Origin of the sequence: Streptomyces sp. NPDC093018 (genome assembly GCF_040684035.1) — a bacterium.
Lineage (GTDB): Bacteria > Actinomycetota > Actinomycetes > Streptomycetales > Streptomycetaceae > Streptomyces > Streptomyces murinus.
Genome location: NZ_JBFBFF010000002.1, coordinates 125,982 through 351,208, shown reverse-complemented (window position 1 = coordinate 351,208; position 225,227 = coordinate 125,982). Strand labels below are relative to the sequence as shown.

At 71.3% G+C, this 225,227-nt stretch carries 206 protein-coding genes, 3 tRNA genes, 3 pseudogenes and 1 riboswitch (1 of these 213 only partly in view); of the genes and pseudogenes, 95 read left to right on the top strand and 117 right to left on the bottom strand.

The features are described 5' to 3' along the window. The 6 genes from scy to AB0N90_RS05475 form a co-directional block, all read left to right on the top strand. On the top strand, positions 1–2,519 hold the 3' portion of the coding sequence (gene scy, locus AB0N90_RS05500; protein ID WP_365193166.1) for a polarized growth protein Scy. The gene continues 1,465 nt to the left of window position 1, outside the view; only the last 2,519 of its 3,984 coding nucleotides appear in the window; its start codon lies off the left edge, out of view; the stop codon is at positions 2,517–2,519. Between the two features lie 183 nt (positions 2,520–2,702). Beyond that, on the top strand, positions 2,703–3,638 hold the full coding sequence (locus tag AB0N90_RS05495) for a cellulose-binding protein (protein ID WP_085566600.1): 936 nt from the start codon (positions 2,703–2,705) through the stop codon (positions 3,636–3,638). Positions 3,639–3,706: 68 nt separating this feature from the next. Further along, positions 3,707–4,660, top strand: a complete 954-nt coding sequence (locus tag AB0N90_RS05490) for an ATP-binding cassette domain-containing protein (RefSeq protein WP_365193164.1) — start codon at positions 3,707–3,709, stop codon at positions 4,658–4,660. Then, a complete protein-coding gene (locus AB0N90_RS05485; RefSeq protein WP_361674563.1) occupies positions 4,657–5,436 on the top strand; it encodes an ABC transporter permease in 780 nt (259 codons plus the stop codon). The genes AB0N90_RS05490 and AB0N90_RS05485 overlap by 4 nt, the downstream gene beginning before the upstream one ends. A gap of 130 nt (positions 5,437–5,566) precedes the next feature. Continuing rightward, positions 5,567–6,898: an ABC transporter ATP-binding protein gene (locus AB0N90_RS05480; protein WP_365193163.1), complete on the top strand. Its 1,332-nt coding sequence runs from the start codon at positions 5,567–5,569 to the stop codon at positions 6,896–6,898. Further along, positions 6,895–7,776: an ABC transporter permease gene (locus AB0N90_RS05475; RefSeq protein WP_361674567.1), complete on the top strand. Its 882-nt coding sequence runs from the start codon at positions 6,895–6,897 to the stop codon at positions 7,774–7,776. The genes AB0N90_RS05480 and AB0N90_RS05475 overlap by 4 nt, the downstream gene beginning before the upstream one ends. Before the next feature lie 12 nt (positions 7,777–7,788). On the opposite strand, the gene AB0N90_RS05470 is transcribed toward AB0N90_RS05475, so the two are convergent. Next, on the bottom strand, positions 7,789–8,121 hold the full coding sequence (locus tag AB0N90_RS05470; RefSeq protein ID WP_085566595.1) for an ATP/GTP-binding protein: 333 nt from the start codon (positions 8,119–8,121) through the stop codon (positions 7,789–7,791). A 220-nt stretch (positions 8,122–8,341) separates the two neighbouring features. On the opposite strand from AB0N90_RS05470, the gene AB0N90_RS05465 reads away from it, so the two are divergent. Continuing rightward, positions 8,342–9,370 (top strand): LLM class flavin-dependent oxidoreductase, encoded by a 1,029-nt coding sequence (locus tag AB0N90_RS05465; RefSeq protein ID WP_365193161.1) that lies wholly within the window; start codon positions 8,342–8,344, stop codon positions 9,368–9,370. A gap of 161 nt (positions 9,371–9,531) precedes the next feature. Here the strand turns inward: AB0N90_RS05465 and AB0N90_RS05460 are convergent, their stop codons facing one another. Next, positions 9,532–9,924, bottom strand: coding sequence for an SCO5389 family protein (locus AB0N90_RS05460; protein WP_085566593.1), 393 nt, complete (start codon positions 9,922–9,924; stop codon positions 9,532–9,534). A 289-nt stretch (positions 9,925–10,213) separates the two neighbouring features. On the opposite strand from AB0N90_RS05460, the gene nucS reads away from it, so the two are divergent. Continuing rightward, entirely contained in the window at positions 10,214–10,885 is a 672-nt protein-coding gene (gene nucS, locus AB0N90_RS05455) for an endonuclease NucS (protein ID WP_361674571.1), read from the top strand. A 114-nt stretch (positions 10,886–10,999) separates the two neighbouring features. Here the strand turns inward: nucS and AB0N90_RS05450 are convergent, their stop codons facing one another. From AB0N90_RS05450 to AB0N90_RS05435, 4 genes are all read right to left on the bottom strand, one after another. Beyond that, a complete protein-coding gene (locus AB0N90_RS05450) occupies positions 11,000–13,459 on the bottom strand; it encodes an ATP-binding protein (RefSeq protein WP_365193158.1) in 2,460 nt (819 codons plus the stop codon). Between the two features lie 276 nt (positions 13,460–13,735). Continuing rightward, positions 13,736–14,059, bottom strand: coding sequence for an STAS domain-containing protein (locus AB0N90_RS05445; RefSeq protein WP_037656479.1), 324 nt, complete (start codon positions 14,057–14,059; stop codon positions 13,736–13,738). Between the two features lie 170 nt (positions 14,060–14,229). Next, positions 14,230–15,078, bottom strand: a complete 849-nt coding sequence (locus tag AB0N90_RS05440; protein ID WP_085566591.1) for a 3-hydroxyacyl-CoA dehydrogenase family protein — start codon at positions 15,076–15,078, stop codon at positions 14,230–14,232. A gap of 240 nt (positions 15,079–15,318) precedes the next feature. Beyond that, complete coding sequence (locus tag AB0N90_RS05435; protein ID WP_365193157.1) at positions 15,319–15,954, bottom strand: helix-turn-helix domain-containing protein; 636 nt, start codon at positions 15,952–15,954, stop codon at positions 15,319–15,321. An 80-nt stretch (positions 15,955–16,034) separates the two neighbouring features. Here AB0N90_RS05435 and AB0N90_RS05430 point away from each other — a divergent pair, with 80 nt between their 5' ends. From AB0N90_RS05430 to AB0N90_RS05420, 3 genes are read left to right on the top strand one after another with little or no spacing between them, the layout of a single operon-like run. Beyond that, the gene (locus AB0N90_RS05430) at positions 16,035–16,820 is read left to right on the top strand and encodes an ATP-binding cassette domain-containing protein (protein WP_365193155.1); all 786 of its coding nucleotides are present in this window, start codon (positions 16,035–16,037) and stop codon (positions 16,818–16,820) included. Between the two features lie 19 nt (positions 16,821–16,839). Then, positions 16,840–17,589: an ABC transporter permease gene (locus AB0N90_RS05425; RefSeq protein WP_365193153.1), complete on the top strand. Its 750-nt coding sequence runs from the start codon at positions 16,840–16,842 to the stop codon at positions 17,587–17,589. Positions 17,590–17,602: 13 nt separating this feature from the next. After that, positions 17,603–18,175 carry a cob(I)yrinic acid a,c-diamide adenosyltransferase gene (locus tag AB0N90_RS05420; protein ID WP_365193151.1) on the top strand — a complete coding sequence of 191 codons (573 nt, stop codon included), beginning with the start codon at positions 17,603–17,605 and terminating at the stop codon, positions 18,173–18,175. Here AB0N90_RS05420 and AB0N90_RS05415 read toward each other — a convergent pair. Then, on the bottom strand, positions 18,172–18,711 hold the full coding sequence (locus tag AB0N90_RS05415; RefSeq protein WP_365193149.1) for a hypothetical protein: 540 nt from the start codon (positions 18,709–18,711) through the stop codon (positions 18,172–18,174). The two genes, AB0N90_RS05420 and AB0N90_RS05415, sit on opposite strands and share 4 nt — an antisense overlap. A 157-nt stretch (positions 18,712–18,868) precedes the next feature. Here AB0N90_RS05415 and AB0N90_RS05410 point away from each other — a divergent pair, with 157 nt between their 5' ends. Beyond that, the gene (locus tag AB0N90_RS05410; RefSeq protein WP_365193148.1) at positions 18,869–20,101 is read left to right on the top strand and encodes a histidine kinase; all 1,233 of its coding nucleotides are present in this window, start codon (positions 18,869–18,871) and stop codon (positions 20,099–20,101) included. Beyond that, positions 20,098–20,745, top strand: coding sequence for a response regulator transcription factor (locus AB0N90_RS05405; RefSeq protein ID WP_365193146.1), 648 nt, complete (start codon positions 20,098–20,100; stop codon positions 20,743–20,745). The genes AB0N90_RS05410 and AB0N90_RS05405 overlap by 4 nt, the downstream gene beginning before the upstream one ends. A 64-nt stretch (positions 20,746–20,809) precedes the next feature. On the opposite strand, the gene AB0N90_RS05400 is transcribed toward AB0N90_RS05405, so the two are convergent. Beyond that, positions 20,810–21,538, bottom strand: coding sequence for a DUF4097 family beta strand repeat-containing protein (locus AB0N90_RS05400; RefSeq protein ID WP_365193144.1), 729 nt, complete (start codon positions 21,536–21,538; stop codon positions 20,810–20,812). Between the two features lie 231 nt (positions 21,539–21,769). Between AB0N90_RS05400 and AB0N90_RS05395 the strand changes: the two genes are divergently transcribed. Next, positions 21,770–23,608 (top strand): glycoside hydrolase family 18 chitinase, encoded by a 1,839-nt coding sequence (locus AB0N90_RS05395; protein WP_365193143.1) that lies wholly within the window; start codon positions 21,770–21,772, stop codon positions 23,606–23,608. Positions 23,609–23,648: 40 nt separating this feature from the next. Here AB0N90_RS05395 and AB0N90_RS05390 read toward each other — a convergent pair whose 3' ends face one another. The 25 genes from AB0N90_RS05390 to AB0N90_RS05270 all read right to left on the bottom strand — a co-directional run bounded on the left by AB0N90_RS05390 (position 23,649) and on the right by AB0N90_RS05270 (position 49,820). Beyond that, positions 23,649–24,095: a DUF2550 domain-containing protein gene (locus AB0N90_RS05390; protein ID WP_361674593.1), complete on the bottom strand. Its 447-nt coding sequence runs from the start codon at positions 24,093–24,095 to the stop codon at positions 23,649–23,651. Positions 24,096–24,249: 154 nt separating this feature from the next. After that, positions 24,250–24,624 carry a F0F1 ATP synthase subunit epsilon gene (locus AB0N90_RS05385; RefSeq protein WP_037656493.1) on the bottom strand — a complete coding sequence of 125 codons (375 nt, stop codon included), beginning with the start codon at positions 24,622–24,624 and terminating at the stop codon, positions 24,250–24,252. Between the two features lie 109 nt (positions 24,625–24,733). Then, on the bottom strand, positions 24,734–26,170 hold the full coding sequence (atpD, locus tag AB0N90_RS05380) for a F0F1 ATP synthase subunit beta (RefSeq protein ID WP_361674595.1): 1,437 nt from the start codon (positions 26,168–26,170) through the stop codon (positions 24,734–24,736). Continuing rightward, positions 26,170–27,087, bottom strand: coding sequence for a F0F1 ATP synthase subunit gamma (locus AB0N90_RS05375; protein WP_365193142.1), 918 nt, complete (start codon positions 27,085–27,087; stop codon positions 26,170–26,172). The genes atpD and AB0N90_RS05375 overlap by 1 nt, the downstream gene beginning before the upstream one ends. Positions 27,088–27,108: 21 nt before the next feature. Further along, positions 27,109–28,701, bottom strand: a complete 1,593-nt coding sequence (gene atpA, locus AB0N90_RS05370) for a F0F1 ATP synthase subunit alpha (RefSeq protein ID WP_361674599.1) — start codon at positions 28,699–28,701, stop codon at positions 27,109–27,111. A 160-nt stretch (positions 28,702–28,861) separates the two neighbouring features. Next, entirely contained in the window at positions 28,862–29,677 is an 816-nt protein-coding gene (locus tag AB0N90_RS05365; RefSeq protein WP_361674601.1) for a F0F1 ATP synthase subunit delta, read from the bottom strand. Then, positions 29,674–30,219 (bottom strand): F0F1 ATP synthase subunit B, encoded by a 546-nt coding sequence (locus AB0N90_RS05360; RefSeq protein ID WP_037656500.1) that lies wholly within the window; start codon positions 30,217–30,219, stop codon positions 29,674–29,676. The genes AB0N90_RS05365 and AB0N90_RS05360 overlap by 4 nt, the downstream gene beginning before the upstream one ends. Positions 30,220–30,260: 41 nt before the next feature. Beyond that, positions 30,261–30,485: an ATP synthase F0 subunit C gene (gene atpE / locus AB0N90_RS05355; RefSeq protein ID WP_125209298.1), complete on the bottom strand. Its 225-nt coding sequence runs from the start codon at positions 30,483–30,485 to the stop codon at positions 30,261–30,263. Positions 30,486–30,560: 75 nt separating this feature from the next. Beyond that, positions 30,561–31,400, bottom strand: coding sequence for a F0F1 ATP synthase subunit A (gene atpB, locus AB0N90_RS05350; protein ID WP_361674605.1), 840 nt, complete (start codon positions 31,398–31,400; stop codon positions 30,561–30,563). A 210-nt stretch (positions 31,401–31,610) separates the two neighbouring features. Then, positions 31,611–32,051, bottom strand: coding sequence for a hypothetical protein (locus AB0N90_RS05345; RefSeq protein WP_361674607.1), 441 nt, complete (start codon positions 32,049–32,051; stop codon positions 31,611–31,613). A 302-nt stretch (positions 32,052–32,353) separates the two neighbouring features. Next, positions 32,354–33,682 (bottom strand): MraY family glycosyltransferase, encoded by a 1,329-nt coding sequence (locus tag AB0N90_RS05340; protein ID WP_361674609.1) that lies wholly within the window; start codon positions 33,680–33,682, stop codon positions 32,354–32,356. A 129-nt stretch (positions 33,683–33,811) separates the two neighbouring features. Further along, positions 33,812–35,050, bottom strand: a complete 1,239-nt coding sequence (gene glyA / locus AB0N90_RS05335; RefSeq protein WP_365193141.1) for a serine hydroxymethyltransferase — start codon at positions 35,048–35,050, stop codon at positions 33,812–33,814. Positions 35,051–35,163: 113 nt separating this feature from the next. Then, complete coding sequence (locus AB0N90_RS05330) at positions 35,164–35,841, bottom strand: protein-tyrosine-phosphatase (RefSeq protein ID WP_361674613.1); 678 nt, start codon at positions 35,839–35,841, stop codon at positions 35,164–35,166. Then, complete coding sequence (locus tag AB0N90_RS05325) at positions 35,838–36,485, bottom strand: L-threonylcarbamoyladenylate synthase (RefSeq protein WP_037656508.1); 648 nt, start codon at positions 36,483–36,485, stop codon at positions 35,838–35,840. The genes AB0N90_RS05330 and AB0N90_RS05325 overlap by 4 nt, the downstream gene beginning before the upstream one ends. A gap of 50 nt (positions 36,486–36,535) precedes the next feature. Continuing rightward, the gene (gene prmC, locus AB0N90_RS05320; RefSeq protein WP_361674615.1) at positions 36,536–37,381 is read right to left on the bottom strand and encodes a peptide chain release factor N(5)-glutamine methyltransferase; all 846 of its coding nucleotides are present in this window, start codon (positions 37,379–37,381) and stop codon (positions 36,536–36,538) included. A gap of 50 nt (positions 37,382–37,431) precedes the next feature. Beyond that, positions 37,432–38,499, bottom strand: coding sequence for a peptide chain release factor 1 (gene prfA, locus AB0N90_RS05315; protein ID WP_037656513.1), 1,068 nt, complete (start codon positions 38,497–38,499; stop codon positions 37,432–37,434). 109 nt (positions 38,500–38,608) lie between these two features. Then, positions 38,609–38,833, bottom strand: coding sequence for a 50S ribosomal protein L31 (rpmE, locus tag AB0N90_RS05310; RefSeq protein WP_018571447.1), 225 nt, complete (start codon positions 38,831–38,833; stop codon positions 38,609–38,611). 175 nt (positions 38,834–39,008) lie between these two features. Continuing rightward, a complete protein-coding gene (locus tag AB0N90_RS05305; RefSeq protein ID WP_365193138.1) occupies positions 39,009–40,136 on the bottom strand; it encodes an LCP family protein in 1,128 nt (375 codons plus the stop codon). Between the two features lie 326 nt (positions 40,137–40,462). Continuing rightward, the gene (gene rho, locus AB0N90_RS05300) at positions 40,463–42,481 is read right to left on the bottom strand and encodes a transcription termination factor Rho (protein ID WP_365193136.1); all 2,019 of its coding nucleotides are present in this window, start codon (positions 42,479–42,481) and stop codon (positions 40,463–40,465) included. Between the two features lie 404 nt (positions 42,482–42,885). After that, positions 42,886–43,803, bottom strand: coding sequence for a homoserine kinase (gene thrB, locus AB0N90_RS05295; protein WP_361674621.1), 918 nt, complete (start codon positions 43,801–43,803; stop codon positions 42,886–42,888). A gap of 295 nt (positions 43,804–44,098) precedes the next feature. Beyond that, positions 44,099–45,157, bottom strand: a complete 1,059-nt coding sequence (gene thrC, locus AB0N90_RS05290) for a threonine synthase (RefSeq protein WP_365193134.1) — start codon at positions 45,155–45,157, stop codon at positions 44,099–44,101. Between the two features lie 6 nt (positions 45,158–45,163). Beyond that, positions 45,164–46,456 carry a homoserine dehydrogenase gene (locus AB0N90_RS05285; protein WP_365193132.1) on the bottom strand — a complete coding sequence of 431 codons (1,293 nt, stop codon included), beginning with the start codon at positions 46,454–46,456 and terminating at the stop codon, positions 45,164–45,166. A gap of 170 nt (positions 46,457–46,626) precedes the next feature. Then, positions 46,627–48,018: a diaminopimelate decarboxylase gene (gene lysA / locus AB0N90_RS05280; RefSeq protein ID WP_365193130.1), complete on the bottom strand. Its 1,392-nt coding sequence runs from the start codon at positions 48,016–48,018 to the stop codon at positions 46,627–46,629. Positions 48,019–48,075: 57 nt separating this feature from the next. Continuing rightward, on the bottom strand, positions 48,076–49,197 hold the full coding sequence (gene nrtL / locus AB0N90_RS05275; protein WP_365193129.1) for an ArgS-related anticodon-binding protein NrtL: 1,122 nt from the start codon (positions 49,195–49,197) through the stop codon (positions 48,076–48,078). Between the two features lie 128 nt (positions 49,198–49,325). Then, a complete protein-coding gene (locus AB0N90_RS05270) occupies positions 49,326–49,820 on the bottom strand; it encodes a response regulator (protein WP_361674629.1) in 495 nt (164 codons plus the stop codon). Positions 49,821–49,976: 156 nt separating this feature from the next. Here AB0N90_RS05270 and AB0N90_RS05265 point away from each other — a divergent pair. Both AB0N90_RS05265 and AB0N90_RS05260 read left to right on the top strand, forming a co-directional pair. Next, a tRNA-Arg gene (locus AB0N90_RS05265) sits at positions 49,977–50,048 on the top strand. Between the two features lie 689 nt (positions 50,049–50,737). Then, entirely contained in the window at positions 50,738–51,076 is a 339-nt protein-coding gene (locus AB0N90_RS05260; RefSeq protein WP_365193127.1) for a type II toxin-antitoxin system PemK/MazF family toxin, read from the top strand. Between the two features lie 66 nt (positions 51,077–51,142). Here the strand turns inward: AB0N90_RS05260 and AB0N90_RS05255 are convergent, their stop codons facing one another. From AB0N90_RS05255 to AB0N90_RS05225, 7 genes are all read right to left on the bottom strand, one after another. Next, the gene (locus AB0N90_RS05255) at positions 51,143–51,703 is read right to left on the bottom strand and encodes a hypothetical protein (protein ID WP_365193601.1); all 561 of its coding nucleotides are present in this window, start codon (positions 51,701–51,703) and stop codon (positions 51,143–51,145) included. Next, the gene (locus tag AB0N90_RS05250; RefSeq protein WP_365193125.1) at positions 51,690–52,604 is read right to left on the bottom strand and encodes a hypothetical protein; all 915 of its coding nucleotides are present in this window, start codon (positions 52,602–52,604) and stop codon (positions 51,690–51,692) included. Before AB0N90_RS05250 ends, AB0N90_RS05255 begins: the two co-directional genes overlap by 14 nt. Next, entirely contained in the window at positions 52,601–52,795 is a 195-nt protein-coding gene (locus AB0N90_RS05245; protein ID WP_157169818.1) for a helix-turn-helix domain-containing protein, read from the bottom strand. The genes AB0N90_RS05250 and AB0N90_RS05245 overlap by 4 nt, the downstream gene beginning before the upstream one ends. Then, positions 52,792–53,184, bottom strand: coding sequence for an HNH endonuclease (locus AB0N90_RS05240; protein WP_365193123.1), 393 nt, complete (start codon positions 53,182–53,184; stop codon positions 52,792–52,794). The genes AB0N90_RS05245 and AB0N90_RS05240 overlap by 4 nt, the downstream gene beginning before the upstream one ends. A 2-nt stretch (positions 53,185–53,186) precedes the next feature. Further along, on the bottom strand, positions 53,187–53,885 hold the full coding sequence (locus AB0N90_RS05235; RefSeq protein ID WP_365193121.1) for a hypothetical protein: 699 nt from the start codon (positions 53,883–53,885) through the stop codon (positions 53,187–53,189). Positions 53,886–54,025: 140 nt separating this feature from the next. Further along, on the bottom strand, positions 54,026–54,523 hold the full coding sequence (locus AB0N90_RS05230) for a hypothetical protein (RefSeq protein ID WP_365193119.1): 498 nt from the start codon (positions 54,521–54,523) through the stop codon (positions 54,026–54,028). Then, positions 54,520–54,747 carry a hypothetical protein gene (locus tag AB0N90_RS05225; RefSeq protein WP_365193118.1) on the bottom strand — a complete coding sequence of 76 codons (228 nt, stop codon included), beginning with the start codon at positions 54,745–54,747 and terminating at the stop codon, positions 54,520–54,522. The genes AB0N90_RS05230 and AB0N90_RS05225 overlap by 4 nt, the downstream gene beginning before the upstream one ends. A gap of 324 nt (positions 54,748–55,071) precedes the next feature. On the opposite strand from AB0N90_RS05225, the gene AB0N90_RS05220 reads away from it, so the two are divergent. Together AB0N90_RS05220 and AB0N90_RS05215 are read left to right on the top strand one after the other, a co-directional pair. Further along, positions 55,072–55,845: a GntR family transcriptional regulator gene (locus tag AB0N90_RS05220; protein WP_365193116.1), complete on the top strand. Its 774-nt coding sequence runs from the start codon at positions 55,072–55,074 to the stop codon at positions 55,843–55,845. Then, positions 55,842–56,390, top strand: a complete 549-nt coding sequence (locus AB0N90_RS05215; protein WP_365193115.1) for a GNAT family N-acetyltransferase — start codon at positions 55,842–55,844, stop codon at positions 56,388–56,390. The genes AB0N90_RS05220 and AB0N90_RS05215 overlap by 4 nt, the downstream gene beginning before the upstream one ends. Positions 56,391–58,855: 2,465 nt before the next feature. On the opposite strand, the gene AB0N90_RS05210 is transcribed toward AB0N90_RS05215, so the two are convergent. After that, positions 58,856–59,077 (bottom strand): hypothetical protein, encoded by a 222-nt coding sequence (locus AB0N90_RS05210; RefSeq protein WP_365193113.1) that lies wholly within the window; start codon positions 59,075–59,077, stop codon positions 58,856–58,858. Between the two features lie 59 nt (positions 59,078–59,136). Beyond that, a complete protein-coding gene (locus AB0N90_RS05205) occupies positions 59,137–61,170 on the bottom strand; it encodes a TerD family protein (protein WP_365193111.1) in 2,034 nt (677 codons plus the stop codon). 626 nt (positions 61,171–61,796) lie between these two features. On the opposite strand from AB0N90_RS05205, the pseudogene AB0N90_RS05200 reads away from it, so the two are divergent. Beyond that, a pseudogene (locus tag AB0N90_RS05200) lies at positions 61,797–62,132 on the top strand (LuxR C-terminal-related transcriptional regulator); the annotation flags it as partial. Between the two features lie 96 nt (positions 62,133–62,228). Here AB0N90_RS05200 and AB0N90_RS05195 read toward each other — a convergent pair. The 3 genes from AB0N90_RS05195 to AB0N90_RS05185 all read right to left on the bottom strand — a co-directional run bounded on the left by AB0N90_RS05195 (position 62,229) and on the right by AB0N90_RS05185 (position 65,577). Then, complete coding sequence (locus AB0N90_RS05195; RefSeq protein ID WP_365193109.1) at positions 62,229–62,711, bottom strand: SAM-dependent methyltransferase; 483 nt, start codon at positions 62,709–62,711, stop codon at positions 62,229–62,231. A gap of 629 nt (positions 62,712–63,340) precedes the next feature. Next, on the bottom strand, positions 63,341–63,712 hold the full coding sequence (locus AB0N90_RS05190) for a DUF6083 domain-containing protein (protein WP_361674641.1): 372 nt from the start codon (positions 63,710–63,712) through the stop codon (positions 63,341–63,343). A gap of 767 nt (positions 63,713–64,479) precedes the next feature. Then, complete coding sequence (locus AB0N90_RS05185; protein WP_365193107.1) at positions 64,480–65,577, bottom strand: substrate-binding domain-containing protein; 1,098 nt, start codon at positions 65,575–65,577, stop codon at positions 64,480–64,482. Between the two features lie 352 nt (positions 65,578–65,929). Between AB0N90_RS05185 and AB0N90_RS05180 the strand changes: the two genes are divergently transcribed. The 6 genes from AB0N90_RS05180 (at position 65,930) to AB0N90_RS05155 (ending at position 75,018) form a co-directional block, all read left to right on the top strand. Continuing rightward, the gene (locus tag AB0N90_RS05180) at positions 65,930–66,922 is read left to right on the top strand and encodes an ABC transporter permease subunit (protein ID WP_365193105.1); all 993 of its coding nucleotides are present in this window, start codon (positions 65,930–65,932) and stop codon (positions 66,920–66,922) included. Beyond that, on the top strand, positions 66,919–67,902 hold the full coding sequence (locus AB0N90_RS05175) for a carbohydrate ABC transporter permease (RefSeq protein WP_365193103.1): 984 nt from the start codon (positions 66,919–66,921) through the stop codon (positions 67,900–67,902). Before AB0N90_RS05180 ends, AB0N90_RS05175 begins: the two co-directional genes overlap by 4 nt. A 62-nt stretch (positions 67,903–67,964) precedes the next feature. After that, a complete protein-coding gene (locus AB0N90_RS05170) occupies positions 67,965–69,617 on the top strand; it encodes a hypothetical protein (RefSeq protein WP_365193101.1) in 1,653 nt (550 codons plus the stop codon). Positions 69,618–69,848: 231 nt separating this feature from the next. Then, entirely contained in the window at positions 69,849–70,829 is a 981-nt protein-coding gene (locus AB0N90_RS05165; RefSeq protein ID WP_365193599.1) for a hydroxyacid dehydrogenase, read from the top strand. A gap of 68 nt (positions 70,830–70,897) precedes the next feature. Then, entirely contained in the window at positions 70,898–72,718 is a 1,821-nt protein-coding gene (locus AB0N90_RS05160) for a DUF2264 domain-containing protein (protein ID WP_365193099.1), read from the top strand. Beyond that, positions 72,715–75,018, top strand: coding sequence for a glycoside hydrolase family 95 protein (locus tag AB0N90_RS05155; RefSeq protein WP_365193097.1), 2,304 nt, complete (start codon positions 72,715–72,717; stop codon positions 75,016–75,018). Before AB0N90_RS05160 ends, AB0N90_RS05155 begins: the two co-directional genes overlap by 4 nt. Positions 75,019–75,103: 85 nt before the next feature. Here AB0N90_RS05155 and AB0N90_RS05150 read toward each other — a convergent pair whose 3' ends face one another. Then, the gene (locus AB0N90_RS05150) at positions 75,104–76,267 is read right to left on the bottom strand and encodes an NEW3 domain-containing protein (protein WP_365193096.1); all 1,164 of its coding nucleotides are present in this window, start codon (positions 76,265–76,267) and stop codon (positions 75,104–75,106) included. A 324-nt stretch (positions 76,268–76,591) separates the two neighbouring features. Between AB0N90_RS05150 and AB0N90_RS05145 the strand changes: the two genes are divergently transcribed. The 3 genes and pseudogenes from AB0N90_RS05145 (at position 76,592) to AB0N90_RS05135 (ending at position 78,234) form a co-directional block, all read left to right on the top strand. Beyond that, positions 76,592–77,884 (top strand): alpha-L-fucosidase, encoded by a 1,293-nt coding sequence (locus AB0N90_RS05145; protein ID WP_365193094.1) that lies wholly within the window; start codon positions 76,592–76,594, stop codon positions 77,882–77,884. A 68-nt stretch (positions 77,885–77,952) separates the two neighbouring features. After that, positions 77,953–78,069, top strand: a pseudogene (locus AB0N90_RS05140) (CopG family transcriptional regulator); the annotation flags it as partial. Next, a complete protein-coding gene (locus AB0N90_RS05135; protein ID WP_365193596.1) occupies positions 78,043–78,234 on the top strand; it encodes a hypothetical protein in 192 nt (63 codons plus the stop codon). The pseudogene AB0N90_RS05140 and the gene AB0N90_RS05135, both read left to right, overlap by 27 nt. A gap of 31 nt (positions 78,235–78,265) precedes the next feature. Here AB0N90_RS05135 and AB0N90_RS05130 read toward each other — a convergent pair whose 3' ends face one another. After that, on the bottom strand, positions 78,266–79,321 hold the full coding sequence (locus tag AB0N90_RS05130) for a Ku protein (RefSeq protein WP_365193092.1): 1,056 nt from the start codon (positions 79,319–79,321) through the stop codon (positions 78,266–78,268). 53 nt (positions 79,322–79,374) lie between these two features. Between AB0N90_RS05130 and ligD the strand changes: the two genes are divergently transcribed. From ligD to AB0N90_RS05110, 4 genes are all read left to right on the top strand, one after another. Then, on the top strand, positions 79,375–80,271 hold the full coding sequence (ligD, locus tag AB0N90_RS05125; protein ID WP_365193090.1) for a non-homologous end-joining DNA ligase: 897 nt from the start codon (positions 79,375–79,377) through the stop codon (positions 80,269–80,271). A gap of 166 nt (positions 80,272–80,437) precedes the next feature. Next, entirely contained in the window at positions 80,438–82,630 is a 2,193-nt protein-coding gene (locus AB0N90_RS05120) for an MMPL family transporter (RefSeq protein ID WP_365193089.1), read from the top strand. Between the two features lie 101 nt (positions 82,631–82,731). Further along, on the top strand, positions 82,732–83,970 hold the full coding sequence (locus AB0N90_RS05115) for a sensor histidine kinase (protein ID WP_365193088.1): 1,239 nt from the start codon (positions 82,732–82,734) through the stop codon (positions 83,968–83,970). Further along, a complete protein-coding gene (locus AB0N90_RS05110) occupies positions 83,967–84,647 on the top strand; it encodes a response regulator transcription factor (RefSeq protein ID WP_365193086.1) in 681 nt (226 codons plus the stop codon). Before AB0N90_RS05115 ends, AB0N90_RS05110 begins: the two co-directional genes overlap by 4 nt. 210 nt (positions 84,648–84,857) lie before the next feature. Here the strand turns inward: AB0N90_RS05110 and AB0N90_RS05105 are convergent, their stop codons facing one another. Further along, positions 84,858–85,661 carry a nuclease-related domain-containing protein gene (locus tag AB0N90_RS05105; protein ID WP_365193084.1) on the bottom strand — a complete coding sequence of 268 codons (804 nt, stop codon included), beginning with the start codon at positions 85,659–85,661 and terminating at the stop codon, positions 84,858–84,860. Positions 85,662–85,760: 99 nt separating this feature from the next. Between AB0N90_RS05105 and AB0N90_RS05100 the strand changes: the two genes are divergently transcribed. The 6 genes from AB0N90_RS05100 (at position 85,761) to AB0N90_RS05075 (ending at position 91,918) form a co-directional block, all read left to right on the top strand. After that, positions 85,761–86,267, top strand: coding sequence for a protein phosphatase (locus tag AB0N90_RS05100; protein ID WP_365193083.1), 507 nt, complete (start codon positions 85,761–85,763; stop codon positions 86,265–86,267). A 119-nt stretch (positions 86,268–86,386) separates the two neighbouring features. Then, entirely contained in the window at positions 86,387–87,133 is a 747-nt protein-coding gene (locus AB0N90_RS05095; protein ID WP_365193082.1) for a hypothetical protein, read from the top strand. Further along, entirely contained in the window at positions 87,130–88,383 is a 1,254-nt protein-coding gene (locus tag AB0N90_RS05090) for a HAMP domain-containing sensor histidine kinase (RefSeq protein ID WP_365193080.1), read from the top strand. Before AB0N90_RS05095 ends, AB0N90_RS05090 begins: the two co-directional genes overlap by 4 nt. 147 nt (positions 88,384–88,530) lie before the next feature. After that, positions 88,531–89,892: an FtsW/RodA/SpoVE family cell cycle protein gene (locus AB0N90_RS05085; protein WP_361674677.1), complete on the top strand. Its 1,362-nt coding sequence runs from the start codon at positions 88,531–88,533 to the stop codon at positions 89,890–89,892. Between the two features lie 38 nt (positions 89,893–89,930). After that, complete coding sequence (locus AB0N90_RS05080; protein WP_365193594.1) at positions 89,931–91,388, top strand: penicillin-binding transpeptidase domain-containing protein; 1,458 nt, start codon at positions 89,931–89,933, stop codon at positions 91,386–91,388. Positions 91,389–91,432: 44 nt separating this feature from the next. Continuing rightward, positions 91,433–91,918, top strand: a complete 486-nt coding sequence (locus AB0N90_RS05075) for a DUF3291 domain-containing protein (RefSeq protein ID WP_136104453.1) — start codon at positions 91,433–91,435, stop codon at positions 91,916–91,918. On the opposite strand, the gene AB0N90_RS05070 is transcribed toward AB0N90_RS05075, so the two are convergent. Both AB0N90_RS05070 and AB0N90_RS05065 read right to left on the bottom strand, forming a co-directional pair. Then, on the bottom strand, positions 91,902–92,783 hold the full coding sequence (locus AB0N90_RS05070; protein ID WP_365193591.1) for a hypothetical protein: 882 nt from the start codon (positions 92,781–92,783) through the stop codon (positions 91,902–91,904). The two genes, AB0N90_RS05075 and AB0N90_RS05070, sit on opposite strands and share 17 nt — an antisense overlap. Before the next feature lie 91 nt (positions 92,784–92,874). Beyond that, on the bottom strand, positions 92,875–93,984 hold the full coding sequence (locus AB0N90_RS05065) for a ferritin-like domain-containing protein (protein ID WP_365193077.1): 1,110 nt from the start codon (positions 93,982–93,984) through the stop codon (positions 92,875–92,877). 123 nt (positions 93,985–94,107) lie between these two features. Here AB0N90_RS05065 and AB0N90_RS05060 point away from each other — a divergent pair, with 123 nt between their 5' ends. Next, positions 94,108–95,046 carry a diiron oxygenase gene (locus tag AB0N90_RS05060; protein WP_365193075.1) on the top strand — a complete coding sequence of 313 codons (939 nt, stop codon included), beginning with the start codon at positions 94,108–94,110 and terminating at the stop codon, positions 95,044–95,046. A gap of 74 nt (positions 95,047–95,120) precedes the next feature. Here AB0N90_RS05060 and AB0N90_RS05055 read toward each other — a convergent pair whose 3' ends face one another. Together AB0N90_RS05055 and AB0N90_RS05050 are read right to left on the bottom strand one after the other, a co-directional pair. Then, on the bottom strand, positions 95,121–95,717 hold the full coding sequence (locus AB0N90_RS05055) for a hypothetical protein (protein ID WP_365193073.1): 597 nt from the start codon (positions 95,715–95,717) through the stop codon (positions 95,121–95,123). Between the two features lie 113 nt (positions 95,718–95,830). Next, positions 95,831–96,409: a HutD family protein gene (locus AB0N90_RS05050; protein WP_365193071.1), complete on the bottom strand. Its 579-nt coding sequence runs from the start codon at positions 96,407–96,409 to the stop codon at positions 95,831–95,833. Between the two features lie 119 nt (positions 96,410–96,528). On the opposite strand from AB0N90_RS05050, the gene AB0N90_RS05045 reads away from it, so the two are divergent. The 3 genes from AB0N90_RS05045 (at position 96,529) to AB0N90_RS05035 (ending at position 98,621) form a co-directional block, all read left to right on the top strand. Next, positions 96,529–97,188: a TetR/AcrR family transcriptional regulator gene (locus AB0N90_RS05045; protein WP_365193069.1), complete on the top strand. Its 660-nt coding sequence runs from the start codon at positions 96,529–96,531 to the stop codon at positions 97,186–97,188. Further along, positions 97,175–97,483, top strand: coding sequence for a hypothetical protein (locus AB0N90_RS05040; RefSeq protein WP_365193068.1), 309 nt, complete (start codon positions 97,175–97,177; stop codon positions 97,481–97,483). Before AB0N90_RS05045 ends, AB0N90_RS05040 begins: the two co-directional genes overlap by 14 nt. 115 nt (positions 97,484–97,598) lie before the next feature. Beyond that, a complete protein-coding gene (locus tag AB0N90_RS05035; RefSeq protein WP_365193066.1) occupies positions 97,599–98,621 on the top strand; it encodes an NlpC/P60 family protein in 1,023 nt (340 codons plus the stop codon). An 80-nt stretch (positions 98,622–98,701) separates the two neighbouring features. On the opposite strand, the gene AB0N90_RS05030 is transcribed toward AB0N90_RS05035, so the two are convergent. Genes AB0N90_RS05030 through AB0N90_RS05010 form a run of 5 tightly spaced genes read right to left on the bottom strand, consistent with a single transcriptional unit; the run spans position 98,702 to position 104,438 of the window. Then, on the bottom strand, positions 98,702–99,955 hold the full coding sequence (locus AB0N90_RS05030; RefSeq protein ID WP_361674691.1) for a styrene monooxygenase/indole monooxygenase family protein: 1,254 nt from the start codon (positions 99,953–99,955) through the stop codon (positions 98,702–98,704). Between the two features lie 23 nt (positions 99,956–99,978). After that, positions 99,979–100,638, bottom strand: coding sequence for an ATP/GTP-binding protein (locus tag AB0N90_RS05025; protein ID WP_361674693.1), 660 nt, complete (start codon positions 100,636–100,638; stop codon positions 99,979–99,981). Further along, positions 100,619–101,032: a DUF742 domain-containing protein gene (locus AB0N90_RS05020; protein ID WP_037660266.1), complete on the bottom strand. Its 414-nt coding sequence runs from the start codon at positions 101,030–101,032 to the stop codon at positions 100,619–100,621. Before AB0N90_RS05020 ends, AB0N90_RS05025 begins: the two co-directional genes overlap by 20 nt. Beyond that, positions 101,029–101,520 (bottom strand): roadblock/LC7 domain-containing protein, encoded by a 492-nt coding sequence (locus AB0N90_RS05015; RefSeq protein WP_037660264.1) that lies wholly within the window; start codon positions 101,518–101,520, stop codon positions 101,029–101,031. Before AB0N90_RS05015 ends, AB0N90_RS05020 begins: the two co-directional genes overlap by 4 nt. Then, on the bottom strand, positions 101,517–104,438 hold the full coding sequence (locus AB0N90_RS05010) for a nitrate- and nitrite sensing domain-containing protein (protein WP_365193063.1): 2,922 nt from the start codon (positions 104,436–104,438) through the stop codon (positions 101,517–101,519). Before AB0N90_RS05010 ends, AB0N90_RS05015 begins: the two co-directional genes overlap by 4 nt. Positions 104,439–104,822: 384 nt before the next feature. On the opposite strand from AB0N90_RS05010, the gene AB0N90_RS05005 reads away from it, so the two are divergent. Continuing rightward, entirely contained in the window at positions 104,823–105,611 is a 789-nt protein-coding gene (locus tag AB0N90_RS05005) for a hypothetical protein (RefSeq protein WP_365193061.1), read from the top strand. Positions 105,612–105,629: 18 nt separating this feature from the next. Here AB0N90_RS05005 and AB0N90_RS05000 read toward each other — a convergent pair whose 3' ends face one another. Beyond that, a complete protein-coding gene (locus AB0N90_RS05000) occupies positions 105,630–106,121 on the bottom strand; it encodes a MarR family transcriptional regulator (RefSeq protein ID WP_361674699.1) in 492 nt (163 codons plus the stop codon). A 250-nt stretch (positions 106,122–106,371) separates the two neighbouring features. Between AB0N90_RS05000 and AB0N90_RS04995 the strand changes: the two genes are divergently transcribed. Next, a complete protein-coding gene (locus AB0N90_RS04995) occupies positions 106,372–107,196 on the top strand; it encodes a lysozyme (protein WP_365193060.1) in 825 nt (274 codons plus the stop codon). Between the two features lie 131 nt (positions 107,197–107,327). Here AB0N90_RS04995 and lon read toward each other — a convergent pair whose 3' ends face one another. After that, positions 107,328–109,748 (bottom strand): endopeptidase La, encoded by a 2,421-nt coding sequence (gene lon, locus AB0N90_RS04990; RefSeq protein WP_365193058.1) that lies wholly within the window; start codon positions 109,746–109,748, stop codon positions 107,328–107,330. A gap of 119 nt (positions 109,749–109,867) precedes the next feature. Next, positions 109,868–110,596: a rhomboid-like protein gene (locus AB0N90_RS04985; protein ID WP_365193056.1), complete on the bottom strand. Its 729-nt coding sequence runs from the start codon at positions 110,594–110,596 to the stop codon at positions 109,868–109,870. A gap of 178 nt (positions 110,597–110,774) precedes the next feature. On the opposite strand from AB0N90_RS04985, the gene AB0N90_RS04980 reads away from it, so the two are divergent. The 4 genes from AB0N90_RS04980 (at position 110,775) to AB0N90_RS04965 (ending at position 117,536) form a co-directional block, all read left to right on the top strand. Then, positions 110,775–111,452, top strand: a complete 678-nt coding sequence (locus tag AB0N90_RS04980; protein WP_365193054.1) for a spermidine synthase — start codon at positions 110,775–110,777, stop codon at positions 111,450–111,452. Positions 111,453–111,563: 111 nt separating this feature from the next. Continuing rightward, a complete protein-coding gene (locus tag AB0N90_RS04975; protein WP_085566514.1) occupies positions 111,564–112,310 on the top strand; it encodes a response regulator transcription factor in 747 nt (248 codons plus the stop codon). Then, a complete protein-coding gene (locus tag AB0N90_RS04970; RefSeq protein ID WP_086806304.1) occupies positions 112,307–113,431 on the top strand; it encodes an ATP-binding protein in 1,125 nt (374 codons plus the stop codon). Before AB0N90_RS04975 ends, AB0N90_RS04970 begins: the two co-directional genes overlap by 4 nt. 301 nt (positions 113,432–113,732) lie before the next feature. Then, entirely contained in the window at positions 113,733–117,536 is a 3,804-nt protein-coding gene (locus tag AB0N90_RS04965; RefSeq protein WP_365193052.1) for a multifunctional oxoglutarate decarboxylase/oxoglutarate dehydrogenase thiamine pyrophosphate-binding subunit/dihydrolipoyllysine-residue succinyltransferase subunit, read from the top strand. A gap of 87 nt (positions 117,537–117,623) precedes the next feature. Here AB0N90_RS04965 and AB0N90_RS04960 read toward each other — a convergent pair whose 3' ends face one another. Then, a complete protein-coding gene (locus AB0N90_RS04960) occupies positions 117,624–117,806 on the bottom strand; it encodes a DUF6104 family protein (protein ID WP_003961784.1) in 183 nt (60 codons plus the stop codon). Positions 117,807–117,997: 191 nt separating this feature from the next. Between AB0N90_RS04960 and AB0N90_RS04955 the strand changes: the two genes are divergently transcribed. Together AB0N90_RS04955 and AB0N90_RS04950 are read left to right on the top strand one after the other, a co-directional pair. Further along, complete coding sequence (locus AB0N90_RS04955) at positions 117,998–118,885, top strand: DUF4097 family beta strand repeat-containing protein (protein ID WP_365193049.1); 888 nt, start codon at positions 117,998–118,000, stop codon at positions 118,883–118,885. A 1-nt stretch (position 118,886) separates the two neighbouring features. Beyond that, positions 118,887–119,870, top strand: a complete 984-nt coding sequence (locus AB0N90_RS04950) for a PadR family transcriptional regulator (protein WP_365193047.1) — start codon at positions 118,887–118,889, stop codon at positions 119,868–119,870. A 113-nt stretch (positions 119,871–119,983) separates the two neighbouring features. On the opposite strand, the gene AB0N90_RS04945 is transcribed toward AB0N90_RS04950, so the two are convergent. Beyond that, complete coding sequence (locus AB0N90_RS04945; protein ID WP_365193045.1) at positions 119,984–120,949, bottom strand: zinc-binding dehydrogenase; 966 nt, start codon at positions 120,947–120,949, stop codon at positions 119,984–119,986. 192 nt (positions 120,950–121,141) lie between these two features. Continuing rightward, entirely contained in the window at positions 121,142–122,365 is a 1,224-nt protein-coding gene (locus AB0N90_RS04940) for an NADP-dependent malic enzyme (RefSeq protein WP_085566508.1), read from the bottom strand. Between the two features lie 620 nt (positions 122,366–122,985). On the opposite strand from AB0N90_RS04940, the gene AB0N90_RS04935 reads away from it, so the two are divergent. Genes AB0N90_RS04935 through AB0N90_RS04925 form a run of 3 tightly spaced genes read left to right on the top strand, consistent with a single transcriptional unit; the run spans position 122,986 to position 125,715 of the window. Next, a complete protein-coding gene (locus AB0N90_RS04935) occupies positions 122,986–123,942 on the top strand; it encodes an ABC transporter substrate-binding protein (RefSeq protein ID WP_365193043.1) in 957 nt (318 codons plus the stop codon). 40 nt (positions 123,943–123,982) lie between these two features. Then, positions 123,983–124,915, top strand: a complete 933-nt coding sequence (locus AB0N90_RS04930; RefSeq protein WP_361674719.1) for an amino acid ABC transporter permease — start codon at positions 123,983–123,985, stop codon at positions 124,913–124,915. Next, positions 124,912–125,715 (top strand): amino acid ABC transporter ATP-binding protein, encoded by an 804-nt coding sequence (locus AB0N90_RS04925; RefSeq protein WP_361674721.1) that lies wholly within the window; start codon positions 124,912–124,914, stop codon positions 125,713–125,715. Before AB0N90_RS04930 ends, AB0N90_RS04925 begins: the two co-directional genes overlap by 4 nt. Positions 125,716–125,791: 76 nt before the next feature. Here AB0N90_RS04925 and AB0N90_RS04920 read toward each other — a convergent pair whose 3' ends face one another. Then, positions 125,792–126,550, bottom strand: a complete 759-nt coding sequence (locus AB0N90_RS04920) for a class I SAM-dependent methyltransferase (protein WP_365193041.1) — start codon at positions 126,548–126,550, stop codon at positions 125,792–125,794. Between the two features lie 100 nt (positions 126,551–126,650). Here AB0N90_RS04920 and AB0N90_RS04915 point away from each other — a divergent pair, with 100 nt between their 5' ends. Further along, the gene (locus AB0N90_RS04915) at positions 126,651–127,280 is read left to right on the top strand and encodes a CGNR zinc finger domain-containing protein (protein ID WP_361674725.1); all 630 of its coding nucleotides are present in this window, start codon (positions 126,651–126,653) and stop codon (positions 127,278–127,280) included. Here the strand turns inward: AB0N90_RS04915 and sodX are convergent. After that, a complete protein-coding gene (sodX, locus tag AB0N90_RS04910; RefSeq protein WP_365193589.1) occupies positions 127,184–127,618 on the bottom strand; it encodes a nickel-type superoxide dismutase maturation protease in 435 nt (144 codons plus the stop codon). The two genes, AB0N90_RS04915 and sodX, sit on opposite strands and share 97 nt — an antisense overlap. Positions 127,619–127,763: 145 nt before the next feature. Between sodX and sodN the strand changes: the two genes are divergently transcribed. After that, a complete protein-coding gene (gene sodN, locus AB0N90_RS04905; protein ID WP_037660225.1) occupies positions 127,764–128,159 on the top strand; it encodes a superoxide dismutase, Ni in 396 nt (131 codons plus the stop codon). A gap of 140 nt (positions 128,160–128,299) precedes the next feature. Then, positions 128,300–128,659, top strand: a complete 360-nt coding sequence (locus AB0N90_RS04900) for an ASCH domain-containing protein (protein WP_361674753.1) — start codon at positions 128,300–128,302, stop codon at positions 128,657–128,659. Between the two features lie 43 nt (positions 128,660–128,702). Here AB0N90_RS04900 and AB0N90_RS04895 read toward each other — a convergent pair whose 3' ends face one another. Further along, the gene (locus AB0N90_RS04895) at positions 128,703–129,320 is read right to left on the bottom strand and encodes a TetR/AcrR family transcriptional regulator (protein ID WP_365193040.1); all 618 of its coding nucleotides are present in this window, start codon (positions 129,318–129,320) and stop codon (positions 128,703–128,705) included. A gap of 84 nt (positions 129,321–129,404) precedes the next feature. Between AB0N90_RS04895 and AB0N90_RS04890 the strand changes: the two genes are divergently transcribed. Both AB0N90_RS04890 and AB0N90_RS04885 read left to right on the top strand, forming a co-directional pair. Continuing rightward, complete coding sequence (locus AB0N90_RS04890) at positions 129,405–129,776, top strand: saccharopine dehydrogenase NADP-binding domain-containing protein (RefSeq protein WP_365193038.1); 372 nt, start codon at positions 129,405–129,407, stop codon at positions 129,774–129,776. Further along, on the top strand, positions 129,776–130,510 hold the full coding sequence (locus AB0N90_RS04885) for a hypothetical protein (RefSeq protein WP_365193036.1): 735 nt from the start codon (positions 129,776–129,778) through the stop codon (positions 130,508–130,510). The genes AB0N90_RS04890 and AB0N90_RS04885 overlap by 1 nt, the downstream gene beginning before the upstream one ends. A 27-nt stretch (positions 130,511–130,537) precedes the next feature. Here the strand turns inward: AB0N90_RS04885 and AB0N90_RS04880 are convergent, their stop codons facing one another. Next, a complete protein-coding gene (locus AB0N90_RS04880) occupies positions 130,538–132,715 on the bottom strand; it encodes an FUSC family protein (protein ID WP_365193034.1) in 2,178 nt (725 codons plus the stop codon). 141 nt (positions 132,716–132,856) lie between these two features. On the opposite strand from AB0N90_RS04880, the gene AB0N90_RS04875 reads away from it, so the two are divergent. Then, positions 132,857–133,345: a MarR family transcriptional regulator gene (locus tag AB0N90_RS04875; RefSeq protein WP_365193033.1), complete on the top strand. Its 489-nt coding sequence runs from the start codon at positions 132,857–132,859 to the stop codon at positions 133,343–133,345. Here the strand turns inward: AB0N90_RS04875 and AB0N90_RS04870 are convergent. Beyond that, positions 133,324–133,629 (bottom strand): annotated as a pseudogene (locus tag AB0N90_RS04870) (LysR family transcriptional regulator); the annotation flags it as partial. The gene AB0N90_RS04875 and the pseudogene AB0N90_RS04870 overlap by 22 nt on opposite strands. Before the next feature lie 92 nt (positions 133,630–133,721). After that, entirely contained in the window at positions 133,722–134,207 is a 486-nt protein-coding gene (locus AB0N90_RS04865; protein ID WP_365193032.1) for a MarR family transcriptional regulator, read from the bottom strand. Between the two features lie 143 nt (positions 134,208–134,350). On the opposite strand from AB0N90_RS04865, the gene AB0N90_RS04860 reads away from it, so the two are divergent. The 3 genes from AB0N90_RS04860 to AB0N90_RS04850 all read left to right on the top strand — a co-directional run bounded on the left by AB0N90_RS04860 (position 134,351) and on the right by AB0N90_RS04850 (position 136,786). Next, the gene (locus AB0N90_RS04860; RefSeq protein ID WP_365193030.1) at positions 134,351–135,595 is read left to right on the top strand and encodes a cytochrome P450; all 1,245 of its coding nucleotides are present in this window, start codon (positions 134,351–134,353) and stop codon (positions 135,593–135,595) included. Between the two features lie 158 nt (positions 135,596–135,753). After that, the gene (locus AB0N90_RS04855; RefSeq protein ID WP_361675112.1) at positions 135,754–136,164 is read left to right on the top strand and encodes a MarR family transcriptional regulator; all 411 of its coding nucleotides are present in this window, start codon (positions 135,754–135,756) and stop codon (positions 136,162–136,164) included. Positions 136,165–136,186: 22 nt separating this feature from the next. After that, the gene (locus tag AB0N90_RS04850; RefSeq protein WP_086810776.1) at positions 136,187–136,786 is read left to right on the top strand and encodes an isochorismatase family cysteine hydrolase; all 600 of its coding nucleotides are present in this window, start codon (positions 136,187–136,189) and stop codon (positions 136,784–136,786) included. 46 nt (positions 136,787–136,832) lie between these two features. On the opposite strand, the gene AB0N90_RS04845 is transcribed toward AB0N90_RS04850, so the two are convergent. From AB0N90_RS04845 to AB0N90_RS04830, 4 genes are read right to left on the bottom strand one after another with little or no spacing between them, the layout of a single operon-like run. After that, positions 136,833–137,798: an alpha/beta hydrolase gene (locus AB0N90_RS04845; RefSeq protein WP_365193028.1), complete on the bottom strand. Its 966-nt coding sequence runs from the start codon at positions 137,796–137,798 to the stop codon at positions 136,833–136,835. Beyond that, the gene (locus tag AB0N90_RS04840; protein ID WP_365193026.1) at positions 137,795–138,403 is read right to left on the bottom strand and encodes a helix-turn-helix domain-containing protein; all 609 of its coding nucleotides are present in this window, start codon (positions 138,401–138,403) and stop codon (positions 137,795–137,797) included. The genes AB0N90_RS04845 and AB0N90_RS04840 overlap by 4 nt, the downstream gene beginning before the upstream one ends. Before the next feature lie 50 nt (positions 138,404–138,453). After that, the gene (locus tag AB0N90_RS04835; RefSeq protein WP_361674772.1) at positions 138,454–138,681 is read right to left on the bottom strand and encodes a hypothetical protein; all 228 of its coding nucleotides are present in this window, start codon (positions 138,679–138,681) and stop codon (positions 138,454–138,456) included. Between the two features lie 16 nt (positions 138,682–138,697). Next, positions 138,698–139,852, bottom strand: coding sequence for an inorganic phosphate transporter (locus AB0N90_RS04830; protein WP_365193023.1), 1,155 nt, complete (start codon positions 139,850–139,852; stop codon positions 138,698–138,700). Between the two features lie 140 nt (positions 139,853–139,992). On the opposite strand from AB0N90_RS04830, the gene AB0N90_RS04825 reads away from it, so the two are divergent. Next, a complete protein-coding gene (locus AB0N90_RS04825) occupies positions 139,993–140,391 on the top strand; it encodes a helix-turn-helix transcriptional regulator (protein WP_365193586.1) in 399 nt (132 codons plus the stop codon). 62 nt (positions 140,392–140,453) lie between these two features. Next, positions 140,454–140,870: a VOC family protein gene (locus AB0N90_RS04820; RefSeq protein WP_365193021.1), complete on the top strand. Its 417-nt coding sequence runs from the start codon at positions 140,454–140,456 to the stop codon at positions 140,868–140,870. Positions 140,871–140,893: 23 nt separating this feature from the next. Here the strand turns inward: AB0N90_RS04820 and AB0N90_RS04815 are convergent, their stop codons facing one another. The 3 genes from AB0N90_RS04815 to AB0N90_RS04805 all read right to left on the bottom strand — a co-directional run bounded on the left by AB0N90_RS04815 (position 140,894) and on the right by AB0N90_RS04805 (position 144,040). After that, entirely contained in the window at positions 140,894–141,226 is a 333-nt protein-coding gene (locus tag AB0N90_RS04815; protein ID WP_365193019.1) for a DUF952 domain-containing protein, read from the bottom strand. A gap of 158 nt (positions 141,227–141,384) precedes the next feature. Continuing rightward, a complete protein-coding gene (locus AB0N90_RS04810; RefSeq protein WP_361674777.1) occupies positions 141,385–142,521 on the bottom strand; it encodes a family 2 encapsulin nanocompartment cargo protein polyprenyl transferase in 1,137 nt (378 codons plus the stop codon). A 112-nt stretch (positions 142,522–142,633) separates the two neighbouring features. Further along, positions 142,634–144,040, bottom strand: coding sequence for a family 2B encapsulin nanocompartment shell protein (locus AB0N90_RS04805; RefSeq protein ID WP_365193017.1), 1,407 nt, complete (start codon positions 144,038–144,040; stop codon positions 142,634–142,636). 192 nt (positions 144,041–144,232) lie between these two features. Between AB0N90_RS04805 and AB0N90_RS04800 the strand changes: the two genes are divergently transcribed. Then, on the top strand, positions 144,233–145,132 hold the full coding sequence (locus AB0N90_RS04800) for a pyridoxal-phosphate dependent enzyme (RefSeq protein WP_365193015.1): 900 nt from the start codon (positions 144,233–144,235) through the stop codon (positions 145,130–145,132). Between the two features lie 53 nt (positions 145,133–145,185). On the opposite strand, the gene AB0N90_RS04795 is transcribed toward AB0N90_RS04800, so the two are convergent. Continuing rightward, on the bottom strand, positions 145,186–146,781 hold the full coding sequence (locus tag AB0N90_RS04795; RefSeq protein WP_365193013.1) for a Na+/H+ antiporter: 1,596 nt from the start codon (positions 146,779–146,781) through the stop codon (positions 145,186–145,188). A 61-nt stretch (positions 146,782–146,842) separates the two neighbouring features. Here AB0N90_RS04795 and AB0N90_RS04790 point away from each other — a divergent pair, with 61 nt between their 5' ends. The 3 genes from AB0N90_RS04790 to AB0N90_RS04780 all read left to right on the top strand — a co-directional run bounded on the left by AB0N90_RS04790 (position 146,843) and on the right by AB0N90_RS04780 (position 148,965). Then, positions 146,843–147,103: a UBP-type zinc finger domain-containing protein gene (locus tag AB0N90_RS04790; RefSeq protein ID WP_128791622.1), complete on the top strand. Its 261-nt coding sequence runs from the start codon at positions 146,843–146,845 to the stop codon at positions 147,101–147,103. A gap of 321 nt (positions 147,104–147,424) precedes the next feature. Further along, positions 147,425–147,841, top strand: a complete 417-nt coding sequence (locus AB0N90_RS04785) for an anti-sigma regulatory factor (RefSeq protein ID WP_009190566.1) — start codon at positions 147,425–147,427, stop codon at positions 147,839–147,841. A gap of 20 nt (positions 147,842–147,861) precedes the next feature. Further along, complete coding sequence (locus tag AB0N90_RS04780) at positions 147,862–148,965, top strand: RNA polymerase sigma factor SigF (protein WP_210730411.1); 1,104 nt, start codon at positions 147,862–147,864, stop codon at positions 148,963–148,965. Positions 148,966–148,975: 10 nt separating this feature from the next. On the opposite strand, the gene AB0N90_RS04775 is transcribed toward AB0N90_RS04780, so the two are convergent. Beyond that, entirely contained in the window at positions 148,976–149,419 is a 444-nt protein-coding gene (locus AB0N90_RS04775; protein ID WP_361674783.1) for a hypothetical protein, read from the bottom strand. Between the two features lie 147 nt (positions 149,420–149,566). Here AB0N90_RS04775 and AB0N90_RS04770 point away from each other — a divergent pair, with 147 nt between their 5' ends. Both AB0N90_RS04770 and AB0N90_RS04765 read left to right on the top strand, forming a co-directional pair. Further along, the gene (locus AB0N90_RS04770; RefSeq protein ID WP_361674785.1) at positions 149,567–150,535 is read left to right on the top strand and encodes a diacylglycerol kinase family protein; all 969 of its coding nucleotides are present in this window, start codon (positions 149,567–149,569) and stop codon (positions 150,533–150,535) included. Between the two features lie 320 nt (positions 150,536–150,855). Then, complete coding sequence (locus AB0N90_RS04765) at positions 150,856–151,113, top strand: WhiB family transcriptional regulator (RefSeq protein ID WP_003992873.1); 258 nt, start codon at positions 150,856–150,858, stop codon at positions 151,111–151,113. A gap of 249 nt (positions 151,114–151,362) precedes the next feature. Here AB0N90_RS04765 and AB0N90_RS04760 read toward each other — a convergent pair whose 3' ends face one another. Then, positions 151,363–152,829: a PAS domain-containing sensor histidine kinase gene (locus AB0N90_RS04760; RefSeq protein WP_361675121.1), complete on the bottom strand. Its 1,467-nt coding sequence runs from the start codon at positions 152,827–152,829 to the stop codon at positions 151,363–151,365. 508 nt (positions 152,830–153,337) lie between these two features. Between AB0N90_RS04760 and nagB the strand changes: the two genes are divergently transcribed. From nagB to AB0N90_RS04730, 6 genes are all read left to right on the top strand, one after another. Further along, entirely contained in the window at positions 153,338–154,123 is a 786-nt protein-coding gene (nagB, locus tag AB0N90_RS04755) for a glucosamine-6-phosphate deaminase (protein ID WP_365193011.1), read from the top strand. A gap of 183 nt (positions 154,124–154,306) precedes the next feature. Then, on the top strand, positions 154,307–155,071 hold the full coding sequence (locus tag AB0N90_RS04750) for a GntR family transcriptional regulator (RefSeq protein ID WP_085566480.1): 765 nt from the start codon (positions 154,307–154,309) through the stop codon (positions 155,069–155,071). A gap of 135 nt (positions 155,072–155,206) precedes the next feature. Further along, positions 155,207–155,470, top strand: coding sequence for a DUF3311 domain-containing protein (locus tag AB0N90_RS04745; protein ID WP_172427629.1), 264 nt, complete (start codon positions 155,207–155,209; stop codon positions 155,468–155,470). Then, positions 155,467–157,095: a monocarboxylate uptake permease MctP gene (gene mctP / locus AB0N90_RS04740; protein ID WP_365193008.1), complete on the top strand. Its 1,629-nt coding sequence runs from the start codon at positions 155,467–155,469 to the stop codon at positions 157,093–157,095. Before AB0N90_RS04745 ends, mctP begins: the two co-directional genes overlap by 4 nt. Positions 157,096–157,220: 125 nt before the next feature. Next, a riboswitch (cobalamin riboswitch) is annotated at positions 157,221–157,356 on the top strand. Positions 157,357–157,478: 122 nt separating this feature from the next. Next, positions 157,479–159,836: a ribonucleoside-diphosphate reductase subunit alpha gene (locus tag AB0N90_RS04735; RefSeq protein WP_365193006.1), complete on the top strand. Its 2,358-nt coding sequence runs from the start codon at positions 157,479–157,481 to the stop codon at positions 159,834–159,836. Next, positions 159,836–160,849 (top strand): ribonucleotide-diphosphate reductase subunit beta, encoded by a 1,014-nt coding sequence (locus AB0N90_RS04730; RefSeq protein ID WP_086806860.1) that lies wholly within the window; start codon positions 159,836–159,838, stop codon positions 160,847–160,849. The genes AB0N90_RS04735 and AB0N90_RS04730 overlap by 1 nt, the downstream gene beginning before the upstream one ends. On the opposite strand, the gene AB0N90_RS04725 is transcribed toward AB0N90_RS04730, so the two are convergent. Beyond that, entirely contained in the window at positions 160,762–161,004 is a 243-nt protein-coding gene (locus AB0N90_RS04725) for a hypothetical protein (protein WP_078967568.1), read from the bottom strand. The two genes, AB0N90_RS04730 and AB0N90_RS04725, sit on opposite strands and share 88 nt — an antisense overlap. 92 nt (positions 161,005–161,096) lie before the next feature. Here AB0N90_RS04725 and AB0N90_RS04720 point away from each other — a divergent pair, with 92 nt between their 5' ends. Next, the gene (locus AB0N90_RS04720; protein ID WP_365193004.1) at positions 161,097–162,059 is read left to right on the top strand and encodes a helix-turn-helix domain-containing protein; all 963 of its coding nucleotides are present in this window, start codon (positions 161,097–161,099) and stop codon (positions 162,057–162,059) included. A gap of 47 nt (positions 162,060–162,106) precedes the next feature. Here AB0N90_RS04720 and AB0N90_RS04715 read toward each other — a convergent pair whose 3' ends face one another. The 8 genes from AB0N90_RS04715 to AB0N90_RS04680 all read right to left on the bottom strand — a co-directional run bounded on the left by AB0N90_RS04715 (position 162,107) and on the right by AB0N90_RS04680 (position 169,476). After that, complete coding sequence (locus AB0N90_RS04715) at positions 162,107–163,480, bottom strand: cytochrome P450 (protein ID WP_365193002.1); 1,374 nt, start codon at positions 163,478–163,480, stop codon at positions 162,107–162,109. Then, positions 163,477–164,517, bottom strand: a complete 1,041-nt coding sequence (gene cyc1, locus AB0N90_RS04710; protein WP_365193583.1) for an epi-isozizaene synthase — start codon at positions 164,515–164,517, stop codon at positions 163,477–163,479. Before cyc1 ends, AB0N90_RS04715 begins: the two co-directional genes overlap by 4 nt. Positions 164,518–164,851: 334 nt before the next feature. Then, positions 164,852–165,502, bottom strand: coding sequence for a peptide deformylase (def, locus tag AB0N90_RS04705; protein WP_361674800.1), 651 nt, complete (start codon positions 165,500–165,502; stop codon positions 164,852–164,854). A gap of 72 nt (positions 165,503–165,574) precedes the next feature. Then, complete coding sequence (locus AB0N90_RS04700) at positions 165,575–166,555, bottom strand: tetratricopeptide repeat domain-containing protein (protein ID WP_046418611.1); 981 nt, start codon at positions 166,553–166,555, stop codon at positions 165,575–165,577. Positions 166,556–166,773: 218 nt separating this feature from the next. Further along, complete coding sequence (rsrA, locus tag AB0N90_RS04695; protein WP_037660188.1) at positions 166,774–167,076, bottom strand: mycothiol system anti-sigma-R factor; 303 nt, start codon at positions 167,074–167,076, stop codon at positions 166,774–166,776. Then, a complete protein-coding gene (gene sigR / locus AB0N90_RS04690; protein ID WP_346077214.1) occupies positions 167,073–167,768 on the bottom strand; it encodes an RNA polymerase sigma factor SigR in 696 nt (231 codons plus the stop codon). Before sigR ends, rsrA begins: the two co-directional genes overlap by 4 nt. Before the next feature lie 256 nt (positions 167,769–168,024). Next, entirely contained in the window at positions 168,025–168,651 is a 627-nt protein-coding gene (locus tag AB0N90_RS04685) for an alpha/beta family hydrolase (RefSeq protein ID WP_365192999.1), read from the bottom strand. A 9-nt stretch (positions 168,652–168,660) separates the two neighbouring features. Continuing rightward, on the bottom strand, positions 168,661–169,476 hold the full coding sequence (locus AB0N90_RS04680; protein WP_365192998.1) for an SOS response-associated peptidase: 816 nt from the start codon (positions 169,474–169,476) through the stop codon (positions 168,661–168,663). 50 nt (positions 169,477–169,526) lie between these two features. Between AB0N90_RS04680 and AB0N90_RS04675 the strand changes: the two genes are divergently transcribed. The 5 genes from AB0N90_RS04675 (at position 169,527) to AB0N90_RS04655 (ending at position 173,677) form a co-directional block, all read left to right on the top strand. After that, entirely contained in the window at positions 169,527–170,249 is a 723-nt protein-coding gene (locus tag AB0N90_RS04675; RefSeq protein ID WP_365192996.1) for a M50 family metallopeptidase, read from the top strand. Positions 170,250–170,344: 95 nt separating this feature from the next. Next, on the top strand, positions 170,345–171,661 hold the full coding sequence (gene aroA / locus AB0N90_RS04670) for a 3-phosphoshikimate 1-carboxyvinyltransferase (protein ID WP_365192995.1): 1,317 nt from the start codon (positions 170,345–170,347) through the stop codon (positions 171,659–171,661). 9 nt (positions 171,662–171,670) lie between these two features. Further along, positions 171,671–172,681: a ribosome small subunit-dependent GTPase A gene (gene rsgA / locus AB0N90_RS04665; protein ID WP_365192993.1), complete on the top strand. Its 1,011-nt coding sequence runs from the start codon at positions 171,671–171,673 to the stop codon at positions 172,679–172,681. Positions 172,682–172,765: 84 nt separating this feature from the next. Further along, entirely contained in the window at positions 172,766–173,089 is a 324-nt protein-coding gene (locus tag AB0N90_RS04660; RefSeq protein ID WP_037660172.1) for a multidrug efflux SMR transporter, read from the top strand. 9 nt (positions 173,090–173,098) lie between these two features. Further along, on the top strand, positions 173,099–173,677 hold the full coding sequence (locus AB0N90_RS04655; RefSeq protein ID WP_365192991.1) for a hypothetical protein: 579 nt from the start codon (positions 173,099–173,101) through the stop codon (positions 173,675–173,677). A gap of 31 nt (positions 173,678–173,708) precedes the next feature. On the opposite strand, the gene AB0N90_RS04650 is transcribed toward AB0N90_RS04655, so the two are convergent. Beyond that, positions 173,709–174,302: a TetR/AcrR family transcriptional regulator gene (locus tag AB0N90_RS04650; protein WP_365192989.1), complete on the bottom strand. Its 594-nt coding sequence runs from the start codon at positions 174,300–174,302 to the stop codon at positions 173,709–173,711. A gap of 209 nt (positions 174,303–174,511) precedes the next feature. Here AB0N90_RS04650 and hisN point away from each other — a divergent pair, with 209 nt between their 5' ends. Both hisN and AB0N90_RS04640 read left to right on the top strand, forming a co-directional pair. Then, positions 174,512–175,312, top strand: a complete 801-nt coding sequence (gene hisN, locus AB0N90_RS04645; RefSeq protein WP_365192988.1) for a histidinol-phosphatase — start codon at positions 174,512–174,514, stop codon at positions 175,310–175,312. 148 nt (positions 175,313–175,460) lie between these two features. After that, complete coding sequence (locus tag AB0N90_RS04640) at positions 175,461–175,868, top strand: CBS domain-containing protein (protein ID WP_085566462.1); 408 nt, start codon at positions 175,461–175,463, stop codon at positions 175,866–175,868. 99 nt (positions 175,869–175,967) lie between these two features. On the opposite strand, the gene AB0N90_RS04635 is transcribed toward AB0N90_RS04640, so the two are convergent. Next, entirely contained in the window at positions 175,968–177,422 is a 1,455-nt protein-coding gene (locus AB0N90_RS04635; protein ID WP_365192986.1) for a catalase, read from the bottom strand. A gap of 145 nt (positions 177,423–177,567) precedes the next feature. On the opposite strand from AB0N90_RS04635, the gene AB0N90_RS04630 reads away from it, so the two are divergent. Then, a complete protein-coding gene (locus AB0N90_RS04630; protein ID WP_361674821.1) occupies positions 177,568–177,984 on the top strand; it encodes a Fur family transcriptional regulator in 417 nt (138 codons plus the stop codon). A gap of 139 nt (positions 177,985–178,123) precedes the next feature. On the opposite strand, the gene AB0N90_RS04625 is transcribed toward AB0N90_RS04630, so the two are convergent. From AB0N90_RS04625 to AB0N90_RS04610, 4 genes are all read right to left on the bottom strand, one after another. Further along, positions 178,124–178,197: transfer RNA gene (locus AB0N90_RS04625), tRNA-Met, on the bottom strand. Between the two features lie 98 nt (positions 178,198–178,295). Beyond that, positions 178,296–180,107: a sel1 repeat family protein gene (locus AB0N90_RS04620; RefSeq protein ID WP_365192984.1), complete on the bottom strand. Its 1,812-nt coding sequence runs from the start codon at positions 180,105–180,107 to the stop codon at positions 178,296–178,298. Positions 180,108–180,348: 241 nt separating this feature from the next. After that, a tRNA-Met gene (locus AB0N90_RS04615) sits at positions 180,349–180,422 on the bottom strand. A gap of 41 nt (positions 180,423–180,463) precedes the next feature. Next, a complete protein-coding gene (locus AB0N90_RS04610; RefSeq protein WP_365193581.1) occupies positions 180,464–183,352 on the bottom strand; it encodes a UPF0182 family protein in 2,889 nt (962 codons plus the stop codon). Between the two features lie 164 nt (positions 183,353–183,516). On the opposite strand from AB0N90_RS04610, the gene AB0N90_RS04605 reads away from it, so the two are divergent. After that, positions 183,517–184,059, top strand: a complete 543-nt coding sequence (locus AB0N90_RS04605; RefSeq protein ID WP_361674825.1) for a PPA1309 family protein — start codon at positions 183,517–183,519, stop codon at positions 184,057–184,059. An 85-nt stretch (positions 184,060–184,144) separates the two neighbouring features. On the opposite strand, the gene AB0N90_RS04600 is transcribed toward AB0N90_RS04605, so the two are convergent. The 4 genes from AB0N90_RS04600 to AB0N90_RS04585 all read right to left on the bottom strand — a co-directional run bounded on the left by AB0N90_RS04600 (position 184,145) and on the right by AB0N90_RS04585 (position 187,382). Next, positions 184,145–185,242, bottom strand: a complete 1,098-nt coding sequence (locus AB0N90_RS04600) for a PDZ domain-containing protein (RefSeq protein ID WP_361674827.1) — start codon at positions 185,240–185,242, stop codon at positions 184,145–184,147. A gap of 49 nt (positions 185,243–185,291) precedes the next feature. Further along, a complete protein-coding gene (locus AB0N90_RS04595) occupies positions 185,292–185,465 on the bottom strand; it encodes a hypothetical protein (RefSeq protein WP_167408655.1) in 174 nt (57 codons plus the stop codon). 191 nt (positions 185,466–185,656) lie between these two features. Continuing rightward, positions 185,657–186,118, bottom strand: a complete 462-nt coding sequence (locus tag AB0N90_RS04590) for a molybdenum cofactor biosynthesis protein MoaE (protein WP_136104518.1) — start codon at positions 186,116–186,118, stop codon at positions 185,657–185,659. Between the two features lie 139 nt (positions 186,119–186,257). Further along, positions 186,258–187,382: an SDR family oxidoreductase gene (locus tag AB0N90_RS04585; protein ID WP_361674830.1), complete on the bottom strand. Its 1,125-nt coding sequence runs from the start codon at positions 187,380–187,382 to the stop codon at positions 186,258–186,260. Between the two features lie 191 nt (positions 187,383–187,573). Here AB0N90_RS04585 and AB0N90_RS04580 point away from each other — a divergent pair, with 191 nt between their 5' ends. Further along, entirely contained in the window at positions 187,574–189,013 is a 1,440-nt protein-coding gene (locus AB0N90_RS04580) for a zinc-dependent metalloprotease (RefSeq protein WP_365192982.1), read from the top strand. Further along, positions 189,010–189,531, top strand: a complete 522-nt coding sequence (locus AB0N90_RS04575; RefSeq protein WP_365192980.1) for an NUDIX hydrolase — start codon at positions 189,010–189,012, stop codon at positions 189,529–189,531. Before AB0N90_RS04580 ends, AB0N90_RS04575 begins: the two co-directional genes overlap by 4 nt. Before the next feature lie 88 nt (positions 189,532–189,619). Here AB0N90_RS04575 and AB0N90_RS04570 read toward each other — a convergent pair whose 3' ends face one another. The 4 genes from AB0N90_RS04570 to AB0N90_RS04555 all read right to left on the bottom strand — a co-directional run bounded on the left by AB0N90_RS04570 (position 189,620) and on the right by AB0N90_RS04555 (position 193,612). After that, positions 189,620–190,375 carry an AIM24 family protein gene (locus tag AB0N90_RS04570; protein WP_365192978.1) on the bottom strand — a complete coding sequence of 252 codons (756 nt, stop codon included), beginning with the start codon at positions 190,373–190,375 and terminating at the stop codon, positions 189,620–189,622. Positions 190,376–190,392: 17 nt separating this feature from the next. Further along, positions 190,393–191,073 (bottom strand): AIM24 family protein, encoded by a 681-nt coding sequence (locus tag AB0N90_RS04565; RefSeq protein WP_128791596.1) that lies wholly within the window; start codon positions 191,071–191,073, stop codon positions 190,393–190,395. Between the two features lie 11 nt (positions 191,074–191,084). Further along, positions 191,085–192,893: a TerD family protein gene (locus tag AB0N90_RS04560; protein ID WP_365192976.1), complete on the bottom strand. Its 1,809-nt coding sequence runs from the start codon at positions 192,891–192,893 to the stop codon at positions 191,085–191,087. 146 nt (positions 192,894–193,039) lie between these two features. Continuing rightward, positions 193,040–193,612 (bottom strand): M48 family metallopeptidase, encoded by a 573-nt coding sequence (locus tag AB0N90_RS04555; RefSeq protein WP_365192974.1) that lies wholly within the window; start codon positions 193,610–193,612, stop codon positions 193,040–193,042. A gap of 209 nt (positions 193,613–193,821) precedes the next feature. On the opposite strand from AB0N90_RS04555, the gene AB0N90_RS04550 reads away from it, so the two are divergent. Genes AB0N90_RS04550 through AB0N90_RS04540 form a run of 3 tightly spaced genes read left to right on the top strand, consistent with a single transcriptional unit; the run spans position 193,822 to position 196,982 of the window. Continuing rightward, a complete protein-coding gene (locus AB0N90_RS04550) occupies positions 193,822–195,051 on the top strand; it encodes a TOMM precursor leader peptide-binding protein (protein WP_365192972.1) in 1,230 nt (409 codons plus the stop codon). Beyond that, on the top strand, positions 195,044–196,489 hold the full coding sequence (locus AB0N90_RS04545; RefSeq protein ID WP_365192970.1) for an AarF/ABC1/UbiB kinase family protein: 1,446 nt from the start codon (positions 195,044–195,046) through the stop codon (positions 196,487–196,489). The genes AB0N90_RS04550 and AB0N90_RS04545 overlap by 8 nt, the downstream gene beginning before the upstream one ends. A gap of 49 nt (positions 196,490–196,538) precedes the next feature. Next, on the top strand, positions 196,539–196,982 hold the full coding sequence (locus AB0N90_RS04540) for a hypothetical protein (RefSeq protein ID WP_365192969.1): 444 nt from the start codon (positions 196,539–196,541) through the stop codon (positions 196,980–196,982). Positions 196,983–197,271: 289 nt separating this feature from the next. On the opposite strand, the gene AB0N90_RS04535 is transcribed toward AB0N90_RS04540, so the two are convergent. The 4 genes from AB0N90_RS04535 to AB0N90_RS04520 all read right to left on the bottom strand — a co-directional run bounded on the left by AB0N90_RS04535 (position 197,272) and on the right by AB0N90_RS04520 (position 200,825). Continuing rightward, positions 197,272–197,595 (bottom strand): hypothetical protein, encoded by a 324-nt coding sequence (locus AB0N90_RS04535; protein ID WP_085566447.1) that lies wholly within the window; start codon positions 197,593–197,595, stop codon positions 197,272–197,274. After that, on the bottom strand, positions 197,592–197,960 hold the full coding sequence (locus tag AB0N90_RS04530; protein WP_037660091.1) for a WhiB family transcriptional regulator: 369 nt from the start codon (positions 197,958–197,960) through the stop codon (positions 197,592–197,594). The genes AB0N90_RS04535 and AB0N90_RS04530 overlap by 4 nt, the downstream gene beginning before the upstream one ends. Positions 197,961–198,130: 170 nt before the next feature. Beyond that, on the bottom strand, positions 198,131–198,454 hold the full coding sequence (locus AB0N90_RS04525; RefSeq protein WP_078967565.1) for a hypothetical protein: 324 nt from the start codon (positions 198,452–198,454) through the stop codon (positions 198,131–198,133). Positions 198,455–198,617: 163 nt separating this feature from the next. Then, positions 198,618–200,825, bottom strand: coding sequence for an ATP-dependent DNA helicase UvrD2 (locus tag AB0N90_RS04520; protein WP_365192967.1), 2,208 nt, complete (start codon positions 200,823–200,825; stop codon positions 198,618–198,620). A gap of 174 nt (positions 200,826–200,999) precedes the next feature. Here AB0N90_RS04520 and AB0N90_RS04515 point away from each other — a divergent pair, with 174 nt between their 5' ends. Next, entirely contained in the window at positions 201,000–201,242 is a 243-nt protein-coding gene (locus AB0N90_RS04515) for a mycoredoxin (protein ID WP_037660088.1), read from the top strand. Positions 201,243–201,318: 76 nt separating this feature from the next. Here AB0N90_RS04515 and nudC read toward each other — a convergent pair whose 3' ends face one another. From nudC to AB0N90_RS04490, 5 genes are all read right to left on the bottom strand, one after another. Further along, positions 201,319–202,263, bottom strand: a complete 945-nt coding sequence (gene nudC, locus AB0N90_RS04510) for an NAD(+) diphosphatase (RefSeq protein ID WP_086810752.1) — start codon at positions 202,261–202,263, stop codon at positions 201,319–201,321. A gap of 155 nt (positions 202,264–202,418) precedes the next feature. Next, positions 202,419–203,822: a dipeptidase gene (locus AB0N90_RS04505; protein ID WP_365192965.1), complete on the bottom strand. Its 1,404-nt coding sequence runs from the start codon at positions 203,820–203,822 to the stop codon at positions 202,419–202,421. A 47-nt stretch (positions 203,823–203,869) separates the two neighbouring features. Next, positions 203,870–207,376: a UvrD-helicase domain-containing protein gene (locus AB0N90_RS04500; RefSeq protein WP_365192963.1), complete on the bottom strand. Its 3,507-nt coding sequence runs from the start codon at positions 207,374–207,376 to the stop codon at positions 203,870–203,872. Positions 207,377–207,482: 106 nt separating this feature from the next. Beyond that, positions 207,483–211,109 (bottom strand): UvrD-helicase domain-containing protein, encoded by a 3,627-nt coding sequence (locus AB0N90_RS04495; RefSeq protein ID WP_365192961.1) that lies wholly within the window; start codon positions 211,107–211,109, stop codon positions 207,483–207,485. 206 nt (positions 211,110–211,315) lie between these two features. After that, entirely contained in the window at positions 211,316–211,699 is a 384-nt protein-coding gene (locus AB0N90_RS04490) for an MGMT family protein (RefSeq protein ID WP_361674853.1), read from the bottom strand. A gap of 186 nt (positions 211,700–211,885) precedes the next feature. Between AB0N90_RS04490 and AB0N90_RS04485 the strand changes: the two genes are divergently transcribed. Both AB0N90_RS04485 and AB0N90_RS04480 read left to right on the top strand, forming a co-directional pair. Then, the gene (locus tag AB0N90_RS04485) at positions 211,886–214,855 is read left to right on the top strand and encodes a lysylphosphatidylglycerol synthase domain-containing protein (RefSeq protein ID WP_365192959.1); all 2,970 of its coding nucleotides are present in this window, start codon (positions 211,886–211,888) and stop codon (positions 214,853–214,855) included. 260 nt (positions 214,856–215,115) lie between these two features. Further along, complete coding sequence (locus AB0N90_RS04480; protein ID WP_365192957.1) at positions 215,116–216,705, top strand: alpha/beta hydrolase; 1,590 nt, start codon at positions 215,116–215,118, stop codon at positions 216,703–216,705. Between the two features lie 69 nt (positions 216,706–216,774). Here AB0N90_RS04480 and AB0N90_RS04475 read toward each other — a convergent pair whose 3' ends face one another. Beyond that, positions 216,775–217,749, bottom strand: a complete 975-nt coding sequence (locus tag AB0N90_RS04475) for an alpha/beta hydrolase (protein WP_365192955.1) — start codon at positions 217,747–217,749, stop codon at positions 216,775–216,777. A 178-nt stretch (positions 217,750–217,927) separates the two neighbouring features. On the opposite strand from AB0N90_RS04475, the gene AB0N90_RS04470 reads away from it, so the two are divergent. Continuing rightward, the gene (locus tag AB0N90_RS04470; RefSeq protein WP_365192953.1) at positions 217,928–218,395 is read left to right on the top strand and encodes a MarR family transcriptional regulator; all 468 of its coding nucleotides are present in this window, start codon (positions 217,928–217,930) and stop codon (positions 218,393–218,395) included. A gap of 89 nt (positions 218,396–218,484) precedes the next feature. Here the strand turns inward: AB0N90_RS04470 and moeZ are convergent, their stop codons facing one another. The 5 genes from moeZ to AB0N90_RS04445 all read right to left on the bottom strand — a co-directional run bounded on the left by moeZ (position 218,485) and on the right by AB0N90_RS04445 (position 225,080). Then, a complete protein-coding gene (gene moeZ, locus AB0N90_RS04465; RefSeq protein ID WP_365192951.1) occupies positions 218,485–219,663 on the bottom strand; it encodes an adenylyltransferase/sulfurtransferase MoeZ in 1,179 nt (392 codons plus the stop codon). Positions 219,664–219,726: 63 nt separating this feature from the next. Beyond that, a complete protein-coding gene (locus tag AB0N90_RS04460) occupies positions 219,727–220,494 on the bottom strand; it encodes a spherulation-specific family 4 protein (RefSeq protein WP_365193579.1) in 768 nt (255 codons plus the stop codon). 260 nt (positions 220,495–220,754) lie between these two features. Then, positions 220,755–221,714, bottom strand: a complete 960-nt coding sequence (locus tag AB0N90_RS04455) for an NAD-dependent epimerase/dehydratase family protein (protein ID WP_361674867.1) — start codon at positions 221,712–221,714, stop codon at positions 220,755–220,757. 112 nt (positions 221,715–221,826) lie between these two features. Further along, entirely contained in the window at positions 221,827–222,963 is a 1,137-nt protein-coding gene (locus AB0N90_RS04450; RefSeq protein ID WP_365193577.1) for a hypothetical protein, read from the bottom strand. Between the two features lie 446 nt (positions 222,964–223,409). After that, a complete protein-coding gene (locus AB0N90_RS04445) occupies positions 223,410–225,080 on the bottom strand; it encodes a DUF3492 domain-containing protein (protein WP_365192950.1) in 1,671 nt (556 codons plus the stop codon). Positions 225,081–225,227: the final 147 nt, after the last annotated feature.

Below are 225,227 nucleotides of genomic sequence, written 5' to 3'. Positions count from 1 at the left end.
CCAAGGCCAAGGCGGACGCCGACGAGCTGCGGCAGAAGGCGGCCGCCGACAGCGAGAAGGTGCGCACCGAGGCCATCGAGCGGGCCACGGCGCTGCGCCGGCAGGCCGAGGAGACCCTGGAGCGCGCCCGCGCGGAGGCCGAGCGGCTGCGCACCGAGGCCGACGAGCAGGCCGAGTCCGTCAGGGCGGACGCCGAGAAGGCGGCCCTGGAGCTGCGCGAGGAGACCGACAAGGCGGTCGAGGCGCGGCGCGCGGAGGCCGCCGAGGAGCTGACCCGGCTGGGGACCGAGGCGCAGGAGCGGCTCACCTCGGCCGAGCAGGCGCTCACCGAGGCCCGCGAGGAGGCCGCGCGGAGCCGCAAGGAGGCCGCCGAGGAGGCCGAGCGGCTGCGGGCCGAGGCCGCCGAGCGGATCCGGGTGCTCCAGGAGCAGGCCGAGACCGAGGCCGAGCGGCTGCGCGACGAGGCGGCGGCCGACGCGTCCGCGTCCCGCGCCGAGGGCGAGGCCGTCGCCGTACGGCTGCGTGGCGAGGCCGCGGCCGAGGCGGAGCGGCTGAAGACGGAGGCGCAGGAGAGCGCCGACCGGATGCGCGCGGAGGCGCAGTCCGCCGCCGAGCGGCTGGCCGCCGAGGCGTCCGAGACGCTGGCCGCCGCGCAGGAGGAGGCCGCCCGGCGCCGCCGCGAGGCCGAGGAACTGCTGGGCGGGGCGCGCGAGGAGGCCGAGGAGGAGCGCCGGCGGGCCCGCGAGCAGAGCGAGGAGCTGCTGGCCTCGGCGCGCAAGCGGGTCGAGGACGCGCAGGCCGAGGCGGTCCGGCTGGTCGAGGAGGCCGAGCGGCGGGCCGGTGAGATGGTGTCCGCCGCCGAGCAGCACGCGCAGCAGGTGCGGGACTCCGTCGCCGGGCTGCACGAGCAGGCGCAGGAGGAGATCACCGGGCTGCGCTCGGCCGCCGAGCACGCGGCGGAGCGTACGAAGCGGGAGGCCGAGGAGGAGGCCGAGCGGCTACGGGCCGACGCGCACGCCGAGCGGGAGCGGGCGGGCGAGGACGCCGGGCGGCTGCGGCAGGAGGCGCGGGAGGAGTCCGAGGCGGCCCGGGAGCTGGCCGAGCGCACCCTCGCGGAGGCGACGACGGAGGCCGAGCGGCTGCGTTCGGACGCGGGCGAGTACGCGCAGCGGGTGCGTACCGAGGCGTCCGACGCGCTGGCGGAGGCCGACCAGGCGGCGGCGCGGACCCGGGCGGACGCCCGCGAGGACGCCAACCGCATCCGTTCGGACGCGGCGACGCAGGCCGACACGCTCATCACGGAGGCCCGCAAGGAGGCCGAGCTCCTCCAGACGGAGACGGTCGCTGAGGCGGAGCGGCTCCAGACGGAGACCGCCGCCGAGGCCGAGCGCACGCGCTCGGAGTCCGTGGCGGAGGCCGAGCGGGTCCGCACGGAGTCGGTGACCGAGGCGGAGCGGGTGCGCACGGAGTCCGTCGCCGAGGCCGAGCGGGTACGGGCCGAGGCGCGGGCCGCCGCGGACCAGCTGGTCGGCGAGGCCACCACGGAGGCGGAGCGGCTGCGGGCCGAGGCCGCCGAGACGGTGGGTTCCGCGCAGGCGCACGCCGAGCGGACCCGGGCCGAGGCCGAGCGGGTCAAGGCGGACGCGGCGGCGGAGGCCGAGCGGCTTCTCGGTACGGCGCGCGAGGAGGCCGAGCGGACGCTGGACGAGGCCCGCAAGGACGCCAACAAGCGGCGTTCGGAGGCGGCCGAGCAGGTCGACAAGCTCATCGGCGAGACCACGGCCGAGGCGGACAAGCTGCTCACCGAGGCGCAGCAGCAGGCGCTGAAGACCACGGCGGACGCCGAGGCGCAGGCCGACACCATGGTGGGCGCGGCCCGCAGCGAGGCCGAGCGGATCGTCTCCGAGTCGACCATCGAGGGCAACTCCCTGGTGGAGAAGGCCCGGACGGACGCGGACGAGCTGCTGGTGGGCGCGCGCCGGGACGCGACCGCGATCCGGGAGCGGGCGGAGGAGCTGCGCGAGCGGGTCACCGCCGAGGTCGAGGAGCTGCACAGCCGGGCCCGCCGCGAGGCCGCCGAGACCATGAAGTCCACCGGCGACCGCTGCGACGCGCTCATCAAGGCCGCCGAGGAGCAGCTGGAGAAGGCCCAGGCGAAGGCGAAGGAGATGCTCTCGGACGCCGATTCCGAGGCGGGCAAGGTGCGCATCGCGGCCGTCAAGAAGGCGGAGGGCCTGCTGAAGGAGGCCGAGCAGAAGAAGGCGCGGCTGGTCAAGGAGGCCGAGGAGATCAAGGCGGAGGCGATCCAGGAGGCGCGGCGCTCGGTCGAGGAGGGCAAGCGCGAGCTGGAGGTCCTGGTGCGCAGGCGCTCGGACATCAACGCCGAGATCTCCCGTGTCCAGGATGTGCTGGACGCGCTGGAGGCCTTCGAGACACCGGGTGCGGGCAAGGACGGTTCGGTCAAGGCGAGCGCGACGGTCGGCGCACCCCGTTCGGGTGGCAAGTCGTCAGACAGCTAGCATCCGAGGGGTGTTTCGGTGTCGACTGAGGGCTTTGCCCTGCTCATTGGCAAGTCCTCTGACGGTCAGCCACTCAAAAGAGGTGTCATTCTCCAGATCAAACACGTATCCGCTCGATGACACACCGCTTCGGCGCCTAGGATTCCCCCTATCACCTCACCGGTCTCATTTGACAGGAACCCCATGAGCGACACTTCCCCCTACGGCTTCGAGCTTGTGCGGCGTGGGTACGACCGCGCTCAGGTGGACGAACGTATCTCCAACCTCGTCTCCCAACGTGACCAGGCCAACGCCCGTATCACCGCCCTGGAAAAGCGCATCGAGGAGCTGCACCTCGAGACGCAGAACGCCCAGACCCAGGTCAGCGACGCCGAGCCGTCGTACGCGGGTCTCGGTGCTCGGGTCGAGAAGATCCTGCGCCTGGCCGAGGAAGAGGCCAAGGAGCTGCGTGAGGAGGCCCGCCGCGCCGCCGAACAGCACCGCGAGCTGGCCGAGTCGGCCGCACAGCAGGTTCGCAACGACGCCGAGTCCTACGCCACCGAGCGCAAGGCGAAGGCGGAGGACGAGGGCTCCCGGATCGTCGAGAAGGCCAAGGGCGAGGCCTCTCAGCTGCGGGCCGACGCGCAGAAGGACGCGCAGTCCAAGCGTGAAGAGGCGGACGCCCTCTTCGAGGAGACCCGCGCCAAGGCCGCGCAGGCCGCCGCCGACTTCGAGACGAACCTGGCCAAGCGCCGCGAGCAGTCCGAGCGCGACCTGGCCTCGCGTCAGCAGAAGGCGGAGAAGCGGCTCGCGGAGATCGAGCACCGCGCCGAGCAGCTGCGCCTGGAGGCGGAGAAGCTGCGCACCGACGCGGAGCGCCGCGCCCGCCAGACGGTGGAGACCGCGCAGCGCCAGGCCGAGGACATCGTGGCCGACGCCAACGCCAAGGCGGACCGCATCCGTTCCGAGTCCGAGCGCGAGCTGGCGGCCCTCACCAACCGCCGCGACAGCATCAACGCCCAGCTGACGAACGTGCGCGAGATGCTGGCGACGCTGACCGGCGCGGCGGTGGCTGCCGCCGGCACGACGGGCGAGGACGAGCCGGTTTCTCGTGGGGTTCCGGCGCAGCAGACCCGATAGGGTTCCGCGCCTTCGAAAGCCCCCTGCTTCAAGTGGCAGGGGGCTTTGTCCCGTTCTAGCGTGGCGGCATGATCGAGCTGGACGGGCTGACCAAGCGGTATGGCGAGAAGGTGGCCGTCGACGGTCTGACGTGTACCGTGCGGCCCGGCATCGTGACCGGGTTCCTCGGGCCCAATGGCGCCGGGAAGTCCACGACCATGCGGATGATCCTCGGGCTCGACCGTCCCACCGCCGGTGATGTGCGGATCGACGGCAGCCGGTACGACGAGCTGACGGATCCCCTCACCTGTATCGGCGCGCTGCTGGACGCCAAGGCGATGCACGGCGGGCGCAGCGCCTACAACCATCTGCTGTGCCTCGCGCAGAGCAACGGCATCCCGCGCGCCCGGGTGGGCGAGGTGCTGGAGACGGTCGGGCTGATGGCCGTCGCACGGCAGAAGGCCAAGGGGTTCTCGTACGGCATGTCGCAGCGGCTGGGGATCGCGGCCGCGCTGCTCGGGGACCCCCGGATCCTGATGTTCGACGAGCCGGTGAACGGGCTCGACCCCGAGGGCATCCACTGGATCCGCAATCTGATGACATCACTGGCCGCGCAGGGGCGGACGGTCTTCGTGTCCTCCCATCTGATGAGCGAGATGGCGCAGACCGCCGACCACCTCATCGTGATCGGGCAGGGCCGGCTGCTCGCGGACACCTCCATGGCGGACTTCATCCGGCGGCACGCCCGCAGTTACGTCCGCGTCCGCTCGCCCCAGCGCGAACGGCTCCTGGACGCGCTGCACGAGGCCGGGGTCACCGCGGTGGAGGCGGCGGACGGGGCGCTGGAGGCGGAGGGCGACAAGGCCGAGCGGATCGGGGAGCTGGCCGCGGGGCACGGGATCGTGCTGCACGAGCTGAGCCCCCGGCAGGCTTCCCTGGAGGAGGCGTTCATGCGGCTGACGGCGGGTTCGGTGGAGTATCACGCGCAGTCGGAGGCCGCCCCGGGGAACTGGGGCGCCGGCCGGCAAGGGGGTACGGCATGACGAGCGCCCAGGTCACGCAGACACTGCGGTCCGAGTGGACGAAGATCCGGTCGGTGTCGTCCACCCGCTGGACCCTCTCGGTCGCCGTCGTGGTCACCATCGGCATCGGCATGCTCATCTCCGCGCTCACCCGGAACGAGTACGACTCGATGGCGATCCAGGAGCGGCTGACCTTCGACCCGACCTTCATCAGCTTCGCCGGGATGACCCTCGGCCAGCTCGCCATGATCGTGTTCGGCGTGCTGGTCGTCACCAACGAGTACAGCACCGGCATGATCCGGGTCTCGCTGGCCGCCGTACCGCGCCGCGGCATCTTCCTGTCCGGCAAGATCGCGGTGGCGGGCGCGCTCGCCCTGCTCGTCGGGATGGTCACGAGCTTCGCCACGTTCTTCCTCGGCCAGGCCATGCTCGGCCCCTACCGCGCCGGGCTCGGCGATCCCGGGGTGCTGCGCGCGGTGGTGGGCGGCGGGCTGTATCTGACCCTGATCGCGGTGTTCTCCATGGGCGTCGCCACCATGCTGCGCTCACCACTGCTGTCGCTCGGCATCCTGATGCCGTTCTTCTTCCTGATCTCCACCATCCTGGCCGCCGTCGACGCCACCAAGAAGATCGGCCAGTACCTGCCCGACCAGGCCGGCAGCCGGATCATGCAGGCGGTGCCGCGCCCCGACGACACCCCGTACGGGCCCTGGGGCGGGCTCGGCATCATGGTGCTGTGGGTGATCGCCGCGCTCGCGGGAGGATATGCGCTGCTCAGGCACCGGGACGCCCAGTAGAGGTCACGTTCACGCAGCGTATTACTTCAGCTTTACTTTTCTTTGGGCGGAACCGTCAGCGCCCAGCTATCCTCCTAACCCTTACGGGGGCGGTTCCCCGCTGTCCTGAACCTTCCGATGGGTGCGGAGCATGATCGAGGCTGTAGGCCTGACGAAGCGGTACGGCGACAAGACGGCCGTGTACAACCTTTCCTTCCAGGTGCGACCGGGATCCGTGACCGGCTTCCTCGGGCCCAACGGCTCGGGCAAGTCCACCACGATGCGGATGATCCTCGGCCTGGACAACCCCACGTCCGGCCAGGTGACCATCGGCGGTCACCCGTACCGCAGGCTGCCCAACGCGCCCCGCCAGGTCGGCGCGCTGCTCGACGCCAAGGCCGTGCACGGCGGCCGCTCCGCCCGCAACCATCTGCTGAGCCTCGCCCAGCTGTCCGGTATCCCGGCCCGCCGCGTGGACGAGGTGCTCGGCGTGGTCGGCCTCCAGGACGTCGCCAGGAAGCGCTCCAAGGGCTTCTCGCTCGGCATGGGCCAGCGCCTCGGCATCGCCGCCGCGCTGCTCGGCGACCCCCAGGTGCTGCTCTTCGACGAGCCGGTCAACGGCCTCGACCCCGAGGGCATCCTCTGGGTGCGCAACCTGATGAAGGCGCTGGCCGCGGAGGGCCGGACGGTCTTCGTCTCCTCCCATCTGATGAGCGAGATGGCGCTGACCGCCGACCACCTCATCGTGATCGGACGCGGCCAGCTGCTCGCCGACATGAGCGTGACGGACTTCATCTCCGCCAACTCCGCCGACTTCGCGCGGGTGCGCACCCCCGACACCGAGCCGCAGCTGCGCGAGAAGCTCGGCGCCGCGCTCACCGGGGCGGGCGGCCATGTGCTGCCGGAGCAGGACGGCGCGCTGCGCGTGATGGGGCTGCCGCTGCCCCGCATCAGCGACCTCGCGCACGAGGCGGGCGTACGGCTGTGGGAGCTGTCGCCGCACCAGGCCTCGCTCGAAGAGGCGTACATGCGGATGACCCAGGGTGCCGTGGACTACCGCTCCACCATCGACCAGAAGGCGGGCCTCCAGCAGCCGCTGCCGCCCGGCGCCGAGCCGCCCATGCCGGTGCCGGGGCAGGGCCAGCCCGGCTGGTACGCCCCGCCGCCGCCCCAGCAGGGCGGGCAGCCCTTCGCGATGCCGGTGGGCGGCCCCGGCGCGCCCACGGGACCGTACGGAGGCGCCCCGGCGGGCGCGTACGGCGCTCCGGGCGCCCCGGCGGGCCAGGGAGCCCCGGGCGCGAACCCGTACGCCCAGCCGTCGCCCCAGGCCCCGCAGGCTCCGGCCCCGCAGGCTCCGGCCCCGCAGGCGCAGGCCCCGGCCGCTCCCCCGGCCCCGGCCGCCGCTCCCCTCGCCACGCCTGACGCCTCCTCCCCCGCTTCCTCCCCCGCCGCCGACACGAACCAGCCCGAGGACGCCCGATGAGCACCCACCAGCCCCCGATGCCGCAGGCTCCCGGCGCGCCCGACTGGCAGGCGGCGCCCGGCGGGTCGTACCCCGGCTACACCTCGCCGATCCCCGTCGTGCGCACCCACCTCGGGCACGCGGTGGCCTCGGAGTGGACGAAGATCAGGTCGGTCCGCTCGACGATCTGGACGCTCAGCGTCTTCGTGTTCCTGGTCGTGGGCATCGGCCTGCTGGTCGGCGCGCTGGTGTCGGCGCACGCCAGCGACTCCTCGCTGAACGGCACCAACCCGCTCTCCTTCGGCTTCTTCGGCCTGCTCGTCGGCAACATGTGCATCATCACGCTCGGCGTGCTGACCACGGCCTCGGAGTACGGCACCGGCATGATCCGTACGACGATGACGGCGTGCCCGAGCCGCGGCCGGGTGCTGGCCGCCAAGGCGATCGTGTTCTTCGTGGTCGCCTTCGTGGTGTCCCTGGTCTCGGTCACCTTCGTGGCGATGGTGCAGTCGTCCATGCTGTCCGGCTCCGGCACGGAGTCGCCCTCCGGCGGGGCCTGGCTCAAGGCCACCGTCGGCGTGAGCCTCTACATGGCGCTGCTCGGCCTGCTCGCGCTGTTCGTCGGCTCGATCATCCGGCACTCCGCGGGCGGCATCACCATCATGATCGGCCTGGTGCTCGCCCCGCTGGTGCTGGCCCTGTTCATGGCCACGGAGTCGCTGCACTCGGTGCGCGACTTCCTGTTCGAGTACAGCTTCCCGAGCCAGCTCGGCGTCTTCTACGACAGCACGCTCAGCGGCTCCGGGCCCCGGGGCTGGGAACCGCTGTGGATCATGCTGGGGCTCGCCGCGGTGGCCGGTGCGGGGGCGTACGCGCTGCTGCGCAACCGGGACGTGTGACCGGCCGGTCCCTCAGAACTTCGGCGCGTTACGAGACCGCTGCACCCGTGTGGTGCGGCGGTCTCGCGCGTTCCAGCAGGACTTGTGCCAGTGCCGGCGGTCGTCCACGCCCGCGTGCTCCGGCCAGGCCACCACATGCGGCACCGCGGAGGGGATCATCTGGTCGCAGCCGGGGCAGCGATAGGTCTTGCCCTCGGAGCTCGCGCCCGCGACATGGCGCACGCTCCACTCCTCGCCCTGCCAGTCCTCCGCGGACTGGAAGCCGCCGTACCGTCCGGTGCGGTCGTCCTCGGCGCTGCGGCCGGACGGGTCGGCGGCCTTCGGTCGGTTGCGGCGGGGGGACACGGGACACCTCTCGGGGCTCGGCGGCAAGCAAGGGCTGCGTCCAGCGTACGCGCCGCCGGGCGGGGTACGCGAAGGCCGCCAACCGGCGCAAGTCCCCCTCCACAACGGCCGATTCTGAAGACAATCCGCAAATTACCCTGCCAGGCCGTGTCCTTGGCACGTGTCAGACGGTTATGCCGGTGGGGGAGCTCGGGTCGGAGCCGAGGAAGCGGGAAAAGTGATGTATGTAGGAAGCTTTGTGCTGGGCGCCCAGTTCCCGGGCCAGGGCCAGGGGGAGGCCCTGCACCGGGCGGTCCGCTCGGCGGAGGTCGCCGAGGAGGCCGGGCTGGACTCGGTGTGGCTGGCCGAGCACCACTTCGTGCCGTACGGCACCTGTCCGTCCGCCGTCACCCTGGCCGCGCTGCTGCTCGGCCGCACCCGCCGGATCCGGGTGGGCACCGCGGTCAGCGTACTGCCCACCGTGCACCCGGTCGCCCTGGGCGAGCAGGCCGCGCTGCTGCATCTGACGAGCGGCGGACGGTTCACCCTCGGGGTGGGCCGCGGCGGCCCCTGGGTTGACCTGGAGGTGTTCGGCAGCGGCCTGGACGCGTACGAAAACGGGTTCCCCGAGTCACTCGATCTGCTGCTGCGCTGGCTGCGCGAGCCCGCGGTGGGAGCCTCCGGTGAGCGCTTCGCGTTCCGCGAGGTGCCCGTCGTACCGCGTCCCTCGCAGGCCCTGACGGACACCCCGGGCCCGGAGGTCGTCGTCGCGTGCACCTCGCCGAAGGGCGTACGGCTGGCCGCGGAGCGCGGGCTTCCGATGCTGCTCGGGATGCACGCGGGCGACGAGGAGAAGGCCGAGATGGTCGCCCTGTGGCGGCGCAGCGCCCGTGCGGCGGGGCGGACGCCCGAGGAGATCGCGGGCGCGGCGCATGTCGCGGCCGGGGTCTGCCAGCTCGCCGACCGCCGCGAGGAAGCGGCGGAGACCCTGCTCAAGGCGATGCCGGGTTGGCTGAAACAGGGACTCGACGCGCATGTGACGGTCGACGGACGCAAGCGCGCGATGCGCGACCCGGTCGCCTACACCGAACTGCTCTGCGGGCTGCATCCGGTGGGCACCCCGCGGCTCGCCGGCGACCGGCTCGCGGCCACCGCTGAGCGCACGGGCATCTCCCGCTTCGCCCTGCTGGTCGAGGGCTCGGGCGATCTCGCGGCGACGGAGGACACCCTGCGGCGCCTGGGCGCCGAGGTGCTCCCGCAGCTGCGCTGACGCACCCGGACGAACAGATCCAGAGCAGGTACGGAGCAGATCCAGAGCAGGTACACCTGGCAAGCCACCTGGGGGGCTTGCCGCCCCAGCACCGATTGCACCTCCCACGGGTGGAGCGGCAAGCAGGCGACGCACCGCCCCGGACCTGCCGGGGCCGCGGGTCAGCAGTCCCGAAGCTCCGGCGACTGGTTCAGCAGCTGGGCCCGCACCGAGGTGAAGCGGGTCAGCGTCTCGTCCACCGAGGCGTCCAGCGGGAACACCGCGACCCGGTGGCAGTTCTGGAAGGCCAGCCGCACGCCGAAGTGCCGTTGCAGCGCGCCGCGGATGGCGTCGCTCGCGAGGGCGCGCAGCAGCTGGCCACGGGCCTGCTCATTGGGCGGGGGCGTCTGGTTGTCGGCGAAGGGGCCGCCGTCCACCTTCAGCTGGGCCACCAGGGAGCTGATCATCTCCCATGCGTAGGGCAGGGAGGTCCGGACGCAGTCGACGAATTCCGCTTCGTCGACCTCGCCTCGCTCGGCCGCGTCGAGTAGGGCCGGTGAGACGTCGAGCGACATGGGTTCTCCTCTCGCACCCCCGATGAACAGGGGTTGCCGGACGGATAAAGGGAGTTCGGCGCCGAAAAACACGCTGAGTACATGGACCGCGACCTCCCGTTCTCTACGGTAGGCAACGGTCGGTGACCACACCACCAGAATGCGTATATGGAACGGTCGGGTTGCACCCACAATCGGCCAAGGATGAACAAGAGTTTCCAGGGACAAAGCAGTGACAACTGGGACGATCCACAGGGAGCGGCGCGGGCGAATCGCGTACGGCGGCGGGTGTCGAGTAGCGTTGCCGACCATGCGTCTCGTCATTGCCCGGTGCTCGGTCGACTACGCCGGCCGGCTCACCGCCCACCTGCCCTCGGCGCCCCGCCTGATCCTGGTCAAGGCGGACGGCAGCGTCTCCATCCACGCCGATGACCGGGCCTACAAGCCCCTCAACTGGATGTCGCCGCCCTGCTCGCTGAAGGAGGGCGCGGGCGAGGACGAAGGCGTGTGGACCGTCGTCAACAAGGCGGGCGAGAAACTGATCATCACAATGGAGGAGATCCTCCATGACTCCTCGCACGAACTGGGTGTGGACCCGGGTCTGATCAAGGACGGCGTGGAAGCGCACCTCCAGGAGCTGCTCGCCGACCGCATCGAGACCCTCGGCGACGGCTACACGCTCATCCGGCGCGAGTACATGACCGCCATCGGCCCGGTGGACATCCTGTGCCGGGACGGCGCGGGCCGGACGGTCGCGATCGAGATCAAGCGCCGCGGTGAGATCGACGGCGTGGAGCAGCTGACCCGCTACCTCGAACTCCTCAACCGCGACCCCCATCTCGCGCCGGTGCGCGGCATCTTCGCCGCCCAGGAGATCAAGCCCCAGGCCCGCGTCCTCGCGACCGACCGGGGCATCGACTGCCACATCATGGACTACGACGCCCTGCGCGGCATCGAGGACGACAAGCTGCGGCTGTTCTGAGGGTCGGCGGCAGCGCGCACACCCACTTCCCCCGCCGTGACGGCGGCGCTCGGCCCGTACAGCGGTGAACGGCGGTACCGCCCCGGCCTCATACCGGGTCGGCACCGCCGTTTCTCACATCTGCCCCTGCTCCGCCGGGTCCGAGTCCGCTTGGTCCGAGCCCACCGGGTCCGAGTCCGCCGGGGAGGCCGCCTCGGAGGCCGACTTGGTGAACGGCGTCATGTCGCTCGCGGAGTCCGAGGGCGAGCCCGTCGGGTCCGGCGGGGTGGTCGAGCCGGTCGGTGCGGTCGGGGGCGTGGTCGGCGGCGTCGGCTTGGTCGGGGGCGGGGACGTCGGCCTGGTCTTCGTCGGCGACGGGGACGTACTCCCGCTGCTGCTCCCCCCGCCGGGACCGCTGCCCGTGCCCGAACCCGTCGGGCCCGTCGGGTCCGCCGTGGGGCTCGTCGACGGCCGCACCGGAGGGTTCGTCCCGGCGTACGTGCCCGCCGGGGCCGGGGTCGTACGGTGGCCCGTGGCCGGCGCCGAGGCCGTGCCCGGTGCCTGCGCCGGGGCCTGACCGGTGGCCGGGTCGTCCGCGTCCTGGCTGGTGGAGGGGTTGAGGTCGGCCCGTCCCGCCGGGTTCTTGTCGTCGCTGTCGTGGGACGTCATGCCGAGCGTCACCACCGTGCCCAGCACCGCCGCGAGCAGCGCGCCGGAGCCGGCCGCCACCAGATTGCGGCGCGCCAGACGCCGTATGCCGAGCCCCTTCGCCGGGGCCGCGGCCACGATCCGCGGGGTGACCAGGGTGTCCGGCACGGAGGGCACCGAGGGCATGGACGGCAGCGCGGGCACCGGCTCCGTCACGGGCTCTCCCGCGACCACCGGCACCGGCAGACCCGGCAGCTCCCCCGCCCGGTCCGCGACCAGCGCCAGCGCCCTGCGCCCCGCGACCGCGCCCCGCTTGTCGGCGAGCGCGCCGCGCAGCCCGATCGACGCCTCCAGCTCAGCGCGAGCCCGGTCCAGCCGCCCCCCGCACAGCGCGAGGATTCCCAACTCATGGTGGAAATAGGCTTGTTCGGGCACCTCGCCGGAGTGCAGCGCGGCCTGCGCACCGCTGCGCAGCGCCCGCTCCCAGGCGCTCCAGCGCAGCGCGGCGGCGAACGCGGGCGCCGCGGTGCGCGCGAGCTGGACCGCACCCGCGTCGTCGCCGCCACAGGCCGGTGGCACCACGGCCGCCAGCGCCGCGAGCACCGCGTCGGCCTCCGCGCTCACCCGCTCCGGGGTGACCGAGGGATGCCCGGCCCACCAGGCGTAGTGCTGGGCGGCGGTGCGGGCCCGCTCCGGCGCGTCGTCGCCGTACCCCGCGGCCTCCAGCTGGGTGCGCACCCCCGCCGCGAGCCGGTACCGGGAGCCCGCCGGGGAGACCAGTCCGCAGCTCGCCAGTTCGCCGAGCGCCGCGTCGGCATGGGTGTCGCCGACCATCGCGGGCAGATGCGCCTGGTGCGGGACCTCGCCGCCGAGGGCGACCGCGAAGCGCAGGGTGGCGCGGGCGGATGCGCTGAGCCGGGAGGCGAGCAGCGGCGCGGGCGCGGCGGCCTCGCCGAGCGAGGGCAGCGGACCACTCTCGTCGGTGAACTCCTGCACCGGGTTGACGACGGGCCGTACGTCCTCGAAGACGCCGTACTCGTCCACCGCCCCGGACTCGGCCCGGAGTTGGTCCCGCTGCCGCAGCAACGCGCCCGCCTGGACGAACCGCAGCGGCAGCCCCTCGGACTCGAACCACAGGTCGCCCGCCCAGTTGGCCTCCTCCTCGGTGAGCACCCGTCCGGCCGTGCGCTCCAGGATGTCCACCCCGCCGGCCCGGTCGAGCCCGCCGAGGAAGACCTCCTCGACATCGGCCTCGGCGGTCGGCGCGGGCACGTCCGGGGTGGCGGAGACCAGGAAGGCGCACTCGGGCGTCGCCTCCAGCAGCTCGTCCAGCTCGGCGCCGCCGAACTCGATGTCGTCCACCACGACGACCGCGCCGATCTCCGCGAGCGGCGCCCGCAGTTCGAGGCGTTCGGGACGGTGCTCCGGAGCGTCGTAGACGGTGTGGAAGAGGTCGTGCAGCAGGTCCTCGGCGGTGCGGTGGATGCCGCACAGGCGCACCACACCGTCGGGCGCGAGGTCCTCGCAGTCCTCGGCGACCAGGTCGAGCAGGGCGGTGCGGCCGGAGCCGCCGGGGCCGGTGAGCCGTACGGTACGGCCGCGCGCGAGCAGTCGTACCAGCCGCTCCCGTACTTCCTGACGCTCCAGCAAGGGCAGCGGGTGCTGGGCGGGTCCCGGGGGCACCGGGGGCCGGGCCGCGCGTTCGGCCTCGGCACGCTCGGCGGCGCCGCGCTTGCGGGGGCTGCCCGGGCGGCGGGCCGGCGGGCAGGGCTCGATCTCGCTGCCGTCCACGGGGTTGACGGTCAGCAGCAGATCGCCGGTGACGAGATGCGCCGTACGGGCGGGCGCGGGCGTGCTCGGGCCGAAGTCGGCGGTGAGGGGGTCCCGGGGCGGGCGTCGGGCGCCCGTGTGTCCGTACTCCTCAGGCCCAGGGCTGATCGGGTCCATGGGTTCAAGCCCCCCATAAGCGTCGTGTGCTCGTGTTACGGCCCCTCCCGGCCTGCCGCACGTCGCACTGTCGCTCCGGTCCGGGCCCGCTCGGTCGAGGGTTGCGAGTCGGGCGGGCGACCGAACACTAAACCTTTGCTCAGTATCCACGACAGGGCGGGGTGCCCCACGGTCCGAGACGTCACGGTCCGGCGCGGATTGACCGTCCGGTGTGCTTGCGCCCCTTGAGCTGCGCTTGCGCCCCATGGGCTGCGCTTGCGCCCCATGGGCACCGGCTCACACCCGGGGCAGCGACTCCACTCCGATACCGCCCTCGATCGCGAGGATGCGATGCAGCCGGGTGGCCACCAACAGGCGCTGCATCTGCGGCGGTACACCGCGCAGCACCAGGCGGCGCCCGCAGCGGCCGGCCCGCCGGTGGGCACCCATGATCACACCGAGCCCGGTGGCGTCCCAGGAGTCCAGTTCGGACAGGTCGAGCACCAGGTCGCCGGCGCCGTCGTCGACGGCCGAGTGCAGGGCCGTACGGGCGTCCGCCGCGCTACGGACGTCGAGGCGCCCCCCGACGACCAGCTCGGCGTGGTCGCCCCTGATGTACATATGCGCTCCCCGTCGAGTGCGGTTGTGGCCAACTCCGTATCAATGGTGTGCACCGTCTGACTGAATGCGTGGCGGTGCGGTTGCTGCTTGTAAGCGAACCGATACCGAATTCACCCCTGAGGGTGATGCTCCGGGAGTGAACTCGGTGGCGGAACGCGTCAGTACGCCGATCAGTACGTGTAGAAGCCCTGCCCGCTCTTGCGGCCGATGTCACCGGCATCCACCATCCGGCGCATCAGCTCCGGCGGGGCGAACTTCTCGTCCTGGGACTCGGTGTAGATGTTCCCGGTGGCGTGCAGCAGGATGTCCACGCCGGTCAGGTCGGTGGTGGCGAGCGGGCCCATGGCGTGCCCGAAGCCCAGCTTGCAGGCGAGGTCGATGTCCTCGGCGGTCGCCACGCCCGACTCGTAGAGCTTGACGGCCTCCACGACGAGCGCGGAGATGAGGCGGGTGGTGACGAACCCGGCGACATCGCGGTTGACGACGATGCAGGTCTTGCCGACGGACTCGGCGAACTCCCGCGCGGTGGCGAGCGCTTCGTCGCTCGTCTTGTAGCCGCGCACCAGCTCGACCAGCTTCATCATCGGCACCGGCGAGAAGAAGTGGACGCCGACGACCCGCTCGGGGTGCTCGGTGGCCGCCGCGATCTTGGTGATCGGGATGGCGGAGGTGTTGGAGGCGAGCACGGCGTCCGGGCGCACGATCTTGTCGAGCGCGCGGAAGATCTCGTGCTTGACCTCCAGCTTCTCGAAGACGGCCTCCACGACGATGTCCGCGTCCGCGGCGGCGTCCAGGTCGGTGGTCGGGGTGATGCGGCCCAGCGCGGCCTCGGCGTCGGCCGCGTCCAGCTTGCCCTTGCTCACGAACTTGTCGTACGACGCCTTGATGCCGTCGGTGCCGCGCGCCAGCGCCTCGTCGGTGACATCGCGAAGGACGACCTCCCAGCCCGCCTGCGCGGCGACCTGAGCGATACCGGACCCCATGAGACCGGCCCCGATGACGGCGAGCTTCCCTGCCACGTCCGACTCCCTCTTCCCGCTGTTACCCGCTATGGACATGTGTGCCTTCGGCGGACGATAGCGCTCCGAAGCGGCCGTGTGACCAGTAAGTAACGCGCGTCACGTCTCATTTGACGGACGTCACATCAAGGCGACTTCCCCCGGGATCGCAGCGGCGCCCGAACGGCGGTCGACACGGTGCGTGTTCGAGGCACTACGTTCCAGCCACGTGAAAAAGCCCCCGGTATCGCCCTGTTGGCCCTACCCGCGCACCGCGTACCCGAGCACCCGCTCGCTCAGCAGTTCCTCGATGTCGTCCAGCAGCGCCAGCACCTCGCGGGAGACCTCGCCCGGCTCGCGGCGCTTGAGCATCTCGCGCCCGATGACCCTGATGACCGTGCCGTGGATCCAGCTGATCTGACCGGCCATCAGGCTCGGCAGCTCCTCGCCCTCGGCCGCCCCGGTCTCCTCGCGCAGCACCTGCTCCAGGTTGGCCTCCACCTCCTGGGCGAGCGCCCAGAGCCGGGAGCGCAGGGCCGGCGCCTCCTGGATCACCCGCATGAAGTCGGCGTAGCCCGCGAGCAGGCCGACCCGGGGGGACACCGCGCGGACCTCGTCCCGCAGCTCGCGCAGCACCGCCTCCGCCGCGGACTCGCCCTCGGCGCGGCCCCGCACCCAGCGGGCGAGCCGGTCGACCATGCCCGCGGAGCGGTCGAGGAACAGGTCCTCCTTGGCCGGGAAGTAGTTGTAGACGGTGTTCACGGAGACGTTCGCCGCGTCGGCGATCTCCGCGACCGTCACCGCGTCGAAGCCGCGCTCGATGAACAGCCCGGTGGCGACATCGGAGATGTACTGCCGGGTCTGCCGCTTCTTCCGCTCCCTGAGCCCCTCAGCCATGCCCGCATCCTAACTTCGCTGCACTCCATGAAAACTTGGAGTCATTGCAATTTTTCAGGGACTCTGTTTTTCTGGGGAGCATGGCAGCAGTCATCAGCGCGGCGAACCTCGCCCGCACCTTCCAGACGAAAGCCGGCCCGGTCGACGCCGTACGCGGTGTCGACCTCACCGTCCACGAGGGCGAGATCCTCGGGTTCCTGGGCCCCAACGGCGCCGGCAAGACGACCACCCTGCGCATGCTCACCACCCTGCTGAAGCCGACCGGCGGCACCGCCACCGTCGCCGGACACGACCTGGTCACCGACCCGGCCGGAGTCCGCCGGGTCTCCGGGTACGTGGCCCAGTCCGGCGGCGTCGACCCCCAGATCAGCGTCCGGGAGGAGCTGGTCACCCAGGCGCGCTTCTACCGGCTGTCCAGGGCCGACGCCGCCGCCCGCGCCGAGGACCTCGCCCGCGAACTCGGCCTGACCGGCCTCCTCGACCGCAGAACCGGGGCCCTCTCCGGCGGTCAGCGCCGCCGCCTGGACATCGCGATGGCCCTGACCCACCGCCCCCAGGTGCTGTTCCTCGACGAGCCCACGACCGGGCTCGACCCCGGCAGCCGCGCCGATCTGTGGGACCTGGTCCGACGGCTGCGCGACGAGCACGGCACGACCGTCTTCCTGACCACCCACTACCTGGACGAGGCCGACGCCCTCGCCGACCGCCTGGTGATCGTGGACGGCGGGGCGGTCGCCGCCGAGGGCACACCGGGCGCGCTCAAGCTGCGGTACGGCGGCTCCCTGGACGCCACCCTCCAGGACACCTTCCTGGCCGTCACCGGCCGCGCCCCCGCCCCCACCGACGACGCGCCCGTCGCCGTATAGCCCCCAGGAGCCCACCGGCATGCTGCTGCACGACACGGCCCTCGTCTACGGCCGCTACCTCCGCCAGTCCCTCCGCTCCCGCTTCGCCATGCTCTTCGGCACCCTCACCCCGCTGCTCTACCTGCTCTTCTTCGGCCCCCTGCTGACCGGCCTGCCACTGGGCCGGACGGGCAGCTCCTGGCAAATCCTGGTGCCGGGGCTGCTGCTCCAACTCGGCCTCTTCGGCGCCCTGTTCGCCGGATTCACGATCATCATGGAGAACGCCCAGGGGGTGCTGGAGCGGATGCGGGTCACCCCGGTCAGCCGGCTCGCCCTGCTGCTCGGCCGGGTGCTGCGCGACGCCACGGTGTTCGTGTTCCAGGCCGTCCTGCTGGTGCTGGCCGCCCTGGTGATGGGGCTGCGCGCACCCCTGGCGGGGATCCTCATCGGCTTCGGGTTCGTCGCCCTGCTCACCCTCTCCCTGGCCTCCCTGTCGTACGCGATGGGCATGAAGGTCCGCACCCCGCAGGAGTTCGGGCCGCTGATCAACGCGGTGTCGATGCCCTCGATGCTGCTGTCCGGCCTGATGCTCCCGATGTCCCTGGCACCCACCTGGCTGAACGTGCTCTCGCACTTCGTGCCGTTCCGCTATCTGGTGGACGCGATCCGCGACGCCTACGTGGGCCACTACACGAGCGCGCACATGCTCTACGGCGTGCTCGTGGCCGTCGGCTTCGCCGCGGTGTCCGTGACGACGGGCACACGGGTGTTCCGGACGGCCGGGGCGTAATTACGCTGGGCCCATGGTCAATCTGACGCGTATCTACACCCGCACCGGCGACAAGGGCACCACGCACCTCGGTGACATGAGCCGGGTGCCCAAGACGGACCTCAGGATCTCCGCGTACGCGGACTCCAATGAGGCCAACGCGGTCATCGGCACCGCGATCGCCCTGGGCGGCCTGGACGCGGAGGTCGTCACGGTCCTCACCCGCGTGCAGAACGACCTGTTCGACGTGGGCGCGGACCTGTCGACCCCGGTGGCGGAGAACCCGGAGTACCCCCCGCTGCGGGTCGAGCAGTTCTACATCGACCGGCTGGAGGCGGACTGCGACCGCTTCAACGAGCAGCTGGAGAAGCTGCGCTCCTTCATCCTCCCCGGCGGCACCCCGGGCGCGGCCCTGCTGCACCAGGCCTGCACGGTCGTCCGCCGCGCCGAACGCTCCACCTGGGCGGCCATGGAGGTGCACGGCGACCTCATGAACCCCCTCACCGCCACCTACCTCAACCGCCTCTCCGATCTGCTGTTCATCCTGGCCCGCATCGCCAACAAGGCCACCGGCGACGTGCTGTGGGTACCGGGCGGCGAGCGCTAGCGGGCCCGCTCCCGCTTCGGGAACAGCGTGTAGCTCCCGGCGATGACCACATTGATGCCGATCAGCCACACCATCGTCAGCTGCCACGACCGCAGCGAACCGGTGTCGCCGTCGGCGCCGACGTACCAGATCGCCGCCTGGAGCAGCGCGAGGGCGACGACACAGGCCAGCGTCCAGCGGGCCGCCACCCGCCATTCGTGGACGGCGCGGGCCCGGCCGTGGCGGGGCGGGCGCACCGGGGGCGGCCCACCGGCGAAGCGGTGGGCGACCCGGGCGTCGGCCCAGCCGATCGTGGCGTGGCCGAGGCCGACCGTGAAGCCGATGTAGACGGCGGCGAGTCCATGCCGCCAGTCCGCCCGGCCGCCGTGCTTCAGATCGATCGTGGTGACCACGAGCAGGACCACCTCCAGCAGCGGCTCGCACAGCAGCAGGGCCAGTCCGGTGCGCGGCATCCGCAGCCCGTACCGGACACCCAGCCCCGCCGCCAGCAGCACCCAGAACGCCACCTCGCAGCCGACGATCAACGTGATGATCACACCGCACTCCCTCTTCTCCGTTCCCCGCCTCCCAGGCTCGCGCGGCGGGGGCGGCGGATCGTCGTCTCCCGGGGCGAGTCCAGGTAAGCGAAAGTGGCAGTCCGGGACCGTCCCCAGGGACCATCCGCGACGGTCCCGGGGCGTGTTGGATGGGGGCATGGCCGTACGACTCCCCCGACCGCACCGGTTCGACGTGTTCCTCGCGGCCGGCGGTCTCGCGGGCGGAATCGTGGTGTGGGCGCTCGGGCTGCACACCTCGGGCAGCGGGGTGCTCGGCGCCGGCTGGGGACTGATCCCGCTGACGGTCACCGCGGGCCTGGAGCTACTCCGCCGCACCCGGCCCCAACTCGCGCTGATCTTGGGCACCTTCGCCCTCACCTTCGACATGTTCACCCCGGGCAATGTGGCGACGATCCTGATGTTCACGGACCTCGCCTACACCGCCGTGCTCTACGGCTCACCGGCCGCCGCCCGCCGTATCCCGGTCACCACCGGGCTGGTCAGCCTCGGGGTGACGCTCGGCTTCCTCCTCTGGTGGCGCGAGCCGCAGGCCATCCTGGTCGGCCTCGGCTGCGCCGTCGTCTCCTTCGGCCCCGCCGCCACCGGGGCCCTGGTGCGCAATCATCACGAGGCCGCCGAGACCGCCCGGCTGCGGGCCGAACAGACCGCGCTGCTCGCGGAGATGGACCGCACCCAGGCGGTGACCGCCGAACGGGCGCGGATGGCACGGGAGTTGCACGACATGGTCGCGGGCCATCTGTCGGCCATCGCGATCCACTCCACGGCCGCGCTCTCCCTCGACGACCCGGACACCTCCCGGGCATCCCTCACCGTCATCCGGGAGAACAGCGTGGCCGGACTGACCGAGATGCGACGGCTGATCGGCATCCTGCGGGACAGCGGCGGCGAGAGTGGGCCGATGCCGACACCGACGCTCGACGGACTCGGCACGCTGGTCGCCGGCGCCCGCGCCAACGGGCTGGACGTCACCCTCGACGCCGGACAGGGCAGCGTCCCGGCCCCGGTCGAGCTGGCCGCCTACCGGATCGTCCAGGAGTCGCTGACCAACGCCCTCAAGCACGCGGCCCCGGGACCCGTCCTGGTCCTGCTGCGCCGGGCTGGCGACGCCCTGCGGATCGAGGTGAGCAGCCCCTACCGGCCCGGCGACGGACCCCGGGTGCCCGGCTCGGGTGCCGGGCTCCCCGGGATGCGGGAGCGGGCCGCGCTGCTCGGGGGGTCCCTGACCGCCGGCCCGGGCGGTGACCGCTGGACCGTACATGCCCTTCTTCCGCTGGCGGAGCACACCATCGCCGCACCCACCCTCACCGAGGGCACCCCCACCAAGGGCACCGCCCTCGCCGAAGTCTCCGGCGAAGAGGTCCGCGCATGATCCGCGTCCTGGTCGCCGAGGACCAGTCGGCCGTCCGCGCGGGACTGGTCCTGATCCTGCGCAGCGCGCCCGGCATCGAGGTGGTCGGCGAGGCCGCGAACGGCGAGCGGGCGGTGGAACTCGCCCGGGAACTGCGGCCCGATGTCGTCCTGATGGATGTGCAGATGCCACGCCTGGACGGGGTGTCGGCGACCCGGCTCATCGCGGCGGAAGGACTCGCGGATGTCCTGGTACTGACCACCTTCGATCTGGACGAGTACGTCTTCGGGGCACTGCGGGCCGGAGCCGCCGGGTTCCTGCTGAAGAGCGCGGAGGCGAAGGACCTGATCGACGCGGTGCGGACGGTGGCGCGCGGGGAGGGGGTCGTGGCACCGGCCGTGACCCGGCGCCTGATCGCCGAGTTCGCCGCCGGGCCGGGCGGCGGCCGGGGCACCCGGCCGGATCCGGCCGTCCTGGACGGACTGACCCCCCGCGAGCGCGAGGTGCTCTCCCTGCTCGGCGAGGGGCTGTCCAACGCGCAGATCGGCGCCCGGCTGGAGATGGCGGAGGGCACGGCCAAGTCGCACGTCAGCCGACTGCTGGGCAAGCTGGACCTGCGTAGCCGGGTGCAAGCGGCCGTACTGGCACGGGAGTTGGGCGCCTAGCCGAGCCGCCAGGCCATGGCCCCGGTCACGGTCACGGCCCCGGTCACGGCCTCGGTCACGTCCGCTAGCGCGCCGACCGCACCGTGAGGTCGCCGTTGGTCGTCGACAGGTCCAGGCGGTAGCGGCCCGCGGGGTCGTCCTTGAACGCGACCTTCTTGTCGCCGTTGGTGTTGTTCGCCGATATCCGGTAGCCGGCGGGCGGCATCGTGACCGTGAGGTCTCCGCTGGAGGTGTGTGCCTTGACGTCCTGCGGGGTGGCCGCCTGGATCGTCACTCCGCCGTTCGACGTCTGCGCGTCGACGCCGCCCTTGGCGTTCTTCACGGTGACCTCTCCGTTGGAGGTGCGCAGCTTCACCGCGCCCGTCGCTCCGGTCACCGCGATCTCGCCGTTGCTGGTGTGTACGTCGACCGCGCCGACGCCGTTCAGCCTGAGGTCGCCGTTGGAGGTGCCGCCCGTCACCGGGAGGGCGGCGGGCACCGTCACGTCGTAGTCGACGCCGCAGCTGTGGCCGCAGCCGGCGAGGGTCAGGACGCCCTGGTCGACATGGAAGCTGGTGCCGGTCGGCTTGTCGCCGGAGTAGTTGACCTTGCGGTGCACGGAGATCGTGGCGGCGTCCGCCGATGTCCGCACCTTCACCCCGCCGTCCCCGCTGTCGAGGTGGATCGAGGTCACCTTCTGGGACACCGTGGCGTCGTCCTGGAAGGTCTTGTGGTCGAGGACCTGGCACGCGGACAGCCCGCCGACGGTGAGTGCGGCCAGGGCCACGGCAGCAAGGAAACGCGCGGGTCGCATGAAGAATCCCCCGTATACAGCACATCGGATCGTTGATCGGTCACAGCGATCGTACGCAGCCCGCCGCCTGCACTTCGCTGGGGAAAACCCCCCAATGCACCGGGGGTTTACAGGACTTGGAATGGTCCAGACCTATTGACCCGTGGTCCAGACCTTTCTACCCTCGCAGCACCGTGGGCATGAAGGCTCAGTCATGCCCCCTGTCACCCCCACTACCGAGGGAGGCGCTCGATGCGCTTCAGACACAAGGTCGCGGCAGGGCTCGCGACCCTGATACTCCCCATGGCCGGACTGGTCGGGCTCGCGAGCCCCGCCCCGGCCGCGAGTCCCCAGGCCGCGGGCAACGTCACGGCGAGCTTCACCAAGTCCAGCGACTGGGGCACCGGCTTCGGCGGCCAGTGGACCATCAAGAACGCGGGCTCCGCGAGCATCAGTTCCTGGACCGTCGAGTGGGACTTCCCCTCCGGCACGTCCGTCAGCTCCGCCTGGGACGCCGACGTCACCAACTCCGGCAACCACTGGACGGCGAAGAACAAGTCCTACAACGGCACCCTCGCCGCCGGGGCCTCCATCAGCTTCGGCTTCAACGGCGCCGGTTCCGGCAATCCGAGCAACTGCACGCTCAACGGCAGCAGTTGCGACGGCACGACGGCCCCCGGCGACTCCGCCCCGAGCGCCCCCGGCACCCCGACCGCCTCCGGCGTCTCCGACACCTCGGTGAAGCTCTCCTGGAGCGCGGCCACCGATGACAAGGGCATCAAGAACTACGACGTGCTGCGCGACGGCAAGGTCGTGGCCACCGTGACCACCACGTCGTACACCGACACCGGGCTCACCGCGGGCAGCGACTACTCCTACTCCGTGCAGGCCCGCGACACCGCCGACCAGACCGGTCCGGCCAGCGCCGCGGTCGCCGTGCACACCACCGGCGGCGGCTCCACCACTCCCCCGCCCGCCGGCGGCAAGGTCAAGCTCGGCTACTTCACCGACTGGGGCATCTACGCCCGCAACTACAACGTGAAGAACCTGGTGACCTCCGGCTCCGCCGCCAAGATCACCCACATCAACTACGCCTTCGGCAACATCACCGGCGGCAAGTGCGCCATCGGCGACTCCTACGCCGACTACGACAAGGCGTTCACCGCCGACCAGGCCGTCAACGGCACCGCCGACACCTGGGACCAGCCGCTGCGCGGCAACTTCAACCAGCTGCGCGAGCTGAAGGCCAAGTACCCGAATCTCAAGGTCATCTGGTCCTTCGGCGGCTGGACCTGGTCCGGCGGCTTCGCCGACGCGGCCAAGGACCCGGCCGGCTTCGCCCAGTCCTGCTACGACCTCGTCAACGACCCGCGCTGGGCCGATGTGTTCGACGGCATCGACATCGACTGGGAGTACCCCAACAACTGCGGTCTGACCTGTGACACCAGCGGGCCCGAGGCGTTCAAGAACGTGATGGCCGCGCTGCGCGCCAAGTTCGGCAGCAGCAAGCTGGTCACGGCCGCGGTCTCCGCCGACGGCTCGGACGGCGGCAAGATCGACTCCGCCGACTACTCCGGCGCCTCCCAGTACGTCGACTGGTACAACGTGATGACGTACGACTTCTTCGGCGCCTGGGACGCGCAGGGCCCCACCGCCCCGCACTCCCCGCTCACCTCGTACAGCGGCATCCCGAAGGCGGGCTTCACCACCGCCGACGCGATCGCCAAGTACAAGGCGGCCGGTGTCCCCGCGTCCAAGCTGCTCATCGGCATCGGCTTCTACGGCCGCGGCTGGACCGGCGTCACCCAGGACGCCCCGGGCGGCACCGCCACGGGACCGGCGGCCGGCACCTATGAGCAGGGCATCGAGGACTACAAGGTCCTCAAGTCGTCCTGCCCGGTCACCGGCACCGTCGCGGGCACCGCGTACGCCCACTGCGGCAGCAACTGGTGGTCGTACGACACCCCGTCGACCATCGCCGGGAAGATGAGCTGGGCCAAGACCCAGGGCCTGGGCGGCGCGTTCTTCTGGGAGTTCAGCGGCGACACCAGCGACGGCGAACTGGTGAACGCCATCAGCAGCAACCTGTAAGAAGCCCAGTAAGAAGCATCGGCCCAGCGGGTGGACGTGGTTACGCCACGTTCACCCGCTGTCCGGGTGGGGCCGCTTCCAGCCACGCCAGAAACCCGGTCAGCGCGTCTTCGCTCATGGCGAGTTCGAGGCGTGTGCCCCGGTGGACGCAGGCGAGGACCACCGCGTCGGACAGCAGCGCCAGTTCCTCCTCGCCCTCGGGCAGCCGGCGGCCGGCCACCTCGATCTGGGCGCGTTCCAGGACCCGGCGGGGTCGGACGGCGTAGGAGAAGACCCGGTACCACTCGATGCGGTCGCCGTTGTAGCGGGCGACGCCGTAGCTCCAGCCCTTGCCGCCGGTGTCCGGATTCTCGGTCACGTCCCAGCGCAGGGAGCAGTCGAAGGTCCCGCCCGAGCGCTGGATCAGCCGGCGCCGCAGGCCGAACAGAAACAGCCCGACCACCACGAGCGCGACCACGATCCCGCACACAGTCAGAGCGAGGACCATCGGCACCGACCTCCTCGTCTCCTAGGTAGGGAAACTGCTTCTACTACTGAGTAATGAAACGGAAAAAACACCTACATCTGCCTCAGCCGCGACCGGCACCGGATTGCTCCGGGCCGGCCGCGGCTGAGTGATGTCAACGTACCGCGCGGCTGGTTCAGCGTGCGGTCGCCGCACGAAGTCGGACGTCCGCGCGGCGCTCGGCGGCGGCGTCGCCCTCCGCCTTCGCGCGCTCGAGTTCCCGCTCCGTGCGCTGGACATCGATCTCGTCCGACAGCTCGGCGATCTCGGCCAGCAGGGACAGCTTGTTGTCCGCGAACGAGACGAAACCGCCGTGCACCGCGGCGACGACCGTTCCACCATCACTCGTACGGATGGTCACCGGGCCCGACTCCAGCACACCGAGCAGCGGCTGGTGACCGGGCATGACGCCGATGTCGCCGGAGGTGGTGCGCGCGACGACCAGGGTGGCCTCGCCGGACCAGACCTGGCGGTCCGCGGCGACCAGCTCGACGTGCAGCTCAGCAGCCAAGAGTGGCTCCTCGGGTCACCACCCGGCAGGGGTGCCGGGTGTTGGGGTCAATTCTAGTGGGCGTTGCGGAGGGGGCGGGACGCGCCCGCCCCCTCCAAGAGCACGAGGCTCAGGAGACGCCCAGCTCCTTGGCGTTGGCCTTGAGGTCCTCAAGGCCACCGCACATGAAGAACGCCTGCTCCGGGAAGTGGTCGTACTCGCCGTCGCAGATCGCGTTGAACGCGGCGATCGACTCGTCCAGCGGCACGTCCGAACCGTCCACGCCGGTGAACTGCTTGGCGACGTGGGTGTTCTGGGACAGGAAGCGCTCCACGCGACGGGCACGCCAGACGACGAGCTTGTCCTCCTCGCCGAGCTCGTCGATACCGAGGATCGCGATGATGTCCTGCAGGTCCTTGTACTTCTGCAGGATGTTCTTCACGCGCATGGCCGCGTTGTAGTGGTCCGCGGCGATGTACCGCGGGTCCAGGATCCGGGACGTCGAGTCCAGCGGGTCCACGGCCGGGTAGATGCCCTTCTCCGAGATCGGACGGGAGAGAACCGTCGTCGCGTCGAGGTGGGCGAAGGTGGTGGCCGGGGCCGGGTCGGTCAGGTCGTCCGCGGGGACGTAGATCGCCTGCATCGAGGTGATCGAGTGACCGCGGGTCGACGTGATGCGCTCCTGGAGGAGACCCATCTCGTCGGCCAGGTTCGGCTGGTAACCCACCGCGGACGGCATACGGCCGAGCAGCGTGGAGACCTCGGAACCGGCCTGCGTGAAGCGGAAGATGTTGTCGATGAAGAACAGCACGTCCTGCTTCTGGACGTCACGGAAGTACTCGGCCATGGTGAGGCCGGCCAGCGCGACGCGCAGACGGGTGCCCGGGGGCTCGTCCATCTGACCGAAGACCAGGGCGGTCTTGTCGATGACGCCCGAGTCGGTCATCTCCTCGATGAGGTCGTTGCCCTCACGGGTGCGCTCACCGACACCGGCGAACACGGAGACACCGTCGTGGTTGTTGGCGACACGGTAGATCATCTCCTGGATGAGCACCGTCTTGCCGACGCCGGCGCCGCCGAACAGGCCGATCTTGCCGCCCTTGACGTACGGGGTGAGCAGGTCGATGACCTTGACGCCCGTCTCGAACATCTCGGTCTTCGACTCAAGCTCGTCGAAGTTCGGCGCCTTGCGGTGGATCGGCCAGCGCTCGCCCTCGTACTGCTCGTCGACGTTCAGCACCTCACCGAGGGTGTTGAACACCTTGCCCTTGGTGAAGTCGCCGACCGGCACCGAGATCGGCGCGCCGGTGTCGGTGACCGGGGCCTGGCGGACCAGGCCGTCGGTGGGCTGCATGGAGATGGTGCGGACCAGGCCGTCACCCAGGTGCTGGGCGACCTCCAGGGTCAGCGTCTTCTTCTCGCCGGCGTTGGCCGGGTCGGCCACCTCGACGTGCAGCGCCTGGTAGATGTCCGGCATCGCGTCGACGGGGAACTCCACGTCGACGACCGGGCCGATGACCCGGGCGACGCGGCCCGTAGCCGTCGCGGTCTCAACAGTGGTGGTCATTATCGGTCACTCCCCGCGGTCGCGTCGGCCAGGGCGCTCGCGCCACCGACGATCTCGCTGATTTCCTGGGTGATTTCGGCCTGGCGGGCCGCGTTGGCAAGACGGGAGAGCGTGTTGATCAGCTCGCCCGCGTTGTCGGTGGCCGACTTCATCGCGCGCCGCGTGGCGGCGTGCTTGGAAGCGGCCGACTGGAGCAGCGCGTTGTAGATACGGCTCTCCACGTAGCGGGGCAGCAGGGCGTCGAGGACGTCCTCCGCGGAGGGTTCGAAGTCGTAGAGCGGAAGGATCTCGCCCTCGGACTTCGTCTCCTCGGCGACCTCGTCGAGGCGCAGCGGAAGCAGCCGTGCGTCGAGCGCGGTCTGCGTCATCATCGAGACGAACTCGGTGTAGACGATGTGGAGTTCATCCACGCCGCCCTCGGCCGTGTCCTTCTCGATGGCCTCGATCAGGGGTGCCGCGACCTTCTTCGCGTCGGCGTACGACGGCTCGTCGGTGAAGCCCGTCCACGACTCCGCGACCTTGCGCTCGCGGAAGTTGTAGTGGGCGACACCGCGCCGGCCGACGATGTACGCGTCGACCTGCTTGCCCTCGCGCTCCAGGCGCGCGGTCAGCTGCTCCGCCGCCTTGATGGCGTTGGAGTTGAAGGCGCCGGCCAGACCGCGGTCGCTCGTGAGGAGCAGGATCGCGGCACGGGTCGGGTTCTCCGCCTCCGTGGTGAGCGGGTGCTTGGTGTTCGACCCCGTACCGACCGCCGTGACCGCGCGCGTCAGCTCGGTCGCGTACGGCGTGGAGGCCGCCACCTTGCGCTGCGCCTTGACGACGCGCGAGGCGGCGATCATCTCCATCGCCTTGGTGATCTTCTTGGTCGCGCTGACGGATCGGATGCGACGCTTGTAGACCCGGAGCTGGGCTCCCATGAGTCAGGTCCCTTCCTTACGTCACTTGGCGGCAGCGGCAGGAGTGTCCTCGCCGAGCAGCTTGCCGTCCGAGGTCTCGAACTGCTTCTTGAACTCGGCCACCGCGTCGTCGATCGCCTGGATCGTGTCGTTCGACATCTTGGCGCCCTCCTTGATGGAGGTCATCAGGCCCTGGTGCTTGCGGTGCAGGAAGTCCAGCAGCTCCCGCTCGAAGCGACGGACGTCCACGACCGGGACATCGTCCATACGACCGTTGGTGCCGGCCCACACGGAGACGACCTGGTCCTCGGTGGCCATCGGCTGGTACTGGTCCTGCTTCAGCAGCTCGACCATGCGCTGACCGCGCTCCAGCTGGGCCTTGGAGGCCGCGTCCAGGTCGGAACCGAAGGCGGCGAACGCCTCCAGCTCACGGAACTGGGCGAGGTCCACACGGAGGCGGCCGGAGACCTGGCGCATCGCCTTGTGCTGGGCGGAGCCACCGACTCGGGAGACCGAGATACCGACGTTCAGCGCGGGACGCTGACCGGCGTTGAACAGGTCCGACTCCAGGAAGCACTGGCCGTCGGTGATGGAGATGACGTTGGTCGGGATGAACGCCGAGACGTCGTTGGCCTTCGTCTCGACGATCGGCAGACCGGTCATCGAACCGGCGCCCATGTCGTCGGAGAGCTTGGCGCAGCGCTCCAGCAGACGCGAGTGCAGGTAGAAGACGTCACCCGGGTAGGCCTCACGGCCCGGCGGGCGGCGCAGCAGCAGGGACACGGCGCGGTAGGCGTCGGCCTGCTTCGAGAGGTCGTCGAAGATGATGAGGACGTGCTTGCCCTCGTACATCCACTGCTGGCCGATGGCCGAACCGGTGTACGGCGCAAGGTACTTGAAGCCGGCCGGGTCGGACGCCGGGGCGGCGACGATGGTCGTGTACTCCAGCGCGCCGTTCTCCTCCAGCGAGCGGCGAACGCCCGCGATGGTGGAGCCCTTCTGGCCGATGGCGACGTAGATGCAGCGGACCTGCTTCTTCGGGTCGCCGGTGCGCCAGTTGTCGCGCTGGTTGATGATGGTGTCGACGGCCAGGGCGGTCTTGCCGGTCTGGCGGTCACCGATGATCAGCTGACGCTGACCACGGCCGATCGGGGTCATCGCGTCGACGGCCTTGTAGCCGGTCTCCATCGGCTCGTGCACCGACTTGCGCTGCATGACCGTGGGGGCCTGCAGCTCAAGGGCGCGGCGGCCGGACGTCTCGATCTCGCCGAGGCCGTCGATCGGGTTGCCGAGCGGGTCGACAACACGGCCGAGGTAACCCTCGCCGACCGCGACGGAGAGCACCTCGCCGGTACGCGTGACCGGCTGGCCCTCCTCGACGCCACTGAACTCGCCGAGGACGACGGCACCGATCTCGCGCTCCTCGAGGTTGAGGGCGAGGCCGAGGGTGCCGTCCTCGAACTTCAGCAGTTCGTTGGCCATGGCCGAGGGAAGACCCTCGATCTTCGCGATGCCGTCGCCGGCGACGGTGACCGTACCGACCTCCTCGCGCGAGGCCGCGTCCGGCTTGTACGACTGGACGAAGTTCTCCAGCGCGTCCCGGATCTCCTCCGGCCGGATCGTGAGCTCCGCCATCTGGGTTCCCTGCTCTCCTTGTTGGGCCCGAAGTTTCACTTTGGGGGGATGGGGACTCCCCCCAACAGGAGGTGAATCCTCTGCACGGCCCAACCAGGGCCGTATGTACGTACTGCTATTACTCGGTATGTCGAGGTGCTGCGTCGCTGTCGCGTCGCCGTTAGCTCGCCATGCGGCGGGCGGCCTCGTCCAGTCGGTCCGCGAGCGAACCGTTGATGACCTCGTCACCGACCTGGACCCGCATACCGCCGACGACGTCGGGGTCCACGTCCAGGTTGAGGTGGATCCGGCGGCCGTAGAGCTTGCCGAGAGCGGCGCCGAGGCGCTGCTTCTGGGTGTCGCTCAGCGGCACCGCCGAGGTGACGACGGCGACCAGACGGTCCCGGCGCTCCGCGGCCAGCTTGGACAGGGACTCCAGTCCCGCTTCCAGGCTACGACCACGCGGCGCGGCCACGAGGCGCACGACCAGACGCTCGGTGGCGGGCTTGGCCCGTCCGCCCAGCAGCCGGTTCAGCAGCTCGGTCTTGGCCCCGGCGCCCGCGGTGCGGTCGGTCAGGGCGGCGCGCAGCTCGGTGTTGGAGGCGACGATCCGGCCGAACCGGAACAGCTCGTCCTCCACCTCGTCGAGGTTGCCACGCTTCTCCGCGGCGGTGAGGTCGGCGATGTCCGCCAGCTGCTCCGTCGCGTCCACCAGGTCGCGGGGCTGCGACCAGCGGGCGCGGGCCATCCCGGCCACCAGGTCGACGGCCACGCCGCTGACCTGGGTACCGAGCAGGCGCTGGACCAGCTCGGCCTTGGCCTCTCCGGACTGCGCCGGGTCGGTGAGAACCCGGCGCAGGCCGGCCTCGCGGTCGAGCAGCGCGGTGACGGCCGCCAGCTCGTCGGCGAGCGCGGCCGCGTCCACGGACGTGGAGTCCGTCAGCGCGTCGAGACGCTCCCGTGCGGCTGCCAGGGCCTCGCGGCTCGCTCCGTTCATCGCGCGGCCTCGGCCTTCTCCTCGAGCTCGTCGAGGAAGCGGTCGATCACACGGCTCTGCCGGGCGTGGTCCTCAAGGGACTCGCCGACGAGCTTGCCGGCCAGGTCGGTGGCGAGCTTGCCGACGTCCTGACGCAGCGTGGACGCGGCGGCCTTGCGGTCGGCCTCGATCTGGGTGTGACCGGCGGCGACGATCTCCTCGCGCTGCCGCTGGCCCTCGGCCCGCATCTCGGCGATGAGCGTGGCACCCTGCTCCTGCGCCTCCTGGCGCAGTCGCGCGGCCTCGTGCCGTGCCTCGGCCAGCTGGGCCTTGTACTGCTCAAGGACGCTCTGGGCCTCGGTCTGCGCGGCCTCGGCCTTTTCGATACCGCCCTCGATGGCCTCGCGACGCTCTTCCAGAACCTTGTTGATGTTCGGGAGGAGCTTCTTGGCGAGGAAGCCGAAGACGATGACGAAGGCGATCAGGCCGATGACGAGCTCCGGCCACGGCGGAATGAGAGGGTTCTCCTTCTCCGCCGCAAACTGAACCCATGAGTGGGTCATCTCAGTGCCTTTCGTCGAATGGGCTGTCGCTGTCGCTCGTCTTAGTAGACGAACGGCATGACGAGGCCGATGAGGGCCAGCGCCTCACAGAACGCGAAGCCGAGGATCTGGTTGGAGCGGATCAGGCCCGCAGCCTCGGGCTGACGCGCGAGGGCCTGCGTGCCGTTACCGAAGATGATGCCGACGCCGACGCCGGGGCCGATGGCCGAAAGGCCGTAACCGACGGAGCTGAGCGAACCAGTGACAGCGGCAAGGGTCTGGGACATGCCAGTTCTTCCTTTTCTTTACGGACCGGTGGGGGGTTGGCCACCGGACGACCAGGGGTTTCGGGGCGGAGTGGCTCAGTGGTGCTCGGCGAGCGCGCCCTGGATGTAGGAGCAGGTCAGCAGGACGAAGACGTATGCCTGGACGGCCTGGATGAACAGCTCGAAGGCGGTCATGACGATCGTCATCACGAACGAGACGCCGGCGAAGGCGATACCGATGCCGTTCAGCATGTACCAGCTGGCGATCGTGAAGAGCACGATCAGCGTGTGACCGGCGAACATGTTCGCGAACAGTCGGACGGCGTGGGTGAAGGGGCGGACCAGCAGGTTCGAGAAGAACTCGATGACCATGGCCAGCGGCAGCACCGCGCCGAGCGACTTGTCGTAACCCGTGAAGTTCTTGAACGCGCCGACGAAACCGTGCCGCTTGAAGGTCAGCGAGACCCACAGCACGTAGACGATCGCGGCCAGCGCTGCCGGGTAGGCGATGATCGACGTCACCGGGAACTGGGCGACCGGGATGATCGACCAGATGTTCATCATCCAGACGAAGAAGAAGAGAGAGACGACCAGCGGTACGTACTTCTCTCCTTCCTTCTTGCCGATGGTCTCGTAGACGACACCCCGGCGCACGAAGTCGTAGCCGGCCTCGCCGACCATCTGGAGCTTGCCCGGGATGACCTTGGCCTTGCCGAAGGCGGCCCAGAAGAAGCCCACGACGATGATGGAACCGAGCAGGGCGAGGAGCATCGGCTTGTTGAAGTACAGGCCGTTCGTGTTCCCCCAGATCGGCTCGAAGAGGAACGAATGCAGGCCCGGAGCGACGGTGTCGAAGCCGCACCCGCTGAACAGGTGGCAGCTCGAGTCGAAAGCGAGCGTCTGCGTCGGATCAGCACTCACCGCGGGCTCCTTCATCGTGGCGCATAGGTACGGCAACCTCGTTGTGTCGGCGCGGCGTGCGGCCGCGGGTCGGCACGGGACTGGTGTGACGGATGTGGGGGCGGCTGGGGGGCATCTCGCCTCGCGATCGAACAGGCGTCAGCTCAGATGCCCGCGCCCGCGATGCCGCAGTTGGCACCGGACGATAGCAGCATGCGTGCTGCGCCTTTATCCCGGCCCTACCTCTCACGACGAACGCCCTGTCTTTTCGGGCTTGTCACCCGAAGACGAGGCGTCCGGTTCGACGTAGAGGGTCTTGGCCTTCATGTGCGCACGCGTCTGCGCGGCGATCCACACGAGGGTGGCGACCACAAGCGTGATGGCGAAGGCACGCGGGTTGAAGAGCGTGGTGTTCTTGAACAGTGCGACGAAGATGACCATCAGCAGCAGCTGAGCCGCGTAGAGCATCAGGCCCATCATCTGGAACAGCTGCGGAAATGACTTGGCGGTGCGCTGGAGCACATAGAGACCGAGCCCCATGAACAGGACCACGACCACGGTCGCGACGACGGCCCCGATCGCTCCCTTGCCGCCCGCGACCACACCACTGACGACGGCGGCAAGCGCGCCGACGACAGCCGTGGGTACGGCGGCCTGGGCCAGGATCCGGGCGTCAGAAGACGGCATGGCGGCAACTCCGCTTTCACAGGGGGGCAGGTGTCGTCATGGACGAGCGTAGTCCCGGGCTGAGTGAACGAGACCTCACACCAAAGGGCCGTCGCACTACGGTCCGTCGGTTCTATCCCGGGTTCTCGTGAACAGTATCACAAACTATTTGATGAGGTCTTTACCTGGTAGGTGTGCTTGCTGTCACACATGAGAGTGACTCTGCACGTCTGATCAGAAACCGAGCCGCTTTGTCTGGTATTAGGGATCTTTGCTCCCCCACGACTTGGCAATGCTCTAGTCAGATTCTTACCTTGCCCGTCTCAGGAACGGTCAGGAAAACGCCCACGAGTGCCGATTGCGGTCGCCCCGTTGACGCCGGACACACCGGCCGTGACGGGCGCGCGGTCCTCGGTCTCCGGCTCGTCGGGAGCGTCCTGCGCGGCCGCCTCCATGGCGAGTTCCGCCTCCGCCGCCGCGGCCCGGCGGCGCCGGTAGCGCGGCGGCACGAAGCGCTGGGCCCACACCGGCACCCGCGGCGTGAAGCGCGGCAGGAGCAGCAGGACGAGGCCCACGGCGCTGAGGAAGACGACGCCGAGCACGATCCACATCGACGCCGAGTTGACCGAGTAGGCCAGCGCGCCGAAGGCGATCAGCGCCGACCAGAAGTACATGATCAGCACCGCGCGGCTGTGCGAGTGGCCGATCTCCAGCAGCCGGTGGTGCAGATGCCCGCGGTCCGCGGCGAACGGCGACTGACCGCGCCAGGTGCGCCGCACGATGGCCAGCACCAGGTCGGCGGCCGGGATCGCGATGATCGTCAGCGGCATCAGCAGCGGGATGTAGACGGGCACCATCTGGTGCACGGTGGCGCGCTCGGAACCGGAGAACAGGTTCATCACGTCCGGGTCCACCTGACCCGTGATCGAGATGGCGCCCGCGGCCAGCACCAGGCCGATCAGCATGGAGCCGGAGTCGCCCATGAAGATGCGCGCCGGGTGCATGTTGTGCGGCAGGAAGCCCAGGCACATGCCCATCAGGATCGACGCGAACAGGGTGGCGGGGGCGGCGGCCTCGATGCCGTACGACACCCAGACGCGATACGCGTACAGGAAGAACGCCACCGTCGCGATGCACACCATGCCGGCCGCGAGACCGTCGAGGCCGTCCACGAAGTTCACGGCGTTGATCGTGATGACGACGAGCGCCACGGTCAGCAGCGTGCCCTGCCACTGGGTCAGCGCCACATTGCCGACGCCGGGGATGGGCAGCCACAGGATCGTCAGACCCTGCATCACCATGACGCCCGCGGCGATCATCTGGCCGCCGAGCTTGATCAGGGCGTCGATCTCGAACTTGTCGTCCAGGACGCCGATCAGCCAGATCAGGGCGGCGCCGGAGAGCAGGGCCCGCGGTTCGTTGGACTTCTCGAACACCCAGTTCAGGCTGGACAGATGGTCGGCGACCAGCAGGCCCGCGCACAGTCCGAAGAACATCGCGATCCCGCCGAGGCGCGGAGTGGGTTCCCGGTGCACGTCCCGGGCCCGGATCTCCGGCATCGCCCCCGCCACGATCGCGAACTTCCGCACCGGCCCCGTCAGCAGGTACGTCACCGCGGCCGTGATGCAGAGCGTCAGCAGGTATTCACGCACGGGCTTCCCCACAGGTCTCGCTGGCCATCACAGCCCCACAGCCTAGCGGCGGGCGTATACGTCTGAGGACTTACGGGTAGCCAGGATGGTTGCAGACCATGCTGTGAGGCGCCCCGCGCCCGGTTCCGGTCAGCCCGGATACGGCGGGAACGCGCCGGTCAGCTCCTGCACCTCGGCCCGCGCCCCGGCCGGTTCCGGGTGCCCGCGCACCACCGCGGCGAGCAGTTTCGCGATCCGCTCCATCTCCGGCTCGCCCATGCCCTGGGTGGTCACCGCGGCCGTACCCAGGCGCAGGCCCCTCCCGTCGCCGTGCGGCAGCGCGCAGCAGTCCAGGACGATCCCGGCGGCGGCGAGCCGGCCGCGGGCGGTGCGGCCGTCCACGCCGAGCGGTGCCGCGTCGGCGGTGATCAGATGGGTGTCCGTGCCGCCGGTGGTGACGGTGAGCCCCTCCTCGGCGAGATGGGCGGCCAGGGTGCGGGCGTTGGCGACCACCTGGTGGGCGTACGTGGCGAACTCCGGGGTCGCCGCCTCGCCGAACGCGACGGCCTTCGCGGCGATGGTGTGCATCTGCGCCCCGCCCTGGGTGAACGGGAACACCGCACGGTCCACCCGCTCGGCCAGCTCGGCGCCGCACAGGATCATGCCGCCGCGAGGTCCGCGCAGCACCTTGTGCGTGGTCGCGCAGACGATGTCGGCGTACGGCACCGGGTTCGGGGCGGCGCCGCCCGCGACGAGGCCGATGGGGTGGGCGGCGTCCGCGATCAGATAGGCGCCGACCTCGTCGGCGACCTCGCGGAAGAAGGCGTAGTCGATGTGCCGCGGGTAGGCGATGGAGCCGCACACGATCGCCTTGGGACGGTGGTTGCGGGCCAGGTGGCGCACCTGGTCGTGGTCGATCAGCCCGGTCTCCGCGTCGACGCCGTAGCCGACGAAGTCGAACCAGCGGCCGGAGAAGTTGGCCGGGGAGCCATGGGTGAGGTGTCCGCCGTACGGCAGGCCGAGGGCGAGGACGGTGTCGCCGGGGCGCAGCAGGGCGGCGTACGCGGCGAGGACGGCGGAGGAGCCGGAGTGGGCCTGTACGTTCGCGTGCCGGGCCCCGAACAGCGCGCAGGCCCGCCGCACCGCCAGCCGCTCTGCCATGTCCACGATCTCGCAGCCGCCGTGGTGGCGGGCGCCGGGATAGCCCTCGGCGTACTTGTTCGCCAGCGGGGAGCCGAGGGCGGCGAGCACGGCGCGGGAGGTGAAGTTCTCCGCCGCGATCAGCTGGAGCGACGTCGACTGCCGGCGCAGTTCCGCCAGCAGGATCTCGGCCACCTCGGGATCCTGCTGCCGCAGGACATCGGCCTCGTGCAGGGTGATGACCGACATGACGGACTCCGGGCGGTCGACGGTGACGTACCCCTAATGTAGGCCGGGCTTCGTCGGGGGGCGCGGTGTCGACGGTCGTGGACGGCCCGGACGGGCGCGCACCGCGCCCGGCACTACATCCGTGCCGGGACTCCGGTGAGCGCCGTGACGACCGGGTCCAGCGCGTCCCGTATCTCGTCGCCGATGGAGCGGAAGAACGGCAGGGGCGCGCCGTAGGGGTCGTACACCTCGTCCGCCTCGGCCGTGGGGGCCAGCAGCCAGCCGCGCAGGGCGGCGGCGGCGCGGACCAGGGCGCGGGCGCGCATGACGAGACCTTCGTCCAGCGGCGGCAGCGTCGCGGGGTCGATCGCGCGGACCAGGCGCGTGAACTCCTTGAGGGTGAAGGTGCGCAGGCCCGCCGAATGGCCCATGGAGATGACCTGGGCGCGGTGGTCGCGGGTCGCGGTCAGCACCAGGTCGGCCCGGATGACGTGCTCGTCGAGCAGTTCCCGGCCCATGAAGCCGGAGGCGTCCGCGCCGAACTCGGCCAGCACGGTCTCCGCGTTGGCCTCCATGGGCGCGCCCTCATGGCCCCAGGTGCCCGCGCTCTCCACGATCAGCCCGCCGCCGAGCACCCCGAGGCGCTCGGCGACGAAATGCCGGGTCAGCCGCTCGGTGATGGGCGAGCGGCACACATTGCCGGTACTGACGTGGAGGATGCGGAAGGTGTCGCGCGGAAACCCGAACGTCGTCGTCTCCTCCGCGAGGCGCTCCCCGATGCCTATGCCACGCCCCGCTGCAGGGGCCGTCAATTCGCCACCTCAAGGTCGGGTACGACCTTGCGCAGCTCGTCCGCCGAGATGGCGCCCTCGCGCAGCAGCACCGGCACATCGCGGGAGACGTCCACGATGGACGAGGGCACGATGCCCGGGGTCGGGCCGCCGTCGAGGTAGACGGAGACGGAGTCGCCGAGCATGTCCTGCGCGGCGTCGCAGGTCTCCGGCGACGGGTGTCCGGTGAGGTTGGCGGAGGACACGGCCATCGGGCCGACCTCGGTGAGCAGCTCGATGGCGACCGGGTGCAGCGGCATGCGCACGGCGACCGTGCCCCGGGTGTCGCCGAGGTCCCACTGGAGGGACGGCTGGTGCTTGGCGACCAGCGTCAGGGCGCCCGGCCAGAACGCGTCGACCAGTTCCCAGGCCATCTCGGAGAAGTTCGTGACCAGGCCGTGCAGGGTGTTCGGGGAGCCGATGAGCACGGGGGTGGGCATGTTGCGGCCCCGGCCCTTGGCGGCGAGCAGATCGGCGACGGCCTCGGAGGAGAACGCGTCGGCGCCGATGCCGTAGACCGTGTCGGTCGGCAGCACCACCAGCTCGCCCCGGCGGACGGCGGACGCGGCTTCGCGCAGACCCGTCGCGCGGTCGGTCGCGTCGTTGGTGTCGTATCGCCGTGCCATTTAACGGGCCTCCTCGTACACAAACTGCGGGGTTGAAGTCTCGGTGCTGCTCACGGCAGCGCCTTGCGGGCGGTGGCGAACCGCGGCCGGTTGTTGAGGTCGGGGTGATCGGCCGCGTCGGCCCAGCCCCGCTCCTCGGTGAAGATCCACGGCACCTGTCCGCCCTGGGTGTCGGCGTGCTCGATGACGACGACCCCGCCGGGCCGCAGCAGCCGGTGCGCGGTGCGCTCGATGCCGCGGATCAGGTCGAGCCCGTCCTCTCCCGAGAACAACGCGAGTTCGGGATCGTAGTCGCGGGCTTCGGGGGCGACGTACTCCCATTCGGTGAGCGGGATGTACGGCGGGTTGGAGATGACCAGGTCGACCTGGCCGTCCAGATCGGGGAACGCGGTCAGGGCGTCGCCCTGGCGCAGCTCGACCCTGGACCCCTCGACGTTCTTGCGGGTCCAGCGCAGCGCGTCCTCCGACAGCTCCACGGCGTGCACCCGGGAGCGCGGCACCTCCTGGGCGAGGGCGAGCGCGATGGCCCCGGAGCCGGTGCACAGATCGACGATGCACGGCTCGACCACGTCCATGGCGCGCACCGCGTCTATGGCCCAGCCGACCACCGACTCGGTCTCCGGCCGGGGCACGAACACGCCGGGCCCGACCTGGAGTTCCAGATAGCGGAAGTAGGCCCGCCCGGTGATGTGCTGGAGCGGCTCGCGCTGCTCACGCCGGGCGATGACCTCCCAGTACCGGGCGTCGAAGTCCGCGTCCTTCACGGAGTGCAGTTCGCCGCGCTTGACGCCGTGCACGAACGCGGCGAGCTCCTCCGCGTCGGTGCGCGGCGAGGGCACGCCGGCGTCGGCCAGCCGCTGGGTGGCCTGGGCCACCTCCGCGAGCAGCAGGTTCACGCAAGTCCTCCGGAAGTCAGCACTCGTATTTGCCGTAAGGCGGCGTCGCCCTACGCGGCCGCGAGCTTCGCCGCGGAGTCGGCGTCGACGCAGGCCTGGATGACCGCGTCGAGTTCACCGTCCAGGACCTGGTCCAGGTTGTACGCCTTGAAGCCGACACGGTGGTCGGAGATGCGGTTCTCCGGGAAGTTGTACGTACGGATCTTCTCGGAGCGGTCGACGGTGCGGACCTGGCTGCGGCGGGCGTCCGCGGCCTCCCGCTCCGCCTCCTCCTGGGCCGCGGCGAGCAGCCTGGAGCGCAGGATACGCAGGGCCTGCTCCTTGTTCTGGAGCTGGCTCTTCTCGTTCTGGCAGGAGGCGACGACACCGGTGGGCAGGTGGGTGATGCGCACCGCGGAGTCCGTGGTGTTGACGGACTGGCCGCCGGGACCGGAGGAGCGGTAGACGTCGATGCGGAGGTCGTTCGGGTTGATCTCCACGTCCACCTCCTCGGCCTCGGGGGTGACGAGGACACCGGCGGCGGAGGTGTGGATACGGCCCTGGGACTCGGTGGCCGGCACCCGCTGCACGCGGTGCACGCCGCCCTCGTACTTCAGCCGCGCCCACACGCCCTGGCCGGGCTCGGTCTGCCCGCGGGTCTTCACCGCGACCTGGACGTCCTTGTAGCCGCCCAGCTCGGACTCGGTGGCGTCGATGATCTCGGTCTTCCAGCCGACGCGCTCCGCGTAGCGCAGGTACATGCGCAGCAGGTCGCCGGCGAACAGCGCCGACTCGTCGCCGCCCGCGCCCGCCTTGATCTCCAGAATGACGTCCTTCTCGTCACTGGGGTCACGCGGGACGAGCAGCAGGCGCAGCTTCTCGGTCAGCTCCTCGCGCTGCTGCTCCAGCTCCTTGACCTCGGCGACGAAGTCCGGGTCGTCGGCGGCCAGCTCGCGCGCGGTCTCGATGTCGTCGCCGGCCTGCTTCCAGGAGCCGTACGTGCCGACGATCGGGGTCAGCTCGGCATAGCGCTTGTTCAGCTTGCGCGCGTTCGCCTGGTCGGCGTGGACCGACGGGTCGGCGAGCTTCGTCTCGAGGTCGGCGTGCTCGGCGACGAGGTCCTCGACTGCCTCGAACATCTTTCGGCTCCTGTACTGCGGTGAAGGGAAGGGGCGGGCGACCAAAAACGCCGGTCCCGGACGCACGCCCTCGCGGACGTACGGCCGTGGACCGGCGAATGGGGGCTCGCTACTTCTTGGAGCCGGCGGCAGCCTTGCCGAAGCGGGCCTCGAAGCGGGCCACACGGCCACCGGTGTCGAGGATCTTCTGCTTGCCCGTGTAGAACGGGTGGCACTCGGAGCAGACCTCGGCACGGATGGTGCCGGAGTCGATGGTGCTCCGGGTGGTGAACGACGCGCCACAGGTGCAGCTGACCTGCGTCTCGACGTACTCGGGGTGGATGTCGCGCTTCAAGGTTTCTCCTAGGTTTCGGGAGGGCTCCGGGTCGCCGCCGCGGGCTGCGGGGACGTGAACCGGGGCCGACGTACCAGTCTGCCAGGACTGGGGCCATCCCCCCAAACCGGGGGTGTGGTTGTTCTATTCCCGGGGGCGGTCCCGCGGCTTCCCCGGGCGGTCCCGCGGCCGTCCGTCAGCCGCTCACCACACCGCCGGCCTCGCCCGTGGCGGTGCCCTTGGCCGCCTTGGGGATCGGGCGGTCGTTCTTCAGCGCGTCCCACACCAGCCGGGCCTTCGACTTCTCCAGCAGCACGCGGTTGGGGTTGGCCGGGTCGTACTGGACGGGCATGGTGACCATCGTCATGTGCCGGGCGTCGATGCCCTTGAGGCCGTCGGCGAAGTCGATGAGGGAGTTGACCGAGCCGAGGTCGGAGTCGGTGGTGACGGCCTTGGTGGCGGTGTCGGCGAGGTCGTACAGCTTCTTGGGGTCGCTGAAGACGCCGACGTTCTTGACCTGGCCGAGCAGCGCCTTGACGAAGGCCTGCTGGAGCTGGATGCGGCCGAGGTCGGAGCCGTCGCCGACGCCGTGCCGGGTGCGGACCAGGCCGAGGGCCTGCTGTCCGTCGAGGGTGTGCGTGCCGGCCTTGAGGTCCAGGTGGCTCTGCGGGTCGGCGATGGCCCTGGTCGTGGTGACCGGGACGCCGCCGAGGTCGTCGATGAGCTTCTGGAAGCCCGCGAAGTCGACCTCCAGATAGTGGTCCATGCGGATGCCGGTGAGGGCCTCGACGGACTTCACGGCGCAGGCCGCGCCGCCGGTGGAGTACGCCTCGTTGAACATCACCGAGCTCGCGGCCGGGTGCGTGGTGCCCTTGGTGTCGGTGCACGCGGGGCGGTCCACCAGGGTGTCCCGGGGTATGGAGACCACACTGGCCTTCTTGTGGCCCTCGTAGACGTGCACGATCATCGCGGTGTCGGAGCGGGCGCTGCCGTCGTCCGTGCCGCCGCCGAGCTTCTTGTTGGTGCCGGCGCGGGTGTCGGAGCCGAGGACCAGGATGTTCTCGGAGCCGTTGTCGATCTTCGTGGGCCGGTCCTTGCCGAGGACCTGGTTGATGTCGACGCTGTGCAGGTTGCCGTTGAGCTTGAAGTACAGGTATCCGGCTCCGGCGCCGCCGAGCACCAGCACGCCCGCGGCCGTCCAGGCCGTCGCGAGCAGGGCCTTGCGGCCGGTGCTGCGGGGCTTGCGGCGCCGTCCCCGGCCTCCTCGGCCGGGCTCCTGGGCGCCGGTCTGAGGTATCGGTTCCGGCATGCTCTCGGCGGACACGGCACTCCTAGGTCTCGTCGATCGGTTACCCCCTGCGGTCAGGGTCAGGCGCGGTCATCACCGCTCCATCGTCCCTCCGGGCGGTAGGACGGAGAAACTCGGGACAGCGTTGCACAACGCAGAGTGCCCATCGCGTGGGGCGATGGGCACTGTGTGTAGTGGGCCGGATCGGAAGTACGGCGCTCACCTGCGGCTTTGGCGCCGGTTGTCGTATGTTTCCGACCGGATGCGGAACGTGAGCCTTGTGGCAAAGGTCTCGCTTCGGACACGACGGAGGCCGCCCCCGCGGGGACGGCCTCTGTCAGCTGGTTCCGGTTTCCGGAGACTCAGTCGCCGTTGCCGGGGGTCGGCGTCGTCTTCTGGATCTGCATCAGGAACTCGATGTTCGACTTGGTCTGCTTCATCTTGTCCAGCAGCAGCTCGATCGCCTGCTGCTGGTCCAGGGCGTGCAGCACCCGGCGCAGCTTCCAGACGACGCCCAGCTCCTCGGCGCCCAGCAGGATCTCTTCCTTACGGGTGCCGGACGCGTCCACGTCCACCGCCGGGAAGATGCGCTTGTCGGCGAGCTTGCGGTCGAGCTTGAGCTCCATGTTGCCGGTGCCCTTGAACTCCTCGAAGATCACCTCGTCCATGCGGGAGCCGGTGTCCACGAGCGCCGTCGCCAGGATGGTGAGCGAGCCGCCGTCCTCGATGTTGCGCGCGGCACCGAAGAAGCGCTTCGGCGGGTACAGCGCGGTCGAGTCGACACCACCGGACAGGATGCGGCCGGAGGCCGGCGCCGCGAGGTTGTAGGCGCGGCCCAGACGCGTGATGGAGTCCAGCAGCACGACCACGTCGTGGCCCAGCTCCACGAGGCGCTTGGCGCGCTCGATGGCCAGCTCGGCGACCGTGGTGTGGTCCTCGGCCGGGCGGTCGAAGGTCGAGGAGATGACCTCGCCCTTGACCGACCGCTGCATGTCGGTGACCTCTTCCGGACGCTCGTCGACCAGGACGACCATCAGGTGGCACTCGGGGTTGTTGTGCGTGATCGCGTTGGCGATCGCCTGCATGATCATGGTCTTGCCGGTCTTCGGCGGGGCCACGATCAGACCGCGCTGGCCCTTGCCGATCGGCGACACGAGGTCGATGATCCGGGTCGTCAGCACGCCCGGGTCCGTCTCCAGGCGGAGGCGGTCCTGCGGGTACAGCGGCGTCAGCTTGTTGAACTCCGGGCGGCCGCGGCCGTGTTCGGGCGCCATGCCGTTGACGGAGTCGAGGCGGACGAGCGCGTTGAACTTCTCGCGGCGCTCCCCGTCCTTCGGCTGACGGACCGCGCCGGTGAGGTGGTCACCCTTGCGCAGACCGTTCTTGCGGACCTGGGCGAGGGAGACGTACACGTCGTTCGGGCCCGGCAGGTAGCCGGAGGTCCGGATGAAGGCGTAGTTGTCGAGGATGTCCAGGATGCCCGCGACGGGGATCAGGACGTCGTCCTCGGTGACCTGCGGCTCGGCGATCTCGTCGCGGCCACGACGGCCACGGCGGTCGCGGTAGCGGCCGCGGCGGCCGCGCCGGCCGCCCTCGAAGTCGTCGTCGTCCTGCTGCTGCCGGTCCTGGCGGCCGCCCTGCTGGCCCTGCTGCTGACGCTGGCCGCCCTGCTGGTCGTCGCCCTTGTTCCGGCGGTCGCCACGGTCGCCGCGCTCACTGCGGTCACCACGCTCGCCGCGCTCACGGCCGCGCTCACGGCGGTCGCGGCGGCCGCGGCCCTCGCCGTCACCGGCGTCGCCCTTCGCGGACTCGCCCTGCTGCTGCGGCTGCTGAGCGGACGCGTCGGCCTTGGACTCGCTCTTGGCGTCCGTACGGGCCTCGGTCTTGGCCTCGGCGGCGGCCGTCTCGGCGCCGCCCGCGGCGGGGCTGCCGGCCTCGGCGGTGGCACGACGACGACGGCGCTCGGTCGGCGCGTCATCGCTGGCGGGCTGACCGGGAATCTCGATCTGCTGCTGCGCCTTCTCGGCGGGCGCCTCGGACTTGGCCGCCTTCTGCGCGCCGTCCGCGCTCTCGCCGGTGCGGGCCTTGGAGGTGGCCCGGCGCTTCGGCTTGGTCTCGGTGGCGGCCTCGGCCTTGGGGGCACTGCCCTGGGCCTGCGCCTCCTTGATGACCTCGATCAGCTGGCTCTTGCGCATCCGCGCGGTGCCCCTGATACCGAGGCCCGAGGCGACCTGCTGCAGCTCGGCCAGCACCATGCCCTCAAGGCCGGTACCCCGGCGCCGCCGGGAGCCGGCACCGGTGGCAGGCGCGGAGGCGTCCGTGGCGGGCGCGGCAGCGGTCTCCTCGACACGTGCGCCCATCAGATCGGTGGTGTCGCTCACGAAGGGTCCTTCCCTGGAGCGGACGTCGGCCTGTCTGGCTCGGCGACCGGTTGTGCTGTCCGACTACGGTCCTGTCTTCGTGAACCGTGCCGGGGCGGTGGTCCGCCAACGCGGCGGAAGAGAAATGTGCGGTGACGGCGCTTCCGCGAGCCGTGACACCCGGTGTCACGTGGCGTGGTAGCACCTGTTCCGGAGCATGCCCTGCGGCCGGCTCAGTGCTCGCATACGACGTACTGCCCAGGTACGGCGCGCGGAACACGGAGTGGCGTGGGGGGCTCCCGGAAGAATGTCTGTCCCGGACGGGGACACGTGGCACCTCGCCATGGTGGGGTCGGGTGCAGACTTGAGATTAACACTACCGGATCCAACAAACATTCCCCCTCTCCAAATCCGGCAACCGTGTGTCAGGGCGCAAGCGGAAGCACGCTCGCTCCCCGCATATCCAGGTCCAGCCGGTTGGCGGCCCAGCCGTCACCTGCGAGGTGGGAGACCTTGTCGGCGGTGCCGGCGTCGGTCAGGGCCATGACGGTGGGTCCGGCGCCGGAGATGACGGCCGGGATCCCGTCCGCCCGCAGCCGCTCCACCAGCGCCGCGCTCTCCGGCATGGCCGGGGCGCGGTACTCCTGGTGGAGGCGGTCCTCGGTGGCGGGCAGCAGCAGTTCGGGGCGCCGGGTGAGGGCCTCGACGAGCAGCGCGGCACGGCCCGCGTTGGCGGCGGCGTCGACATGCGGCACGGTGCGCGGCAGCAGTCCGCGGGCGGTTTCCGTCAGGACCGGCTTTCCGGGTACGAAAACCACCGGAACGATGGAATCGTCGGGGTCCATTCTGATCGCGCGGGCCGCGCCGGATTCCATCCAGGACAAGGTGAATCCGCCGAGCAGACAGGCGGCCACATTGTCGGGGTGGCCCTCGATCTCGGTGGCCAGCGCCAGCAGGGCCGCGTCGTCCAGACGGGCCTCGCCGCCTATGGTCACGGCGCGGGCGGCCACGATGCCGGCGCAGATGGCGGCGGAGGAGGAGCCGAGCCCCCGCCCGTGCGGGATGCGGTTGGCGCAGACGATCTCCAGGCCCCGGGGCTGGCCGCCCAGCAGGTCGAAGGCGGTGCGCAGGGAGCGGACGAGAAGGTGGCGCTCGTCGCGCGGCAGGTTCTCGCTGCCCTCACCCGCGATGTCGATGTGCAGCCCGGAGTCGGCCACCCGGACGACGACGTCGTCGTAGAGCCCCAGCGCGAGGCCCAGGGCGTCGAAGCCCGGACCGAGATTGGCGCTGGTGGCGGGGGTGCGCACCCGGACGGCGGCGGCTCGGAAGGCTGGACCGGCCATCGCTCGAAGACTCTCCTTGAGCTGCGTGACTGTCAAAGACATTCGATACGTACGTGGAGACCCTCGGCCGCGCAGACGGCGCGGCGTTGCCCCTATGCGCAGTGCATATGCAACGAGCGGGTTCGGTACAGCGTATCGAAGGAAGGTTCAGTAGCGACATAGGGCGCACAGGAGGCGCACGATGCGTGTCGTAAGCCCCTTGTGCACCCTGACAGGGCCTGACAGGGCCTGACAGGGCCCGACAGGGATCCGGAAGACCCCCCTCAGGCCCTGTCGCTGTCGCTGTCGCTGTGCCTCAGGCGAGGCCGAGGCGCTCGGCCGCGGTGGCCGCGTCGACCGGGACGGTGACCGGCTGCGGCGCGCCGGCGACGGCCCAGTCGGGGTCCTTCAGGCCATTGCCGGTGACGGTGCAGACGATCCGCTGGCCCGGGTCGACCTTGCCCTGCTCGGCGGCCTTGAGCAGACCGGCGACCGAGGCGGCGGAGGCGGGCTCCACGAAGACACCCTCCTGCGCGGCCAACAGCCGGTAGGCGCGCAGGATTTCACGGTCCGTCACCTCGTCGATGGCGCCGCCGGACTCGTCCCGGGCCGCCAGGGCGTACTGCCAGGAGGCCGGGTTGCCGATCCGGATGGCGGTGGCGATGGTCGACGGGTCCTTGACGACCTCGCCGCGCACGATCGGGGCGCTGCCCGCGGCCTGGAACCCCCACATGCGGGGCGCCCGGGTGGAGATCTCGTCGGCGGCGTACTCCTGGTAGCCCTTCCAGTACGCCGTGATGTTGCCCGCGTTGCCGACCGGCAGGACATGGATGTCGGGCGCGTCGCCGAGCATGTCCACGATCTCGAAGGCGGCCGTCTTCTGGCCCTCGATGCGCACCGGGTTGACCGAATTGACCAGCGCCACCGGGTAGTTCTCGCTCAGCGAGCGGGCGAGCGTGAGGCAGTCGTCGAAGTTGCCGTCGACCTGGAGGATCTTCGCGCCGTGCACCAGGGCCTGGCCCATCTTGCCGAGCGCGATCTTGCCCTGCGGCACGAGCACGGCCGAGACCATGCCGGCCCGTACGGCGTACGCCGCGGCGGAGGCGGAGGTGTTGCCGGTGGACGCGCAGATGACGGCCTTGGCCCCCTCCTCCTTCGCCTTGGAGATGGCCATCGTCATGCCGCGGTCCTTGAAGGACCCGGTCGGGTTCGCGCCCTCCACCTTGAGGTGGACCTCGCAGCCGGTGCGCTCGGAGAGCACCTGCGCGGGCACGAGGGGCGTGCCGCCCTCACGGAGCGTCACGACCGGCGTGGTGTCGGAAACCGGCAGCCGGTCCCGGTACTCCTCGATGATTCCGCGCCACTGGTGGGTCATTGCTCGTTACTCTCCTTCAACCCGCATGATGCTGGCGACACCCCGCACGGTGTCGAGCTTGCGCAGCGCCTCGACGGTGCCGGTCAGGGCGGCGTCGAAGGCTCGGTGGGTGACGACGACGAGGGAGGCCTCGCCGTCCTTGCCCGACTGCCGAACGGTGTCGATGGACACCCCGTGCTCGGCGAAGACCGTGGCGACCTGGGCGAGGACACCCGGTTTGTCGGCCACGTCCAGGCTGATGTGGTACCGCGTGACGACATCGCCCATCGGGGAGACCGGCAACGCGGCGTACGCCGACTCGCCAGGTCCCGTGGTGCCGTTGAGCTTGTTGCGGCAGACGGCGACGAGGTCGCCGAGCACGGCGGAGGCGGTCGGGGAACCGCCGGCGCCGGGGCCGTAGAACATCAGCTGGCCGGCCGCGTCGCTCTCCACGAAGACGGCGTTGTACGCGCCGCGCACGGAGGCGAGGGGGTGGCTCAGCGGAATCATGGCGGGGTGCACGCGCGCCGTGACGGACGCCCCGTCCTGCGCCCGCTCGCAGATGGCGAGCAGCTTGATGGTGCAGCCCATCTCCTTGGCCGAGTGGAAGTCGGCGGCGGTGACCTCGGTCATCCCCTCGCGGTGGACGTCGTCCAGGCGCACCCGCGTGTGGAAGGCGATGCCGGCGAGGATGGCGGCCTTGGCGGCGGCGTCGAAGCCCTCGACATCGGCGGTCGGGTCGGCCTCGGCGTACCCGAGCGCGGTGGCCTCGTCCAGGGCCTCCTGGTAGCCGGCACCCGTGGAGTCCATCTTGTCGAGGATGAAGTTGGTGGTGCCGTTGACGATGCCGAGCACCCGGTTGACCTTGTCACCGGCCAGCGACTCGCGCAGCGGGCGGATCAGCGGGATGGCACCGGCGACGGCGGCCTCGTAGTAGAGGTCGCGGCCGTGCTCCTCGGCGGCGGCGTGCAGGGCGGCCCCGTCCTGGGCGAGCAGGGCCTTGTTCGCGGAGACGACGGAGGCGCCGTGCTCGAACGCGGTGGTGATGAGGGACCGGGCGGGCTCGATCCCCCCGATCACCTCGACGACGACGTCGATGTCCCCGCGTTTGACGAGCGCGGTGGCGTCCGTGGTGACCAGGGCCGGGTCGATGCCCTCGCGGACCTTGCTCGGGCGCCGTACGGCGACCCCGGCGAGCTCCACCGGGGCGCCGATCCTCTGGGCGAGGTCGTCGGCGTGCGTCGTCATGATGCGCGCCACCTCTGAGCCGACAACCCCACAGCCCAGCAGCGCCACCTTCAGCGGACGCGTACGCATCATCCGACCTCGTTTCCTCTCACCGTCTACGGTTGGACCAGTCTCACTCACCGGACGGGAGTTTCTACCCTTCGTCCGGATCCTGAGACGTTTATTTCATTTTCGCGGGGTGTGGAGACCGCAGATCTTCCACCCCACGTTTCGCGGACTCGTCCGACGACTCGTCCGACGACTCATCCGACGTCCAGCCGCAGAAGATCCTCCTCCGTCTCCCGCCGGACGATCACCCGGGCCTCGCCGTCCTTCACCGCGACGACGGGCGGCCGGAGCACATGGTTGTAGTTGCTGGCCATCGACCGGCAGTACGCCCCCGTGGCCGGTACGGCGATGAGGTCGCCCGGCGCGAGATCGGCGGGCAGGAACGCGTCCTTGACCACGATGTCCCCGCTCTCGCAGTGCTTGCCGACGACCCGGACGAGCATCGGCTCGGCGTCGCTGGCCCGCGAGACGAGGGCGACGCTGTACTCGGCGTCGTACAGCGCGGTGCGGATGTTGTCGGACATGCCGCCGTCGACGGAGACGTACGTGCGCAGCCCCTCCAGCGGCTTCACGGTGCCGACCTCGTAGAGCGTGAACGCCGTCGGGCCGACGACGGCGCGGCCGGGCTCGACCGAGATCCGGGGCGTGCGCAGCCGCGCGGCCTCGCACTCGCGGCTGACGATCTCGCCGAGCGCCTTGGCGATCTCGTGCGGCTCGCGCGGGTCGTCGTCGCTGGTGTAGGCGATGCCGAGGCCGCCGCCGAGGTCGATCTCGGGCAGTTCGACGCCGTGCTCGTCGCGGATGTCCCTGAGCAGTCCGACGACCCGGTGGGCGGCGACCTCGAACCCGGACATGTCGAAGATCTGCGAGCCGATGTGGGAGTGGATCCCGATCAGTTCGAGCCCGTCCAGGTGCAGCGCCCGCCGCACGGCCTCCGCGGCCTGCCCGCCGGCGAGCGGGATGCCGAACTTCTGGTCCTCGTGGGCGGTGGCGATGAACTCGTGGGTGTGGGCCTCGACGCCGACGGTGATCCGGATCTGGACCTTCTGCCGCCTGCCCAGGGACTGGGCGATGTGCGCGACCCGCACGATCTCCTGGAAGGAGTCGAGCACGATCCGCCCGACGCCGGCCTCCACGGCGCGGGTGATCTCCGCGACGGACTTGTTGTTCCCGTGGAAGGCGATGCGCTCGGGAGCCATCCCGGCGGAGAGCGCCGTTACGAGCTCGCCCCCGGAACAAACATCGAGATTCAGCCCTTCTTCCTCCAGCCACCGCACGACGGCACGCGAGAGGAACGCCTTCCCCGCGTAGAACACATCGGCGTCGGCCCCGAAGGCGGTGCGCCAGGCGCGCGCCCGCGCCCGGAAGTCGGCCTCGTCCATGATGTACGCGGGCGTGCCGAACTCCTCGGCGAGCCGGGTCACGGGGACCCCGCCGACGGTGACGACCCCGTCCTCGCCGCGGCCGACGGTCTGCGCCCAGACCTTGTGGTCGAGCACATTGAGGTCGGTGGGCGGCGCGGAGTAGTGCCCCTCGGGCAGGACATCGGCGTGACGGGGCCCGGCGGGATGGGCGGAACGGCTCATGACGGTGGCTCTCAGACTCTCTGTCTCTCTCCGGGGGACATCTGTTCCTCGGTCCCCTCAGAGATGTTCGGGTGCGTCGATGCCGAGCAGGGACAGGCCGCCGGCCAGCACCGTCCCGGCCGCTTCGGCAAGCGCGAGCCGGGCCCGGTGGGCGGCCGAGGGTTTCTCCTCGCCGATCGGAAGCACACAGGTCAGAAAGGGCAGCACGGCATCCGCGACGGTGACGAGATGCCGGGCCAGCCGGTCCGGGGCGCGATGGGTGGCGGCCGCGGTGAGGATGCGGGGGTAGTCGGACAGGGGGGTGTGGAGGGCGGGGGCGTGGGGGGCGGGAGCGTGCGGGGCCGGTGCTTGGGGGGCGGTGGTGACCGCGGTGTCGGCCCTGGCGCCGTTCAGGGGGCCCGGCTCGGCGGCGAAGCCCAGGCGGGCGGCGCCCCGGCCGAGGGACCGGACGCGGGCGTGGGCGTACCGCACCCGGAACAGCGGATTGCCCTCCCGCTGGACGAGATGGTCGGCGGTGATGCGGGGCCGGTCGTGCGGTGCGGGGTGCAGCAGCGCCCACCGGGCGGCGTCGGGCCCGAGCGGCGCGGGGTCCTCGGGGGCGGGTACGGGCCGCAGATCGACGAACTCGCCGTGTTCTGCGGCGGCCCGCCCGCCGTGGTGCTGCACGGTGGCCCGCCCGCCGTGATGCTGCACGGTGGCCCGTCCGCCCTGGTGCTCGACGGTGGCCCGTCCGCCCTGGCTGGCGACGATCCGTACGACGGCGTCGGCGACGACCTCGGCCCGCACCTCGTACGGCACCCGCAGCGCGAGCACCTGCCCGGCGAGAGCGTCCCCATGGCCGTACCGCAGCCCCCGCCCGCGGATCTCCCGGACGAGGTCCTGGAGCGGATCGGCCTCGTGACCGAGCCGGAAGTTGAGGAACCCCGGGCCGGTGACGACGACGTCCTCGATGCCGTCCGTCGCGATGAGCCGGGGCCGCAGGATCTCGGCGACGGTGCGCGGCGGCTTCCCGGCAGCGCGGGCGAGCTGGAGCGCGACATTGGTCGCGTACTCCCCGCATCCGCCGGCCCCCGGCTCACTCACCACGACCCGCTCCGGCACGGCCACGCTGAGCTGCCCCTCGTCAACGGCACAACGCACCGCGTGCAGCACGGTGCGGGAGAGCTCGACGGGGGTCACGGGACAAGGGTAGGGGAGGAGGGGGGTGGGAAGGCGAGCCGGTTTCCCTGGTGAGACGGGAAAGGCCACGCCCTTCGCCGCCGCCGAACCGGGAACCCCAGGAACCGGCCCTGTCGGCTCGGCTCGGCTCAGCCGATGGAAACCCCGCCGGCCACCCCGTCCGCGAGCCCGTCGTCGTCATCGTCACCACTGCCGTCCCCGCCGCCTCCTCCCCCTCCGTCTCCGCCGCCCACTCCCCCGCGCCCGGCGCGGCCCTGGATCAGCTGCTTGACGAGGCGCACGAGCTCGGCGGGTTCGAAGGGCTTGGAGAGGAAGGCGTCGACCCCGACATCGAGGCCGGTCTCGACCTCGTACTGGGTGCAGGCGCTGATGATGGCGAGGGGCAGATGGTTCGTACGGGGGTCGGCACGGAGCCGGGCGGCGGTACGCAGCCCGTCCAGCCGCGGCATGACGACGTCGAGCGTCACGAGATCGGGCCGCACTTGGTGCACCACGTCCAGACACTCGGCACCATCGGCCGCGGTCACGACCTCAAGCCCTTCCAGCTCGAGATTGACCCTGATCAGCTGCCGGATGACCTTGTTGTCGTCGACAACAAGCACCCGGCCCGACGCGCCCGGCACAACTCGAGAGTAGGACCGCCCGGGCCACCGCGTCCGGGTTTTCCCCACTTCCACCCCCTACAGGGGACCCCTCCCCGCAAACGGGTTCCTGATCACCCCACCGGACCTGCTAATGTTCTGTCCGTCGCCGCGAGCACAACGCTCCGCAACCGACACGCCCCCGTAGCTCAGGGGATAGAGCAACGGCCTCCGGAGCCGTGTGCGCAGGTTCGAATCCTGCCGGGGGCACTCGCCAAGGATCAGCAAGAATCAAGCGCTGACCAGGGCGGATGCCGAGAGAAGAGGGCGGGAGTCAGTCTCACTGACTCCCGCCCTCTCTCGTTGCCTCTCAGTGTTCACGCACCATCTGCGATACACGCGACACACCGCCTCCCACAACCCCGAAGTCTGCGCCTCAGCGACGTCGGCCGCCCGATCGCGCTCCCTTGACCAGCAGGGTCGCACCCCTGACACTTGGTGTATGACATCTGTACTACCGAGCTAGGGAAAGGAGGAACGATGACCCCTGAAACCCGAGGCAAGAAAGCTAATCCAGCCGAACAGCGAACGAAGCGAGGCCAAGCCAGCGTTACGCGCGGCAGGACCACCACGAGATCCGCAATCAGCAAGACCACGAATAACGCGAAGTCTGAGCAGTTTCGTGGCCTAATCCAAGGCAGCTATTCCCGTTCTACTGAAGTGGCTCAAGTCAGGCTGAGGCCTGACGAAATGGCCGACCTGCGACTGGTAATGCAGTCTCTCAATCTACCGTCGGTCTCTGATGCACTTCGAGAAGGACTCCGCTTGCTCTCACGCGAGGCAGCAGAGGTGGCCGCCTCTGAGGAGATTCGATCCTTCTACAAAGGGGCTCACGCTCCGGATCCCGCAGGTGTACTACCTGCCACAGCAGAGGAGTTGGCGGCAGGGGACGAAATCGAATGGTGAATCCTGGTAATGCATTGCGCGGCGAGGTCTGGGGATGTGTACTGCCGAATCCTATTGGCGCACATCCTGTTGTCATCCTCACGGTCAATCGCATTGCCGAGCCGCTATCAGCGGTGACGGTTGCTGTGGTCACAGGAACGTCTGGACCTACCGCCACACACATTCCCATCGGCCCTGAATGCGGCGTCACCAAGTACGACGAGTCCTACATTAACTGCACGGATCTGCACACAGTTCACAAATCCAGGCTACGTAAGCGCCTCGGATTGCTAGATCCGGCCGAGATGAAACAGGTCGAGGACCGCGTCCGCGTGATCCTAGGACTGTCCTAGAGCAAGCCTCAATCCTGGAAGGGCAGTCCGAGTCTTCGGACTGCCCTTCCAGGATTTGCAGCGCCCCTACACTGAGTCGCCCTCCTCTTCCAGGGCCTTTGCAATCCTCGCGTTGGCAGCCTCTTCGTGGCCATCAATGCAGCCGAGGTAACGACGATGGATCACCTCTGGCGAGTTGCCAACCCGCCGCGCAACCTCAGCGATCGGCACCCCCGCGTTGAGCCATCGCGTGATGCACGCGTGCCGTAGGTCGTACGGGCGTCCGGCCAGCGGCGAGGCGACACGCTCAGGCGGTAGCGCGTACTCCCGCGCTTCCTCCCACACCCGCCAGTAGGTAGACGAGCCGACCACTCCACCGCGCTCGTTGCCGAACACACGCCCTTCCTTGGCCGTGCCAAACGTGTCCAGGTGCGCCCGCAGGATCGCCACCAGGACAGGCGGGATGGGCACCGGTCGGTCGCTCTTGGCCTCCCGCGCCTTCAGCCCGCGCCGGTCGTGACGCTCGCCGGAATCGGTCCACTGCTTTCCTGAGACGGGGCGTGTCTCCCGGAGCGTCAACGTGCCCCACCCGGCATCCGGGAGATCGCAGTCAGACTGCCTCAACCCCACCGCCTCAGCCGGACGCAGCCCCGCGTAGTACAGGACCGCATAGAAGGCCGCCAGACGCCTCCCACGGCACCGATCCCACGACCCGACGTAGGAAAACTCCCGCGAGCAACTGACGGGCCTGTAGGGCGTTCACGAGGACGCGCCGATCCACCACCTCGCTGGAACCGACGTGCTTCTGGCGGGCACGCTGAAGCGGGTTGTCCGGGAGCTCCCCCACGACCACCGCGTGTTCGAGGACGGTGTTCAAGGCCCGTCGGCGACGCCTGTACGTGTCGCCCGCCGCCGGGGTGCCGTCCAGCTTGTACCCAATGCGGTACAGCACATCTTCGAACACTTCGGCGTCCGCCGCATCGACGACCGGACGATCCGCCGTCGTGAGCCAGTCGTATGCGGCCTTGAGTTCGGCCGGCGGATCCTCCCCCGCGTTCGCGGGCACGATCCCCCACCGAAACGCCAACCGGAGTTGCTCATCCGACGGAACGCCGTCCCCTCGCTTGACCATGGCGAGGCTCACGGCCGCAAGACCGTCTGCCATGCCCTCACGGGTCTTGGCCGCGCTTGTACGCCACCGCCCGGCCACGTACTTCCGGCAGAACTCGAACCACCTCAGCGTCTCTTCAGCGGCAGCCGCTTCAGCCGCTTCAGCCGCCGCGCGCACCTCGGACTCAGGCTGTCCGCTGGAGATCTCGAAAGCCTCACCCCTGCGCATCGCCTGCCGTAGTTCCGAACGTCGACTTTCGGCGAGTGCCGACGTGGCGAACGTCGCGCTACTCACCTTCCCGCCCACGACCCACCGGAGTTGGTACGGGCGCGCCTTACGGTCGACCTTCGTGACCTTCCACAGCCGGACGTCGAGAGAGAACCCCGGCCGCGCCTCCCCGTGCGGGCGACGGACCGGAGTGTCGCCAGTCGTGCTCACGCAGCGTCCTCCCGCTCCGTAAGCCAACGCTCGTACTCGGACCGTCGGATCCGCACGTCGCCGTTCGGGAGCTTGATCGAGCGGGGCCCCTTTCCGAGTTGACGCCACCGGTAGAAGGTCGAGGGAGCGACCTTCAGATCGGCAATGACCTCCTTGACGGTCATCTTGTCGTCCACCGTGCGGGCACTCATGCTGCCGTCCTCTCCGGGATCGGGTCGTTCGGGGTCGATTCGGGCAGGTGGGGGGTAGATCCATGGGCGTGCGCGAGTCGGGCCAGCAGCGGCAGCACGGCCGGGCGAATGACGGGGCGAGTCGGGTCGACCGACCGCAGCAACAGCAGGGCGATCGAGAGGGGGAACCGGTCGCTCTTGCGGTGGTTGCAGTCCCAGCACGCGAGCATGAGCGCGCTGTAAGTACCCGTCGGATACAGGCAGTTGGGCACGATGTGATCGAGGGTGGCATCCCGCAGATCGGCGAACTTGGTGCGGCAGTAGCCACAGCGCGGCCCGTAGCGGCGGGCGAGCTGCCGCTTACGCAGGCGCCGGGTCTCGGTCTTGATGCGGCGGGTGGTCGCGGTCACGGCTACCACTCCGCCCGCAGCGTGCGCGTCCACGTACCGTCCGGTCCGGCCGGCGGGGTCGCCCCGACGGCGTACGTCCCGCCGTCCAGCCGCACCACGAGGGGTGAGGGCTGGCGGGTGTCGGCGCGCATCAGGTCGAAGCAGAACCGGCGCCGGTGGTAGTCCGGCAGTGCCTGCCGGTACAGCCAGCCCCCGCCCGTGACGCCCGGCCGTGACGCGGCCGTGACGCCACTCGTCACACAGGTCAGGACCGGTGAGGTGAACTCCCGGACCATGGCCTCTCCGAGTCGCATGAGCGTCTCGGTGGGGACCAGGGCGGCGCCCTGGCGGATCGCGCGGGAGACCAGCAGCGGGGCCCGCCGCACGGTGACCGCGTCCACCTGGTGGTGGCGGTAGGCATCCGACAGGTACAGCGCCACGGCCGCTTCCCCGGCCGTCATGGGGCGGGAGCGGGCACCGTCGTACCAGAACGACAGGGCCAGCCGGTAGGCGAACCGGCGGCAGGCGCCCACCTCGGGGAACTCCTCTGCGTCCAACTCGGTGAAGATGCCGACGACTTCGGCGATTCCGGCCGGACCGAGCGTGCGCACGGCGCCGTTGAGGGCGTCGTACAGGGTGTCGGTGTGGGTGTCCGTGTCGGGTGCCGGAAGGGCGAGTTCGTCCGCGCCCGTCTCGAACAGAGCGGCGGCGACTTCGCCCACGCTCAGCTCCAATCCCCGGATGGGAATGGCGGGGAAGCCTTCAGGGGCCCGGTGCCGCTCCCGCCGCACCAAAGGCACGGCGGGAGCGGCCGGGGCCGTCACGTGGGCGTACAGCGAGTTGAGCGGTCCCGGCGTGGTCATCAGCGGACCGCCAGGGCGGCGCGGCGGTACGCGTCGATCTCGGCCCGGCGGTGGACCGGGCACAGGATCTCGTGCCACGCGCCCGCGTCATCATCCCAGGCAGCGATCCCACCCGTGCCCTCACACGGGCAGTCGCCGTCCAGGTCGACCAGGCCGTTGCGCGCCAGCGCCGTCTTGGTCGTGCCGTCGGTGGAGACGGTGAGCGCCCCGCCCTGGTCGGACCGGATCAGGCGGTAGCGCTGGGGGAAGCGCTGCTCGTGACGGGCCTGGATCTGCGCGGTCAGCAGACCGTGCATGTCCAGCAGTCGCCACCCACGGAAGTACAGCGCCCGGCGCCGCATCTCCTCCACACCCAGCCGCTCCGCACCCTGCATGATCCAGGCGGTGAACTGCTCCTTCGTATAGTGGCGGCGCCCGTTCGGCATGTCCGACGCGTACAGCGCCACGGCCCGCTCCGCACCCGTCAGATCACGGACGTCCACGATGGTCGACGTCATGCCGTCACCCCGAAGGTCCGGGAGACGGCGGCACCCAGCCGGGCCACGAAGTCGGCCAGCACACTCGGGGTACGACCGGTCAGGACGTCCAGCGCCATCCCGGCCCACGCCTCCCGCTCCCAGTCCTGCGAGTCGGCCAGCGCGATGACGGCGGACTCCCGCAGGACCGCCGGGTTGTCCACGTCGTCACCCAGTAACAGCAGGGACGGGCTGTAGGTCAGCATCCCCAGCAGCTCAGCGAAGGTCGGGAGAGCGCCCTCCGCTTCGGCACAACGTTCCGCGATGGTTCCAGGCATCATGGAGATACCCCTTCGAGGGTCGGGGAGCGGCAATCTGCTTGGCGGTAGGGAGCCGCTCCCTGATGGGGCCCCGGCGTGCTGCCGGGGCTTTCTTCATGGGCACAAGTGGTCACGCCAGGGGCGTTGAACCACCTGCTCAACTTGTTGGTACAAGCTGATGTAGTGATGCTGCACCGACGGAGCGTGAGGCGTCAAGAGGGTTGGCACGGCATGTACCAACAAGTTGACCGAGTGCGTCATGATGGACCCATGAGTAAGCAGCCGAAGTACCACCAGGTGGCCGATGTCCTGCGTCGCGACATCGCGGGCGGCACGTATCCGCCGGGGGCCCGCCTCCCCTCGGAGAGTGACCTTCAGGCGCGCTTCGACGCGTCAAGGAACACTGTGCGGGCGGGGCTGAAACTGCTGGCCAGCGAAGGTCTGATCTCGTCGAGCCAGGGACTTGGCTACGAGGTGCGAAAGCACGAGGTGTTCGAGCTGAATGCCTCTCGCTTCGAGAACCTGAACTTCCCGCAGAACGGTGACGCCTACAGCACGGACGTCACGAACGCGGGGCGCCGGCCGCATCAGACTTTCCGGGTCGAGATGACGCCCGCGCCGGACTACATCGCGGCCAGGCTGAAGGTGGAGAAGGGATCCACCGCTGTACTCCGCTTTTGCCATCGCTTCGTCGATGACGTGCCCTGGTCGACGCAGGCAACGCACTACCCAGAGTGGCTCATCTCGGAGGCGCCACGACTCACGGAACCTGGCGATATCGCCGAAGGGACGACCCGATACATGGCTGGTCTCGGGATCGAACAAGTGGGCTTCTACGACGAGATTGCTACGCGTATGCCAACGCCGGATGAAGCCCGTTTGCTGGAGATTGGGGCAGGGGTACCGGTGCTGCTGTGGACGCGGACGGGCTACTCGGAGGAGCGGCCCATTCGATGCACGGTCACCACCTTCAGGGGTGACCTGAACCGGATGAACTACGAAATCGGCGACCTGTCCGCCAGAAGTGAGAACGAGCCTCAGTGAAGATCACTCTTGCCCTGCCGGATGACTTGCCCAAGTTGCTCGCCTTCCGGCAGGAGGCCGCTGGTTGGCTCCGTGAACTGGGGTCTGACCAGTGGAGCCGTCCGTATCCGGCTGATCGCCTCTTGTCGACGATCGAATCCGGCACCGTGTTCATGGTGCGAGACGGAGACGTGACGGCGGCCACCATCACCCTCACTACCGATGCGGAAGAGGGTCTGTGGAGTGAGCAGGAGTTGAGCGAACCATCGCTCTTCATCAACAAGCTGACGGTTGCTCGAACACACGCTGGTCAGAACATGGGCGGACGACTGATCGATTGGGCGGGCGACAGGGCTTTCCGAGCCTCATTGAAGTGGCTCAGGCTTGATGCTTGGACGACGAACGAGGCACTACAGCGCTACTACCTGGGTCAGGGCTTTGAGCACGTGCGCACCGTGCGGGAGGGCAACGCCGTGAACGGCGGGCCACGTGTCTCGGGTTGGCTTGCTCAGCGCGCCACCTACCCGGCCAACCATGAATTCGTGGACGAGACGCCCACTCCGTAGCGGTAGGAGCGCCCCCCGGCTTCACACTGGTTGATGATCCTGGCCGCCTTCTCCAGGGGCCGCTACATCCGCTACCGCCGCTACCGTGCAGGTCAGAGGCATGGTCGAGGTAGCGGGATGGGGTAGCGGTAGCGGCTACCACCCCGGCGTGAGTTCGCTCCACAATGCTGAAAACCGCGACTCATCGCGACTCAAGCGTCTCACCGCAGGTCAGAAGGGGTGCCCTTGAGCGCGCCTGAGCCCGCATCGCGACTCAGGACCACGAAGACACCACCCCTGCCGGGCGCCGGGGTGGTGTCCTGCCTTCACCTCCATTGGGTTCGTCGGGACCCCGCACCTGTCCGAGGTCCGGAATTCTGCGTCACCGCGTCACCTGCGACACCCAACCCTTCTGACCTGCACTTTTCGCGTGACGCAGGGTCTCAGGGATGCGTCACCGGTGACGCAGGCGTCCGTCACCAGTGACGCAGGTGACGCAGCGATGACGCAGAATCCGCCGTCTGCGTCACCCCTGTATGCGCAGGTCAAAGGATGTTTTTCATGATCCGGTGACGCGGTGACGCAGAGCTTCTCTACTTAGGAAAAAAAGAGGGGGTGTCTGTAGTAGTGCAGCCCCGCTCAGAACGTGAAGAAGGAGCCGCTACGCGGCACGACCTCGGGGCGGCGCACGCGCCGAACAGCAAGAGGAGCACGCCCGGCCGGTGGTGCTCCTCTTGCTTGCACGGCCGTTCCAGCCGCAGACGTGCAGACGGCTGTTACCCCCGGGGCCCCGCAAGGTAAAAGCCGCTCTTCAGAGGGGGTGAGGGAGGGCGCCGGCCAGACCGCCCCCTCCTGAAGAGCTGTCGTTACCAGGACGGCGCAGGGGTTGAGTCAAGGCCTGAGTCGCGATGCGGGCTCAGGCGTACTCAGTGGCACCACCTCTGACCTGCGGTGAGACGCCTGAGTCGCGATGAGTCGCGGTTTTCAGCATTGTGGAGCGAACTCACGCCGGGGTGGTAGCCGCTACCGCTACCCCATCCCGCTACCTCGACCATGCCTCTGACCTGCACGGTAGCGGCGGTAGCGGATGTAGCGGCCTCTGGAGGAGGGGCCCGCAGACGCGCGCCCGGCGGGAGCTCCCACATTCCGAGGCGTCCGATGGTCGCCCGGCCGCAGGCCGGTCCCTCCTGCTTTTACCTGGGGGCGTGGCGGACGTGGCGGATCCTCAGGAAGGGAGCACTCCAACCCCCTCTACCGCCCTTACCTCGCAGGTCAGAGGGCGCTACCCGCCCCACTACCGAGGTAAAGGCCCCTCTCTACCCAGGGGCGGTCCGGACGACAGCTCAAGGCCGGGACGGGCGGCCCGCCTCTGACGGTCCAGGTAGAGCCCCCCTCTACCGGCAGGCGTAAGCGGAATGCCGGTGATTGGGCTTCAGGGAGGCAGACACACCCTCTGCCGGGAGACCGCTGGAGGGGGTTTCACGGGGGTTGACCTGCACGCCTCCCCGCATCCCTGGTCGTTTATCTGTGCAGCTCAGATACAGGGAGGCAGGCCGGGGAGGCACTCAGGGAGAACTCCCCGCCTCCCCGGCGCCTCCCTGGGGGCCTCCCCGCGTAAACGGAACCCCGAAAGCCTGCCGCAGTCGCCGTCTGGCGCGAACTCCCGGAGCGCTGAGGCGCCTGAGAGCCGGCCGCCCGGCAGGGCAGTCCTCACTGCTCTTCACCACAGCGACCCAAGAACGGCCGGGGGCCGGCCCGCTAGCGGCTGCGGTGAGAGCCTCCAACGGCTCCAGCGAGCCGGTTGCGGCATCATCGCGGATCGGTTGCTAGTCGCTAGCACGCTGGTCACTGCCTGTTTGGGTCGCTAGCGAGGTTGCTAGCGCTAGCGACCCTTGTTGCTAGCGCTAGCAACCCAGCGCGCCCCGTGCTGCACTCTTCTGCGCACTATCTGCGATACAGGAAGGCATCGGGACCGCCCGCGATCAATAAACCCGCTGGTCAGGACCCATTCACAAGCCCAACACTGCATGTGCTCCGGAGCCGTGTGCGCAGGTTCGAATCCTGCCGGGGGCACCTTGGATTGGTGCCTGAAAACCCCGTCATCAGCGGAGACGCTGAGGTCGGGGTTTTCGCGTTTGTGCGGGCTTGTGCCGCTCGTAGCGGCGCGGCGGCGGTGAGATGTCGAGGCTGCGTCGCCAGTACCGGGCAACCGAGCGAAACGCCTTGGGGGACTCCAACGCGTGCAGGAGCGTGACGACAGAGTGCAGCAAGCTCGGCGTGATCTCCATGCCCGTGTGAACACCACGGCTCGGGATGCTGTTCGAGCCGCCGAGCGCGGTGAAAACGTAGAAACGGCCGCCCTCGAAACCGCCAAAGAAGCATGGGCGAATGAGTATTCTCAAGCACAGATGGCACTGCCGAAAGGCATCCCGGAGATAGCCTCAGCTCTCGACAGAGCACGGGAGAACCTTGAACATCAACTCGGCTCAGACCGGCAACGAGCCGTTCGCTCCGCATAAGAGGAGCCGAAACACCAAGCCCCCTGGGCAAAGATCCTCGATACGCCGGTTGGCGACGTACCGCTGCCCGTCTTCGACATCGGTGACGTGGGCGTCTTCCACGGCCTGGACGTCGGCAAAACTGTTCCCGTGCTGTTTCCACAAGTTGATGAATGCACTTCGTCGCGACTGACTCAGCTTTTCGATCATTGCGAGGCTGCCCCTAAGGGGCTTTCGTCCGACTTGGGGAGACTCATGGTCGGTAAGTATCAGGCCCTCGTTGAGCCCGGCTTGGACAATGAGCGGTGAGGTGTCGTCGGGTCCAAGTGGACCGCCACCGTGGTGTAGAAGCGGTGGATGGCGTCGTTGACGCTGCGGATGAAGCCGGATTCGGCGTTGCCGCGGGTGCTGCCCATGTTTTTGAAGAGGGAGAGGCGGAAGGCCTGGATCTGGGTGGTGTTGGATTTGGGGAGCATGTCGGCCGGTTCGGGGCGGAGGCGTTCGAGGGTTCCGCGGGGGCCGGCTGTCTGTCCTTCGAGGAGGGTCTCGATGTGGAGGTCCGCCGGGGCGTCGGCCAGGCGGCGGACGAGACGTTTCGCCCAGGACAGGGGGTATCCCTGTTCGGGTGCGGGGATCTCTATGGAGGTGCGCAGCCTGCCTGTGCGCAGGTCGGCGCTGATCGCCAGGACGCCCGGTGTTCCCTCGATGCGCAGCTCGGCCTGGAGCCTGCCGTCGAGGCAGAGCTGATCGGCGAGGCGGTCCCGTCGTGCCTTCGGGTCGATTCCACGTCTCGCGCGCTGGACGGGCAGTACCTTCTGGCCCAGTTCGCCGCCCAGCCGGAGGCAGACCTGGCGGATGAGCCGCTCCCAGCTCTCCACCACCTCCAGTGCGCGCGGGTCTCCCTGGCAGAGGGTCTCGTCGTCGATTCCGTTGCGTACCGGGACCCAGGCCGGGCCCATGTTCTGGAAGCCGTGGCAGCCGGAGTTCTCGTGCTGCAAGTAGTGCAGCAGTTCCTGGAGGAGCCAGGCGTGTGCCGCGTTGCCGACGCCCTCATGCCGGATCAGTACCTGGGCCTGATGGGCCACTTCCGCCCATGAGAGGTGCCAGAGAGCCACCTTGTGCTTGCGCCGTCCGTCGATCTTCACCTCGACAAGCGGGCTGCCCTCCAGGGCGACGTCGTTCGACAGCGTGATCACGGCTTCGTAGCCGCGGCGCGCGGCGATGTCCATGTAGGCCTGCACCTGATCGGCCTTGAGCGCGTTGCCGTTGGTCTTCGTCTCGACCAGCGCCGTCCACAGCTTGCCGGCCCGCTCGACACGGATCACTCCGTCGGGGCGGCGCGGGCTGTCGCCGTGGGGAAGGGTGACCTCGGTGAAGGTCTCCATCCGGCCGGCCGGCGCTCCGAACGCCGCGGTGAGGCTCCTGCCGAACTCCGGCACCTGTGCCATGACCGACAGCAGCACCGAGGTCGCGCGCGTCTCACGGTCCCGGTCACTCTTGAGTGCCGACACCGGGAAGAGCCTGGCCTCCCGCCACGACTCGTTCTCCGCCAGCGTCTTCTTCGCCGCCTTGGGCAGGGTGACCCTCTTCTTGGCGGTACGAGGTCGTCCGGTCGGCTGCCTCGGCTCGGCCTCGTCGCCGGATCGACGAGGAGCGGGGACGGCAGCCAGGGTTGCTTGTGACGTCGGCAGGTCGGTCGGTGCCGCTGCCGCCGTGTTCGGCCGGTCGTCGATGCCGACGTCGTCCTGTGGTTCCGCTGCCGCCGCGTCGTCCTCGATGTCCACGCCGAAGTCCGTGGCCAGACCGGCGAGGCCCGTGTCGTAGCCCTGGCCGACGGCGCGGAACTTCCACTCGCCCCCGCGCCGGTACAGCTCGCCGAAGATGATCGCACTCATGGAGTCGCCGTCGTCGATGGCGAAGCGGAGGAGTTCCTCACCGGTCCCGTCCGCCAACGACAGCCGTACGCCTTCCAGTTCTCCGAAGCGAGCGCCCTCGTACCGGCTGGCGGCCACGATCATGCGGACGACCTCGGACGGGACCGCGGTCAGGTCGAAGCTGATCCGGTCCTCGCTTCCGTCCGCCGTCGGGGCCTTGCCCAGGAGCTGCACACTTCCGTCGGCGGCGACCGGGTTGTTGTAGAAGTAGAAGTCCGTGTCACTGCGGACCTTGCCGTTCCCGTCCAGCAGGAGAACCGACACATCGGCGTCCCCTTCGCCGGTCGGGCTTTCCCAGCCCAGACGGACGATCACCGAATCGGCGTGCTCGCTCAGGGCCGCGAGAGACACATTCGAGCCCATGACCATTTCGCGCACAAATCCCCCAAAGCGATGCGACCTGAGCACGAGAGCGCCCACACCTCAGCTGCCAGGTGACTGTAGTGCCCACCAGAGTGTTCTTGCAGGAGTCGTGCGGAACTTGTGCAGTATTCATGGAGGTGTCGGCATGCCTGCTCGCGCACCGGTCGGGACTCCTTCTCGTCCTCGTCTCATCCGCTGTCGCCCTGCCTGGTGGGCGGGTTGAGGGGACGGAAGGGCGTTCGGAAGGGGGTGGGGGTGGAACGAGGGCTGTTCGGGGGGTGGTTCCGGCGGAGGAGTGGTCTGGGGATGGGGAGACAGTGATGACGAGGAGCAGGGGCGTGGGCCGGTCGGTGGCCGGGGTGGAGCCCGGGGATACCCATTGGGGTGCCGTCCACGACAGCGCTCCCGAATCCTTGGGTGACAGCAGCAGCTGACGCATCGCCCCCGCGCCCTTCCGACACCACCATCGTCAGGAGTTTCCCTCCCATGCCCTCCCTCCCTCGCGCTCTCGGTGAACTCGGCGGTTCCCGCTGGAACCGGGCGCGCTAAGGCAGTTGGGCTCGGCTCTGCTTCACCGCCGCGGGTGGCCGAGGCGATCGAACGCATCAACAAGATCTACGGGGAAGGAGCCGATGAGCACTGAGACGGTCACGCTCGAACGCCCGGGAGCGGGAGCGGGAGCGGAAGCGGTTCCGAGGGGCGACGGTCAGGGGGCGAGAACGGCGATCTGTGGGGTGCGGCCGCTGGTGCTGATGGGTCTCACGCATCTGCTGACCACGCAGTCGCCCTGCGAGGTCGTCTTCGCCTCGGCCGACGGCTTCCCCGAGCGGTGTGGCGTGGGAGCGTGCCGGACGTCGGCCGGGCTGTCGCCGCGCGAGGAGCAGGTGCTCCGGTTCATCGCGTCGGGGATGACCCATGGCCAGGTGGCCCGGCGCATCGGCATCAGCCGGCACGCCGTGGACACGTACGTGAAGCGGGTGCGATCCGAGTTCGGCATCGGCAACAAGGCGGAACTCACCCGCGTCGCGCTCGGTCTCCAGCCGTTGCAGGAGGCCGTCGTACGGTCAGTAGTAGTCGCGCATGATGGTGGTGGCCCAGTCGGGCTGGGTGGTGTCGCCCTGGGGGCCGAACTCGCTCATGTAGGGCTTGATGTCGAGGACGGGGGTGCCGTCGACGGCGTCCAGGCCCTGGATGTGGAGGTCGAGGCCGTCGGTCTTGATCAGGCGACAGCGGGAGACGCCGATCCGGTTGGGGCGGTTCTTGCCGCGCTGGGCGAAGATGCCGACGCGCGGCCAGTCGGTGTTGCCGCGCGGGTGCCGGGCCCCGGTCTCGATCTTCTCCACGGGCACGCGGTCGAAGTGGTAGACGACCTCAAGGTGGGAGAAGGAGTCCAGGCCGGCCACGGCCTCGGGGCCGTACTGGTCGGCGTCCAGGCGGATGACCGCCGTCTCGCCGCCCCAGTCGTCGTCACGGACCTCCGCGCGCCCGCCGACCACCCGGCCCACCGGAATCGAAATCACCTCGGTGGGAGTGCTGTTCTCGGGCATGAGGAGCGCCTTTCGTTCAAAGGGTCGATACGTCAAAGGGGTGATACGTCAAAAGATCGATGCGTCAAAAGGGCGACGCGTCAAAGGGGCGACGCGTCGGTCGAGTTGTCCACCGTATCGATCGGCCGTGGCGCGCCGGTACGTGGTAGGTCCGGATCGTGCCAGAACCGGTCGAGTCGCGCGGTGAGTTGGCCGATCCGCGCCCTCAACTCGGTGTGATCGGCGGCCGATTCGTAGACCGTTCCGACTGGCGCCGAGCGTGCCCCGGCGCCGGTCGGTGTGCCAGTCGGCGGGCGGGGAGACGTCGGCCGGGTCGACGCCGGGCAGCTCCCCGAGGCCGTCGAGGAGCGCGGGCGGGCCGGGACGCAGTGGGCCGGTGGGCGGGACCAGCAGGTACTGGAAGGTCACTCGGTTCCCGTGCAGCCGGGCCGGGTCCGGGTCGGTGACGGGCAGGCCCAGGGCCAGGCGCAGGGCGGCGGCCACCATGTCGTAGCCGGTGCGGCGTTGCACGATCTCCGCGATGAAGCCGCCGAGCCGTCCGTTGACGGGACGCGTGTGCGCGCGCGGGCCGGCCGTGGGGGACGGCGGCGCCGCTGAAGGAACAGGACAGGGGGCTGCTCTCGCGTTCGTCAACCGGCGTCCGGCCACTCCTCGGGCGGCGGTTCCGGCTCGGGCGCGGTCCGCCCTTCTGTCTGCCGGGCGTTCTCGTCCCGCAGGTCGGTCAGCCACGGCCACAGGTCCGGCAAGCGCTGGGCCGGGCAAGCGAGGCGGTGTTCGACGCGGCACCGCTGGGATTGATCCGGTGGGCAGACGCCGTAGACGGTCACCCGTCCGTCGGACAGCTCGATCCACCGGTGCCCCGGCGGCACCTCGTGGGCCAGTGGCCTCAGGTCCGGTTCCAGCATGACCCACTCGTGTCCGAGCGTCGCCACCCGGTCCTGCGGCAGGCCGCAGCGCGGGCAGCGCGATCGCCCGCCGCCGAGCCGACGCGGAGTCCCCATAGGACGAGGGTCGGCACCCTGACGTCCTCGGCGCAGGGCACTCGTCGGACGGAACGCGTGGGGCGGGCGTGTCCCGAGGAGTCGAGGGGCGGCCCGGGTGCCACGTCCGGCAACCGCCGCCCGGGGAACCACGGCCGAGACCCGCCCCCGAGGGCCCCCGCCGGGAGGGAGGAGGCGCGCCGAGGCCGCCCCTGGTTCAGCAACCCGCGCACGGACGGCTCCATCCGAACGCGGCCGTGGACGGACGGCTTCAGTCCAGCAACCCGCGGACGGACGGCTCCAGTCCGGTAACTCGCGCGCGGCCGGGCTCTGTCCAGCGTTTCCTGTGCGGCGGGTGCCTGCCCGGCAACCGGTCGCGGGCAGTGCCTGCCCAGAACCCCCTCCGCGGCTGGATCCTGCCCAGCAACTCGTGCGCGACCGGACCCTCTTCGGCAATCCCGGCGCGACCGGTCCCCGCGCAGCAACCCGTGCGCGGTCGGCCCCTGTCCAGTAACCCCGTGCACGACCGGTTCCTACCCAGCGCGCCCGTGCCCGACCGAGCATCGCCCAACCCCCTGCACAACCGGCCCTCCCATCCAGCACCCCCGTGCGCAACCAGTCCCTGCCCAGCAACCCCATGCGCAGCCGCCCCCTGCCCAGCAACCCCGTGCACGACCGGTTCCTACCCAGCGCGCCCGTGCCCGACCGACCCTCGCCCAGCACCCCCGCCTAAGCACCCCCCGCACAACCGGTCCCCGCCCAGCACCCCCGCCCAACCGCCCCCCGATTCAGTGCCCCCTGCGTCCCCGGCCCCCCGTGCCCCGTCCGCACGATGCTCGTACCGCCAGTGCCGGTTGCAGGGTCAGGTGGTGGACCGGGAGGGGGTGGGGGGAGCGGAGGCGGGAGGTGAGGAGTTCGATGCCCTTGCGGCCCAGGGCGCGTTTCGGTGGGGCGACGGCGGTCAGGGGGACGCTGGCCAGGGCGGCGACCTCGTCGTCGTAGGAGATGATCGCCAGGTCCTGGGGGACGCGGATGCCGCGCTGCGCGGCCAGTTGCAGCAGGACGATGGCCTCCGCGTCGCCGTGGGCGAGGACGGCGGTGGCGCCCTGGGCGCGCAGGTCGTCGAGGACCTCGTCGATGCGCTGCTCGGTGTGCGGGGAGGTCTCGCGCTGCGGGACCAGGTGGACCGGGGTGTCCTGGTCGAGGCCCAGGGCACGCAGGGCGTGGGTGTGGCCGAGCCGGACGGCGGGGGCCGTGGGGCCCAGGTCCTTGACCATGAGGGCTATCCGGCGGTGTCCGAGGCGGGCCAGGTGTTCCACGGCCAGCCGGGCGCCGGCCTGGTGGTCGGTGACCACGTGGTCCAGGCGGTCGACCAGGGTGGTGGAGCGCAGTTCGCGTTCCACCAGGACCACCGGGATCTTCAGCTCGCGCAGGCGTTCCTCGAAGCGGGTGTGGCGGGAGTTCTCCAGGGTCGGCGGGGCCAGCAGAAGGCCGTCGACGCCGTCGTCCAGATGGCGGCGGATGGCCACCAGGTCCTGTTCGGGCTGGTAGTCGGAGAAGGCGAGGGTCAGTTCGGCGTTCAGTTCCGACGCCGCCTCGCGGGCCCCCTCCAGCACCTCACGGAAATAGGGCCCGTTGGGCAGCAGCAGGCCCAACCGCAGTGCGTCCGGGGCGCGTTCGGGCTCCTGCCCGGCGGTCGCGGCCCTGCGGTCCAGGGCGACGCCGCCGTGGAAGCGCCGTACCAGACTCTCGCGTTCCAGGGCCTCGACATCGCGTCGCACCGTGACGTCGGAGACCCCCAGCAGGCCCACGAGGTCGCTGATCCGTGCCGAGCCGTGCTCCCGCAGATGGGCGAGGAGCAGGTCGTGCCGGTCCGGAGAGAGCATCACGCGTCACATTTCCCTTGGCGCTGGCATGGAAAGGGTTCCGAACTGTTGGGAACGGAAGAAACCTAGCGCGCCAAAGGGGAGTTGGGCAGCCCCTGGTGACCCGGCGCAGGCAGGAGGACGGCCGGGGTGGCGGGCGATCGAAAGGAGGAATAGGGGGTGAGTGGGGAGGGAGTGGGATACCGAATGGTTTTGGGTGCTTCCGAGTACTTCCAAGTGCGCACAACCTCATTGACGGGTTACGGACCTGACCGGATGCTGAAGCCGCATCGGACGGCGGAGGTCCCTGCGGCATCCCGTCGTGTTCGGCGGCGCCCTCGATGCCCCACCTCGCCCCTGGAAGGAGGCCCCTGTGTCTTTGGTCGGCCAGCGGCCCGGCAGTACACCGGCCGAGCGACCCGACGCACCCCCCGAAGCACCCACCGCACCGACCCGGCACACGGTGTCCCGGTGGCAGCGGGTGCGGCGGGACCGGGTGCTGCTGCTCATGATGGTGCCGGGCGTGCTGTACTTCGTGATCTTCCAGTACGGCGCCCTCGCCATGAACGTGATCGCCTTCCAGCACTACATCCCGTTCCTCGGGATGCGCCACAGCCCCTGGGCCGGGATCTCCAACTTCCAGACGCTGTTCGGTGATCCGGGGTTCTGGCGGGCCGTGTGGCACACGGTGAGCCTCGCCCTGTTCCAGCTGGTGTTCTTCGTCCCGGTGCCGCTCGCGGTGGCGCTGCTGCTGCACAGCGTGCTGAGCGGGCCGGTGCGCAAGTTCGTGCAGTCGGTGGTGTTCCTGCCGCACTTCGTCTCCTGGGTCGTGGCCATCGCCCTGATCCAGCAGATGGTGGGCCCCACCGGTGTGCTGACCAATCTGCTGTCCGGCGGCGGCGACCATGTGGTGAACCTGTTCACCGACCCCTCGCTGTTCCAGCCGATGATGGTCGCCGAGCTGATCTGGAAGGACTGCGGCTGGGCCACGGTGATCTTCACCGCCGCCCTCTTCCAGGTGGACGAGCAGCTCTACGAGTCGGCGGCCATGGACGGCGCCGGGCCCTGGCGCCGCTTCTGGCACGTCACCCTGCCCGGCGTACGACCGGTCGTGGTGCTCGTGCTGATCATGCGGCTCGGTTCCGTCTTCAGCGTCGGGTTCGACCAAGTGCTGCTCCAGCGCGACTCGTTCGGGCAGCGGGTCTCCGAAGTGATCGACACGTACGTCTACTACCACGCCACCGTCAACGGCGACTGGTCCGTCGCCGCGGCCGCGGGACTGTTCAAGGGCGTCGTCGCCCTGGTCCTGGTGGTCGCCGCGAACAAGGTCGCCCACCGGCTCGGCGAGCAGGGGGTCTACCGATGAGCCCGGCCACCGGGGCGGCGACCCGCCGTGCCAAGGACAGCGGCACGCAGGACGGTTTCACGAAGGGCGGGCGTATGCCGGGCGGTCGTACGAAGGCCCGGCGGCCGGCCTGGCAGGAGAAGCCGAGGGCCCTCACCACGGCCGGCAAGGTGCTGGCGATGACGCTGATCACGGTGGCCGTGGTGGCGCCCTTCTGGGTGGTGCTGGCCACCAGCCTCAGCTCCAGCCGCCAGGTCACCGCGGACGGCGGCTACTCGCTGTGGCCGCGCGAGTTCTCCCTGCACGCCTTCCACCAGATCCTCACCGGCTCCACCGCGGGCCGCGCCCTGGTGGTGTCGCTGCTGCTGGTGGTGGTCGGTACGGCGGTGTCGCTGACCGCGACCGTCCTGCTGGCGTACGCCCTGGCCCGGCCCGGGGTGATCGGGGGCGGCTGGGTGCTGAAGATGACGCTGATCGCCTTCCTGTTCCCGCCCGGGATCATCCCCGCCTATCTGGTCGTCAACAACCTCGGGCTGATCGACAGCTACTCCTCGCTGGTGCTGCCCGTCGTCATCGACGTGTTCAACCTGGTGGTGCTGCGCGGCTTCTTCCAGGGGCTGCCCGGCGAGCTGTTCGAGGCGGCCCGGCTGGACGGGGCCGGCGAGTTCACCGTCCTGTGGCGGATCGTGCTGCCGCTGTCCAAGTCGGTGATCGCGGTGGTCGGGTTCTTCTACGGCGTCACCTACTGGAACGACTTCTTCCGGGCCCTGTTCTACCTCAACGACCCCGGCCGCTGGCCGCTCAGCACCCTGCTGCGGCTGCTGGTCACCCAGGGGGTCACCGCGGACGCGAACGGCACCACCGCGAGCGCCCTCCAGGACACCTCCCAGACCACGCTGATGGCCACCATCGTCGTCGCGGTCGTCCCCGTCCTGGTCGTCTACCCCTTCGTCCAGCGGTTCTTCACCAAGGGCGTGCTCACCGGCGCGGTCAAGTCCTGACCCCCGCCGGCCGGTTCCGCTCTGCCCCGCCCCCTGAACAAACGCGTCCGCTTGGAGCCCTCATGTCCCTGAACATGTCCCGCCGCTCGGTGCTCAGAGCAGCCGGTGCCGGTGCCGCCGTCCTCGCCGCCGGTCCCGCGCTCGCCGCCTGCGACAACGGCGGCGGCCCGGTGTCCGTCTCCAACGAGGGCACCGAGCAGGCCGCCTGGCCCGCGTACGTGCCCGCCGAGGTCCACTACGACCTGCCCGCGCTGCCCGACAATGGCGCCCCGGCCGTCCTCAACTACCCTTCGCTGCCGCTGCCTTCGTCGCTGAAGAGCAAGCCGGGCGACGGCTCGACGGTCTCCTGCATGGCGCTGAGCTACGGCGCCGCCGTCAAGCTCGACTCCTCCAACCGGATGGTCAAGGCCGTCGGCGACGCGATGGGCGTCACGCTCAAGCCCCGGTTCGTCATCGACACCGGCACCAGCTACACCACCGCGCTGGCCACCATGATGGCGGGCGGCGACCAGCCGGACATCCTGATGATCCCGGCCACCGGCGCGCCCAACATCAGCGAGTTCATCCGCTCCAAGTGCGCCGACCTCAGTGCGTACCTGTCCGGCGACGCGATCAAGGAGTACCCGAACCTCGCCGCCCTGCCCACCCGGGGCTGGCAGCTGATGGGCCGGATCGGCGGCGGGATATACGGGGTGCCGACCTACCGCTACAACGCCCCGCAGGTCGGTCTGTTCGCCAACCGCGACAAGCTGGAGAAGGCGGGGGTCTGGGGCAAGGGCGTCGGCGTTCAGGAGTTCACCGACGCCATGGCCAAGCTGAGTGTGAACGGCCGCTACGGCATCGGCAGTTCGAGCGCGGCCGCGTTCGGCTGGACCTACCACGCCGGTGCGGCCGGCGCCCCCAACTGGTGGGGCGAGTCCGGCGGGAGCTTCCGCTTCACCGCCGACACACCGGAGTTCGAGCAGGCGGTGGAGAACATGCGCCGCTTCTACACGCGCCGCATCTACAACCCGGACGCGCTGACGCTGGGCGCCGGTGACGCCCAGCCGAAATTCGTCAACGGCACCTGGCTCACGTGGCCCAACGGCACCGGCGCCGCCGCCCAGATCTTCTCCCAGGTGCGGGGCTTCACCCCCGACCTCGCCTTCCCCTACGGCGACCGGCCCAACACCCCGGGCGGGGACTCGGTGTTCGGGTTCACGGTCATCAAGAAGTCCTCCCCGGCACGGATCAAGATGCTGCTGCGCATCCTCGACTTCTTCGCGGCGCCGTTCGGCACCAAGGAGTTCGAGCTGGCCCGGTACGGCGTCGAGGGCGTGCACTTCACCCGCGACAAGGACGGCGCCCCGGCGAACGCGACCAGGCTCGGGCAGACGGAGAACAGCACCAACCTGCCGTTCCAGTACTTCAACATGGCGCCCCAGCCGCTGTTCTTCCCCGGCCTCGCCGACCTCACCAAGCGGCTCTACACCGCGCAGCAGACACTGGTGCCGATCTGCGCGCCGGACGCCTCGGCCGCCTACCGCTTCTCCTCGGCCACCTTCAGCGCCAAGTGGGCCGGGGTCTCCCCCGCGCTCAACTCCGCGGTGATGGACGCCGTGTCCGGCAAGACGAAGGCGTCCGACTGGAAGGGCACCGTCGCCCGGATCAAGCAGCAGAACGGCATCGACCGGATGGCCGAGGAGTTCGCCGAGGCCAAGGCGGCCACCCGATGACCCCCGCCGCCCCGCGGTGAGGCCGGGCGAGGCCGACCGCGTGGTGAACCAGGCCGCGCGATGACCCCGGCCGCCACCCGCTGACGTACCGCATCTCCCGCGTGGGGCGCCGCCTTCCACCGGGCGCCCCACGCCCCTGACCCGAGGAGTCCTGTGTCCGACCTGCCCCCCGCGGCCCGCCGCCCCCGGGTCCTTGCCCCGGCGCCCCACCGCCCCCGGGTCCTGCTCGCCATGCAGCGCGATCTGCTGCCCCTGCTGCTCGACCCGGCGCGGACGGACCGGCTCACCGGCCTCGCCGACCTGGACCCCACGCTGGTCGCCGATGACTTCTCCGCACCCGGCATCGCCGCCGAACTCGCCCGCGCCGATGTGCTGTTCACCTTCTGGGGCTGCCCTCCCCTCACCCCCGAGGTGCTCGCCGGGGCGCCCCGGCTGCGGGCGGTGGTGCATGCCGCGGGCTCGGTGAAGAACTTCGTCACCGACGCCTGCTGGGAGCGGGGCATCGCCCTCTCCTCGGCCGCCGACGCCAACGCGCTGCCGGTGGCGGAGTACGCGCTGGCGATGATCCTGCTCGCCAACAAGCGGGCGCTGACCACCCGCGACCGGTACCGGGCCGTGCGCGCTCAGCTGTCCTGGCAGCACGAGTACCGCGACGCGGGCAACTACCGGCGCAGCGTCGGCATCGTCGGCGCCTCCCGCACCGGGCGCCGGGTCATCGCGCTGCTCGCCCCCTACGACATGGAACTCCTGGTGCACGACCCGTACCTGGACGCGGCGCAGGCCCGCGCGCTCGGTGTGGAGCCGGTCGGCATGGACGAGCTGTGCGCCCGCTGCGACGTGGTCTCGCTGCACGCGCCCGCGCTGCCCGAGACCCGGCACCTGATCGACGAGCGCCGGCTGAAGCTGATGCCGGACGGCGCCACGCTGGTCAACACCGCGCGCGGGGCGCTGGTGGACACCGACGCGCTGACCCGCGAGCTGACCAGCGGCCGGCTGAACGCCGTACTGGATGTGACCGAACCGGAGGTCCTGCCGCCCGACTCCCCGCTGTACGACCTGGACAACGTGGTGCTCACCCCGCACATCGCCGGTTCGCTCGGTGGTGAGCTGCACCGGATGGCGGACTCGGCCCTTGACGAGCTGGAACGCCTCGCGCTCGGGCGGCCGTTCGCGCATCCGGTCGTCCGCGAGCAGTTCGAGCGCTCGGCCTGAGACGGGCCCGCGGGGGAAGACTGGCCCGGCCGTCACCGCGTCCACCGGCCCGACCCGAACGAGGAGCCATGACCCGCAACCGCCCGCACCCGTTCTCCGGCAACCCCCTGCACAGCCGCGCCGACTGGCAGCGCGCGCTGCTCGACCTGTGCGCCCCGCTCACCGACGCCTACCCCGACGACACGGCCCTGGCCGCCCCCGGCACCGCGTACGAACCCCGGGTCGCCCGGCTGGAGGCGACCGTACGACCGCTGTGGGGACTGGCCCCGTTCGCCGCGGGCGGCGGCCGCTACGACGGCTGGGAGCGGATCCGCCGGGCCGTCGCCGCCGGGACCGATCCGGAGCACCCGGGGTACTGGGGCGAGCCCGGCGCGATGGACCAGCGCCTGGTCGAGGCGTCCGTGCTCGGCTGCACGCTGGCCCTGGCCCCCGGGGAGCTGTGGGAGCCGCTCGCCGCGAAGGAGCGGACGCGGCTCGCCGACTGGCTGCGCCGGGCCGCGCGGGCCGAACGCGTCCCCGACAACAACTGGCATCTGTTCCCGGTGATGGTGGAGCTGGGCCTGAAGGCGGTCGGCGAGCGGCCCGAACCCGGGCTCACCGAGCGGGCGTTGGCACGGGTCGAGGACTTCTACCGGGGCCGCGGCTGGTACTCGGACGGCCCGGACGGCAAACCCCTTGACTACTACGGCCCGTGGGCTCTGCATCTGTACCCGCTGCTGTACACGACGCTCGCGCCGGACGCCGATCCGGCGGTCGTGGCACGGGTGCGGGAGCGGGCCGCGCTGTTCGCCGGGGAGTTTTGGCACTGGTTCGCGGCCGACGGCGCGGCGCTGCCCTTCGGCCGCAGTCTGACGTACCGGTTCGCGCAGTGCGCGTTCTGGGGCGCGCTCGCCCACGCGGGTGTCGAGGCGCTGCCCTGGGGGGTGCTGCGCGGGCTGTGGGCCCGGAATCTGCGCTGGTGGGCGCGGCAGCCGATGTTCGCCGCCGACGGCACGCTGTCGGTCGGCTACGCCTATCCGAATCTGTTCATGAGCGAGCAGTACAACGCGGCGGGCTCCCCGTACTGGGCGTTCAAGGCGTTCCTGCCGCTCGCCCTGCCCGCCGGGCATCCGTTCTGGACCGCCGAGGAGGAGCCGCTGCCCGCCCGGGACGCGGTGCGCCCTCAGCCGGAGGCGGGGCTGCTCGTGCAGCACGGCGGCGGGCACACCACGGCGCTGGCGGCCTGCGACGCGGACACCTGGGTGCGCAACGCGCCCGGGAAGTACGGCAAGTTCGCGTACTCCACGGCCTTCGGCTGCGCCGTCTCCACCGGGCCGCTCGGCGCGGCGGCCGCCGCCCCCGACAGTGCCCTGCTGCTCAGCGAGGACGGTCTGTACTGGCGCTCCCGGATCGCCTGCGCGTCCCGTTCCGTGACCGCCGACCGGGTGCGGGCCCGCTGGCACCCCTGGCCCGATGTCACCGTCGACACCTGGCTGCTGCCCGCCGGACCCGGCCGGCACGTCCGTGTGCACCGCCTGGTCACGCCCCGCCCGCTGCACACGGTCGAGGGCGGCTTCGCGGTCCCCCTGGAGGGAGCCGTCACCCGGGCCGAGGGCCCCGGGGCGCGGGCCGACTCCGGCGACCTCGCGAGCGCCGTGCGGGACCTCACCGGGTCCCGTGCGGGCGAGGTCATGTTCCCCGATCCCAACAGTCATCTCCTGTGGCCCCGTACGGCGTTGCCCGTGCTGCAAGGTCAACTGCCGCCCGGCGAGCACTGGCTGGCCGCCGAAGTCCACGCCACCGCCGACGGCGGCACGACCCGGGCGGAGCCGCTCGACCGGCGCGCCCTGCCCGGTCTCCCCCGCGCCCTGCGCGACACGCTTCCCGGCCCGGAAGGACCCACTCCATGAGCCACCCCGTCCTGCGGTACGACCGGCCCGCCGCCGACTGGGAGCGCGAGGCGCTGCCGCTCGGCAACGGCCGGATCGGCGCGATGGTCTTCGGCACCGTCGCGCGCGAGCGGCTGCAGTTCACCGAGCAGACCCTGTGGACCGGCGGTCCGGGCAGCACCGAGGGGTACGCGTTCGGCAACTGGGCGGAGCCCCGGCCCGGGGTGCTGGCGAGGGTCCAGGAGGACATCGACCGCCTCGGCGCCCTCGACCCGGACCCGGTGGCCGGGCTGCTCGGCCAGGGCAAGCGCGGTTTCGGCGCCTACCAGAACTTCGGGGACGTGCTGATCGAGCTGCCGGGCCACCCCGAGGACCCGGAGGGGTACGGGCGTCAGCTGGATCTGGCGGACGCGGTGGCCCGGGTGTCGTACGGGCATCGCGGGGTACGGCACACCCGCGCCTATTTCACCAGCCATCCCGCCGGGGTGCTGGTCGGCAGGCTGGCCGCGGACCGGCCCGGACAGGTGAGCGCCGTCGTACGGCTCGCCCCGGCCCCCGAGGGGGCGACCCTGATGACGCGGGGGCCGGTGACCGAGGTCTCCGGGCGGCTCGCCGGCAACGGGCTCGCCTACGCGGCCCGGCTCCGGGTCGTACCCGAGGGCGGTACTCTGCGCGCCGAGGGCGACACGATCGTGGTGGAGCACGCGGACAGCGTCACCCTCGTCCTCGCGGCCGGGACCGACTACGCGCCGCAGTACCCGCACTACCGGGGCGCCGCGCCCGGCCCCCGGGTGCGGGCGGCCGTCGAGGCGGCGGCGCGGCGGCCGTACGACGAGCTGCTCGCCGAGCACCGCGCCGACCACCGGGCGCTGTTCGACCGTATGGCGCTCGACCTGGGCGGGACCCTGCCCGCGGACGTCCCCACCGACCGGCTGCTCGCCGCCTATCCGTCGGGCGACACCTCCCGCGACCGGGCGCTGGAGGCGCTGTACCTCGCCCATGGCCGCTATCTGCTGATCGCCTCTTCGCGGCCCGGCGGACTGCCCGCCAATCTCCAGGGCGTGTGGAACGACTCGGACGCCCCGCCGTGGTCGGCGGACTTCCACGCGAACATCAATCTCCAGATGAACTACTGGCTCGCGCATCCCACCGGGCTCGGTGAACTCGCCGCCCCCTTCGACGACTTCACGGACGGGCTGCGGGCGCCGGGCCGGGTCACCGCGCGGTCCGTGTTCGATCTGCCGGGCTGGACCATGGGCGGCGCCTCCACGCCGTTCGGGCACACCGGGTTCGGCGACTGGCCGACCGCCTTCTGGTTCCCGGAGGCGGCCGCCTGGCTCGCCCTCCAGGTGTACGACCACCACCGGTTCACCGGGGACCGCGAGGTGCTGCGCGAGCGGGTCCACCCGATGCTGCGGGAGGCGGCCGAGTTCTGGCTGGGCTTCCTGCGCACCGATCCGCGGGACGGCTCCCTGGTCGCCACGCCCTCCTTCTCGCCGGAGCACGGCACCTACACCGCCGGCTGCTCGATGTCCCAGCAGATCGTGCACGCGCTGTTCACCACCGTGCTGGAGACGGGTGAACTCCTGGGCGTGGACGGGGAGTTCCGTGCCGAGGTCGGGGCGGCGCTGGAGCGGCTCGACCCCGGGCTGCGGATCGGGTCCTGGGGTCAGCTCCAGGAGTGGAAGGAGGATCTGGACGACCCGGGGAACGAGCACCGGCACATCTCCCACCTGTTCGCGCTGCATCCCGGCTGGGCCCTCGACCCCGCCGCCGCACCGGAGCTGGCCCGCGCCGCCGCCGTCTCGCTGGCCGCGCGCGGGGACGGCGCGACCGGCTGGAGCAAGGGCTGGAAGATCAATATGTGGGCGCGGCTGCGGGACGGCGACCATGCGTGGGCGGTACTGCGGGAGCAGCTCGTCCACAACACCCTGCCGAACCTGTTCGACACCCATCCGCCGTTCCAGATCGACGGCAACTTCGGCGCCACGGCCGGGGCCGCCGAGATGCTGCTCCAGAGCCAGCACGGCGTGGTGGACGTCCTGCCCGCCCTGCCCGGGGCCTGGCCGGACGGCTCGGTGCGGGGCCTGTGCGCCCGCGGGGGCATCGGGGTGGACGTGGCCTGGCGGGGCGGGAAGCCCGTGGAACTGACCCTGCGCGCGGGGCAGGACGGGCCGGTCGCCGTGCGCTGCTCCCTGCTGGAACGGGCGCCGCTGACCGAGGCGGACGGCGGGGCGCCGGTGGCCGTGGAGCGGGACGGCGATCGCCGGGTGTTCCACGCGCGGGCCGGGCACACCTATACGGCGGCGCTCGGCAACTGAACGCGGGGCAGGGCCCCGGGCGCGCCGCCCGGGGCTCTTCTCGCCGTACGGGTCTCGCCGTACGGGTCTCGCCGTGTGGGGCCGGTCAGTGGGCGACCATCGCGAACCGGGTGTCGCCGAGGCCGGTCGCCTGGTGGAGCAGCGCGGTGTTGTCCGGGCCCGCGGCCGGGGCGGTCACCGCGAAGGAGGTGGTCCAGGCGGCGCCGGGGGCGAGGGCCGGTACGGAGGTGTCCGACCAGGTGACGGACCAGCCGGTCGGCAGCCCGGTGGGCGCGTGCACGGTGGTGGCCCCGGTCGCCGCGGACGAGGTGTTGGTGAAGGTCACCGGCACCGTGGTGGTGGCGCCCGCCGGGACGGTGCAGTCACCGGCGGGCGTGCCGGCCTTCGCGGTGAGCGGGCCGTGGCTCGCGGTGTTCGTGAGCGTCCCCATGTTCGCGGAGAACGCGTTGAACCAGCCGCACGCCGCCGGGCCCTCGGCGTCCGGCTCCCACACCACCACGCCCTGCGCCTTGGCCTTGAGGGTGGAGAAGATCGTGTCGATCTGGGTGCCGTCGAGGTATCCGGTGCCGGTGTTGCCGGAGAACGAGGGGCTGATGTACGGGACGACGGGCTGGCCGGGCGCGATGGCCTGGTCGTTGGCCAGGGCGCCGTCGAGGTTGCTGTTCCAGCCGGTCATGCCGGGGGTCTTGTCGAAGTAGGCGCGGGGCGCGAAGAAGTCCAGCAGGCCGGGCGCGTGCAGCTTCTCGACCAGGTCGATGTTGGTGGTCTTCCAGTCGTAGCCGTACGCCCCGACCGGCGCCTTCGGCATGGCCTCGTGGGTCCAGCGGATCAGCTGCTTCCACAGCGCGAAGGCGTTGGTGGCGGCCTGTCCGGAGACCTCGGTGAGGGCGATCGGCTCGAAGTCCAGGACGACGGGGTCGGTGGGGCCGCCGTGGAACTGCTGGACGTAGTCGAGGATCTTGGCCTTGTAGGCGTCCACGGTGGGCAGCGCGCCGCCGTCGCTGTAGCAGCCGGCCGCGTCACAGGTGAGATGGAAGTAGTCGTAGGCGACCGTGGACCGGACCGCGCCGAAGTTCTCCAGTCCCGGCGTCGGCACATTGCGTTCATTGGTATAGACCGTGAAGCCGGAGCGGAGGGCGCGGGCCTGGTCGGCGTGGGCCGCGGGGGCGAGGGCGAGCGCCGGGACGACCGCGGCGGCCAGCGCGGCGGCGACCGAAGCGGTACGGCGCAGGGCGGACAGCACATGCATGGGGATGCCTCCTGGGGCGGGGGGAGAGGGGGTGGCCGTGAAGCGGCTCCAGATTCGGGGCGCTCGACCCGCCGGTCAACGACGAATGCGCCAACCGCGCACAAGCGGAAGCACTCGGAGGAGTCCAGGCGGTGAAATGCCCCGAATGCGGCTCCTCCTTCACCTGCCGGACAGCCGTCGACCGAGCGGACGACCACGCCATGGCCACCATCCGGCCCCCAACTCACCTCCCTCACCTTCTATTTGATTCCGAACACCTCGGAACCCAACCGATTCCCGCCCGATCCTTGACGATCGAACAGCGCGCCCGTTTTCCTGCTCGCCATGAACTCCTCTCCCCCGGTCCCGTCCGTGCTTCCCACCGACGGCCAACTCGCCTGGCAGAAGACCGGGTTCGGGGTCTTCGCACACTTCGGCATCAACACCTTCGCCGGGCGGGAGTGGAGCGACGGCACCCTCGACCCGGGCGGCTTCGCGCCGACGGAGCTGGACGCCGACGAGTGGGCCGAGACCGCGCGGGACGCCGGGGCCGCGCACCTCATCGTGACCGCCAAGCACCACGACGGCTTCTGCCTGTGGCAGACGGACACCACGGACTACGGGGTGGGTTCGGCGCCCTGGCGCTCCGGGCGCGGCGATGTGGTCGCCGAACTCGCCGCGGCCTGCGAGCGCGCCGGCATCGGCCTCGGCGTCTACCTCTCCCCCTGGGACCGCAACGCCCCCTGCTATGCCGACCCGGCGGCCTACGACCGGTTCTACCGACGGCAGTTGACCGAGCTGTGCACCCGGTACGGGCCGCTGGCCGAGGTCTGGTTCGACGGGGCGGGATCGGCGGGCCGTACGTACGACTGGCCGGGCGTCGCCGCCGTCCTGGAGCGGCATCAGCCACAGGCCATGGTGTTCAACCTCGGCCGCCCCACGATCCGCTGGGTCGGCAATGAGGACGGGCTCGCCGCCGACCCCTGCTGGTACACCGTCGAGCGCACCGAGGTGAGCCTGTACGACAGCGACGCGGCGGCCCTGCCGCGCCCGATGTATCTGCCGCCGGAGTGCGATGTGTCCATCCGCCGGCACTGGTTCTGGCACCCCGGCGACGAGGCGTCGCTCAAGAGCCGGGAGCATCTGCTGGCCGTCTGGTACCGCTCGGTCGGCCTCGGTGCCGGGCTGCTGCTGAACGTGCCGCCGGACCGGCGCGGGCGGATCGACGCGGCGGACCGGTCCCGGCTGCTGGAGTTCACCGGCGAGGTCCGCCGCCGGTTCGCCGATCCGCTGACGGCGGTGGTCGAGCGGGCGCCGGGGAAGGTGCGGCTGCGGTTCGCGGAGCCGGTCGCCGTGGACCATGTGGAGCTGGCGGAGGAGCTGAGCGGCGGCCAGCGGGTCACCGGGCACCGGATCACCGCCGACGGGCGCGAGGTCGCGGCCGGGGGGACGGTCGGGGTGCGCCGGGTGCACGCCTTCCCCGAGGCGCGGGCCCGGGTGATCGAGGCCGAACTGACCGGCGCGGCACCGGAGACGGCCCTGCGCGCCTTTCACACCGGGCACGGGGGCCTGCCCGCCCTGGAGGAACAGCCGGCGGTCGACGAGGGACGCGCGGACACGCCACCCCTCGCACGCTGACCCGACGCTCCGGCTCCGGCTCCGGCTCCGGACCCTGAAGTGAACCTCTCCCCCTGCGCACGCCACTCCGTCTGATCGAGCGCGACAACCTCAATGAGCTCATCCAGGTCGTCGAGGCGGCGGAACACGGTCCCGTCTCCGAGGAGGAGGTGCAGGCGCTGCGCGATCGGCTGCACGAGGCACGCACCCTCGTCCTCGACAGCGAGAGCCTGGCCAAGGCCGTGCTGCGCGATCGCACAATCACCGCCTGGCTCGCCCTCGCCGCTCCCGGCCCCGTCACAGTCCTCGGCTCGGACAGCGAGGACCTGACCGCCCTGTGCGGGGAACGGGTCACCGTCATCAAGGTGTGAACGAGTCGGACGGCAGGCCCGCGGAAGCCGGTCAGGCCGAGCGTTTCCGTGCGGTCGTCTTCTTCGCCGCCGTCTTCTTCCCCACGCCCGCCTTCGCCGTGCTCGCCTTCGCCGTGCCCGCCTTCGCCGTGCTCGATCGCGCGGTGCTGGTGCTCTTCTTCGCCGGCTCGGTCGACTTCGAGGTGGACTTTCTGGCCGGGGCCTTCTTGGCGGTGGTCTTCCGTGCCGTGGAGGTGGACTTCTTGGTGCCCGTCTCCTTGGGGGTGGAGCGGCGGTCCGGCAGGGATCTGACCTCGGCCTCGCCGGTGGGTTCGCGGGATTCGCGGGCGGCACGGACGCTGTTCTCCAGGGCGGCCATCAGGTCGAGGACCTTGCCGCCCTCCGCCGGTTCGGGGGCCTGCGGGGGTGTCTCGCCCGCGGCCTTGGCGGCGATGACCTCCTCCAGGGCCTCCCGGTACTCATCGTGCAGATCCGCCATCTCCACCTCGCCGAGGGTGTCCATCAGGGCGTCCGCGAGATCGAGTTCCTTGTCCCGGATCGTGACGTCCACGTCCGGGGCGACGCCCTCGGGTGCCCGTACCTCGTCCGGCCAGAGCAGGGCGTGCATGGCGATCGCATCGCCGACCACCCGCAGCATCCCGAGCCGCTCCCGGCCGCGCAGCGCGAACTTGGCGATGGCGACCTTGTTGCTGCGCTTGAGGGCCTCGCGAAGAAGGGTGTACGGCTTGGCGGCGGGGGCGCCGCTCGCGGCGAGGTAGTACGCCGCGCCCATCTGGAGCGGGTCGATCTTGTCGGCCGGCACGAAGGCGACGATCTCGATGGTCCGGGCCGTCGGGATCGGCAGATGGGACAGGTCCTCGTCGGTTATCGGCACGATGGTGCCGTCCGCGTCCTCGTACGCCTTGCCGATCTCGGACTGGCTGACCTCGCGGTCCTCCACCTCGCACACCTTGCGGTAGCGGATGCGGCCGTTGTCCTCGGTGTGGATCTGACGGAAGGAGATCGCATGGCTCTCGGTCGCGTTGACCAGCTTGATCGGGATGCTGACCAGCCCGAAGGAGATGGCGCCGTTCCATATCGATCGCACGTGCCGCACCCGTCCTTTCCCATGGGGACCGGTTTGTCTGGGATTGTCATCCTATGACGCCCATCACGGAGGTGGCGGGGCGGCGGGTCCCGCTGACCAACCTGGAGAAGGTGCTGTATCCGGCGACCGGCTTCACCAAGGCGGAGCTGGTGCACTACTACGCGACCACCGCCGACGCGCTGCTCCCGCATCTGCGCGACCGCGCGGTGTCCTTCCTGCGCTACCCCGACGGCCCCGAGGGCCAGGTGTTCTTCACCAAGAACGTGCCGCCGGGTACGCCCGAGTGGGTCACGACCGCCGAGGTGCCGAGGTCCTCGGCGCAGGGCCCGGCCCGGATGGTCGTCGTACAGGATCTGCCGAGCCTGGTGTGGGCGGCGAACCTGGTCGCCGAGTTCCACACCCACCAGTGGCTGGTGGGCTCGCCGGAGGAGGCCGACCGGCTGGTGTTCGACCTCGATCCCGGGGCGCCGGCGACCGTCGTGCAGTGCTGCGAGGTCGCCCGGTGGCTGCGCGAGCGGCTCGCGGCGGACGGGATCGAGGCGTACCCGAAGACGGCCGGGTCCAAGGGGCTGCATCTGCTGGCGGCGGTCTGCGGCGCCTCCCCGGAGCGGACCAGCGAGTACGCCAAGGCGCTCGCGGTGGAGGCGGAGCGTGCGCTGCCCCGGCTGGTGGTGCACCGGATGACCAAGAGCCTGCGGCCCGGGAAGGTGTTCGTGGACTGGAGCCAGAACGCGGCCCGCAAGACCACCGCCACCCCCTACACCCTGCGCGCCCGCCGCACCCCCCTGGTCTCCGCGCCCGTGACCTGGGACGAGATCGCCGACTGCCGCTCACCGGGGCGGCTGGAGTTCCAGGCCGAGGACATCGCACCCCGCCTGCGGCAACACGGCGACCTGATGGCCCCCCTGCTGGACCGGCACCGGGCAGCCCCCCTCCCGGAAGCTCCCTAGGCGCGCTGTTCTCACGCGGGCGTATCCGTACATCCGGCCGACGGACCCGCCCCGTCTACTGCGTTTTCAGTACGCCGGACTGTCGGCAGCCGCACGACGACAGGCTGCCCTTCGCGCAGACACGCTAGGCAGACGTTCGAATCATCAGATATGGAGATCTTCTGCCGTGGCAACATTTCTCTGTCGCGTGGGCCGGCTGGCCTTCAGGCGGCGCTGGTACGTCGTCCTGGTCTGGGCGGCGGTTCTGGTCGCCACGGGGCTGGGAGCCCTGAAGGCTCCCGCGGCCGTCGATGACGGGCTCTCGATGCCGGGCATCGAGTCCCAGAAGGCTTTCGACCTCCTGGAGGAGCGCTTCCCCGGCGAGACGGCCGACACCGCGTCCGCGACGATCGTCTTCATCGCCCCGGCCGGAGAGAAGATCACCGCGGCCGGGAACGAGCAGACCGTCAAGAGGGCTGTCGCCGAGTTCGGCCGGGGCGCGAACGTCGCGAGCGTCGACAACCCCTTTGAGACGGGAGGGGTCAGCGCCAACGGCACGACCGCGTTCACCACCGTCGCCTTCAAGATCGCCGCCGGCGACCTGGCCGATGCCGATCGGGCACCGGTGAAGCGGACCATCGCCGAGGCCAGGCACTCCGGGCTGACCGTGGAAACCAGTGGTTCGGCACTCTCCGAAGGCGGCGGGCCGGGCGGCACGGCCGAACTGGTCGGCATATCGGTCGCCGCCCTCGTGCTCCTCCTCACGTTCGGCTCCCTCGCGGCCGCCGGGCTCCCTCTGCTGACAGCCGTCGTCGGCGTCGGCGTGAGCATGGCCGCGATCCTCGTCCTGTCCAGCCCGCTGGGCCTCTCCGACACCACCGGCACCCTGGCCATGATGCTGGGCCTCGCGGTCGGCATCGACTACGCGCTGTTCATCGTCTCCCGCTACCGGGAGGAACGTGCCGGGGGGCGCACGGCCCGGGAGGCGAGCGAGGCGGCCGTCGCCACGGCCGGTTCCTCCGTCGTGTTCGCGGGCCTGACCGTCGTGATCGCCCTGGCCGGTCTCTCCGTCGTCGGTGTGCCGATGCTCACCGAGATGGGACTGGCTGCCGCCGGAGCCGTCGCCCTCGCGGTCATGATCGCGCTGACCCTCGTCCCGGCCCTGCTCGGCTTCTGGCCGGACGCGGTACTGGCCCGCGGGATCCGCAGGAGCACCGGCGGCCGGCAGAATTCCGTCGCCACCCGCTGGGCCAGGTTCGTGCAGCGCCGGCCCGTTCCCGTGCTGCTCCTGGGAATCACCGGTCTCGGTGCCCTCGCCCTGCCGGTGGCAGACCTGCGGCTGGGGATGCCCGGGGACGAGTCCCTGCCCCGCACCACCACCGAACGCCGGGCCTACGACGCGCTGGCCGAGGGCTTCGGGCCGGGCTTCAACGGCCCGCTGACCATCGTCGTGGACGCCAGAAACGCCGCGAAGCCCCGCGCCGCCGTCGGCACCGTCGTCCGGGAGATACACGGCACGAAGGGCGTCGTCTCCGTGTCCGAGCCCCATTTCAACCGGGCCGGGGACACCGCCGTCTTCTCCGCCGTACCGTCCACCGCGCCCACCGACGAGAAGACCGTCGATCTGGTGACGGTCATCCGGCACGAGCGCCCCGGGGTCGAGTCCGCCACCGGTGCCGGTTACGAAGTCACCGGCACCACCGCGCTGAACATCGACATGGCCCAGAAGGTCCAGGCATCGCTCGCCCCCTACCTGATCGTCGTGGTCGGTCTGGCGATCTTGCTGTTGATGATGGTCTTCCGGTCCTTGCTCATCCCGCTCAAGGCGGCCCTCGGCTTCCTGCTGTCCGTACTGGCCTCTCTGGGCGCGGTCGTCATGGTCTTCCAGCAGGGCCACGGCGCGCAGCTGTTCGACGTGCAGCAGACCGGTCCGATCATGAGCCTGATGCCGGTCTTCCTGGTGGGCATCGTCTTCGGCCTCGCAATGGACTACGAGGTGTTCCTGGTCTCCCGGATGCGGGAGGCGTACGTCCGCGGCGAGAGGGCCGACCGGGCCGTCAGGTCCGGCTTCACCCGCAGTGCCCAGGTTGTCATGGCAGCCGCTCTCATCATGATCGCGGTGTTCGCCGGGTTCATCACGGAGAGCGACTCCATGATCAAGATGATCGGTTTTGGACTTGCCGCCGCTGTCCTCTTCGACGCCTTCGTCGTCCGGATGGCCCTGGTGCCCGCGGTGCTCGCCCTGCTCGGCGACAGGGCCTGGTGGCTGCCGAGGCGGCTGGGCCGGGTGCTCCCCCGGATCGATGTGGAAGGCGAGGCCCTCAGCCGGCCGAGGACGGAGTCCGGCCGGGAGGCCGTCCCCGAGTCCGCGCGCACCTGACCCGGCACCGTCCGCAGGCCGTCCGTCCGGGGAGACGGACGGCCTCCGGGGCCGACCGGGACGACCATAATGAAACAGGCGCCCACTGACCGGAGAACCAGATGAGAACGGCAACCGAGCGGCCCAGCGCGAACCGTCTGGAGAAGATCGGCGAACGACGCCCCTTTGCCGTCGACCTCGCGGCAGCCCTGGCACTGTCGGCCTGCGCGGCCTTCGGCATCTGGCTCAATCTGCCCGGCCAGAAACCACCGGACTACGACAAAGCCGCCGTCGCCCTCATGGGGGCGTCCGGCCTCGTCCTGCTCGGGCGACGTGCCCGTCCGCGCCTCGCCGTCACCGTCTCCGCCGTGTGCACAGCGGGTACCGCCGCCCTGGGCTATCTGCTCACACCCCTGCTGTTGGCTCCGCTCATGGGCGCCCTCTACTGGCTCGCCACCCGCACCGGCCCGAAGACCACCCGCCGATACGGCATTGCCACCGTGCTCGCCGTGACCCTCACGGCCGTGCTCACCGACCTCAAGGACCCCGTTACCCTGCCCCTGCAGATGTTCGGCCCGGCCTGCTGGCTGGCCCTTCCCCTCTTCGCCGGCAACATGGCACGGCTGCGGTGGGCCTACCTCCAAGCCGCACAGCACCGGGCCGAGCGCGCCGAGCGCACCCGGGAGGAGGAGGCCCGGTTGCGGGTCGCCGAGGAACGCGTCCGCATCGCCCGCGAGCTCCACGACGTGGTCGCCCACCACATGGCGCTGGCCAACGCACAGGCCGGCACCGCCGCACACCTCGCCCTCAGCAACCCCGAGCAGACCCGGAAGATACTCGTGGGCCTGACGGACACGACCTCCTCCGCGCTGCGCGAACTGAAGACCACCCTCGGCCTGCTCCGGCAGAACGACGACCCTTCGGGCGACTCCTCGCTCAGCCCGCTCCCCGGCCTGGCGCAGCTGCCGGACCTCGTCGAGGCGTGCGCGTCGGCAGGTCTGGAGGCGACGGTGACGACCGAAGGAGAACCCCGGCCACTGCCACCGGGCGTCGACCTGACCGCCTACCGGATCGTGCAGGAGGCGCTGACCAACGTCGCCAAGCACGCCACCACCAGGACCGCCCGTGTGCACCTCGCGCACACGGGATCCCACCTGGCGATCTCGGTGATCAACGACGGGGCGCCCCGGCTCCGCACCCCGCGGGACGGTGGATTCGGCCTGCTGGGAATGCGGGAGCGTGCCCGCTCCGTGGGCGGCGACCTGACCGCGGGGCCTCGCCCCCACGACGGCTACGCGGTCACCGCGACACTGCCGCTGTCGCCGCCCGTGCGGGAACTCCGGGGACAGACGGCCGCATGAGCATCAAAGTACTGCTCGCCGACGACCAGGCACTGCTGCGGGCCACCTTCCGCATCCTCATCGACTCCTGCCCGGACATGGAGGTGATCGCCGAGGCATGCGACGGCGCGGAGGCCGTCGCCCTAGCGCGCACCCACCGCCCCGACATCGTCCTCATGGACATCCGCATGCCGGGCACCGACGGCCTCGCCGCCACCTCCGCGCTGTGCGCCGACCCGGAGCTTTCGGCCACCCGCGTCCTCATCCTGACCACGTTCGAGACGGAGGACTACGTCGCCCAGGCCCTGCGCGCGGGCGCCAGCGGTTTCCTGGGCAAGGACGTCACCGCCGAGGACCTTCTGGACGGCCTGCGCACCGTGGCCTCCGGCGAGTCACTCCTGTCAGCGGCCGCGACCCGCTCCCTCATCACGCGCTTCCTCATGTCGGCCGACCCCGGCGCCCGCCTCGCAGCCCCCGAACGCCTCGCCGACCTCACGGCACGCGAACGCGAGGTCATGGCGCTGGCCGCGGAAGGTCTCTCGAACTCGGAGATCGCCGAGACCCTCACCGTGAGCCCGCTCACCGCCCGGACGCACATCCACCGGGCCATGACCAAGCTCGGCGCCCGCGACCGGGCCCAGCTCGTCGTCATCGCCTACCAGACAGGACTCGTACGAGCGACGCCCCCTCACCCATGACGACCGGCTGGAGCAGGAGGAACGGAGAGCCGCGGCAATCCGCCGCGGCGCCGCTCCTGCGGGCCGTCCGGGCGGATGCCGGCCCATGTCCTTCCTGCCGTGCATCGCAAGGCGAAGGAGGGCGACATGGCGGAGCCATGGCAACCGACGACAACGCCGCGAGGCGCGGTGCCAGGGCCCGCGAGCCCGGCATGATCCAAACGAGAGGCCCTAGACCTTCTCCCAGGTGCGGCGGTCCCGCGCCAGCGCGTGCAGCGCCGCCACGTCCGCCGGTTTCAGTACGCCGCCCAGCCGGGCCAGTCCCGGCAGGCCCCCTGCGGCCAGGACCCGTATCCCGCGGGGCGCGGCGGTCAGGGTCACCCCGGAGGGGTCGGTCAGGGCGAGCACCGGGCGGACCTCGGCGGTCAGGGCGTAGGCGGCCCGGTCGGCCTGGGCGCGCAGCCGGCGCAGCAGGGGCTCGGCCGCGCGCCGGCCCACGGTGACCATCGGATCGGCGACCCGCACCCGCGCCCTGCGGGCGTACAGCGCATGCACGGCGAACAGGCCGCCGGGGCCGATCAGCAGATGGTGGACCCGGTCGCCGCCGGGCAGCGGCAGCGAGTGCAGGGCGAGCCAGCCCGCGCCCTCCAGGCCGTCGAGCACATCGCCCACGGTCTGCTCGGCCAGCAGGGCGCGCCGGCGCGGGTCGGGGCGCAGCCGGTGTCCGGCGCCGGGGTCGCGGTCGAGGGCGATCAGCAGCGCCTCGCCGGGCCGGTTGGGCGCGAGGTCGTCATCGGGGTGCAGGGTGAGCCGGGCGAGTTCGGCGGCGGTGGGGACCGGGGGCGGGCCCACGGCCACCGGGCCGGTGAGGAAGGGCTTCAGGGCTTCGAGGACCCGGTCCCGCTCGTCCTCGGCGAGCAGGTCGACCCGGCCGGCGGCACGGTCGTACCAGGCGATCCGGCTGCCGTCCGGGCGGCAGACGTACAGCCGGTCCCGGTCCCCGCGGCGGCCCGGCACCACGCGCAGTCCGCTCATGCGCATCACCCCTCGACCATGGGAACAGGCCGGGTGCTTCCCGGGCAAGACCGGCTACCGTGGAGAGCGGCCCTGCGCAGGGGAGTTGGGGAGGCGCCGGTGCGAACCCGCGGAACGCAGCCCGACGTGCCGGCTCCACGGAGCCCGTGGAGCGAGATCGTGCCCGGCCTGTGGATGGGCGGGCACGAGTACCGGGGGCGTACGGGCCGGCTGGAGACGGCCGTCGTACGGGACGAGTTCGATGTGGTGCAGTCGCTGCTGCGGCTGCCGGGCCACGGCCCGGACGCGGGCGTCGAGCACCATGTGTGGCCGATACCGGACGGACCGCTGGACGGCACGCAGCTGGCCGGGGTGATCCGGCTGGCGCGGGCGGCGAACGAGGCGCTGGACGCGGGCCGCCGGGTGCTGGTGCGCTGCTGTCACGGGTACAACCGCTCGGGCCTGGTCGTGGCGCACGCGCTGGTGCAGCGGGGCGGCGCGCCGGACGAGGCCGTCCGGCTGATCCGGGCCCGCCGCTCGGCGTGGGCGCTGCACAACGAGCTGTTCGTGGCGTACCTGCGCACCGGACTGCATACCGTACGGCTCCTTGAGGAACTGGCCGAGTAGCCTCTCTGTCCCGGCACCGGCGCACGGCTCAGGTGCACAGAGCGGACAAAAAGGGGCTTCCTTGGAATCTATGTGCATACTGGCCTACTGACCTGCAAAACCATCGCCTCTGGAGCACCGTGCCCCTCCGTCGCCCTGTGCGCACCGCCTTCGCCGCGGCCGCCGTCGCCCTGTTGTCGGCGACGGCGGCGGCCTGCGGGGACGCCGGCCAGTTGCAGAGCGCCGGGCCGACCCAGACCGCGGACAGCCCCGCCAAGCTCTGGCCCGATCTGCGCCCGGCGTCCAGCCCGGCGTACCCGTACGACGTGGCGACGCGGGAGACCGTCAAGGGCCTGACCGTGCCCGGCGGCGACATACGCAAGATCGATCCGGTGGACATCGTCGAGGCGGAGCTGAAGGCGCACCCGGCCGACTACGGGTCCAAGGGGGCGTTCCACGGGACCGTGGACCGGGTGAAGGACTGCCGTGCGGGCGGCGACCGGGCGCTGTGCCCGCTGCTCAAGCCGTACTACCGGGACCTGACCGGCGACGGCCGGCCCGATCTCACGCTCGGCTTCCGGCTCTACCCGACCAACCAGACGGCGGTCCGGGTCTACACCGTCGAGGGCCGCCATCTGGTGCAGGTGCTGGCCGACAACGACGCGATCCTCGGTGTGGAGCTGGCCGGGCGCGCGCTGATCGAGCGCAATCCGGCGGACATCTCCGGCTACGAGTACCGCACCACCTGGGAGTGGGACCCCGGCCAGCGCGCCATGGTGTTCTCCCGCGACGAGTATCTGCACACCGGCACGGGCCGCCGGATCCACAAGGCGCGCCCCTCCGCGCGCCCGTCCGCCTCTCCCGCCGCCTCCCCGAGCGCGTCATGAGGCTGCTGCTGGCCCGCTGGGCGGGGCCGCTCGCCGTGAAGGCGGCCGTGTTCATCACCGTGATGTGCTGCGCGCTGGCCGCGCTGCTCGGTGTGCTCGTGCATGTCTCGGTGACCGACCAGACCGTCGGCCAGGCCCGCGACCTCGCCCTGTCCCGGCTCTCGGACGCCACCCGCGCCTACGAGGCCGGGGACACCCTGCTGCCCAACGCCGGGGTCGACCCCGAGGGGCTGCCTCACTCGCTGCGGACGCTCGCGATGTCCGGGCGGCGCGGCACCATGGTGTCCACGCACCGGGGGCGGCCGACGATGTGGGCGGCGGGCCCCGTCCAGGGGCACCGGGCGCTCGCCGTGGAGATCGACTACTCGCAGCAGTCCGGCACCATCGCCGGGCTCGACACCTCGATCCTGTGGTCCTCCGCGCTCGCCATCGGCGCGACCGTGCTGGTCGGCGTGTTCGCCGTGTCCCGGGTGACCCGGCGGCTGCACACGACCGCCCGGGTGGCCCGCCGGATCAGCGCGGGCGACCTGGACGCACGGGTCGACGACCCCCGTACGAAGGATCCGGTCCGGCCCCAGGACGAGGTGGCCGCGGTGGCCGCAGCGCTGGACTCGATGGCCGCCTCGCTCCAGGGCAAGCTGCTCAGCGAGCAGCGGTTCACCGCGGATGTGGCGCACGAGCTGCGGACCCCGCTCACCGGGCTGCACGCGGCGGCGGAACTGCTGCCGCCCGGACGGCCGACGGAACTGGTGCGGGACCGGGTGGCCGCGCTGCGCACGCTCACCGAGGACCTGCTGGAGATCTCCCGCCTGGACAGCGGCCGGGAGCGGCTGGAGGCCGACGCCGAGGGGCTGGGGGCGCTCGCCGAGCGGGTGGTGCGGGCGTCGGGGACGGAGACCGAGGTACGGGTCGTACGGGACGCCCTGGTGGAGACGGACCGGCGGCGCCTTGAGCGGGTGCTGGGCAATCTGGTGGCCAACGCGCACAAGCACGGGGCGGCGCCGGTGCTGCTGACCGTGCACGGGCCGGTGGTGACGGTGCGGGACCACGGGGGCGGGTATCCCGAGTACCTGGTCGCGCACGGGCCGCAGCGGTTCCGCACCGAGGGCGGCGCGAAGGGGCACGGGCTCGGGCTGACCATCGCGGTGGGGCAGGCGGAGGTGCTGGGCGCGCGGCTGTCGTTCCGGAACGCGGTGGACGGGGGCGCGGTGGCGACGCTCGTCCTGCCGGTGGCTTGGCGGTCGCAGTAGGGCTCGGGGAGGGCGGTTCGCCGGCGGGTGCGGGCCGTGAGGGTTGATCGCGCCCACGCGGCGGAGCCGTATGTCGGACACAGCCCCGCGCCCCTTTGGGGCGCGTTGTAGTGCGGCGAATTAATCCGGTTTGGGTAAGTTCGCGGCATGACCGACGCCGGAACCGCCGCGGTGACGGCCCCGGCCGCCGTGCCCGTCGTACGGCTGCCCCGGCGCCGCGGTATCGAGCTCGCGCTGATCGTGCTGGCCGTCACGCTGTCGGTGTACGGCTACTGCGCGGTGGGCCTGGCGCGGGCCGGGCGGGTGCCGCCGGGGGCGCTGGCGTACGGGGCCGGGCTCGGGGTGCTCGCGCTGCTCGCCCATCTCGCCGTGCGGCTGCGGGCGCCGTACGCCGATCCGCTGCCGCTGCCCATCGGGGTGCTGCTCAACGGGCTCGGGCTGGTGCTGATCTACCGGCTGGACCTGGAGACACCGGGCGACCGGGCCGCCCCCGCCCAGCTGGTGTGGTCCGCGCTCGGGGTGGCCCTGTTCATCGTCGTCGTCCTGCTGCTGCGCGACCACCGGCTGCTCCAGCGGTACTCCTATGTGTGCGTGGTCGCCGCGCTCGTGCTGCTCCTGCTGCCGATCCTGTTCCCGGCGGTCAACGGCGCCCGGATCTGGATCCGGTTCGCCGGATTCTCCATCCAGCCGGGCGAGTTCGCGAAGGTGCTGCTCGCGGTGTTCTTCGCCGCGTACCTCGCCGCCAACCGCAACGCGCTGGCGTACACCGGCCGCCGGATCTGGCGGCTGCAGTTCCCGACCGGCCGGGTGCTCGGGCCGATCGTGACGATCTGGCTGCTCAGCGTCGGGGTGCTGGTCCTGGAGCGGGACCTCGGCACCTCGCTGCTGTTCTTCGGGCTGTTCGTGGTGCTGCTGTACGTCGCCACCGGGCGCACCGGCTGGATCGCGGTGGGGCTGGTGCTCGCCGTGCTGGGCGCGGTGGCCGTCGGCCGGGTGGAGCCGCATGTGGGCGGCCGGATCGCGGACTGGCTGCACCCGTTCGCCACCATCGAGGCCGGGCGGGGTCCCAACCAGCTGTCCCAGTCGCTGTTCGCGTTCGCGGCGGGCGGCCTGCTCGGCACCGGGCTCGGGCTCGGGCACTCGGTGCTCATCGGCTTCGCCACCAAGTCGGACTTCATCCTGGCCACGGCCGGCGAGGAACTGGGCCTCGCGGGGCTCGCGGCGATCATCCTGCTGTACGCGCTGCTGGTGGAGCGCGGCTACCGGGCGGGCCTCGCGCTGCGCGAGCCGTTCGGGCGGCTGCTCGCGGTGGGGCTCGCCTCGATCCTGGCGCTCCAGGTGTTCGTGATCGCGGGCGGGGTCACCGGACTGATCCCGCTGACCGGCATGGCGATGCCCTTCCTCGCCCAGGGCGGCTCCTCGGTGGTCACCAACTGGACGATCGTGGCCCTGCTGATCCGGGTGAGCGACTCGGCGCGCAGCCAGTACGACGGCAGGGAGGCGCCATGAGCGACTACACCGGGATGGGCGGCGAGGGCGGGCGGCCGATGGCCCGGTACATCCGGCACGCCTGCGCGTTCTGCACCCTGCTGCTCGCGGCGCTGCTGGTGAACGCGGCCCGGGTGCAGCTCGTCCAGGCCGGCGACTACACCGGCAATCCGGCCAACCGCCGTGCGGCCATCGCCCGTTACCAGCAGCCGCGCGGCGACATCCTGGTCGACGGCAAACCGGTCACCGGCTCCGTGGACACCCATGAGCAGCTGCGCTACGAACGCGCCTACCAAAACGGCCCGCTGTACGCGCCGGTGACCGGCTTCGCCTCCCAGTCGTACGGCACCACGTTCCTGGAGCACTCCGAGGACGGGGTGCTCTCCGGCGCCGATCCGATGCTCGCGCCGCTGCCGCTGTGGAACGACCTGACCCGGGGCCTGGAACCGGGCGGGAACGTCGTGACGACCCTCAACCGGGCGGCGCAGGAGGCGGCTTACCGGGGGCTGGGCGGGCGCAAGGGCGCGGTGGCCGCCGTCGACCCCTCGACCGGGCGGATCCTGGCCCTGGTGACGAGCCCGTCGTACGACCCGGCCCAGCTCTCCGGCAACGCCGAGTCGGTGGCGTCCGCGTGGGCGCGGCTCAACGGCGACCCGGACAAGCCGATGCTCAACCGGGCGGTACGGCAGACGTATCCGCCGGGTTCGACGTTCAAGGTGGTCACCGCGGCGGCGGCGCTGGACGCGGGGGTGGTCACCGATCCGGACGCGCGCACCGACTCCCCCGACCCCTATCGGCTGCCCGGCACCCGCACCACGCTGACCAACGAGGCCGACGGCTGTGTGGACACCTCGCTGCGGGACGCCTTCGAGTGGTCCTGCAACACGGTCTTCGCCAAGCTGGGCGTGGACGTCGGGGTGCGGGACATGACGGCCACGGCGGAGGCGTTCGGGTTCAACGACGGCGGGCTGCGCGTGCCCTTCTCGGTCGCGCCCAGCACCTTCGACTCCCATGTGGACAACGCCCAGTTGGCGCTCTCCTCGATCGGGCAGTACAACACCCGCGCCACCCCGCTCCAGATGGCGATGGTCGCGGCGGCCGTCGCCGACGACGGGCGGCTGCACACGCCGTACCTGGTGGAGCGGACGACCCGGCACGACGGCGAGACGCTCGCGGGCAGCGGGACGCATCCGGTGCGCCAGGTCATGCGTCCGTACACGGCCGCGCAGTTGAAGGAGCTGATGACCGGGGTGGTGCGGGAGGGCACCGGCACCCGGGCGGCGATCCCCGGCGCGATCGTCGGCGGCAAGACCGGCACGGCGCAGCACGGGGTGGGCAACACCGGTCTGCCGTACGCCTGGTTCGTCTCCTGGGCGCAGGACCAGGACGCGGTGGAGCCGGCGGTCGCGGTCGCGGTGGTGGTGGAGGACGCCTCGGCGGACCGGGGCGAGATCAGCGGCGGGGGCGACGCGGCGCCGATCGCCCGGGACGTGATGCGGGCGGTGCTCGGCCGGTGAGACGGGGCTGCCGCGGGCGGCCCGGATCTCCTTAGGGTGCGACCATGACGGATACCGCACCCGCGCACGAACTGGCCCAGGTGAACATCGCCCGCCTCAAACACCCGCTGGACTCGGCCGAGTTGAAGGACTTCGTCGACGGACTCGACCCCGTGAACGCGGTCGCCGACGCCTCGGACGGCTTCGTGTGGCGACTCAAGAGCGACTCCGGCAACGCGACCGACGTCCCGGTGCTCGGGGACGCGTGGCTGATCGTCAACCTGTCGGTGTGGCGGGACGCGGAGGCGCTCACCGCGTTCATGTACCGGGGGCAGCACCGGGAGTTGCTGGCGCGGCGCCGGGAGTTCTTCGAGCGGCTGGAGGAAGCCGTGACCGCGCTGTGGTGGGTGCCGGCCGGCCACCGCCCGGCGGTCGCCGAGGCGGAGGACCGGCTGCTGCACCTGAGGGCGCACGGCCCGACGCCGTACGCCTTCACACTGCGGGCGCCGTTCGCGCCCGGGGAGGAGGCGGCGGTCAGCCGATCGGCTTGACCGCCTCGGAGCGGACCTGGAGGGTCTCCTTGGCGAGCGCGGCCAGGTCGACCTGTGAGGGTTCCTGCGACATGACGCTCATGTCCACGACGACGATCGTGGCGGCCGTGTTGCCGTCGGCCCAGGCGCAGGAGGGCATGGTGATCTTCGTGCCGGCCTGGTCCTGGACCAGCACCTCGCAGCTGATGGTGATGTCCAGGTCGAAGTCCTTGGCGGGCACGGCGACCGTGGTGCCGGCGCTCTCGGCGCCGCCCTTCATCATGTTCCGGCGGATCTGGTCCGCGTCCTTGAGCCGGCCGTACATGCCCGACACCACCAGGGTGCCCTTGGTCGCGTCACCTCCCAGAGCGTACGTGCCCACCACGGCGTGCACGTCCTTGGCGTTCCAGGAGGAGTTCGCCTCGCTCTCGATCGCCTGGCCGTCGGCGCCGGAGAGGTCCTTGGAGAAGGTGTACTTGTCGTCGAGCAGCGTCTTGGGCAGCGTCAGCTTGTTCTTGGCGTCGGGGAAGGTGTTCGCCGCCTTGTAGCCGATCGCGCCGAGGGCGACCAGACCGCCCACGATCAGCACGACCACTCCGCCGACGATCCCGAGGATCAGACCGACCCGGCTCTTCTTCGGAGGCGGCGGCACGACGGGCGGCATACCGCCCCAGCCCTGGTACGGCGGCTGCTGCGGGCCCCCGGGCTGGGGGCCCTGCTGGGGCTGGGGGTACGGCGAACCGCCGTACGGACCGGGGTTCTGCGGCTGCGGCTGCCCGTAGGGAGACTGCTGACCGTAAGGGGGCTGCTGGCCGTAAGGGGCCTGCTGGCCGTACGGGGAACCGGGCTGGTTCGGGTACGGCGGCTGCTGCGGCGACGGAGGCATGGACACGCCAGCACGCTACTGCACTCGGGTGAACGGACGGGCACCGAGTCGGCACCGGTCCCGCCCCGTTCCCTCACCGCCACCGGCCCGCTCAGCCCTCCTGCGCCCCCGTCTCGATCGCCTCCCCCACCTCCGCGACCCTCGCCCGCTCCTCCGCCGCGAAGCGCCGGGCGTCCAGCTGGTCGGCCAACTCCTCGTCCTGGGCCATCAGCTGCTCCAGATCGGAGTCGCCCAGCTCCAGCACGCCGAGGTCGGCGTACGCCCGCCGGAGCCGCTCGCCCCACAGGCCGATGTCCTTGACGCAGGGCACGATGCGGCTGAACAGCAGCTTGCGGAAGAGCTGGAGGAACTCGGTGTGCTCGGTGAGCTCCTCGGCCTCGGCGCGCGGGATGCCGAAGTTCTCCAGCACCTCCACGCCGCGCAGCCGGTCGCGCATCAGATAGCAGCCCTCGACGACGAACTCCTCGCGCTCGCGCAGTTCGGCGTCGGTGAGCTGCCGGTAGTAGTCGCGCAGCGCCATCCGGCCGAAGGCCACGTGCCGGGCCTCGTCCTGCATGACGTACGTGAGGATCTGCCGGGGCAGCGGCTTGTCGGTGGTGTCCCGGATCAGGCCGAAGGCGGCGAGCGCCAGCCCCTCGATGAGCACCTGCATGCCGAGGTAGGGCATGTCCCAGCGGCTGTCGCGCAGGGTGTCGCCCAGCAGCGCCCGGAGGTTGTCGTTGATCGGGTAGACGAGCCCGATCTTCTCTGTCAGGAACCGGCTGTAGATCTCGGCGTGCCGGGCCTCGTCCATGGTCTGGGTCGCGGAGTAGAACTTGGCGTCCAGGTCGGGCACCGACTCCACGATCCGGGCGGCGCAGATCATCGCGCCCTGCTCGCCGTGCAGGAACTGGCTGAACTGCCAGGAGGCGAAGTGCCGGCGCAGCTCGCCCCGCTCGCGCTCGCTCATCCGGTCCCAGTACGGCGTCCCGTACAGGACCGTCGCCTCGTCGGGGGTGCCGAGCACGTCGTGCGGGTCGACCTCCAGGTCCCAGTCGATGCGCCGGGTGGCGTCCCACTGCTTGTCCTTGCCCTTCTGGTACAGGGCCAGCAGCCGCTCGCGGCCGTCGTCGTACTCCCAGCTGAACCGGGCCGCGCCGGACGCGGGCACCTGCCAGGTGGGCTCTCCGGGTTCGTCGGCGTACAGGTCATGGGTGGACATATCTCGCAGGCTCACACGTAGACACGCGGTCAACAAGTCCTGCGCAGGGGATTGACGGCCTTGCTGACAGGCAGTCTCATAAGTTACGGACGACATACCCCCGGGTAACGAGGTGAGGGAGCCATGACGACCCTGACGGAAGCGGACGCGCTGGACGGCCTGCGCGACGCGCTCGGCCTGCTCAAGGACCGGGAGCAGGTGGCCGAACGGCTGCTGGTCTCCTCCGCCAAGCACTCCTTCGACCCCGACAAGGAGCTGGACTGGGACGCGCCCTTCGAGGAGGGCAAGTGGTTCTGGCCGCCGGAGCTGGTCTCGCTGTACGGCACGCCGATGTGGCAGCGGATGAGCGAGGAGCAGCGCATCCTGCTCTCCCGGCACGAGGCGGCGGCGCTGGCCTCGCTCGGCATCTGGTTCGAACTCATCCTGATGCAGCTGCTGGTGCGGCACATCTACGACAAGTCCGCCACCAGCGCGCATGTGCGCTACGCCCTCACCGAGATCGAGGACGAGTGCCGCCACTCGAAGATGTTCGCGCGCCTGATCGAGCGCGGCGACACCCCCTGGTACCCGGTCAGCAAGGCGCACCTGAACCTGGGCCGCCTCTTCAAGACCATCTCCACCACCCCGGGTTCCTTCACGGCGACCCTGCTGGGCGAGGAGGTCCTGGACTGGATGCAGCGCCTGACCTTCCCGGACGAGCGGGTGCAGCCGCTGGTCCGGGGCGTGACCCGGATCCATGTGGTCGAGGAGGCGCGCCATGTGCGGTACGCCCGTGAGGAGTTGCGCCGCCAGATGGTGACCGCCCCGCGCTGGTCCCAGGAGTTCACCCGGGTGACCTCCGGCGAGTTCGCGCGCATCTTCTCCGTCGCCTTCGTCAACCCGGAGGTGTACACCAACGTCGGGCTCGACAAGCGCGAGGCCATGGCCCAGGTCAAGGCCAGCGGCCACCGCCGCGAGATCATGCAGACCGGCGCCAAGCGGCTGACCGACTTCCTGGACGACATCGGCGTGCTGCGGGGGGCCGGACGGCGGCTGTGGCAGTCCTCGGGACTGCTGGCGTAGCGGAACGCGCGAAGTCCCCGCCGAGGGACCCCTTTCCCCCGGCGGGGACTTCGGTATGACGGCCGGCCGCTCTCCTACTCGTGGGCGCTGAGCACACCGCCGTTGCTGAGCACGATGTACACGCCGTTGGCGTCGAGACCGACGTCGTGCCGGTCCTTCGTCTCGATGGTGGCCGCCACCCCGTCATGGCCGATGATCTGCGCGCGGTAGCGCAGCTCGCCGAACTTCGTCACCTTGACGGTCCAGCCGCCCGCGACCTCGAAGGTGCCCGGACCCTGGTGACCGCCGCCCATCCAGGCGTGCACCTCGCCGCCCAGGGTGAGCACGATGAACATGTCGTTGGCGTCGAGCCCGGCGTCGTGCCCGTTCGTGTCCAGGGTGGCCAGGACCGCGCCGCGGTTGACGATCTTGGCGCGGTAGCTCTGCTCACCGAGCCGGTAGATCTCGGCCGTGCTGCCGTCCGGCAGTTTCTGGGTGCGCTCCGGGGCCGACTTCTTCGCCGCGGCTGCCGACACGGCGACGCGGTGCGCGCCACCGGCGGCGGCGGACGTGGCCGCGTGGGCGGAGACGGCGGCCAAGGAGAGCGCGGCGGCCGCGGCGACGGCCACCAGGCCACCGGTACGGGCGGTGCGAGCGGTACGGCCGGTGCGGCGCACAGTGCGAGCGATCATGATCGAAATCCCCCTCGGGCATCGGGTGGTCATTCCCTACGCCCCGTCAGATGACGTCACTTCAGGCGGAGTTCACCCGGTTCTGTCCGCACTTGGTAACAACGCGAAGGCTCCTAGACCTCCGCGGCCGTACCGCTGAGGGCGACGAGCGCGGCGACCCCCTCGACCGCCAGGACCTCGTCACGGGCGCCGGTGCACAGGGCCGCGTCGAGGCGGCCGAGGCGCGTGCCCGCCCCTTCGAGGACGGCGGAACCCTCCAGTACGACGACGAGCAGCACGGGCGCGACGGGCGGGGCGGGCAGCGCCAGCCGCCCGCGTACGATCTCCACCCGCGCGGTGGCCCGGCCGCGCCGGGTCATCACGTTGAAGTCGACGAGCGGGCCGCCGAGCAGCCGGCAGTCGGTTTCGGCGTCCCCGGGGAAGGCGAAGGGGACGTACGGTTCGGCCACCGGGTGCGGGGTCCCGTCGACGGTGAGCACCATGCCGGGCCCTTCGACCAGGGTGATGACCCGGTCGACCTCCTCGAAGCGGGAGAACGGGCCGCCCCGGGCCACATCGGCGAGACTGACGCGCCACGCGAAGTCCGCCATGTCCGCGCCCTCGGGAGCCGCGGCGATCTCACGGGTCAGCCCGCCCCCGTTCTTCCACGGCGCCGCCGTACGTCCCTCGGCCCTCAGCACCCGCACCGTCATCCCGCACTCCCTCTCGTCCGCTGTCCCCCGTGTGTATCCGCGGACCGCCCCCGCTGTCGAGCGCGGTAGGCCGACCGGCACGCGGCGCCCGCCCGGACCTGCAAGTTACGCTGCCTGGCATGACCCCCCAGACCGCCACCCCCGCGTATCGCCGGCTCAGTGTCGAGGAGCGGCGGCGCCAGCTGCTCGACGCGGCACTGACGCTGTTCGCGCACCGGGCCCCCGAGGACGTGTCGCTGGACGACGTGGCGGAGGCGGCCGGGGTGTCGCGGCCACTGGTGTACCGGTACTTCCCCGGCGGCAAGCAGCAGCTGTACGAGGCCGCGCTGGGGTCGGCCGCGGACGAGCTGCGGCAGTGCTTCGACGAGCCCCGCACCGGCTCCCCGCTGACCCGGCTGACCCGCGCCCTCACCCGCTATCTGACCTTCGTCGACGAGCACGACACCGGCTTCGCGGCGCTGCTGCGGGGCGGCAGCGTGGTGGAGACCTCGCGCACCACGGCCATCGTGGACGGGGTACGGCGGGCCGCCGCCGAGCACATTCTCAGCCATCTCGGCGCCACCGACCCCGGGCCCCGGCTGCGCATGACCATCCGGATGTGGATCACGGCCGTCGAGGCGGCCTCCCTGATCTGGCTGGACGAGGACAAGCAGCCGCCCGCCGATGAACTGCGCGACTGGCTGGTGGACCAGTTCGTCGCCACCCTCTCCGTGACCGCGGCCCGCGACGAGCAGACGGCGGCCCTCGTGGGCACCCTCGCACGGGATGGCCGAGACTGAGACCGTGAAGAGCCAGGACACCCCGTTCGAGGGCGGCCCCATGGACGGACGCGTGCTGTCCGTCCTGCTCGGGCCGACCGGACATCCCCCGAAGACGTACCGCATCCCCGTCCCCAATCCGGACGGCGGCCCGCCCACGGTGTACGTCTACCGGCGCGTGCCGCGCGGCCACAGCAAGCGGCTGGGCCTGATCCAGGGCTGGAAGTACGAGTACGACCCCGACGACACCTCCGGCGGGCGGCTGCGCTGGCCCTGGTCCAAGCCGTCCGGCAAGCCGGGTGACACGCAGGAGTGACAGGGTTGCGCCGAACCGCGCACACGCGGCGCGCGCCCCACAGGAATACGTCTGATTATCGCGGTCGGATAGGCAACGGCAATGCGCCCACCCCTTCCGCACCCGAGGTGATGACGTGTCAGGAAAGCTTGTGCGCCTGGCCTGTACGGCCACGGTGGCGGCCCAGGCCGTCCTCGCGCCCGTGCCCGCCACCGCCGCGCCCGAGCCGCAGCGCTCCGTCTCCCAGCTGCTGACGGATCTCCAGAAGCTGTACCGGCAGACCGAGCAGGCCACCGAGACCTATGACGCCACCGCCGACCGGCTGGGGCGGCAGAAGTCGGAGGTGGCCCGCCTCGACAAGGAGCTGAGCCGCGCCCGGCGCGCCCTGGAGGCGAGCCGTGCCGACGCCGGCCGGCTGGCCCGCCAGCAGTACCAGGGCGCCTCCGGGGGCCTCGGCCCCTATGTCAGCCTGCTGCTCGCCCCGGATCCGCAGCGCGCGCTGGACGAGGGCCATGTGCTCGGCGAACTGGCCCGCCAACGCGCCCGTACGGTCGACCGGTTGACCGGTGCCGAGCGGCACTCGGACACCGTCGCCCGCACCGCCCGCAAGGCCCTCGACACCCAACGGGCCCTCGCCGGGCAGCAGAAGAAGCAGCGCGACGCCGTCCAGGCGAATCTCGCCGACGTGGAACGCCTGCTGGCCACCCTCGACCCGGACCAGCTGACCGCCGTCGACCGCCTCGAACAGCAGGGCGTGACCGCGGCCCAGCGGGCCCTCGCGGGATCGCTCTCCGACGACCACCCGGCCTCCCGCCAGGGCGAACGCGCCGTCCGCTTCGCCCTGAAACAGGTGGGCAAGCCCTACGTCTGGGGCGCGCAGGGCCCCTCCTCCTACGACTGCTCCGGCCTGACCTCCAGTGCCTGGCAGCACGCGGGCACCCCGATCCCGCGCACCAGCCAGGAGCAGTGGCGGCACCTGCGCCACATCCCGCTGCGCCAACTGCGCCCCGGCGACCTGGTGATCTACTTCCCCGAGGCGACCCACGTGGCGATCTACGCGGGCGACGGCAAGGTCGTCCAGGCCCCGAGACCGGGCAGCCGGATCAAGATCTCCCCGGTGGCGTCGAACCCGGTACTGGGCGCCGTACGCCCGGGTTAGCGCCCTTCAGGGGCGCGGGGCACCGTGCGACCGGCCGCAACGAACCCGCAGCCGCGCACGCACCCGCGCCCCCGCGGCGACTACGCCCCCGCCACCGCCGAGAGATACGCCTCCGCCTTCTCCGGCTCGAAGAAGAAGTTCTCGAAGTCGGCCGGGTTGTCGAACCCGTTGGCGAACCGATCCGCCACCGGCTGCAACTGCCCGGCCGCACCGATGAGGTTCAGGACATGCTCCGGCGGCGGCGCCAGCATCGCGTTCGTCCACTTGGTGACATGCTGCGCCGTCTGCCAGTACCGCTCGAACGTGCCGCGCATCCACTCCTCGTCGAACGGCTGCTCCCCGCGCTCCAGGATCGACGCGAGGTAGGAAGCCGCGCACTTGGACGCGGAGTTGGAGCCCTGGCCGGTGATCGGGTCGTTGGCGACGACCACGTCGGCGACGCCGAGCACCAGGCCGCCCGAGGGCAGCCGGCCGATCGGGTTGCGCACGGTCGGCGCGTACCGGCCGGCCAACGTGCCACCGGCATCCGTGAGTTCGACCTTCGTCGCCCGCGCGTACTCCCAGGGCGTGAACTTCTCCATGAGTTCCAGGGTCAGGGAGAGATGCTCGGCCGGGTCCTTGACGCCGTTGAAGACATCGAGCGGGCCGCCCGGTATGCCCTCCCAGAACAGGATGTCGGCGCGCCCGGAGACGGTGTACGTCGGCATGACGAACAGCTCGCCGACGCCCGGCACCAGATTGCAGCGCACCGCGTCGAACTCCGGGTGCTCGGGGCGCGGTCCGAGCCCGTGCACATACGCCACCGCGAGCGCGCGCTGCGGCTCGCTGTACGCGGAGCGCGCGGCGTCGCGACCGAACATGGACACCAGCTCGCCCTTGCCGGCGGCGACCAGCACCAGGTCGTAGGTGCGCGAGAAGTAGTCGAGGTCGCCCACCGCCGCGCCGTGGATGACCAGTTGACCGCCGCGCTGCGCGAAGGTCTCCATCCAGCCGGCCATCTTCACCCGCTGGTCGACGGACTGGGCGTGGCCGTCCAGCTTGCCGACCCAGTCGATGGCGCGCTGGGTGGGGCCGGGGTCGTGCGAGCCGGGGGCCGCGACCGAGACGCCGAGCCCCTGGATCTTCGGGGCCTGGGACTCCCAGAAGTTCAGCTGGAGGTCGCGCTCGTGCTGCAGCGCGGTGTGGAACATGCACTGCGTCGACATGACACGGCCGGACCGGATCTCGTCCGCGGTCCGGTTCGACATCAGGGTGACCTCGTAGCCGTGCGACTGAAGGCCGAGGGCGATCTGGAGGCCGGACTGGCCGGCTCCGACGACGAGTATCTTCCGCATGCGGGTGGTGGCTCCTTACAGGACTACTCGGGGGTTTCGTCCAGCGCGTGGCCGACCAGGGCCAGTAGGGTCTCGATGGCCGAAATCCGCCGTCGCGCATCCATGATCATGACAGGGATGTGCGGGGGTATCGTCAGCGCCTCCCGTACGTCCTCGATGTCGAACCGCTCGCTGCCGTCGAAGTGGTTGACCGCGACGACGTACGGCAGTCCGCAGCTCTCGAAGTAGTCCAGGGCGGGGAAGCAGTCCTTGAGGCGGCGGGTGTCGGCCAGCACGACGGCGCCGATCGCGCCGCGCACCAGGTCGTCCCACATGAACCAGAACCGCTGCTGACCCGGCGTGCCGAACAGATAGAGCACCAGGTCGTCGTCGAGCGTGATGCGGCCGAAGTCCATGGCCACGGTGGTGGTGACCTTGTCCGGAGTGTCGGACAGATCGTCGGTGCCCTCGCTCGCCTGGGTCATCAGCGCCTCGGTCTGCAGCGGCGTGATCTCCGAGACGGCCGTGACCAGCGTGGTCTTGCCGACGCCGAAGCCGCCCGCCACCACGATCTTCGTCGCGACGGGGGCCCGCGTCCGGTCCGTCTGCCAGGCCTTCAGGTCCTCGTCGGGCTCGGCGAAGCCGGCGACGAGGGGGGCGGCGCCTCCGAGGGAGGCGGTGGCGTCAGAGACGGCGAAGTCCACTCAGCACCCTTTCCAGCAGAGCGCGGTCCGGGCGGCCGGTGCCGTGACCGGTTCCGGTGCCGTACACACGGATCTTTCCCTGGTCCGCGAGGTCGCTGAGGAGCACGCGGACCACGCCGAGCGGCATCTTCAGCAGCGCGGCGATCTCGGCCACCGTGCGCATACGGCGGCACAGTTCGACGATGGCCCGCATCTCCGGCATGACACCGGCGAGCGATCCCTTCGTCAGTTCTCTGCGCTCCTCGGGCGCCTCGATGGCCGCGGTGCTGGCCACGAAGGTCTCCACGAGGAGGACGTGCCCGAAGCGGGTGCGGCCGCCGGTGAGCGAGTAGGGGCGCACGCGGGCGGGTTTGCGCTCGCCGCCGCGCACCGGGAGCTTCGGTGTGCCGCTCATCGGGCGCTCCCGGCCGACTCCAGGGACTTGCGCAGCTCACTGCGGAGTTCCGGGGTGAGGACGTGTCCGGCGCGGCCGACGAACAGCGCCATGTGGTAGGCCACCACGCTCATGTCGCACTCGGCCGAGCCGTGCACGCCGAGCAGTGAGCCGTCGCTGATGGACATCACGAACAGGCTGCCCTCCTCCATGGCGACCATGGTGTGCTTGACCCCGCCGAACGTCATCAGCTTGGCGGCGCCGACGGTGAGGCTGCCGATGCCGGAGACGATGGTGGCGAGGTCCGCGGAGGAGCCGCGGGGTCCCTTGCCGGGACGGGCCTGGCGGGACTGCTCTGTGTGGCCCGGGTCGGACGACAGCAGCAGCAGACCGTCCGAGGAGACCACGGCGACGGACTGGATGCCGGGGACCTCCTCGACCAGGTTGGTCAGCAGCCAGTGCAGATTGCGGGCCTCAGTGCTCAGCCCGAAGGTACTGGGAGCGGTCAACTGCTTGCCTCCTCGACAGGGCCCCCCGTGGTGTCTTCGGAATGGTCTTCGTTCTCTGCCTCGACGTCGCGGTAGCCGGCCTGTGCTCCTCGGCGGAAGCCACCGAGCCTGCGGCGCAGGGCCTCGGCATCGACGCTGGTGCTGCGCTGGCGGGGCGGGGGTGCGGGTGCGGTGATCCTGGGCGTGCGCTTGGGCAGCCCCTTGCTGGTGACCCGCTCCTCGGCCTCGCCGTCGTCGGCGGCCCCGGTCATGGGCCGCGCGTGGCTGAGGGGTTCGGCATCGACGTCGGCACGGACGTCGGCATGGACGTCGGCATCGACGGGAGCCGCCGGCCGGTCGCCCGGCCGGATGTCCGCCCGGTCGTCTTCCCCGTCCGGTGCGTTCCCCGGGGTCTTGTCCGGTGCGTCCGGTGCGTTCTCGGGTGTCCTGTCCGGTGCCTTCCGCGGTGCCTCGTCCGTGAGCGGGAGCAGCAGCTCCATCGTCGTCTCGGCGAAGGTCTCCAGCGGGGCCTTGGGCCGGGCCCCGGCCTCCTCCGCGCCGGGCCCCGCCTGCTCGTGCGTCGTCTCCTCGGCGGACTCGGGTTCCGCCTCCTCGGACGCGGTCGGGTCCGGAACGGCCTCCCGCTCCGGCTCCGACTCCCGCTCCGGCTCCGGCTCCGGCTCCGCACCGGCGTCCCTGACCGCCTTCTCGGCCAGCGCCACCAGCGGGTCCTGCTGCTCGGCGCCGTCCTTCGGGCGGGTGGGCAGGACGTTGGAGTTGGCCTCGGCGGCGGCGCCCGGCAGGGTGAAGGTGCCGGTGGTGGAGGTGGCGGTCTGCGGGGGTACGGCCGTTGCGGGGGCCTCGGACAGCAGGGTGGCCGGCAGCACCACGACCGCGGCGACCCCGCCCTGCTTCTGCTCGCGCAGCTGTACCCGCACTCCGTGCCGGTGGGCGAGGCGGGCCACGACGTACAGGCCGAGCCCGAGGCCGTCGTCGCCCTCCTGGTCGTACCCGGCCTCGGGGTCGAAGTCGGCGAGGCGCGCGTTGAGCCGGGTCAGGCGGTCCTCCGCCATGCCGATGCCCTCGTCGTGCACGGAGAGCATGACCTCGCCGGACTCCAGCAGCCAGCCGGAGACCTCGACCGGCACGTCCGGCGGGGAGAACGTGGTGGCGTTCTCCATCAGTTCGGCCAGCAGGTGCGAGAGGTCGTCCGCGGCGAAGCCCGCGATGTGCGCGTGCGGCGGCAGCGCGGCGATGCGCACCCGCTCGTACCGCTCGATCTCACTGACCGCGGCGCGCACCACGTCGACCAGCGGCACCGGTCCGTGGTGCTGCTGGACATGCTCGGTACCGGCGAGGACCAGCAGGTTCTCGCTGTGCCGGCGCATCACCGTGGCGAAGTGGTCCAGCTTGAAGAGGGTGGCGAGGCGCTCGGGGTCCTGCTCGCGGTCCTCCAGGCCCTCGATGACGGCGAGCTGGCGCTCGACCAGTCCGAGGGTGCGCAGCGCCAGGTTGACGAAGGTGCCGCCGATGCTCGCGCGCACCCGGCCCAGTTCGGCCGCCGCCTCGGCGAGTTCGGCGCGCAGCTCCTCGCGGGCGTCGGCCATCTTCTGCCGCTGTCCGACCAGGTGCTTGCGGTCGGTCTCCAGGGTGGTGACCCGCTCGTGCAGGGCGGCCGCGTGCGCGTGCAGGGCGTTGACGGAGCGGACGACCTGCGCGAACTCGTCGTTGCGGCCGGTGAAGGCGATGGGTTCGCGGCCGGCCTCGTCGCCGGGTTCGGCGAGCCGGGCCGTGCCGCGGCGCAGCACCGACAGGGGCCGGGTGAGGGTGCGGGCCATGGCGGTGGCGATGCCGACCGCGACCAGCAGCAGCACGCCGAGGACGGCGACCCGGATCTCCAGCGCGGTGACGTCGTCGTCCCGCAGCTTCTCCAGGTCCTGGGTGCGGTGCTCGTAGAGCGCCGATTCCGCGCCGCGCATCAGATCGAGCCGCCCGGACAGGGCCGCGTCCACCTTGGTGGCGCTGGTGCCCGAGGCGCCGTCGGGGAAGGTCGGCTGGGCGGTGAAGGTGTCCAGGTACTTCTCGGCCGAGTTGACGTCGGCGCCGGTGACCGTGGAGTCGTACGCGTCGACGGCCGACTTGGGCGCGTTCTCACGGAAGTCGGCGAGGGCCGCGTCGGAGCGCAGCCGGGCCTGCTGGGCGGCGGCGGTGAGCGCGTCGCGCTGCTTGCGGCCGGCCTCGGTGGGCACGGAGGTGGTGGTGGGCAGCCCGGTGACGGGGTTGAACACCGTCTGCGTGGTCGCCGGGACGTTCAGCGCGGCGAGCAGCAGGCCGCGGGCGGCGGCGGACTGCTGGACCGCGGTGTCCAGTTCGGCGAGCGCGTAGCCGCCGGAGCCGGCCCGCGGGGGCATCCGCTCGGCCAGCTGCTCGGCGAGCCGGTGCAGTTCGGTGATCGTCGCCGAGTACGCCTGGTGGGCTTCGAGCGCGCTGCTCTTGCCGGTGCGGGCGGCGCGCCGGACGGTCGCGATGCGGTCGAGGTCGCCGCGCAGGTCCGCCGGGGTGCCGCTGTCGGCGCGCAGATCCGCCACCTGGCGGTCGACACGGGTGCTGCGGTCCGCGGAGGGCGCCTTGGACTCGGGGCGGCCGGCCGCGATGTAGGAGGTGACCTCGTCGCGCTCGTCGGCCAGGGAGCCCGCGAGGGCGAGCGCGTCCTGGGTGCGGGAGGCCAGCGTCACCAGGTCCTGGGAGTCGCTCACGTCCGAGGACGCGGTGAGCAGAGAGGGGGCTCCGGCGCCGGCGACCGCGGCGGCCACGACCGCGACGGCGACGATCAGCCGGGTGCGCACATGCGTGGGCCGCCCGGTGCCCACGGGAGTCTCGGGGGCGGCCTTCTCGGGGGCCGTCTGCCTGCCTGTGCGCCGAGGCCGCTTCATCTGCACCGGTGCTCGCATTCCTGAACTCGTCTACCCAAGGGCCCGGGTGGCGCCCCGTCAGCTCGGTGCCCAGTGGTGCGTGCACCCGGTTCGTACGGTTCCCGACCCTCCCAGCGCCGGTGGGCAGTGGTCGCGCATCACCTGACCCGCCACCCGAAGGAGTGAACATCGGAGGGGAGTTGGCGGGCAAGTTCCTCTGGCGTGTGCCGGGCCGTTCACCGGCGGGCCGGTTGGACGCACGCGAAAGGGTTTGGCAGTATTCGCCACCGCGCTTTTTCGGAGTGGTCCATTACCGCCCAAACCAGGCGCCTGACCTGCGCGAGCATGACAATCCACGGGCGATTGCCGGTCTTTGGGGAAGGCCGTGAAGGGCTCGTGCAGACTGGCCGAATGCGCACTGATCTCGTTTCGGAACCCGGCGACGCGACCCGACCCAACGAGGACTTCGCCGATGTCGGACTACCCGCCTCCGGACAGGGCGGTTGTGTGATCTTGCTGGACGGGGTGACACCGCCCACCGGGGAGACCGGCTGTCTGCATTCCGTCCCCTGGTTCACCGCCCGGCTCGGCGGGGCACTGACCGAACTGACCGTTTCTGGCCGAGATCTGACGCCGACCGACATCCTTTCTTCGGCGATCGAGCGCACCGCGCAGACACATGCGGACACCTGTGACCTTTCTCACCCGCGCACGCCTCAGGCAACCGTGGTGATCGTGCGCTGGTCCGCCGAGACGGTCGAGTACCTGGTGCTCTCCGACTCGGCGCTGCTGCTGCGCTCGCCCGCCGGGGAGGTCACCGCGGTCCTGGACGACCGGCTCGCCCGGCTGCCCCGCTCGGCGCTGGCCACCGACGCCCTGGTGGACGCGAACCTGCGCAACAAGGAGGGCGGCTTCTTCACGGCCGCCGCGGATCCGTCCGTCGCCGCCCGCGCGGTGACCGGCGCCGTGCCCCGCGGCGAGGTCGCCGCGCTGGCCGCCCTGACGGACGGCGCGACCCGCTGGACGGAGACGTTCCACCAGGGCGACTGGGCGGGTCTGTTCGCCGTCCTCGCCGAGGACGGCGCCCGCTCGCTCGTCGACCGGGTACGGCGGCTGGAGTCGGCGGACGAGACCGAGCGGGCGTTCCTGGGCCGCAGCAAGACGCACGACGACGCGACGGTGGTGTACGTCGAGCTGTGACCCCCCTTCAGCCGCGGGTCATTTCTCCATGACGCCGTTCAACTGGTGCAGCAGCCGGGCCAGCTCGGCCACCTCGCGGCGGTTCCAGTGGGCGAGCTGGCTGACGTACCGGGCGCGGCGGGCCTCGCGGACCGTACCGACCCGGCGGTGGCCCTCCTCGGTGAGGGTGACGAGCCAGGCGCGGCCGTCCGCGGGGTCGGGCTCGCGGGTGATCAGGCCCAGCTCCTCCAGGGCGCGCAGCTGGCGGGACATGGTGGCCTTGCCGACGCCGAAGTAGCCGGCGAGTTCGGTGGCCCGCCGGCCGCCGTGCTCGTTCAGCCGGATCAGCAGTCCGTACGCGGAGGACTCCAGGTCGGGGTGGACCTCCCGGGCCATCTCGCCCTGGTTGGCGCGGGCACGTCGCAGCAGTACGGTCAACTCGCGTTCGAGTGCCAGGAATTCCTGGTCTGCACCACTGGGCGTCACCTGCTCGGCGACGCGTGCTTCTGCGCCGTTTCCGTCCTCGTGCACGTCACACCCCTGATCGGTTTCGCGGTCCTGAAAGTTTCTGCCAAACGCCGTCATAGCCGCAGCTCCGTAAGTATTTCGCAGGCGTAGACCAACGGCGGCGGCCGGACCCCCTTCCCACGCCGCTGTCTACGTGCGTAGCTTTTTCGTCAGGCATTGAATGACATGCCCACGACAGTGAACCTCTTTCGAGGTCACTGCCATGTTCCCCCCACTTTCACCCCACCCTCCCCACCCTCCCCGGAGGCACGTCATGCCCGCGCCCAGACCTCGCTCACTCCGCCCGCGCCCGCTCGCCGTCATGGTCACGGCCCTGCTCGCGGCGATGGCCTGCGCACTCCCCCTCAGCACCGCCCAGGCCGCGTCCACGCCCACCCGGGGCACCGCCTACATGGGCGAGACCGTCGCCGCCCACGACGGCACCCACGGCACCCCCACCAGCGGCGACGCCACCCAGACCGAGGGTGTGGACGTCTCCAACTACCAGGGCAGCGTGGCCTGGTCGACCCTGTACGGCAGCGGGGTCCGCTGGGCGTACACGAAGGCGACGGAGGGCACGTACTACACGAACCCCTCCTTCACCCAGCAGTACAACGGCTCGTACAACGTGGGCATGATCCGCGGCTCGTACCACTTCGCCACCCCGGACACCACCAGCGGCGCCACCCAGGCGAGCTACTTCGTCGCGCACGGCGGCGGCTGGTCCAAGGACGGCAAGACCCTGCCGGGCGTGCTCGACATAGAGTGGAACCCGTACGGCGCCGACTGCTACGGCAAGACGGCGAGCCAGATGGTCAGCTGGATCGCGGACTTCCTGAACACATACAAGTCCCTCACCGGCCGGGACGCCGTGATCTACACCGCCACCAGCTGGTGGACCGAGTGCACCGGCAACTACGCCGGCTTCGCGGCCAACAACCCGCTGTGGGTCGCCCGCTACGCCACCGCCGTCGGGACGCTCCCGGCCGGCTGGTCGTACTACACGATGTGGCAGTACACCTCCTCCGGCGCGACCGTCGGCGACCACGACAAGTTCAACGGCGCGATCGACCGCGTCCAGGCGCTCGCCAACGGCTGACGGCCGGGGCGGCCACCGGGCGTCATCGGCCGGCGCCCCGCCACGCCCGGCTCGCCGAGCCGGGCGTGCACACGGCGAGGACCCGGGCCTCCCTCACGGGACCCGGGCCCTGCCTTTCCCCGAAGCGTCCGTCACGCCGCCAGGGGAACCTCCGGCGCCGCACCGTCGGCCGCGGGCACCAGCGCCAGCTCCAGGACCTGGCGGACGTCGGTCACGGTGTGGACGTCGAGCTTGTCCAGCACCTCGGCCGGGACGTCGTCCAGGTCGGCCTCGTTGCGCTTGGGGATGATCACGGTGGTCACCCCGGCGCGCTGCGCGGCGAGCAGCTTCTGCTTCACCCCGCCGATCGGCAGCACCCGGCCGGTCAGCGAGACCTCACCGGTCATCGCCACGTCCGTGCGCACCTGGCGGCCGGAGAGCAGCGAGGCCAGCGCGGTGGTCAGGGTGACACCCGCGCTCGGGCCGTCCTTGGGGACCGCGCCCGCCGGGAAGTGGATGTGCACCCCCCGGTCCTTCAGATCGGTCACCGGCAGCTCCAGTTCGGCGCCGTGGCTGCGCAGGAAGCTCAGCGCGATCCGCGCCGACTCCTTCATCACGTCGCCCAGCTGACCGGTCAGGGTCAGCCCCGCCGCGCCGGTCTCCGGGTCGGCGAGGGACGCCTCCACGAAGAGCACGTCGCCGCCCGCGCCGGTGACCGCGAGCCCGGTCGCCACCCCGGGCACGGCCGTACGGCGCTCGGCCGGGTCCTGCGCCGACTCGGGCACATGGTGCGGCCGCCCGATCAGGGCGCGCAGGTCGTCGTCCGCGACGGTGCACGGCAGTTCCCGTTCGCCCATCTCGTGCTGGGCCGCGACCTTGCGCAGCAGCCGGGCGATCGAGCGCTCCAGATTGCGCACGCCCGCCTCGCGCGTGTACTCGCCCGCGAGCCTGCGCAGCGCGCTCTCCGCCAGCGTGACCTCGCCGGTGTCCAGCCCGGCCCGCTCCAGCTGGCGCGGCAGCAGGTGGTCCCGGGCGATGACGACCTTCTCGTCCTCCGTGTAGCCGTCCAGGCGGACGATCTCCATGCGGTCGGCGAGCGCCTCCGGGATCGCCTCCAGGACGTTGGCGGTGGCCAGGAAGACGACGTCGGACAGGTCGAGTTCGACCTCCAGGTAGTGGTCGCGGAAGGTGTGGTTCTGCGCCGGGTCGAGCACCTCCAGGAGGGCGGCGGCCGGGTCGCCCCGGAAGTCCGAGCCCACCTTGTCGATCTCGTCCAGGAGCACCACCGGGTTCATGGACCCGGCCTCCTTGATCGCGCGCACGATCCGGCCGGGCAGCGCGCCGACATACGTACGGCGGTGACCGCGGATCTCGGCCTCGTCGCGGACGCCGCCGAGCGCGACGCGGACGAACTCGCGGCCCATGGCGTGCGCGACGGACTCGCCCAGGCTGGTCTTGCCGACACCGGGCGGGCCGACGAGCGCGAGCACCGCGCCGCCGCGCCGCCCGCCGATCACACCGAGGCCGCGGTCGCCGCGCCGCTTGCGCACCGCCAGGTACTCGGTGATGCGCTCCTTGACGTCCTCCAGGCCCGCGTGTTCCGCGTCGAGGACCGCCTTGGCGCCCCGGATGTCGTACGCGTCCTCGGTCCGCTCGTTCCACGGCAGTTCGAGGACGGTGTCCAGCCAGGTGCGGATCCAGCTGCCCTCGGGCGACTGGTCGGAGGACCGCTCCAGCTTGTCGACCTCCTTGAGCGCGGCCTCGCGGACCGTCTCCGGCAGGTCGGCGGCCTCCACCCGGGAGCGGTAGTCGTCGGACTCCTCGCCCTCCTGGTCGCCGTTCAGCTCGCGCAGCTCCTTGCGGACGGCCTCCAGCTGACGGCGCAGCAGGAACTCGCGCTGCTGCTTGTCGACGCCCTCCTGGACGTCCTTGGCGATGGTCTCGGCCACGTCCTGCTCGGCGAGGTGGTCGCGCAGTTGCTGCGTGGCGAGCCTGAGGCGGGCCACCGGGTCGGCGGTCTCCAGGAGTTCGACCTTCTGCTCGGTGGTGAGGAAGGGCGAGTAGCCGGAGTTGTCGGCGAGCGCGGAGACGCCGTCGATGGCCTGGACGCGGTCCACGACCTGCCAGGCGCCGCGCTTGCGCAGCCAGCTGGTGGCGAGTGCCTTGTATTCCTTGACGAGTTCGGCGACCTGGCCGGGCAGCGGCTCGGGCAGGCTCTCGTCCACCTCGGCGCCCTCGACCCACAGGGCGGCGCCCGGTCCCGTGGTGCCGGCGCCGATGCGGACGCGGCTCCGCCCCCGGATCAGCGCGCCGGGGTCGCCGTCGGCCAGCCGGCCCACCTGCTCGACCGTGCCCAGCACACCGGTCCTCGCGTACGTGCCGTCGACGCGAGGCACCAGCAGCACCCGTGGCTTGCCGGGTTCCGAACGCGCGGCGGCCTGTGCGGCCTCCACCGCGGCGCGGACCTCGGCATCGCTCAGGTCCAGCGGAACCACCATGCCGGGCAGCACGACCTCGTCGTCGAGCGGCAGCACGGGCAGGACGAGCGTGAACGCCGGTGACTCAGCAGCCATGATCTCCCCTTCGGCAGTCAACTTGAGTTATGCCGACTCAATGTCTGTCGCCGGGGGAATGTTCCCAACAGGGCGTTCGCTGTCAGCGATCGCCCTGCCGGTGCAGGTGGGAGGGGGCCTCAGGGGGTTTCGACGGCTGCCCAGCGGCGTATGACGGGCCAGGTCGACACGCCGATCGTCAGCGCGATCAGATGGCCCCAGTTCGTCATGGGGTCCGTATAGGCGAGCAGGTCGGTCAGCAGGAGGTACGCCGTACCGGCGAGCAGCGGCCAGCGCAGCCAGGGGCGCAGGAGGCCGGCCAGGGCGCCCGTGCTCGCGGCGACGCCGAAGCTGATGCCGTAGTCCAGGCGGTGCAGGGAGGTCCCCGGGAGCTGCCCGGCGAGGACCGCGAGGCCCACCGGGACCTCCGTCGCCAGGGTCGCGAGGACATGGCCGGCGAGGAAGACACAGGCGGCCCGCGCACCGCCTATCCGGCGCTCCAGCGCGGTGAGCACCAGGACGAACGCGAGCGCGTACGGCGAGACGAGCCCGCCCGCGACCCACAGCGCGCTGGTCAGCAGCACCACCGCGGGCGAGCGCATCAGATGGGCCACGTCCGTGCTGGAGCCCTGATAGAGGGCGTACACCAGGGAAGGGGGCGCCTGGGCGGCGATCAGGGAGGTGACGGCCAGGAGGGCCGCGTAGCCGAAGGTGAACGGCGTCCCGGTGGGCGTCGGCAGCAGCAGCCAGGGGCGCACACGCGCCGCCTCGGGAAGCCGGGCGGGCGGCGGCGCGGGCAGCACGGACCGCTGGCGGGGCACACCGTCCAGCAGGTCCGCGCCCACGGTCTTCGGCGCGATCCGTTCCACGGTGACGCTCCTTCCGTTCCGCCCCACCTTCCGTGCCGGAGGAAGCCGCTGTCCACGTTCTGAGCCCCAGGAGAGCGATTTCACGGCAACCTCATAAGTTCCGGCCATGCCCGGCGCGCCCCGGTCCGACATCCGTAATTGCCGTGAAAGCAAAGCCCTGTTCAAGCAGGATGGACCCATGGCTGCCCCAGACGACTCCCCCGTGGTGCTGGACCGGCGCGAGGGGCCGTACGGCGAGGTGGTGCTGCGCAGACACGGCGCGCTGCTCCAGATCATCGCCAACGGCTGTTTCCTGATGGACACTTCGGACGGCCGCTCGGAGCGGCTGCTGATCGACGCGGCGTACGACGCCCTCGACGGGCGCCCGGCACCGGCCGTGCTGATCGGCGGCCTCGGCGTCGGATTCTCACTCGCACACGCGTCCGACGATCCCCGCTGGGGGCGGATCACGGTCGTGGAGCGGGAGCCCGCCGTCGTCGACTGGCACCGCGCGGGACCCCTGTCCGAACTGACCCGCGGCGCGCTGGCCGATCCGCGCACCGGGATCGTCCGAGACGATCTCGTCCGTTACGTCAATGAGACATCGGACACGTTCGACGCCCTGTGCCTGGACATCGACAACGGCCCCGGGTGGACGGTCACCGAGGACAACGAAAGCCTGTACTCACCGGCCGGACTGGCCGCCTGCGCACGGGTGTTGAGACCGGGCGGGGTGCTAGCCGTATGGTCGGCGAAGCCGTCTCCGGAATTTGAAGGAACCTTGCGGAATGCCGGGTTCCGACGGGTGCGTACCGAAGAGGTGCCCGTTGCCCGGGGAGTTCCGGACGCCGTGCACCTCGGCGTCCGCCCTGGATAGCGACGGCACCGCCGATCCCCGTAGGGTGCTGCCCTGACGCGGATCTTTCGCGTCGATCGCAGACATGGGATCACCCCACGGGTTCCGGAAAGCAACAAGCAGGGGCGGGCGATGGAGCAGACACACACCTCCCAGAGCGGCACGGCGGCGACGACCACCACTCCGGGCGCCCAGCGCCGGGTACTGGTCGTCGAGGACGACACCACGATCGTCGACGCCATCGCGGCCCGGCTCCGCGCCGAGGGCTTCCTCGTGCAGACCGCGGCCGACGGACCGGCCGCCGTGGACACAGCCGAGGCATGGCAGCCCGACCTGCTGATCCTCGACATCATGCTGCCCGGCTTCGACGGCCTGGAGGTCTGCCGGCGCGTGCAGGCCCAGCGCCCGGTGCCGGTGCTGATGCTCACCGCGCGGGACGACGAGACGGACATGCTGGTCGGGCTCGGCGTCGGCGCCGACGACTACATGACCAAGCCGTTCTCCATGCGCGAGCTGGCCGCGCGGGTGCATGTGCTGCTGCGCCGGGTGGAGCGGGCCGCCATCGCCGCCTCCACGCCCCGCTCCGGCATCCTGCGCCTGGGCGAGCTGGAGATCGACCACGCGCAGCGCCGGGTGCGGGTGAAGTCCGAGGACGTCCATCTGACGCCCACCGAGTTCGACCTGCTGGTGTGCCTGGCCAACACCCCGCGCGCGGTGCTCTCCCGTGAGCAGCTGCTGGCCGAGGTCTGGGACTGGGCGGACGCCTCCGGCACCCGCACCGTCGACAGCCACATCAAGGCACTGCGCCGCAAGATCGGCGCCGAGCGCATCCGCACCGTGCACGGTGTGGGCTACGCGCTGGAGACGCCGAACCCGTGAGCGTGAGCGGGCGCCAGGCCGCACGGAGGAGCCCCCGGGCGCGCACGGAGGACCCCTGGGGGGGCGTACGCCCGTTCTCGATCAAGACCAAGCTGACCGCGCTGGTGGTCATCGCGGTGCTCATCACCACCGGTCTGTCGATCGTCGCGGTGCACACCAAGACGGAGCTGCGCTTCATCACGGTGTTCTCGATGATCGCCACCCTGCTGATCACCCAGTTCGTGGCGCACTCGCTCACCATGCCGCTGGACGAGATGAACACGGTCGCCCGGGCCATCTCGCAGGGCGACTACACCCGCCGGGTGCGCGAGAGCCGGCGCGACGAACTGGGCGACCTGGCGCAGACGATCAATGTCATGGCCGACGAGCTGGAGGCCCAGGACCGGCAGCGCAAGGAGCTGGTCGCGAACGTCTCCCATGAGCTGCGCACCCCGATCGCGGGCCTGCGCGCCGTGCTGGAGAACATCGTCGACGGGGTCACCGAGGCCGATCCGGAGACCATGCGGACGGCCCTGAAGCAGACCGAGCGGCTCGGCCGCCTGGTGGAGACCCTGCTGGACCTGTCCCGGCTCGACAACGGGGTCGTACCGCTGAAGCTGCGGCGCTTCGAGGTGTGGCCGTACCTGTCGGGCGTACTGAAGGAGGCCAACATGGTCGCCTCGGCGCGCGCGGGCATGGCCACCGGCTCCGGCAGCCACACCCGCACCGACGTCCATCTGCACCTGGACGTCTCCCCGCCGGAGCTGACCGCGCACGCGGACCCCGAGCGCATCCACCAGGTCGTCGCCAATCTGATCGACAACGCGGTCAAACACAGTCCGCCGCACGGCCGGGTGACCGTGAAGGCGCGGCGCGGGCCCCAGCCGCACTCGCTGGAGCTGGAGGTCCTGGACGAGGGTCCGGGCATCCCGCGCTCGGAGTGGCACCGGGTCTTCGAGCGGTTCAACCGGGGCGCCGTGACCCGGCCGCACGGTCCGGGCAGCGACGGCGGCACCGGCCTCGGGCTGGCGATCGCACGCTGGGCGGTGGATCTGCACGGCGGCCGGATCGGGGTGGCCGAATCAGAGCGCGGCTGCCGGATCATCGTCACCCTTCCGGGAGCGAACTCCGCTTCAAGTTGACGTAAAGTTCCAGCGAAGGCACAAGATCCACGGTCGTCCGCGCCGTCTTCGCGCAGCTGGACACGTGTGGAGCGACACAGGCCCGCGCCGCCCGCAGAAGCCGGGGGCGCAGGGCCGGACCAGTGCACCCTCATACATCCGGAACCACGCTTGTTTCCCGCCATTTCAAGCCCTGAAACAAGATTTTCGGTGTGACTTACACGACGATGAACCGGCCCGACCTGACCTTCACCGTCTCCAAGGCGTAGCCTTTATTCCCGCTGTCCATCACCTTGTGAAGCGGAAGAGGGCGGTTGCCGCCGTGTCGCCACAGTCCCCCAGTAACTCGAGCATCTCCACCGACGACCAAGCCACCGGGAAGAACCCCGCGGCCGCGTTCGGCGCGAACGAGTGGCTCGTCGACGAGATCTATCAGCAGTACCTCCAGGACCCGAATTCGGTAGACCGTGCCTGGTGGGACTTCTTCGCCGATTACAAGCCGGGCGCGCCTGCCACGCCCGCGCCGGCGGGTACTGCGGCCGCGGGGGTCGCAGCGACCCCCGCCCCGGCGCCCCAGGCCGCTCCGGCGCCCGCGGCCCCGGCGGCCCCGAAGCCCGCCGCCCCGGCTCCGGCAGCCGCTCCCGCGGCTCCCGCGGCCCCTGCGGCGAAGACGGCCCCCTCTCCGGCCAAGCCGGCGCAACCCGCACAGGCGCCCGCTCAGCCCCAGGCGAAGGCCGCTCCCGCCACCGAGGCCCCCGCGGGTCCCGAGCAGATCACGCTGCGCGGCCCGGCCGCCGCGGTCGCCAAGAACATGGACGCCTCGCTGGAGATGCCGACCGCCACCTCGGTCCGCGCCGTCCCGGTGAAGCTGCTGTTCGACAACCGCATCGTCATCAACAACCACCTCAAGCGCGCCCGCGGCGGGAAGATCTCCTTCACGCACCTCATCGGGTACGCGATGGTGCAGGCCATCAAGGCCATGCCGGCGATGAACCACTCGTTCACCGTCAAGGACGGCAAGCCGACCCTGGTCAAGCCGGCCCACGTCAACCTCGGTCTCGCCATCGACCTGGTCAAGCCCAACGGCGACCGCCAGCTCGTCGTCGCGGCGATCAAGAAGGCCGAGACGCTGAACTTCTTCGAGTTCTGGCAGGCCTACGAGGACATCGTCCGCCGCGCCCGCGAGGGCAAGCTGACCATGGACGACTTCACCGGGGTCACGGTCTCCCTGACCAACCCCGGCGGCCTGGGCACCGTGCACTCCGTGCCGCGTCTGATGCCCGGCCAGGCCGTGATCATGGGCGTCGGCTCCATGGACTACCCGGCCGAGTTCCAGGGCACCAGCCAGGACACCCTGAACAAGCTCGGTGTCTCCAAGGTCATGACGCTCACGTCGACCTACGACCACCGGGTCATCCAGGGCGCCGCCTCCGGCGAGTTCCTGCGCCAGGTCGCCAACCTGCTGCTCGGCGAGAACAAGTTCTACGACGAGATCTTCGAGGCGCTGCGCATCCCCTACGAGCCGGTCCGCTGGCTCAAGGACATCGACGCGTCCCACGACGACGACGTCACCAAGGCCGCGCGCGTCTTCGAGCTGATCCACTCCTACCGGGTCCGCGGCCATGTCATGGCCGACACCGACCCGCTGGAGTACCGCCAGCGCAAGCACCCCGACCTGGACATCGTCGAGCACGGCCTCACCCTGTGGGACCTGGAGCGCGAGTTCGCCGTCGGTGGTTTCGCCGGCAAGTCGATGATGAAGCTGCGCGACATCCTCGGGGTGCTCCGCGACTCGTACTGCCGCACCACCGGCATCGAGTTCATGCACATCCAGGACCCCAAGCAGCGCAAGTGGATCCAGGACCGGGTCGAGCGCGGCCACGCCAAGCCGGAGCGCGAGGAGCAGCTGCGCATCCTGCGCCGGCTGAACGCGGCCGAGGCGTTCGAGACCTTCCTGCAGACGAAGTACGTCGGCCAGAAGCGCTTCTCCCTGGAGGGCGGCGAGTCCGTCATCCCGCTGCTGGACGCGGTCATCGACTCCGCCGCCGAGTCCCGCCTGGACGAGGTCGTCATCGGCATGGCCCACCGCGGCCGTCTGAACGTGCTCGCCAACATCGTCGGCAAGTCGTACGCGCAGATCTTCCGCGAGTTCGAGGGCAACCTCGACCCGAAGTCGATGCACGGCTCCGGCGACGTGAAGTACCACCTGGGCGCCAACGGCACCTTCACCGGCCTGGACGGCGAGCAGATCAAGGTCTCGCTGGTCGCCAACCCCTCCCACCTGGAGGCGGTCGACCCGATCCTGGAGGGCGTCGCCCGCGCCAAGCAGGACATCATCAACAAGGGCGGCACGGACTTCACCGTCCTGCCGGTGGCGATCCACGGCGACGCGGCCTTCGCGGGCCAGGGCGTGGTGGCCGAGACCCTGAACATGTCGCAGCTGCGCGGCTACCGCACCGGCGGCACCGTGCACATCGTCATCAACAACCAGGTCGGCTTCACCGCGGCCCCCGAGTCCTCGCGTTCCTCCATGTACGCGACGGACGTGGCCCGCATGATCGAGGCCCCGATCTTCCACGTGAACGGCGACGACCCCGAGGCCGTCGTCCGGGTCGCGCGGCTGGCGTTCGAGTTCCGCCAGGCGTTCAACAAGGACGTGGTGATCGACCTCATCTGCTACCGCCGCCGCGGTCACAACGAGTCGGACAACCCGGCCTTCACCCAGCCGCTGATGTACGACCTGATCGACAAGAAGCGCTCGGTGCGCAAGCTCTACACCGAGTCCCTGATCGGTCGTGGCGACATCACCCTGGAAGAGGCCGAGCAGGCCCTCCAGGACTACCAGGGCCAGCTGGAGAAGGTCTTCACGGAGGTCCGCGAGGCCACCGCGCAGCCGGCCGCCGGTGCCCCCCAGGAGGCCCAGGACGGCTTCCCGGCCGCGGTCCCGACCGCCGTCTCCGCCGAGGTCGTCAAGCGGATCGCCGAGTCCCAGGTCAACATCCCCGAGCACATCACCGTGCACCCGCGGCTGCAGCCGCAGCTCCAGCGCCGTGCGGCGATGGTCGAGGACGGCACCATCGACTGGGGCATGGGCGAGACCCTGGCCATCGGCTCCCTGCTGCTGGACGGCACCCCGGTCCGCCTCGCGGGCCAGGACTCCCAGCGCGGCACCTTCGGCCAGCGCCACGCGGTGCTGATCGACCGGGAGACCGGCGAGGAGTACACCCCGCTCCAGTACCTCGCCGAGGACCAGGCGCGGCTGAACGTCTACAACTCGCTGCTGTCCGAGTACGCGGCCATGGGCTTCGAGTACGGCTACTCGCTCGCGCGTCCCGACGCGCTGGTGATGTGGGAGGCCCAGTTCGGCGACTTCGTCAACGGCGCCCAGACGGTCGTCGACGAGTTCATCTCCTCGGCCGAGCAGAAGTGGGGCCAGACCTCCGGCGTCGTCCTGCTGCTGCCGCACGGCTACGAGGGCCAGGGCCCGGACCACTCGTCCGCGCGCCCGGAGCGGTTCCTCCAGCTGTGCGCCCAGAACAACATGACGGTGGCCATGCCCACCTCGCCGTCGAACTACTTCCACCTGCTGCGCTGGCAGGTGCACAACCCGGCCCACAAGCCGCTGGTCGTCTTCACCCCGAAGTCGATGCTGCGTCTGAAGGCCGCCGCCTCCAAGGCGGAGGAGTTCACGACGGGCGGCTTCCAGCCGGTCATCGGCGACGCGACCGCCGAGGCGGCCGCGGTCCGCAAGGTCGTCTTCTGCTCCGGCAAGGTCTACTACGACCTGGAGGCCGAGCGTAAGAAGCGCGGCGCCACGGACACGGCGATCATCCGCATCGAGCGCCTGTACCCGCTGCCGGGTGCCGAGCTCCAGGCGGAGGTCAACAAGTACCCGAACGCCGAGAAGTACCTGTGGGTCCAGGAGGAGCCGGCGAACCAGGGTGCCTGGCCGTTCATCGCGCTCAACCTGATCGACCACCTCGACCTGGCGGTCGGCGCGGACATCCCGGCCGGCGAGCGGCTGCGGCGCATCTCGCGCCCGCACGGCTCGTCCCCGGCGGTGGGCTCCGCCAAGCGCCACCAGGCCGAGCAGGAGCAGCTGGTGCGTGAGGTGTTCGAGGCGTAGGCCTCCGGCACGACGACAACGCCGAAGGGCCCGGTTCCGTACGGAACCGGGCCCTCGGTGTTTTTACCGCCCCTGCTTACTCGTCGCTCACTCGTCCTCGTCCTCGTCGTCGAGGCGGGCGAGCCAGGTGGCCAGGCGCTCCACGGGCACCTCGAAGTCGGGGTTGAGGTCCACGAAGGTGCGCAGCTGCTCGGCGAGCCACTCGAAGGTGACCTCCTCCTCGCCGCGCCGCTTCTCCAGCTCCTCGATGCCGCGGTCGGTGAAGTACATGGGGTTGCGTCTCCTGGTGTGCGTATGCGCCCGGGCCGATGGGACAGGCGTCGGCGTCGTCACCAGCCTAAGCAATGCGCGGGGCGGTGTTCCCGAAAGAGTGTCTTGACTTCGCGAGGCCACGATATATCGTGTTTCTGGACGGACGCGATATGGCGCGTCACGATCGTGTACGGCCGAGGAGGTCCCCCATGTCCGAGTGGTCCGTCGCCGAGCCACGGAAGCTGGCGTTCGACGCCCCGGTGAGCACCCTCCAGGTGCGCATAGCGGGCGGCACGGTGAACGTGGTGGGGATCGAGGAGGGCCCCGCCCGCCTGGAGGTCTCGGACATCGAGGGCCCCCCGCTGCTGGTGACGCACGAGAACGGCACCCTGACGGTGGGGTACGAGGACCTGACCTGGCAGGGCTTCACCAAGTTCCTGGACCGCAAGAGCTGGCGCCGCAGCGCGGTCGTCTCCCTCGCGGTCCCGGCGGACGCCAAGGTGGAGGTGGGCACGGTCGGCGCCGGTGCGGTGATCTCCGGCGTCCGGGGCCCGGCGGTGGTCCGGGGCGTCACCGGCGACACCGCCCTGGTCGGCCTCTCCGGACCGGTCCAGGCCAACACCGTCTCGGGGAACCTGGAGGCGCAGGCGGTCACCGGCGAGCTGCGCTTCGCCTCGGTCTCCGGCGACCTGACCGTGGTCGAGGGCTCGGGCCCCGCCGTGCGGGCCGACTCGGTCAGCGGCTCGATGATCGTGGACCTGGACCCGGAGGGGCCGACGGACGTCCACCTCACCAGCGTCTCGGGCGAGATCGCCATCCGGCTGCCGCATCCGGCGGACGCGGAGGTGGAGGCGAACACGGCGAGCGGCCGGATCTCCAACGCCTTCGAGGGACTGCGGGTGCACGGCCAGTGGGGCGCCCACAAGATCACCGGCCGGCTGGGCGCGGGCACCGGACGGCTCCGGGCCACCACCGTCTCCGGCGCGATCGCCCTGCTCCGGCGCCCCGACCGGGCGTCCGACGGCACGACCGACGGCACCGCCGCCGAACCGACCGACGGCCCGACCGACGGCCCGACCGACAAGAAGGTGCTCTGACATGCCCCCCGTCTTCGCTCACGGCCGCCTGCGCCTGTACCTGCTCAAGCTGCTGGACGAAGCGCCGCGCCATGGCTACGAGGTGATCCGCCTCCTGGAGGAGCGCTTCCAGGGGCTGTACGCGCCCTCGGCGGGCACCGTCTACCCCCGGCTGGCCAAGCTGGAGGCCGAGGGCCTGGTCACCCACACCACCGAGGGCGGCCGCAAGGTGTACGCCATCACGGACGCGGGCCGCGCCGAACTGGCCGACCGCAGCGGCGAGTTGGCCGATCTGGAACTGGAGATCCGGGAGTCGGTGGCGGAGCTGGCGGCCGAGATCAAGGCCGATGTGCGGGGCGCGGCCGGCGATCTGCGCCGGGAGATGCGTGCCGCCGCGTCCGAGGCCCGCGGGGGTGGCGACGCCGGGGACGCCGGGGATGCCGGGTCCGCCGGGGACGACAAGGATGCCTGGCGCGCCGCCAAGGAGGAGATGCGCCGGGTCAGGCAGGAGTGGAAGGAGCAGGCCCGCCGCGCCAAGGACGAGAGCCGCCGGGCCCGTGAGGAGGCCCAGCGCGCCCGCCATCAGGCCCAGGAGGCCCAGGCCCGTGCCCGCGCCCAGGCGCAGGAGGAGATGCAGCGGGTCGCCCGCCGCGTCCAGGACCACTTCGCGCGCGGCAACTGGCCCGCGGGCGTCCGCGAGGGCCTGACCGAACTGGCCAGGGAACTGGGCGACCTGAGCAAGGACTGGACCAGCCCCCGCCCGGCCCCGACCCCGACCTACACCACGACGGACTTCCCCGCCGAGCACGTCCCCTCCTGGACACACGAACCCCCCACCGACAACCCTGCCCGCGACCTCGACCGCCTGCTGGACCGCTTCCGCGACGACATCCGCGATCTGTCCCGCGACCACGGCGTGACCCCGGACCAGCTCCGCACGGCCCGGGAGCAGTTGTCGCGGGCGGCGGCGGAGATCACCTCGGTCCTGCGCCCGCCGAAGGGATAGCGGAGGGGACGGCCGACGGAACGGCGGAGGGCGGGCCCGGCGCCCCGGACCCGCCCCCGCCTCACCGCCGAGGTCAGGACATCACCGGCGAGGTCAGGACGTCGTCAGCGAGGTCAGGACGTCGTCAGTACGATCTTCCCGAACTGCCCGCCGGACTCCATCCGTTCGAAGCCCTCGCGGGCGCGGTCCAGCGGAAGCACCTCGTCGATGACGGGCCGTACGCCGGTGGTGGCGCAGAAGGAGAGCAGGTCCTCCAGCTCGTCCTTGGTGCCCATGGTGGAGCCGACGACCTTCAGTTCGAGGAAGAAGATCCGGGTCAGCTCGGCGTGCGAGGGCCGGTCGCCGCTGGTCGCGCCGGAGATGACGATCGTCCCGCCGGGACGCAGCGACTTCACCGAGTGCGACCAGGTCGCGGCGCCCACGGTCTCGATGACCGCGTCCACCCGCTGCGGCAGCCGCGCCCCGCTCTCCACGGCCTCCACCGCGCCCAGTTCCAGGGCCCGCTTCCGCTTGGCCTCGTCCCGGCTGGTGGCGAACATCTTCAGACCCGCCGCCTTGCCGAGCACGATCGCGGCCGTGGCGACCCCGCCGCCCGCGCCCTGCACCAGGACCGAGTCCCCGGGTCGTACCCCCGCGTTGGTGAACAGCATCCGGTACGCCGTCAGCCATGCGGTGGGCAGGCAGGCGGCCTCGGCGAAGGACAGTTCCTTCGGCTTGGGCAGCACATTGAAGGTCGGTACGGCGACCTGTTCGGCGAAGGTGCCCTGGTAGCGCTCGGTCAGGATGGAGCGCGGCTCCTTCGGGCCGACGCCGTGGCCGCTCTGGCCGATGACGGAGTGCAGGACGACCTCGTTGCCGTCCGCGTCGACCCCGGCGGCGTCGCAGCCGAGGATCATCGGCAGCCGGTCCTCCGGGAGGCCGACGCCCCGCAGGGACCAGAGGTCATGGTGGTTGAGGGAGGCGGCGCGCACATCGATGGTGCTCCAGCCGGGGCGGGCCTCGGGAGCCGGACGGTCCCCCAACTCAAGGCCCAAGAGCGGCTGGTCGCGGTCGATTCGGGCGGCGTAGACGGCGAACATGCTGCCGACGATAGGTGGGCCGGGCGGCCAGGGGAACCGGGCCGCGCTGTGACACATGCCCTCTTGCACACCGGCACTCGGGCAGCGCAGCCGCACGCCACCTCGCGGCCCCTCTTCGACACCCGAGTCGGGTGGGCCGGTGGGAAAGAAATGGCCCCGCCCGAGGCACGGGCGGGGCCATCTCGGCCGACGTCAGCGACGGGCGACGCCCTCGGCCCGTGCCGCCGCGGCCACCGCCGCGGTGACCGCCGGAGCGACCCGCTCGTCGAACGGCGACGGAATCACATAGTCCGCCGCGAGATCGTCACCAACCACCGCGGCCAGCGCCTCCGCGGCCGCGATCTTCATGCCCTCGGTGATCCGGGTGGCCCGCACCTGGAGCGCGCCCGCGAAGATCCCGGGGAAGGCCAGCACGTTGTTGATCTGGTTCGGGAAGTCCGAGCGCCCGGTGGCCACGACCGCCGCGTACTTGTGCGCGACCTCGGGGTGCACCTCGGGGTTCGGGTTGGCCATCGCGAACACGAAGGCGCCCTTGGCCATGCCGGCCACGGCCTCCTCGGCGACGGTGCCGCCGGAGACGCCGATGAAGACGTCCGCGCCCTTGAGCGCGTCCGCCAGCGTGCCGCTGATCCCGGCCTTGTTGGTGAAGCCGGCCAGATCGCGCTTGACCGGGGTCAGGTCCTCGCGGTCCGCGGAGACGACGCCCTTGCGGTCCGCCACCGCCACATCGCCGATGCCGGCCTCGACCAGCATCTTGGCGATGGCGACACCGGCCGCCCCGGCGCCCGAGATCACGGCGCGCAGCTGCCCGATCTCCCGGCCGCTGAGCCGCGCCGCGTTGCGCAGCGCCGCCAGCGTGACCACGGCGGTGCCGTGCTGGTCGTCGTGGAAGACCGGGATGTCCAGGCGCTCCTGGAGGCGGCGCTCGATCTCGAAGCACCGGGGCGCCGAGATGTCCTCCAGGTTGACTCCGCCGAAGGAGGGAGCGAGCCGGACGACGGTCTCCACGATCTCGTCCACGCCGGTGCAGTCGAGCGCGATCGGCACCGCGTCGACGCCGCCGAACTGCTTGAACAGGATCGCCTTGCCCTCCATCACGGGGAGGGAGGCCTGGGGACCGATGTCCCCGAGTCCGAGCACCGCCGTACCGTCGGTGACGACGGCGACGACGGAGGACTTCCATGTGTAGTCGTTGACCAGCTCCGGCTGTTCCGCGATCGCGGTGCACACGCGAGCGACGCCAGGCGTGTACGCGAGGGAAAGGTCGTCCTTGTCGCGGACCGGCACGGTGGCTTGCACAGCCATCTTGCCGCCGCGGTGCAGAGCGAACACCGGATCGAAGGAATCGAGGGGCTCGGCCCCGCCGTCCTGGTCCGTACCGATGTCGCTGCGAGGATTGACGATCTCCGCTGCCACTTGTTCTACCCCTTAGGTATGCATGGTTTGAGGGTCGACCACTCCTGGTGAGGGGTGGGCGGGCACCGCGCAGGGCCCGATTGCGGATACGCACGGGTCATGCGCGACGGGCGCGCCGCACACGCGCCCTGAGCCCCGGATGAGGGGTGTAAAGAACCTTCTTACCGGACGGACGGCGCTCACGACGAGTCCAATAGGTGCAAGGTCACATCTCGGAACCAGTTCGCCACACGGAGATGACATACCGCTGACGGCCGCACTGACGGCGACGCGTGGCTCCGGGGACTCGACGGGGCCCGGACGGCTGCGGCGGGCGCACGACACGGTCGTACGACACCCACATGTCCGGTCGTCCACATGTTGGGATGAGTCGGAGGTTTTCCGGCGGTGGGACGGGATTCGCGCAGGTGGCCCGGTGCGGTATGGCACCGAGGGACCAAGGATGTACCGACCTGATGGGGTTCGGGGGTCACCCGTTATCCGATTTTGACATATCGGCGCCCCTGAATGGCGTAGTCCGAATGGCAAGATGCCGTAAACCCGCGAGGTCGCGCCACCCAATGGTGTGTGTTCTCGTCTACCCAGCGGCAAACTCTTCGCATACGCCGGAGGAATCCACAATGACCGCACGTTCCACCCGTCGTTCGACCGCCACGCATCCCCGGCTGGCTGCGGTCGGTGCGATCGCGGTCGCAGGCGCCCTGCTGCTCACCGGCTGTGGTGACCAGACCAAGGACAAGAGCAACGACTCCGGCAGCGCCGCGTCCGATGCCCCGCTGGCGAGCAAGCTCCCGCAGTCCATCCGCGACAAGGGCAAGGTCCTGGTCGGTTCGGACATCGCGTACGCCCCGGTGGAGTTCAAGGACTCCAGCGGCAAGGCCGTCGGCCTGGACCCGGACCTCGCCGCCGCGCTGGGCAAGCAGCTCGGGGTGACCTTCGAGTTCCGCAACGGCACCTTCGACGCCCTGCTCACCGGCCTGCGCTCGGGCCGTTACGACATAGCCATGTCGGCCATGACCGACAACAAGGACCGCCAGCAGGGCATCGACCCGGACACCGGCAAGAAGGTCGGCGAGGGCGTCGACTTCGTCGACTACCTGACCGCCGGCGTCTCGATCTACACGCGCAAGGGCGAGACCCAGGGCATCACCGGCTGGTCCGACCTGTGCGGCAAGAAGATCGCCGTCGAGCGCAGCACCGTCTCGGAGGACCTGGCCAAGGCCGAGGCCAAGAAGTGTCCGGCCGGAAAGAAGCTCTCCATCGAGCCCTTCGACGACGACCAGCAGTCCCAGACCCGGCTGCGCTCGGGCGGCGTGGACGCGGCCTCCTCCGACTTCCCGGTCGCGGCGTACGCGGCGAAGACCTCGGGCGGCGGCAAGGACTTCCAGATCGTCGGCGACCAGGTCTCGGCGGCGCCGTACGGCATCGCGGTCTCCAAGGAGTCCGGCCAGCTGCGGGACGCGATCAAGGCCGCGATGGACGCGATCATCAAGAACGGCGAGTACCAGAAGATCCTCGAGAAGTGGGGCGCCCAGGACGGCGCCGTCAAGGAATCCGTGATCAACGGCGGCAAGTGACCCGCGGCGTATCCAGCGGCCACCGAGAGGCAGCACATCCGTGACTGACATAGAGAAGACGGCCGGGGAGCAGGGCACTCCCCCGGCCGGCCCGGAAGCCATCAGGGCCATCCCGGTGCGGCACTACGGACGCTATGTGTCCGCCGTCGTCGCCATCGCGATCCTCGTCGCGATCATCAACGCCTTCAGCCAGGGCAAGATCAACTGGCATGCGGTGCCGGAGTACTTCTTCGACCACCGGATCATGACCGGTGTCAGCAAGACGCTGCTGCTGACGGTCCTGTCGATGCTGATCGGCATCGTCGGCGGTGTCGTCCTGGCCGTCATGCGGCTCTCGAAGAACCCGGTGACCTCGTCCATCGCGTGGTTCTACATCTGGTTCTTCCGCGGCACCCCGGTCCTGGTCCAGCTGTTCCTGTGGTTCAACCTGGGCCTGGTCTTCGAGTACATCAACCTGATGCCCTTCTACAAGGACTACTGGTCGAACTTCATGACGCCGCTGCTGACGGCGCTGCTCGGCCTGGGTCTGAACGAGGCGGCCTACATGGCCGAGATCTGCCGGGCGGGCCTGCTCGCGGTGGACGAGGGCCAGACCGAGGCGGCCCACGCGCTGGGCATGAGCCATGCGAAGACGCTGCGCCGGGTGGTCATCCCGCAGGCGATGCGGGTGATCGTGCCGCCGACCGGCAACGAGGTCATCAACATGCTGAAGACGACGTCGCTCGTGGCGGCCGTCCAGTATCCCGAGCTGTTCCGCTACGCCCAGGACATCGGCCAGAACTCCGGCGCCCCGGTGGAGATGTACTTCCTGGCCGCGGCCTGGTACCTGATCATGACCTCGGTGCTCAGCGTGGGCCAGTACTACATCGAGCGGTACTACGCCCGCGGTTCCAGCCGCAGCCTGCCGCCCACCCCGTGGCAGAAGGTCAGGGCGCATCTGACGACCTTCTCCAGCAGGAAGGTCATGGCATGAGCGACAAGCTGAGCAAGCAGGACTCCGTGGCCGCGGGCACCGCCGCGATGGTCCGGGCGGAGGGCGTCCACAAGTCGTTCGGGCATGTGGAGGTGCTCAAGGGCATCGATCTGGAGGTGCGCCCCGGCGAGGTGTTCTGCCTCATCGGCCCCTCGGGCTCGGGCAAGTCCACCTTCCTGCGGTGCATCAACCACCTGGAGAAGATCAACGCCGGGCGGCTGTACGTCGACGGCGAGCTGGTCGGCTACCGCCAGAAGGGCGGCAAGCTGTACGAGCTCAAGGACAGCGAAGTCGCCCTGAAGCGCCGGGACATCGGCATGGTCTTCCAGCGCTTCAACCTGTTCCCGCACATGACGGCGCTGGAGAACGTCATGGAGGCGCCGATCCAGGTCAAGGGCGTGGCCAAGGGCGCGGCGCGGGAGCGTGCCGCCCAGCTCCTGGAGCGGGTGGGCCTGGCCGACAAGGCGGGCAACTACCCCTCGCAGCTCTCCGGTGGCCAGCAGCAGCGGGTGGCGATCGCGCGGGCGCTCGCGATGGACCCCAAGCTGATGCTGTTCGACGAGCCGACCTCGGCCCTGGACCCGGAGCTGGTCGGCGACGTCCTGGACGTCATGCGCGACCTCGCCGAGTCCGGGATGACGATGGTCGTCGTCACCCATGAGATGGGTTTCGCCCGCGAGGTGGGCGACAGCCTGGTGTTCATGGACGGCGGTGTCGTGGTCGAATCCGGCCATCCGCGGGACGTGTTGACGAATCCGCAGCACGAGCGGACCCAGTCGTTCCTGTCGAAGGTGCTGTAACCAACCGCGAAGCGGACGGACGCGGAAGGGGCGGTGCGCGCACCGCCCCTTCCCTCTGCCCTGCCCGTCCTGGGCCCTACTTGAGGGCGAGGACCAGACTGTCCGACGGGGAGCACCACACGGGCCTGGCCTCGGCGAAGCCCTTCTCCTTCAGGGTCCGCACATGCCAGGCGGCCGGGGGCACATCACCGTCGGCGTGCTCGCCGTAGATCTCGAAGCGGCGGGCGGTCGGCTCGGCGAGCACCGGGTCCTTCGCCGCGACCTGCCACCACTCGGCCCAGTCCAGAGCGCCGTCCTGCTTGGCCTGATCCATACGGGCGTGTCGCTGGGCGCGCTCGGCCGCGTTGATCCGGGGCGTGCTGTCGTCGATCATGTGGTCCGCGTTCATGAACACACCGTCGGCGCGGACGAGTTCCGCGATCCGGCCATAGAGGTCCGCGAGGGGTTCGCTGTGCAGCCAGTGCAGGGCCGTCGCGGTCAGTACGGCGTCGTACGACTCGTACGGCAGCCCCGCCGCCCAGTCGGGGTCCTTGAGGTCGGCGGTCACGAAGGAGACCCGGTCGTCGCCCTCGAAGGTGCCGCGCGCGATGGCGAGCAGGGCCGGGTCGAGGTCGACGCCGGTGCTGGTGGCCTCGGGGAAGCGCGCCAGCAGCCGGGCGGTGATGCTGCCGGTGCCGCAGGCGAGGTCGAGCACGCGGGGCGCCGTACCGACGAGGGCCTCGACCATGTCGAGCATGATCCGGAAGCGGTCCTCGCGGTCGGGCATGTACCACTCCTGCTGCCGGTCCCAGCTGTTCTGCCAGGCCGCCCAGTCGGTTCCGGTACTCGTGGTCATGGAGCCCGCCTTTCCCCTCGCTCGCGTAATACCCTGGATGCACGATCGACTGTTACCCGACCGCTGGTACGACGATAGAGCGCGCCCGTAAGGACTACAAGTGGAACTGGCCTATTACTCGGATTACGCCGTACGACTCGTCAACACCGAGGAACCGGCCCGGGGCAAGGACTGCCTGACCTCGGTCGAGGCCATCCGTGACCTCTTCGGAATCAACGCGTCCGCGGCCCGCCGCGCCACCGACGCCGATGTCACCCGGTTCCGTTCGGTCCGGGCCCGGCTGCGCTCGGTGTTCGAGGCGGCCGACGGGGGCGACGAGACGCTCGCGGTGGACCTGCTGAACTCGCTGCTGCTGGAGTTCCCGGTCAGCCCCCAGATCTCCGGCCACGACCACCGGGACGAGGACGACCGCCCGCTGTGGCACATGCACCTGGCCGACCACCCCTCCAACGCCACCGCGGGCTACGCGGCGATCGCGGCGATGGGCCTCGCCTTCCACCTCACCGAGTACGGCGTGGACCGGCTCGGCCTGTGCCAGGCGGCCCCCTGCCGCAACGCCTACCTGGACACCTCGACCAACCGCTCCCGGCGCTACTGCTCCGACCGCTGCGCCACCCGCGCCAATGTGGCCGCCTACCGGGCCCGCAAGCGCCTGGAGGCCGACCGGTCGCCGAGCAGCGGCCGCACCGCCGAGACGGCCCAGCCCAGCACGGCCAGCGGCGAACGCTGACCGGCCTTGAACGGCCGCACCCGCAGCCAGGCCCGCCCCAGCACCAGGTCCTCCGGCACCACCCCGTAATCAGTGCTGTCCCCACCCGCGTACGGATTGTCCCCGAGCACCCACCAGCCGCCCTCGCGCCGCTCCACGGCCCGCTTGACCACCAGCAGGTCCTGCTGGAAGGGGTGCCGCAGCACGACGACGTCGCCGGGCCTGACCGTCCCCCCGTACCGCACCAGCAGCTGATCGCCGTGCCGGAGCGTGGGCACCATGGACGGCCCCGTCACCTCAGCCAGCCCGAACGGCGCGGGCGACCTCCCCCGCTCGCTCTCCTGCGACAGCTCCGGCATTCCCGGCACCTCCCCGGTTTGTTCCTCCACCAGTCTCAGTCTGACCCCGGACTTTTGTCCTAAGCCCTAGGGGGCACCCGGGAAAACAGGTCCCTCAGGGAGTAATGTCGCACCTGAGAAGACGATCACGAGGAAGGAATGCTCCATGCTTTCCCGCCTGTTTGCCCCCAAGGTCAAGGTCAGCGCCCACTGCGACCTGCCCTGCGGCGTGTACGACCCGGCCCAGGCCCGCATCGAGGCGGAGTCGGTCAAGGCCGTCCAGGACAAGATGGCCGGCAACGACGACCCCCACTTCCAGGCCCGCGCCACCATCATCAAGGAGCAGCGCGCGGAGCTCGCGAAGCACCACGTCTCCGTCCTCTGGAGCGACTACTTCAAGGCCCCGCACTTCGAGAAGTACCCCGAGCTGCACCAGCTGGTCAACGACACCCTGAAGGCCCTCTCGGCCGCCAAGGCGTCCACCGACCCGGCGACGGGCCAGAAGGCGCTCGACTACATCGCCCAGATCGACAAGATCTTCTGGGAGACGAAGAAGGCCTGACCCTTCCTCTCCCACCGCAAGGGGGCCCCGTCGGTATGTCCGGCGGGGCCCCCTTGTGCATGTTCGGGTCCCCCCACCGATGTGCATGTTCGGGTCCCCCACCGATCTGTTCGCACCAGCCACCGGGAGCGTGCCGCCCCATGCCCGACGCCTCTGCCCGTGTCCGCGAACTCAACCTCTACCGCCGGTACTTCGACCTCGTCGCCGCAGGCACCAAGACCGTCGAGGTGCGGGTGAAGTACCGGCGCCTCGCCGATCTCGCGGCCGGCGACATCATCCGCTTCCGCGCCAAGGGCACCGACGAGACCTGCGACGTGCGGGTCAAGCGGGTCACCGAGTACCCCGGCTTCGAGGCCCTTCTCGACGGCGAGGGCCCGGTCGTCGTCAATCCCACGGCCGACCGCGACCGGCAACTCGCCGACCTCCGGGCCATCTACCCACCGGAGAAGGAAGCGCTCGGCGCGCTCGCCATCGAGGTCGAACGGCTCGCTGATCACTAGGGACCCGGCGCCCGACGGCTGGCCGTAGCCGCGTCCCGCAAGGTCACTCGGTGTGCAGCAGGCCCCTGAGGGCCAGGTTCTGGGCTGTGGTGATGAGGGATCGCAGGCGGGCGGGGTCGGGGCGCAGGCGGTCGGGGCGCCAGGTGAGGCTCAGGAGGCCGTTGCAGGCGGCCCAGAGGGCGGTCGCGGTGGTGTGGGGGTCGATGTCGGGGTGAACCGAGCCGTCGGCGATGCCCTCGGCGAGGGCGGCGGCGAGTTTGGCGTTCTGTTCCTCCACCAGGTCGGCGATGTGCCCGAGGGCGGCCGGTTCGTCGGGGGGATCGGCCAGCAGACGGAACTGGTGGGGGCGCTCGACGGCGAAGCGGGCGTAGGCGGTCGCGGCCGCCAGGACGCGTTCCAGCGGGGTGCCGGGCGTGGCGAACGCGGCGTTCATGTACTGCCGGTTCTCCTCGAAGGCCCGCTCCGCGACGGCGATCAGCACGGCGGAGCGGCCGCCGACGCGGTTGTAGACCGTCTGGACGGCCACGTCGGCGCGCTCGGCGACGGCCTCCAGGGTGACGGCGGCGAGGCCGCCCTCGGCCAGGAGCTCTTCGGCTGCTTCCACGATGGCCGCCCGCGTGGCGGCGGCGCGGCGCGTGGTGCGCGTGACCTTGTTCGTCATGACGTCGCCACTTTACGGGCCCCCAAAGTTGGATTACCTTCTAAAGTTGGAATGCATTCCAATTTGATCAAGAGGCCCACTCCCATGACCGGACGCATCGTTCTCCTCGGGGCCACCGGCTACACCGGTTCCCTCGTGCTCGACTCCCTGCTTCGCCGCGGCCTGAAGCCGACGCTGGCCGGGCGCAACCGCGCCCCCCTCGCCGCGCTCGCCGAACGGCACGGCGGCCTGCCCCACGCGATCGTGGACGCCACCGACCCCGCCTCCCTGCGCGGGGTCGTCGGGCGCGGGGACGTCCTGGTCACCACCGTCGGCCCCTTCGAACGCTTCGGGCACCCCCTGGCCCAGGCGGCCGCCGACGCCGGGGCGCACTACATCGACTCCACCGGCGAGGTCGGCTTCGTGCGGGCGCTGCGCGAGCGTCTTCACGGGCGGGCTCGCGACACCGGATCGTGATGCTGCCCGCCTTCGGCTACGACTACGTCCCCGGCGTCCTCGCCGGCACCCTCGCCGCCCAGCGGGCCGGCACCGCCGCGCGCGTCCTGGACATCGGGTACTTCGCCACCGGGCCGCTCCGGAAGGGGCTGAGCCAGGGCACCCGTACGACGATGCGCGACGGCGTGACCCTGCCCTCCGCGCGCCTGCTGGGGCACCGGCTGGTGGAGGAGCGCACCGCGGCCCGTGTGCACGCCTTCCCCGTCGCCGGGCGGCGCAAGAACGCCTTCCTGGTCTCCGGCACCGAAGTCCTCTTCCTCCCCGAGGAGTTCCCGGAGCTGGACGCCGTCACCGTCTACAACGGCTGGTTCCCCGTGCTCAGCCGCCCCCTGTCCCTGCTGTCCGCCGTCGCCCACGGCGCGGTCCGGCTCCCGGGGGGCCAACGAGCGCTCGACGCCCTGACCCGCCCGCTCATCGGGCCGCCCGGTGGACCGGACGCCGTGGAGCGGGCGAAGACGCGCACCCACGTGGTCGCGGTCGCCGCCTCCCCGGGCGGCGCGCCCCTCGCCGAGGTCCATCTCGAAGGCCCCGGCATCTACACCCTCACCGGCGAACTCATGGCCTGGGCCGCCCACCGGCTCACCACCCATGCCGACGCCACTCCCGGAGTGGTCTCCCCCACCAGAGCCTTCGGGCTCGATCGGCTCCGGCGGGGCTGCGCGGAGATCGGGCTCACCGAGGCCGGGCGGGGGTGACGGCCGGACCGGTCGCGGGCGAGGGCGTCAACGCGGGCTGGTCGTCGGTTGGTTGGTGGGGGCGGGGGTTGTCGGGGCCGGCGGGAGCATGGCCAGTTCCGTCAGCAACTGGCGCAGGTGGACCAGGGGTTGGGTGACCGGGGGGAGAGGGGTTCCCGGGCAGTGGGGGCGGTGGGTCAGGAGGGTGGTGGCCGCCGTGGTCAGGGCCTCGGTGACGTCGGGGACGGGGTGGTCGGGGCGGGGGGTCGCCCCGGCGAGGGCGGTGGCGGCACGCGACAACGCGGCGCAGGCGTCGGCCAGTTCCGGTGGGACCGGGAAGCCGCTGCGGACCAGCGCGCGGGCCTGGCGGGTGGTGGCGGCGTAGAGGGTCAGGCGGTGGCGGACCAGGCGGGAATTGACACCCCAGGCCATCGGGCGGGTCAAGGGGCGGGCCACCAGGGTGAGTTGCTGGAGGCGGTGGTCCAGGGAGCGGGCGAGGGCGTCGAGTTCGGTGCCGTCCGGACGGGTCGGCGCCGCGCGGTCCACCAGTTCGGACAGGGCCCTGAAGTACGCCCGGCGGGCCGTCTCCACGGTGTCGCGGGTGCTGGTCGGGAGTATGAAGTAGGCCACCGCGATGCCGATCGCCGCGCCGAGGGCGGTTTCCTCCAGGCGGAGCAGCAGGAGTCCGGCGGAGAACTCGTGCAGGACGCTGTAGAGCTGCGAGACCATGATGGTGACGAAGAAGATCATGCAGGCGTAGCTGACGTTCACCAGGTAGAAGCCCAGGGACATGCTGGTCACGATCACCACCAGCACCCACCCGGTGTGCCCGGCGGTGAGATGCGCGAGGCCGATGCCCGCGCCCAGGCCGACGAGGGTGCCGACCACCCGGTTGACCGCCTTGATGGAGGTCTCGGAGCGGGTCGCGGTCCCGGCGAAGGCGATGAACGCGGCCAGCACCGCCCAGTAGTAGCGGGCCTGGGACAGCTCCCGGCCGGCCAGGATCGCGAGGGTGCCGGCGACCGCGACCTGGATCGCCTGCCGGGTCGTCAGCGTCAGCCGGCTCAGTGGGTTCCAGTGGCTGCCGCGCGCCGCGACGTCCGAGGCCACCGCCGCGGAACCGGGCAGATTGCCCTGGGCCAGGGTGACGACGGGGTCGTACGCCTCGTCGGTGATGTCGTCGTACGGCGGCGGGGCGGTGGCGGTGCGCGCCAGGGTGACGTACTCGACGGCCGCGGCCGCCAGATGGTGGGCGGGCCAGCGGCCGGTGCCCGGCGCCGCCGTACCCGTACGGGGTTCCAGCAGGGGGCGGGCCACGTACTCCACCGCGCCGTACTCCCGGCGGCCCAGATGACCGGCGATACGGGCGGCCGCGGGGAGCAGTTCCCCGCCGTCCTCGGCCAGCGTCTCGGCCGCCGCGGCCAGCGCGTCGATCGCGAGATGCGCCTCCAGCAACCGGCGGCGCAGCGCGGGGCCGGACCAGCCCGGGGGCAGCGCGCCGGGCTCCGCCGACCAGCCCTCGATCATCAACGCGGCCTCGGACAGGCGCAGTTGGCGGGCGTGCAGCCGACGGCGCAGCCGGGCGTGGCGGCGCGGGTCGGCCGCCAGCAGCTCGGCACTGGCACGGGCCACCGCACGGGCCCGCGCGCCGAACGCCTCGCGCACCCGGCGCAGGGTGCGGCGCGGATTGGTGCGCAGCACGGTCAGCGACAGCAGCAGCACCCAGCCCGTCGCGACCCCGACCGCCGACAGCAGGGCAGGCAGCATGGACAGCTTCGCGCCGAGGAACGCGGCGAAGAAGTAGCCCATCCAGATCATGAAGCCGTAGAAGAAGAACGCCATGCCGAAGCGGCGCACGAAGACCGCCACGAACATCACGGCGACGAAGACGCACAGCATCAGATCCGTACGACCGGCCACCGCGACACCCGCGAGCATCCCGATGCCGATGGCCGGCGGGAAGAAGACGGCGGTGCGCACCTTCGGCCAGACACCGGTGCCGGACAGGGCCATCGAGCCCATCATCGCCATGACGGTGCCGAGCAACATCGCGATCAGGGTGCCCTGGGGGCCCGCGTGGGTCGCGGTGGCGTACAGGTACTCGATGCCCAGCGTGCTGGCCATCGCCAGCGCCGCCGACAGGGCCATGCGCAGCCGGTTCAGTCCCGGGTCCGAGCCGACCACCCTGTCCCGTATGCCGCGCAGCGCGGCCACTCCTCGGTCCACCCGTACCCACTCCCCCCAGTGATCCGGAACCTTCTGGTCCGGATCCTTGCAATCCCGGTACGATACCGGTAACTATCGGTATCATACCGATAACTGCTGATGCGATACTGGTATCAGACGACGGGGAGACGGCGGTAAGGGATGACTGGAGCGGACCCGGCGCTCGAAGTGATCGAGCGCCAGACGGCCGTGCTGATGCGCAACTTCGAGCTGCTGCACCGGCGTACCGACGTCCATGACCGTCTCGACCGGGCGCAGTATCTGCTGCTGCGCACCCTCAGCGACGGTGGCCCGATGACCATCACCACCCTCGCCTGCACCCTCGGCCTCGACCCCTCCACCGCGGGCCGGCAGGTCTCCGCGCTCACCGCCGCCGGCCTGGTCGAACGCGCCGCCGACCCCGCCGACCGGCGCCGCTGGGTGGTCACGCCCACCGCGGACGGGCTGCGCGAGATGCGGGTCGTACGCGACCGGCGCACCGAGAGCCACGCCGAACTGCTGGGCGACTGGGACCCGGAGGACCTGCGGACGCTGGGCGCGATGCTGGACCGGTACAACCGGGCCGTCGCCGCGCGCTATCTCCTTCAGCCGGCCGCGTCGACGGCGGGTCAGCCGAGCCAGTCGCTGTAGCGCGTGGGCGCGAGCCGCGCCCGCCGGTCCGTGAGCACATCCCCCTTGACGACGGCGAACATACCGGCCGCGGGGTCGGTGACGATCGTACGGCCATCACCCTTACGGGAGAGGGTGAACCGGCCCAGCTCGTCCAGGGGGAAGACATCGGGGCCGGCGATGTTTTGGATGCCGTCGAGCGGTGAGCCCGTGGCGACGTCCGCCACCACGGCGGCCACGTCCTCGGCGACAATGGGCTGCAGGGGCGTGGCGGGCAGCCGGACGGAGCCGGCGTCGGCGGTCCAGGGGAATGTGGCATGCGGCCGGATACATGGTCAGGGCAAGAAAGGGGGACCCCTGGCCGGGGACCAGCCCCCGAGGGCCCCGCACAGCTTCCCTACGGCCGGAACCCCGCCACGATCCGGTTGATCACCGCCGCCGCCGTCTCCAGCTCCTCCGGCGAGAACTCCCCCAGCGCCTCGCCGAGCCACCGCTTCCCGGTGGCCTCGGCGCGCGCGACCGCCTCGCGGCCCTCCCCGGTGGCCCGCGCCCGGCGCGCCCGCTGGTCCCCCGGCTCCTTGGTGGTGGCGACCAGGCCGTCGTCCTCCAGTCGGCGCACCTCGCGGGTGACATGCGGGGCGTTCACCATCAGCGCCTCGGCGAGCTCGCCCATCCGCAGGGGTTCCGGCGACGCCGCCAGCACCCGCAGCACCGCGAGGGACGCCCGGTCCACCGAGACCCCGGCCTCCCGGCGCAGCCTGCTGTGCGCGCGGTTGCCGGTCATGGTGTACGCGAGCGCCGAGAGCGCGGTGTAGAGGCCGTCCAGGGCCGCCCGCCCCTCGGGTTCCGTCTCGGGTTCCATGGGGTCCACCCGTCGGTCCATCCACCGATCATGTCGTACGGCCCCCGCCCCCGTCGCCTCTGGCCGAAACTTGCCCCCTACACCTATTCCGCCTCCCCCGCCCACCGGAGTAACATGAAAGTAACTTACTTACTTTTGTTAAGTAACCGAGGAGGTCCACGACGATGCCCGAGACCCCCACCGCGCCGCCGGCCCCGAGCCCGGTCCCGGCCGCGCCCCCCGCCTACGCCACCCACCGCGCCCCCGGCTGCCCCTTCGACCCCCCGCCCGAGCGCCACCGGCTGCTCGCCGAGGGCCCGCTGGCCCGCATCTCCCTGTGGGACGGCAACACCGCCTGGCTGGTGACCCGGCACGCCGACCAGGTCGCGCTGCTGCGGGACGAGCGGATCAGCGCGGACAACCGGCTGCCGAACTTCCCGAGCGTGAGCGCCGGAAGCCAGGCCACCCGCGCCCACAACCGCACGTTCATCTCGATGGACGAGCCGGAGCACAACGAGCAGCGGCGGCGGTTCACCGCCGACTTCACCGTCAAGCGGATCAACGAGCTGCGGCCCCGGATCGAGGCGATCGTCACCGAGCTGCTGGACGCGATGGAGCAGGCCGGACCCCCCGCCGACCTGGTGCGGGACTTCGCGCTGCCGCTGCCGTCGCTGGTGATCTGCGAACTGCTCGGTGTCCCCTACACCGACCACGCCTTCTTCCAGCGGGTCAGCGCGGTGATGATCGACACCCGCAGCACCCCCGAGGTCGCGCTCGCCGCCTCCCAGGAACTGGTGGACTACCTCGGCGACCTGGTGGCCGCCAAGGAGAAGGACCCCGGCGACGATCTGCTCAGCCGCATGGCCGTCCAGTACCTGCGCACCGGGATCAGCACCCGCGACGAATGCGCCAAGCAGGCCCGGCTGCTGCTGGTGGCCGGGCACGAGACGACGGCCAACATGATCGCACTCGGCGTCTGCGCGCTGTTCCAGCACCCCGAGCAGCTCGCGGCGGTGCGCGACGGCGAGCCGCGCCGGGTGGTCAACGCCGTCGAGGAACTGCTGCGGTACCTGACCATCGTGCATCTGGGGCGGCGCCGGGTCGCGGTCGCGGACGTGGAGGTCGGCGGGCAGGTCATCCGCGCGGGTGAGGGCGTCGTCTTCGCCACCGATCTCGCCAACCGCGACCCCGAGGTCTTCGAGGACCCCGACCGGCTGGACATCGACCGGGCCGCCCGCCGGCACATCGCCTTCGGCACCGGCCCCCACCAGTGCCTCGGCCAGAACCTCGCCCGGATGGAACTCCAGGTCGCCTACCCCGCGCTGCTGCGCCGGTTCCCGGGCCTGCGCCTGGAGCGGCCGCTGGCAGAGATCCCGTTCCGGGAGGACATGGCCGTCTACGGGGTGTACGAGCTGCCCGTGGCCTGGTGACCGCGCGGGCGCCCCGCTGACAGGGGGCCCGGCCCAAGATTTCATCAAGTAACTTGGCAAAGTTACTTGATGAAATCTACGGTGTGGGCGTGACCACCGGCTCCACTCCCGCTCCCCCGACTCCCCCCTCCGACACCGCGCAGCGGCTCAACCAGGCGATGAAGCGCCTGCGGGCACGGCTGCGCGCGGAGTCGGGGCAGCACGCGACCGGGCTGACCGCCACCCAACTCGCCGTCCTGGCCGAGGTGGTGCGCGAGGGCCCGGTCACGGCGGCGCGGCTCGCCGCGCTGGAGCACGTCACGCCCCAGGCCATCGCCCAGAGTCTCGCGGTGCTGAAGGCCGCCGGACTGGTGCACGGCGCCCCCGACCCGGGGGACGGCCGCCGCAAGCTGATCAGCGCCGACCCCTCGGCCGGCGCGCTGATCGAGCGGCTGCTCGCAGGGCGTGCCACGTTCCTGGCCCGTGCGATCACGCAGGTCGTGCGGCCGGAGGAGCGCGACGACCTGGAAAAGGCCGTCGAGCTGCTGGAGCGTCTTGCCGGGGCCGAGATCCACCCGCACATCCCCTGAGATCCGCGAGGAGAACCACCGAATGACCAGCCCCGCCGCCCTGCCCGTCATCGACCCCGCGCGCACCGCCCTGCTGGCGATGGACCTCCAGGGCGGAATCCTGCCGCTCGTCCCGGACCCGGACGCACTCGTCGAGCGGGTCAAGGGTGCCATCGCCGACGTCCGCGCCGCCGGTGGCGCCATCGGCTATGTCCGGGTCGCCTTCACCGAGGACGACTGGGCCGCGATCCCGGAGACCAACAAGTCCTTCAGCCCGCTCGCCGCGGCCAAGCGCAACCACCACGAGGACCCGGACACCCAGGTCGACGCGCGGATCGCGCCCGAGGACGGCGACATCGTCGTACGCAAGGTCCGCATCGGCGCGGCCTCCACGACCGATCTGTACGAACGGCTGCGCGAGCGCGGCATCGACACGCTGATCCTCTCCGGCATCAGCACCAGCGGTGTCGTGCTGTCCACGCTGACCGACGCCGCCGACCGCGACTACCGCGTCATCGTGCTGTCTGACGGGGTCGCCGACCGGGACCAGGAGGTCCACCGGGTGCTGCTGGAGAAGGTGTTCCCGATGCGCTCGTACGTCATCGACATCGCGGAGCTGCGCGAACTGCTGGGCGCCGCCTGATCGTTCGTACGACGGTCCCGGCCCGCGCCCCCGCTCACGTGGGCGCTCAGGCGGCGCACTTCGTGACGAAGTCCGCGACGGCGTCCTGCATTTGCCGCAGGCCGGGCTCCTCCAGGGGGTAGTGCCCCGCGTTGTCGAGCATGACGGTGTCGACCGGGACCTTCGTGATGCGGGACAGGACCGGCACGCTGAGATGGTGCGGGGTCCAGCGGTCCTCGGCGGGCTGGGTCAGCAGGACGGGGCAGGCGTCGAAGTCCTCGGGTTCGACCGCGGGGGCGTAGTTCATGTAGCGGTCCAGGAAGCGGATGCTCACCCAGTTCGCGGCCGAGGTGCGGTCCTTGAGGAACACCTTCATCGCGCCGGGGTCGTTGGCGAGCGCCGACATCTTGCTCGCCAGGCTCATCGGGCACTGCAGCCCGGCGGCCGGGGTCCTGGCCAGCAGTCCCATCACGGGACCGCCGAGGCGGGCGGCGATCCGGTCGTGCGCGGTCTCGTCGCGGACCTGCTGGAGGCGCTGGTCGAGGAAGGTCATGCCGACGATGCCGGCCAGGGTGCCGCGCGGCGCCTTGGCGGCCACGTGGTACGTGAGCATGCCGCCCGCGCTGAGCCCGTACAGGATGATCGGGCGGTCGTCGCGGGCGCGCTCATGGGCGAGGAAGTCCACGACCAGATCGACCCAGTCGTCGTACGACGGTGTGGTGCCCGGCCTGACCCGGGTGAGGCCGTAGCCGAGGTTGTCGAGGGCGACGGTCTCGAAGCCGAGCCGCGCGAGCGGGGCGCCGAGGACGAGGGACATCTGGCGGCCGTTGGTGCCCACGCCGTGGTGCAGCACGACCTTGGCGCGCGCCCCGGGGTTCGGGTACCGGTCGAGGTGGACGCGGTGTCCGCGCCAGTCCCAGAACTCCTCCTCGGGTGCGGTCTCGTCGGTCAGGCGCAGCCGCTCGGGCAGAAAGCGCTGGAGGTCGCGCCATGCCTGCTGGTCGCGGTAGGTGGTGGGGGTGGTGGAGCTCATGAGGGGGTGCCTTCCGGCTGGGGCCCGCTGGTGGGTCGGGCGGGGGCTGAGGGGCGGCCCAGCGCCCCTCGGGTGATCATCTGCACGCCGGTGCCGAGATCCCGGCGGGCGGCCTCGACATCGCGCAGGTCGTCCTCCAGGCCCCGGGTGAAGGTGAGCAGCACCTCGGCCGCCTGCCGGGCGGTGCCGGGTACGGCTTCGGCCAGGGCGTCGGTGAGCAGCCGGGCGAGGTGGTCCATATAGGCGCCGACCAGCTCGGGGGTGTGGGCGGAGGCGGCGGCCAGCAGCTCATAGGCGTGCGTGGGGCTGTCCTGCCAGAGCCGGATGGCCACCTCCAGCTTCACGGTGAGCACGCCGAGCACCTTCTCCTCGGCCGTGCCCGCCGCCGCCACGGCCCGCTCGGCCGCCGCGGCGGCCCGTTCCAGACCGGTGCGCACGATCGTGGCGAACACCTCGTCCTTGGTCCCGGCGTACTTGTAGACGGTCGGCCGGGACAGCCGCGACTCCTCGACGATGTCCGACATCGTCGTACGGCGGAATCCATGACGGCAGAAGGCGCGGTAGGCGCCTTCGAGGACGAGCTGGGCGGAGGGAACCTTCGGCATGCTACGAATTTAACACTGAAGTGGAACTCTGTAAATTCCGCTGATTCCGCTCAGTGCAGCCGGGGCACGATCAGGTAGATGCCGTAGCCCACCACCACGGCGCAGGCCAGGAAGCACAGTCCCGCCTGGGCGCGGGCCAGGGCGGTGGCGGGGCCGGTGCGGCGGTCGGCGGCGCGGGAGAGGCCGAGGACGCCGAGGGTGAAGACGACGACCACGGCGACGGTGACGCCGAGGCTGACCGCGGCGACCCGGGCGAGGGCGGACCAGTCGATGTGCATGGCGGACTCCCGGGATTCAGACGGCCGAGCCGATGTCGGTGGGGGTCTGGGAGCGGAGGGTGACCTCGTGGTGGTCGTTGACGTTGTCGGCGTGCACCGGGTTGCGGCGGGAGATGACGACGACGCCCAGGGCGAGCGCCAGCGCCACCAGGGCGACGACGACCGTGCCGATGTTGCCGCCGTGCTTGACCACGCTCGCCGCGAGGCCGCCGACCAGCGCGGCGAACGGCAGGGTGATCAGCCAGGCCAGCGCCATCCGCCCGGCCACGCCCCAGCGGACCTCCGCGAGCCGGCGGCCGAGTCCCGCGCCGAGGATGCTGCCGGAGGCGACCTGGGTGGTGGACAGCGCGAAGCCGAGGTGGGCGGAGGTGAGGATCACCGCGGTGGAGGCCGTCTCGGCGGCGAAGCCCTGCGGCGACTGGATCTCCGTCAGACCCTTGCCCATGGTGCGGATGATCCGCCAGCCGCCCAGATAGGTGCCGAGGCCGATCGCGAGACCGGCGGAGCCGATCACCCAGACCGGCGGTCCGGCGTCATGGCCGAGCGCGCCCGCGGAGATCAGGGTCAGCGTGATCACGCCCATGGTCTTCTGCGCGTCGTTGGTGCCGTGCGCGAGGGAGACCAGGGAGGCGGAGGCGATCTGGCCGAACCGGAAGCCCTTGGTCACCCGGTCCTGGCGGGCGCGGGCGGAGAGCAGATAGGCGAGGTAAGTGGCGGCGCAGGCGGCCACCCCGGCCACCACCGGGGAGACGACGGCGGGCAGCAGCACCTTGTCGAGCACCTGCTCGAAGTGCACGCCCTTGGACCCCGCGCCGACCCAGACCGCGCCGATCAGCCCGCCGAACAGGGCGTGCGAGGAACTGGAGGGCAGCCCGGCGAGCCAGGTCGCCAGATTCCACAGAATCGCCCCGACCAGCCCGGCGAAGATCATCGAGGGGGTGACCAGGGCGTCGTCCACGATGCCCCCGGAGATCGTCCGGGCCACCTCGGTGGACAGGAACGCGCCCGCGATATTGAGAACACCGCTGATCAGGACCGCGATTCTGGGCCGGAGCGCGCCGGTGGCGATGGAGGTGGCCATCGCGTTCGCGGTGTCATGGAACCCGTTCGTGAAGTCGAACGCCAGCGCCGTCACGATGACGACCGCCACGAGCAACGTGATGTGGTCCATGACTCCAGCCAACCAAGACCCGGCCGATTCCGCGCGAACTGGGAGCGAAGGCCCGGGAATGCCCGGAAGGAGACGGGGTGGGGAGGCGGGCCGTGCCGATCCCGGGTCCGGTGCCGGTGGGCTGTGCCAAGCTGGTGGGCGTGAGCCTGGAGGATCTGCGGCGGCTGCGGCGGGTACGGGACCGGATGGACCGGGAGTACGCCGAGCCGCTCGACATGAGTGAGCTGGCGCGCGGCGCCCTGATGTCCCCGGGCCATTTCCAGCGCAGCTTCCGCAAGGCGTTCGGGGAGACGCCGTACAGCTATCTCATGACCCGCCGCATCGAGCGGGCCAAGGCGCTGCTGCGCCGGGGCGACCTCACGGTCACCGAGGTGTGCCTGGCCGTGGGGTGTACGTCGCTGGGGTCCTTCAGTTCCCGTTTCACCGAGCTGGTCGGCCAGACCCCGAGCGCCTACCGCGCCGCCTCGCACGAACCGGCCGCGGTGATCCCCTCCTGCGTGGCCCGTGCCTTCACCCGGCCCCGCCGCCGCCCCTACTGATCTCCCCGGGCCGTTCCCCGCAGCCGCGCGCGCCGGCATCCCGACCGGCTTAGCGTGAACGCATGAACGTACGACTCGCGCAGTGCTTCATCGCCGTGGACGACCATGACAAGGCCCTCGCCTTCTACCGCGACATCCTCGGTCTTGAGGTCCGCAACGACGTGGGCTTCGAGGGGATGCGGTGGGTGACCGTCGGCTCGCCGCACCAGCCGGACATGGAGATCGTGCTGGAGCCGCCGGGCGCCAACCCGGACGCCTCCCCCGCCGACCGGCAGGCGCTGGCCGAACTGCTCGCCAAGGGCATGCTGCGCGGGGTCATCCTGGCCACCGACGACTGCGACGCGCTGTGGGAGCGGCTGCGCGAGTCCGGCGCCGATGTGCTCCAGGAGCCGACCGACCAGCCGTGGGGCGTCCGCGACTGCGCCTTCCGCGATCCGGCGGGCAATCTGCTGCGCTGCTTCCAGCGCCCGGCGGCCTGAACTCCCCCGCCAAGCGCGGTACTTCACCCCCAGGGCTCCACCTCCACCACCGCGCTCACCGGCAACGGGCCGTAGAGGTGCGGGAATTCCTCGCCGCCCGGCTGCACCGGCTCGTACCTGAGCGGCGCGTCGAGCCGCGCCGGGTCGACCACCAGGACCACCAGTTCGTCCGGGCCGTCATACCCGCCGTACACGAACGCGACGACGGACGGGAGTTGCTCGCGGGTGGAGAAGTGGATGAAGCCCACCTGGTCGAGGGTGCGGCCCCGGGTCGACACCTCGTAGGTGCCGCGCTCGCGGGCCGCCTCCCACAGGGAGCGCTCGGTGATGTGGACGATGCGGGACGGTTTCGGCATGGCTTCACGGTAGACGGCGGGCCCCGTGGACTGTGGGGATCCACGGGACCCGGCCGACCGGAGCCCCCGGGGCACCGTGCGGGGTCAGGAGCCGCACGGGCCCGGGGGCTCCGGGTCCTCGGGGCCGCCGGACGGACCGGCGGCGCGGACCGCGGCGCTCAGCTGCTGCGCCGGGTCACGAACTCGGCGAGGGCGAGCAGCCCGCCCGCCGCCTCGGGGTCCGGGATCGCCCGGGCCAGCTCCTGCATCGCGCGGGCCATCCGGTCGGCCGCCTCCGTCTGCGCCCAGTCCCGGCCCCCGGCCCGCTCCACGGCCAGCGCGGTCCGCGCTATGCCCTCGCTGTCCCCGGTGATGTACGGCTTTCCGTACAGCGCGGCGAGTTCGGCCGCCGCCGGGGTGCCGGAGACGAGCGCCGCCACCACCGGCAGGGACTTCTTGCGGGCCGCGAGATCGGCACCGGCCGGCTTGCCGGTCCGCAGCGGCTCACCCCATATGCCGATGACGTCGTCGATCAGCTGGAAGGCGAGTCCCGCCTGACGGCCGAAGCCGTCCAGCGCGGCCACCTCCTCGGGCCCCGCGCCCGCGTACAGCGCGCCGAGGGCGCAGGCGCAGCCCAGCAGCGCCCCCGTCTTCGCCTCGGCCATGGCGAGCACTTCGTCCAGCGTGACCTCCCCCGGGGCGCGGTGCTCCAGGTCGGTGTCCGTGTGCTGGCCTGCGCACAGCTCCATCACACAGTCCGCGAGCCGGGCGGCGGCCGGGGCCGCGGCCGGGTGCGGGTCCTCGGCCAGCAGGCGCAGCGCGAGCGCCTGGAGCGCGTCCCCGGCGAGGATCGCGTCGGCGTCCCCGAACACGGTCCACGCCGTGGGCCGGTGCCTGCGGGTGGGGTCCCGGTCCATCACATCGTCGTGCAGCAGGGTGAAGTTGTGGACCAGCTCCACCGCCGCCGCGGCCGGTACGGCGGCCGCCCGGGCCCCCGGACCGCCGAGCGCGGCGGCCGCGGCGAGCACCAGGGCCGGACGGATCGCCTTGCCCGCGTGGCCCGCGGCCGGGCTGCCGTCCACGTGCTCCCAGCCGAAGTGGTAGCGCGCGATCCGGCGCATGGAACCGGGCAGCGACTCGACGGCGGCGCGCATCGCCGGGTCGACCATGGCCCGGCTCCGCTCCAGCAGCTCCGGCGCCTCCTGCCCGTCGTGCGGGGCGGGGCCCGGGTCACCGGTCCCCCGCCGTCCCTCCGGTGTGCCGGGGTACGGCACACCGGAGGGACGTTGTTCGGTCTCCGTCATGGACTCGGCCATGTCTCCCCCTCGCCAGGTCCGCGGGCATCGGCGGATCCTGCCCGGCCGGACGCGTACCCCGAGGATGTACCCGTCCGGGCGGTCGGGGACACGGCCGCGACGTGCGGAAACGTCACCTCCACCGGCCGATTTCGACGTTCTCCAGCACGCCGAGCGCGTCGGGCACCAGGACGGCGGCCGAGTAGTAGGCCGTGACCAGGTACTTGATGATCGCCTGTTCGTTGATCCCCATGAAGCGGACGGACAGGCTCGGCTCGATCTCGTCCGGCAGGCCGGACTGCCGCAGCCCGATGACGCCCTGTTCGTCCTCGCCGGTGCGCATCGCGATGATCGAGGTGGTGCGCGCCTCGCTGATCGGGATCTTGCCGCAGGGGAAGAGGGGCACCCCGCGCCAGGTCGGGATGCGGTTGCCGCCCATGTCGATGGTCTCCGGCACCAGACCCCGCTTGTTCAGCTCGCGGCCGAACGCGGCGATCGCGCGCGGGTGGGCGAGGAACAGCTTGGTGCCGCGGCGGCGGCTGAGCAGTTCGTCCATGTCGTCCGGGCTCGGGGCGCCGTCGTGCGGCTGGATCCGCTGGTCGTACTCGCAGTTGCTGAGCAGACCGAACTCCGGGTTGTTGATCAGCTCGTGCTCCTGGCGCTCCTTCAGCGCCTCGACCGTGAGCCGCAGCTGCTGCTCGGTCTGGTTCATCGGCTGGTTGTAGAGGTCGGCCACCCGGGAGTGGACGCGCAGCACGGTCTGGGCGATGCTCAGCTCGTACTCGCGGGGCCGGGCCTCGTAGTCGACGAAGGTGTGCGGGATGTCGGCCTCGCCGGAGTGGCCCGCGGCCAGGTCGACGGCCTTCTCGCCGTACTTGTTGGTGCGCTGCTCCGGGATCGAGCGCAGCTGGGCCAGATGGTTGCGCAGGGACTCGGAGCGCTCGGCGATCTGCTCGAAGTCCTGACGGCTGAGGATCAGCACGGTGCTGGCGGTGTCCGCGCGGACCGTGTACTCCCAGATGGCGTCCGGGTCGACCAGCGCCTGGTCGCCGAAGTAGGCGCCGTCGGCGAGGACGCCGAGGACCGAGTCGTCGCCGTAGGGGCCGGTGCCGATCTTCTCGACGCGGCCGTGGGCGAGCAGATGCACCCCGTCGTTGCGGTTGCCGAAGTCGGCGATGACCTCGCCGGGGGCGAAGTCGCGCTGGCGGCAGCGCCGGGCCAGCTCGCCCAGCACCTCTTCGTCCTCGTACGACCGCAGGGCCGGGAGTTCGCCGAGCTCGGCCGGGATGACCTCGACCTGGCCCCCGGTCTTGACGAAGGTGATCCGGCCGTCGCCGACGGCGTACGTCAGCCGGCGGTTCACCCGGTACGTGCCGCCCTGGACGTCCACCCAGGGGAGCGTGCGCAGCAGCCAGCGGGAGCTGATCTCCTGCATCTGCGGAACGGACTTGGTGGTGGTGGCCAGGTTCCGCGCTGCCGCGGTCCCGAGGGACTGCTGCGGCTTGCCCTGATCCGTGCGGAGCTCTTCGCCTACCGACATGTGGAAATGCCCTCCCATGTAATGCACCGGTCGCAACGGGCCGGTCTCGCATCGAGCGTCCCATCACGCACGGTTGCCACGCCATTACCCGAAAGAGGGGGAATGGATCATCGCACTAGTGGGCAGAAAGGAGGACCGCGAAAAAGGGGCCGCGGTCGGGTGCGGGTTCGCGAGGTCGGCGACAATGACACCGTGACCAGCAGCGATCCCCTCGCCCCCCGCCTTCCCTCGCCCCTTCGGGAGCTACGGGACGAGCGGTTCGACCGGCACGGGATCCGGCTGGTGCTCAAGCGGGACGATCTGATCCATCCGGAGCTGATCGGCAACAAGTGGCGCAAGCTCGTGCCGAACATCGCCGCGGCGGACGGGCGGCCGCTGGTCACCTTCGGCGGGGCCTACTCCAACCATCTGCGCGCCACCGCGGCCGCCGGACGGCTGCTCGGGCTCGCCACCACCGGTGTGGTGCGCGGTCAGGAGCTGGCCGACCGGCCGCTCAACCCCTCCCTCGCCCGGTGCGCGGCGGACGGGATGCGGCTGCGGTTCGTCGACAGGTCGGCCTACCGGCGCAAGGCCGAGCCAAAGACGCTGGCGGCGATCCTGCGCGCGGCCGGCGCCGAGGGGGCGTACGTCGTGCCGGAGGGCGGCAGCAACGCGGCGGCGGTGCGCGGCTGCACGGCGCTCGGGGCGGAACTGCGCGGGCACGCCGATGCCGTCGCGGTGGCCTGCGGCACCGGCGGGACGCTCGCGGGGCTCGCGGCCGGGCTGGCGGAGGGACAGCGCGCGCTCGGGGTGCCGGTCCTCAGGGGCGGCTTCCTGACGGCCGACGTCGAGGCATTGCAGGAACGTGCCTTCGGTGGCCGTACCGGCGACTGGGCGCTGGACGACCGCTTCCACTTCGGCGGGTACGCGCGGACCACCCCCGAACTCGACGCGTTCGCCGAGGACTTCGAGCAGCGGCACGGGCTGCCCGTGGAACGTCTCTATGTCGCCAAGTTGCTCTACGGACTTGTCGTCCTCGCCGAGGAGGGCGCCTTCCCGCGCGGCACGACACTCGCGGCGGTCATCACCGGCCGGCCGTTCCCCGAGCCCTAGCGGCCCGGCGGCCCGGAGCCCCGGCGGCCCCGGGCCCTCGCAGCCCGTGGGGGCTACGCCGCCTCCCGGTACGCCGCCGCCTCCTCCAGGTCCAGGTGCCGCAGCAGGGCGCGCAGCATCTCGTCGTCGATGTAGCGGTGGTCGCGCAGCCGTACGAAGACCTCGCGCTCGGCGCTGATCATGGCGCGGGACAGCCGCCGGTAGGTGTCGTCCACGGACTCGCCGGTGACGGGGTTCGCCTGGCCGAGGCGTTCCCAGACGGCGTTGCGGCGGCGCTCCAGGACGTCGTGGAGGCGGTCGGCGAGCGGCGGCGGCAGTGCGTTGCGCTCGTCGGCGAGGAGCTCCTCCAGGCGGCGTTCGGCGGCCAGGGACGCCTGCGCCTGGGCGTTGGCCTCGGCCAGGGTCTCGGCCTGGCGGTCGCGGCCGGGGAACTTCATCAGGCGGATCAGCGGGGCGAGGGTGAGGCCCTGCACGACCAGGGTGCCGATGACCGTGGTGAAGGTCAGAAAGAGGATCAGGTTGCGCTGCGGGAAGGGCGCGCCGCCCCGGATCGTCTCCGGGACGGAGAAGGCGATGGCCAGGGAGACCACGCCCCGCATCGCCGCCCAGGAGACCACGACCGGCGCCCGCCAGGTGGGGTCCTCCTCGCGCTCCCGGATGCGCCGGGAGAGCACGCGCGGCAGGAAGGTCGCCGGGAACGTCCAGACGAACCGGGCGGCCACGACGACCAGGAAGACGACGATCGCGTACCAGGCCGCGTCGGCCCCGTGATAGGCCGCGAGGCCCTTGAGGATGGGCGGCAGCTGGAGGCCGATCAGCGCGAACACGGCCGACTCCAGCACGAAGGCGACCATCTTCCACACGGCCTCCTCCTGGAGCCGGGTGGCGAAGTCGACCTCCCAGGAGCGGTGCCCGAGGTAGACGGCGACCACGACCACCGCGAGCACTCCGGAGGCGTGCAGTTGCTCGGCGACCCCGTAGGCGACGAAGGGGATCAGCAGCGAGAGGGTGTTCTGGAGCAGTGCCTCGGTCAGGCGGGTGCGCAGCCAGTGGATCGGCACCATGAGCACCAGGCCGACGAGCACGCCGCCGACCGCCGCGCGCAGGAACTCCTCGATGCCGCCCGCCCAGGTGGAGCCCGCGCCGACGGCGGCGGCGAGGGCCACCTTGTAGGCGGTGATCGCGGTGGCGTCGTTCAGCAGCGACTCGCCCTGGAGGATCGTGGTGATCCGGGACGGCAGCCCGACCCGGCGGGCGATCGCGGCGGCCGCGACCGCGTCCGTCGGCGCCACGACCGCGCCGAGCACCAGCGCGGCGGGCAGCGGCAGCCCCGGTACGACGAGATAGGCGGCCCAGCCGACGACGAAGGTCGCGAAGAGCACGTAGCCGACGGACAGCAGCCCCACCGGGCGCAGCTGGGCCCGCAGGTCCAGGTAGGAGCTCTCGGTGCCCTCCTTGTAGAGCAGCGGGGGCAGCACCAGGGGCAGCACGACATCGGGTTCGAGCGTGTAGTCGGGGACGCCGGGCACGTACGACACCACCAGGCCCGCCGCGACCAGCAGCAGCGGCGCGGGCACCGGGGTGCGCCGGGCGATCCCGGCGACCGCGGCACTGCCCGCGACCAGCAACAGCAGGGGCATCACGTCCATGCTCCTCGCCCACCCTCATTTTCCGCGCGGTCACCCGCACACCCGTCGTAATCTGGCAATCATGAAACAGTGCACGCACGCCGACGCGCTGCCGCATCCGGAACCCGAGCCGCGCTCCGCGACCTGCCCGGAGTGCCTGGCGGCCGGGACGCACCCGGTGCAGCTGCGGCTCTGCCTGACCTGTGGCCACGTCGGCTGCTGCGACTCCTCACCGGGCCGGCACGCCACCGGGCATCATGAGCAGACCGGGCATCCGGTGATGCGGACGTTCGAACCGGGCGAGGACTGGCGATGGTGCTTCGTGGACCACGTACTCGTCTGAGCGGTACCCGGGTCCGATCGTTGATCATCTTCTCGTTCGGGCACTGTGTCGTGTGACACTGCATGCGGCGGCGCACGCACGACGGTTCGGGCGTCTGACGTCTGGGTACGTCAACCCGGCGCGCGCTCTTCCGATTTGGGGCCGCATACCCCCTAGACACGGAGCGTATCCACAGCTTTACTGTGAGTGACGCCAGGGGGTCGGGGTCCCGGGGACGGAAACATTCGGCGCGCGATAGCGTCACCGCTTGAACCACCTACGCGTTAGCCCCGGGGGGCGACCCTCGGCCCCTGTAAAGCTTGTACCACCATGGAGGTGAGGGTGTCCCAGATCGCAGGCGAACCCGCGGCGAACCAGGATTTCGTGGAGGTCCGGCTGCCGGCCGCGGGTGCCTACCTGTCGGTGCTGCGGACGGCCACGGCCGGTCTGGCGGCCCGCTTGGACTTCACCCTGGACGAGATCGAGGATCTGCGCATCGCCGTGGACGAGGCCTGCGCGATCCTGTTGCAGCAGGCCGTGCCGGGCTCGGTGCTCAGCTGCGTCTTCCGGCTCGTCGACGACTCGCTGGAAGTCACCGTTTCGGCCCCGACCACGGACGGCCATGCCCCCTCGCGGGACACCTTCGCCTGGACCGTGCTGTCGGCCCTCGCGGGGAAGGTCTCGTCCGCCGTCGACGAGGACAAGACGGTGTCCATCAGCCTCTACAAACAGCGCGGCGCGGGTCCCGGGCCGGCGTGAGGGAGAACGGGGACGGTCCGGTGCGGGACGAAGAGCGCGGCACGCGTGAGCTGCCGACCGGGGACGGGGGTGCCCCCTGGTCGAGTGCGGCGGAGACCTCCGGGGACAGCCCCCGCGACGGTTCCCGGCGCATGGCGGACGGCATCGACGGCATCCCCGAGCAGGCCAGGCCACACCCGGAGGACCACTCCGCAGGGCCCGGCGGTGCGGGCGCAGGCCCCGACACCTCGCCCGAGGCGCGCGGCGGGGCCGCTCCCGCCGGCCGCGCGGGGGCGAGGGCTCGGGGAAGGGCTACGGGCGGGACGATGAGCGAGCACGAGCGATACGCGGACGACGGCGCGCTGAGCGCGGAGGCCGCACCGCACGACCCGCACGACCGCAGCGGGGCCCGTGCGATGTTCGTCGAACTGCGCGGGCTCGACACGGGCAGCACGGAGTACGCGGAGCTGCGCAATCAGCTGGTCCGTATGCATCTGCCGCTCGTGGAGCACCTGGCACGCCGGTTCCGCAACCGCGGCGAGCCGCTGGACGACCTCACCCAGGTCGCCACGATCGGGCTGATCAAGTCCGTGGACCGGTTCGACCCGGAGCGGGGCGTGGAGTTCTCCACGTACGCCACGCCGACCGTGGTCGGCGAGATCAAGCGGCACTTCCGGGACAAGGGCTGGGCGGTCCGGGTGCCGCGCCGCCTCCAGGAGCTGCGGCTCGCCCTGACCACGGCGACGGCGGAGCTGTCCCAGCTGCACGGCCGCTCGCCGACGGTGCACGAACTCGCGGAGAAGCTCGCGATCTCCGAGGAGGAGGTCCTGGAGGGCCTGGAGTCGGCGAACGCGTACTCCACGCTGTCCCTGGACGTCCCCGACACCGACGACGAGTCCCCCGCGGTCGCCGACACGCTCGGCGCGGAGGACGAGGCGCTGGAGGGGGTGGAGTACCGGGAGTCGCTCAAGCCGCTGCTGGAGGATCTGCCGCCGCGGGAGAAGCGGATCCTGCTGCTGCGGTTCTTCGGGAACATGACGCAGTCGCAGATCGCGCAGGAGGTCGGGATCTCCCAGATGCACGTCTCCCGGCTGCTGGCGCGCACGCTGGCGCAGCTGCGGGAGAAGCTGCTGGTGGAGGAGTAGAGCGCCCGCCCTACTCGGCGCGGCCCGGGCCCTTGATGTTCAGGGCCTGGGTCGTCTCGCGGTTGATGAGCAGCACGAGAGCCGTGACGGCCACGACGGCGAGGACGATGCCGACCGGGACGGCGAGGCCGCCGGACTTCAGCATGTTCAGCCCCACCGGCAGTGCCATCAGCTGGGTGATCACGGCGGGTCCCCGGCTCCAGCCGCGGCGCAGCAGGAGGCCGCGGGCGGCGAGGAGCGGGAGCAGGGCGAGTACGGCGAGGGTGATACCCAGCGTCACGGCCTGCTGCCGGTCGTCGGGGGCGCCGGTGATGCCGAGCACGAGGACCCACAGGCCGCCCGCGAACAACGCGACGCCTTCCAGCCCGGCCAGCGTGGCGGCGTACGTCAGACGACGGGGGCGGGGGCCGTCGGCTTCGGCCGTGTCCGGTACGGAGGTCTGCTCACTGCTCACCTCAGCAGGGTAGCCGTCGGCGGGAGCGGGCCGGGGGTGGGCTCGGTCACCGGCACCTGCCCACGTGGGAAGGCTCACCCCCGCCCCTCTTACCCGATCCCTACCTCGGCCTGGGCCCGGTACCGCCGGGTAGGTACGCTGACGTGCATGCGTGCTCTCCTCGTGGTCAATCCGGCGGCAACCACCACCAGCGCACGCAGGCGTGATGTGCTGATCCACGCGCTCGCCAGTGAGATGAAGCTGGAGGCGGTCACCACCGAGTACCGCGGACACGCCCGGGACCTGGGCCGGCAGGCCGCGGAGAGCGACGACATCGACATGGTCGTGGCCCTCGGCGGCGACGGCACCGTCAACGAGGTGGTCAACGGACTGCTGCACGCGGGGCCCGAGCTGGACCGGCTGCCCGGCCTCGCCGTCGTGCCCGGCGGCTCCACCAATGTCTTCGCCCGCGCCCTCGGTCTGCCCAACGACCCCGTCGAGGCCACCGGCGCCCTGCTGGACGCGCTGCGCGAGAAGCGTGAGCGCGTGGTGGGCCTCGGTCTCGCCTCCGGCACCCCCGGTACCGAGGACGAAGGGGTGCCGGCCCGCTGGTTCACCTTCAACGCGGGACTCGGTTTCGACGCGGGCGTCGTCGGCCGCGTCGAGCAGCAGCGCGGGCTCGGTAAGAAGTCGACGCACGCGCTCTATGTACGGCAGGTGATCCGGCAGTTTCTCGGCGAGGCCAATCGCCGGCACGGCCTGATCACTCTGGAGCGGCCCGGCGAGGACCCGATCGAGGATCTTGTTGTCGCCATAGTCTCGAACACGTCCCCTTGGACGTATCTCGGCAATCGCCCCATGTACACATCGCCTAAGGCTTCGTTCGACACGGGCATCGACGTACTGGGTCTCAGCCGCCTGTCGACGGCCGCGGTTGCCCGGTATGGCACCCAGTTGCTCACTTCGTCCCCCGAGCGCGGACCCCATGGCAGGCATGCGTTCCCCCTCCATGATCTGGACCGCTTCACCTTGCATTCGAAGGCTCCTCTGCCTCTGCAGATGGACGGTGACCACCTGGGGCTGCGCAGGAGCGTGACGTTCACAGGCGTACGCCGCGCACTGCGTGTGATTGTGTGAGTGGAAGAGGCGAAAGTCCTTTCACTCGAACGTTTAGGCCAGGATCCACCCCATGGAAGTACGGCTGTGACCCAGTCGACACCGAGGAATCAAAAAAAACTTTCCGGAAGGGGTTGTATCCGCCGCTGAGGTTTGCGAGTCTCTACGTGGCGATCGGGACGGCCCCCAACACCGGCCTCCACTGATCACCGGAACCCCTCTTCATACCAAGGACCCCGCCGGGGAAGACTCGGCGTTCGGCCCTTCACTTGTCGAGGGATTCGTGAAAGCGTTCACATTCACAAGCAACTTGCACGTAATACCAAGGAGAGGTAGCAGCCATGGACTGGCGTCACAACGCCGTTTGCCGCGAGGAAGACCCCGAGCTCTTCTTCCCCATCGGCAACACCGGTCCCGCGCTGCTGCAGATCGAGGAAGCCAAGGCCGTCTGCCGTCGCTGCCCGGTGATCGAGCAGTGTCTGCAGTGGGCGCTTGAGTCCGGCCAGGACTCCGGCGTCTGGGGTGGCCTCAGCGAGGACGAGCGTCGCGCAATGAAGCGCCGTGCCGCCCGCAACCGGGCCCGTCAGGCCTCCGCCTGACACACCCACCCCAGCTGACAGCCTGAGCTTGGCGGCGCGTGCATCGAGCACGCATCTCCCGCCCCCGAGCAGCAGCGCGCAGTATCCCCCGATGCCGCCGGCGAAAGCAGCGCAGCAACGAGCACGAGCCTCGGACCGAAGACGGTCCGGGGCTTTTTGCTGTCCGGACCCCGGTCGCCGTCCAGGCCCCCGGCGCACCCGCCGCCACCATTGGTCCATACCAACGGGCCCTCCCCCAAGGGCCGTTGACTACTTCTGCGCGCGCACCGGGATGTCCAGGATCACCCTGGTCCCCCGCTCCGGCGCCGGGACCATGTCGAACGTGCCGCCCAACTCGCCCTCCACCAGGGTCCGTACGATCTGGAGCCCCAGGTTGCCCGAGCGGTGCGGGTCGAAGCCCTCGGGCAGGCCGACCCCGTCGTCCTGGACGGTGACGAGCAGCCGGGCCTCCTTCGTACTGCCGCCGCGCACCGCCGAGACCTCCACCGTGCCGGTCTCGCCCTCACGGAACCCGTGTTCCAGGGCGTTCTGGAGCACCTCGGTGAGCACCATCGACAGCGGTGTGGCCACCTCGGCGTCGAGTATCCCGAAGCGCCCGCTGCGCCGGCCGGTCACCTTGCCCGGCGAGATCTCGGCGACCATCGACAGCACCCGGTCGGCGATGTCGTCGAACTCCACCCGCTCGTCCAGGTTCTGGGAGAGCGTCTCGTGCACGATGGCGATGGAGCCGACCCGGCGCACCGCCTCCTCCAGGGCCGCGCGCCCGCGTTCGGAGTCGATGCGCCGGGCCTGGAGCCGCAACAGGGCGGCCACCGTCTGGAGGTTGTTCTTCACCCGGTGGTGGATCTCCCGGATGGTCGCGTCCTTGGTGATCAACTCGCGTTCGCGGCGCCGCAGTTCGGTGACGTCCCGGCACAGCACGAGCGCCCCGATCCGGGTGCCCTTGGGCTTGAGCGGGATGGACCGGAACTGGATCACCCCATCGGGCGACTCGATCTCGAACTCGCGCGGCGCCCAGCCGCTGGCCACCTTGGCCAGCGCCTCGTCCACCGGGCCCCGGGTGGGGGCGAGCTCGGCGGTGGTGTGCCCGAGGTGGTGTCCGACCAGGTCGGCGGCGAGGCCGAGGCGGTGGTAGGCGGACAGTGCGTTCGGGGAGGCGTACTGGACGATGCCGTCGGCGTCCAGCCGGATCAGTCCGTCGCCGACGCGCGGCGAGGCGTCCATGTCGACCTGCTGGCCCGGGAAGGGGAAGGACCCGGCCGCGATCATCTGGGCGAGGTCGGAGGCGCTCTGGAGGTAGGTCAGCTCCAGCCGGCTCGGGGTGCGCACGGTGAGCAGGTTGGTGTTGCGGGCGATCACCCCGAGCACCCGGCCCTCCCGTCGTACGGGGATGGACTCGACCCGTACGGGGACCTCTTCGCGCCACTCCGGGTCGCCCTCGCGCACGATCCGGCCCTCGTCGAGCGCCACGTCCAGCATGGGCCGCCGGCCGCGCGGGACGAGGTGGCCGACCATGTCGTCCTGGTAGGAGGTGGGGCCGGTGTTGGGGCGCATCTGGGCGACCGAGACGTACCGGGTGCCGTCCCGGGTGGGAACCCACAGGACCAGGTCGGCGAAGGAGAGGTCGGAGAGCAGCTGCCACTCCGAGACCAGCAGATGGAGCCACTCGAGATCGGAGTCGTCGAGGGCGGTGTGCTGGCGGACCAGCTCGTTCATGGAGGGCACGTTTGCGAGCGTACCCGCGGGCCTCGGCATGGCCGAAAAACACCCGCGGGCCGCGGCGCCTGGAAGGGACCCTCAACCCTCCCGGCACCGCAGCCCGGAGCATCATCGGCCGTGGGGTGTGCGGTCCCGGTCGGCCGAAGGCCGAGGAGCCGGGGCAGTCAGGGCAGAGAGCGCCGGTTCCTCGATCCGCCTTCCTGTGCGGGGAAGACGGGGCTTGTTCGCTTCGTACTGTTCGCCCGCGTGTCGCTTCGAACCGCTTGTTCGAACAGTCTCTTCGATTGTGGACTAGACCATGGGGCATGTCCATGCCCTTACGGCAGACGCGGCCCATGGCACTCGATGCCACGCAGCCTAGCCCGCCCGGGTCGACCATGGGGGCAGAAGGCGCCGGTAATTTCCGTGACCCCTTGTGCCGAGGCATCGGCGCGAGAGGCCCGCTCTGTTAGATTGGTCTAAACCACATAGACGCACGAGCCCTCTCCAGAACGGCAGGCCCAGCGTGGAAGTTGTCATCGTTCCGGACGCCGCGGCGGGTGGCGAGCTGATCGCCGAGGCCATGGCGCAGCTGCTGCGACGCAAGCCCGACGCCCTGCTCGGCGTCGCCACCGGCTCCACCCCGCTGCCCGTCTACCAGGCGCTCGCGGCCCGGGTGCGGGCCGGCGCCGTGGACCCCGCGCGGGCCCGGATAGCCCAGCTCGACGAATACGTGGGGCTGCCCGCCGAGCACCCCGAGTCCTATCGCTCGGTGCTGCGCCGCGAGGTGCTGGAGCCGCTCGGCATCGGCATGGACTCCTTCCTCGGCCCCGACGGCACGGCCGAGGACGTCCGGGCGGCGTGCGCCGCGTACGACCACGCGCTCGCCGCGGCCGGCGGGGTGGACCTCCAGCTGCTCGGGATCGGCACCGACGGGCACATCGGGTTCAACGAGCCCTGCTCCTCGCTCGCCTCCCGTACCCGGATCAAGACCCTGACCGAGCAGACCCGGGTGGACAACGCGCGCTTCTTCGACGGCGAGATCGAGCAGGTCCCGCACCACGTCATCACCCAGGGCATCGGCACCATCCTGGAGGCCCGGCACCTGGTGCTGCTCGCGACCGGCGAGGGCAAGGCGGACGCGGTCGCGGCGACCGTCGAGGGTCCGGTCGCGGCCGTCTGCCCGGCCTCGGCGCTGCAACTGCATCCGCACGCCACCGTCGTCGTGGACGAGCCGGCCGCCTCGAAGCTGAAGCTCGCGGACTACTTCCGGCACACCTACGCGAACAAGCCGCAGTGGCAGGGGATCTGAGGACACGCGGACCCGGTGCCCAGGGGACCCCTGTTGGACTAGACCAGCTCGGGTCCCGACGGTATACAGAGGGGATCACGGAGCGTGCGGGTGGAGTCCTGACACAGTAAGCCGTGCCACGATGTGAGCCGTGGCCGATGGGGATGTCGGTCGCTTCGGCATCCGGAGCCGGGAAGGCGGAGCATGAGCACCGATGTCAGCAGTGCGGAGAACGAGGCCGGCACGACGGTCCGTACCGCACGCGTGCCGAAGTACTACCGCCTGAAGAAGCACCTGCTCGACATGACGGAGACGCAGGCACCCGGCACGCCGGTCCCGCCGGAGCGCACCCTGGCCGCGGAGTTCGACACCTCCCGCACCACCGTCCGCCAGGCCCTTCAGGAACTGGTCGTGGAGGGCCGCCTGGAGCGCATCCAGGGCAAGGGCACCTTCGTCGCCAAGCCCAAGGTCTCCCAGGCGCTCCAGCTCACCTCCTACACCGAGGACATGCGCGCCCAGGGCCTGGAGCCGACCTCCCAGCTGCTGGACGTCGGCTACATCACCGCCGACGATCGGCTCGCCGAGCTGCTCGACATCTCCGCCGGCGGACGGGTGCTGCGCATCGAGCGGCTGCGCATGGCCAACGGCGAGCCCATGGCCATAGAGACCACCCATCTCTCCGCCAAGCGCTTCCCCGCGCTGCGTCGTTCGCTGGTGAAGTACACGTCCCTCTACACCGCGCTCGCCGAGGTGTACGACGTCCATCTCGCCGAGGCCGAGGAGACCATCGAGACCTCGCTGGCCACCCCGCGCGAGGCCGGGCTGCTCGGTACGGACGTCGGGCTGCCGATGCTGATGCTCTCCCGGCACTCGCTGGACCGCGCGGGCCTGCCGGTCGAGTGGGTGCGGTCGGTGTACCGCGGCGACCGGTACAAGTTCGTGGCCCGTCTGAAGCGCCCGATGGACTAGAGCCGGTCCGGAGGCGTCCGTTCCTTCGCCGAATCGATACACACAGCTTGAGACGGGGTCTTCCACTGGCTGGATAGCGTCACCTAGATTGCCTGCGCATTACACAGGTGATCAGCGAGGGGACGGAGCCGCAGCATGCCAGAAACGCCCGAAGTAGGACCACCGGTGGTGACACCGCTGCGCGTGGTCATCGGCATTTGTCTCGTCGCGCCCTTCGTGGCGATGCTGTGGGTCGGCTCCTACGCGAAGACGGACCCGACGTTCATCGGCATCCCGTTCTTCTACTGGTACCAGATGGTCTGGGTGCTGATCTCCACCGCCCTCACCATGATCGCGTACAAGCTCTGGCAGCACGACCAGCGCTCCCGCCGTGACGCGCAGGGGGGTGCCGCGAAGTGAAGACCGGAGTCAACGGCGTCGCACTGGGCGTCTTCATCTTCTTCTTCCTGGCCGTCACGGTCCTCGGCTTCCTCGCCGCGCGCTGGCGCCGGGCCGAGAACGAGCACACGCTGGACGAATGGGGGCTGGGCGGCCGCTCGTTCGGCACCTGGATCACATGGTTCCTGCTCGGCGGCGACCTGTACACGGCCTACACCTTCGTGGCCGTACCGGCGGCGATCTACGCGGCGGGCGCGTCCGGCTTCTTCGCGGTGCCGTACACGATCCTGGTCTACCCGCTGATCTTCACCTTCCTGCCGCGGCTGTGGTCGGTCTCGCACCGGCACGGCTACGTCACCACCTCCGACTTCGTGCGCGGCCGGTTCGGCTCGAAGGGCCTGTCGCTCGCGGTCGCGGTGACCGGCATCCTGGCGACGATGCCGTACATCGCGCTCCAGCTCGTCGGCATCCAGGCGGTGCTGGACGTGATGGGCGTCGGCGGCGGCGAGAACACCAACGGGTTCGTGAAGGACCTGCCGCTGCTGATCGCGTTCGCGGTGCTGGCGGCGTACACGTACTCCTCGGGGCTGCGGGCGCCCGCGCTGATCGCGTTCGTCAAGGACGGCCTGATCTACCTCGTCATCCTGGTGGCGATCATCTACATCCCGATCAAGCTGGGCGGGTTCGACGACATCTTCGCCAAGGCGGCCCACGCGTTCAGCCAGGTCAATCCGGCCACCGGCAAACCACGCGGGGCGCTCGCGCCGGCGCCCGCCGGGCAGTGGACGTACGCCACGCTGGCGCTCGGTTCCGCGCTCGCGCTGTTCATGTACCCGCACTCGATCACCGCAACGCTCTCCTCCAAGAGCCGTAACGTGATCCGGCGCAACACCACGATCCTGCCGCTGTACTCCCTGATGCTGGGCCTGCTGGCGCTGCTGGGCTTCATGGCGATCGCGGCCGGGGTGAAGGTCACCAACGGGCAGCTGGCGATCCCGCAGCTGTTCGAGGACATGTTCCCGGACTGGTTCACCGGTGTGGCGTTCGCGGCGATCGGCATCGGCGCGCTGGTGCCGGCGGCGATCATGTCGATCGCGGCGGCGAACCTGTTCACGCGCAACATCTACAAGGACTTCATCAAGCCGGACGCCACGCCGAAGCAGGAGGCGCAGGTCTCCAAGTTCGTGTCGCTGCTGGTGAAGGTCGGCGCGCTGATCTTCGTACTGGGCATGGACAAGACGGTCGCCATCAACTTCCAGCTGCTCGGCGGCATCTGGATCCTGCAGACCTTCCCGGCCCTGGTCGGCGGTCTGTTCACCCGCTGGTTCCACCGCTGGGCGCTGCTCGCGGGCTGGGCGGTCGGCATGGTCTACGGCACCCTCGCCGCGTACGGTGTCGCCTCTCCGACCCAGAAGCACTTCGGCGGCTCCGCCGACGACATCCCGGGCATCGGCCAGATCGGCTACATCGGCATGACGGCCTTCGTCCTCAACGTCCTCGTCACGGTCGTCCTGACCGTCGTCCTGAAGGCCGTGAAGGCCCCCGAGGGCGTCGACGAGACCCGTCCCGAGGACTACACGGCGGACGCGGGCGACCCGGGCGTGGCGGTCGAACTGCCGCCGGCCACGGCGGGCAGCACGCACTAGCGAGGCGCCCGGGGGACCCGGGCGACCAGGGACGGGCCGTCGGCGCCAAGGCGTCGGCGGCCCGTTTCGCATACCCCCCGTAGACACAAGGTGACACAACATCTGGGGGTGGCATGACGACCCGGCACTAGATGTATGCTCATGGTCGCTGTCGTCGCAGGGGAATCCGGTGCGAATCCGGAACTGTCCCGCAACGGTGTACTTGTGCGTATCCGCGCACGGGGATCAGTCCGAGGACCTGCCGGCAGCGCACCCGGCCCACCGGTTCGGGTGCTCTGAGACGTCCGGGCCTCGCGGAGTGGGCCGGTGGACGCGACGCCCTGTGCGCTCGTGACTGCCCCTGCCCTCCGCCAGGCCCCGTGCCGAGCGAGGGAGAGCCCCACGTGACCATCGCGCCAGCCGAACCGGCTTCAGCCCAGGGCCTGGAGAACGACGGTCCCGGTACCGCGCTGCTGCGGACCCTGACCGAGCTGACCGGGGACCTCCCCGACGCCGATCCGGGCCGGGTCGCCGCCGCCGCGCTGCGCGGCCGCTCCGCCCGCGCCGACGAGACGGAGCTGCGCGAGCTCGCCACCGAGGCCGCGGCCGGACTGATCTCCGAGGACCCCGCGTACTCCCGGCTCGCCGCCCGGCTGCTGACCATCTCCATCCGCGCCGAGGCCGCCTCGCAGGGCGTGACGTCCTTCACCGAGTCGGTCGCCGTCGGACACCGCGAGGGGCTCATCGCCGACCGGACGGCCGAGTTCACCCGGATCCACGCCGCCCGGCTCGACGACCTGATCGACCGCGCCGCCGACGACCGCTTCGGCTACTTCGGCCTGCGCACCCTGCACAGCCGCTATCTGCTGCGCCACCCGATCACCCGTCAGGTCATCGAGACGCCCCAGCACTTCATGCTGCGGGTCGCCGCCGGCCTCGCCGAGGACGACTCGGCCCGCTCCGTGGACGAGGTCGCCGCGCTCTACGGCCTGATGAGCAGGCTCGACTACCTGCCCTCCTCCCCCACCCTGTTCAACTCCGGCACCCGGCACCCCCAGATGTCGTCCTGCTACCTCCTCGACTCCCCGCTGGACGAGCTGGACTCCATCTACGACCGCTACCACCAGGTCGCCCGGCTCTCCAAGCACGCCGGCGGCATCGGTCTGTCGTACTCCCGTATCCGCGCCCGCGGTTCGCTGATCCGCGGTACGAACGGGCACTCCAACGGCATCGTGCCGTTCCTGAAGACGCTGGACGCCTCGGTGGCCGCGGTGAACCAGGGCGGCCGGCGCAAGGGCGCGGCCGCGGTGTACCTGGAGACCTGGCACTCCGACCTGGAGGAGTTCCTGGAGCTGCGGGACAACACCGGTGAGGACGCCCGCCGTACGCACAATCTGAACCTCGCGCACTGGGTGCCGGACGAGTTCATGCGCCGGGTCAACGCCGACGGGCAGTGGTCGCTGTTCTCCCCGGCGGACGTGCCCGAGCTGGTGGACCTGTACGGCGCGGAGTTCGACGCCGCCTACCGCGAGGCGGAGCGCAAGGGCCTCGCGAAGAAGACCATGCCGGCCCGTGAGCTGTACGGCCGCATGATGCGCACCCTCGCGCAGACCGGTCAGGGCTGGATGACGTTCAAGGACGCCGCCAACCGCACCGCCAACCAGACCGCCGAGCCGGGCCAGGTCATCCACTCCTCCAACCTCTGCACGGAGATCCTGGAGGTCACCAACGACGGCGAGACGGCGGTCTGCAACCTGGGCTCCGTCAACCTCGGCGCCTTCGTGGTCGACGGGGACATCGACTGGGCGCGCCTGGACGAGACCGTGCGCACGGCCGTCACCTTCCTCGACCGCGTCGTGGACATCAACTTCTACCCGACCGAGCAGGCGGGCCGCTCCAACGCCAGGTGGCGCCCGGTGGGCCTCGGCGCGATGGGCCTCCAGGACGTCTTCTTCCAGCTGCGGCTGCCCTTCGACTCCCCCGAGGCGAAGGCGCTGTCCACCAAGATCGCCGAGCGGATCATGCTCGCCGCGTACGAGGCCTCCGCCGACCTCGCCGAGCGCAGCGGCCCGCTGCCGGCCTGGGAGCAGACCCGTACCGCGCGCGGGGTGCTGCACCCCGACCACTACGACGTCGAGGAGACCTGGCCCGAGCGCTGGGCGGCGCTGCGGACCCGGATCGCGAAGGTCGGCCTGCGCAACTCGCTGCTGCTGGCGATCGCGCCGACGGCCACCATCGCCTCCATCGCGGGCGTCTACGAGTGCATCGAGCCGCAGGTGTCCAACCTGTTCAAGCGCGAGACGCTGTCCGGTGAGTTCCTCCAGGTCAACTCGTACCTGGTGCGGGACCTGAAGAACCTGGGCGTGTGGGACGCGCGCACCCGGGAGGCGCTGCGCGAGGCCAATGGCTCGGTGCAGGGCTTCGCGTGGATCCCCGAGGAGGTGCGGGCGCTGTACCGCACGGCGTGGGAGATCCCGCAGCGCGGTCTGATCGACATGGCGGCGGCGCGCACCCCGTTCCTCGACCAGGCGCAGTCCCTGAACCTGTTCATGGAGACGCCGACGATCGGCAAGCTCTCCTCGATGTACGCGTACGCCTGGAAGTCCGGGCTGAAGACGACGTACTACCTGCGCTCGCGCCCGGCGACCCGCATCGCCCGTGCCGCCCAGGCGCAGAAGACCATCCCCGTCCAGCAGGTCGCCGACCCCGACGCCGTCGCCTGCTCCCTGGAAAACCCCGAGTCCTGCGAGGCCTGCCAGTAATGTCCACCCGTAACCAGAATCTGCTCGACCCGGGCTTCGAACTGACTCTGCGTCCGATGCGCTACCCGGACTTCTACGAGCGCTACCGGGACGCCATCAAGAACACCTGGACCGTGGAGGAGGTCGACCTCCACTCGGACGTCGCCGACCTCGCGAAGCTGAGCCCGGCCGAGCAGCATCTGATCGGCCGCCTGGTCGCGTTCTTCGCGACGGGTGACTCGATCGTCGCCAACAACCTGGTGCTGACGCTGTACAAGCACATCAACTCCCCCGAGGCGCGGCTCTACCTGAGCCGTCAGCTGTTCGAGGAGGCGGTGCACGTCCAGTTCTATCTGACGCTGCTGGACACCTATCTGCCCGACCCGGAGGACCGCGCGGCGGCGTTCGCGGCGGTCGAGAACATCCCCTCGATCCGTGAGAAGGCCGAGTTCTGCTTCAAGTGGATCGACTCGGTGGACAAGATCGACCGACTGGAGACGCAGTCGGAGCGCCGCCGCTTCCTGCTGAACCTGATCTGCTTCGCCGCGTGCATCGAGGGCCTGTTCTTCTACGGCGCCTTCGCGTACGTCTACTGGTTCCGCAGCCGGGGTCTGCTGCACGGCCTGGCCACCGGCACCAACTGGGTGTTCCGCGACGAGACGATGCACATGTCCTTCGCCTTCGACGTGGTCGACACCGTCCGCAAGGAGGAGCCGGAGCTGTTCGACGACCAGCTCCAGCAGGAGGTCACCGACATGCTGCGGGAGGCCGTCGAGGCCGAGCTGCAGTTCGCGCGCGACCTGTGCGGTGACGGCCTCCCGGGCATGAACACCGACTCCATGCGGCAGTACCTGGAGTGCGTGGCCGACCAGCGTCTGACTCGGCTGGGCTTCGCGCCGGTCTACGGCTCGGAGAACCCCTTCTCCTTCATGGAGCTCCAGGGTGTTCAGGAGCTGACCAACTTCTTCGAGCGCCGCCCGTCGGCGTACCAGGTGGCGGTGGAGGGCACCGTCGACCTGGACGAGGACTTCTGAGCCTCCTTCTCCCCATGGGCCTCCTGGGCCTTCCTGATCTGCCGGTCGATGCGCCGCTCGCGCAGGATGCCGAGCACGGAGGGAAGGACCAGGAGGACGAGGATCCCGAGGGTCGCGGTCATTCCGATCAGGCCTTGGATCTGGTTTCCAGTCATGCCACTACTGTCCTGCCGGACACTGCTGACCGGGAGTGGCAGGACTGCCGGGCACCCTCGAATTACTGCCAGCCCTGAGGCACACTGGGGGCATGCTCAAGAACGTGGCCGCCGTGCTGCTGAACGGAGTGCACCCCTTCGAGCTGGGCGTCGTCTGCGAGGTGTTCGGCATCGACCGCAGCGACGAGGGGCTGCCGGTGTACGACTTCGCCGTGGTCTCGGCCGAGGGGCCCGACCTCGGCACCCACTGCGGGTTCACCGTGTCCACGCCGCACGGCCTGGAGCGGCTGGAAGCGGCCGATCTGATCGCCGTACCGGCCGGTGAGAGCTATGCGGACCGGGACTATCCGCCCGAGCTGCTCGCGGCGCTGCGCCGGGCCGTGGAGCGGGGCACCCGGGTGCTCAGCGTCTGCTCCGGGGTGTTCGTGCTGGCCGCCGCGGGGCTGCTGGACGGGCGCCGGTGCGCGGTGCACTGGCACCATGCCGAGCAGCTGGCCCGGCGCTATCCGCGGCTCGCCGTCGAGCAGGACGTGCTCTATGTGGACGAGGACCCGGTGATCACCTCCGCGGGCACCGCGGCCGGCATCGACGCCTGTCTGCATCTGGTGCGCAAGGAGCAGGGCCCCGAGGTCGCCAACAAGATCGCCCGCCGGATGGTGGTGCCCCCGCACCGGGACGGCGGCCAGGCCCAGTACATCGAACGGCCGCTGCCCAAGACCCCGTGCGACACCGTCGGCGAGGTGCTGGTGTGGATGGAGGAGCACCTCGATCTGGAGGTGACCGTCGAACAGCTCGCCGCCCGCGCCCATATGGCGCCGCGCACCTTCGCCCGCCGCTTCCAGCAGGAGACGGGGACCACGCCGTACCGCTGGATCCTGCGTCAACGGGTGCTGCGCGCCCAGGAGTTGCTGGAGGGCACCGACGAGACGGTGGACGCGATCGCCGCGCGCACCGGGTTCGGTACGGCGGCCGCGCTGCGCCACCAGTTCGTGCGGGCGCTCGGTACCACCCCGAACGCCTACCGGCGCGCGTTCCGGGGCCCGCAGGCCGCCTGAACACGCGCCGGTGGCGGCACGTCCCTCCCGGCGTCACCCGGGGTGTCTCACCAGGGCAGCGGCCGCAGCCGCAGATTGTCCGGGCGCAGCGTGATGCCCACCCGGACGGAGTCGTCGCTGTCGTCGGCCGGTTCGAAGCGGTACTTCGCCGTGATCGCCGCGGTGATCAGGCTCAGCTGGGCCATGGAGAAGTGGTCGCTGGGGCACTTGCGGTTGCCGACGCTGAAGGGGCTCATGGCGTACTTCGGCACCTCCTTGGCCCGCTCCGGAAGCCAGCGGTCCGGGTCGAAGTCGAGGTGGCGGTCGTACGAGCGGGCGTCGCGCTGAATGGCGTACGGGCTGTAGATGATGTCGGCCCCGGCCGGAATGCGATACTCCCCCAGCGCGGTGTCGGTGGTCGCCCGGCGCGTCAGAATCCATACGGCGGGGCGCAGCCGGATGGCCTCCAGGATCACATTGTTGGTGTGCCTGAGGGAGCGGACGTGCTCGAATCCGACCGGCTGGCCTCCGGTCACGGATTCGACCTCGGCGCGCACCTTCTCGGCATGCTCCGGGTGTTCCGCCAGCGCCTGGAGCAGCCACATGATCGTGGAAGCGATCGTTTCGGCGCCGGGGGTGATTATCGCGACGACCTGGTCGTGGATCTCCTGTTCCCCGATGGGCTCCCCATTGTCGTCCTTCGCCTCCAGCAATGCCGTCAGCAAATCGTCCGGCTTTTGACCAGATGCCCTCCGCTCGGCGACGATCTCGTCCACGAGCAGATGCAAATCGGCCAATGCGCGGTTGAATTCGCGGTTGGCCGGAAACGGCAGCTTGTACAGGGGCCCCAGCGGCACCACCATCCTGCGGTACATACCGCGGAAGACGGTGGCGAGGTCGGTGCTCAGCCGCTCGGCGCGCTCGTCCATGAAGTCGCCGCGCAGCAGGCAGCGGGCGGCCATCCGCACCGCCACCCGGAAGGACTCCGAGGTGCAGTCGATGGGGGTGCCGGGGCGCCAGCGCTCGGCCAGCGCGTGCGCCTCCTCCTCCATGATCGGGCCGTAGCCGGGTATGGCGTCCATCCGGAACGCGGGCTGCATGGTGCGCCGCTGACGGCGGTGGAGGGGGCCGTTGGCGGTGGCCACGCCCTCCTTGCCGAGCAGGCCCTCCAGCGACTCCCACACCGGGCCGTCGATCTTGAAGTCGGGGCTGAGGGCGAGCGCGCCCGTCAGCTCCGGGGTGGTGACGGCGTACACGGTCTTGGGGCCGAGCCTGAGGCGCACGATGTCGCCGTGGGCGCGCAGCGAGGACATGAAGTCCAGCGGGTCGCGCACCAGTTGGAGGCCGTGCCCGAAGACCGGGACGGCGCCGCCGGCCAGGGGTGGTTCACGCAGCTCCGCCGGTTCGACGGAGGTCTCGGGCTGCACGGACTCTACGGTCATTTCTCACCTGCCGCTTCGTTGGTGACGTACGGGGGTGTGGAGCGGTCGGCCCAACTGTCCACCATGTAACGGCCGGACTCGTGGTGGAACCAGTAGACCGAGCTGAACCAGTTGCGCATATTGCCGACGCAGGTACGGACGGCGGTGCTCAATTCCTTTCCGCGGACCGTGCCGTCGGCCAGTGCATCCGCGAACCTGAGTACTTCGCGTTCGGCTGCGAGGAATTCATCGATGCAGGTCTCGACGCGCCGCCTGATATTGTCGACCGCCGCTTCGAGCGTCAGCCCCTCATAGGTGATGAGACTGATTCCGAGATTGTGGACCTCATCGCCCGCTATTTCCTTCGGGAGTGAGCACAGATCGTTGTACCAGGCGGCGAATTCCTGACTGAGCAATGCGGCCCGGCGATAGGATGGGTTCTTCCTTATGGCGTCGGGGAGTTCGCATCCGGCACTGGGTTCGAGCAGGTCGGTCCAGATCCAGTGCGCAAAGGTGAGCCGGCGCAGGGCGAGATACTCGTCGACGCCGGGCACATATCCCTGGGTGCGATTGCGGAATTCACGGTCGTACGCCTCGATGACCGTGTGGAAATGCCGGGCGAAGCGCTGGTTCCAGGTGCTCGGCAGGAAGCCGTAGAGCCGCAGCACGCTGTCGGCGAATCCCGCGACCAGCGGGTCCGGGTGGTGCAGATGGTGCCTGGGTGCGTCGAGTGCCGCGTGCAGCCGGTGGCGCAGCCGCCGCCAGTCACCCGTGCGCGCGTGCACGATGTCGCGGTCGTGCCGGTCGTCCCAGACGAAGAACCAGGCGCTGTAGTCCGCTATGGCCTGGAGCACCTCGTCGCGGGCGTCCGTGTAGTAGCCCGCCATGAGGTCGGTGTAGCGCAGATCGTCGGCGAACTCCCGCACCTTGTCTTCTGGCATCAGCCGCTTTTCCAGCAGCCACAGCCGGGTCTTCTCCTGGAGCCGCGGCCAATACGGGTGCAGTCGCCGGGGAAAGTTGGACTCGATCACCGGGAGTGCCAGTGAGGGTGGTACCACGACCGCCGTCGTCGTCTCTGTGGTGCTGCGTGGGAAAGCTTGCACAGAACAAACCCCTCTCAGCCGCCGGATACGCACCCGCTCGGGTGGGGCCGGTACGTCTCGTTGCCTATCCCGCACTTCCCATTCAGCACCACAACTGACCGCCGTGGGAACGGATTTGCGCCCCTCACTACCCCATGGTGCCGAGATTCCTCCCCTGCGTGACTGATTAATGATCACCAGCACCGCAGAAACGACCATTTGTGCGACGCACTGGTGAGCGAAGAAGGGCAAGAAGAAGGGCGCCGGGCCGGGAGTGGTCCCGGCCCGGCGCCCAACGGCCCCACGGGCCCTAGTCGTTGGCGACCACGGGGTAGCGCGGCTCGTTCTCGCCCATCTGCCGCAGCGCGTCCTTGCGGTCACGCTTGGACAGCCGGTCGATGTAGAGGTAGCCGTAGAGGTGGTCGGTCTCGTGCTGCAAACACCGTGCGAAGTATCCGGTGCCGCGGACCTTGATCGGGTTGCCCTGCTCGTCCTGGCCGGTCACCTCGGCGTAGTCGGGACGCGCCAGCTCGGCGTAGGCCCCGGGCACCGACAGGCAGCCCTCGTTGTTGTCGTCGAGCCGGCGCCGCTCGGCGGGCAGGTCGACCAGCTTCGGGTTGCACACCGCGCCCACGTGCCGGACGCCCTCGTCGTCCTGGCAGTCGTAGACGAAGACCTTCAGATCGACGCCGATCTGGTTGGCGGCCAGGCCCACGCCCTCGGCGGTGCGCTGGCTGGTGAACATGTCGGCGACCAGCTGCCGCAGTTCCTCGCCGAACTCGGTGACGTCCCTGCACTCCTTGTGCAGCACCGGATTGCCCACGACCGTGATCGGCCGCGAGGTGCCGCTCTCCCGCCAGGCCTTCTCGCGCCCCTCGCAGTCCTCCGTGTCCACGACATAGCCCTCGTCGTCGACGGGGAGCACGCCCGCGTGCTGCTGATCGGTGTCCTGCTGCGCCATGACCGACGTACGCCTTCCTGCAAGCCTGGAAAATTCTGCGTGTACAGCCTAAAGGGGCCGGTCACCCGCTGCTCAGCAAACCTCTTCCAGATCCCGCCAGTCCCGCGAATCCGGGCTGTCGGCGACCCATCCGTCCAGCAGCCCCCGCACCAGCGAAGGCGGCGCGGCCACCCCGCACTCCCGCTCCGGCACCCACAGCTGCCCGTCCGTGCGGTGGCCCAGGGGGCCCGGGTGGCCCGGTTCGCTGTGGTCGTGGGGGTCCAGGTGCTCCCCCTCGCCCTCGTCGGACGGCATCCGGGACTCACTGCACATCCGGCACAGCAGCCGCACCGAGGACGACCAGTCCTCCGCGGCGAACCCGGCGTCCGCGGCCAGCTGCTCCAGCGCGTCCCGGTCCGCCTCGGTGGCCGCCTCCAGGAGGACCACCCAGGTGGGCACGGGCGAGGGCGCCCACAGCTCGATCTCGTCGAAGACGGGGTAACTGTGCCCGGCGGACGTGGTGCGCTCTCCGTGCGGGACACCGTCGTGCAGCACGACCTCGCCCCAGCGCCGCCCCGAGGACGGCAGCGGGATGGACAGCACCTCGATCCGCGCGGGGTCCAGCCTGCGGCCCCACACCACCTCGGCCTCGCCCTCCGGGGAGAGCCGTACGGCCGCGCTGCCCAGCTCCATGCCGAGCGGTTCCCCGGCGGCGGTCGCGCCCCCGGGCACCTTGAGGCCGTACGCCTGCCAGGCGCGGCGGGCCAGCGGCCAGTCCTGGAGGGCGGTCGCGGCGATGCCCACGTTCCACCAGTCGGGGGCGCCGGTCTCGCGGTCGAGGAGGGCGACGGCGCGCAGTCCGGCGGCGCGGGCCTGCTCCCAGTCGTGCCGGAACTTGTGCAGCAGCGCGAGGTTGAACCAGGACTCCGACAGCCAGGGTTCCAGGTCGGCGGCGCGGGTCAGCAGTTCGCCCGCGTCCTCGTACCGGCCGTCGCCGATGAGCGTGAACGCGCGGTCGGTGGCCTGCCGCCAGGAGGCGGAGGGCCGGTGCCGTCCCTTGCCGAAGATCCTCACGATTCCCGCCTGCCAGTTCCAGTTCCGCACAGTGGGCTGGCTTGTGCCCCCAGGCGCCCTCTCCCTCGCATCCAACCACGTGCGGTGGGAACGGCGCTCATTACCCATGGGTTACCCAGGTGCGGGCAGGATCAGACAGTGCCGTACGTCTCGCCCGAGCCGGGGCGAAGCCGGGCGGGCCGGACGGGAGGGTGCGGGGCGCGGGCGGCGCGCGGGGCTCAGTTGTCCTGGGCCGTGGAGGTGATGTCGTGGTCGGGCGCGGGCTGTCCCGAGCGGATCAGGTCCAGTCGTCCCATGACCTTGGCGCGCAGGTCGGCGGGCACGTCGTCATGGCCGCAGCACCGCTTGACCAGCTTCTTCACGGCCTCTTCCAGGCCGTACTTCTCCAGGCACGGCGAGCACTCCTCGAAGTGGTGCCGGAACTTGTCGCGATCGACGTCCGGCATCTCGCTGTCGAGGAACTCGTACAGATGGTCCAGGACCTCACCGCAGTCCGTCTCGTGCGGCTCTCCGCAGCTCATGAGCCCGAGCCTTTCGCTTCGTCCGACTCTCCGGCGCCCGCCGGAACCAGCCCGCGCTCACGGGCGTAGTCCTCCAGCATGCCGCGCAGTTGACGGCGGCCCCGGTGCAGCCGGGACATCACCGTACCGATGGGTGTCCCCATGATGTCCGCGATCTCCTTGTAGGCAAACCCCTCCACATCCGCGAGATACACGGCGATGCGGAACTCCTCGGGGATCGCCTGGAGCGCTTCCTTCACATCCGAGTCGGGCAGATGGTCGAGCGCCTGCGACTCGGCGGAGCGCAGCCCCGTCGACATGTGCGACTCGGCCCGGGCGAGCTGCCAGTCCTCGATCTCCTCCGCGGCGGAACGCTGGGGCTCACGCTGCTTCTTGCGGTACGAGTTGATGAAGGTGTTGGTGAGGATCCGGTACAGCCACGCCTTGAGGTTGGTGCCCTCGCGGAACTGGTGGAAGGAGGCGTAGGCCTTGGCGTACGTCTCCTGCACGAGGTCCTCGGCGTCGGCCGGGTTGCGCGTCATGCGCAGGGCGGCCGAGTACATCTGGTCGAGGTACTCGAGTGCGTCCCGCTCGAAGCGCGCGCTGCGCTCCGCGGTCGACTCGGCGGACGCCGCCGCGCTCGTGCCCCGGCCCTCGGGCTCTTCCGCCTGGCCGTTGTCGGTCCCCGCGTCGGTCCCTGTGACCGGACCCACCTCCTCAAGATCCCGGGCAGGACCGGGAGTGGTCCCACTCGATTCGGAGGATAGAACACGACCCGTACCCGCCGCCCCTCGAATTGAGGCGGTCTTGGGCGCGCGCAGCACCGTCCAGTCCAGCTCAGCGCCGGTCTGACGGGCCGGGCAGATGGTCGAACCCATGCGGCGGACTTCCCTTCCGACGACGTCGGTGCCGAGGCCTCAGCACTTCTGTGCGTGACAACAGCGCTGCTGCGCGCGGCATTCCCGGGGGTCACACGAGTGACGCGGTCCACTCGACGACCCCGTCGGTGATGATCTCCAGGGCCTGCTCCTGGCCGATCCCGGCGCGTTTGGGGATCGCGAAGCCGTGGTCGCCGTAGGGCACCTCGATCATCCGGAAGTCACCCTCGGGGAACTCGGCGGGCCCGCCGAAAGGGTCGTTGCCGCCCTGCACGACGAGGGTGGGCACACCGGTGCCGAGCAGTTCGTCCGCGCGGGACTTCTCGGGCCTGCCCGGCGGGTGCAGCGGGAAGCTCAGGGCGAGGACGGCGCGGGCGCCCAGTTCGCCGGCGGTACGGCAGGCGACGCGGGCGCCGGCGCTGCGCCCGCCGGAGATCACCGGCAGCTCCATGCCGGCCAGCGCGGGCCAGATCCCGCGCCATCCGGTGTCCAGGGTCTTCGGGGCGGGCGCCACCTTCTTGCCCGCGACCCGCCAGGGCTGCTCGACGAGGGCCACGCTCACCCCGTGTCCAGGCAGGGCCCCGGCGATCGCCTGGAGGTCACGCGCCTCGATGCCGCCGCCCGCGCCATGGCTCAGCGCGAGGACGGCGCGGGGCTCGGCGGCCCGGTGCCAGGTGATGCGGGCGGTTCCGGCGTCGGTCTCGACAATCTCGATCACGCGAGAAGGCTAGAAGAGTGTGCCCTCTTCGGGGGCCTCCAGCTCCTTCAGCAGCTCCGGGCCGTTGTTGCGGACGTTGCTGACGGCGGTGGCGACCGGGTAGGCGCGCATCAAGCCTGGCGGGGGCGGGGCGAGCAGGTCCCGCAGTTCCTCGGGGTCGGTGCGGGCGGGGTCGAGCCAGGCGTCCCAGCGGTCCGGGGTGAGCATCAGCGGCATCCGGGGGTGGATGTCGGCGAGCGAGCGCGGTCCGTCGGCGGGGGCCACGGCCAGCGGGGTCCGCTCGGCCTCCGTGGTGATCACCGAGCAGGTGACCCACCAGGCCTGAGGGTGGTCGTCGGGCAGCGTGCGGTCGCGCCAGAACTCGTACAGGCCGGCCATCGCGAACACGGAGCCGTCGGCGGGCAGCACGAAGTACGGCTGCTTGCGGGGCCGCTTCTTGCGCCCCTCGACCTCCAGCTCGCGCTCCTGCTGCCCGGTCACCCACTCGTAGTAGCCGTCGGCGGGCACGACGCAGCGGCGGGCGGCGAAGGCACGGCGAAAGGACGGCTTCTCGTGCACGGTCTCCGCGCGGGCGTTGATCATCCGGGCGCCGCCCTCGGGGGTCTTGGACCAGGACGGCACCAGTCCCCACCTGAGCGTGCGCAGCTGGCGAACCGGACGCGGCGAGTCCGCGTCTTTCAAGGGGCGGTCGAGCACGACGTGGACCTCTTTGGTGGGGGCCACGTTGTAGTCCGGCGCCAGGGCCTCCTCGGGTTCCCACCTCTCGATCCCGAAGGTCTTGGCGAGGTCCTCGGGCCCACGACTGGCTGCATACCGTCCGCACATACGTGCCACACTGCCAGACTCCGCCCGCCACCAGGGAGCCACTCGGACACATGAACAGCCTCGCCGCCCTCGCGCCGTCCGGCCTCTGGGACCGGCTCACCGGTATCCAGCCCGACCCCGATCTATGGGTGGTGCTCGCCACCCTCGCCGCCGCGCTGGTGGTGGTCGTACCGCATCCGCTGTGGCGGGTGTCGCGCAACGCGATCACCATCGCGCACGAGGGCGGCCACGGGCTGGTCGCCCTGCTCACCGGCCGGCAGCTCACCGGCATCCGGCTGCACTCCGACACCAGCGGGCTCACGGTGAGCCGGGGCAAGCCGTACGGGCTCGGCATGATCCTCACCGCGGCCGCGGGCTACATCGCGCCCTCGCTGCTCGGCCTCGGCGGCGCGGCCCTGCTCGCCGCGGGCCGCATCACACTGCTGCTGTGGGCGGCCACGGCCCTGCTCGCGGTGATGCTGGTGATGATCCGCAACGCGTACGGCGTGCTCACCGTGGTGCTCGCGGGCGGCGCGTTCCTCCTGGTGTCCTGGCTCGCGGGGCCGCAGGTGCAGGCGGCGTTCGCGTACGCGGTGGTGTGGTTCCTGCTGCTCGGGGGCGTACGACCGCCGTTCGAGCTGCAGAGCAAGCGGCGCCGGGGCGAGGCCGGCGACTCGGACGCGGACCAGCTGTCCCGGCTGACGCATGTCCCGGCGGCTCTGTGGCTGTTCCTGTTCCACGCCGTGTCCCTGTGCTCGCTGATCGGCGGCGGGCGCTGGCTGCTGGAGGTCTGAGGGCACCCGGCCGCAGGGGTCCACAGGCCGTTCGTCCCGGACGGCGGGGCGGTTGCCGGAAGGTTGCGGCCCCGCCCTCCTTATAAAGTGGGCCCATGGCCCCGAACACCGCCTCCTCCGCCCTCTGGCCCGCTCCGCACGCGAGCGGCGCCGTCGACGCCACCGTCCATGTGCCGGGGTCCAAGTCGGTCACCAACCGCGCCCTGGTGCTGGCCGCCCTCGCCTCCGAGCCCGGCTGGCTGCGCCGCCCGCTGCGCTCCCGGGACACCCTGCTGATGGCGGGCGCGCTGCGCGCGATGGGCGTGGAGATCGAGGAGGGCGTTGGCCCCGACGGCACCGGCGAGGCCTGGCGGGTGCTGCCGACCGGCCTGCACGGCCCGGCCACGGTGGACGTCGGCAACGCCGGCACCGTGATGCGCTTCCTGCCGCCGGTGGCCACGCTGGCCGACGGCCCCATCCGGTTCGACGGCGACCCGCGGTCGTACGAGCGTCCGCTGCACGGCGTGATCGACGCGCTGCGGGGGCTCGGCGCGCGGATCGACGACGACGGCCGGGGGGCGCTGCCGCTGACCGTGCACGGCGGCGGGGCGCTGGACGGCGGCCCGGTGTCGATCGACGCGTCGTCCTCCTCGCAGTTCGTCTCCGCGCTGCTGCTCTCGGGCCCGCGCTTCAACCAGGGCGTCGAGGTCCGGCACACCGGCACCAGCCTGCCCTCGATGCCGCACATCCGGATGACGGTGGACATGCTGCGCGCGGTCGGCGCCCAGGTGGACACCCCGGAGTCGGGCGGCGAGCCGAACGTATGGCGGGTGACGCCGGGCGCGCTGCTCGGCCGGGACCTGACCATCGAGCCGGATCTTTCCAACGCGCAGCCGTTCCTGGCGGCGGCCCTGGTGACCGGCGGCAAGGTGCTGATCCCGGACTGGCCGGAGCGCACCACCCAGCCGGGTGACCGGCTGCGCGAGATCTTCACCGAGATGGGCGGCACCTGCGAACTCACCGAGTTCGGGCTGGTGTTCACCGGTTCCGGCGCGATCCACGGCATCGATGTCGACCTGAGCGACGTGGGCGAGCTGACCCCGGGCATCGCGGCCGTCGCCGCGCTCGCCGACTCCCCCTCGACGCTGCGCGGGGTGGCCCATCTGCGGCTGCACGAGACGGACCGGCTGGCCGCGCTCACCAAGGAGATCAACGAGCTCGGCGGTGACGTCACGGAGACGGCCGACGGTCTGCACATCCGCCCGCGCACCCTGCACGGCGGCACCTTCCACACCTACGAGGACCACCGCATGGCCACCGCCGGCGCGATCATCGGCCTGGCGGTCGAGGGCGTACGCATCGAGAACATCGGGACGACGGCCAAGACCCTGCCGGACTTCCCCGAGCTGTGGACCGGGATGCTCGGGCAGTAGGGACACGCCATGCGCCGCTACGGCAAGCACACCGACGAGGACGACATCCGCGCCCGCCCCAACCGCAAGGGCAACCGGCCGCGGACGAACATCCGGCCCAAGCACGAGGACGCGGCCGAGGGGCTGGTCCTGACCGTGGACCGGGGACGGCTGACCTGCCTGGTGGAGGACCGGGCGGTGATGGCGATGAAGGCGCGGGAGCTGGGCCGCAAGGCGGCGGTGGTCGGGGACCGGGTGATGCTGGTCGGCGATCTGTCCGGCAAGAAGGACACGCTCGCGCGGATCGTACGGATCCAGGAGCGGACGTCGGTGCTGCGGCGCACGGCGGACGACGACGATCCCTACGAGCGCGTGGTGGTCGCCAACGCCGACCAGCTGGCGATCGTCACGGCCCTCGCCGACCCGGAGCCGCGGCCCCGGCTGATCGACCGCTGTCTGGTCGCGGCGTACGACGGGGGGCTCGAACCCCTGCTGGTGATGACCAAGTCGGACCTGGCCTCGCCGGACAAACTCCTTGAGCTGTACGGCGATCTGGACATCCCGTACGTGGTCACCAGCCGCGAGGAGCTGGAGAACGGGGACGCGGCGGACCGGGTGCGGCAGTTGCTTGACGGGCGGATCACCGCGTTCGTGGGGCACTCCGGCGTGGGCAAGACGACGCTGGTGAACGCGCTGGTGCCGGAGGAGCGGCGGCGTACGACGGGGCATGTCAACGCGGTCACGGGGCGCGGCCGGCACACCACCACCTCGGCGCTGGCGCTGCCGCTGGCGGGCGACGACGGCTGGGTGGTCGACACTCCGGGCGTACGGTCCTTCGGCCTGGCGCACGTCGATCCGTCCCGGGTCATCCACGCCTTCCCGGACCTGGAGCCCGGTACGGCGGACTGCCCGCGCGCATGCAGCCACGACGAGCCGGACTGCGCGCTGGACGCGTGGGTGGCGGCGGGGCACGCGGATCCGGCGCGGCTGTACTCGCTGCGGCGGCTGCTGGCGACGCGGGAGCGCACGGAGGGCGACTGACCTTCGCGTTGTTTGCCCGGGCCGCGGTGCGGCAAGTGCATAATCGCACCGGGCCGGAGATCCGGATCAACGGGAGGACAGCGCATGGCATGGCTGCTGGTCATCGTGGCCGGAGTGCTGGAGACCGGCTTCGCCGTGTGCCTCAAGCTCTCCCACGGCTTCACCCGGCTGTGGCCGACCATCGCCTTCGCCTCCTTCGCCCTCGGCAGCTTCGGCCTGCTGACCCTCTCGCTGCGCAAACTCGACGTCGGCCCGGCGTACGCCGTCTGGACCGGCATCGGCGCGACCGGCACGGCCATCTACGGCATGATCTTCCTGGGTGACCTGGTCTCCACCCTGAAGATCGTCTCGATCAGCTTCGTGATCGTGGGGATCATCGGCCTGCAGCTGTCGGGTTCGAGCCACTAGGCGGCCGACGTGGCACACCGCGGGGCCCCGGCCCGGCATCTCGACCAGGGCCAGTGGCTTGCCCGTTACGCGGACCGCGTGCTCGTGGTCTGCCCGCGCTGCGGCGGCCGCGCGGAGGTGGTCCCACGACCCGGCCTTCCCGCCCTGGCGTACTTCGGCGAGCTGCTGTTCCGGCCGCGCCGGCTGATCTGCGGCGGGTGCGGCGCCAGTGCCGAATGGACGGCTCCGCGCCGGGACGGCGGCCTGGTCGCCGCCCAACTCGGGGGCACGCGGGAGCCGTTCTTCGGGCGGCCGCTCTGGTTGCAGACCCGCTGCGCGGGGCGCGTTCTGTGGGCCTACAACGCGGAACACGTGGACGCCCTGGCCGACTATGTCCGCGCCACCCTGCGCGAGGGCGGCACCGGGGCGACGCGGGCGATGCTCCCCCGGCTGCCGCGCTGGATGAAGTCCTCGGCACGGCGCGCGGAGGTGCTGGCCGGTCTGCGACGGCTGCGCGCGATGGGCGCTCTCTCGGCTCCGGCGGACCGGTCCGACGCGGCCCACGAACGGGACGACCGGCCGCGGCGCCACCGGGCCCGCTACTTCTGAAGTACCCCGTACTGAAGGCGGTTGGGGTCGGTCAGAGCGCCGCGCGGGGTGCGGCGGTCCGGATCAGGCCGGCGATCCCGCCCTCCCCCGGTGGTGCCATGACGCAGGAGAGGGCGAGGCGGACGACCAGTTCGCAGGAGCGGGCCAGTTCGACGGTGGTCGCGGGGGCCGTGCCGGGGCCGGACAGTGCGGTGACGGCGCGGTCGCGGACGATCCGTACGAGGTCGGGCGGCGAGGGGAGCGGCTGTTCCGGGCGGCGCTGTGCCGGTACCGGGGCGGGGCCCCGGGGCGGCGCGGGGAGCCGTTCGCTCCAGCAGCCGGTGAGCAAGGCCCGTACCAGCGCGTCCTCCTGGGCGGCGGCCGCCGTCCACTCGGCGACGGCGGTGAGCCGCTCCCAGCTGCCGCCGCCGCCCGCGAGCGCGCGCTCCACACCGGCGAGATAGCCGTCGGCCGCCCGCCGCACCAGCGCCCGCGCGAGACCGTCCTTGCCACCGAACTCGTTGTACAGGGTCTGCCGGGACACGCCCGCCGCCGCGGCCACTTCCACCATGCGCACCGCGGACCACGGCCGGCGCGCCAGCGCCGCGGAAGCGGCGTCCAGCAAGGATTCCCGGGCAGCGGCCATCGTCGTCTCCCTGGAGTCAACGGCGTTCCGCCCAGATTTGACGGACTTTCGGATGATGTCAAGGGGTCGCTCGCCGGGAGCGGAAGGCCCTGTACCGCGCGCGGACGCACGGCGGTCGCGCACGCCTTCACGGGCGCCGCGCACGGCCGGTTCGACACACGTACGCCCCCGGTGGCTCCCGTACCCGGCCAGCCGATAGCGTGACGTACATGCCCGACTACCTCGACGACCTCCGTCTCGCCCACGTCCTCGCGGACGCGGCCGACGCGGCCACCATGGACCGCTTCAAGGCCCTGGACCTGAAGGTGGAGACGAAGCCGGACATGACGCCGGTGAGCGAAGCGGACAAGGCGGCCGAGGAACTCATCCGCGGCCAGCTCAAGCGCGCCCGCCCCAGAGACGCGGTCCTCGGCGAGGAGTACGGCATCGAGGGCACCGGCCCCCGGCGCTGGGTGATCGACCCGATCGACGGCACCAAGAACTATGTGCGCGGGGTCCCGGTGTGGGCCACGCTGATCTCGCTGATGGAGGCGGGCGAGGGCGGCTACCACCCGGTCGTGGGCCTCGTCTCCGCCCCCGCGCTCGGCCGTCGCTGGTGGGCCGCGAAGGGGCACGGCGCCTTCACCGGCCGCAATCTGACCTCCGCGGGCCGTATCCATGTCTCCGGCGTCAACACCCTCGCGGACGCCTCCTTCGCCTACTCGTCCCTGTCCGGCTGGGAGGAGCAGGACCGCCTCGACGGCTTCCTGGACCTCAGCCGCCAGGTGTGGCGCACCCGCGCGTACGGCGACTTCTGGCCCTACATGATGGTCGCCGAGGGCACCGTGGACATCTGCGCGGAGCCGGAGCTCTCGCTGTGGGACATGGCCGCCCCCGCCATCGTCGTCACCGAGGCCGGCGGCACCTTCACCGGACTCGACGGCCGCCCGGGACCGCACAGCGGCAACGCGGCGGCGTCCAACGGCCTGCTGCACGACGAGTTGCTGGGGTATCTCAACCGGCGCCAGTGAGGCAGGCGGGACGCTTGCGCACGCCCCCGGCGGACCACGCGCGCCCTCTTGTTGACCCGGCCTTGACCTGAGACTCTGGGTTCACCCCCACTTGTGAATTTGTGAATCCGGGGACAAGGTCCCTGGATCTCAGGAGGTGGCCCCACCCATGCTGGTCCGCGACGCCATGAGCACGGTGATCCTCACCCTCGGCCCCGCCCACACCCTCCGTGAAGCAGCCACATTGATGTCCGCCCGGCGCATCGGTGCCGCCGTGGTCTTCGACCCGGACGCCGGCGGCATCGGCATCCTCACCGAGCGCGACATCCTCAACTCCGTCGGCCTCGGGCAGAACCCCGACACCGAGCGCGCCCATGCCCACACCACCACCGACGTCGTCTTCGCGGCGCCCACCTGGACGCTGGAGGAGGCCGCCCGCGCCATGGCGCACGGCGGCTTCCGGCATCTGATCGTCCTCGACCGGGGCGAGGTCGCCGGGATCGTCTCGGTCCGGGACATCATCCGCTGCTGGTCCCCGGCCCGCGAGCCCGCCCCGCTGGCCCGGGCGGGCTCCTGAGCACACCGCATCGGGAGCGCACGGAGTCCCGGACATGACGAACGGGCCGGACCCCGAGCACCAGGGATCCGGCCCGCCCGGCGGACGGGTGCCGCCGTCTCAGTCGCGCAGTGCCCGCACCGCCGCCTCCAGGCGCTTGCCGAAGTCGGCGTCCGCGGCCGCGAAGTTGCCGATCGCGCGCTCCGCTATGTCCTCCCGCGAGACCCCGGAGATCGCCCCGGAGAGGTTGGCGATCAGCCGCTCCTTCTCCTGCTCCGACATCAGCCGGTACAGATTCCCGGCCTGCACGAAGTCGTCGTCCTCGGCGTGCCGGGGGGTCGGGTGGTCGCCGGTGCCGGCGCTGAAACCGTCGTACGGCTGCCACAGCGCCCGGCCGGTCCCCGCGGGCCCGCCGAAGCTGTTGGGCTCGTAGTTCTTGGCGCCGCCGTGCCGGCCGTCGTAGAGGAAGCCGTCACGGGAGTGCGTGCGGGCCTCGGTGGCGTGCGGGCGGTTGACCGGCAGGTGGTCGGCGTTGATGCCGACGCGGTAGCGGTGCGCGTCGCCGTACGCGAAGAGCCGGCCCTGGAGCATCTTGTCCGGCGAGGGGCCGATGCCCGGCACGAAGTGCGAGGGGCTGAAGATCGACTGCTCGACCTCGGCGAAGACGTTCTCCGGGTTGCGGTTCAGCTCCAGCCTGCCGATCTCGATGACCGGGTAGTCCGCGTGCGGCCACACCTTGGTCAGGTCGAACGGATTGAAGCGGTACGACGCCGCGTCCGCCGCCGGCATGATCTGCACACCCACGGTCCAGCTCGGGAACTCGCCCCGCTCGATCGACTCGCGCAGATCGCGCTGGTGGGAATCGGGGTCCGTGCCCGCGAGCACCGCGGCCTCACCGGCGGTGAGGTTCTTGATGCCCTGGTCGGTCTTGAAGTGGTACTTGACCCAGAAGACCTCGCCCGCCTCGTTGTTCCACTGGAAGGTGTGCGAGCCGAAGCCGTCCATGTGCCGGTACGACGCCGGGATGCCGCGGTCGCCGAACAGCCAGGTCACCTGGTGCGTCGCCTCCGGCGACAGCCCCCAGAAGTCCCAGACGTTGTCGGCTTCCTGGCTGCCCGTGTAGGGGTCGCGCTTCTGGGTGTGGATGAAGTCGGGGAACTTGATCGCGTCCCGGATGAAGAAGACCGGGGTGTTGTTGCCGACGAGGTCGTAGTTGCCCTCCTCGGTGTAGAACTTCACCGCGAAACCGCGCGGGTCGCGGACCGCGTCCGCCGCGCCCAGGTTTCCCGCCACCGTCGAGAAGCGCTGGAAGACCTCGGTCTCCTTGCCCACCTCGGAGAGGAAGGCGGCCCTGGTGTACGGCGTGACGTCGGCGGTCACCGTGAAGGTGCCGTAGGCGCCGGCGCCGCGGGCGTGCACGACCCGCTCCGGGATGCGCTCGCGGTTGAAGTGGGCCAGCTTCTCCAGCAGCAGCTGGTCCTGGACCAGCACCGGGCCGCCGACGCCCGCCGTCTCGCTGTTCTGGTTGTCGGCGACCGGAGCACCGGCCTCCGTGGTGAGCGGTCCCTGCGTCACGTGCGCCTCCTGCGTCTACGCCGGCCAATCCTGTCCATTGACCAAAGCCATTCTCGATCCTACATTGGACTAAGTCCAAGTCAAACAGGATTCCAATCTCACACCTATTCCCGTCCTGGTCCCCCTTGCTGTTAGGCTGGTAGCCATGAGCGACCTTCTGGAACGGCTGCGTGGACGCGGATGGCGGATGACCGCGCAGCGACGCGTGGTGGCCGAGGTCCTCGACGGCGAGCACGTCCATATGACGGCCGACGAGGTGCACGCACGGGCCGTCGTCAAGCTGCCGGAGATCTCCCGGGCGACCGTCTACAACACGCTGGGCGAGCTGGTCACGCTCGGCGAGGTGCTGGAAGTCTCGACGGACAAGCGCGCCAAGCGGTACGACCCGAACGCGCACCGGCCGCACCACCACCTGGTCTGCGCCCGCTGCGGCGCGATCCGCGACGTCCATCCCACGGGCAACCCGCTGGCGGACCTCCCCGACACCGAGCGCTTCGGCTTCATGGTGTCGGATGTCGAGGTGACGTACCGGGGGCTGTGCCCGGAGTGCGCGGGCGCGTAACCGGAAGGCCGGGAGAGTCTCAGGGGGCGCGAGCCCCCTTTTCTCTTGCGCCGGAAACGCTCTTGCACCGGAAACGACCGAAGGCCGGAAACGACTGAGGGCCGGAATCCATTTCTGGATTCCGGCCCTCGGCCTTCAGTAGCGGGGACAGGATTTGAACCTGCGACCTCTGGGTTATGAGCCCAGCGAGCTACCGAGCTGCTCCACCCCGCGTCGGTGAACACGACATTACGCGGGAGAAGCCGACGAAGGCAAATCCATTCGGCCCCGAGTGACCAGGGCCACTCCGGGGCCACTCACGGCGGGCCCGGTCACGCGGACAGCTCCTCGCGCAGCGCGTCCCGCAGCCGGCCCGCCCGCTCGGTGACCTCGGCGGGTCCCAGCTCGGCCGCGCGCGTCGCCCAGCGCTGCCCCTCGTCCAGGTCGCCGCGGCGGGCGCAGACCAGGGCGAGGCGGAGGGCCGCCCGCCCGTGGCCGTCGTTCGCCGCGCGCGTCCACCACACCACGGCCTCCGGCTCGCTGCCCTCGCGGGCCAGCAGCAGCCCGAGGTTGAACGCGCCGTTGCGCGATCCCGCCTCGGCCGCCGCCCGGTACCAGCGCGCCGCCTCGACCACGTCGCCGCGCGCGGAGGCGAGCATCCCGACCCGCACCTGCGCCCGGCGGTGGCCCTGCCGCGCCGCCCGCTCGTACCACTCCTCGCACTCGGCCTTCTCTTGCGTGCTCTCCCCCAGCTCGTGCGCGGGCCGGGGCGGGCGCCGGGCGTCCAGCAGGGCGGCCAGCCGGTACGCCGCCTCCGCGCTGCCGCCGCCGGCCGCGCAGCGCAGATGCCGCTCGGCCGCCCGCTCGTCGCGCTCACGCAGCCGCGCCATGCCGACCTGGAGCGCGGCCTCGGTGTGCCCGGCCGAGGCCGCCCGCTCGTACCAGCGCAGCGCCATCCTCTCCTCGCCGCGCCCCGCGTACAGGATGCCGAGGTTGAAGGCCGCGTCCACGCTGCCCGCCTCGGCCGCCTTGGAGAACCACGGCTCGGCGCCGGAGGTGTCGCCGACCTGGAGCAGCAGGATGGCCAGCGCGTTCGCGGCCTCCCGGTGCCCGGCGTACGCGGCGCGCCGGTACCACTGCTCGGCCTGCGCGGTGCGTCCCTGCTCGGCGCAGAGCAGCCCGAGGTTGTACGCGCCGTTGTCGTCCCCCGCGTCCAGCGCCGCCCGGTACCAGCGCTCGGCGGTCTGGGTCTCGCCCCGCTCGGCGTGCAGCGCGCCGAGCGCGTTGGCCGCGTTGCCGTCGCCCTCCTGGGCGGCGCGCAGCCACCAGACGGCCGCGCTCTCGGTGTCCCCGGCGTCCCGCAGCAGGAAGCCGAGGGCGCAGGCGGCCCGCGGTTCGCCGTCCTTGGCGGAGGTCAGGTACCAGCGCCCGGCCTCCTTCAGCTCGCCGCGCTGCTCCAGGATCGCCCCGAGGTGCAGCGCGGCCCGCCGGTGCCCGCGCGCGGCGGCCTGCCGGTACCACTGCTCGGCCTCCTCGACAGCGTTGTCACCCCCGCTCTCGCCCCGCTCCTCGGCCCCCCGGTCGAGCGAGCGCGCTATCCGGTAGGCCGCTTCCCGGTGCCCGCGCTCGGCGGCGAGCCGCATCCAGTGCCCGGCCGCCGCGTCCCCGCGGTGCTCCAGCAGGTCGGCGAGCGCGTAGGCGCCGAGGACATGGCCCTGCTCGGCGGACTGGCGCAGCCAGTACTCGGCGGCGGGTTCGTCCCCGCGTTCGCGGTGGTAGCGGCCGAGTGCGTGCGCGGCGGCCGCGGAACCGGCGACGGCGGCGATCCGCCACCATCCGGCGGCCTCCTCGCCGTACCCCCGCTGGTGCAGCAGGACACCGAGGTTGTTGGCGGCGGCCCGGTCACCGGCCGCGGTGGCGGCCCGCAGATGGGTCTCGGCACCGTCGAGGTCGCCGCGGCGCAGCAGCATGGCGCCGAGGACGCTGGCGGCCTCCTCGTCACCGCTGCGTGCGGCGAGCGCGAGGCGTACCTCGTCGGCGGCGTCGGCCATGTCGCCCACCTCGTCGCGGGCCGGCCCCTCACCGAAAGTCTGTACAAATCGCCCTGACTCGAACAGAGTTGCCTTGTCCCCCATAACGTCCATCGTCGCACCACCCGCAACCTGGGTACACCCGGTATACCCCACCCCGTGAGGTCACTTCAGCGTTTTGTCGACATGCCCACAGGACGACAAGTCAAACACACGGCGCCGAACTCCTCACGGCGGCGCGCGGCTGCGGCTCCTTCCCCAACTTGTGTTCGCACACCGTGAGTTCACCGGGTTCACCGGATTCACACACCACGAAGGCCCGGATCCTCTAAGGATCCGGGCCTTCGTATTTCAGTAGCGGGGACAGGATTTGAACCTGCGACCTCTGGGTTATGAGCCCAGCGAGCTACCGAGCTGCTCCACCCCGCGCCGTTGTGAGCCAACCGTATCACGGCGCGGGGCGGTGCTGATCAGCCCTTCTGCTTCGGCTGCTTCTGCTGCTTCTGCGCGTCCTGGGCCCGCTCCAGCGCCGCCTTGAGGTCCTTCTGCGCCTTCGCGTACGCCTCCCAGTCGGGGCCGCCGGACTGCTTCAGCGCCCGCTGCCCCGCGTCGAACGCCTTCTGGGCGTCGGCCAGGTCCTGCTGGACGCCCGGGTCGCTCGCCGCGGGCGGGGCCTTGGAGCCGGTGTCCGGCGGGCCCGCCGCGGCGGAGCTGGTGCCGAAGAGCTTGTCCAGCGCCTCGCCGAGCGTGTTCTCGAACGCCGGCGGCCGGTCCCCGTAGGTGACCAGCACCTTGCGCTGCAACGGGTACTTCAGTCCCCCGCCGCGTACATAGACCGGCTCCACGTAGAGCAGTCCGCCGTCCAGCGGCACGGTCAGCAGATTGCCGTACTCGACCGCCGAGTCCCCGCCCTTGAGGTACTTGATCGCGGCGGCGACGTCCTGTTCGGAGTTGAACTGGCTCTGGACCTGTTTGGGTCCGTCGACCGTCGTACTGGTCGGCAGTTTCAGGATTCTGATCTTGCCGTAGTCGCTGCTGTCCGCCTCGGAGTCGACCGACATGAACGCGCTGAGGTTGTCCCGGCCGGTCGGCGTGAACGTCGTCGACAGCGAGAACGCCTGCTTGCTCTGGTCGGGCATCTTCATGCTCAGGTAGTACGGCGGCACCGCGTCACCCGACTTGTTGGTCGGGTCGTCGGGCACCTGCCACACCTCGCTGCCGGTGAGGAAGGTCTGCGGATCCGTCACGTGGTAGCGGGTGAGCAGCTCGCGCTGGACCTTGAACAGGTCCTGGGGATACCGGAGATGGGACAGCAGCGTCGGGGAGATCGCGCTCTTGGGCAGCACCGTGCCGGGAAACGCCTTCATCCAGGTCTTCAGCACCGGGTCCTTGGTGTCCCACTGGTACAGCTTGACCTCGCCGGTGTAGGCGTCGACGGTCGCCTTCACCGAGTTGCGGATGTAGTTGACCTGGTTCTGCGGGGCCACCACGCTGCGGTTGTCGCTGCCGGCGGTCAGCGAGTCGGCCGTGGTGTCGCCGAGGGTCGTACGGGAGGAGTACGGGTAGCCGTTCGACGTCGTGTAGCCGTCGACGATCCACTGGATGTGGCCGTCGACGACGGCGGGGTAGGCGTCGCCGTCGATGGTCAGCCAGGGGGCGACCGCCTCGACGCGCTCCTTGGGCGTGCGGTTGTACAGGATCCGCGAGCCCTTGCCGATCGCGCCCGAGTACAGGATCTGCGGCTCGTTGAACGCCATCGCGTACGCGGCCCGGTTGAGCGGGTTGTCGAGGTTCACCCCGCTCTTGCCCGCATAGCTGGTGGTCACCTCGCCGTTGTCGTCGGTGGGGTGGTCGATCTCCTTCTGGGGACCGCCGACGATGGAGTAGGTGGTGGTCTTCTCGCCGTAGTAGACCCGCTGCTCGTAGGTGCCCAGATCGCCCTTGGAGGGCAGGTCGTACTCGGTGAAGACGGGCTGGCCGTCGTCGGCCTCGGTGCCCTTGGCGGCGACCACGCCGTAGCCGTGCGTGTAACGGAAGTGGTCGTTGATCCAGTTGTGCTTCGGGATGCCCTTCAGATTCAGCTCGCGCAGGCCTATGACGGTGTCCTGGAGCTTGCCGTCCTTGGTGGGATAGCGGTCGACGTCCAGGTTGGCCGGGAAGCTGTAGTAGTCCTTCATCTCCTGCGCCTGCTCGAACGTGGGCGAGACGATGTTCGGATCCATGATCCGGATGCTCGCCGCGTCGTTCGCGTCCGCGCGCAGCTTGGCGTCGTCCGAGGCGGTGGACTTGCCGTCGTACTGGGTGACCTTGGTGTCGTCGATGCCGTACGCCTCGCGGGTCGCCGTGAGGTTCTTCTGGACGTACGGCGCCTCCTTGGCCTGCTCATTGGGCTCGACCTGGAACTTCTGCACGATCGCCGGATAGAGCCCGCCGATCAGGATCGCCGAGAGGACCATCAGGCCGAAGCCGATGACGGGCAGCTGCCAGGTGCGCCGCCACAGGGTGGCGAAGAACAGCAAGGCGCAGATGACGGCGATGCAGAACAGGATCGTCTTGGCCGGCAGATAGGCGTTGGCGTCGACATAGCGCAGGCCGGTCCAGTCACCGGTCGCCTTGAAGTCGCTGGACTTCACCGCCAGGCCGTACCGGTCGAGCCAGTAGGCGATCGCCTTGAGGGCGACGAACAGGCCGAGCAGCGCCGAGAGATGACTGGTCGCGGCGGCGGTGGCGCGCGCGCCGGGGCTGGTCAGGCGCAGCCCGCCGTACAGGTAGTGCGTGAAGGCGGCGGCGATCAGGCACAGGATGACGGCGGCGAAGCCGAAGGCCAGCAGGAACCGGAACCAGGGCAGGTCGAAGGCGTAGAAGGAGATGTCGAGGTGGAACTGGGGGTCCTTCTGGTGGAAGGAGACGCCGTTCACCCACATCAGCCAGGTGCGCCACTGGCCGGCCGCCGAGGCGCCCGCGATCAGCCCGACCAGGGCGCAGACGCCGACCAGCAGCCAGGTCTTGTACGGCGCGAGACCCATCCGGTAGCGGTCCAGGCTCTGCTGCTCCATGGACATGGCGCTCAGCGGGGGCCGCAGCCGGTGGGCCAGCCAGATGTTGAGGCCGACCATGAAGGCCGCCAGCAGACCGAAGACGAAGAACAGCCCGATCTTCGTCCACAGTGTGGTGCTGAACACGGACGAGTAGTGCACCGACCGGTACCACAGCCAGTTCGTCCAGAAGCCGGCGAACATGCTGAATGTCATACCGAGGACGGCGAGCACGCCCAGCGTCAGGAGCAGGACCCTGACCCGCCGGGATGGTCGGCCCGCCCCCGTCCGTGGCCCCGCTGGGCCCTGGCCGCGGTCCGGCATCTGGAAAGCCAAGGTGCGCCCCTCGAAATTCGCTCTCGATCCATCGGGCCCCCATGCTCCGCGGGCCCCGGTGGCCCCCCGTGATCGCGGGCCGACACATATGCAACTTACTCAGCTCCTGCTCGGTTCCCGATTCCGGTGGGGAACGAGGCAGGATTGTGACCATGTCCAACACTCCCATGGCAGCGAACCCCCTCACCCGGGCCGTACTCGAGATCGACGAGTACGCCTCCGGTCTCGGCTGGGACCAGCCCGCTCGCCTCTTCGCCCTCGTAGACACCGCTCGGCTGCGCAGCCAGGAACCCGCGCTCGCGGCCCAGCTGGGCCTTGAGGTCGAGTCCGAGACCGCCGGTCTCACCCCGATCGAGCAGGACGAGATCGCGTCCGGCAAGCCGCTCGACGAGTTCCTCGCCACCATCGCCTGGCCCGACGCGGTGGCCGGCTGCGCGCTCACGGTGGAGCGGCTGATGCTGCCGCCGTCCGCCGAGGCGCAGGTCCCGAAGAACCTCAGCGAGGCCAAGCTGGCCAGGTGGGTGGCCGAGCACCCGGAGCGCCAGGAGGTGCGGATGACGGTGGCGGTGCTGCGCGACGGCACCCGTGAGTCGGCGCTGCGGCTGCGCGAGAAGGACACCCCGACCGAGGTCCTGACCGGCCCCGACCTGGTCCCGGGCCTCGCGGACGCCCTGTCGGCGACGTTCGCCGACTGATCTTCTGGCCTTCTGGTACGACGGCAGGGGCGCCCCTCGTCCGAGTGGGCGCCCCTGGTCATGTCATGTCACGTCAGGCGGAATCTCAGCCCTTGGCGGTGCACTTCGGCAGCGCCGCGGTGTTCCCGCCGCGGATGTCCTTGAGCGCGCCCAGCGCGTCCTTGATCGTCTTCACCTTGACCAGGGTGAGCCCGCTCGGCTTGTCCGCGGCGGCCTCGGCGCAGTTGTCGGCGGGCGTCAGGAAGTACTGGGCACCCTTGTCGCGCGCGCCGACGGTCTTCATGTCGACGCCGCCGATCGGCCCGACCGTGCCGTTGTCGTCGATGGTGCCGGTGCCGGCCACGAACTTGCCGCCGGTCAGGCTGCCCGGGGTGAGCTTGTCGTAGATGCCGAGCGCGAACATCAGACCGGCGCTGGGGCCGCCGACATCGGCGAGCTTGATGTCGATGCTGAACGGAAACGTGTGATCGGTCCCGGCGGAGATCCCGACGATGGCCCGCTTGGGCCCGCTGTCGTCGGACGCGGCCGTGGTGATCGCGACGTCCTGCGTGGTGGTGGCCGTCTTGTGGGCCTTCTCGGCGGCGGCCTGGTCCTTGGCCGGGACGACGGTGAAGACGACCTTCTGGCCCGCCTTGTGCTTGGTGACGAACGTGGCGACGTCGGAGGGCTGCTTGACCGCGTGGCCGTCGACCGCCTTGATCACATCACCGGCGTGCAGCCTGCCCTCGGCCGGGGAGTCCTTGACCACGGTGGAGACGATCACCCAGGACTTCACCGGGACGTCCAGCTGCTTCAGCGCGGCGACCTTGGCGCTCTCCTGGGACTGGCTGAACTCCTCGGCGTTCTGCTGCGAGGACTGCTCCTCCGTGGTGCCCTTCGGGTAGAGCGTGTCGTGCGGCACGACCTTGCTGTCGCGCGACAGCCAGCCGTAGACGGCCTCCACCAGGTTCATCCGGAAGTCCACGCTGGTCACCCGCACGGTGGTCATGTTCAGATGACCGTCCGTCGGATACGTCTTGCGCCCGGAGATCTGGAGCACCGGCTCGCCCTGGTGGTTCCCGAGCGTGTTCACGGTCGGCCCGGGGGACATCTCCGCGTACGGCACGGGGATGAGCACTCCGGCGCACAGGAGCGCGATCAGCATCAGGGTGGAGGCGAGCATCGTCGCGGTGCGGCGTGGCATGCCTCGACAGTACGTGACGCACCTGTCGGCGCACTGTCAGGTACCCCCGTCAGGCGCCGTCCGCGCCCGTGCCGGACCGCTCCATCGCCTCCCGGAACCGCGCGTATCCGTCCAGCTCGGGCCCGTCGCTGCGCGCCCTGCGCGTCCGGTTGGCCCAACTGCCCCACAGCCCGCCACCGACCGCACCCATAAGCGGAATCAGCAGCCAGACAAGCGCGCCCATGCCGACCTCCCTACGCCGTGAGCGTCCGCAACTGACTGATCAGCAGATTAACCATCCGCACTGACAACGCTCACGTGCGGGGGGCGGTTACGCAACCGGAGTCGCCGGTGGGCCGGGAGTGACCGGTTCGGCGCAGTGGCGCGCCCTGTTTCGGCGGGCTCCGCCCGTTTTCAGCGGGCCGACCGACCGTTTCAGCAGGCCCCGACCCATTCCTCGGTGCCGTCCGAGAACGTCTGGTGCTTCCAGATGGGCACTTCGTGCTTGAGGTCGTCGATCAGCTTCCGGCACGCCTCGAAGGCCTCCGCGCGGTGCGGACACGCCACGGCGACGACCACCGCGATGTCCCCCACGCCCAGCTCGCCGACCCGGTGCACGGCGGCCAGGGCCCGCACCGGGTGGTCCGCGACGACCTTCTCGGCGACCCGCCGCATCTCGGCCTCGGCACTGGGATGGCAGGAGTAGCCGAGCGCGTCCACGTCGGCGCCCCCGTCGTGGTTGCGCACCGTGCCCACGAACAGCGCGATACCGCCGGCCGCCGCGTCCCCGACCGCCCGGAACACCTCGTCCACCGAGAGCGCGCTCTCCCTGACGCCGATCAGCTTGACGGGATCCTGCGCGGCCCGCTCCCCGGGGTGCTCGCTCATCTCAGCCATGCCACCATCGTGCCGCACGCCGAAGACGCCGAGGAATACGAGGTTCACCCGGCACCGGCGCGGGCGCCTTGGATGCTCGTACGGACGCGGGGGGCGCCGTGCCGCTCGTACCCTGCCGTGAAGCTCGTACGGGCGCGGCTTACCGCCGGCGCGCCTTGCGGGCCCGGCGTACCACCGCCGCCGCGCCCAGCAGGGCCACCGTCGCACCGGCCGCGCCCGCCGCCGTGGCGTCCTTGCGGCCGAGTCGCCGGCCGGCCACCGTATGCCGCCCGGCGGCCTCCTCCAGCAGCTCCGCGAGGACTTCCTCGTTGGTCCACTTCGGCCGCCATCCCGCGTCGTGCAGCCGACTGCCGCTGACCACCCACGGGTACATCGTGTAGGCCAGGTCGCCCGCCGGGGAGGGGGTGAGCCCGATCCGGTGCAGCCGTGCCGCCGCGCCCAGCGCGACCGCCGAGGGCAGCTCCATGCGCCGGATCCCGCTGAGCTCCTCGACCTCCTCCTGCTCCAGCCACCCGTCGCAGCCGACGGCCAGCTCCCCCTCGACCTTCTCCAGGACGGCGTACTCCAGGGCCCCGCACAGATCCTCGACATGGCAGAACTGCCACGCGGGCCGCGAACCGGCCACCACAAGGAGCCGAGGCGACTCGAAGTACCTGGTCAGCGCGGTGTCCGTGCCGCCGACCAGCACGGCGGGCCGTACGACGGTGACATTCAGACCGGGGTGTGCGCGGGGCGCGCGGCGGGCGAGGCGCTCGATCTCCAGCAGGTCACCGACGCCGGTCGCCTCGGCCGTCGCCCGCAGCTCGGCGTCCTCCGACAGCGGCAGCTCGTTGTCCGGCAGCGCGCCGTAGACCATCGCCGAGGTGCACAGCACCACCCGGTGCACGCCGGCCGCCGCCGCGGCGGTCAGCACGGTCTGCGTCCCCCGGACGTTGTAAGCGGTCCGCGCGGCCGCGTCGCTGCCGAGATCCAGGTCGAGCGCGAGGTGGACGACCACGTCGGCACCGCGCAATTTGTCCGCGATGGCCGGATCGCGGACGTCCAGGATGTGCCACTGCGCCTCTTCGCACTCCCCGCGCCGCTCGTCGATCGCGACGACCTGCCGGATCTCCTCCGACGCGGCCAGCCGGGCCGTGAGCAGGGCTCCGACGCCGGTCGCCGCGCCGGTGACCGCCACGACGGGCCCGCGCACGGCGGGTTTGCGCCCGGCGGACGTCTCTGAGTGGTTTCGCGCTGCGCGAACCTGCGGATCTGGGGAACTCACCCGGCATCTCCAGCGGTTGTCTTCTGTACGGGCGTGCAAGACGCGCACGTACGAGGTGCATCCATCCTGCCGCAGGCCTTCCGCGGGCGGAGCATCGAGGCTCGATCGGGTCCGGGTGTCTACGCTGGGTGGTGTTGTCGGGCAGCCGCGCCGCCGGAGAAGACCGGTGGCCTTACCAGCCGAGGAATCCCGTGAGTGACACCCCATTCGGTTTCGGCCTTCCGCCGGAGGAGCCGGAGGACGGCGACGAGGGCAAGAAGAAGGACCAGCAGAGCGGTGGTGGTCAGGGACCGGCCAACCCCTTCGGTTTCGGCGGTATGCCCGGAGCCGGTGGCTTTGGCGGCCCCGGCGCCGACAATCCGCTCGCTGCCATGTTCGGTTCGCTGAACCCCACCGATCTCGGTGCCGCGTTCCAGCAGCTGGGCCAGATGCTCTCCTACGAGGGCGGCCCGGTGAACTGGGACATGGCCAAGCAGATCGCGCGCCAGACGGTCGCCCAGGGCACCGCGGACGGCTCCAAGGACGCGAGCGTCGGCCCGTCCGAGCGCAAGGCCGTGGAGGAGGCCGTACGCCTGGCCGATCTGTGGCTGGACGACGCCACCTCCCTGCCGTCGGGCTCCGCCTCCGCGGTGGCCTGGTCGCGCGCGGAGTGGGTCGAGGCGACCCTGCCCGCCTGGCGGGAGCTGGTCGACCCGGTCGCCGAGCGGGTCGGCGCGGCCATGGGCGATGTGCTGCCGGAGGAGATGCAGGCCATGGCGGGCCCGCTGATCGGCATGATGCGCTCGATGGGCGGCGCCATGTTCGGCACGCAGATCGGGCAGGCCGTCGGCGTGCTCGCGGGCGAGGTCGTCGGCTCCACGGACATCGGCCTGCCGCTCGGCCCGGCCTGCAAGGCCGCGCTGCTGCCGGCCAATGTGGAGGCGTTCGGCAAGGACCTGGGCGTGCCGCTGGACGAGGTGCGGCTCTACCTGGCCCTGCGCGAGGCCGCCCACCAGCGCCTGTTCGCGCATGTGCCGTGGCTGCGCTCGCATCTGTTCGGCGCGGTCGACGGCTATGCGCGCGGCATCAAGGTCGACACCGCGAAGCTGGAGGACGTGGTCGGCCAGTTCGACCCGCAGAACCCCGAGCAGCTGCAGGACGCGCTTCAGCAGGGCATGTTCCAGCCCGAGGACACGCCGGAGCAGAAGGCCGCCCTGGCGCGTCTGGAGACCGCTCTGGCGCTCGTGGAGGGCTGGGTCGACGCGGTGGTCCACGCGGCCGCCAAGCCCCGTCTGTCGTCCGCCGACGCCCTGCGCGAGACCCTGCGCCGCCGCCGGGCCACCGGTGGCCCGGCGGAGCAGACGTTCGCCACGCTGATCGGTCTGGAGCTGCGCCCCCGTCGGCTGCGCGACGCCTCCCGCCTGTGGGCCTCGCTCACCGACGCGCGCGGTGTCGACGGCCGGGACGCCCTGTGGCACCACCCGGACATGCTGCCGACCGCGACCGACCTGGACGACCCGGACGGCTTCGTGCACCGCGAGCAGATGGACTTCTCCGAGCTGGACAAGATGCTCGGCGAGGCCGCCGACAAGCCGAATCTGAAGAAGGACGTCGAGAAGGACGACAAGGCCGAGGGCGACGACACCGAGTGAGCCTGTACGACGACGCGGTCCTCGTCCTGAAGGGGTACGAGGGCCAGGACGAGCTGCGCCAGTCCTACCTGGAGCACCTGGCGGCCCACCCCGACGGCATGTGGAAGGCCTGTCACGCGGGCCATGTCACGGCGAGCGCCCTGGTGATCGACCCCGAGCGCGGCCGGGTGCTGCTCACGCTCCACCGCAAGCTGCGGATGTGGCTCCAGATGGGCGGCCACTGCGAGCCGGGCGACGCCACCGTGGCGGCGGCCGCGCTGCGCGAGGCGACGGAGGAGTCGGGCATGGCCGGGCTCACGCTGCTGCCCGGCGGCCCGGTGCGCCTGGACCGGCATCCGATCCCCTCGCCGTGCCACTGGCACTACGACGTCCAGTACGCGGCGCTGGCCCCCTCCGGCGCCGTGGCGGCGATCAGCGACGAGTCCCTCGACCTGCGCTGGTTCCCCTACGACGAGGTCGCGAGCGTGGCCGACGAGTCGGTCGTACGGCTCATGGACGCGACCCGCGCGAGGCTGTGAGGCGGTCGCGAGACCGTGAGCGGTAAGGGGCGACTGCCATGGCGGTCGCCCCTTACTTCTGCCCTACGGACGCGCCTTTCCCGGGCGGTCAGCTCCAGACGTTGCCCTGGTTGCCGCCGCGCGCCCCGTGCTGGCCCATGCCGAACTGGGCGGCGACGCCGTGGCCGATCACCGCGTTCTGCGGCGGCAGCAGCTCGCTGGGCTGGACCAGCGCGAACCCGGAGCCCATGAAGCTCAGCTCCCAGCCCTCACCGGTGTTGCCGCGCCTGCGCCACACCCCGGAGGAGTGCGTCTGGGCCTGCATCTGCACGCGCAGCCCGGTCGACCAGGCCACGATCGCGTCGGCGTCGCAGTTGACGTACCGGTCCGGGGTGACCTGCATCAGCAGCGGCGACCCGGAGGTCATCAGGGCGACCCGGCCGCGCCCGGTGATGTTCAGCTGGTACTTACCGGAGCCGGAGATGCCGTAGAGGCTGTCGACGGCGATGACCTCGTGGTGCAGCGAGGAGTCCATGGCGAGCACGTAGGAGCTGTCGACGGTCAGCCCGTCCTGCTCCACGTCCATGATGTGCACGTGCTGGGAGAGGTTGGCCAGATAGACCGTGCCCTGCCCGTGGCAGCGCATCAGGTCCAGGCCCTCGCCGGTGTGGGCACGCGCGCGCCGCTGGTTGTTGCTGTGGTACTCGGCGTCGAACTCGACCAGGCCCTGGTAGGCGACCATGCTGCCCTTGCGGGCGAGGATGTCGTCGTGGCCCTCCATGACGACGCGCAGCAGCTGCGCGTTCTGGAGACTCCAGCGCTCCTGCGTCTGGTTGTCGTTGTACGCGAAAATCGGACTCTGCATGGCGTGTTGACTCCCCCTCAGCCCCGGACCCGCAGGCGGTCGGTGCTGTCCTCACTGGGCTGGACGACGACGATGCCCTGTCCGGAGAAGGCCATCTGGTAGGCCTCGCCGCTGCCCCGGCCGATCAGCGACTGCGCCTTGAAGCTGCGCTTGCCCTTGACCTTCAGGTTCGGCGACCAGGCGACGAGCGCGTCCGGGTCGACGTACGTCTCGTCCTCGCCGCCGCCGCAGTCCACGACGATCGGCGTGCCCCGGGAGGTCAGCGCGACCCAGCCCTGCCCGGAGATCCGCGTGTTCCACAGGCCCTGCCCGGCGAACTTCGCGAGCCCCTTCACCCGCTCCACGCCCCAGCTCAGGTGCGCGTCGAAGGCGAGGAGGTTGGTGGCGTTGACGGAGATGCCGTCGCCGTTGAGGTTGATCACGACGACGTTCGCGCCGTAGTCGGCGAGATAGAGCAGCCCGTCCCCGGAGCACTTCATCAGCGGGGCGCCCTCGCCGGTGATCCAGTCCCGGGCGATCTGGCGGACCGCGGGCGGGTTGGGCTCGTACTGCACGAAGCCCTCGTAGGCGACCATCGAGCCCACGCGCGCGAAGAGGTCGTTGCCGGTCTGCATGGCGACCTTGAGCATGTGGTGCCCGTGGTTCTCCATACGGGCGGTGACGGGTGCGGGAGCGAAGCCCGCGAGCGGCTGGTTCATGACGGGCTCCCTCAGACCTCGTACGGCTGGACGACGATGAAGTTGCCGGGCGCGCCCCGGAACTGGAGGTTGACGCTCTCTCCGGTGTCGCCGGGGTAGGCGTTGCGGCGCATGCGGACCTGGCTGGAGACGATCACCTGGGCCGCCGCCGACCAGGCCACCACCGCGTTGCAGTCGGCGAAGGTGGTCGGGGTGACGGGCAGCACCACGGGCGTGCCGTGCGTCTTGACGACGATGGTTCCGGTGCCCTGGAACTGCATGGTGAACAGCGCGCCGCCGGGGATGCCGTGGCCCTCGACGCGCCGGACCTCGTACTGGAGGGTCTCGTCGAAGGCGAGCACATTCTCGGCGGACACACAGATCGCGTCGCCCTGGAGCTCGATCGGGTGCAGGTAGGTGGCGTTCTCGGCGAGGAACACCTGGCCCTGGCCGGTGCAGCGCATCAGCTGCATCTCCTGGCCGGTGGCGTTGCCGACGATACGGCCGGCGAAACCGGCGCCCTTGTAGCTGAAATCGACCTTGCCCTGGTAGAGCACCATGCTGCCCTGCTTGGCCAGCACCGGCTGCCCGCCGATGCCGAGGTCGACACGCATGAGCTTCTTGTTCTGCTGCGTCCAGCGCTGCCCGGTGGGCGTCTCCTTGAACTTCTGGAGCGCGGCACCCACACCGGCGCCGCCCTGCGGGGCGCCCTGGGGCACACCGTAGGAGGCGGCGGTCTGCTGCCCGGGGATCTGGCCGTGGCCCGGCGGCATGGGCGCGCCGGGCTGGGCGCCGTAGCCGGGGGGCATCGGGGCGGACGGCTGCCCGCCGTAGGAGGGCTGCGGGGGCTGACCGCCGTACGACGGCTGCTGCGGGGGCTGGCCGTAGGGCGCGGGGGCCGGGGCGGGCGGCGGGACGGTGCCCGTCGGCCCCGGAGGCGGGGCCAGCGGTGCGATGACCGTCGGCGCACCGTGCACGTCCGGCGCGCCCGGGGCCGGGGGCGGGGTCTGGCCGGGTGGCGTGAAGCCCTGCGGCGGGGTGCTGCCGGGGGCGGGGAAGCCCTGGGGAGGCGTGGAGCCTGCCGGGGTGAAGCCCTGAGGAGGCGTGGAGCCCGGCGGGGTGAAGCCCTGTGGGGGTGTGTTGCCGGCCGGTGGGGCGTAGCCCTGGTCGGCGGGTCGGGGTGCGGCGGGTGCCGGGGGCGGCGCGGGGGCCGCTGGGGTGGCGGTCTCGGTGGGCGGGGCGAACGCGGGCGGGGCGAAGCCGGGGATGGCGCCGGGCTGCGGCTGCGGCTCCGGGGCGGCGGGCGCCTCCTCCTCCAGCACCTCGCCGCCGAAGTTCTTCAGCAGCGCCTCCAGGCCGCCGTCGAAGCCCTGTCCGACCGCGGCGAACCGCCAGGCGTCCTTGAAGTAGATGTCGCCGAGCATGACGGCCCGCTCGGTGGAGAACTCCGCGCCGGTGAAGGAGTACCGGGCGACCTCCTCGCCGCCCGCGACGATACGCAGGTAGCCGGGGCCGACCTGCGACATCTGCCCGGTCCCGTCGAGGGTCGCCGTGAAGGACAGCTTGCGGATCCGCTCCGGGATCCGGTCGAGCGTGACCCGGAACGACTCCGTGTCGCCCGCCTGGGCCCCGAGCAGCTGGATGGACTCCTCCGGCGACTTCGGCTGGTTGAAGAAGACGAAGTACCGGTCGTCCGAGAGCCGTTCCTCGGCGTCCAGGCCGAAGCAGCTGATGTCGAAGGTCAGTCCGGGGCCGGTGATCTGCACGCCTACGTACAGATCGGTGCCCGCCGTGAGGTCACTGATCCTGGCCTTGTGGCCGCGTTGGAATTCCCTGGCCATGCGATCCGACCGTCCCCCATCCCGAAATATGTGAGTCGCGCCAGGCTAACGGCTGTGACCGACAACCACCCCGGCCGGTCCCCGTCGGTACAGACCCGGTACAGAACCGATTCCGGCCACACACACGCGAGCCGCGCGGGACGGGGTCACTCGCCCCGCCCGTCGGGCACGTGCGGCAGCCGGGCGGCGGCGACCACGCCCTCCAGGTAGCCGCGGGCCCGCTCGGTGCGCGGATATGCCTCCAGCAGCCGCCAGAAGTCGGGGCCGTGACCGGGCACCAGAAGGTGCGCAAGCTCATGGCAGAGCACGTAGTCGATGACGTACTCCGGCATGCCCTGGAGCCGGTGGGAGAGGCGGATGCTGCCCTCGGCCGGGGTGCACGAGCCCCAGCGGGTGTTCTGGTTGGTGACCCAGCGCACGGAGGCCGGGCGGGCGCCGCCGTCGAAGAACTGCGCCGACAGCCGCTCGGCGCGCTCGGCCAGCTCGGCGTCGCCGAGCACCCGCCGGCTCTCCTGGGCGGCGAGTTTGTCGAGCATGACGGTCACCCAGCGTTGCTCCTCCGCCTTCGACATCCGGGCGGGGATCAGTACGACAGTGCGATCGCCCTCACGGTAGGCGGAGACCGTCCGGCGGCGCCGGGCACTCCTGCGGACCTCGATCGCGCTCGTCGCGCTGCGCTCTGTCTTTCCGGCACGGTGCTGAAGTGGGTCGGCGGACACGCCCCGACGTTACCCGCTGGACAGGGGCAAAGTCCCGGGTCCCGGACGGTTCGACGCGCCTGCCGGTTCATATGAAGATCACCCGCCGCCTGTGGATAACTTTCCACGCCCCGCGGGCCGAGGGGGCATGCTGGCAGGCGTCGGCGGAAATCGACCAATCCGCCGATGTCTTGAGAGTCAGCAGATACACGGATTCAGGGGGATCTGTCATGCATCCGGTGATGAAACCCGCGCTGCGGCGCGGCTGGCGTGATCTCGGCACGGTCCAGTTCGGGATGACTCCCGCGCACGCGCTGACGCTGGGTCCGATGGACACCGCCACGAGCGGCTTCCTTGACCTGCTCAACGGCACCCGGGGGCTGCCGCTCCTGCGCGCGGAGGGCCGCCGGCTGAAGCTGCCGGACGGCCGGGTGGACACACTGGTGGACCGGCTGGCCCGCGCGGGCCTCGTGGACGACGCGCGCGGCGGCGGACCGGCCGCGGCCGCGCTGCGCGGGCGGACGGAGGTGCTGCGGCGGCTGCGCCCCGACCTGGCCTCGCTCTCCCTGACCACGCCCGAGCCGGGCGGCGCGCTGGCCCGGCTCGCCGCCCGCCGCGCGCTGCGGGTCCGGGTGATCGGTGCGGGCCGGGTGGGTGCCGTGCTGGCGGCGGTGCTGTCGGGCGCGGGTGTCGGGCAGGTGGAGGTGCGCGAGGAGGGGCGGGTGCGGCCCTGGGACGTGGCGCCGGGCGGGCTGCCGCCCGAGTCGGTCGGTGAGCGCCGGGACACGGCGGCAGCGGCGGCCGTCCGCCGGGCCGCCCCGGACCGCCCGCTCCGCCATCCCCACTCCCCCGGTTCCGGCGCCGGGGAACCGGGGCTCTCCCTGGTGATCCTCGCGCCCCGGGACGAGGTGGCCGTGCACGCCCCGGATCCGCGCGCCGCACAGTCGCTGCTGGCCGCGGGCATCCCGCATCTGTACGCGGGGGTGGTGGAGGGCACAGGAGTCGTGGGCCCGCTGGTGCTGCCGGGCGAGACGGCCTGCGCCGGGTGTCTGCACGAGTCGCGCACGGACCGTGATCCGGCCTGGCCCCGGCTGCTCGCGCAGTGGCGCTCCGGCGCGGGATCCCGCCCGGTCGGAGCCTGTGACCTGGCCCTGTCCACGGCGGTCGCCGGACTGGCCGCGGCCCACGCCCTGGCCCATCTGGACGGCGCGTCGTCGTCCGCCGCGGGCGCCCGCTGGGAGGTGTCCCTACCCGGTCTGAACTGGCATTCCCGCCCGGTCGTGCCGCACCCGGGCTGCCGCTGCGGCGGGGCCGAAAGGCCAGGTGAGAAACCGGAGGGGGAACACTCCTCAACCCCGGGGCGGTCACGCGCGACAATGGCGGTGCAACGGCCGTCGACGGAGCGGGCACGCGAAGCGGGCGCGGCACGGCCGACAGGGACTTGGAGGGCGCATGTCTGATCTTCCCCGGAAGGCGGTCACCCGGACCGCCAAGCTCGCCGCGCTCCCGCTCGGCTTCGCCGGCCGGGCGACCTGGGGGCTGGGCAAGCGGATCGTGGGCGAGTCCGCGGAGATCGTCGGCCGGGAGCTGCAACAGCGCACGGCGGAGCAGCTCTTCAAGGTCCTGGGCGAGCTGAAGGGCGGGGCCATGAAGTTCGGGCAGGCCCTGTCCGTCTTCGAGTCCGCGCTGCCCGAGGAGGTCGCCGGGCCCTATCGGGCGGCCCTGACCAAGCTCCAGGAGGCGGCACCGCCGATGCCGACCCGCACGGTGCACGCGGTGCTGATGGAGCGGCTCGGGCCGGACTGGCGGGAGCTGTTCGAGGAGTTCGAGGACAAGCCCGCGGCGGCGGCCTCGATCGGCCAGGTGCACCGGGCGGTGTGGCACGACGGCCGCGAGGTGGCGGTCAAGGTGCAGTACCCGGGCGCCGGTGAGGCCCTGCTGTCCGACCTGATCCAACTGGGCCGGTTCGCCCGGTTGTTGGGGCCGCTCATCCCGGGCGTGGACATAAAGCCGCTGATCGCGGAGTTGCGGGACCGGGTCTCCGAAGAGCTGGACTACGGGCTGGAGGCCGCGGCCCAGACGGCGCACGCGCAGGAGTTCGCGGGTGATCCGGATGTGGTGGTCCCGGCGGTGGTGCACCAGTGCGAGCAGGTGCTGGTGACGGAGTGGATCGACGGTGTTCCGCTGTCGGAGATCATCGCCGAGGGCACGCCGGAGCAGCGGGACCGGGCCGGGCAGCTGCTCGCCCGCTTCCTGTTCTCGGGCCCGGCCCGCACCGGGCTGCTGCACGCCGACCCTCACCCGGGCAACTTCCGGCTGCTGCCGGGCGGCCCGGAGGGCGAGGACGACTGGCGGCTCGGGGTGCTGGACTTCGGCACCGTCGACCGGCTCCCCGGCGGGCTGCCCGCGCCGATCGGGATCTCCCTGCGGATGACGCTGGACGGCGACGCGGAGACGGTCTACGAGCTGCTCTGCGAGGAGGGGTTCGTCAAGGAATCCATAGAGCTGGATCCCGACGCGGTCCTCGACTATCTGCTGCCGATCATCGAGCCTGCCCGTGTCGACGCGTTCACCTTCACCCGCTCCTGGATGCGCAGCCAGGCCGCGCGCATCGCCGACCCCCGTTCCCCCGCCTACCAGCTCGGCAAGCAGCTCAACCTCCCCCCTGCCTACCTTCTGATCCACCGCGTCACCCTCAGCACCATCGGCGTCCTGTGCCAGCTGGGCGCCACGGTCCGCCTCCGCGAGGAACTGGAGTCCTGGCTCCCGGGCTTCTTCCTCCTGGACGAACCGGAGGAGCTGGAGGAGCCGGCGGACCTGGCGGAGGCGGACGAAGCGGCGGAGGCGGAGGAGTTCCTGGAGGAGGAACTCGCCGAGGAGTCCGCCGCGGAGGCGTGAGCCGGGGCCCCGAAAAAGCCCGGGCCCCGGAGCCGGGGCGCGTGCTCCAATGGGGAGGGAACAGGCCGTCCTTCGGGCCGAGGACGAGCGCTTCCAGCTGGTGGCCGAGGCGGCCGGCACCGGGCAGGTCGCCGGTGCCGTCGGCTCGTACCGGACCGATCCGGGCGCGGGATGGTTCGAGCACGGCGTCATGATCGGCGCCGATCGGCGGCGCAGGAGTTGCGTGGCAGGGGCGACGACGCTGTCGCTGCGCCACATGTTCGAAGAGCGGCGCCACCACCACAGGTGCCAGGCCCGCGTCCTCGTCCGCAGTGAGCCCTCGCTCGCGCTACAGCGCCGGCTGATGGGGTGTGTTCGCCGAGGAGTTCGCCCGGGGCCGGGGCCCGGGCGGCGGGTGCGGCGCGGCAGGCCGGTGGCGGATCACCACCAGTTCGAGTCCAGACGACCCTCGATGGCACGGAGGTTGTCGCGGGAGCAGGCGGCGCAGAAGTAGCTGGGAGCGCCGTCCTCCACGGAGCAGGTCCAGGTGGCGGGGTGGGGGGCGGGGGCGGGGACACCGCAGCGGGCGCACACGAGGGGGACCGGGCGCTCCGCGGAGCCGCCCTGATCGCTTCCTGGGGGAAGACTCGTCACCCGGTGACGATAACTCCGTGTCCGGCGGGCGGCACGCAGAACGCACCGCGGGGGCCGGTCCGTTCGGCCGGACCGGCCCCCGCGGGGAGTCACCACATCGTTCGGGTTCTGCCCCGTACGGGGAAGCACCTTTTCGTCGTATGCGGGATTTACTGCATGACGGCCATGGCGAGCGCACGGCGGGCACGCAGCGAAGCGCGTTCGGCGCGGCGCTGCATGCGCTGGGCGACGGCCAGGCGGGTGGCCTGGCGTTGCCGGTGGGCGTCATGGAGGCGGTCGTGCATATGAGCACGAGCCAGGGCTTCTTGCATGAGTTGCATCTCACGGGTCCTGTTCTGGCGGGCTTCGGTCGCGCCGGAGGTGGTGGAGTCTGGGATCGCGGAGCCTGCGGGCTCGCTGGTGGACGGCTTCATCGGGGCCTGCTTCTTGGGGTCGTGCGTGAGGGGACGGTCGATTGTTCCTGCGGTGTTCATGCCGTGACCGGGTTCTTCCGCGGGCGGCCACGCGGCCGCTTCCGGGCGACGACGACACCCTGGACGAACAGCTCGCCGCCCCAGACGCCCCAGGGCTCACGCCGCTCCTTCGCCCCGGCGAGGCAGGCCTCCATCAGGGGGCAGGTGCGGCAGAGGGACTTGGCGTACTCCACGTCCGCGGGCGACTCGGCGAAGAAGACCTCCGGGTCGTAGGAGCGGCACGGGACGGGCACGCCGAGGTTCTCGATGGCGTCGTCGAGCGCGGTGAGCGCGGTGAGCGGGATCAAGGTGGAGTCCTCCGTGAGGCCGGGCGGGGGGATCGTTTGCGAAGGCGGTACGGACGGGGCGTGCGCTTCGAGTTGCACGGGTGGTTTTCCTCGTCTGGTCGTCCGGCCGGTTGACCGGGTGTCGGCTGGTACCGGGTTCTTTTCTTGTCCCGAGGCCCCTTCGCGTCGTCCTTCCCGTTCGGGAAAAACTGAAGGGCCGCGGATCCCGGATGGGGTTCCGCGGCCCTGAAGGCGCCGGCCTGATCGAATCAGGCTGGATAACTCCAGGGTTCTGGCCCACGGAAGGCCCACATCTGGTGGTGCTGCGTCGTCTGCTTCCGGAATCCGGCACCAGTCGCCGTAAAGGCATAGGCATGTGCCTGTGCTTCTACTGCTCCCAGTGCCTTGGTCGGTCGCTCATTGCGCTCATCGCGGACGGGGAGGCCCGCGACGGGCAGGGAGGACGCCGGGTGCGCGGCACGGATGCCGGACAGACCGGTGCCCCGGTCGAAGGCGCCGAGCAGGCACAGGGAGACGGCCGAGCGATCGGTCAGTTTGGCCGTGCTGATGTTGCTGACGTTGATGCTGATCACTGGACTCGCCTCCTCTCGGCGTCTCTGGGACCGGTGAACCGATCCGTTTCGTATGTGCAAGTACATCACGGAGGGCGGGCCTTGGAGAAGGCCGCTGCTTCCGTGCCTAGAACCTATGGGGATTCCCGGCGCGTGCGCAAACTATTTTTGCGACGAGTTCGTATCAGTCCACCGCGATCTCGCCATCAAGCTCCTGACCTGCGCAGATGGCCAGGACTTCGGCTCCGTAGCTGCGCAGCTTGCGGCTGAGGACGCCGGGGATGCGGGAGAGCTCGGCGGGGCTGTCCGGACGGTTCTCGGCGATGGCCATCAGGGTGCGGTCGGTGAAGACGCAGAAGTCCGGCTGCCCGCTGTTCGCGGCCTGGACGGCGCGCCATTCGCGCAGCCGCTCGTAGAGCCCCTCGTCCATGTCGGAGGGGCAGTCCTCGCAGCGCATCAGCTTCATCTCGCCGGCGTCGGTGAGAGTGCGGCCGCAGACCCGGCAGCGGGCCGGGGTGCGCTGGGCGCGCCGGGGCACCGCGGTGGCGTCCACACCCCGGATGCCGCGCTCGACACCCCCGACGGACCCGGCGCTGCGGCCGACGGTGGGGGTGGTGCCGGGGCGCAGTCCGTCGAGGAAGCGGCTGGGTCTGCGGTTGTGGCGGCCACCGGGTGAGCGGGACAGGGACCAGGAGACATGGAGGCGTTCGCGGGCGCGGGTGACGCCGACGTACAGGAGGCGGCGTTCCTCCTCGATCTGTTCGTCGGTCCTGGCGTAGGTGATGGGCAGCATGCCCTCGGCGACGCCCACCAGGAAGACGGCGTCCCATTCCAGGCCCTTGGCCGCGTGCAGGGAGGCGAGGGTGACGCCCTGGACGGTGGGGGCGTGCTGGGCGGCCGCCCGCTCGTCCAGTTCGGCGACGAAGTCGGCGAGGGTGGCGCCGGGGCGGGCGGCGGCGAGGTCCTGGGCGAGGTTGACCAGAGCGGTGAGGGACTCCCAGCGCTCTCTGACGGCGCCGGAGCCGGCCGGCGGCTGGGTGGTCCAGCCGCCCTCGCCCGACAGCACGGCGCGCACCTGGGAGGGCAGGTCCACGACGTCGTCCAGGCGGGAGTCGTTGCCCCCGAAGCGGGCGGCGCCGCGCAGGGCGAGGCCGGCCTTGCGCACCTCGGGCCGGTCGAAGAAGCGCTCGGCGCCGCGCAGCTGGTAGGGGACGCCGGCGTCGGCGAGTGCCTGCTCGTAGGTCTCGGACTGGGAGTTGGTGCGGAACAGGACGGCGATCTCGGCGGCCGGGACTCCGGCGTCGATCAGCTCGCGGATGCGGCGGGCGGCGCCCTCGGCCTCGGCGGGCTCGTCGGTGTACTCGGTGTAGCCGGGTTCGGGTCCCGAGGGGCGCTGGGAGACGAGTTCCAGCCGGTGGTCGGCGGCGCGGCCGTGGGCCTGGGCGAGCAGGCCGTTGGCGAGGCGGACGACCTGGGGGGTGGAGCGGTAGTCGCGGACCAGCTTGACGACGGTGGCGCCGGGGTGGCGGGCGCGGAAGTCGAGCAGATGGTCGGGCGTTGCTCCGGTGAACGAGTAGATGGTCTGGCTGGCGTCGCCGACCACGCACAGGTCGTCGCGGTCGCCGAGCCACAGGTCCAGCAGGCGCTGCTGGAGCGGGCTGACGTCCTGGTACTCGTCCACCACGAAGTGCTGGTACTGGGCGCGCACCTGTTCGGCGATGTCCTGGCGGTCCTGGAGGACGGCGACGGTGAGCAGCAGGACGTCCTCGAAGTCGATCACCGCGCGATCGCGTTTGAGGTCCTCATAGGCCGCGTACAGGTGTGCGATCTCGGTGGGATCGCGGGGGGCCTCGCGGCCGGCCTTCGCGGCAGCGTACGGATAATCGGCGGGAATCGTCTGGGTGACCTTGCACCATTCGATCTCGCCGGTGACATCGCGCAGCTCGCCGCGGTCCAGTCGGGTGCCGAGTCCGGCGGCCGCGTCGGCGACGAGCTGGATCTTGCGGTCGACCAGCCGGGGCAGACTGCCACCGACGGCTTTCGGCCAGAAGTACTGGAGCTGGCGCAGGGCCGCGGAGTGGAAGGTGCGGGCCTGGACGCCCTGGGCGCCGAGCTGGCGCAGCCGGCCGCGCATCTCGCCCGCGGCACGGTTGGTGAAGGTGACGGCGAGCACGGTGGCGGGCTGGAGGATGCCGGAGCGCACTCCGTAGGCGATGCGGTGGGTGATCGCCCGGGTCTTGCCGGTGCCCGCGCCGGCCAGCACGCACACCGGGCCGCGCAGGGCGGTGGCCACCTCGCGCTGCTCGGGGTCGAGCCCTTCGAGCACCGCGTCGGCCGAGTCCGGGACGGCCGGTACCTGTGCGAAGAGGGGGGAGTGCGTTGCTGCTGTCACACAGCCATGCTGCCAGGTCGCCCGGGGCGGCCGCGGCGGTTGTCCACAGGCGGGAGCTCATTGTCGTACTAACGCCCTGGTGGGAGCGGTGTACCCCGGCGGGAATGGCAGGGGTCTCCCTTGCGTTCTCCCTCCGGACGACGTATTCCGAGCTGCCTGAGGAGCGCGAGAGACATGCAGGGCACTGTGACGATGTACAGCACGACTTGGTGCGGTTACTGCCGTCGGCTGAAGAGCCAGATGGAGCGGGAGGGCATCGCCTACACCGAGATCAACATCGAGCAGGACCCCGAGTCCGCGGCCTTCGTGGAGAAGGCGAATGGCGGAAACCAGACGGTCCCGACCGTGCTCTTCGCGGACGGCACCACGATGACGAACCCTTCGCTGGCCCAGGTCAAGCAGAAGCTCGCGGCCTGACGCGGTCGACGTCGACGGAGAAGGGCGGCCCCGGATGCGGGGCCGCCCTTCTCCATGTCTGGGACGAAGCCGCGTCTCAGACGAAGCTGCGCGTCGGCAGCGGCTTGCCGTACCACATCTCGATCAGGCGGGCGGCGATGGAGATGCCGAAGGGCGGCAGGACCGTACCGGTCTCGAAGGCGTCGTGCAGTTCCTGGCGGGAGAACCAGCGGGCCTCGGAGATCTCGTCGCCGTCGACGTCGATCTCGGTGGTGGTGGCGCGCGCCATGAAGCCGAGCATCAGGCTGGACGGGAAGGGCCAGGGCTGGCTCGCCACGTACTCGACGCCGCCGACGGTGACGCCGACCTCCTCGGCGACCTCGCGCCGCACCGCGTGCTCGATGGACTCGCCGGGCTCCACGAAGCCGGCCAGCGTGGAGAAGCGGCCCTCGGGCCAGTGCACCTGGCGGCCGAGCAGGATCCGGTCCTCCGCGTCGGTGACGGCCATGATCACGGCCGGGTCGGTGCGCGGGTAGTGCTCGGCGCCGCACGCCTGGCAGCGGCGGATGTGGCCGGCCGCGGCGATCACGGTCCGCTCGCCGCAGCGGGAGCAGAAGCGGTGGGTGCGCTGCCAGTTCTCCAGGCCGACCGCGTGCACCATGAGCGCGGTGTCGCGCGGGGACAGCAGCAGGCCCGCCTCGCGCAGGCCCGCCGGGCGCGCGGACTGGTCGATGCGGCCGGGCAGCGCGTCCTTCTGGAGCGCGAAATAGGCGACGCCGTCCTCGTCGATGCCGAGGAAGTAGCGGTGTGCCTCGGTGAGCGGGGCCTCGAAGGAGGGGGTCATGACGACTTCGGTGCGGCCGTCGGCCGTCTCGTCGATGAGCACCTGGCCGCCGGAGACCACGAAACAGCGGGTCGAGGGGTGGCTCCACGCCGCCGCGAGCCAGGCCTCGTCCAGCCGGTGGTGGGCGGCGCGGTCGATGCCGCAGGGGGCGGTCAGCGAGATGGGTCGGTCGGCTGTGTCGTCGGTCCAGGTGGTCACGGGTGCTTCCAACTCCCCCAGTACGGCGGTTCGGTTCGGCGATCGGTTCGGGCGGACGTACGGCAGGGCATACGGGACGCACCGGGTCGGGCGCGGGCGGGCGGTGTCTCCAGTGTGCCTCTCGCCCATGGCGCCCTTCCCCACGGTGCCGCTGGTCAGGGCGTGGGCCGCCAGTTCTCGGCCAGGTCGGCCCACAGGTAGGCGCTGGTCTCGACACCCTTGAGGAGGAGATCCAGTTCCACCTTCTCGTCGGGGGCGTGCCAGCCGTCGGAGGGGACGGAGATCCCGAGGAAGAGGACGGGGGCGCCGAGGACCTCCTGGAGGTCGGCGGCGGGTCCGGAGCCGCCCTCGCGGGTGAAGCGGACCGGGACCTCGAAGGCGCGGCCCATGGCGCGGGCCACGGCCTGGAGCGCCGGGTGGTCGAGCGGGGTCAGGCAGGGGCGGGTGGCCGAGCCGAAGTCGATCTCGCAGCGGATCCCGGCGGGCACCTGGTCGGCGGCCCAGGCGCGGACCGCCTTCTCGACCTGGTCGGGGTCCTGCCCGGCGACCAGCCGGAAGGACAGTTTCACCAGGGCGGCGGACGGGATGATCGTCTTGCTGCCGGGGCCCTGGTAGCCGCCGCCGATGCCGTTGACCTCGGCGGTCGGGCGGGCCCAGATGCGCTCCAGGGTGGTGTGCCCGGCCTCGCCCAGGGTCGCGCGGGACTTGGCGGTGCGCAGCCAGCGCTCCTCGTCGAAGGGCAGCTCGGCGAAGAGCTCGCGCTCGCGGTCGGTCAGCTCCACGACACCGTCGTAGAAGCCGGGGACGGCCACCTGCCCCCGTTCGTCGTGCAGGGCGGCGACCAGGCGGGCGACGGCGGTGGCCGGGTTGGGCACGGCGCCGCCGAAGGAGCCGGAGTGGATGTCCTGGTCGGGGCCGTACAGCCGGATCTCGCACTCGGCGAGGCCGCGCATGCCGGTGCACACCGTCGGGGTGTCCTCGGCCCACATGCCGGTGTCGGAGACGATCACGGCGTCGGCCGCGAGGCGTTCGGCCCGCTCCTCCACCAGGGCCCGGAAGTGCGGGGAGCCGGACTCCTCCTCGCCCTCGATCAGCAGCTTGAGGTTGACCGCGGGGGCGGTGCGGCCGGTGGCGGCGAGGTGGGCGCGGACGCCCAGGGTGTGGAAGAAGACCTGGCCCTTGTCGTCGGCGGCGCCGCGCGCGTACAGACGGTTTCCGCGGACGACGGGCTCGAAGGGCTCGCTGTTCCAGCCGTCCTCGCGGGCGGCGGGCTGCACGTCATGGTGGCCGTAGACCAGCACGGTCGGCGCGTCCGGGTCGCCGGAGGGCCACTCGGCGAAGACGGCCGGGGCGCCCGCGGTGGGCCAGACCTCCACGGTCGTAAAGCCGGTCTCCGTCAGCTTCGCGGCGAGCCAGTCGGCGCTGCGCCGCACGTCGGGCGCGTGGTCGGGCTGGGCCGACACGGAGGGGATGCGCAGCCACGCGGTGAGGTCGTCGAGGAAGGTGGCGCGGTGCTGCTCGATGTACGTGCGGACGGCGCTGTCCGGGGTCTGGCTCATGCTCACGAGCCTATCGGCCCCCGAGCACATCCTCGGCGGGCGGTTCGTCACACTCGGGGGGCGCGCTGGATCACGTCGCCCCCGCCGTCGGCTGCCCCGGTCCCGCCCGTGAGCAGCCGTTCCAGCGCGGCCCGGCCGGGCAGGTCACGGGGGCGTACGGCCTCCCCGGTGCGCACGTACAGGAACGTGGCGGTGACCGCGTCGAGTGGGACGCCCTGCTGTTCGGCCCAGGCCAGCCGGTACACGGCGAGCTGGAGCGGATCGGCGGTGTGCTCCCGGCCGGTCTTCCAGTCCACGATCTCGTACGTCGCCGACGCGCCCTCGCCCTCCCGGTAGACGGCGTCGATCCGGCCGCGTACGACCCGCCCGGCGAGGACGACCTGGACCGGCTCCTCCACGCGGTACGGCGTGCGCCGGGCGTACACGGTGCGCTCGAAAGCCTCCTTGAGGGCCGCCAGGTCCTCTTCGTCGGCGATCTCGGCGTCGGCACCGGGCAGCTCGTCGGGCTCCAGCAGGGGCAGCGCCAGCTCCTCGTAGCGCGACTCCACCCAGGCGTGGAAGCGGGTGCCCCGGCGCGCGGCCCGCTGCGGGGGGCGTGGCATGGGGCGCGCGAGTTCCTGCGCGAGCCCGTCCGGGTCCTCGGCCAGCCGCAGCAGCTGGGTGGCGGTGAGCGTCGCGGGCAGGGGTACGTCCGTGACGGCCCGGCGGGCCAGCAGCAGTTCCCCGGCGAGCGCGTCCAGATCGCGGTCCCAGGAGGCCATCAGGCGCGACTCCTCGGGGGTGAGCTCGGGGCGGCGACCCGGCTCGGCGGGGGCGGGCGCCTGGTGGGGGATGGCGGGGGCGCCGGCGTGCGGATCGTCGCCGTAGGGCTCATGGTGCGGCCCGGCGTCGTACGGGCCTTCGTACGGCGGCCCGTCGTCGGCCTCGTCGTACGGCGGTTCCTCGTACGGCCCGTCGTAGGGCGGCTCGTCGTACGGCTCGTCGTACTGCGGTTCCTCCGGCGGTGTCGGCCAGTCCGGGTCCTCGGGGGTGGCCGGGTCGGTGGGGGCCGGGCCGATGGCGGGCAGGGTGTCGAGGTGGGCGAGGACCGTCTCGGCGGCGGCGCGGCGGCGGGTGAGGGCGTCGGCGTCCAGGGGCAGCGGCCAGGCGAGGTCGGTGCCGGACTCCCGCAGGGCCGGATTCTCCTCGTCGTCGGCGGGCTCCTCGGCCCAGACCTCGATCTCGCCGTGCCCGGCGGCGCAGTGCGCGTACAGCTCCTGGAGGAAGTCGGAGGGGCCGCGCTTCTTCTTCTGGCTGGGGCCCCACCAGTGGCCGGAGCCGAGCAGGAGGGAGCGGGGGCGGGTGAAGGTGACATAGCCGAGGCGGAGTTCCTCGGTGTGCTGGTGCTCCTTCATGGCCTCGTTGAACGCCTTCATGCCACGCGCGTCCCAGCCGTCCACGTCGGGCAGGGTGGCGGCGTCGCCGCGCAGGGCGTGCGGCAGCACCTTGGCCCCCGCGGTCCACTTGTCGCGGCCCTGGGCGCTGGGAAAGGTGCCGGTGACCAGTCCGGGCACGGCCACGACGTCCCACTCCAGGCCCTTGGACTTGTGCGCGGTGAGCACCTTGACGGTGTTCTCGCCGCCGGGCAGGGCGTTGTCGAGGCCCTTCTCGTACTGGACGGCGGTGCGCAGGAAGCCCAGGAAGGCGAGCAGGGTGGCCTCGCCGTCGCCCGCGGCGAAGGCGGCGGCGACATCGAGGAAGTTGGCGAGGGTCTCGCGGCGGCGGGCGGCCAGGGCGCCCGGGGACGCCGACAGCTCCACCTCCAGGCCGGTGACGGCGAGGACGCGGTGCAGGACGTCCATCAGCGGATCGGACAGCGCGCGGCGCAGATCGCGCAGTTCGGTGGCGAGACGGGCGAAGCGCACCCGGGCGTCCGGGGAGAACGGCAGCCCGTCCTCGTCGCCGCCGTGGGTGTCCAGGAAGGTGTCCAGGGCGTCGGCGAGCGATATCACCTCGGCCGGGTCGGTGCCCTCCACGGCGGCGGCGAGCCGGCGGTCCGGGTCACCGGTGTCACCGGCGCCCGCGTGGGCGACCAGCAGGCGGGCACGGCGGCCGAGGAGGGCGAGGTCGCGGGGGCCGATGCGCCAGCGGGGGCCGGTCAGCAGCCGTACCAGGCTCGCGTTGGCCCCGGGGTCCTGGAGGACCTCGCAGACGGCTACCAGGTCGGCGACCTCGGGCAGGTGCAGCAGCCCGGACAGGCCGACCACCTCGACGGGGACCTCCCGGGCGACCAGTGCGCCCTGGATCGCGGCGAAGTCGGCGGCCGTACGGCACAGGACGGCGATCTCGCCGGGTGCGGTGCCGGTGCGCACGAGGTGGGCGACGGAGTCGGCGAGCCAGTCCAGCTCCTCGGCGTGGGTGGGCAGCAGGGCGCAGCGGACCAGGCCGTCGCGCTCGGCGCCGGGGGCCGGGCGCAGGGCCTCGACGCCCGCGTGCAGGGCGCGCAGGGGGGCGGCGAGTCCGTTGGCGAGGTCGAGGAGGCGGCCGCCGCTGCGGCGGTTCTCGCTGAGCGCCTGGCGGGTGGCGGGGCTGCCGTCGGCGTGGCGGAAGTGGTCGGGGAAGTCGTCCAGGTTGGCGACGGAGGCGCCGCGCCAGCCGTAGATGGCCTGGCAGGGGTCGCCCACGGCGGTCACCGGGTGGCCGGTGCCGGATCCGAACAGGCCCGCGAGCAGGACGCGTTGGGCGACGGAGGTGTCCTGATACTCGTCCAGGAGGACCACCCGGAACTCCTCGCGAAGCAGGCGGCCCACCTCGGGCAGGGTCGCGAGTCGGGCGGACAGGGCGATCTGGTCGCCGAAGTCGAGCAGATCGCGTTCGCGTTTGGCGCTCCGGTAGCGCTGGACCAGTTCGGCGAGTTCGCGGCGGGCGGTGGCGGTCTCGGGGACCTTGCGCAGCTCGGCGTTGCTGAGCTTGGCGTCCTGGAGGGTGGTCAGCAACCCGGCGTCCCAGGCGCGCAGTTCGCCGGGGCGCACCAGGTGTTCGGAGAGTTCGGAGTCCAGGGCGAGCAGGTCGCTGACGAGGTCGGCGAAGGAGCGGGTGAGCGCCGGGTAGGGGCCGGGGGCCTCGCGCAGCACGCGGGCGGCGAGCTGGTAGCGGGTGGCGTCGGCGAGGAGGCGGGAGGCGGGCTCCAGGCCGATGCGCAGGCCGTGGTCGGTGAGGAGGCGGCCGGCGAAGGAGTGGTACGTGGAGATGACCGGCTCGCCCGGGGGGTTGTCCGGGTCGATCGTGTCGGGGTCGGTGACGCCGGCCTTGACGAGGGCCTTGCGGACGCGCTCGGCCAGTTCGCCCGCGGCCTTGTTGGTGAAGGTCAGCCCGAGGACCTGCTCGGGGGCGACCTGGCCGGTGCCGGCCAGCCAGACCACGCGGGCCGCCATCACCGTCGTCTTGCCCGAACCGGCGCCGGCCACGATCACCTGCGGGGCGGGCGGCGCGGTGATGCAGGCCGTCTGCTCCGGGGTGAAGGGGATGCCGAGGAGCTCCTTGAGCTGCTCGGGATCGGTGAGATGGGCGGGCATGTCCAAAAAGGTAGCGGCAGCCACTGACAATCCCGTGCGCGCCGATCCCGGGGGCGGAAGCAGGCGCAGGTCAGGGGCGGGGGTGCGGTGCGGGGGGTGCGGTACGTCACTCCACCACGTGCCGCCCCTCGGGGCGTGCGCTGCAGGAGGCGCGGAAGGCGCAGTGGGCGCAGTGCTGGCCGGCGCTCGGGCCGAACCGCTCGTCCAGGACCTTTCCGGCGGCGGTGGCCAGCAGTTCGCCGACCCACTCCCCGGTGAGCGGCTCCTGGGTCTGCACCTTGGGCAGGGTCTCGCCGCCGTCGCGCTTGGCGGCGCCCTGCCTCAGATGCACCAGTTCGGCGCCGCCGGGCTCGGGGTGCTCCCCGTCGAAGGCGGTGTCGACGGCGCCCTCGCGCACGGCGAGCTGGTAGACGGCGAGCTGGGGGTGGCGCTCCACCTCGCGCGCGGTGGGCGCCTGTTTGCCGGTCTTGAAGTCGACCACGTAGGCGCGGCCCTCGGCGTCCGTCTCGACCCGGTCCATCTGGCCGCGGATACGGACCTGGTAGTCGCCCGCCTCCAGGGTGACGTCGAAGTCTTGCTCGCTGGCGACGGAGGTGCGGGTGGAGCGGTTCATCACGTGCCAGTTGAGAAAGCGTTCGAGTGCGGCGCGGGCGTTGTCCTTCTCCTGGCGTGACTTCCAGGGCGCGTCGAAGGCGAGCGCGTTCCACACCGAGTCCAGGCGCTCCATGAGGACGTCCAGGTCGGCCGGGGTGCGCCCGGAGGCGACCTCGTCGGCGAGGACATGGACGACATTGCCGAAGCCCTGGGCGGTGGTGGCGGGCGCGTCGGCCTTCACCTCGCGGCCCAGGAACCACTGGAGGGCGCAGGTGTTGGCGAGCTGGTCGAGGGCGCTGCCGGACAGCACGACGGGCTGGTCGCGGTGGCGCAGCGGCACCTTGCTCTCGGTCGGCTCGAACATGCCCCACCAGCGGGACGGATGGGCGGCCGGTACGAGGGGCCGGTCGTCCTCGTCGGTGAGCGCGGCGAGCCGGGCCAGACGGCGGGCGGCGGCCTCGCGCAGGGCGGGAGAGGCGTCCGGGTCGACGGTGGTGGCGCGCAGCTCGGCCACCAGCGCGGCGACGGCCAGCGGGCGGCGGGGGCGGCCGGTGACGTCCTTCGGCTCGACGCCCAGCTCGGTCAGGAACCGGGAGGGCTGGTCGCCGTCCTCGGCGGGTGCCTTCACGGCGGTGACGACCAGGCGGTCGCGCGCGCGGGTGGCGGCGGCGTAGAAGAGCCGGCGTTCCTCGGCGAGCAGCGCGCCCGGGGTGAGCGGTTCGGCGAGTCCGTCGCGGCCGATGCGGTCGGCCTCCAGGAGCGAGCCGCGGCGTCTGAGGTCCGGCCACAGGCCCTCCTGGACACCGGCGACGACGACCAGGCGCCATTCCAGGCCCTTGGCGCGGTGCGCGGTCATCAGGCGGACGGCGTCGGGCCGTACCGCGCGGCGGGTCAGTGTGTCGGCGGCGATGTCCTCGGCCTCGATCTCGGCCAGGAAGTTCAGTGCGCCGCGGCCGCCGGTGCGCTCCTCGGCGCGGGCGGCGGTGGCGAACAGGGCGCAGACGGCGTCCAGGTCCCGGTCGGCGTTACGGCCCGCCGCGCCGCCGCGCCGGGCGGCCCGCGCCAGACGGCCGGGCCAGGGCGTGCCGTTCCACAGGTCCCACAGCGCCTCCTCGGCGGTGCCGCCGTTCGCGAGGCGCTCGCGGGCCGTGCGCAGGAGCGCGCCGAGTCGCTGGGCGCCGCGGGCGTACGCCGGGTCGTGCACCGCCAGCCGCTCCGGCTCGGCGAGCGCCCGCGTGAGCAGCTCGTCGGAGGGCGGCGGCACCATGTTCCCGCCGGCCCGCTCCTCCTCCCGCAACGCCCGCCCCAGCCGCCGCAGATCGGCCGCGTCCATACCGGCGAGCGGCGAGCCGAGCAGGGTGAGCGCGGTCTCGGTGTCGAGCCAGCGGGGCGGCGCTGCGGGGTCGGCGGAATCCGGCGCGGGCCGCGCTGCGGGGTCGGCAGAATCCGGCGCGAGCGGCTCCGCGAGTTCCGGAGAGCCAGGCGCGGGCTCTTCCAGGTCCCGGCCCTCCGGGACCCGCTCCCTGGGCTCCCGGTCCCCCAGCTCTCGCTCCTCCAGCTCTCGCTCCTCCGGTTCCCGGCCCTCCGGTTCCCGGCCCTCCGACTCCCGGCCCTCCGACTCCCCGTCCTCCGGCTCTCGCTCCTCCAGCTCCCGGCCCTCCGGCTCTCGCCCCCCCGGCTCCCCGTCCTCCGGCTCTCGCTCCTCGCCGACCTGAGCCGCTTCCTCTGGCTCACCCCTCCCCAGCGCCTCCGCCCTCGCCACCGCGCGCAGTGCCGTCAGCAGGGGGGCCACCGCGGGCTCGTGGCGCAGGGGGAGGTCGTCGCCGTCGATGTCCAGGGGGACGCCCGCCGCGGTCAGGGCGCGGCGCAGGGTCGGCAGGGAGCGGGCGCCGGCGCGGACCAGGACGGCCATCTCGCGCCAGGGCAGGCCGTCCTCCAGGTGGGCGCGGCGCAGGATGTCCGCGATGTTGTCCAGCTCGGTGCCCGGGGTCGGATACGTGTAGACCTCGGCCCGGCCGCCGCCCCGGGCCGCGGCCGGCTCCCGGTGGGCGCGCACCTTGTCGGCGGGCAGCCGGGGCAGCGGCATCCGCTGGGTGATCAGCCGGGTCGCGGCCAGCAGGCGCGCGCCGGAGCGGCGGTTGGTGCGCAGCACCTGGACGGGCGCCGGTCCGCCGTCGGTGCGGGGGAAGGCCTCCGGGAAGCCGAGGATGCCGTTCACGTCGGCGCCCCGGAACGTGTAGATCGACTGGTCGGGGTCGCCGAGCGCGACCAGGGTGCGGCCGCCGCCGGCCAGCGCGTGCAGGAGTCGTACCTGGGCGGGGTCGGTGTCCTGGTACTCGTCCACGTACACCGCGTCGTACCGCGCGGCGAGGTCCGCGGCGATCTCGGGGCGGCGGGCGAGCAGGACCGCGCGGTGCACCAGCTCGGCGTAGTCGAGCACGCCCTGGAGGTCGAGCACGTCGAGGTACTCGGCGAGGAACGCGGCGGCCGCGCGCCAGTCGGGGCGGCCGATACGGCGGGCGAACGCGTCCAGGGCGCCCGGCGCGAGCCCCAGCTCACGGCTGCGGGCGAGGACGGCGCGGACCTCGTCGGCGAAGCCGCGCGTGGTCAGACAGGCGCGCAGCTCGTCCGGCCAGCGCACATGGGTCAGCCCCAGCCGCTCCAGCTCGGGCTGCCCGGCCAGCAGCTCGCGGACGGTGACGTCCTGCTCGGGGCCGGAGAGCAGCCGCAGCGGCTCGACGAACAGCCCGCTGTCCTGGTGGGCGCGGACCAGGGCGTAGCTGTACGAGTGGAAGGTGGTCGCCCGGGGCGCGCGGGCCGCGCCGATGCGCAGGGCCATCCGGTCGCGCAGGTCGACGGCGGCCCGGCGGCTGAACGTGAGCACCAGGATGCGCTCGGGGTCGGCGCCCCGGGCGATCCGCGCGGCCACCGACTCGACCAGGGTGGTCGTCTTTCCGGTGCCGGGCCCCGCGAGCACGAGCAGGGGCCCGGTGCGGTGGTCAACCACGGCGCGCTGGGCGGCGTCCAGAACAGGAGGAGCCGTCCGGGACGGCGGGGTGCGGACCAGGCGGTAAGCGCCACGGCTCCCCCGCCGCGCCTCGGGGTGCGGCGGGTGTCCGGTGGAGAAAGAGGAGCTCACGTGGTTGGCCGGTCCTGGTGGTCGTACTGCTGGTCGTGCGGGCGAGCGGGCGGTCGCGCGCGCGGGGCGGTGAGCTCCGGGTGAGGTGCGCACGGGCCGCCGGCGCGATACCGCCGACTCTCGAACGTACGGCATGCCACGGACGTCCCGGGTGTCACCCGTGCGGAGTACAGGTTGCCGCCGACCGCCTCCGATGGCGGAAGCTGTCAGGTGTGACCCGCGTCCGCACCGCCGTCCCACCGGGCCCGCCGCATGTCGAGCCGCGGCAGGTGACCCTCGGCACTCCTGCCCGCCTCGCGCAGCGGTGTGCCCTCGGCGCGGTAGTGCCCGAGCGCGCGCAGTTCGTGGCCGGGCAGCAGCACCCCGTCGGAGCGTACGACGCGCCACCACGGCACGGCGCCGCCGTACAGGGACATCACCCGGCCGACCTGGCGCGGGCCGCCCTCCTCCAGCCACTCGGCGACATCGCCGTACGTCATGACCCGTCCCGGCGGGATCAGCTCGGCGACCTCGAGGACCCGCTCGGCGTACTCGGGCAGGTCGTCCGGGTGCGTCTCGCGGGGCTCCGCGCCGGGGCTCTGCTCGCTCATCCGCCCCATCCTGCCGCACCCCGCCGACATCGTGGAGCCCGGTGGAGCGAACGTTCCTCTCGCCCCGGGGCGGCGCTTCCGGCAGACTGTGCGACCGCACATCCGCACCCTGGCGCCCGCGTGTGTCGGTGGGACATGCCACCATCGTGCGGGCGGTGACCGGTGATACGAGACCAAGAAGAGATCATGAAACAGCAGGGAGTGCACCCCGAGGGCGGGTCGGGCACCCCTGACGCCGGCGCACGCCCGAAGACCGGCCGTACGGGCGAGGGCGGCCAGGACGCCCACCGGGATCCGCACCCCGCGGACACGGAACGCACCGAGGCGGAACGCACCGAGGGGGCGCACATCCCGCAGAACCCGCCGACCGACCGGAGCGGCTCCACAGGCGACGCGGACGACGGCGATCCGCACACGGATCCCGGCGCCGGCCACCCGGACCCGGACCACCCGGATCCAGACCACCCGAACTCGGACCACCCGGATCCGGACCACCCGGACTCGGATCACCCGGATCCGGTGGAGGGCGACGAGCCGCTGCTCCCGGCCCGGGTGCACCGGCCCTCCGATCTGATGCGGCTCCTGGTCGGCCTGCTCGCCATCGTGGTGCTGCTGGCCGTCGCCGCGTTCGCGCACGGCACCACCTCGGGCCTCGAACAGGACATCAACAAGGGCACCGGCCAGGCCCCCGATCTGCTGATCAGATTCGCGGGGCTGGCGTCCAGCATCGCGATCCTGCTGGTCCCGGTCGCCTTCGCGATCGAACGGCTGATCAAACGGGACGGGCTGCGCATCGCCGACGGCGTCCTGGCCGCCGTCCTCGCGCACGGCGTGACGCTCGCCACCGACCTGTGGGTCGCGCGGGCCGCGCCGGGCTCGATCCAGGACGCGCTGACCCAGCCCTCGCCGGTCGACGTACACGCCCTGACCGACCCCGTGCACGGCTATCTGGCGCCCGTCATCGCCTATATGACGGCCGTCGGCATGTCCCGCAGACCCCGCTGGCGCTCGGTGCTGTGGATCGTGCTGCTGCTCGACGCGTTCTCCATGCTGGTCACCGGCTACACGACCGCCTTCTCCATCGTCCTGACGGTACTGATCGGCTGGTCGGTGGCCTACGGCACGCTGTACGCGGTCGGCTCGCCCAATGTCCGCCCCACCGGCCAGACCCTGCTGGCGGGCCTGCGGCACGTCGGCTTCCGCCCGGTCGGCGCGGCCCGCGAGGAGGTCGTGGAGAGCGAGAACGGCGACCGGGGCCGGCGCTACTTCGTCACCCTGGAGGACGGCCCGCCGCTGGACGTCACGGTCGTGGACCGGGAACAGCAGGCCCAGGGCTTCTTCTACCGGGCGTGGCGCAACCTCACCCTGCGCGGCTTCGCCACCCGCTCCAGCCTCCAGTCGCTGCGCCAGGCGCTGGAGCAGGAGGCGCTGCTGGCCTACGCGGCGATCGCGGCGGGCGCCAACGCGCCGAAGCTGATCGCCACCTCCGAGCTGGGCCCGGACGCGGTGATGCTGGTCTACGAGCACACCGGCGGGCGCACCCTGGACGCGCTGGCGGACGAGGAGATCACCGACGATCTGCTGCGCAGCACCTGGTCACAGGTGCGCGCGCTCCAGTCGCGGCGCATCGCGCACCGCAGGCTGGCCGGGGACGCGATCCTGGTGGGCCGGTCCGGCGAGGTGATCCTGGCCGAGCTGCGCGGCGGCGAGATCGCGGCCGGTGAGCTGCTGCTGCGCATGGACGTCGCCCAGCTGCTGACCACGCTGGGCCTGCGGGTCGGCGCGGAGCGCGCGGTGGCCTCGGCGGTCGAGGTGCTCGGGCCCGACGCGGTGGCCGACTGCCTGCCGATGCTCCAGCCGATCGCGCTCACCCGTTCCACCCGCAACACCCTGCGCCGACTGGGCCGCGAACGTGCCCAGCGGGAGCGGGAGGCGGTCCTGGAGGCGTCCCACCAGGCCAAGCTGGCCCGGCTGCGGGAGGCCGCGGAGGCGAACGGGACGACCCTCGCCGAGGGCGCCGACGCCGATGAGCAGCTCGACAAGCTCAACGAACTCGACAAGTCCGACAAGCCGAACAAGAAGGTCGTACGAGCGGAGCAGCGGGCCGAGCGGCGGGCGATCGACGAGGCCATAGAGGAAGCCCGCGAGGAGGATCTGCTCACCCAGATCCGGCACCAGGTGCTGCGGATCAGGCCGCAGGCCCCGGTGCAGCCCGCCCGCCTGGAGCGGGTGCGGCCGCGCACGCTGATCAGCTTCATCGCCGGCGCGATCGGCGCGTACTTCCTGCTGACGCAGCTCACCCATATCCAGTTCGGCACGCTGTTCTCGCAGGCCCAGTGGGGCTGGGTGATCGCGGCGGCGCTGTTCTCGGCGCTCAGCTATGTGGCGGCCGCGATGTCGCTGCTGGGCTTCGTGCCGGAGCGGGTGCCGTTCCCGCGGACGGTGGCGGCGCAGGTCGCCGGTTCCTTCGTGAAGATCGTGGCGCCCGCGGCGGTCGGCGGGGTGGCGCTGAACACGCGCTTCCTCCAGCGCGCGGGCGTGCGCCCAGGGCTCGCGGTGGCGAGCGTCGGCGCCTCGCAGCTGTTCGGGCTCGGCTGCCACATCCTGATGCTGCTGTCCTTCGGCTATCTGACCGGCACCGAGAAGACGCCGTCGCTGTCGCCGTCCCGGACCGTGATCGCGGGTCTGCTGACCGTCGCGGTGCTGGTGCTGGTGGTGACCTCGGTGCCGTTCCTGCGGAAGTTCGTGGTCACCCGGGTCAGGTCGCTGTTCGCCGGGGTCGTGCCGCGCATGCTCGATGTGCTCCAGCGGCCGCAGAAGCTGGTCACCGGCATCGGCGGCATGCTGCTGCTGACCGCGTGCAACGTGATGTGCCTCGACGCCGCCGTGCGCGCCTTCGGCCACGGCATGACCACGCTGAGCATCGCCAGCGTCGCGGTCGTCTTCCTGGCCGGCAACGCGCTCGGCTCGGCCGCGCCGACCCCCGGTGGCGTCGGCGCGATCGAGGCGAGCCTCACCCTCGGTCTGATCGCCTTCGGCCTGCCCAAGGAGGTCGCGGCCCCCGCCGTCCTGCTGTTCCGGCTGATGACGCTGTGGCTGCCGGTGCTGCCGGGGTGGCTGGCGTTCAATCACCTGTCCCGTAAGGGAGCCCTGTAGGTCCGCGGCCGGCCCTTCGGGGAGCCCTGTAGGTCACTGGCCGGCCCTTCGGGGGCCCTGTAAGTTCCCGGCCGACCCTTCGGGGAACCCCGTAGGTCCCCCGGCCGACCCTCCGGGGGATCGCCGCGGGGACCTCGCCGGAGCCTCACCGGGGGCTTGCGGGGGCTTACCGGGGGCTTGCGGGGGCGACCCCGTGAATGTCGTACCTCGTACGGACCGTGCCCCGCGCGGCCCGGCGTGCGGGCCCGCAGGATGGGGACATGGCCTCTCCCTCCCGGCTGCGAGCCGCCGCTCTCCCCTGGCCGCGTACCACCGCCCTGACGACGGCCGCCGTGCTGCTGGCCGCCCTGCTGGCCGGTTGCGGCGACGACGATGTCAGCACCGGCGCCACCGCGTCCCTCGCGTCCCTGACGACGCAGACGCTGGACTGGACGGCCTGCCCGGCCCCGGACGAGGCGGAGGGCGGCGGAACCGCACCGTCCCCGCTGCCGAACGGCGCCACCTGGGAGTGCGCCACCATGCGGGCGCCCCTGGACTGGAGCAGGCCGGGGGGATCCACCATCGGCATCTCCCTGATCCGGGCCAAGGCCAGCGGGCCCGCGAGCGAGCGGATCGGCTCGCTCATCTTCAACTTCGGCGGCCCCGGCGGCAGCGGCGTCACCGCGCTGCCCGCGTTCGCCCAGGACTACGCGACCCTGCGCACCCGCTACGACCTGGTCAGCTTCGATCCACGCGGGGTGGGCCGCAGCGCGCCGGTGACCTGCAAGACCGACGCCCAGCTGGACACGTTCTTCCAGCAGGACGCGACCCCGGACAACGCCACCGAGCGCACCCAACTCGTCCAGCGCACCCGGAACTTCAACACCGGCTGCGAGAACAGGTCCGGGGAGGTGCTGCCGCATGTGCGCACCACCGACGCGGCCCGTGACATCGATCTGATGCGGCGGGTGCTCGGCGACTCCAAGCTGCACTACTTCGGCATCTCGTACGGCACCCAACTCGGCGGTGTATACGCCCACTTGTTCCCCACCCATGTCGGACGGGCCGTGTTCGACGGGGTGGTGGACCCCACGCAGAACCCCGAGCAGAGCGCGCTCGGCCAGGCGAAGGGCTTCCAGCTGGCGCTCGGCAACTTCGCCGAGGACTGCGTCTCCAAGCCGGAGGGCTGTCCGCTCGGGGACACCCGGCAGGACGTCGAGAACCGCATCGCGAAACTCCTGGCCGACCTGGACAAGAAGCCGATCCCGGGGATCGCCCCGCGCCTGCTCACCCAGACCGCGGCGACCAACGGCATCGCCCAGTCCCTGTACTCCAAGGACTTCTGGGAGTACCTCACCGAGGGCCTTGAGCAGGCGTACGACGGTGACGGCAAGGTGCTGATGGTGCTGTCCGACGCGATGAACGGCCGGGACGAGAACGGCCACTACAGCAACATCACCTCGGCGAACGTGGCCATCAACTGCGCCGACGAGAAGCCCCGTTACACCGTCGCCGACGTCCAGCGCGTGCTCCCCGAGTTCCGTGCCGCCTCGCCGCTGTTCGGGGACTTCCTCGCCTGGGGCATGATCGGCTGCACCGACTGGGCCGTGCCGGGCGCCGCCTATCACCCCGATGTCAGCGCCCCCGGTTCGGCGCCGATCCTGGTCGTCGGCAACACGGGCGACCCGGCCACCCCCTACGAGGGCGCGCGGCGGATGGCGGAGGCGCTCGGCACGAACGTCGGCGTCCAGCTGACCTTCAAGGGCCAGGGGCACGGCGCGTACGACAGCAAGGACCCCTGTGTGCAGAGCAAGGTGAACGCGTACCTGCTCAACGGGACGATCCCGAAGGCGGGTTCGGTCTGCGGCTGAGCCGCGTGAGCGAACCGGCCCGGACGGGGGAACCCGTCCGGGCCGGACGCCGGACCCGGCCCCGCCGGGTCACACCGTGCCGAGCGCGGTGCGCAGCACGGCGACGGCCTGGGCGATGGCGGCCCCGGCGGCATGGGTTTCGCGCAGCGCGTCGAGCATCACGAAGTCGTGGATGATGCCCTGGTAGCGCACGGCGGTCACCGGCACCCCGGCGGCCCGGAGCCCGGCGGCGTAGGCCTCGCCCTCGTCCCGCAGCACATCGGCCTCACCGGTGATGACCAGCGCCGGGGGCAGTCCGGTGAGCTGCTCGGTGGTGGCGCGCAGCGGCGACGCGGTGATCTCGGCACGCTGCTTCTCGTCGGTCGTGTACTGGTCCCAGAACCATCGCATGGCGTCGCGGCGCAGGAAGTAGCCCTCGGCGAACTGGTGGTACGACGGGGTGTCGAAGGACGCGTCGGTGACCGGGTAGAACAGCACTTGCTGGAGCAGCGGGACGTCGCCGCGCTCCTTGGCCATCAGGGTGAGCGCGGCCGCCATGTTGCCGCCGACCGAGTCACCGGCGACCGCGATCCGGGCGGCGTCCAGGCCGTGGGCCGCGCCCTCGCGGACGATCCACTGGGCGACGGCGTAGTTCTGCTCGATCGCGACCGGGTAGCGGGCCTCGGGCGAGAGGTCGTACTCGGGGAAGACGACGGCCGCGCGGACACCGACGGCCAGTTCGCGGACCAGGCGGTCATGGGTGTGGGCGTTGCCGAACACCCAGCCGGCGCCGTGGATGTAGACGATCACCGGGAGGGTGCCGGTGGCTCCGGCCGGGCGGACGATCCGGGCGCGGACGGAACCGGTGGGGCCGCCCTGCACATTCACCCACTCCTCGTCGACGGCCGGCTTCTCGATCTCCCCGGACTGCACCTCGTCGACGGCCTTGCGGCCCTCGACCGGACCGAGGTCGAAGAGGTACGGCGGGTTCGCGGTGGCCTCGGCGAAGGCGGCGGCGGCCGGCTCCAGCACCGGACGGGCGGCGGTCTCGGACGTCTCGGACATGAGGAACTCCTCGGTGTCGTGCCGGTGGTCGGATCGACCGTCCGGCGGGTACGAGAGAAAGGTACCGCTCGACTTAGTTGTGTGCAACTAAGTTGTGCACGATCTAATCGCGGCCGCTGAATCGCTGCTAAAATCGGACTTTTCACGCACTCGCATCGAGAGAGGGAGGGCCGCAGTCATGGACCGGGCCGCGCATCCCGAGCCGGTAGCACCCGCACCGGGCTCGCTCCTGCTCCAGGACCAGCTGTGCTTCGCCCTGTACGCCGCCTCGCGCGCGGTCACCGCGCGCTACCGGCCGCTGCTGGACGAGCTGGGCCTGACCTATCCGCAGTACCTGGTGATGCTGACCCTCTGGGAGCGGGACGGGCTTTCCGTGCGCGAACTGGGCGGCGCGCTCCAGCTGGAGTCCAGCACGCTCTCCCCGCTGCTCAAGCGCCTGGAGGCGGCCGGCCTCGTCCGGCGCGAGCGCCGCCCCGACGACGAGCGCTCCGTCACCGTCCGGCTCACCGGGTCCGGCACCGCCCTGCGCGAGCGGGCCCGCGCGGTCCCCCCGGCCATCGGCGACGCCATGGGCCTCACCCCCGAGCAGGACGCCACGGCCAAACAGCTGCTCCGGTTGCTGACGGCGAACGTGGCGGCCGAATAACCGGCCGACGCCGGCCGACACGGAAGAAGCCCGCGGCCCTGAACAACTCGGTTCAGGGCCGCGGGCTTCTCGACGAAGGAGGGCGTCGGTCAGTAGACCGGCTTGTGCGGCTCGATCTGGTTGACCCAGCCGATGACGCCGCCGCCGACATGGACGGCGTCGGAGAAGCCCGCGGACTTCAGGACCGCGAGGACTTCCGCACTGCGGACACCCGTCTTGCAGTGCAAGACGATCCGCTTGTCCTGGGGCAGCGACTCCAGGGCGGTGCCCATGAGGAACTCGTTCTTCGGGATCAGCGTGGCGCCCGGGATGGAGACGATCTCGTACTCGTTCGGCTCGCGGACGTCGATGATCTCGATGTTCTCGCCGTCGTCGATCCACTCCTTGAGCTGCTTGGGAGTGATCGTCGAACCGGCCGCCGCCTCCTGGGCCTCCTCGGAGACGACGCCGCAGAAGGCCTCGTAGTCGATCAGCTCGGTGACGGTCGGATTCTCGCCGCAGACCGCGCAGTCCGGGTCCTTGCGGATCTTGACCTGGCGGTACTGCATCTCCAGCGCGTCGTAGATCATCAGCCGGCCGACCAGCGGGTCGCCGATGCCCGCGAGCAGCTTGATGGCCTCGTTGACCTGGATGGAGCCGATCGACGCGCACAGCACGCCGAGCACGCCGCCCTCGGCGCAGGAGGGGACCATGCCGGGGGGCGGGGGCTCCGGGTAGAGGCAGCGGTAGCAGGGGCCGTGCTCGGACCAGAAGACCGAGGCCTGGCCGTCGAAGCGGTAGATGGAACCCCAGATGTACGGCTTGTTCAGCAGCACACAGGCGTCGTTGACCAGGTACCGGGTGGCGAAGTTGTCCGTGCCGTCCACGATCAGGTCGTACTGGCTGAAGATGTCCATCACGTTCTCGGCTTCGAGCCGCTCCTCGTGAAGGACCACGTTCACATAAGGGTTGATGCCCTTGACGGTGTCGCGCGCGGACTCGGCCTTGGAGCGGCCGATGTCGGCCTGGCTGTGGATGATCTGGCGCTGCAGGTTCGACTCGTCGACCTCGTCGAACTCCACGATGCCGAGCGTGCCGACGCCCGCCGCGGCCAGGTACATCAGCGCGGGCGAGCCCAAGCCGCCGGCGCCCACGCACAGCACCTTGGCGTTCTTCAGCCGCTTCTGCCCGTCCATGCCCACATCGGGGATGATCAGGTGGCGGGAGTACCTGCGGACCTCGTCTACGGTGAGCTCGGAAGCCGGCTCGACCAGGGGTGGCAGCGACACGGGGACTCCGTTGGTCGGTCAATCACTACGTTTGTTCTTGTGGTAACACTGCCACGCCCTTCTTCATTCCGAGACACCTGTTCCGAGGCGCGAGACGATTTCGTCCCAGTAGCCGGGCATCGCCTCCCAGGGGTCCCCGGAAGCACGGCCTGCGGTGCGGTCCGTGAAGTAGATCGTGGCCGCGCCCTGCCAGCGCGCGACGCGCAGCGCCTCCTCCAGATGCCCGCGCGGCACACCGTGCACGAAGTGGCAGAACCGCTCGGGCGGATGGTCGGCCGTCCACTCCGCGACCTGCGACCAGCGGTAGTCGGACCAGGAGCCGGAGAAGGTCACCAGCTGGTCGGCGTGCTCCGCGTAGCCCGGGTGCGGGTGGGTGCCGTGGCCGAGGACGAGATGGGCGGTGTCGGTGATCGCCCGCAGATCACCGAGCACCCGGCGGACCCCGTCGAGTTCGCCGCGGTCGAGGGGGCAGCGGTCGAGGAGGAAGCCGTCGACCCGGTACCAGTCGAGGTAGCGGTGGGCGTCGCGGAGCAGGTCGGCGCGGGCGCGGACGCCCCGCGCGAGGTCGAGGCGGCCGAGGACCCGCACCCCGGCATGGTGCAGCGGGTCCGCCGCGGCCAGGCAGTGCGGGTCGGGGCGGGCGCCGGGGCCGCCGGCCACGTCGAGCGCCACCCAGTCCAGCGGGGTGCCGGGGCGGGCGAGCGCGGCCCACTGGGCGGGGGCGACGAGGGGGTGGGCGAAGCCGGGGACGCCGAGCGCGGTGCGTACGGCGGTGCCGACGGCGCTCCCGGTCGCTCCGGAGGTGCCCCGGGGGGTGCCGGACGCTCCGATCGCACCCCGGAGGGTGCCGGACGCTCCGGTCGCGTCCCCGAGAGTGCCGGTCACCCCGGCCCCGCCCCCGAGAGTGCCGGTCACACCGGACGCGCCCCCGAGAGTGCCGGACGCTCCGGTGGCGCCGCCAAGAGTGCCAGACGCGTCGGTCGCGCCCCCGAGAGTGCCGGTCACACCGGACGGGCTCCCGAGAATGCCGGTCACCCCGGCCCCGCCCCCGAGAATGCCGGACGCTCCGGTGGCGCCGCCGGTGGTGCTGGTCAGATGCGGCACGCCGCCTCCATCCAGATGTCGGCCAGGGACTCCTCCAGGTTGATGCGCGGCCGCCAGCCGAGCCGGTCGCGCGCGGTGCGCACATCGGCCTGCTGCCAGCTGCCGCAGCCGTCCGGGTAGGGGAACGCGGCCGGGGACGTGTGCTCCGTCTCGGTCCGGGGGTGGCCGAGGCCGCCGCGCAACGCGCCGGGCGGGGCGTCGAGTTCGTGCAGCGCGCCGCCGTATCCGGCCACGCGGGCGAGGGTCCCGGCGGCGTCCCGCAGCCGTACGGCACGGCCCGAGCCGATGTTGATCACACCCTGTGCGGCGGAGAGCGAGGCGGCGTGCACGGCGCGGGCGACATCGCGGACGTCCACGAAGTCGCGCTGCACACCGAGTCCGGCGAGCTTCAGCTCTCCGTCGCCCGACTGCATCGCGCGGCGCATCGCCTCGGCGAGCCGGCCGAGCGGGGAGCCGGCCGGGGTGCCGGGTCCGCAGGGCGAGAAGACGCGCAGCACCACGGCGTCCAGGCCGGAGCCGAGGACGAGTTCGGTGGCGGCGAGCTTGCTGACGCCGTAGGGCCCGCCGGGGCGCGGTACGGCGTCCTCGGCCGTGGACGAGCCGGGCTGGCTGGGCCCGTACTCCGCGCCGCAGCCGATCTGCACCAGCCGCGCACCGCAGCCGCTGCGCCGCAGCGCCTCGCACACGGTGGCCACCGCGACGGTGTTGTGCCGGGTCAGCTCCCGGGCGCCGCCGCGGGTGGCGCCGGCGCAGTTGATGACGACCCCGGGGTGCACCGCTCCCAGGAACCGGGTGAGCGCGCCGGGGCTGCCGGTGGCGAGATCGAACCGGACGTCCGCGTCGTCGCCCCGCCCGAGCGCGGTGAGCTGTACGGCGGGGTCGGCGAGCAGCCGCTCGGCGACGAACCGGCCGAGGTAACCATTGGCGCCGATCAGCAGGACCCTCATCGGACGGCTCCCTGGGCGAGGGGTTCGGGGGCTCCCTGGTGGGAGGTGGACATCTGGAGGTCTCCTTCAACGGGGTGGTGCTGTTCGTTCAGGGGGCGGCGCGAGCCGGCGCTCACTCGGGTGCTCCGGTGGGTGCGTGGGCGGAGGCACGGGTGAGGGTGCGACCGGCGTGCAGCAGCAGGGCCAGGGCGGCGGTGCCGCAGGCGAGGGCCGGTACGGCGGGCTCGCCCAGGGCGTCCGTGAGGGTCCGGACGGGCCGCGCGAGCAGATGGCAGTGGGGCAGCCGCCCGGCGAGAGGCAGCGCGAGGGCCACCGCCTCGGTGACCGCGGCGGCGCCGAGGACCAGGGCGGGGGCGCGCCGGTGCCGGTGCGCGATGAGCAGGCGGGCGAGCAGGAGCAGGGCGCCGAGGGTGAGCGCCTGCGGGAGGGCCGCGGGTTCGCCGAGGACCTTTCCGCACGCCAGGAGGAGCGCGGCGAGCGCGCCGAGGAACAGGGCGACGATGCCGAGCAGCAGGGGGCGCGCGGCGGCCGTGAAGTCTTCGAGGCCCCGGCTGCCGGCCAGTCGGCGCCGGGCGCCCACGGCGAGGAGGTGCGCACACCAGGCCGCCGGCGCGAGGGCCAGGGTGAGGGCGAGCACGGGCGCGGTGGCGGTGGGCCATTCGCCGCCGGGTGCGCCGTCGGGCAGGGTGTCGGGGCCGCCGGTGAGCACGTCGTGCAGCAGGCCGTCGCCGAACAGCGCGTATCCGAGCAGCCAGAGGGTCCATGCGAGGAGGGATCCCTGCCAGGGGCGGGGCCGACGGGGTCCGGTGCGCACGGCCAGGGGGCCGCTGCGCAGCGCCGCGCGGGTCGCGAGGGCCATGACGACGATCCCGGCCGTGGCGACGAGCAGCCGCGGCTGCCCCTGGGTGATCCGCGTCCCGGCCGCGGTGGCCGCCGCGGCGACCCCGGGCAGCAGGCTCGTCAGCGCCCACGCCGCCCTGATCCGGGGCGCGGGCAGGGCAGGTTTCGGCTCCGTCCGGGGCTCTCCGGTCCGCGGCACGCGCGCGTACAACTCCTCCGCCAGCGAGAAGACGTCCCGGTGCCGAAACCGCGCCGCCGTCCGGTCGGTGATCCCCTGCGCCTCCAGCCCGGCCGCGATCTCCAGGGCGTCGACGGCCTGCTCGCACAGGTCACGGTGCCGGTGGAGCAACGCCTTGACGGGGTCACCGGAGGGGCGGCGGGGGGCGGCCTTGCGGTCGGGGACGGGCATGGGGGCCGGTGGCCGGCTCGCGGGCGCGGGCGCCTCGTTGACGGGGGCCACGAATGTACGAGGCTCACCGGCACGTGTACGAGGCTCACCCGCACGCGACTTGGAGAGGACCACCCCGGAACCGGCGGGCGCGGGCACTGAACGAGAGGCGATCGAGACGTCCGGCCAGCTCGCGGAGGCCTCGCCCGAGCGCGGCCCACCGGCAGGCGAATGCGCGGGTGGCGCCGCGGCACCGCGCACGGACCCGAAGGCCACCGGGTTGTGCGGCCGACTCGCCTCGCCCCCAGCGCCCGCCCCGGTCGGCGTCTCCGGCCGCTCCCCCGGTCCCGAAGCCGCTCCTCCGGTCGAGGTCCACTCCCCCGTTCCCGAAGCCGCTCCGGTCGAGGTCCACTCCCCCGGCCCCGAATCCCACGGCACCCCGCCACTCGGCATTCTCGGTGTGTCGCTCATCGGGCGGGCTCCGTGGTCGGGAGGGCCCAGGTGGGGGTGGCGGGCCAGTGGGCGGGGACGTGGGACTCGGCGGGGGCGGCGAAGGGCAGCGGGGCGCCGGACGCGTCGAGGAGGTCGCGGCGGACCGGGCAGTGCGAGACGATCTCCAGGTAAATGCCGTGAAACGCCGCGATGTTCTGCTCGACGGTGAACAGCTCCAGCGCCCGGGCACGCGCGGCCGCACCGAGCCGCGCACGGCGCTCGGGGTCGCGCAGCAGCGCCAGGCACGCATCGGCGAGCGCCCGCGGATTGCGCGGGGGCACGACCAGTCCCGTACCGCCGATCACCTCGACCACCGCGCCCGCGTCCGTCGACACGGTCGCCCGGCCGCAGAGCATGGCCTCGATGAGCCCGGTCGGGAATCCCTCCACCACGCTGGAGAGCACGACGACGGCACCGGAGGCGTACACCTCGGGCAGTGTGGGGGCGTCCGGGCTGCCGATCTCGTCGAAGGAGACCGGGTTGCAGCCGACCGCGTGCGCCCCCGCCGCCTCGTCCGGGAAGAGCTGGGCCGCGAGCGCCCGGCAGTGCCCGAGGTACGCCGTGCCCTCGGGTCCGCACGGCGAACCGACGATGCGCAGCCGGGCCCCGGGCTCCCGCCTGCGCACCTCCGCGAAGGCGTGCAGCAGGGCGACGAGATCCTTGGCGGGTTCGACGCGCCCGACCCAGACCAGGGTGTCCGGGTCCGCGCGGTCCGGTGACTCGCCGGCCTCGGTGAAGCCGTCGGCCGCCATGCCCGGGTACACGGTGCGGATCCTGGCCCGGTCCGCCCCGCACCGCTCCTGCCAGCGGCGGGCGTGCGCGTTGCCCGGGGTGAGGATCTCGGCGCGCCGGTAGATCTCGGTGGCGAGCCGCCCGTGGAACGCGGCGAGCAGGGCCCGTACCGCGGGCGCCGCCCCGGGCCCTTGGCCCAGGTAGTGGGCGCGCAGATGGACGCCGTACTCGGTGACCAGCAGCGGCACCCCGCAGAAGTGCCGGGCGAGCAGCCCGGGGAGGGCGGCGGGGCCGCCGGACGTGGCATGGCAGAGGTCGGCCGCGCCGAGCGCGTCCTCGCCGTACCAGTCGAGGGAGAGGGGGCGCAGGGCGCGTTCGAGGTGACCGGTGACGGTGAGCAGATCGGCCACGCGCGCCTCGCGCGCCGTGCGCGGCGCACCGGGCGCGCGGCAGGCGCGCTCCAGGGTGCGGACGCCGAGGTCGGAGCGGAGCGCCGCGCCGAGTCCGCCCTCCTCGCGGGCGAGTTCGGCGAGCCCGTACAGGGCGTTGGCGAAACGGTCCGCCACGGCGCCGGAGGCGCTGTGGTCGGCGGCCGTACCGCCTCCGCCGCCGTCCGCCACCGCGCACACCGCGGCGGCCAGTTCGCCGTAGTGCTCGGTGAAGCGCCGGCGCGCGCGCCGTCCGTACCCGACCGCCCCGCCGTCGCCCTCGGCCGTCCACAGCGATGCCGTACGGACCCGGGTCACCTGGGGCGGGAGCGGGAGCAGGCCCTGTTCCTCCTGGTGCCTGCTGCGGCTGAGCGCGTAGAGGTCGAACTCGTGCTGCCCGAGCCCGCGCACCAGCCGGTCGCACCAGAGGCCGGCGTCACCGCCCGCATACGGATAGCCGCCTTCTGTCAGCAGTCCCGTGCGCACGCGTGCACCCCCGATCTTCCTTCTGGTCGGCCGCCGTTGGTCCCGGCGGCTCACAGCGGGACGAACGTAAGCGGACAAGAGGGTGGCGGGGGGGGGGGGCGTGCCGCGCGGGCCGCGCACGGGGGGCGAAGAGACACAAAAAAGGTA

Bases quoted from the DNA above. Each gene is read 5' to 3' on its own strand.
- AB0N90_RS04680 (WP_365192998.1), bottom strand. From the start codon at position 169,476: ATGTGCGGACGGTATGCAGCCAGTCGTGGGCCCGAGGACCTCGCCAAG.
- AB0N90_RS05165 (WP_365193599.1), top strand. From the start codon at position 69,849: ATGCAGCGCGATCTGCTGCCCCTGCTGCTCGACCCGGCGCGGACGGAC.
- AB0N90_RS04955 (WP_365193049.1), top strand. From the start codon at position 117,998: ATGTCCGAGTGGTCCGTCGCCGAGCCACGGAAGCTGGCGTTCGACGCC.
- AB0N90_RS05155 (WP_365193097.1), top strand. From the start codon at position 72,715: ATGAGCCACCCCGTCCTGCGGTACGACCGGCCCGCCGCCGACTGGGAG.
- AB0N90_RS04550 (WP_365192972.1), top strand. From the start codon at position 193,822: ATGCATCCGGTGATGAAACCCGCGCTGCGGCGCGGCTGGCGTGATCTC.
- AB0N90_RS05020 (WP_037660266.1), bottom strand. From the start codon at position 101,032: ATGAGCGGCACACCGAAGCTCCCGGTGCGCGGCGGCGAGCGCAAACCC.
- AB0N90_RS05220 (WP_365193116.1), top strand. From the start codon at position 55,072: ATGAGTAAGCAGCCGAAGTACCACCAGGTGGCCGATGTCCTGCGTCGC.
- AB0N90_RS04890 (WP_365193038.1), top strand. From the start codon at position 129,405: ATGACCGGACGCATCGTTCTCCTCGGGGCCACCGGCTACACCGGTTCC.
- AB0N90_RS05360 (WP_037656500.1), bottom strand. From the start codon at position 30,219: ATGACCCACTCATGGGTTCAGTTTGCGGCGGAGAAGGAGAACCCTCTC.
- AB0N90_RS05395 (WP_365193143.1), top strand. From the start codon at position 21,770: ATGCGCTTCAGACACAAGGTCGCGGCAGGGCTCGCGACCCTGATACTC.
- AB0N90_RS05285 (WP_365193132.1), bottom strand. From the start codon at position 46,456: ATGATGCGTACGCGTCCGCTGAAGGTGGCGCTGCTGGGCTGTGGGGTT.
- AB0N90_RS05050 (WP_365193071.1), bottom strand. From the start codon at position 96,409: ATGACGGTGCGGGTGCTGAGGGCCGAGGGACGTACGGCGGCGCCGTGG.
- atpB (WP_361674605.1), bottom strand. From the start codon at position 31,400: ATGAAGGAGCCCGCGGTGAGTGCTGATCCGACGCAGACGCTCGCTTTC.
- atpA (WP_361674599.1), bottom strand. From the start codon at position 28,701: ATGGCGGAGCTCACGATCCGGCCGGAGGAGATCCGGGACGCGCTGGAG.
- AB0N90_RS04980 (WP_365193054.1), top strand. From the start codon at position 110,775: ATGGCTGCCCCAGACGACTCCCCCGTGGTGCTGGACCGGCGCGAGGGG.
- AB0N90_RS04730 (WP_086806860.1), top strand. From the start codon at position 159,836: ATGTCCACCCGTAACCAGAATCTGCTCGACCCGGGCTTCGAACTGACT.
- AB0N90_RS04855 (WP_361675112.1), top strand. From the start codon at position 135,754: ATGAAGCGCCTGCGGGCACGGCTGCGCGCGGAGTCGGGGCAGCACGCG.
- AB0N90_RS04500 (WP_365192963.1), bottom strand. From the start codon at position 207,376: ATGCCCGCCCATCTCACCGATCCCGAGCAGCTCAAGGAGCTCCTCGGC.
- AB0N90_RS04480 (WP_365192957.1), top strand. From the start codon at position 215,116: ATGGCCTCTCCCTCCCGGCTGCGAGCCGCCGCTCTCCCCTGGCCGCGT.
- hisN (WP_365192988.1), top strand. From the start codon at position 174,512: ATGCCCGACTACCTCGACGACCTCCGTCTCGCCCACGTCCTCGCGGAC.
- AB0N90_RS05160 (WP_365193099.1), top strand. From the start codon at position 70,898: ATGACCCGCAACCGCCCGCACCCGTTCTCCGGCAACCCCCTGCACAGC.
- AB0N90_RS04590 (WP_136104518.1), bottom strand. From the start codon at position 186,118: ATGGCTGAGATGAGCGAGCACCCCGGGGAGCGGGCCGCGCAGGATCCC.
- AB0N90_RS05465 (WP_365193161.1), top strand. From the start codon at position 8,342: ATGTATGTAGGAAGCTTTGTGCTGGGCGCCCAGTTCCCGGGCCAGGGC.
- glyA (WP_365193141.1), bottom strand. From the start codon at position 35,050: ATGTCGGTCATCACCCTGCACGAGGCCGATGTCCTGCGGCAGCAGGAT.
- AB0N90_RS04960 (WP_003961784.1), bottom strand. From the start codon at position 117,806: ATGTACTTCACCGACCGCGGCATCGAGGAGCTGGAGAAGCGGCGCGGC.
- AB0N90_RS05430 (WP_365193155.1), top strand. From the start codon at position 16,035: ATGGCAGCAGTCATCAGCGCGGCGAACCTCGCCCGCACCTTCCAGACG.
- AB0N90_RS05435 (WP_365193157.1), bottom strand. From the start codon at position 15,954: ATGGCTGAGGGGCTCAGGGAGCGGAAGAAGCGGCAGACCCGGCAGTAC.
- AB0N90_RS04820 (WP_365193021.1), top strand. From the start codon at position 140,454: ATGAACGTACGACTCGCGCAGTGCTTCATCGCCGTGGACGACCATGAC.
- AB0N90_RS05495 (WP_085566600.1), top strand. From the start codon at position 2,703: ATGAGCGACACTTCCCCCTACGGCTTCGAGCTTGTGCGGCGTGGGTAC.
- AB0N90_RS04810 (WP_361674777.1), bottom strand. From the start codon at position 142,521: ATGGCCGAGTCCATGACGGAGACCGAACAACGTCCCTCCGGTGTGCCG.
- AB0N90_RS05105 (WP_365193084.1), bottom strand. From the start codon at position 85,661: ATGAGCGGACTGCGCGTGGTGCCGGGCCGCCGCGGGGACCGGGACCGG.
- atpE (WP_125209298.1), bottom strand. From the start codon at position 30,485: ATGTCCCAGACCCTTGCCGCTGTCACTGGTTCGCTCAGCTCCGTCGGT.
- AB0N90_RS05480 (WP_365193163.1), top strand. From the start codon at position 5,567: ATGATCGAGGCTGTAGGCCTGACGAAGCGGTACGGCGACAAGACGGCC.
- AB0N90_RS05260 (WP_365193127.1), top strand. From the start codon at position 50,738: ATGGTGAATCCTGGTAATGCATTGCGCGGCGAGGTCTGGGGATGTGTA.
- AB0N90_RS04805 (WP_365193017.1), bottom strand. From the start codon at position 144,040: ATGTCGGTAGGCGAAGAGCTCCGCACGGATCAGGGCAAGCCGCAGCAG.
- AB0N90_RS04535 (WP_085566447.1), bottom strand. From the start codon at position 197,595: ATGAACACCGCAGGAACAATCGACCGTCCCCTCACGCACGACCCCAAG.
- AB0N90_RS04875 (WP_365193033.1), top strand. From the start codon at position 132,857: ATGACTGGAGCGGACCCGGCGCTCGAAGTGATCGAGCGCCAGACGGCC.
- AB0N90_RS04620 (WP_365192984.1), bottom strand. From the start codon at position 180,107: ATGGACGTTATGGGGGACAAGGCAACTCTGTTCGAGTCAGGGCGATTT.
- AB0N90_RS04485 (WP_365192959.1), top strand. From the start codon at position 211,886: ATGAAACAGCAGGGAGTGCACCCCGAGGGCGGGTCGGGCACCCCTGAC.
- AB0N90_RS04860 (WP_365193030.1), top strand. From the start codon at position 134,351: ATGCCCGAGACCCCCACCGCGCCGCCGGCCCCGAGCCCGGTCCCGGCC.
- AB0N90_RS05485 (WP_361674563.1), top strand. From the start codon at position 4,657: ATGACGAGCGCCCAGGTCACGCAGACACTGCGGTCCGAGTGGACGAAG.
- AB0N90_RS04840 (WP_365193026.1), bottom strand. From the start codon at position 138,403: ATGCCGAAGGTTCCCTCCGCCCAGCTCGTCCTCGAAGGCGCCTACCGC.
- AB0N90_RS04545 (WP_365192970.1), top strand. From the start codon at position 195,044: ATGTCTGATCTTCCCCGGAAGGCGGTCACCCGGACCGCCAAGCTCGCC.
- AB0N90_RS05040 (WP_365193068.1), top strand. From the start codon at position 97,175: ATGGCCGAGACTGAGACCGTGAAGAGCCAGGACACCCCGTTCGAGGGC.
- AB0N90_RS04885 (WP_365193036.1), top strand. From the start codon at position 129,776: ATGCTGCCCGCCTTCGGCTACGACTACGTCCCCGGCGTCCTCGCCGGC.
- AB0N90_RS04650 (WP_365192989.1), bottom strand. From the start codon at position 174,302: ATGGCCGCTGCCCGGGAATCCTTGCTGGACGCCGCTTCCGCGGCGCTG.
- AB0N90_RS05230 (WP_365193119.1), bottom strand. From the start codon at position 54,523: ATGACGTCGACCATCGTGGACGTCCGTGATCTGACGGGTGCGGAGCGG.
- AB0N90_RS04715 (WP_365193002.1), bottom strand. From the start codon at position 163,480: ATGACCGTAGAGTCCGTGCAGCCCGAGACCTCCGTCGAACCGGCGGAG.
- AB0N90_RS04595 (WP_167408655.1), bottom strand. From the start codon at position 185,465: ATGGGCGCGCTTGTCTGGCTGCTGATTCCGCTTATGGGTGCGGTCGGT.
- aroA (WP_365192995.1), top strand. From the start codon at position 170,345: ATGGCCCCGAACACCGCCTCCTCCGCCCTCTGGCCCGCTCCGCACGCG.
- AB0N90_RS04975 (WP_085566514.1), top strand. From the start codon at position 111,564: ATGGAGCAGACACACACCTCCCAGAGCGGCACGGCGGCGACGACCACC.
- AB0N90_RS04765 (WP_003992873.1), top strand. From the start codon at position 150,856: ATGGACTGGCGTCACAACGCCGTTTGCCGCGAGGAAGACCCCGAGCTC.
- rsrA (WP_037660188.1), bottom strand. From the start codon at position 167,076: ATGAGCTGCGGAGAGCCGCACGAGACGGACTGCGGTGAGGTCCTGGAC.
- AB0N90_RS05090 (WP_365193080.1), top strand. From the start codon at position 87,130: ATGAGGCTGCTGCTGGCCCGCTGGGCGGGGCCGCTCGCCGTGAAGGCG.
- AB0N90_RS04835 (WP_361674772.1), bottom strand. From the start codon at position 138,681: ATGCACATCGACTGGTCCGCCCTCGCCCGGGTCGCCGCGGTCAGCCTC.
- AB0N90_RS04560 (WP_365192976.1), bottom strand. From the start codon at position 192,893: ATGGCCAGGGAATTCCAACGCGGCCACAAGGCCAGGATCAGTGACCTC.
- AB0N90_RS04515 (WP_037660088.1), top strand. From the start codon at position 201,000: ATGCAGGGCACTGTGACGATGTACAGCACGACTTGGTGCGGTTACTGC.
- AB0N90_RS04850 (WP_086810776.1), top strand. From the start codon at position 136,187: ATGACCAGCCCCGCCGCCCTGCCCGTCATCGACCCCGCGCGCACCGCC.
- sodN (WP_037660225.1), top strand. From the start codon at position 127,764: ATGCTTTCCCGCCTGTTTGCCCCCAAGGTCAAGGTCAGCGCCCACTGC.
- AB0N90_RS04830 (WP_365193023.1), bottom strand. From the start codon at position 139,852: ATGGACCACATCACGTTGCTCGTGGCGGTCGTCATCGTGACGGCGCTG.
- AB0N90_RS04450 (WP_365193577.1), bottom strand. From the start codon at position 222,963: ATGCCCGTCCCCGACCGCAAGGCCGCCCCCCGCCGCCCCTCCGGTGAC.
- AB0N90_RS05420 (WP_365193151.1), top strand. From the start codon at position 17,603: ATGGTCAATCTGACGCGTATCTACACCCGCACCGGCGACAAGGGCACC.
- AB0N90_RS04750 (WP_085566480.1), top strand. From the start codon at position 154,307: ATGAGCACCGATGTCAGCAGTGCGGAGAACGAGGCCGGCACGACGGTC.
- AB0N90_RS05410 (WP_365193148.1), top strand. From the start codon at position 18,869: ATGGCCGTACGACTCCCCCGACCGCACCGGTTCGACGTGTTCCTCGCG.
- AB0N90_RS05425 (WP_365193153.1), top strand. From the start codon at position 16,840: ATGCTGCTGCACGACACGGCCCTCGTCTACGGCCGCTACCTCCGCCAG.
- AB0N90_RS04605 (WP_361674825.1), top strand. From the start codon at position 183,517: ATGTCCAACACTCCCATGGCAGCGAACCCCCTCACCCGGGCCGTACTC.
- nucS (WP_361674571.1), top strand. From the start codon at position 10,214: ATGCGTCTCGTCATTGCCCGGTGCTCGGTCGACTACGCCGGCCGGCTC.
- AB0N90_RS05405 (WP_365193146.1), top strand. From the start codon at position 20,098: ATGATCCGCGTCCTGGTCGCCGAGGACCAGTCGGCCGTCCGCGCGGGA.
- AB0N90_RS05365 (WP_361674601.1), bottom strand. From the start codon at position 29,677: ATGAACGGAGCGAGCCGCGAGGCCCTGGCAGCCGCACGGGAGCGTCTC.
- AB0N90_RS05005 (WP_365193061.1), top strand. From the start codon at position 104,823: ATGCGCACTGATCTCGTTTCGGAACCCGGCGACGCGACCCGACCCAAC.
- AB0N90_RS04865 (WP_365193032.1), bottom strand. From the start codon at position 134,207: ATGGACCGACGGGTGGACCCCATGGAACCCGAGACGGAACCCGAGGGG.
- AB0N90_RS04675 (WP_365192996.1), top strand. From the start codon at position 169,527: ATGAACAGCCTCGCCGCCCTCGCGCCGTCCGGCCTCTGGGACCGGCTC.
- AB0N90_RS05085 (WP_361674677.1), top strand. From the start codon at position 88,531: ATGACCGACGCCGGAACCGCCGCGGTGACGGCCCCGGCCGCCGTGCCC.
- AB0N90_RS04505 (WP_365192965.1), bottom strand. From the start codon at position 203,822: ATGAGCCAGACCCCGGACAGCGCCGTCCGCACGTACATCGAGCAGCAC.
- AB0N90_RS05475 (WP_361674567.1), top strand. From the start codon at position 6,895: ATGAGCACCCACCAGCCCCCGATGCCGCAGGCTCCCGGCGCGCCCGAC.
- AB0N90_RS04570 (WP_365192978.1), bottom strand. From the start codon at position 190,375: ATGCAGAGTCCGATTTTCGCGTACAACGACAACCAGACGCAGGAGCGC.
- AB0N90_RS05030 (WP_361674691.1), bottom strand. From the start codon at position 99,955: ATGCGGAAGATACTCGTCGTCGGAGCCGGCCAGTCCGGCCTCCAGATC.
- sodX (WP_365193589.1), bottom strand. From the start codon at position 127,618: ATGCCGGAGCTGTCGCAGGAGAGCGAGCGGGGGAGGTCGCCCGCGCCG.
- AB0N90_RS04745 (WP_172427629.1), top strand. From the start codon at position 155,207: ATGCCAGAAACGCCCGAAGTAGGACCACCGGTGGTGACACCGCTGCGC.
- AB0N90_RS05445 (WP_037656479.1), bottom strand. From the start codon at position 14,059: ATGTACATCAGGGGCGACCACGCCGAGCTGGTCGTCGGGGGGCGCCTC.
- AB0N90_RS05245 (WP_157169818.1), bottom strand. From the start codon at position 52,795: ATGAGTGCCCGCACGGTGGACGACAAGATGACCGTCAAGGAGGTCATT.
- AB0N90_RS04640 (WP_085566462.1), top strand. From the start codon at position 175,461: ATGCTGGTCCGCGACGCCATGAGCACGGTGATCCTCACCCTCGGCCCC.
- AB0N90_RS05070 (WP_365193591.1), bottom strand. From the start codon at position 92,783: ATGCCTCCGTCGCCGCAGCAGCCGCCGTACCCGAACCAGCCCGGTTCC.
- rsgA (WP_365192993.1), top strand. From the start codon at position 171,671: ATGCGCCGCTACGGCAAGCACACCGACGAGGACGACATCCGCGCCCGC.
- AB0N90_RS04795 (WP_365193013.1), bottom strand. From the start codon at position 146,781: ATGGACGTGATGCCCCTGCTGTTGCTGGTCGCGGGCAGTGCCGCGGTC.
- AB0N90_RS05450 (WP_365193158.1), bottom strand. From the start codon at position 13,459: ATGGACCCGATCAGCCCTGGGCCTGAGGAGTACGGACACACGGGCGCC.
- AB0N90_RS05205 (WP_365193111.1), bottom strand. From the start codon at position 61,170: ATGGTCATGGGCTCGAATGTGTCTCTCGCGGCCCTGAGCGAGCACGCC.
- AB0N90_RS04790 (WP_128791622.1), top strand. From the start codon at position 146,843: ATGAAACAGTGCACGCACGCCGACGCGCTGCCGCATCCGGAACCCGAG.
- AB0N90_RS05170 (WP_365193101.1), top strand. From the start codon at position 67,965: ATGTCCCTGAACATGTCCCGCCGCTCGGTGCTCAGAGCAGCCGGTGCC.
- AB0N90_RS05055 (WP_365193073.1), bottom strand. From the start codon at position 95,717: ATGATCGCTCGCACTGTGCGCCGCACCGGCCGTACCGCTCGCACCGCC.
- AB0N90_RS04895 (WP_365193040.1), bottom strand. From the start codon at position 129,320: ATGACGAACAAGGTCACGCGCACCACGCGCCGCGCCGCCGCCACGCGG.
- AB0N90_RS05175 (WP_365193103.1), top strand. From the start codon at position 66,919: ATGAGCCCGGCCACCGGGGCGGCGACCCGCCGTGCCAAGGACAGCGGC.
- AB0N90_RS05145 (WP_365193094.1), top strand. From the start codon at position 76,592: ATGAACTCCTCTCCCCCGGTCCCGTCCGTGCTTCCCACCGACGGCCAA.
- AB0N90_RS04630 (WP_361674821.1), top strand. From the start codon at position 177,568: ATGAGCGACCTTCTGGAACGGCTGCGTGGACGCGGATGGCGGATGACC.
- AB0N90_RS05080 (WP_365193594.1), top strand. From the start codon at position 89,931: ATGGCCCGGTACATCCGGCACGCCTGCGCGTTCTGCACCCTGCTGCTC.
- lon (WP_365193058.1), bottom strand. From the start codon at position 109,748: ATGGCTGCTGAGTCACCGGCGTTCACGCTCGTCCTGCCCGTGCTGCCG.
- AB0N90_RS04900 (WP_361674753.1), top strand. From the start codon at position 128,300: ATGCCCGACGCCTCTGCCCGTGTCCGCGAACTCAACCTCTACCGCCGG.
- prfA (WP_037656513.1), bottom strand. From the start codon at position 38,499: ATGTTCGAGGCAGTCGAGGACCTCGTCGCCGAGCACGCCGACCTCGAG.
- AB0N90_RS05185 (WP_365193107.1), bottom strand. From the start codon at position 65,577: ATGCTCTCTCCGGACCGGCACGACCTGCTCCTCGCCCATCTGCGGGAG.
- AB0N90_RS05060 (WP_365193075.1), top strand. From the start codon at position 94,108: ATGACGACCCTGACGGAAGCGGACGCGCTGGACGGCCTGCGCGACGCG.
- AB0N90_RS04540 (WP_365192969.1), top strand. From the start codon at position 196,539: ATGGGGAGGGAACAGGCCGTCCTTCGGGCCGAGGACGAGCGCTTCCAG.
- AB0N90_RS04490 (WP_361674853.1), bottom strand. From the start codon at position 211,699: ATGAGCGAGCAGAGCCCCGGCGCGGAGCCCCGCGAGACGCACCCGGAC.
- AB0N90_RS05460 (WP_085566593.1), bottom strand. From the start codon at position 9,924: ATGTCGCTCGACGTCTCACCGGCCCTACTCGACGCGGCCGAGCGAGGC.
- AB0N90_RS05150 (WP_365193096.1), bottom strand. From the start codon at position 76,267: ATGCATGTGCTGTCCGCCCTGCGCCGTACCGCTTCGGTCGCCGCCGCG.
- AB0N90_RS04935 (WP_365193043.1), top strand. From the start codon at position 122,986: ATGACCGCACGTTCCACCCGTCGTTCGACCGCCACGCATCCCCGGCTG.
- thrB (WP_361674621.1), bottom strand. From the start codon at position 43,803: ATGGCCGGTCCAGCCTTCCGAGCCGCCGCCGTCCGGGTGCGCACCCCC.
- AB0N90_RS04815 (WP_365193019.1), bottom strand. From the start codon at position 141,226: ATGCCGAAACCGTCCCGCATCGTCCACATCACCGAGCGCTCCCTGTGG.
- AB0N90_RS05345 (WP_361674607.1), bottom strand. From the start codon at position 32,051: ATGCCGTCTTCTGACGCCCGGATCCTGGCCCAGGCCGCCGTACCCACG.
- AB0N90_RS04475 (WP_365192955.1), bottom strand. From the start codon at position 217,749: ATGTCCGAGACGTCCGAGACCGCCGCCCGTCCGGTGCTGGAGCCGGCC.
- AB0N90_RS05490 (WP_365193164.1), top strand. From the start codon at position 3,707: ATGATCGAGCTGGACGGGCTGACCAAGCGGTATGGCGAGAAGGTGGCC.
- AB0N90_RS04720 (WP_365193004.1), top strand. From the start codon at position 161,097: ATGCTCAAGAACGTGGCCGCCGTGCTGCTGAACGGAGTGCACCCCTTC.
- AB0N90_RS04770 (WP_361674785.1), top strand. From the start codon at position 149,567: ATGCGTGCTCTCCTCGTGGTCAATCCGGCGGCAACCACCACCAGCGCA.
- AB0N90_RS05045 (WP_365193069.1), top strand. From the start codon at position 96,529: ATGACCCCCCAGACCGCCACCCCCGCGTATCGCCGGCTCAGTGTCGAG.
- AB0N90_RS04610 (WP_365193581.1), bottom strand. From the start codon at position 183,352: ATGCCGGACCGCGGCCAGGGCCCAGCGGGGCCACGGACGGGGGCGGGC.
- AB0N90_RS05390 (WP_361674593.1), bottom strand. From the start codon at position 24,095: ATGGTCCTCGCTCTGACTGTGTGCGGGATCGTGGTCGCGCTCGTGGTG.
- AB0N90_RS04725 (WP_078967568.1), bottom strand. From the start codon at position 161,004: ATGACTGGAAACCAGATCCAAGGCCTGATCGGAATGACCGCGACCCTC.
- atpD (WP_361674595.1), bottom strand. From the start codon at position 26,170: ATGACCACCACTGTTGAGACCGCGACGGCTACGGGCCGCGTCGCCCGG.
- AB0N90_RS05210 (WP_365193113.1), bottom strand. From the start codon at position 59,077: ATGATCGAAAAGCTGAGTCAGTCGCGACGAAGTGCATTCATCAACTTG.
- ligD (WP_365193090.1), top strand. From the start codon at position 79,375: ATGACGCCCATCACGGAGGTGGCGGGGCGGCGGGTCCCGCTGACCAAC.
- AB0N90_RS04660 (WP_037660172.1), top strand. From the start codon at position 172,766: ATGGCATGGCTGCTGGTCATCGTGGCCGGAGTGCTGGAGACCGGCTTC.
- AB0N90_RS04760 (WP_361675121.1), bottom strand. From the start codon at position 152,829: ATGAACGAGCTGGTCCGCCAGCACACCGCCCTCGACGACTCCGATCTC.
- AB0N90_RS04945 (WP_365193045.1), bottom strand. From the start codon at position 120,949: ATGTTCGCCGTCTACGCCGCCCGAATCGACCGCGACCAGCCGCTCTTG.
- AB0N90_RS04845 (WP_365193028.1), bottom strand. From the start codon at position 137,798: ATGAGCTCCACCACCCCCACCACCTACCGCGACCAGCAGGCATGGCGC.
- AB0N90_RS05375 (WP_365193142.1), bottom strand. From the start codon at position 27,087: ATGGGAGCCCAGCTCCGGGTCTACAAGCGTCGCATCCGATCCGTCAGC.
- AB0N90_RS04950 (WP_365193047.1), top strand. From the start codon at position 118,887: ATGCCCCCCGTCTTCGCTCACGGCCGCCTGCGCCTGTACCTGCTCAAG.
- AB0N90_RS04600 (WP_361674827.1), bottom strand. From the start codon at position 185,242: ATGCCACGCCGCACCGCGACGATGCTCGCCTCCACCCTGATGCTGATC.
- AB0N90_RS05400 (WP_365193144.1), bottom strand. From the start codon at position 21,538: ATGCGACCCGCGCGTTTCCTTGCTGCCGTGGCCCTGGCCGCACTCACC.
- def (WP_361674800.1), bottom strand. From the start codon at position 165,502: ATGGCGCAGCAGGACACCGATCAGCAGCACGCGGGCGTGCTCCCCGTC.
- thrC (WP_365193134.1), bottom strand. From the start codon at position 45,157: ATGACCCACCAGTGGCGCGGAATCATCGAGGAGTACCGGGACCGGCTG.
- AB0N90_RS04455 (WP_361674867.1), bottom strand. From the start codon at position 221,714: ATGAGGGTCCTGCTGATCGGCGCCAATGGTTACCTCGGCCGGTTCGTC.
- AB0N90_RS05065 (WP_365193077.1), bottom strand. From the start codon at position 93,984: ATGTCCACCCATGACCTGTACGCCGACGAACCCGGAGAGCCCACCTGG.
- AB0N90_RS04920 (WP_365193041.1), bottom strand. From the start codon at position 126,550: ATGACCACGAGTACCGGAACCGACTGGGCGGCCTGGCAGAACAGCTGG.
- AB0N90_RS05325 (WP_037656508.1), bottom strand. From the start codon at position 36,485: ATGGCACGGCGATACGACACCAACGACGCGACCGACCGCGCGACGGGT.
- AB0N90_RS05110 (WP_365193086.1), top strand. From the start codon at position 83,967: ATGAGCATCAAAGTACTGCTCGCCGACGACCAGGCACTGCTGCGGGCC.
- AB0N90_RS04565 (WP_128791596.1), bottom strand. From the start codon at position 191,073: ATGAACCAGCCGCTCGCGGGCTTCGCTCCCGCACCCGTCACCGCCCGT.
- AB0N90_RS05075 (WP_136104453.1), top strand. From the start codon at position 91,433: ATGACGGATACCGCACCCGCGCACGAACTGGCCCAGGTGAACATCGCC.
- AB0N90_RS04470 (WP_365192953.1), top strand. From the start codon at position 217,928: ATGGACCGGGCCGCGCATCCCGAGCCGGTAGCACCCGCACCGGGCTCG.
- lysA (WP_365193130.1), bottom strand. From the start codon at position 48,018: ATGAGCCGTTCCGCCCATCCCGCCGGGCCCCGTCACGCCGATGTCCTG.
- AB0N90_RS05195 (WP_365193109.1), bottom strand. From the start codon at position 62,711: ATGCCCGAGAACAGCACTCCCACCGAGGTGATTTCGATTCCGGTGGGC.
- AB0N90_RS04995 (WP_365193060.1), top strand. From the start codon at position 106,372: ATGCCCGCGCCCAGACCTCGCTCACTCCGCCCGCGCCCGCTCGCCGTC.
- AB0N90_RS05225 (WP_365193118.1), bottom strand. From the start codon at position 54,747: ATGCTGACCTACAGCCCGTCCCTGCTGTTACTGGGTGACGACGTGGAC.
- AB0N90_RS04925 (WP_361674721.1), top strand. From the start codon at position 124,912: ATGAGCGACAAGCTGAGCAAGCAGGACTCCGTGGCCGCGGGCACCGCC.
- AB0N90_RS05115 (WP_365193088.1), top strand. From the start codon at position 82,732: ATGAGAACGGCAACCGAGCGGCCCAGCGCGAACCGTCTGGAGAAGATC.
- AB0N90_RS05190 (WP_361674641.1), bottom strand. From the start codon at position 63,712: ATGGGGACTCCGCGTCGGCTCGGCGGCGGGCGATCGCGCTGCCCGCGC.